The sequence below is a fragment of the Paenibacillus sp. GQ49 genome (assembly GCF_059759055.1).
Window position 1 is genome coordinate 1 of record NZ_JCAXEL010000012.1, and the last position, 203440, is coordinate 203440.

Here is a 203440-nt window from a genome sequence, read left to right on the forward strand (position 1 = left end):
CTTTTGCTACTCGATGTAAACCGTGGTATAAGGTGTATCCGGTTCGTTTGGGCAATGGGCAGTGAGTACTGGGCATTGGTATTGAGCATTAGGCATTGGGTATCGGACAATGGACAACGTTCACTCATCTACTTTTTGGTGCGCTGGTTCGTTGGGTCAATTTCAGTTTGAAAAGGAATCGTCATAGGCAGTAACCCAAAACCGCGGGCTTGTCCCACACCTGCCCCATCCTCACAGTGCGTCGATGATGTCTCCGGCCAGTAGGGACGACGGGTCACCGCGCAGCAGGGCTGCGCGTTCGGCGGCCTGTCCGTGGAGATATACGCCGAACGTGGCGGCTTGCTCCGCGCTGAGCCCTTGGGCAAGCAGACCTGCGATGATGCCGGTCAATACGTCTCCGGCACCGCCAGTCGCCATGCCGGCGTGCCCGGTGGTGTTGATGTACACCTCGCCGGATGGCGTTGCGATGACCGTTCGTGCTCCCTTGAGCACAAAGGTCACGCCCTGCTCGCGGGCGTATTTTGCAGCGTGTCCAATGCGATCACGCTGCACTTCCTGGGTCGACATGCCCAGCAGTCGGCCCATCTCGCCAGGGTGCGGCGTCAGGATTGTCGCCGCACTTCGCTGGCCCCAGTCGCGAGGCCCATGTGGGCCAGCGTCTGCCAGCATGTTGAGGGCGTCCGCGTCGATGACGAGCGGACGATCCGTATGTTGCCACAGACGGCGCAGCCAGTCTGTGTCGCCCTGGAAGCGGCCAAGGCCGGGGCCGGTCGCGAGCACGTCGCGGCTCTCCGCGAGACGCAGCACGGCGTCGGCGGAAGCCGCGTTCCATTCGCCGCTGTCGCCATCGGCGGCGGCAGCGAGCATGAGCTCGGGCACGATGCCGATGACATGCGGCAGCAGTGCCGCGGGCAGCGCCCATGTGGCGAGCCCGCAGCCTGCGCGCAGCGCGGCCTTGGCCGAGAGCAGGCCAGCGCCGCTCATCGGCAGACTTCCTGCGGCCAGCAACACATGGCCGTAGGTGCCCTTGTGGCCGTCCGGTGCCCGGAGACGGCCTGTATCCACGCGCAGCGCACCGCGCAGCACCTCGTCCGTCAGCAGACGGACCGAGGGGCCATGCTCTGGCGCAAGCCGCGCGGGAATGCCGATGGCGCGCACCACGATGCGCCCCGCGGCAGAAGCGCCCGGGTACTGCACCAGCCCGCGCTTAAGCAGCGCGAGGCATACGGTCACCCGGGCTTGAATGCAGGGCTCGTACACCTCTCCGGTGTCGGCGTCCAGCCCGCTTGGCACATCGGCGGACACGACCGGCTTGCCGCTGTCGTTCGCCGCCTCGATCAGCGCCGCGTAAGCTCCACGCGGCGCCCCCCGCGAGCCGGTGCCCAGCAGCGCATCCACGATGCCTGTGCACCGGCTGAAGTCCACGGCTTCGCGCCCGTGGACAAGAGCAGGGATGCCAAGCTTCGCGGCGGCATCCCGTTGCACTGCGGCTTCGCCCCGCAGTGCATCAGGGGCATCGGCGTAGACCAATGTCACGCCAAGCCCAGCTTCAACCAAATGGCGCGCGGCCACCAGTCCATCGCCGCCATTATTGCCCTTACCGATCAGCATGTACCACTGCTGATCTCCCGGGCGCTCCATCACCAGCGCCGGATCGGCGATGATGTCGCCACCATAACCTTGCCGATCGCCGGGCCCGGTGTGTGCCCGCCGCGCATCTGTCTTGTTGGCATAGCCAAGCGGCACTGAATCCGCAAGCCGGCCTTCTGTCTGCCCTTCCCGGCACAGCTTGATGACTTCCTCGGCTATGACGCGGCCTGCATTCTCCATTAGACTTGCTGCCGGAATACCGAGCTGATGAATGGTATACTCGTCCACAGCTCTCATCTGTTCAGCGGTTACGATAAACAACGTTCATCCCTCCCCGTGACAAGCTCATCTCATACTTAAAAGTAGCAACTTTGCACCTGAACTCTGCGTCTTATATGTGTATCGCTATCTTTCCTCTTACCTCATCCAGTTACCACGATCTACTCGATACATCATCGAAAACTCTATCAATCCCGTGTACGAGACCTTCAGATTAAATCATCCAGTCCAAAACCTGTCTACTCTTAATAACCTACCGTAAACCGTGCTTGGATAAATTGTGGATCGTCCAGTTCGTCCACCAAAGCGGCTGCAAAATCGCCAACGGAAATCGAGCTTTCCCCGATATCATCCGTAATCACACGGTTCATGCCAACCCGGAACTGGCCTGTCCGACGTCCTGTTGTGATTGTCGCAGCAGGGCTCATGTAGGTCCAGTGAATACCTGATGCTTTAATCAGGTCATATGCTTCTGCATGTGCTCTTGCCAATGGTTTGACTTCCTCCGGGAATCCCGGCGTATCCATCAGCATATCACCGGAATCAGTTAGCAAACTTCCCGCTCCACCAACCACAACCAGACGTCCTGCTTTTGCACGGCGCACACCTTCAATTAATGAGCGTGTGACTTCCAGCATTTCTTCTTCTTCTCCAAACTTCGGTCCATACGCACTCACAACCACTTCTTGACCCGCTGCAAAATCTGCCACCTGATCCGGGTTAAGCAGATCTCCCTGTTCTACACGCAAACGCTCATGAACCATCTCAATCTTCGACGGATCACGCACCACCGCTGTCACTTCATGCCCACGATCCATCAGCTCCCACAGTATCGTCTTGCCAATCGCTCCGGTTGCTCCAAAAATGGTTACTTTCATATGAATTCCCTCTTTTCTGTAGATATCATCTCATCAACTTACCGTTATTTTAATACTTAATCCTATTGTTATATACCTTAAACGGCTCACGCCATCTTAAACCGGATGTGAACAACTTGTAAACCTATCTCTTACAGCTTATATGTAGAAAAATAATCTTTACTTCAACTAGCGGAAGAAACACTGACACTCTTAAGTATCCCCTCTCTCCGCCAGCACTCAACACGAATCATGAAAAAAGCCGCTAAATGCGGCTATACTAAGATAATTTCATACGACCTAAGTCTATTCTTATCTTAAAATTTCAGTTTTCATTCCGCTAGGTAGTCGGTCCTTCTTCTCCCTGCCTCCACCACATACCCTCCGATTTTGGGCTGGTGTATTCAAATCCAAATTGAGCATACAGGCGATCAGCCGGAACATCCGCCAGCAGACTGACCAGACCACGGGCAGGTACTGCTTCACGCAGATAATTCATAATCTCGCTCATGATCAGTCTTCCATACCCCATTCCCTGAACATCCGGGTGTACAGCAATATCGACGACCTGAAAGAAACAACCTCCATCTCCAATCACTCGCCCCATGCCTATCAGCATATCCTCTTCACGCAGACATACGGCAAACAGGCTATTCGGTAATCCAATCTCCGCCCCTTCCCTGCTCATTACACTAAGGCCGGCAATCTGCCGCAAGGCAAGATACTCCACCGCTGCGGGTGGTGTGTGTTCAATATTCACATGATCCATGAATTGTGCCCCTTTCTGCTTGAATTCATCTACTTCCTGTGTAATAGTGAGAGAAAGCTTACGTGAAGCGTGTTTCATGATACGTGAAGTTGGTGCAAAGGAGGAACAAGTGTGTTTCAACGTTGGATTGAAGATCTAACATCGCGCCCAGGCGCTGTGGCTGTGCTGTTTGGAGTCATGGCTTTGCTTCTCGGGATATACATATGGTCTGCCACTGAAGTTCGCCGCAGCCACGAAAGGCGAATGAGAAGGATACGAGATACATTATACATAAGTACAGCCCTCTTGGGACAACTTACCATCCAGGAAAATCGGAATTATGAACGATCAGAACACGAACATAATGATCTGATAACAGCAATGTTAGCCTGCAAAGCTGCATCTTACCTATCCCCTCAGCTACAGGACCAGATCCGTGACTGTATTAAGGATCATGATTCTGCCCGACTTGGCCTGATGCACAGAGCACTGGAACGGGAATGCACCGTATTATCGGATGAACTCAGCCGGGAGACTTATGCAGATCATTGGGGCACAGCGGTCTGGACCATCCTTCGGCCCATAGCCGAACCAGCTGCACTGGCGGCCACAGGGTTTCTGGTTACAGATCTGGTATTTCGTCAGCGGATGTTGGACGTCACTTTAGACTCATGGGACAGCATCTTGCCATGGATTCGTACAGTTTCCCTAATGATCACTATAATATATGGTTATCTGCTCTGGGCCAGCCCACGCCGGGATAGGCCACGTACATTAACCAAAATGCTCTCCTTGCTGATCGCGCTATGCTCCTTGCTCCATCTGATTGGACCTGTCGCTGCTCCCTATGCACTGGGATTACAGCTGATTATATTCACTTCAGGCTTCGGTCTGACTGGGACACGCTCTCGCAGTGACCGCCCCTACGTAGGACATACGGATCTGGAACCAACGAAGCAAGTCTCTACGGAGATGGAAGGAAATACACGTCGTACATCTGGTACCAGCACCGACACCTACGATTCAGCCGCTTCCGCATGATTAAACTTAGATACCCACCTCGATGATACGAGACTCGGCCTACTCACGACTGGATTTTCACCGATCAGGTCGTGTCTCCTTACTCAGCATGTTATACGATGATGGATGTCAGTGTCCCAAAATCGCTCGATAAAAGCGCTCTAAAACGCCGTACATTTCGATATAACGTGTCTCAGATTCGTTAGCGCTCAGTCCCTGCTCATGCTCTGTTCCAAGCGCGACTGAGAGGACAACCCCTGTCCCTCTCGTACAAAGCGAGAATTTTCATTGGTAGAGGAAGATAGGAATCGCCTTTGCGACATCCTGATCGCTAGCTCGTACATTCAGTATTTAGCGCTTCCCTACTCCGGACACATTCAGATACACTTCGGCTTTCAGGACGTGTTGAAAACATCCCCTATATCCAACGTATCTATACGCGAAAAGGGCTTAAACTACATTGTAGTTTAAGCCCTTTTCTATAGTACTAATTTTGTCTTGAGAAGAATGATCGGAAGGTTATTCTGTCATCGAAGTGGCATGTGTAACATTTATTAGTTCACTTTGTATCATGCATCATTACTTCACTTATTTGGCTACAACATGTGCAATGACGCGGCCCTTTTCGTACGTGACAGTCACGTCATAACCATCTGCCGTTACACTGTCGAATTCACCTGTAATTCCATTAGCCGTGATTAACGTAATATCTTTGGAACCTTCGATCTTATAGTTGGACAAGTCGAGTTTGAGACTTCCTCCATCGATATAGAGCTTTCTGCCCACATTCAGCTGACTGTTGTTATCAGTCACTACCAATTCCAACGTACCGTTATCCATGGTAAAGTTTCTATTTAAGTTGAGTGCGCCGTCGACATCAACGACAACTGTTCCATTTTCTACATACAGATCACCTGTACCAAAAGCAGTTGCAGATTCAGCTACCAGCGTTCCTGCTTGCAGTAATGTTCCGCCTGTGTAGCTATTTTTCCCTGTCAATGTAAGGGTTCCTGTTCCTTTTTTCGTAAGCATTCCACTACCGGTAATATCATTTCTCCACCAATCTTCTGCATTAAAGCGCCCTTTGGAAGCGTCCATATCCACAGTTACATTGTTCAAGAATGCACCATATCCATCCGCAGCCGTGACCAGATCAATTCTACCCCAGCCCTTGGATTCATCCAGTACAGGATATCCAGAGTCAATGGATGTTGTATACAATACTTGTCTGCGTTGCTCATCTGTTAAATACGGTTGACGTGTTTCCAACAGGACTTCTGCTCCTTGCGGTACAATTGGAGCCAAACCTTTGGTTCCGGTTTGTGGTAGACCGTAAGTCATCTTTTCTCTATAGAAGGCTTTATTGGCATCATGATCTTCCCATTTGTGTTCATCATAAGCACTCTTGAACGTGTAATCCTCAGTTACGGTGTGTGCATACTCATACAGACTCATATTTTTTTCCTTGGCTGCAGCTCCAAATACTTCTCCGGCATTCTCATAACCTTTCTCTAACACATCTTTGTTCTCAGTCTTATTAAGTGCATATGCAGCCATGGCTGTGGATTGTATTCTTCCTCCTATAACATCAAGCGGTGAGTGCATCCCCGTTACGACTCGATTCTCTCCCAACTGAGCTGCTCTCGTTAACAATTCAGCGAATCGTTCCGGTGTAGCGTATGCCAAAGGAAATACGGATAAATAAGCTGCACTGGTATGTCCGCTCGGAAATCCGCCATCTTTTCCTCTTCCATCCTCAGCGATTCGTTTGACATAACTTAAGGCAGGAATAAGCTTAACGTTTGTTTCGTATTGCTGGTAATGTTTTTCTCCTGTTGATTTGGTGCCACCTGAAGCCAAAGGTACTTCTTTTTTCTCACCTTCGCCCATGGTTTCCCATACAGGCAGTCCTTTGCTGTCAACAACTTCTTTCACTTCTCCATTGGAATTCATTCTCCACGGTCTTGGGGAAGAGTAGAAATATTTAGAGGGATTAGATGAGGCAGGAATTTTGAATCGAACCAGATCAACCAAATTAACCAAGTCTGAAAGCTCCGTTTTTTCATCCCAATCTCCAATACCTTGGCTTTCATCTTCCACTGTTTCTTCGGTCAATACCACATTCATCTCGTCCACCGTTCGTTCAACGTTTGTCTTTGGCTTGATGATATCTACATACGTGTTAGCTAACGGACCAAAGCCCTCCATCACGCTATAGATCTTATCTCTTTGGTCATCATAGTAGGCTGCCAAAGCCTCTTCACCCGTGCGGTTTTGCGTGACCTTTTCGACATATTTGATATTGGCTTCCCAAGTCGCTTTGTTTCGGATCTCTTCATTTGCATATGTTTTCTGATCAGCGACGGCTACGGTTGGGTCATTTTTAAATCCGTCATAATAAGGGGACGGTCCATCTCCATACTTTGCATTTTTTCCGTCAGCTCCAATTTTGGTTGCCGCTGTTCCATCTCTCCAATCCGCTTGGTTCATGGACCATACTTGATCAAAACCGTCCAAAATATCAATAAACGGGTTGGTTTCCGCAATATTTTTCAAGGTGTCGTCTCCAGCATTGGCTCCGTGCTTCACAGCGGACAACCGAGCTTCATCTGCTGGGGGATTAACATTCAGTACGGTTGCCGTTCCTTTTGGCTTAGCTGGTTTGGCAGCTGTAGTAGCATCTGTTTCCACAGCCTTAACGAGCGCAGACACCGCTTCGGCACGAGTAATGGAATTAAGCGGTTTGAAGCTTCCGTCTGCATAACCAGCGATAATTTTCGCTGCTGCCGCTCCACCTACAGCGCCCTTGCTCCACGCCGCAATAGACGATGAATCGCTAAATACATTTGCTGCTGTTTCATTGAACTCCAAATTCAAAATGCCAGCGATCACTTTAGCTGCTTCTTGACGGGTGATCGGATCTTGCGGCTTCATTGTGCCATCGGTGTAACCATCTATATATCCATTCGCATTTGCAATAGAAATTGCTTCGTAATACCATGCACTCTCAGACACATCGTTAAAGGTAATTTTAGCTTGTCCGGAATATCCAAAAGCACCGTTTACCAAATTCATAAATTCTGCTCTGGTAATATACGTGTTCGGTTTGAAGGAATGATCCAGGTAACCTCGAATTAATCCCTCATCACCCCATGCTTGAATATTTGCTTCCGCCCAGTGTCCCTTAATATCAGAGAACTGAATCTTCTGATCGGTTGCAAAACTCTTCTCTGCAAATGTCGGACCTACCATAGACAACATTAGAAGTAGTGCCAGTGACTTTTTAAGTGGTTTTCTCATGGCTTACTAATACACGCTCCCCTAATCGTAAAATCATTTTTTACTTCTGCGTCAGCATATGAGGAAGAAAGTCTCTATCCAGATGTCTGATCTGCCGTTACTGTAGCATTAGGGAGCGTTTCGCATCTATAGAACAAATTCCGTTTTATATCAAAATCGTACGTTCCGATGATTTCTGCCCTCAAAAAATAGAGGAGATACTACTTTCGTTAATTATGATACCCTTTTATGTAAACGCTTTATTAAATTAGTGTAAAATGTGGAGATGGAGTTTGTTAAATTTCGATCAACATGATTTCTAGTCCTCAGCCTGCTATATAATGATGAAGTTGTTTAGACACGAGAAACGAAGGGGGAAAAAGAATGCATAAGCCATTTCAGTCTGTGAGATCCAAGATGGTTCTTTCCTACCTTGCTGTCGTTCTTGTCATTGCGCTTCTTTTCGGCTCCATTCTATACCTCTTTTTCTCCCATCAATACAGCAAAGAGATTCGAATCAATAATCAACTTTCGCTGAAAAGTACTGTCAATTATATTGAAAGCTCTGTGATCCAGAAGGTGAATCAGGTCTATCTGTCCCTGGCACTCGGTAACGCTGCTAGTATCGATTTAGATAGCTTAAAAGGAAACCATAGCAAAATCCTGGACATCGAACAGTCCCTCAAAAATATGGTGCAAAATTATTCCGATCTCATTGAAGCTATTCATGTGTACGATACGAAGAACCACTTCATCGTCTCATCTGTATATGGGCTATTGCTCTATGAGGACACGCCTTCGAGTGTGGATCATACGACGGATTGGATTGCTGCGATGAAAGAGACTCCAGAAAGCTCCTTATGGATGAAAACTCGCATGGTGCCTCAGGATGCTTATATCGAATCACGGGAACAGGGAAACATGAGTCCTCTAATTTCCTATGTCCATAGTTACCCGTTTCAATCAACAGGACAAGACAGTAAGGCCATGATTGCGATTGATATCAAAGAATCAGCGATCAGTCAGATAATTAAAAATATGCTACCTGCTGACTATGCGAATACATTAATCATCGATCAGGACGGAACCGTCATATCTGCCGCGGACAAAACGTTGCTAGGCACCTCCACGGAGGAGAATCTAACGCAGTCGCTCCTTTCCTATCATTCTTCAGATGAAAGTTTCACGCCTGTATTTAACTATGACTCTCATGTCGTTACCCAAGATCAATTTAAAGGAAATGCATGGCGGATTTACACAACCACACCTAATGAAAGCTTCTATTATAAACTGGATAGCTTGAAGGAGATTTCGGTTCTTCTCGGTTTATTAGCTGTTGCGGTTGGAATAGCGATGTCGTCCATCTTTACCAGGGCCAACTATAGTCCTCTTAAACGAATCATGAATAACATCAAGAGCCGGATGGATAGCCCAACCAGCTTAAAACAGGACGAATATCGGTTCATTGATACAACGTTTAACAGTCTGTCCAATAAAGTTGATAGTCTTGAAGAAACCTTACAGGCCAATCACAGAATGATTAAGCATAGTATCATGCTCAATATGTTAAATAATCGATTTACACCCGAGGAACTTACGGAACAGCTCCAGTCTGTTCACATTTCAATGGCCTACTCTCGCTTCCGTTGCATCGTCATTGACCCCGTCAATGAGAAGTGGAAGGATCTGCAGCCACGACAGTTGCAGCATACGTTGTATACGATGATCCAGCAACTGGAGCTCACAGAAATGGATGGAACTCAACTGCTGGCAGAGGAATTGCAGGATCACAAAATAGCAGTAATCATCTGTACTAACCAACCCGAAGAACCGCTCTCTGATCACATTGTTGACTTTATTCACGCTGAGGCGAGCAGCAGATTTGGCCTGGAATTTGTACTATCGTTAGGCGGATGGGTAGAACACTTCACGAAGATTCACACAAGCTATCATCAGGCGAATACCCTGATTCGATACAGCTACTTCTTTCCCGAGCAGTCTGCCATTCAGGATCTTGATCTTCTGAACAGGGAAGCCAGCAGTTTGGAAGTCCCGGAGTCATACCTCGTAAACTTTGAAAAGAAATTGCAGACTCGGGATGTGCAAGGTACGGTTGAGGCCATTCAGGAATTGGTCGCGACAATAAAGGAAGGCCCCTATTCCGCCGAATACAGTCGGATCATTTTATTAAAAACGGTATCTATTTACGCTGAGTGTATTCATCAGGTGCGTTTACAACCTGCCGAGGCGAGTTCATTGAATTTGTACAAGCAATTTTCATTGTTCTACAATATCAACCGCTATTCAGAGTGGATGATTCATCTTGTGACCGAATTTGTGATGCAGATGGAGAAGCGAAGCGAGGTACGAAGTGTGGATACCATCTCGGCTGTCAAAGCTTATATTCACGAGCACTTATCAGGCGATCTCACGCTGGATCATGTCTCAGAGCAAGTATTCATCAGCCCTAAATATCTCAGTAAACTTTTCAAAGAAGAAACCGGGATTGTTTATTCCGAATATGTTACGAATCAGAGGATGGAACGCGCACGGGAACTCATGACACAACGCGAAATTACGGTTGAGCAGGTCGCAAGTACGGTTGGTTACCGTACCCCTGCCTATTTCATTAAAAAGTTCAAAGAAATTCACGGCTGTACACCGAAAAACTTCATGCGCAGTCTAATGGAACAGGGATCTATATAGGGTCAATTAGGAATATTTACACGGACACTCCGATGACAGAACAACCTTCCGATCGCTGTTATTCCCAGATTTCTTCGATCCCTTTTCTAAAAGGGGAAATCCGGGAATAAAGGCGAACGCTTCGCTTCTTCAGGTTCTTTCTGTCCTCTCCGTTATTGTGTAAATGTTAAATTGAACCTATTTAGAATTTAAAATTATAAAAAGGAGCTGCTATGAACCTTAACCTTTCAAGAAAGCTATGTCTATATTCCGCAATGCTTCTCCTTCTCGTATTTACAAGTGGGTGTACCTTTTTAGGAAGAGAAACAGCACAAGTGCAACAGCAAGACCATCTAGCAAGCGCTGAGAAAGATACAGCACCGCAGTATACGATATCCTGGACCATGCATCAAAATATCCCTGTTCCTGAGGACGCGGAAATGATTGCATATATTGAGGACAGGTTTGATGTCGATCTGAAGGTGTGGAATCTTGAGAACAAGCGGTACGAGGAACTGCTGGATCTGGAGCTTGCTCAAGGGAAAATACCCGATCTGTTCCGAATCAGACAACCGCATGATCTGCTTAAGTATCAAATGCAAGGGGTCTTAGCGGAAATCTCCCCGGAAGTCCTTGAACAATATGCGCCAAATATCGTACAGCGAATTCGCGATTATGATTCACGTTATTTAGAGTATGGAAAAATAAACGGTGGCTTATATGGAATTCCGGCCATTAATCAGACCAACATCTATCGAACCCCTGTTGTATACCGAGAGGACTGGCTTAAGAAGCTTGGTCTGGAGGTGCCAAAGACATTAGATGAATTCGAAACGGTTATGTATGCTTTTACCAAAGGTGATCCGGACGGAAATGGTAAACAGGATACATATGGCCTATCCAGAGAGGGCTTAAATGTCGTGTTTGGCGCTTTTGGACAGTCCGTTTTCACCGAGCAACTGTATTTTAATGATAAAAACAACCAACTCGTGATCGGTGCTTTGGAGCCGGAGATGAAAAAAGCCCTGACTTATATGCAAAAGTGGTATCAGGACGGGATTATCGACCCCGAGTTTATAACCGGTGAAAACAAAGGTGGCTATAAACATCTATCCCATACTTTTATTAATGGAAAAATTGGGATGACTTCGATGGGCAACTACTATCATTGGAATCAAGAGGGAGACTACAGTGTCCTCAATGAAAATGGCCAAGCAACCCCTGTGGGAGCCTCGTTCAATGTTAATGAGTTGCTACAGAAGAACGCAGCTGCAGAGGTTGTATTTGGTTCTCCTGTTATTGGTCCTGATGGACATAGCGGTTCTAAAGGGAACAATCTGCTGATGAATTTTATTGCTATAGGTGCTGAGGCTGCGAAGGAGCCGGGAAAACTGGAGAAAATTCTGGAGATACTCGATTATGTAAGTGCCAACCCCGATCCGGAGGAGCAGATCAAAATGGAGTATGGCCTTCCAGGAAAACACTGGAATTGGAGCGCTGAAGATTCAAACTCGTTCCATTTACTTTACCCATACAACAGAATGGAGAATTATATTAATAGGATCGGCTCAAGTATCGGCATGACGGTTCCAGGTACACCCTCGGATAAACGTGAACAGTGGGCTGCATCTGCAGGGTTGACGGAGAATGGTATCTATAATCGCCTGGAGGTTGCAACCCCTGCCCTGATTCAATATTCATCTGAATTGATTCGCATGAGAGACAGAGCGTACATCTCCATCATCACTGGCGATCAGCCTGTGGGGTATTTCGATACCTTTGTGGAAGAATTCATGGATGCAGGTGGGCAACAGGTGCTGCTTGAAGCGAATCATTGGTATACGGAGCATATGGAGACAAGTCGCGCACAATAAGTAGGATGATTTGGAACATGCATTTCCCATGAGATTCTGGATTATACATGTGTTCCTATGCTCCTATCTTCGCTTCCCTCACGCCACGTCACTATCTATCCCTTCGCACTCGCATTGGATCCGCGTAGTGAACGGGCTGAACTGCTTCGTGTCGTGCTTCCGGATTTGGAGGCGCTGCCTGAGGGCGTGTTCTCAAAACGCTTGCGTTCGGTCCGCTCCATCTGCACAATCTGACCTTCGTGCACTACGATGTGCAATGAACCAAACTCCATGTCATTCAGCTGCCCGGCAATTCGGTCCAACCATACCTCATCCACTTTTAACGGCTTAGCCATAGAGCCGCCTCCTCTTCTCGAGCTATTGCCCGCCATATTCCTAAGTACGCTGTCATCCAACGGATTTATAAATCATTCTTATCCAACCTATATACTTGGTTTATACATTAGCAGGGCTTCCAGTAGCTGTCAATCTGTATTTTCTCTTCTCATAATCACTTTTCTGAAACGGCTTTGTGTCCAAGCCAGCTCTTGAGCAGTAACGTGGCGAGAGCCAGAATCAGGAGCAATGAAGCTACGGCAAACGAAGCCGAGAATTGATATTCGTTATACAAAATCTCGACATGAAGTGGTAGTGTATTGGTCTCCCCGCGGATATGCCCGGACACCACAGATACGGCTCCGAACTCGCCCATAGCACGGGCATTACACAGAATAATGCCGTACAGCAGCCCCCATTTGATGTTGGGCAAGGTTACACTCCAGAAGATTCGCCACCCGGAAGCACCTAGCGTAACCGCTGCTTCCTCTTCCCGGGTTCCCTGGTCCTCCATGAGTGGAATCAACTCCCTCGCTACGAACGGGAAGGTAATAAACAGCGTTGCAATGACAATGCCTGGCAGCGCAAAAATGATTTTGATATCATGTTCGGACAGCCACGGCCCTAACCACCCATTCGAACCAAAGACCAATACAAAGATCAACCCGCCCACCACAGGCGAGATGGAAAAGGGAAGATCAATCAGGGTGATCATAAGTCCCTTACCCTTGAACTGGAACTTGGTAATGACCCATGCAGCGGCCACACCAAATATCGTATTCAGCGGTACGGTAATCGCCGCAACCAATAACGTGAGTTTCAGTGCAGACATGGCATCCGGTTCGGTAAGAGCCGCGATGTACACACCCCAACCCTGCTTCAACGCCTCCATGAGCACAATGGCCAGTGGCAAAATAAGCAGCCATATAAGCACCAGGCTCGCCAGTCCAATCAACAACCATTTGACCCATGGAGCTTCCGTTGTTGCACGGTTCGTTCCACGGCCAGCTCGTACGGGTGGAACAGGGCTCAGTGGAACAGAACCCGCCATATGCTGCACCTCCTTTGGTTTGGGTGAGTGACATCTGATTGTATCCATATTCCATCATGCTTCATCGTCATGCTCTGCCCGCCTTCCGGCTCCAACGTTGCAAGGAATTAATGATCAACAGCAGGATGAAAGAAACAAGAAGCAACAGCAAAGCTACAGCTGTAGCGCCTGCATAATCGAACTGCTCCAGCTTGGCCATGATCAGCAAGGGAGCAATCTCCGTTTTCATCGGCATGTTACCTGAGATAAATACAACCGAGCCATATTCGCCAATGCCTCGGGCAAAAGCCAGAGCAAAACCCGTCAACAGCGGTGGAATCAGATCCGGCAGCAGAATCGTCCGGAATATCCGCCATCTTCCTGCCCCCAGTGTGGCAGCAGCCTCTTCCACCTCAGCCTCCAGCTCCTCCAACACCGGTTGCACCGTGCGAACTACGAACGGAATTCCGATAAACATCAGCGCCAGCGTAATCCCGGCCTGTGAATAGGCGAGCTTGATGCCCAAAGGCTCTACAAACTGCCCAATCCAGCCATTGCCGGCATAGATCGCCGTAAGAGCAACCCCTGCTACCGCTGTCGGCAAGGCAAAAGGCAGATCAATGACCGCATCAAACAACCTTTTGCCCGGGAATTCATACCGAACAAGCACCCATGCCAGGAGTAGTCCCAGCACGAGATCAATCAGCGCCGCTGCACCTGCGGTCAAGAAACTGACCTGGAAGGAAGCCAGTACCCTGGGATTGGTCGCAACCTCAATCATGGTTGCCCACGTCAGCCCTGTGGAGTTAAATAACAGCGCAGCCAGTGGAATAAGTACAACCAGGCTCAGGTAGAACACACTGTAACCCATCGTTAATCCAAATCCCGGCAATGTGCGTCTCCGCGCCACAACCACCTTGCTCATGCACGTTCATCCTCTCTGCCTTCAGCCGGTAAGGCTGGTTGGCCGCTCACAGCGCGATTGATCGGGTGTTCATTGAACAGAGCAACCTTAGCTGCCTGGAACATAGATCTGGTCGAAGATACCACCGTCATTAAAATGTTTGGCCTGAGTATCCCGCCATGTGCCAAATACATCTTTCAACGTGAACAGCTCAAGTGCCGGGAACTGATCTTTGAATTTTTCCTCCACGCTGTCCAGCGTTGGACGGTAATAATTTTCAGCAGCAATCGTCTGTCCTTCTTCACTGTACAAATATTTCAGATAGGCATCCGCCACGTCGCGGCTTCCTTTTTTGTCTGCATTTTTGTCCACAATTGCAACGGGCGGCTCTGCCAAGATACTAACCGAAGGCACGACAATATCGAATTTGTCCGGACCCAACTCTTTTACCGATAGGAAAGCTTCATTTTCCCAGGCAAGCAACACATCACCGATGCCACGTTCAACAAACGTTGTCGTAGACCCGCGAGCACCCGAATCCAGCACAGGCGCATGTTTGAACAATTCTCCAACAAATTCCTTCGCCTTCTCTTCATCATTGTTATTATGCTTAAGGGCATATCCCCATGCCGCCAGATAGTTCCAGCGCGCTCCGCCGGACGTTTTAGGATTTGGGGTGATGACTTGCGTATCCCCTTTGATCAGATCATCCCAGTCCTTGATGCCTTTTGGATTGCCCTTACGCACAAGGAATACAATCGTAGAGGTATACGGAGAGCTGTTATGCTCGTATTTGTCCTGCCAGCCTTCGTTAATCAGACCTTTATCTTCAATTGCATCAATATCGTATCCCAATGCCAGCGTCACCACGTCTGCATCCAGTCCGTCAATAACAGAACGACTCTGTTTGCCCGATCCCCCATGGGACTGCTTGATGGTCACTTCCTGACCTTTCTCTTTCAACCAATGCGCCGCAAACGCTTTGTTATATTGCTCATAGAGTTCCCGCGTTGGATCGTAGGAAACATTCAGCAGTTCGATGGCCTTGGCCCCTTCTGTGCCGCCTTCCGCTCCCCCCGATGTTCCTGCCGCACTGGACCCGCCGCTATCCGATCCGCATGCTGCCAGTACCCCTGTTAACACCAGTGCCAGACCAACCAAAATACCCTTATGAATTCTCTTTTTCATAAATAACACTCCCCCCGATATAGATCTGCATGACTACCTCAGGCCGGCTGAACAGGATCGAACGCCCCGTAAAAAAAACAAGAAGACGGAGGAACCCCCGCGCACTTCTCCCCATAAAGTCATGCCGGCTTAAGGCCGTGCATGCTCCATCTGAAAAGGATGCGCTGCGGTGTTCCTCCGTCTATACGGTGAGAACGTTATTCTGTTCAGGTCATAATTTTTATTATTCCTACCTGTTTAGTAAGTTATATACGTATAATAAAGGCAGTCTATATACCTGTCAAACGTTTTTTCCGATTTTTACCGTATTTCTGGGCTATTGGCAAAAAAAAGAGGAACAACGAACCATTGTCCGTTGTTCCCTTCAGCGAATCCCATGCTTCGCTGGCTATTGTAAACATAAACAGAATTGGACGGCCACACCTTGTCCATTCCTCATCTGCCCGCATACCGGATATTGGGTACCGGTGGTGTGCTCATGCCTTCTCCCAGATAAAAACCGGTGTGCGGCGGTTGATTGTAGGCTACATTTTGCCAAGCGACGCCAAGACGGTACACCGGATCATGCATCAGCGTGTAGATGCGTTTGTCCGTAACTGCTGTTGTGGTATAGATCCGCAGTGCTGAGCTGTCATTCGTCCGCCACACAACTTCCTCTCTCCAGTCCCCGAACAGATCGGCTTGCAGATTCGGCGTAGACTTGGTTCCGTTATTGGAAGTTACGCCGGAAGCGGTGAGCAGGTTCATCGTTGTGCTGTTGGTATAGTTCCACTTATCGATTCGGTTGCTGTCCAGCAGTTCACGGAGCAGATCCCCATCCCACCAGATGCCAAAATTCGTGGAGGACGGCAGGGTTGTCCCGAGTTTCTGCCCTTTGGCTGTATACAGACTGCCGTCTGCCCATACTTCAGCGCCTTTATATCTTGGATCAATATCTGCCGCCATGCCACGTCCAATATCCTTTGTTGTTTTGACTCCCCAGATTAACTGGCCTGTACCTGCATCCCGGAACTCCACTCCGGCATTGGATGGTGTCTCATGGACCTGAAATACCTCAAGTCCAGGGCGGTCCGGGTCGAGGTCACTCAGATGCATGGCATCGCCATGATGAAGTCCTGTTGTGTACAATCCTTTGCCGTTGTCATCCACCGCCATGGCACCATAAACGATCTCGTCTTTCCCATCTCCGTCTACGTCCGCCACACTCAGATTATGATTGCCCTGCCCGGCATAACCCGAGTTACCGGAGGTATTGGAATCAAATGTCCATTGTTTGGTCAGCTGTCCATTCCGCCAGTTATAAGCCACGAGCACTGTGCGGGTGTAGTACCCACGCGCCATGACCAGACTTGGGCGCTCTCCATCCAGATAAGCAATGGCGGCAAGGAATCGGTCCACCCGATTGCCGTAGTTATCCCCCCAACTGGATACATTGCCACGCGCCGGTTCGTAATTCACTGTGGAGAGCGCTTTGCCAGTCTGTCCATTAAAAACCGTCAGGAATTCGGGACCAGACAACACATAACCGCTGGAATTGCGGTAATCCTTGCTTGCATCCCCGATGACCACGCCAGTACCATCCTTGGTGCCATCGGCTGTTTTCATCGCAACCTCGGCTTTGCCGTCACCGTCGAGATCATAGACCATGAACTGGGTGTAGTGAGCGCCCGCACGGATATTTTTGCCCAGACTAATACGCCAGAGGCGTGTTCCGTTTAATTTGTAGGCATCGATAAACACTTCCCCGGTATAACCACTCTGGGAGTTATCCTTGGCGTTGGAAGGGTCCCACTTCACAATCAATTCATACTCACCATCACCATCCAGGTCACCTGCACTGGCATCGTTGGCACTGTAGGTGTAGGCTACTCCATCGGGCGTTGTCCCGCCTGCTGGCACACTGAGCGGTACAGATAGATAGTTATTGCCCCATACGCTTGCTGCCGCTGAAGCTGCCTGCTCCGTTCCACTGACGACAGCGCGAACTGTATATTTGGAACTGCTTGTCCCGCTTGCATCCTGAAGGTTGGTGCTGTTTGTTATGGGCGTAGCGTTCACCTTGGTTCCATCCCGATAGACGTTAAACGATACATTCGAACCTTCCGTACCCAAGAGCCGCCAACTGACAAACACACCTGTGCCTGTCTTCACAGCCACCACACCGCGATCCAGATATTCCATCTGCCTTGCTCCCGCTGCATGTGTTACCGCCGTGTTGCCCAATCCAAGCGAAGTGACCAGTAACGCGGAACTTAGCAGTGATACTCCCGCTGTACGTAATGTGCGCTTCCACAATGATGATCGATTCCCCATAAACAATTGCCTCCCCAATTGGTTTGGTAAGCCCGATGCCCTTGTAGCGCCATCTTTTATGTAAGCGCTTTAATATATTCATTTTAAATTAAACATATAATTCCATCTATAGGTCTAATTTAGTAATTGGATGGTGGTACATGAAAAAAGCCAACGGATTTCTCCTTCGGTTAGCCGTTGCCCGTTCTTCGAATTGCTTCAGTCGACTGGAATCGCAATCAACTGACTCACAGATATGGAACGATTCCCATGTTCGCATAAAAAGCCTAAAAAAGCTGTAAAACCATGTGTTTCTCCATGATTTCACAGCTTATAGACAACTTTTATACCACAGGCGCAATACATACCGGACGAGGCAGTTCCAGCTTGAACCCGTTATGCGTCAGACGGCCGTCTTCTTCACTGATCTGGAAACCTACGAGGTTATTGCTGTCCTGATTCGCCACAACCAGAATCCCACCTGGCAAAATATTAAAGTTACGCGGTGTCTGCCCAATCGTGGACGTCCACTCTACGGCTTCCAACTCACCGCTCTCCTGATCAATATGATAGAGTACGATGCTGTCATCTCCCCGATTGGATGCATACAGGAAACGTCCACATGGAGATACGCGGATGTCTGCAGCCGTCCCCTCTCCTTTATGCCCTTCTGGAAGTGTCGAGATGTGCTGCACCGTAGTGAACTCCCCTCTACGCTCATCGTACAGGAATGCCGTAACCGTGTTGTTCAATTCGTTGATTACATATGCCCACTTCGAGTTGGGATGGAACACAAGATGCCTTGGCCCTGCGCCTGGTGGCTGGTCCATCTCACGATGGGTAACCAGACGTCCCTCTTCCAACCGGTACACAATGATCTGATCCAGACCGAGGTCACATACGACAGCATACTGCCCGGACGGATCTGGTTGAATGGAGTGTGCATGCGGCCCTTCCTGGCGTTCTTCGTTGATTCCACTTCCCGTGTGCTCCACCCATGCACTCATCTCACCAAGCGTCCCCTGATCGCCAACCGGGAATACATTGACACTGCCGCTGCTATAGTTGGATGAGAACACCCACTGACCATCCGTGGAGACAGACACATAACATGGAGAAGCCCCTCTGGTCTGTTTTCGATCCATCAGGTGCAGCTCACTCGTTGCCGCATCTCTCCGATAGACCAGTACCTCTCCCTCGTCCTTCTCACTCGCCACATACAGACAGTTTCCATCCGGGCATAGCGCCAGATAAGACGGATTATCCACACCATCCATGTGATTGACGATTCGCATCTCTCCTGTATCCGCATTCAACGCACATAGGAATATTCCGGGTTCATCCGCTGACGCATACGTACCTGTATAGAAAAACGTTTCCTGAGTTGTGACTGGTTCCATAACTATATCTCTCCCTTATCCTATATATTCACTGTTCTGATTCTTCACACTGGTATGTACTTACCCAATTCACGGGCAATTGCTTCACTTCCTGTCCTATAACGTGGCTTTCTAAATCGATAACAACCCCGGTGTGCGCTCTCATATCTGTCATTGACTCCCTTATCGCCTCTCACCATAATACAAAGTATGAGACCTAACAACAGACCACCCCTACAGCGTAAATCTGACGGATTTCGTATGCAAAAACTCATTGTGCTTCCGGACTCCCTGCTGCAAGAAACCGCAGCTTATCCAGTCACGTCCGGATTATATGTTACTGATATCGGTTACTTTCACGAAGCGGAGCATCATTACCGTGACCGTCCCGATGGTTGTGAGTCACACATTCTGATGTACTGTGTCCAAGGCACAGGCTGGTATACGATGGATGGCAGCAAGACATATGATGTCAGCCCAGGGAACCTCGTTGTATTACCTGCATATGTCCCTCATGTGTATGGTGCCAACACAGCAGAACCATGGAGCATCTTCTGGATTCATCTGCGCGGGGAACACGCTTTAACCTACATAGAACCCTTGTTAACTCATCATATTACTACCATGCCACCAGCCAAGGCTCAAAAATGGCTTGAGCTGTTCCATGAATGTTACGGCGCGTTAGAGACGGGTTACTCCATACAGGCGATGACGTATGCCTCCCAGATTATCGGTTATATGCTTGGTATGCTGGCTTATGGACCGGAGACGACAGGGACAGATGGTGGGATCGTGAGCAGCAAACGGGCGGCTGAACAATCCGTTCAATATATGCTGGAGCACCTGGAGAATGGAATCACCCTCAAGGAACTGGCGGCACACGCGCGGCTGTCTGTCCCTCATTACTCTCAGTTATTCAAACAAGCTACGGGGCATTCGCCCATCGATTATTTCCTGCGGCTTAAGATTCAGCATTCCTGCCGCTATCTGGATTTTACCGATTGGACCGTGAAGCAGATCAGTTCCGAGCTTGGATTCAAGGACCCGTACTACTTCTCCCGTCTGTTCAGCAAAATGATGGGGCGTTCACCCACGGATTATCGAAATAAATCCAAAGGTTAAAGGTAGTGTCTTCACTTAGCCCTATCTGAATAATTATGAATTCAGTTGGAAAATTCCAGCAACCTTTTGAACAAAAGGGTCGTCTATAGGGGCAAATAACTTTTATATAAAGGGATCATCCCTGGAAAAGTGAGGCGCACCTATCATGAAAAATATACTTGCTACATTAACTGCGGGAGCTCTGCTCACGCTGTCTCTGAGTGCAGGCCCGATCAACGCTGCGCAAGCCCAATTCACGGATATTCAAGGTATCGCAGGAGCAGACAAAATTGAATCTCTCCATCAGGATGGATTCATCAAAGGCGTGAGCGACAGCTTGTTCAAACCTGAACTGGAGTTAAATACCGCTCAGGGCATTCAACTGATTGCGGACGGCCTGAATCTGAATCTGGACACGATTCGTTTTATCAAAATGCCGGTACCAAGTGACTACTTCTCTGCTGTAAAAGATGGCGTATGGTACAGTGATGCATTTATCCGTGCACAATATAATGGCATTCAGATGTCACAGGATATCGATCCGTCCAAACCGCTTACTCGTGAACAATTCACACTGTTCCTGATGCAAGGCATCGAGGCCAAAGGCGGTCTGCCGATGATTAATATCAAACCTGTGGACATTACCGACGAACAGGAACTTACGCCAGAGTATCAAGGTGCCGTTCAGCGTTCACTCGTTCTCAAAATCAATGAACTGGATGCCGACGGAAACTTCAATCCCAAACAAACGATTACTCGCGCCGAAGCAGCAGTGATGATGTATAACGCAATTGAGTACATGGAATCGTTCCACGCACCACAAATCCCGGAGACACCTGAGAAGTAATCATTTCATGGTGGAAGCAGTATGCCAAACGGCCGCACCTTCCCTCAACAGGAAAGTGCGGCCGTTTGTATTATACCGTTATTTATACCTATATCACTGATGCAATCATCAGATTTAACTTTCAAACTTAGAAAGAACCTTTAACAACAACCTCAGACAACGGTAAACGTCCTGACGGGCGAGCTGGCTGTGCAGCTTTACCTACAGTAATCAACAACGTTGGCACAAATCGTGCAGGAATGTTGAATGTTTCGATCAGTTTTTGTGGATTATATCCACCGATTGGACATGTATCGTAACCCAGGGAGCGTGCAGCAAGCATAATATTTTGGGAAGCAAAAGATGCATTGCGGATCGCTTCATCGCGAGCGATTTGCGGGCTTTGGTAAGCACCGTTGATCTGTCCAACCAATGCATCACGAACCTCAGCAGTCAGTGCGCCTGCTTCAACAGCTTGGTCGTAGATTACTGTGTTACGGTTTGCTTCCAAGTCTCCGAGAACAGCAATCGTAACCGAACTTTCCACGATCTGACTTTGACCGTAAGCAACTGGCAGCAATTTCGCTTTGTCTGCTTCGGATTCAATCACGAGGAATCTCCAGTGTTGCAGGTTCCATGAAGATGGTGCTTCCGCTGCTGCTGTCAGAATCGCATTGAGATCAGCTTCAGGCAATTCAAAACCTTTTTCGTACTTTTTGACAGCATGGCGTTCGCTAATAACGCGAAGTGTTTCATTTTTTTCAATGCCTGACATGTGTTCCACTCCCCAGAATCTAGTTTGTTTATACTTCTTTTACTTTCGCAAGGTGATCTTGAAGAATACTACTCTACCAAGGATTTGCCTTCCGAAAATAACATCAGCGCAGATAATCTCTCCCCATCTGTGTTCACGTTATGCCCGGAATCGCCTGAGAACATCAATGGATCTTTCACCGGAGCACACGCCAATGCCATAACTTGTCCACCATGCCTGACTAAACCAAGGCCATGTCGTGAAGGACCATTCGTTGTGGACTCCGTCAGGACTTCTCCTTTGCAGGCAATCCATTCAGCGACAAGGTTATCGCTTCCCCATGACCTATACGCTCTTTCACATCCTGAATGGATATACGGTCAAAATAAGCGCTGAGCGCCTCTTCGCCTCCGTTATATATGTTCCCCATCACATCCTGCATATTGGAAGATACCACGCACGATGAACCGGACTCCCCTGAGCACCAATTGGGACCGAGTGAGCCACCAGCTACCAGTCTGTACAATTCTCCAAGCTTGATCTCTTCACTTGGACGGCTAAGCAAGTACCCACCATGAGCACCTTCCTTTGTCGTCAGGTAACCATGCTTGCGCAGAACACTAAGTACCTTACGGACTCTGGCCGGGTGTGTACCCACACTCTGGGACAAATCTTCACTATTGGCCATACACTCATCTCTCATCGACAGAAAAACAAGACAATGCACCGCTATGGTAAATTCGCTGTTCATAACTTACTCCTTCCCGGCTTACAACACCGATGAACTCCAACCCAAGGTAAGTATAACTGTCATTATATGAATAACAGTTATGTTTGTCAACTTTCAACCAGGATGGAGATCAAACGTGATTTTTCCTGTTATACCAATACTTACAGCTCATCAACACAATTAAGCTAGGATTAAGATCCCGTCTTCATTCTAATCTAAAAAGACAAAAAAAGTGAGCCTTCCGCTACGCGGAGGGCTCCAATAAGATAGACATATGAAAGGGCTTACGTGATTATTATAATCGGTAATCTTCAATTTGAAAACGCTTTTTTTGTAAAGTGCATCATTATTTAAAATTTTTTTTATTTGAATAAAATAAACAACAAGTATTGCTAAAACTAATGCCATTAGTTATTATACTAATACCATTAGTTTTAAGGAGGGTTTAACGATGCGTATTAACCGAGAATTTGATGTCGTTCAAGTTACGTTTTTCCCAAGACTCTTCCCTGTGAACGTATACCTGGTTGAAGAGGAAGATGAATTAACCCTGATTGATGCCGGAATACCGGTCAGTTTTAAGGGAATTTTGGCAACTGCCCAGTCCCTTGGGAAGCCCATTACCAAGATCATTCTGACTCACGCTCATAGCGACCATATTGGTGCGTTGGATCGTCTCAAAGAGGCACTGCCCCAAGCCGAGGTCTTCATCTCCAGACGGGATGCCCGGCTATTGGCGGGTGATACTACCCTTCTTCCCGGTGAGCCGCAAACCCCGGTACGCGGCGGGGTGCCTAAGCCCAAAGCGGTGCGCACCCAGCCAAACCACTTGCTGGATGAAGGTGACCAGGTTGGTTCACTGGTCGCCATTGCCTCACCAGGACATACGCCGGGGCATATGTCCTTCATGGATACGCGCAGCCGCGTGCTCATCGCTGGCGACGCGTACCAGCTGCAAGGCGGCCTTGCCGTATCCGGCCGCGTGCGTCCGCTCTTCCCGTTCCCCGCGCTGGCGACGTGGAACCGCGAAGCGGCTCTGGCCAGCGCGAAGCGCCTGGCGGAGCTGGAACCGGCCGTGCTGGCTGTAGGCCACGGACGGATGCTGCGCCAGCCCGCGGCCGCCATGCGCGCGGCAACCGCTGATGCACAGCAGCGGTTTGATCTTGCCGGGGGGCAACTATGAGCCCCCGGCAAGGGCTGGATCGCGGCGCTCTGCTCAGCGCCGCGGCCCAGCTTGCTGACAGCGACGGCTTTCAGGCGCTGACACTCGCCGCGTTGGCACAGCGGCTGGATGTGCGCTCGCCGTCGCTCTACAACCACATCAGCGGACTTCCCGGGCTTCGCCAGGAAATGGCGCTGATGTCCGTGCAACAGCTTAGCCGCACATTAACCGCGGCTACGGCTGACCGCACAGGCGACGATGCCATTCAGGCCATCGCTGCGGCATACATTGGCTTCGTCCGCGAGCACCCCGGGCTGTACGAAGCCTCATTTCATGCCCCGGATCGCGAGGAGCCACAGCTCGCCGCGGCTAGCACAGCCACGCTAGAGTTGCTGCTGCACAGCTTGCAGCCCTACCCGCTAACCGAAGCGGAAGCATTGCATGCCGTTCGTGGTTTACGCAGCCTCTGCCATGGATTCGCCTCCATTGAGGCACAGGGCGGCTTCGGCATGAACTTTGATCCGGACGAAAGTCTGCGTCTGACCGTATCCGCCTTCCTGCACGGACTCCGGCATCTTCACAAGAACTAGTAAGTCCGTAGTATGTCCATAACTCCTGGACAATCGCGTATGAAAAAATGGCATTCAACTGGGAGTTTCTAGAAAGTATCGTCAAAAAAATTGTTCTTTTACTGAACCTTTTTCCCCACGGGAGCGAATTAAGAGTTGTAACACGTTCAGGAGGGGCCCCTATGAATGAAAAAGAGTTACTTCCGTGGCTTGAAAAAGCAACATTGGGCGACGAGTCAGCCTTTGAGCTTGTCTATGAGGCGACTCACCAAGACGTCTATCGTACGGTTGCTTTTCTCGTTTACAACAAACAGGATATTGAGGATATTGTGAATGAAGTTTACATGCGCATGTGGAAGTCGTTTCACAAGTACGACCAAAACCGGCCATTCCGGTTTTGGTTACACGGAATCACTGTCCGTCTCGTCCAAGATTGGAAAAGAAAGACCTGGCGGCGAATTCGCCTCTTTGAACGAAACCGTCAGATGACTTGTGAACAACTCGACTGGACGGACAAAGCTGTCCTAAAGTTCGAAATGCAACATGAACTGTTCAGCCTTGTCCGACAGTTGTCATACAAACTACGTGTGGTCGTCATCCTGCGCTATTTTCATGACTATGCTCTGGAAGAAATCGCAGATATGTTGCAGATTCCTATTGGCACAGTGAAATCCAGACATCATCTGGCACTGAAACAACTCCGGAAGCGTTTCGAAAGGACGGGAGGAGATGTGTATGTCCATTGACAAGGAATTGCGCGAAGAGCTTCGTCAGACGGCAGATTTGATGCATTGCCCACCCGAGTTGTATGGAAGTGTCCGACAGTCTTATCAAGACTATGTGAATGAAAAGAGAGGTAAACCTCCTATGAAAAAACGCATGCTAGCAGGTATTGCCGCAGTAGCAATCCTGATACCCTCTGTCGCAGTTGCTGCTTCCTATCTGGCCGATGATATTTTCGGTTCTTCTGCGGTCATTGAACAGCGCGGTGGTACACAGGAAGATTACCAAGCGATTGAAGGAATGCTTCAAGCTGCAAAAGGGAAGCTTACGGAGGACGAATTCAAGGAATATATGGAGCTGACCAAGCAGTTGGTGCAATTAAAGCTGAAGATGACCGATGAAAATGGGGTCAAACATGAGGAGAAGTTGACCAAAGAAGAGCAGCAGCAGTTTGAACAACTTGCTTCCAAGCTGGCTCCGTACTTCGAGAAGATTAACGAGACTACCAAGCCGTAAGAAAATGGAAAAGGGACACATCCGCTATGGATCGGTCCCTTTTTGCACACATTATATGAGATATAATATTCTACTAACGGAAAATCTAATATGTACATCTCCCGTTCCTCTCCATCGGAACGGTTTCTCTACAACCACCCTACGGCCATTGCTGCCGTCCATCCTGCACTTCATTCAAAATATGCTTCATCACGGGCACGTACACCTTCCAGTAGAACATGTCTGGAATATCTTTCTGATCTGGCGTAAGCTTGGACCGGACGACCTCCCATCCCCGGATTCGGCGCCAGAAGGAATAATGCTTCATCTCTCCGTATGACCCTGCCATGTAATACGACCGATTATAGTCGTCGTAGCGGACAAGTGCAGCAAATTCCGCAGGAATTCCTGCATCCACCAGCTTCTGCTCGCCTGTCTCCGTAAGATCCGTCTTATACCAGGCCAGTATGGAATTCTTCTGTTGCGGCACAATGATATCGAACCAGCCATTGTAATGTATATCCTGGGTTATACCGCTCCAATCGCTGCCTTCCGGTGTAAATGCAATCTGTATATTGCCTGTCTTCACATCCGGACCTTTCTCCAGTACCATGACCTGTCCATCCATATGTATCAGCAGCATACCTGCTCCGCGATAATGCCATTTCTTCTTCTCCTGCTGCTCATAGTGCGCCCTAACCCAGCGGGGTACTTCTTCTATACTTTGCAGATTAGATACCGATTTCCCCTGCCATCCACTGCTGTCCACACCCAAGATGGGGTATAGCTGCTCTCTTGTCATCTTGGAAGCCGTATTCGCCAATGCACTGTATTCGGCAACAATCGTCACGCCTTTATACGCAGCCTCGCGAATCTTCTGCACATCATATATTGTTAATCCTTCATAGATTTCGTCTTGCTTCCGTTCATTCTTGTGTGCAGACAGACTACTCCGATTCGCCGTCAGATAGATCAGATCCGTGTCCGTCACCTCATCAGGCAACAATCGCTTCATCCGAGGAAGCCCGTCCTGAAGATCATAGCCGTAATAATCCTCTTCATAGGAATAGTGTTCCCCTGTTTGCTGTACGATCTTCTGCTGATTCAGCAGCCAGACCAATCCCTTGTGCCCCTGATAGGACTGGTCAGGTCTGCTCTTGTCAATAATCATGATGTTCAGTGGAACCGGGGCCTGAGATTGCCACATAATCCAGGGGACAACCAGCACCACCGATACCACTGTAAAACAAGCCAGCGTCCACATCGTGGCTGGCCTGTAACTTTTTTTCATGAAGCGTATTCCTCCTTGCTCTGTTCCAAGGTATTGTCAGGATCGGTCGGTCGTTAGATTACCCTAATCCATGTCTGCTGTCCTTTTCCTCTGCCTTCCACAATCCCATAGCCTGCAACATGCCATATATACGAGATATGTTATTCAGCGGTCTGAACCAGAACGTCTCCGTGCATGCATACAACAGCAGACGTGTAACCTCTCGGGACGTATATGCCTTGCGTGAACACCATATTTTGAACATCACCACACTTGCGGACAACAAGGAACCATAGAGGGTCAGTAGCAGAACGAGAATGATGCATAGGTTAATATCCACCCACTGTAGCCCTATGCCTGAGATGAACAGCAAAATCACTCCCAGTTCCATCACAGGCCCCAACAATTCGATCAAAATAAAATACGGGATGGATACCACCCCCATCCAGCCATAGGCCGGATTGAAGATCATGCTCCGCTGAGTCCATAGACTGCTTGCAAGCTGCATGTGCCAACCGATACGCTGTCTGCACAGCTGACGCCATGTACCGGGTACTTCTACCCTGCAGATCGGATCGGGAATGTATATAATACGACCACGTTCCGGAGTGTGCTGTTATGCGTTAAAACCGTAGATAACCAACAAAAAAGCTAGTACACTTGCACATACAAGGCTGACCACATGTACCAACCAATCTGTATTACCTGCAAGCCACCCACTATGATGTGAGCCGATAAGCTTGATATACATCCATTGTTGTCCAATCATTGCATGATTTCCCCTTAATCGAATAAACAGCCTTACAACGGGCACAATAATACAAAATTTTCAAATACACCCTGTGAATACATATCGGGTATATGATACACTAAGCTTTCTATCGGCTTTCTGCGTTTGTGATATAATAGGAACTGAAAATTCCGGCAATTCGTATTGGGTTCCGGATCTCCGGATAACATATTATTCCAGAAAGAGGGAGTTCTACGTGGCTCAAATCAGTCCGTACTACCTGCAAATCGGAGCAACCGTGGGCATGCTTGTCATGGCACTGCTTGCCATCTTCATCCGCATGAAAGCCAGTCACAGACCGGTGACCATTCGTAAAATCCTCATTCCTCCGCTCGGCATGAGCACAGGATTTCTCATGTTTGTTGTACCGGAGACTCATGTTCCTCTACTCTGGGCATTCATTGCGTTTCTGGTGGGCTGGTTCCTTTTTTCCTATCCCCTCATTCGCAGTACACGGTTTGAACGAGTAGGTGAAGAAATTTTTGCCACACGTTCTCGCAGCTTTGCTTTTATCTTGCTTGGATTGTTGGCCGTACGCCTGATCCTGCATGAAGTCATTCAGCGATATGTAAGTATTCCGCAAACAGGCGGATTGTTCTTCCTGCTGGCTTTTGGCATGATTGTACGCTGGCGTGTATATATGTACAAACACTACAAAGAAGTGCTGGTCGCCGAACACTAGTCACCCTACATAGACCACGCACAGATTTACAGATAAAAAAGACACGTTCTGCTGCACCCTCGGTGTGCAGAACGTGTCTTTTCGTTTTCAACCTAATTGTACATGTAAACCATTCAATATCTATTCAGGATCTGCAACCTTAACCAGTTGCTTGCCCAGATTATCTCCCGAGAAGAGGCCCATGAATGCTTCCGGCGTCTGTTCGAACCCGTCCACAATGTTTTCTTCATACTGGATATGACCTTCCTTGATCCATTTCGCCAACTTGGCACGGCCTTCTTTGAAGGATTTCGTATAGTCACCCAGCAGGAAACCTTTCATTAATGCTGTATTTGTTAACAGCAACGTCTGTGGCCGCATCCCGATATCCGGTTTCTCCAGATTATAGGACGAGATCTGACCGCATAACGGAATACGTGCATTCCGATTGATGTGGCGCAAGACTGCATCCGAGATGTCACCGCCCACATTGTCAAAGTAGACATCTACGCCATCCGGGCAAGCCCGTTCAATGGCCGCTGACATATCCTGTTCCTTCTTGTAATTCAACACCACGTCGAAGCCCAGCTTTTCTTTCAAATAAGCGCATTTCTCATCAGAGCCTGCAATACCAACCACGCGTGCTCCTACAATTTTACCAATCTGACCTGCAATCATGCCTACCGCTCCGGCTGCTCCCGATACAACGACCGTTTCGCCGTCCTTCGGTTTGCCGATGTCCTCCATACCAAAATAAGCCGTCAGACCCGTCAGGCCCAGCGCACCGAGGTAAGCCGTGATTGGTGCTTCTTCGGTATCAATTAGCGAAAGATCAGCCGTATTCACTGCGGCATATTGCTGCCAGCCCCACATACCGGATACGAGATCTCCTTTGCGCAGATTGGGTTCCGAAGATTCCACAACCTGTCCAATGGCTCCACCCTTGATCACTTCATTTAACGCGTACGGTGCAGCATAGGATTTTGTATCTTTCATGCGGCCCCGCATGTATGGATCAACCGACAAATATAATGTACGTACCAGAACTTGCCCAGCTTCCGGTTCAGGAAGAGGTGCATCAATGAAGTTGAAATTCTCTCTGGATGGGGCACCTTCGGGACGAGAAGCAAGTACGATCTGTTTATTTAAAGACACCAAAATTACCTCCTTGTTGCCAAGTGGACGCAAGGTTAACCCTTGTCAGCTGAGATCACTTACCACTGGCTCTGTGTTATCACTTCTTAATAGTTTAAACCGAAACAGGCGGTTCACAAACGTGGGCCGCCTTGAAATATGCAAATATCGTCACATTGTAGCTGCTTTTGGCTATTATTGTGCTGTCAAAATCACTGGACCATCCGCCGTAATCGCAATCGTATGTTCATACTGGGCAGACAGACTTCCATCCAAAGTACGCGCAGTCCATCCATCTGAATCCAGCTTACTTCGGAACGTACCAATATTCAGCATCGGTTCGATCGTAATAACCATGCCTTCCTTGAGACGCGGACCCCGATGAGGCGGACCGTAGTGAGGGACTTGTGGTTCCTCATGCATCTTCTCACCAATACCGTGTCCAATAAACTCACGCACAACCGATAGGCCTTCACCTTCTGCATACACTTGAATCGCATTGGAGATATCTCCGATCCGGTTGCCCACCACGGCAAGTTCAATGCCTTTGTACAGAGAGTTTTTGGTTACATCCAGCAGATGTTGTGCTTCCGGAGTCACTTCACCTACGGCATATGACCAAGCCGAATCCGCCAGCCAGCCATTCAGATTAACGACCATGTCGATTGTAACGATATCGCCGTCTTTCAGTGCATATTTTCCCGGAAACCCGTGACAGATCACATCATTAACCGACGCACATGTCGCATATTGGTATCCGTTATATCCCTTTTGTTCCGGTGTAGCGCCATTTTTCTTCATAAAAGCTTCTGCAAACTGGTCGATCTCCTGTGTCGTAATGCCTGGACGAATCATCTTTGCAATTTCTCTATGGCATGCGGCGAGAATTTCTCCGGCTTTTTTCATATATTCAATCTGTTCTTTGGTCTTTAATGTAATCATAATAACTACTCCTGTCCGTTAAAATCTTATCCTGTCCTCTATTGTAACGCTAAACACTCAAAATAAAAAATTCCGTGCAATCAGCAACATCCTATTATACGCCAAGCTCCTGTCCAATGAATACAATTATCCATGAAAAAATCGAAACTCCTTCCGATCTAGCCACGTATATGCTTAAAACAGTTGAAGTCGAAAGGGTGAAAGCTCATGTTCAAAAAGATTATCGGCAAACTTATCGATTCCAAATCTTCATCTCACCGCAAACGTCATAGCTCCTCAGACAGGCGCTCATATAAACGTCACAGCAGCTCCTCAGGCAAGCGTTCCTACAAGCGCTATTCTTCTTCAGATGTGAAATACCGGGATAGCCGTAGTGGCTCCGGGTATTACAAAAGCAGAAAATATAGCTCCAGCTAAGCGGCTTTCACGACTGCTTTTAAAGAGTAATGATCACACCAGCTTATTGGACGCTACAATAAATGAATATGTAATAAAGGGGTGTTCGCCAACCGTACTTACGGCCAGCAGAACACCCCTTTATTGTTTCTATATAGCAAAAGGAAAAAGACCCCTACAGATATCATACGAAGAGGTCACGGATAACTAGTATAGGTCCGCCTACAGAGCTATTTCATTGTAATCTCAGCAACACTTTCTCAATCTCTGCCTGTAACTCTGTCGCCCCACCCTCATAACCTGGACGGAGTCCAAGGAGTCGCTCCAACATCTGGTGCAATTCCGGCGTAAGCTTAAGTTCCTCCTGCCAGCTGGCGGGTTCACGGCCCTTCTCCGGCTCATAAGCCGAATACAGCATAAAGAGAAGAAAGTGGCCGATATCCTGCAAATCATGATCCGGTGTAGCCGGTTCATCTTCAGGCTCAGGGACTTCACGCATACGTCGCTTTAGCTCCGGCAACAACGGCTCCCCCAAGCGTCTCGCCAGGCCAAAGTCAATCAGATGCACCGTCCCTTCACGTAAAATAACATTGGGAATCCGCACATCTCCATGAATATATCCCTGCTCATGCACATGAGCCACCGGAGCCAGCAGTTGACCTGCCAATTCCAGACATTCCCGCTCCGTATATTGAAGACCTTGCTCAAATATGCAATCTTCCAGCGTCTGTCCACGAATATACTCGGTAACGATATAACTTCGTCTCCCGGATGTGAACACATCCAATAGATCAGGGATCGCCGGATGATGCAGACGTCTCATCACGTCCGCCTCCCGCTCCAACAGGTGCGCAGAGAGTCTCCCCTTGCTAGGCTTGGACTCCTTCAGCGCCACTTCCCTGCCGTTCTGGTCATCTGTACACAGGTATGTCAGCCCATAGCTCCCCATACCCAGCAATTCCTGTATTGTATAACGCTCAGCAATGGTCATGCCTTCCCGCCGAGGACGATCCATCCATAATCCGAGCAATCTTTGCCAACTTCGTCGCAGCTCCACAGATCCTCCCACGCCAGCTTCCTGACCCACTCAGTCTTTATCTATACTGAGCAGTCCGTTGCCAGTCTTCATGTTGTATGGAGCTTATTATATCAGGCCCATAATGCAAAATCACGATGAGCAAGAGCCTGTCATTCAAGCTTCCTTATGCTTCTTGGGCAGGAACCCGAACAACATACGCAGGGATACTCCTTTTGGTTTACGTTTTCTTCCCTGGAAACTGCGCAGATTGGTTACGAGTTCACGATCCCGCTCCTCTTCCAGCTTCTCATTCATCCACAGGCGCTGTTTCTCCATCTGTTCCTGGAGCGCCATATGTGTCTCCGCCAGATGCTGAAGGGTCAGTTCCAGTTCATCGACCCGCTGTTGCAGCAGCTGTACCCGATCATCCTGCTGCTGTTCTACAGCACCATAAGTCACCTCACTTACCAGTTGCCCCAGACCTTCATAGGATCTCAGATTACCCATTATTTCAGGTTCTTCAGGGAGTACAGATGACATGACTGTCGCTGCACATTCCGTCTCTGACAGACCTTCAATTCCCACCACTGGTTCATTTACTTCTACTGCAGCTACAGGTACTTCTGGAGCCAATACAGTCACCACAGCATCAGCCAGGGGGAGATTATGCTCCCTGAGTTCAGTCATCAGGCGTTCAATGCACTCGATGTCGTCGGACTTGAATAGTCTGGATTTGTTGGCGGACCGTTCGAACCGGTATCCCTGTTCTTCCAGTGCCGCCGCATATTTACGAAGAGTACTGGCACCTATGCCCAGGCTCTTGGCCGTTTCCGTCGTTGCTCCTGCTTCTTCAATCATGATTAATTCCCTCCCGGAATGAAGTCTTTTGGGAATCCATTTCATAATACGTTTAGTGAGTTATGAAATGGATTCTTGGATAAAAACATTATGGCTTCAGCGTTCCTTTTTGGAACCGTCATCGGATCGGGGCAACCTGTCTCATGGATCAAGTATGCTTATCTTTTGCTTGTCCGTATGTATTCGTCAGCTCCTCAGCAGATCCCTTTGGCGGTTTTGTTCTGTTTCTGCGGATTCCTAAGAAGTTTTGTCAGGTATATGATCCGCACAAATAACCCCCAATCCGACAACAAGCATGAATGCTGTCATGTCGAATGACACAGGTGCAAACGCCGTCAAATCTTATGATTATGAATTATTCATGTCAATTTTGTTAACTCCTTTACTCCAATACGCTCCCGCGATAGCGGATATCATTGCTGCACAGCTTTTCCATGTGTTATCTTATGTAACGTAGAAGTGCATTCCAGCATAAAATGAAGGACTATACTTAACATAGAACGCATGAGTAACGGATAAATATCAATCTAAATGGGGGCTGAACGGCAGTGTTAGGCAAATCAGGCAAAGTAGCGGTGATCGGGGCGGGTCTTGTCGGTTCGAGTTGTGCGTATTCCATGATTAATCAATCGATATGCAGGGAAATTATGATGGTGGACCGGACGTATGACCGTGCTGTAGCACAGGCACTGGATTTTTCCCATTGTATGGACTTCACACATAACCGCACCAAGGTATATGCAGGCACGTATGCCGATTGTGGCAATATGGATGTTATTGTCTTAACTGCCGGGGCGAATCCCAAGCCAGGACAGACACGGCTGGATATTCTGGAGGAAGCGGAATCGATTACCAAAGACATCGTGGTCCCGATCATGAACAGTGGATTTAACGGGATTTTTGTCGTCGCTGCCAATCCGGTTGACATAGTAACTTATATGGTATGGAAATTATCTGGTCTTCCGAGGGAGCATGTCATCGGCACTGGGACGTCCATTGACTCTTCAAGGCTCAAAACACTGCTGTCTGAAGTCTTCTCCATCGATCCACGCAGTGTGCACGGTTATGCTCTCGGGGAGCATGGAGAATCCCAGTTTGTGGCCTGGTCGCATGTGACCATCGGTGGTAAACCGATTATGCACATTATGGATCAGCACAAGGAGCGCTTCAAACATCTGGATCTGGATGATATCGCACGCAAAACAAAGGATGCCGGCTGGGAGATCTTTACCCGTAAAGGTTCTACCCAATTCGGAATCGGAAATGCCCTCGCGCACATCACTCGTTCCATCCTCAATGACGAACACAAGATCATCGCCGTATCGGCTATTCTGGACGGAGAGTACGAGCAACACAACGTTTGCGTCGGTGTTCCTGCAATCATCGGTGGCAATGGTATTCAAGAGATTATCGAATTGAATCTGGATGCAACAGAACGTGAGAAATTCAACAATTCCTGTGAAATCTTATCTGGTAACATTAATCGCCTGACATTGGTATAAGCCATTCGTGTACAACTCCACGCTGTATGCTTAGGCTCAACTTCAAAAGCCTGCCAACGCAAACATGCCAATAACACTCCATGCGAGGAGTCTTATTGGCATGTTTGCGTTTATTATTTTCACAATCGAGTTGTTGTTCAATTCGGTGCAAGTTGAGGTTCGTCCCTTGGCCCCCATTGCTGTAACACCCGCTTCAACTCACTCAGCATAACCGGTTTGCTAATAAAATCACGCATACCAATCTCCAGACAAGCTTCCTTATCTTCCCGTTTGGCATTGCCTGTAACTGCGATGATTGGAGGTATGCGATCTTGTGGAATTAAGCGGTGTAACAGGTCTGTCGCCTTTAGTCCATCCATCACAGGCATATGAATATCCATCAAGACAATATCATAAGCATTCTGAGAGATGGCATCAATTGCCTCCACACCATTAGTACACACATCTGCCTGGTATCCGAGCTTCTCCAGATATTCTCGCAAAATCTTCCGGTTCACCGGATGATCCTCCGCCACCAGAATACGCATGGCGACCTTATCACTCTGACGTGTACGATCATGATGGAACTGACTTGCTGTCTGTTCTGCTGAAGCATCTACACTCGCCGCAGGAACAGCAAACCGGAAGGTTGAGCCTTCCCCTTCTATACTCTCGACACTGATACTGCCTCCCATGATCTCCACGAGTCGCTTGGAGATGACCAGTCCCAATCCGGTACCACCATACTTCCGGTTAATCACCGGATGTAGTTGAGAGAAGGACTGAAACAACTGATCCAGCTTGTCAGCAGGGATGCCAATCCCCGTGTCTTGCACCGCAAAATCAAGAACGCTGTCTTCAGGCTTTCTGCCCTTGATAATATCCACGTTAACATCAATGCTTCCCTGATCTGTGAACTTGAGCGCATTGCCAACCAAGTTCACCAGAATCTGCCGGATACGTATGGCATCACCGACCATGAACTCAGGGATGCTCGGATTGAGGCGATATCTGATCTCCAGATGTTTCTCATCTGCACGCGGTTTAAACAGTTCGGCGACCTGTTCCAGCATCTTGCGTAATGCAAATGGTTCATAAGCCAGTGCCATTTTCCCGGATTCCAGCTTACTGAAGTCCAAAATATCATTAAGGATGTTCAGCAGAGCATCACCGCTGTCTCGAATAATCTCGGCATATTCACGCTGTTCTTCCGATAAATCGGTACCGATCAACAATTCTGTCATCCCCACGATCCCGTTCATCGGTGTACGGATCTCATGGCTAACCATCGACAGAAATTCCGACTTGGCCTGAGCTGCCAGCTCAGCTGTCTCTTTGGCACGTACAATTTCACGTTCGCCAGTCACATCATTAAATACAACCACAGCGCCCTGAATCTGTCCCTGTTCAATAATCGGCGTCACCTGATACTGCACCAGAAAGCTGCTGCCATCTTTACGCCAGAACACATCTTCCTTGATTGAACGTATCTGTCCATCCAACACGGTCATGTGGATCGGGCATTCTTCTTGTGGCAAATGACTTCCGTCTGCACGGGTGTGATGGATGATGGGATGTGAGTTTTTGCCAATGAATTCTTTCGCCTCATAACCGAACATCGAAGCTGCTGCTGGATTCATAAACATGGTGATTCCATCCGCATCCAAACCAAATATTCCTTCCGTAACCGTGTTGAGAATCAGCTCATGTTGCTTGCTGAGCTCCTGAATCCGTTCCGTATATTCCTTGCGCTCGGTAATATCGGACACGATTCCATAGACGCCCACCATTTCCTTATCCACAATAATGGGCACATTTGTAACCGACACTTCAATCTTCCGACCCCTTGAATTGACGATTCGGGTCTCATAATATTGCGGATCGCCTTGCTTAACCTTGTCAAAGTTCGTTTGACCGTGTTGAACTTCACATTTATCCAGATTGAACAAAAACGATTTGCCAATAAGCTTATTGCGTGGAACATCCAGCATTTGGACCAGCTTGCTGTTCACCGCACTATATTCGCCATCCAGATTCAATGAATACACGGCCGCCGGGTTATGTTCGAACAACGATCTGTATCGCTGACGGCTTTCCCGAAGACGTCTGTCCGCATCCTTATGCTGGGTAATATCCCTGCTGATGCTTACAATCTGGACACTCTTTCCAGGCTCTCCAGCGACAGGTTTCGCCAATGTCTCCATCCAGATATAATGTCCCTTCTTGTGCAACACACGCATCTTGCAGCCATTGCCGATCTTGGAAAGATCCATAGGGTCCGGATAATCTCCCGGATAACAATAATCCTTGAAGGACTTTCCTATGACTTCCTCCGGCTTATAACCCAGTAAGGTGTACACGGAAGGGGAAACGTATAACAACTCGCCATCCGTAGCACAAGTTGTAATCAGATCTTGTGCATGGTCAGCCAGCACCTGATATTTCTCCTGTGCCTCCTTAAGCTCACGTTGCACTTTCAGGATATCGGTAACATCTTTGGCAATGCCGTATATGCCCACAACTTCATCACTCTCTGTGATAGGCACATACGTTATCTCTGCCTGTTTCAGGGAACCATCTTTATGATAAAAAGTAATGGGATTACTGACTGAACGTCCAGCCAGTACCTCTTTAATGTATTGTTTGCGTGAATTTTCACTGTCCGGAGGACAGATCTCACTCTGATTCATACGAATCAAGTCATCCAGTGTATACCCCGATATCCGCTCTACCGAGGGATTAGCATCAATATAGTTTCCATGGATGTCCATTACATAAATGGCATCCGGATGGTTAAAAAACAGTGATTGGTAAGAACTTCCCTCAGAAATAATGCGCTTCAGGGTTTCCGTTTTATTAACATCCAAGGCTTACCCCTCTTTTCTCAGCCAATATCTTCATCTAACAGCAGGGTTTAATTACCCCTCACTAAAATGGCCCTACCCTCGAATAACCATGTAAGCCTGCCTAGAAACAGCTTTTTTTATTTTACCAGATTCTCGTCTCATTTTAATTACAATCTATGATTCAATTCACATGATGTGTGAGGTGATACTTGGAATTTTGATATTACTCAGGAGGTAACTTCAAGGGAAGAAAAGTTATAAGGATCAATGTAAGCCTCTAACAAGCTTGAAGTTCAATTCCAAGTCAGCTGATCCTGGCAAATGGCTATACGATTTTCTAAAGAACTCAGGACATCTTATTTGGCGTCCATGCGCCCTTTGTAAATTTTAAAGAACATCAGACACCTTAATCCCCATAATCTCCTGACATAAACGCTGCAAACGGATGTTTCATTGGATATCCCGCCTGAAACAAAGCTTCTCAAAGAAAGAGAGATCATCTGCTCTTGCGATGCCTTGATATAAAATTAACGATACAATTTGTATCAAAAAGGCTATAATCGTTAAAAAACGTTTTTTGACTACGGAGAGGACGGATGAAGCATGCTGCCCAACAGATTTAAAATTGCTTACGGTAAACTAAGAGGCTTGGCCATCTTTGGTAAAATCCAGCCCTCTATGGGCCTGCTGCCACGAATCAGGGGTAAGGTTTATCTGAATAGATTGGGTGACTTGCAGGTAGGAAAGCGACTTAACATCATAGGCAAACCTTGGGGAACACAGTTAACCGTGGTCAAAGGCGCGCGATTAACGATTGGCGATGACGTCATGATTAATGCAGGAGTCGGGATCGCCGCTAACGTTGAAGTGACCATCGGCAATAACGTCATGATTGGTCCTCGAACAAGCATATTCGACAGTGCCTACCACCGAATTGATTCGCTGGATGACGGGAGCCAAACTGCCAAGCGGATTGTGATTCAGGATAATGCCTGGATTGGTACAGGTGCGCTTATTCTGCCCGGAGTGACCATTGGCAGAAATGCAGTTGTGGCAGCAGGAAGCACGGTGACCAAAGATGTACCCGAGAATACACTTGTAGCCGGGGCACCAGCCAAAATCATCCGGGAGTTGACCATTCATGATGGGTGGGTCAGACATTAGAAAAAATCCTCCTGAAGCATACATACAATAGAGCTTGCATGTTTTGCTTAAAGAGGATTTGGATCTACGATAACCAAGTGTGTATGGGATTATTCAGATTTCTTTTTTTGCAAAATACATCATGCCGATTCCAATAAAAATAACAGCACTGCCTCCAACAACCGCCAGCATCGTCATCAGTGGCACGTTGTAGGCTCCGAAACCTGCGCCGTCCACGGGTGTCATCAGAATCATCGGTTGTGCCCATGGATAATACGGCCCATATGTCGCCGAGTTTACAATGAGAAGATTTGGTATGGTCAATGCAAAATTCAGTGCGAGCGGTGCGGCAAAGCTGCTCCATACCAATGAAACGAACATCTGCAGGGCAGCCAGGGGTACGCAGGCCAGCAACCCAAGCAGCAGTTTTCCTACCAAGAATCCCCAAGGTACTGGCATCGTAATGCCGTGAATCATACCTGCCAGCAGAATGGACATCAGCAATAATACTTGCGTACCCGCCAGAAGCATGAGTACAATCGTCAATTTGCCTGCATATACACCTGAACGTGTGAGCGGTAAAACCAACATCTGCTTCCACCCTCCACCCGCATGTTCAAAACGGCAGACAAAGGACGTAAACACGCCAGTCAGCATCGGTAACAATAACAATCCGTGCAGGAAAACCATCGTGGTCATCAATACCTGCCAATTTCCCGATGGAGTGGACAACAGTCCGATGAGCAGCGCAATGAGTGGACTCAGCAGAATCAGGAGCCATATGGGGGACTTGCTCATTTTCAATCGTTCAGCGGACAAGATTCGGAAGTACGTTGTTGCAAAGCTCATATCAGGCCACATCCTTCCGGCTAAAATGCATCATACCCAGCAACAGGATTAATAACCCCAGACCTGCCCCCATGCCTGCATACAGGTATGGATTAGGCCCATTCCAGGCCATCTGTGCCCATGCGAGCGGAAAGATCGGTGAGATACTGAGTGAGAACATACCCGTTATCGCGAGAACGATGCCCAAGGTGACGGGAAGCGCCTGATTCTTGTTAACCATGGTGAGCCACAACTCCAGTGACAACACCGGAAGTGCACCAGCCAAAGGCAATAGCCCCAGCTTGATCGCATGTGTCCAAGGTATTTCGCTGGCATGGAATCCGAGGATCAGACCCAGACCCACAATGCCTGCGGTTAACAGCAGGCAGGAGATCACCAGCAGCACACAAGCAAGCAGGAACTTGGCTAAATACACGGCCGGTCTGGGAATCGGCATCGCGAGCAACTGTTTCCACGATCCCTGTTCATGTTCAACATTGGCGATCATGGAGCTGAGAATGGTTGCTCCCAGCATCAGAGACAAGGGCACAAAGACAACCACATTGCCGAGCAATCCGCCCCACAGGTTATCTGCATACTGCTCTTTCAGATAGTCCAGCCGTAAGCCAAAATTAAGCGCCTGCATCGCTGTCAATCCAAGAGGGGCCAGAAAAACAAGAAACCAGATCCCTTTCCCCCGAATCTTGAGCCAGTCTGACGATAATGCACGCCCGGTCATATGGAAGCCCCCTCGCCAATGACCCGCATGAACAGATCTTCCAGCGACTGACGCTGTTCCTCTACACGATACACATCATGATCCTGCTCAATTAATCGGCGCACAAGCAGTGCCACTGAACTGTTATCCATATAAGGGAACGTTAACGCAGAACCTTGTTGCTGACCAAATTGTCCCTGTTCTCTCGCCAGCTTCATAGCCTCTTCCGGCTCGGAAACCGTTAACCGGATAGAGCTGCCCGTCTGACTATGCAGACTTGCGATAGTATCCTGAAGCACCATCTTGCCTTCACGGATGATACCAACACGACTTGCCATCTGTTCAACTTCACTCAGCAAGTGGCTGGAAACCAGAACGGTAATGCCATGTTCCAGAGGCATGCGTTTGATCAGTTCCCGAATCTCCTGAATACCGGCAGGATCAAGCCCGTTCGTTGGTTCGTCCAGAATCAGCAGCTCCGGTTCACCCAGCAAAGCGCTGGCAATACCCAGACGTTGCTTCATCCCAAGGGAATACCCCTTCACTGAACGTTTGGCATCCTTGGTCAGATCTACAATGGACAGCACTTCAGCAATTCTTGATTTGGGTACATTGATGATGCGGCGCAAAGTTTCCAGATTCTCTACTGCGTTCAGATGTCCGTAATAGGACGGGTATTCGACCAAAGAGCCCACACGGCGCAAAATATCCATGCGATCCTTGCGGATATCCTTGTCAAAGACACGGATCACACCTTTGGTTGGTTTAATCAAGCCGAGAAGCATGCGAATCGTTGTTGTTTTACCGGCACCGTTGGGACCGAGGAAGCCGTAGATATCTCCCTTTTTAATATGCAGATCAAGTTCACGGACCGCTGCACGGTCCCGGTATGTTTTCCATAGATTAGCCGTTTGAATAATATTTTCACTCACTGTATGATCACCTCAGAACTATCGTAACCTTCCAAGGTTAAAGCCAAAGTAGTCTCCAGTTTAAGTTTAGTTTAAAAAAGCTATTTCAGCGGTTGGTTGTTTCCCTGTTTCCCTTACCACTGTAGATATATGTCTGGACACCCGTATCGGAACTGTCTACCCGCTTGCGCAGACCCATCTCACGAATCAACAGGTCTACAATGGATAAGCCCAGACCTGTGCCTTTTGTGTCGGACTCCTGCTGCATTCCCGGACCCCGATCCTGAATAACAATAGCCGTCTCACCCTGAATCTCCTGGGTTGATATGCCAATATACTTCCCGCTGGCAGCATGACGGATCACGTTTTGGAACAAATTATCAATAATACGGCGCATGCCCTGTTCATCCATATGCCAGATCAGCGGTTCCTCCGGGAGATCAATATCAATATCAAATTGCTCTTTCTCCCAGACCGGGTACCAGGCCGCCGCCGTTTCCCTGACAATCCGCAGTATATCTTTCTCTTCCAGCTTCAACGTATATTTCCCACTCGTGAGCAAATTGTAGGATAACATGTTGTCAATCAGCCCACCGAGGTCCTCCATCTTCGCTTCCATGCGATGTAATGAAAGGTCACCTTGCTCGCTCAGCTCTTCCTTGTGCAAAGCATGCATATGTCCACGAATCACCGTTAGCGGGGTACGCAGATCGTGGGAAAGCCCCGCAATGAGACGTTTGCGCAATTGTTCCTCCTCGCGTTCACGGTGACGGCTGTCGGACAGTTGATGCACCATCTGATTGAAGGATTCTTCCAGTTGACCGATCTCGTCTGACCGGCGGATATCTACCGGAAGCGGGATACCCTCCTTGCCTGTGGTCATCATGGCCGTCTGCAAACGAATAAGTCGTTTGCGAATGCGTGCGAAGAAGAGAATCGACATCATGATGAAGCTCAGAAAGATGATGATCATTACAATGCCGAGATACAAAAGTTCCAGCAGCCCGTTACTCTGATTCATTTGCAGAAGTGACCGCGGCACTTCAATGATCATGAATCCCTGTCCTTTGTCCTGCTCAGCTCCGCCAATATATGCAACTACGGTCAGCGGATCGCGAAAGGAAGCTTCTTTCATGAATTGCACCGTATTGCTCACATTCCATAAGGCTGGAATTCGGGTCTCTGCCGTCTGCCCAGAATCCAGTGACCATCTCAATGTCGTGTCTGGCCTGCCATCCGGCGACGTGGATTTCAGAAGCGTTACATCTTCACTACCGAGAATAAAGAGGGTCTCACCGCTCGCATTCACACGATACATGGAAGATTTGGGATACGAGCCATGTAATTGCTCCAACCGGGCCTTAATCTCTTCATCCGAAGCACCATCCAGGTTCTCCGCTTCAAGCGACCAGAGGTTACTGATCCGGGTAACGTCACCATAAGGTGCAGCTTGATTCGTATTCGTGTTATTCACTACGACAACATATATGATGGACATGATCGGAAGAATGACGGGGACAAATAATACAGCCGCCAAGATCAGGATGATGTATCTGGACATCAAGGACCGCCCAAAGCGAAGCTTGCGCCGCCCAGATTGCTTTTGATCCATGCTTCGTTCTCCCTTCATGATCTTCCGTTCCCTGAACAACCGGATCATGGCTTCTTCACACGATATCCCACACCGCGGACCGTCTGAATAACTACCGGATTGGCCGGATCAAGCTCCAGCTTTTCGCGCAGATGCCGAATATGTACCATTAAAGTTTTGTCCCCATCCAGATAGGGCTCGTTCCAGACGGCTTCATAGATCTGCTCTTTCGTGCGAATCATGCCCATATGTCGTAGCAGGTAGGCGAAGATGTGGAACTGTTTTCCCGATAAAATAATCTCATTTCCCGTCTCCTCATTAACGATCCGGTTGTCCTTCTCATAGATGGAGAGATGATCCAGCTTCAGGGCTGTATCCGATGAGACCGCAGTTCCCGCCTTCCGCAGTTGCACTTCAATCCGGGCAGCCAGTTCATCGGGGTGAAATGGTTTGGTCACATAGTCATCAGCAAAATCGAGACCATGCAACTTGTCGTCAATGGACGTTCTGGCCGAGAGCATGACAATGGGCACGGCGGGATGTTCTTTTTTCAGTCGCTGGCCCACCGTAAATCCATCCAGCCCGGGCAGCATGACATCCAGAATAATGAGTGAACAACCAACAGCAGCCTCCGCTGCACCTTCACCACTGCCGAGCCATACCACCTCATAACCGCGCTCCTCCAGATCGGCTCTGACCCAAGTCGCAATTTCCGTATCATCTTCAATATATAACAGTTTGGTTTTCATCCGAATATTCGTTTCCTTTCTGCCCCCATTGGGTTAATGATATATCTGAGCATTATCATGATAAAAGCTGTATATAACATATGGATTCATGTCTTGTTGAAACAATGTTGAAGTCCTTTACGTTACCACACATTCTAATTATAGCGTATTCATTAACGAGGGGAATGTCATATTAATCAAGTCTGCCAAGTACATATCACATCTACACATGACGGGAGGAAATTCATTATGCTGCTGGAAGCCATCTATCATCAACCGAAACGAAACTGGGCCTATGCCTATGACCAAGATACAATCCATCTGCGCCTGCGTGCCAAAAAGAATGATCTGACCGAGGTACATGCCCTGACCGGGGATAAATATGCGTGGGATGCAACCAAAGCGCTGGTTCCCTTAACAAAGTTCACCTCTGACTCTATGTTCGATTATTACGAGGGTGAGGTGAAACCTCCCTACCACCGACTGAAATACTCTTTTCTGCTCAAAAACGGAGACGAACAGATCTGGATGACCGAGACGGGCTTCCAGGAAGAAGAACCGGACGATCCGGGTCGTATGTTCCAGTTCCCTTATATTCATGCCGGAGCTGTATTCACACCCCCTGCATGGGTTAAGGATGCGGTGTTCTATCAGATTTTTCCCGAACGATTCGCCAACGGCAACCCGGATATTAGTCCGGAAAAGGTAGAGCCGTGGGGTGGCGAGCCAACACCTTTCAATTTCTTCGGCGGTGACCTTCAGGGCGTGATCGACCATCTGGATTACATCAGCGATCTTGGCATTAATGCGATCTACTTCACACCCATCTTTGAAGCCACCACCAATCACAAATACGATACCGAAGACTACCTGCGGGTAGACCGGCACTTTGGTGACGCAGATACCGTGAAACGACTGGTCGAACTGTGCCATGCACGCGGAATTCGCGTACTTCTGGACGCTGTGTTCAACCATTCCGGGAAGACATTTGCGCCGTTTGTGGATGTACAGAAGAACGGAGAACAATCCAAATACAAGGACTGGTTCCATGTACATGAATACCCGCTGGACGTGAAGGATGGCATTCCAACGTATGAGACCTTCGGATTCGAAGCGCACATGCCAAAGCTGAATACGGAGAATGCCGAAGTTAAGGCCTATCTGCTGGAGGTTGCTGAGTACTGGATCAAGGAAGTGGGCGCGGACGGATGGCGGCTGGATGTGGCAGACGAAGTGGACGATGCATTCTGGCGCGATTTCCGCCGTGTAGTCAAAGCCGCTAACCCGGATGCCTACATTTTGGGCGAAGTATGGAACGAGTCCTCCTCCTGGCTGCAAGGCGACCAGTTCGATGCGTCCATGAACTATCCGTTTACCGATGCCGTGAATGCTTTCTTTGTGAAAAATACAATGCACGCCGAACAGTTCGCGAACTCCATCGGACGACAGTTGTCCCGTTATCCGCTTCAAGCCAGCGAGGTAGCGTTCAACTTGCTGGACAGCCACGATACCCCGCGGCTGCTCACGCTGTGTGAAGGCGACCAGCGCAAGATGAAGCTGGCTGCGTTATTCCAGTTCAGTTATATGGGCGCTCCGTGCATCTATTACGGAGACGAGATTGGCATGGACGGCGAACATGATCCAGGCTGCCGTAAATGCATGGAATGGGATGAAGCGAAGCAGGACCGAGAACTGTTCGACTTTTATCAGAAACTGATCTCCCTGCGTCATGCTCATCCTGCCTTGCGTGCAGAAGGCACCGTTCGTTTCCTGCAGGCTCGTCCCGATGGCAGCCAACTGGTATTGGAGCGACAAAATGAGGAGGAACGCATTCTGGTTCTGTTCAATCGATCAGAAGAGACGGCTATTGTCGAGCTGGAGGCTGGTGACGAGGAGTGGACCGAGTTATTCGGCGGAAACCATCGTACCGCCAAGGAAGATGGCGTACTCGCCATTGAACTGCCCGCGTATGGATATGCCGTACTGAGTACGGCTGTGAGTCAGAACTAGAGTCATAATACACATTCATCTGAAGTCACATCTAAGTAGCTTATCTTCGCTTCATCTGGCAGCATAAAACAAGCGTCCTGCATAACCCGGATTCGGGTTCGCGGACGCTTGTTTTGTAATTTTGTATTCGCCGTTATACACCATAATGTCACTGATTTATATATCGGTGCGGTTCAGCTTAAACCTGAGTATCCTTGTCCACTTGAGCATTGTCCGCCCCACTTGTAGTTGTGTCAGAATCCACTGGCTTCGACTCCTGCTCAGGCTCTGCACGCTTTGCCTTTGGTTTAGCCAGCTTTTGCATCATTTTGCGGCCTGTTGGCGTCTGGGCCAACCCGCCTTGGGCTGTCTCCCGATGGCGGCTCGGCATCGCACTGCCTACCTCCAGCATGACATCGATGACTTCGTCTGACGGAATGGCACTACGCACTCCGGCCAGGGCCATGTCAGCCGCAGCCAGCGCCGTAACTGCACCCAGTCCATTACGGACGATGCACGGGATTTCAACAAGGCCTGCGACCGGATCGCAGATAAGGCCCAGTGTATTTTTTAACGCCAAACCAACGGCATGAACGACCTGTTCCGGTGTACCTCCACGCAGTTCAACCATGGCACCCGCAGCCATGCCGATCGCGGAACCCACTTCCGCCTGGCAGCCACCTTCGGCCCCGGAGATAAATGAATTGTTGGCAATAACATAACCAATCGCTCCCGCACAGAACAACCCGTTCACCAAATGTTCGTCCGTCCAGCCAAATCGCTCCTGTGTGCTAATAAACACACCGGGGATGATGCCGCAGGAACCGGCTGTTGGTGTTGCCACGATCCGACCCATGGAGGCATTCACTTCAGATACACACAGGGCATACGCCATGGCAAGTGCGGAAGCATCTCCTGAACAAGTCTCACCCTTGCGAATGTACTCGGCCATTTTTTTGCCGTCTCCACCTGTTAATCCACTGCGTGATGTCGTATCTTCCGTTAACCCTTTGCGTACCGCTTCCTTCATCACCTGATAATATTCAGACATCTGCTTCACAACATCCGCTTCCGGTGTATTGGTCTCCTGAACCTGCTCCTCGATCATCAGCTGAGCAATGGTTTTGGATTCCGCTGTACAGATCGTATTCAGTTCGTGCAAATGTTTAAACCGCATCCGAATCAACTCCTCTCTTCAAATCGATAACACGAATGTCCAGCACATGGTCCAGCTCCCTTAGACGCTTGAGCATATCAGGATTAGGCACACCATCCATTTCCATTGCGGTAAGTGCTTCGCCATCACGGGCTTTCCGGTCCACCTGCATATACCCGATGTTAACCCCGGATGAACTGATCGTGGACGTTACGGATGCAAGCACCCCTGCTTTGTCCGCATGTCGCAGAACGAGTGTTGGAAACTCACCACTAATCTGAACACGAAAATCATTCATCGAATGCACCGATACGCTTCCACCACCAATGGATGCACCGATTAAGGAGCAGGCACGTTCTCCATGCCATAACTCAATTTTGACTGTATTTGGATGAGGAGCAGGCAAGCCACTTGTATAGAACTCAACCTCCATGCCCGCTTCCTCTGCGTATTGTTCTGCATCCGGGATACGCGGATCGTCTGTGACATAATCCAGCAGACCGCCGATCAGTGCCAGATCTGTTCCGTGCCCCTGATACGTATCAGCGAATGAACCGTATAACGTCAGCCGTGCACGATCTGGCGTACATCCCAGCCACTGACGAGCAATTCTTCCTAACCTTGCTGCACCAGCTGTATGTGAACTTGAAGGCCCCGTCATCGACGGACCAATAATTGAGAAAACATCTTTAAATCGCACTTGTAACCCTCCATTTAATCATGATTCATCTTGGTAAAATGTATTCGTCATTTCGATCCAGGAGTTCCATCCACAATGCCCTTATTTAGGGTATGATGACATCAAAAAAGGACAGAAGAAGGCCTTAGGCCCTCTCTCTGTCCTCGATACCTGAGAGTTTCACGATCAACAGTGTCTCACGACAAGGGTGCACTGCCTGCGATTACAGACAAGTTCACCGGGCTGACTGATCATATACCCCTTGGGTGGCGCAGTTCGCGCACTCTCCAGAGTTGCGTCCAACGATGGTACATTTACCTGAGAGATTAACCACTGCGCCGGGTGCGCAGCGGCTTGCTCCTTCGGTGCCTGAAAACTAGCCATTTTGCTCGGCTAACCCAGGTCTCTCCCGCTCGTTATCATCCGCTTATATTCACTTCCTCGTTCAACTCACATCGAACGTGTGTCTTCTGTTCAATTGGATCATATCTGGTACATATACTTACAGATTAATATGCTACACATTATATGTCAATAAAAGTGACGTATAATTACCATCTTTATCAAATCATTAGGAATGATTAGGCAGCTTCAATTCATTTATCCAAGCTTGAAGCTTCTCTTTCGTCCATCCTTCGTTCTCACCCATGATGGAGTACCGCAAGCCATTCTCACTCCATGATATGTTCCGAATGCTCTTCATATATGAACCCTCGGTGTTACGAACCTTAATCTCGGCTTCATCCGGTATTAGTGTATCGTCCACATTTTCTTCCGGCATCTTGAATACCGTCAGGCTGACTTCTACCTTGTCGTTACTTACATAATACAAGGTTACTTCATCTCTGCTCAGCTCACCGCGCAATGTAGACATTTCGATCCGTGATAGTTCGAATTCTCCACTCATGTCCTGTAGGAACGGCTGTTCCAACGCTTTTTCCGCTTCCTCTAGGGTCACTTCGGAATTCTGCATCATATCGGTCAAGTCCTTCACATCGACCTCCTCAGGGATGTCAATTACGAAAGTATCCTTTGTGAATTCAGGGTCATACTGAATCGGATCATAGACCATTTCTGATTTTCCATCCCCATACGCGCTGTTTACTTTGACAATCATCCACGTTTTGGGATCTACCCAATACTCTGAAGATATGGAGAATGCGCCTTCTTCTTTTGGTGTCAATTCAATATGAATGACGTCCTGTCCATGAAGTTTCTCCTGTCCTATCATATTCACATCATGCGTAGTACGTAACCGCTCTAGTTGATCGAGCAATATTTGCTTCTGGGTTTGATTAGGTTGTTGTGACACGGATGATGCATCCATGGAATATGCTGCCCCTGTTTCTTTTTCATATATGATGATCTTCTTTCCATCATTAACTGCGTAACTGACATTGCCATTCTCTGATGTTTCCGTGCGCTTTCGTCCGGTTTCACCATCTACCCATTCCTTAATTTGCATCGTGTTAGTCAGCTTGTCATCCGCCCATATCTTCATCACACCTTCCGCATAATACGAGGCGGGTTCTGTTTCTGCTGAGACAACCTTCTCAATCATCTCATCTCCTGACATAGCCAGCATATCCTTCTCCGCGCAACCTCCAAGCAAGGCGCCTGCCAACATAGCAGTACCCAGCATCATCCATCCTTTTTTCATCATCTTATCCACCCTCTCTGCGTTTACATTCTCCATGTTCAGGCAATCGGCATGCTGCCAGCGTTCCATATCCTTCGTATGACCACATGCGCATATCCCCTCCGTGCTTTATTGCAACCCGTTTGGCTATACTCAATCCCAATCCCGAACCACCTGCATACGTCTTCTCCTCCTGATTCTGGTGTTGAACATAGGGTTCGAAGATACGAATGAGCTGTTCCTCAGGAATAGCAGGACCTTCATTTTGTACTATAATCAATGTTGCTCCCGCCCTGTAGTTATCCAATTCAGCTCCAAGCGAAGGAATAATCCATTCAGGAAGCTCCCAATCTGAAGCAATAACCCCTAGTCCCATTACACCGTTCGTCCTTGTGTGGCGTAGTGCATTATTTATCAGATTATCTGTCAGGCGCATCAGTTGTTCGGGATGAACTCGGTACAGTTGATCTGTGCGGACATCCATCTTCACGTCAATCTGACCACGCTCTGCAAGTCCCTCATAGCTCCCAAGCAGCATATCAAAAAACTCTTCACCTTCCACCTTAACCATGGCCATCTCCGATTCACTGGAACCCAGCGCCGTATACATCTCAAGTTCACTAATCATCTGTTTCATCCGCTCCACATTTCCGAGCAGCACATCCTGATATTCCTGCCTTTCAAGTCGTTTCAGTTGACGATCACCGTTAAGTACTTCCGTATAGGCACTAATGGACATCAACGGTGTTTTCAGATCATGGGATAACGAGGCGATCATGAGCTCTTTTTCTTTTTGCTCCCTCTCCACATCGGCCTGAGTATGTCTGATCTTGTCTTGCATTGCATCAAACTGTTGGAGCAAGATGCCCATTTCATCATGACGAACAGGTACCACATCCGTAGCAGCCTCTCCCCGTGCAAAAGCATCCATTCGTTCTATGAGATATTTCATCGGCCGAAAGAGCTTTCGGGATAGCAGCCACAGCACTGTTCCGTATAACAGGATAAAGAAAGTAGCAGCGAGACTCATGACCCAGGTAGTCCGCAAGGATATGCCTTCCAGCCAATCTCCACGCAGCATGACGATTTCGTAAATACCCACCAATTCGCCTTTTTCCCATACAGGTTTCTTCAACGAGAATGTACGATGACGAATCTGTAAGTTGTACAAATTACGATACAGCTCCGCCCCCCCAACGGTGTAAGCTCCAGCAGACCATGTACTCCCCCCTGATGTGTACACCCGAATCCCTGTTGGTAAATACAGATCAAAGTTCACCCGACCATTCTCCAATTCGGCGAGTGCAGCGAAAGCATCAGGCGAGTGCAGCTGGTACAGTCCCGGGTCAGATAAAGCCAGTTCAATAGGAGCCAATTGTCCGGACAACTCTACATATTCCGTTACGGCACGCTGATCATTGTAATAGTTATACAGGGAGTACAGCGCCCACCCAGCGACGACAGGCAGCAGCATTACAATGAGGAAGGCAAGCATTAACCAGTACTTCAACTTCATTCCTCAGGCTCCCCCACAAACCGGTAACCACTGCCCCATACCGTCTGAATCCAGCGTGGATGATGGGGCTCGTCACCAAGCTTGGCCCGAAGGCTCTTCACATGAACTGTGACTGTACTCGAGTTCCCCGCCTCTGGCTGACTCCAGACATGTTCATACAGCTCCGCCTTGGTAAACACCCGGCCTGGATGAGAAGCAAGCAGTATGAGCAAAGCCCATTCCTTGTTGGTTAGTGCCACATGTTCTCCATGAACCTGTGCGCGCTGATTCAAATAATCAATCGATAACCCATCGTTATACTGCCGATCTGTCGAATCCTGCTCTACGCCCTGATATCTGCGGTACCTATTCAGATGAGATTTAATGCGAGCTGTAAGTTCCGTTAGACTGAAGGGCTTCGTAATATAATCGTCAGCTCCCAGCCCAAGCCCCCTGACTTTGCTCTCTTCCTCGATTCGAGCACTCATCATGAGCAGCGGAACATCGCTGATCAGTCTAATGTTTTTGCATACCGTGAACCCATCCATTTCCGGCAGCATCAGATCCAACAAGACTAATTGATAGGTTCCCTCCCTAAAGTCTTCCCAGCTCTCCAAACCGCTTGATGCCCAAGTTACCCCATAACCCTCATGACGTAGATGATCTCTCAAAATACGGGCAATCTCCGGATCATCCTCCACCAGCAATATATTCTCGCTGTCTCTCATCGCTGCTTCATCCTCCCATGACTATATTGTAGCTAAGAAAAGTTGACTCTCCTCAGAGTTTATACTTTCTTCATAAATGTCCATTACGATCGTTATCTAATGCATGCAAAAAGAGCACCCCGATTGTTCAGGACGCCCAGGTAATATTCACAATCTTAATCCTAAGTTATAGCTCCTAGAAAAGGAAACACCTCATAACTCATAGAAGATGCTCTCGTTCTGTACATAGGGTTTACAATACTTGCTGCACAGCTTCGGCATGCGATCTTTCATCCATTCGTGTCTCGACTCATTCGCCATCTGAAAGGCATAATAACCCAGTGTAAAGATCAACATGAATCCTTCCATTAATCGGATATCACGATCCGTCAGTGGTGCGATCTGTTTTGTGTATCCAGATAAGAATATGTCACGTTCCTCCCGATTGAACATAAGTGCTGCCCCTCCGGCATCAAAAAGATAATAACCATAACCGTGTAGACAAAAATCAATCATGGACATCCCCTGATCCGTTATCAGCAGATTGTTGCGAGTAATATCCCCATGAATGATCCCCCATGTCCCTGCGTGCTGCGGGTATGTTTCTAACTGTTCATTAATGTTCTCAAACGTCTCACGAAGCAGATCGAAGTCTTCCGTTGTAAAAATCCCCAGTCGGACGCCTTCCTCTAACTGCCCTAGCATGACCAAGTTCTCGTGGGCATTGCCATATGCCGGCCGCACCTTTGTTCGATCTGTCTGATTCTGCTTACGCCCATATTGATGAAGCATCTGCAGTTGTGCCCCAAGATCATAGATCTGCTCTGTTGTCAGGCGTTCTCCCTGCTGGATGTCCCTTCCCTCAATCCACTCCAGTACTGTACAGCAGATTTCTTTACCCGCTTCACTTGTCCATACCGTTACCCATTCACCCGATGCATTTCGTACCGGATGCTGAACGCGCAATGCTGTCGTTGCGTTTAACTCATGAAGCAGGTTCATCTCTGCCTCCAGCGCAGGAAGCGTATGCTGAATGCCTGTCATACTTGCATATGCGGCTTGATGGATACGTAGCAGATACTTCTGCCCGCTTGCTTCATCAACGACATGATATGTCAGATTCTCATTATGACGAATATATGAAACGACAGGTTTTTCAATAGTGTAGTTCTGTATAATCTGAGCTGCCATATGGTCGTAAGACATCTGATCCGTAGTAATTATCAACATCTCCTTCAAAGTAATGTAAACGTTCTCTTATTACTAAATATCGTAGCATGATTGCTTTACATACAGCAAATTCTTCCAAAATAAATTAAAAAAGCACAACCCCCGAACAACCGTCCAGGCATTGTGCTTTCTTTTGTCTCTATTATTTCTTAATCTCTCTGTCTATTACTCTATGTTACACTCCATGATCCAATTAACCGAAACGACCCATAATGTATTCTTGCGTCAGACGATTGTCCGGGTTCGTGAAAATATGCTCCGTATCCCCGTGCTCAATCATGCTTCCCAGATAGAAATAAGCTGTGTAATCCGAGATTCGTGCCGCCTGCTGCATGTTATGGGTAACAATAACGATCCGTAGCTCCTTCTTGAGCTCGGTAATCAACTCTTCAACTTTACCCGTAGATACCGGGTCAAGTGCAGATGCTGGCTCATCGAGCAACAGAATCTGTGGTTCAACAGACAAAGCGCGAGCGATACACAGGCGCTGCTGTTGTCCGCCAGAGAGAGACAGAGCTGACTCATGCAGTCTGTCTTTCACTTCGTCCCAGAGCGCAGCACGGCGCAAGCTTTTTTCCACAATTTCATCCAGTGCCTTCTTACTCTTCGTACCGCGGTAGCGGGGGCCAAACGCGATATTGTTGTAGATGGACTTATGAAAAGGATTTGGCTTCTGCCACACCATGCCAATCTTCTGGCGAAGCTTGATTACATCGGTTCCAGGCTCATTCAGATCGTTCCCGTCCATCCAGATATGTCCCTCTGTACGGGAACCGGCAATCTCGTCATTCATCCGGTTGAGTGACCGGAGGAACGTGGATTTACCGCAACCAGACGGCCCAATAAGAGCCGTTACGCTTGCTTCAGGAAACGTCAGGCTAATCTGCTTGACCGCCTGAAAATGTCCATAATATATGCTTAACTGTTCCGTACCAAAAGGTATGGCCATGTTGGTTCCTCCTTATTTCGAAGCTGTCATACGGCGGAATACAACCCGACCGATCCAGCGTGCACTTAGATTGAACGCCAGCACGAGAATGACAAGCACGGCGGATGCCCCTGCTGCCACTTCTTTGGAATCTGGCCCAATACCTTCACTATTCACTTTCCAGATATGGACAGCTAGTGTCTCTGCCGGACGGAAAGGATTAAGCGGTGATCTTGGACTCGTCGGATTCCAATCTGTAAAGTCCAATGGTGGACTACTCATACCTGCGGTGAACATCAGCGCGGCTGCTTCACCGAAGATCCGGCCCGATGCCAGGATCGTACCCGTAATCAAGCTTGGCAATGCCACAGGCAACAGAATCGAAGTGATAATCTTCCACTTGGACAGTCCAAGCGCCAGACCTGCTTCCTTCTGTTCCTTCGGAACGGCCCGGAAGGCCTGCTCCGTTGTCCGTACCATCAGTGGCAAGTTAAAGATCGCCAGAGCCAAGGCACCCGAGATCAGGGAGAAACCAAGACCAAATTGATTTACTAACAGCAAGAGACCAAACAAACCGATAACGATGGACGGGAATGATGACAATACTTCAACGACCAGACGAATGAAGCTGGTAATCTTGCCTGGCTTGGCGTATTCCGCCATGTAAATCCCGCCACCCCATCCGAGTGGAATGGTAACAATCAAGGTCAGGACAAGCAAGAATACGGAGTTGAAGAGCTGTGGACCAATCCCGCCGCCACCCTTAAGCAACTGTGGTGCGCTTGTCAGGAAGTTCCAGCTAATATGCCCAATGCCTCTATACATGATGAAGCCAAGCAGACCGAGCAATAGAATAACAATGAACAGGGCCAGTACAACAATAACGGATGTTGCAATTTTATCTACCGTCTTTGCCTTCATTTTCATACCCGGTTTCTCCTTTCAAGCAGGCGAACCAGAATGACGAAGACAAAGGTCATCACCAACAGGACAAGCGCCATACTCCACAGTGCATTGTTATGAACAGAACCCATCGTGGTGTTACCCATGCTGAGTGTAATTACACTTGTTAATGTTGAAGCCGATTCGAGCAAGGATGTTGGAACATGCGGAGCATTACCGATAACCATCTGCACAGCAAGAGCCTCACCAAATGCACGGGCCATACCCAAAACGACACCTGTCAACAAAGCTGGCAAAGTCGTTGGGATAATGACACGGTAGATGGTTTGCCAGCGAGTGGCACCCAGTGCGTAGGAGGATTCACGCAATCCTTTTGGCAACGCGGACAATGCATCTGCCATAATACTTGTTACCGTAGGAAGAATCATTACCGCGAGAACAAGACATCCGGCTGCAATCCCGACGCCTGTTCCACCAAAGATACTGCGCAGCAAAGGTACGATGACACTCAGACCGATAAATCCGTATACAACGGATGGAATTCCGGACAAGAGCTCAATCGCAGGCTGCAAGATCTTTTTGCCTTTACCCGGAACAATCTCTGTCATGAAGAGCGCTGCACACAGGCCAAGCGGACTTGCGATCAATGCTGCAAGCAAGGTTGTAATGAAAGAACCTGTGATGAACGGTAATGCCCCGTAGAACGCGGGTTCTCCGGTCGGATTCCACGTTTTTCCACCAAGGAATTCACTGATGCTTATTCCATTTTGGAAAAATGTGGATAGTCCCTTGGACGCTACAAAATAAACAATGGAAAACATGACAACGATCAGGAAAACGACACAAATCGACGTATAGATCCGTCCCGTCCACTCTTCCCAATAATGTTTCTCTTTTAAGGGCCGGCGCGGTTTCAACTTGTTATTCATTACCGTTCCCCCTTCGGTCTGTTCCATAACAACCATCCTTCTATAGTAGAATTAATGCAAAATATGGGATTATTTTAGAGCAAACCGCGTAAAGAGGCGGGACCTAAGTCCGCCTCTTTCGCTGTATGCGCAAGTTCAAAGATTACTCAACCACATTACCTGCTGCATCGCGTTTTACTTTCATACCTGACATTGGAATGTATCCAAGTTCTGTCACGTCATTTTGTTGAATTTCGTCACTCAAGATGTAGTCCAGGAATGCTTGTGTTGCTGCATCTGGCTTACCTTTTGTGTACATGTGCTCGTAAGCCCACACTGGATAAGTTCCTGCTTCTACGTTCTCAACTGTTGCTTCTACACCTTCGTATTTCAACACTTGCAAGCTGTCATCCAAGTAAGACAAGGCAAGGTAACCAATAGCACCTGGCGTTTCAGATACCAATTTTTTTACGTTACCAGAAGAATCTTCTTGAATCGAACCTTGGATATCACCCATTTTTGCACCCAATGCATACTTCTCAAAAGTTGCACGAGTACCGGAACTGCTCGGACGGTTTACAATAACAATTGCTTTATCCGCGCCGCCAACGTCTTTCCAGTTCGTTACTTTACCGGAGAAAATGTCGATCAATTGTTGCTTCGTCAAATCTTCTACACCTGCATCTTTGTTACTAACTGGTGCCATAGCTACTACTGCTACTTGATGGTCAACCAATTCTTTTACTTTGGCTTCGTCCTCCAGTTTCTCTTCTGCAAATACATCAGAGTTACCGATTGTAGCTTGTCCGTCAGATACTTGTGTCAAACCAGTACCACTACCGCCACCTTGAACTTGAACCGTTACGTTCTTATATTCATCAACTGCCATAAATTTCTGTCCAGCTTGTTCTACCAGAGGTAGCAATGCTGTCGATCCGACTGCCAGAATGTTACCACTAAGCTCAGTAGCAGCTTCTCCTGATCCATTGCTTGCGGCACCCTCTGTACCAGCGTCATTTTTCGATCCGCATGCTGCGAGTACCAGTACGAACGTTAAGGTCATCAAAATAAACGGCAACTTTTTAAACATGTTTTGTTTTCCTCCCCCAATGTAGTGATGGCGTTTTGTGAATTTGTTTGTTCACCATCAACTCTTTACTCATTGTAGTTTCGGTATGTCATCTTAAAATCAGTGTTTTGTAAACGCAATGTTAAAAATATCGGCTGTATATTGAAAATCATCCGAGACAAATTGCGCTGAAGTGGCCGCTTCGGGAACGGACGTTGTTACAATCGCTGTTATCCCCGGATTTATATGATTTACTTTTTCTATGGAATACATCCGGGGATAAAGGCGAACGCTTCGCTTTTCCACAATCGTTCCGTTCCCTTCGCTGTGTCAGCGCTCGTTGGATCTCAGGCATTTCAAGCTACTGCCTGGGAAGTAGGCAAAGAAGGCCAGCTCTACAATGGGCTGGCCTTGTGTAAATGCTTAGGTGCTTAACCGAAAGAGAGAGTTCATTTCTTCTATAGAAGAAACAAACAAAAGAGGGACAAAAAAACTGCCTCGCTGCCAGTGCATAGCACCAGCTGTGAGAGCAGCCTTTTTACAATACATTGAATGATCTAGATGTTCCTAATTGTAAAATCTAAATTTATCCCAGAATCCATAACCACAATGCCAACCCGGCCAGGGTAATTAACAATGTCGGGATCGTCAGGATGATGCCTGCTTTGAAATAATACCCCCATGTGATCTTCACACCTTTGCGGGACAATACATGCAGCCACAGCAATGTGGCAAGTGATCCAATCGGGGTCATTTTGGGACCCAGGTCGGAACCAATGACATTGGCATAGATCAATGCTTCCTGAATGATACCTTCGGTATGTGCGCCCCGGATGGCTAGCAGGTTAATCAACACGGTCGGCAGGTTGTTCATCACCGATGATAATACAGCAGCGATGATGCCCATCCCAAGCGAAGCAGCCAGCAGACCATGCTCTGCTATGGCATCCAGCCAGCGGCTCAGATGATCCGTTAACCCTGCATTACGCAGTCCATATACGACGATATACATGCCCACCGAGAACACCACAATCGACCATGGCGCTTCCTTGATTACCCGTTTCAGATCAACAGCCTCGCTCTTGCGTGCCAATAAAGCGAACAGCAACGCAACGGAGCCAACGATAACCGACACGGGAATCGGCAGAAACTCACTGGATGCATAGGCAACCAACAACAGCCCAAGCATGAACCAGGCGATTCGGAACATCCGTGGATCACGTATCGCTTCCTTCGGGTCACGTGCAGCGGAGATGTCGTAGCGAAGGGGTATGCTTTTGCGATAGAACAAAAACAACATCCCCGTACTCGCTACGATGGAGAACAAATTGGGTACAACCATGCGTACCGCATACTCCACAAAGGTAATACCAAAGAAATCGGCCGATACAATGTTAACCAGATTGCTGACGACCAGCGGTAACGATGTGGTATCGGCGATAAACCCACTCGCCATCACAAAAGCCAGCACCATTCGCTCATCAAACTTCAATGCACGCACCATTGCCAGCACAATTGGCGTCAGAATGAGCGCGGCACCATCATTCGCGAACAGAGCAGACACCGCGGCTCCCAGCAGAATGGAGTAGAAGAACAATCTGCGACCGTCTCCTCCAGCCAGCCTTGCCATATGAAGCGCAGCCCATTCGAAGAAACCCGTCTCGTCGAGAATGAGAGAAATCATAATAATGCCGACAAAGGCCAGCGTTGCATTCCATACAATGGATGCTACATCCGAGGCATCATTTAAGCTAACAACTCCACATAACAGGGCAAGCAATGCCCCGCCAGAGGCAGTCCAACCGATACCCAACCCACGAGGTTGCCAGATCACCAAGGTGATTGTCACTACAAAAATCAGTATTGCTACGTATACCATAGAGCCTCCTGCTGTACCCTGTATCAATATATTATTTATATGCGCGGAATGACCAGACGATATATTTATACAGGGCAACAGGAACATTGTCTATCTTTATTTTCTTCTATTATAAAAGATGTGGTAAATTATAGTGTTTACAATGTTAGATTTTATACTTTGCCCTTATCCTTCGGTGTATCCTCCACCATCTTGAACATGCCAAGCAGTCCTTGTAATTGTTCCGCCATGCTGTTCAGATGTGCCGACGATGATGCGATCTCTTCTACCGATGCCAGTTGTTCTTGCGAAGATGCAGATACAGATTCTGTATTTGCAGCCGATTCCTGGGTCACATTCGAAATATCACTCATCGCCTTGGCAACGTGGGATGCACCACTCTCCAGTTGTTTCGTTGTTGCGGACAAGTCATCCAATGTATGAACAGAATCTTCCACCGCCTCCCGAATCTGAGCAAAGGATTGTCCTGACGTATTTACAGCCTGAATTCCTTCTCCCACCCGAGTCTGTGCTGCATTCATGGCGATTAGAGCGGCATCCATGTCCTGACGGATATTATGAACCACCTCACCGATCTGCGCTGCCGAACTTCCGGATTCTTCTGCCAGTTTGCGTACCTCACCGGCTACAACTGCAAACCCACGACCCGCATCCCCCGCTCTTGCCGCTTCAATAGAAGCATTTAATGCGAGCAAGTTCGTTTGTTTGGAGATGGATGCAATGACATCAACCATGCTACCAATCTCAACCGAACGGGCATTCAGAGATTGAACCACCGTCCCCAGCTGCTCCACTGTTTCCTGGATACTGTTCATCTGCTCCACAGCCTGTCCTGCTGCCTCATTACCAGAAGAAGCTGCTCCGGACGTATTCCGCATATTCGCCGTAATCGATTGCACACGCTCCGACATCATTCGAACATCTTCTGCCATTCGGCTCATCTGTCCAGATCCGTCTTTCACGCTGTTTACCTGCTGCTCTGCACCTTCAGCCAGTTCCTGAATGGCCTGTGTTGAATGTTCAATCGCTTTGGTGGTTTGTTCTGCACTCGCAGACAACTCTTGAGAAGAAGCAGATACCTGCTCTGTCGTTTCCTGTACGCCCAGAATCATCATCCGCAGGTTATCGACCATTCGTTCAAAATACTTCGCAAGTTCTCCGACTTCATCTTTACGCCCTGTTTCCATTTTCACGGTCAGATCACCTTTACTTACAGCTCTGGCTGATTCCTGCAGACGCTTGATTGGGCGCAGCATGGAGCGTGTAAACCAGATAATAAAGAGGAGCGTAAGGAACGTAGCCGCCAGAATAACAATAAATGTGGCCATACGAATATCCTTACTCGCATTGGTTATTTCACTCTTAAACATCGTGCCGGCAATTTTCCAGCCTGTTGCTTCATTTGTTGAGAAAATCATCATCTTCGGCTGATCGTTGTACACGTAATCGAATTGACCTTCTGTACCTTCATACATCTCATCCAGCAAGCCACTCGTTTCCGGCGTACCTGCATCTGCTACAGGGGATACAACATAGTTTTTGTTTGCATCCATAATAATGACGTAGCCTTCTTTGCCCACCTTAATGGATGCCTGTTCTTGCAGGTCTGTCAGGTCGAGAGACAAACCGACAACACCGGATTGGTCCTTTAATGTTTTGGAGATAAACACAACTGCAACACCATCCGTATTAACAGACACAGCGGATACAACAGCTGTACCTGGCTTTTCCATCGCTAGTTTGTACCACTCCCGCTCCCTAGGATCGTATGCATCTCCCCGTGTGCTGCTCGCTGTTGGTTTACCTCGAACCATGACTCCGTCTGTTGTTCCTACAAAAATATTCATGGCATCGGGATGCAAACCCAGGTATTGCTCCAGCTTCACCTGAAGCTCGGGACTATCGTTCTCCCCTTTGATCAAGCTCGGATCAAGGACATCCGCGAAATAGTTAATGTCATGAATCTTGTTATTCACTTGGCTTTCTACAATGGTATTGGCAGTGCTCACACTTTGCATCGCACTATCTACTAATTGTCCTTGTACGCCATCTTCAGCCATCTTCAGTGTGATCAAGCCGACTGCCAAGCTCGGCAGGAGTAGAACGGCCAGGAAGGAGACCAATAGTTTGTTCCTTATATTCCAGACGAAACCTTTCTTGTTCTTCTTTTTATTTTGATTATGTTTTGGTTTGGCAGGTTTCGCTGCTTTCATTGGTTTATTATCCTGAGTTTCACTCATGTCTTTCTCCCCCTCAAAATGTAAAAATGCCCTCTTTCTTTGTATGTATGGATCAATCTAAAAGGCTTATCTTATATATCGGCTAAATGAGGGTATTTATTTGAGAGAAAAATGTGCAGGCACGCCAAACAAGCCACCTCTGATCAGAAGCGACTTGTACAAGGTACAGGTTACTAATTATTACATGAATTAGATGAAGTATTGCAGTACGGACCGCCTGGCGGTTGTGCCGAGGGTTTACCAAAATAGTAACCCTGTGCAAGCTCAATACCTATGGAACGACAGAATTCAAACTCTTCCATCCGTTCGATCCCCTCGGCAAGGACTTGCCCTCCGAATCGACTCGACATCTCAACAATATGAAGAATTTGCTGTTGTTTGGTCGAATCCTGATCACAACGGTCAATAAGACTTCGATCTATTTTGACAAAATCCGGTTCTAACCGATTCATCAACTCTATTGTCGAATATCCGGCACCCACATCATCCAGTGCAACCGACATTCCACGAGAACGATATACCTCAAATATTTGCTGTAAGATGGGCATATGCTGAATCTGCTCTGTTTCCACGACTTCAAACACAAAATCTTTAGGGTCCAGCGAAAGGCGTTCAATCGCTTCAAACGTATGTGTCAGACAATATTCGGGATTATATATGGAGGAAGGCAGGAAATTTACGAAGCGTTTGACACCATGCGGCAGAAAAAGGGCACTGGTCTCAATAGCAGTAATACGCGCCAATCGATCGAGAAAAGAATGTAGTCCAGTCTCACGCGCAACTTCAAATAATTCATAGGAACTGAAGGATTTTCCATTCTCAGCAGGACGAAGCAAAAACTCATATCCGATAATCTGCTCCGATGCATCAACGATGGGTTGCATATGACTGCTGAATTGATGCTCCAGAATAATGGAAACAAGCTCCGCATGCTTGAAACGGGACTCCTGCATGGTTAGACTAATCCAGCTTTCTTCATTAGCCTGTTCGTATATAGGCATAATCTGAACAGTTAGGGAATCACGTAATGTCGGATCAATTTCGCTGATCTTTTCTATTAAGCTCTGAACCGTCTCCAGATTCGAAAAATGCATCCACATCATGTCATCCGACGTCTCGATAAGTCTTCCCGGCGTTTGTAGCGCTTCCAGCAAAGCGGGGGAAATGGGACGCAAGTACAAGGTACCTTGGCCCTCTATAGGATAGATTGGACTGCAGCCACTGCAATTCATGTAGGACCCCCCTTGCCAATTTAGATTCCATGTCCATTAATGTTCACTTGTATATACCCAAAGTTTGTAAATATTATATCATGGGTCTTAAAATTAATCTCTACTGTTTTGATGACTTCCTGTATGACGGTTCTTGGAACAAATATATTCAAATTTGCAGAAAAAAGACCGACAGTCTGATGACTGTCGGTCTCCCTCAACTTATAAAACTTTAAGAAGCGGGAATTACGATTTTCTGTCCAACTTTCAGGTTGTGTACATCTGGGATTACGTTAAATGTGACAATCTTGCGCCAGTCCACACCATATTTTAAGCCGATACGGTACAAGTTATCCCCTTTTTTCACCACATATACCACTTTGCCGCCCGCTGGTTTCTCAGGCTGTGGCTTGGTCGTTGGTTTGGTTGGAGTAGTCGGCTCCGTAGGTTTAGTTGGCTTTGTAGGCGTAGGAGCAGGCTCCGTACCTGGTTTCGGAGTTGTTGTTGCTTCTCCAGTCAATTTCATGCCGTATTCAGCAAAACCATCATCATTTGTACCAATGAAAGACATCGCCGGGTTCGCTTCTACCAGATTTTTGGCATCCGGGGAAGATGCGAATACCACTTCAAGGTCGTTAAGTGCTGCTGCGGTTAACCCAGCAGATGGTTTGATTGGTGCCAGGGACCAGTTCCCGTCCGCTGCCGGATTAATCGTTTTATTCTCACGGATGTAGTCGATGATCACTTGACGGTTCTCATCCGGTGCAGCCAGAACGATCCGTTTGCCGTCCGGGTTAGCCAGTTTGGATGAAGAAGCACGGTAGTTATTTGTCGCTACGATGAATTTTTGTGCTGGGTCAACCGGTTTGCCGTTAAAGCTCAGGTCCTTGATCCGGCTTGCGGATGCATTTACAACGGTTGCTTTGCCGTCATACTTGGCTGGTTGTGTCACATCGATCTGATACGTCACACCATCGATAACATCAAAGTTATACGTTGGGAAGTCCATATTGATCAGTTGTTGTTGTCCACCTTTAGCCGGGTCGATCTGGTTGAACTGGCCTGCAGACCATTCCAGCCATTCTTTCAGTTCTGCGCCGTTAACCATTACAGCATGTACCGTATTTGGATATACGTACAGGTCAGCAACGTTTTTGATCGCAATGGTGCCTTTAGGAATATTCGTGTAATACGAAGCGCCTGAACGTCCACCGGCTTTGAATGGTGCACCTGCGGACAACACAGGGATTTTTTCATATTCCGTACCTTGCATATGTTTTTCGACATACCATTTCTGTGCATTCGTTACGATCTGAATGGATGGATCATCCTGAACCAGAGCGAAGAAGCTGTTGATAGGTGCAGTCGTTTCGCCCACCGGACCACGAACATACTCCAATGTACCTTCATGCTCTTCATGAACCGCATCAATGATGTCCTGATCCGCATCTACCAGTGGCTTTTTGCCCGCTGTGTCATAGATTGGGCGTGCTTCCGTTTTGGAATCTACCACTTTCCATTTGCCATCAACCAGCTCCAGATCCAGGTCGATAATACCAAGATGATCACCCCAGAACCCTGGCTCTACAGCAGGAACGCCGTTAATTGTACCTTTCTCAAGGTCTACCCCTTTTTTGCCGGCAAAATCAGCACTTGGGAATACTTTGTGAGCATGTCCAAACAGAATGGCATTAATGCCTTCTACCTGGCTCAGATACAGTACGGAGTTCTCCATCAGATCCGTTTGAGGGATCTCCTCAAATCCGGAGTGAGGGATGGCTACAATAATGTCGGCACCTTCAGCCTTCATTTTTGGAATGAATTTTTTCGCGGTAGCAATAATATCCTTGGCGATTACTTTGCCTTCAAGGTTAGCGCTGTCCCACTGCATGATTTGAGGCGGTACAAATCCGATCACACCCACTTTAATCGTATGTTCCTTACCAGTTTCGTCCGTTACCTTTTTATCCAAAATCTCATACGGTGTGAAATAGTTCTTGTCATTTGTCTCATCATCATCACCATCGTCTACATAGACATTGGCATTAATGTAAGGGAAGTTCGCTCCCTCCAGCGTCATGTCCAGGAAGTCCAGACCATAGTTGAACTCATGGTTACCGATGTTACCTGCATCATAATCGAGCAGATTCATCGCTTTATATACAGGGTGAGTCTCACCCTTTTTCAATGGATCAATTTTGGCAGTGTAGTCTCCCAGCGGATTCCCCTGAATTAGATCCCCGTTATCAAACAGCAGGCTGTTCTTCGCTTCGTCACGGGCTTTCTTAATCAGTGTTGCTGTTTTGGCGAGTCCATATTGGTCTGTCTCTTTGTCGGAATAATAATCATAGTTAACCAGATTGGTATGAATGTCTGTGGTCTCCATGATCCGCAGTTTAACTTTGGCAGCATCCGCAGCCGACACAGGTACCGGAAATACCGCAAGCACGTTTAATGCAACCAAAGCGGCAGTCAGGCTTGATAATACTTTTTTTCTCATTTTCAAAATAACCCCTCCCGGTTATGTACATTGAATCATGCATTAATGGGCAAACGAAGAGCGCAGAAAAAAGATAGATTTCATGGGTTGTGCGTACTGACACTCTGATGACATGCATCGGAATTTCAGGTAAGTTTATCTCACATGAACATCTATTTATGTCTGTGCTTGTCGTTTACATTCCAAATCATAACGCAATGTTCAGTCATTGAAAAGCATTATTTTTTACATTACCCGCACATACCTAGGCAAGTTTACATTATCATGCGTGATTTCGACAATTTTTTCAACATTTTAGTAGGTATATAGTGCTTATTATCTTTAAAATACGTATATTACATGTGTCTTACATGTATATCCAATTCAGCGTTATTCATCCACACCAAAAACCGTGAAACCTTAATGGCTTTCACGGTTGGATTAAACTCTGCGCGTATTTTCGCATAAGGACGCTACTTTGCAGAGGTTATTTTCATATTTGGATTATTGTTCCCACACATGATGTTCATGATCTTTCCCTGTGTATTCAATACGAGTCGGGGTGATGTCCAGAATGACATAGTTCGGATCATTAGGTCCATCGAACCACGCCTTCAGTTCGTCGTTCCACACTTGCTCACGCAAGCCTTCGTTCTTTGTCACTTCACAGGTTCCTTCAATCTCAACTACTTCCTTGGAACCACCAGCCTCATAACCAAGTAGCAGGCTAACATTCGGATTATTCTCCAGTTCCTCTACTTTGTGTGTACGGCGGTTCGTTGCCAGATGAATGTTCAGTCCATCGTTGAAAAGCGCCATATAGCGGGATTTCGGTTTACCATTCTCCACAGTGGAGAAGCTGCAAAAAGGGTTGTTTTCCAATGCTTTTACAATGTTTTGTTCCAATTCAGTCTGGTTCATGGGAAGTGCTCCTTTCGGTTTGGGGGAATATTGGAAGGACTATGTAGAAGGTCGTTGCGGGTACGGATCGTTCTTTGGATCGCTGTTATCCCGCGATGATCCTGATCTCTTCATCGTATACGTTGGATTAAAGACGATTTACACTGACACTACGATGACAGAATAACCTTCCAATCGCTGTTATCCCCAGATTTTTTTGATTCCTTTTTCTTAGGGGAAAAATCCGGTGATAAAGGCGAACGCTTCGCTTTTTCAGGTTTCTTCTGTCCTCTCCGTTATCGTGTAAATGTTTAATTCAATGGATATACAAGTGAAAATCCAGAATACCAGCAGACACTTCGCTTCCTCAGAAGCGATTCCGTCCCCTCCACTACTTCTACCGTTCTTCCAATTTGAGGAGTGGGTAAGCTAAAGTTCAAACAGAAACCTGTACTTAACTTAGCAGGTTTCGCTTCTTTAGGTTTTATCCGCTCCGTTGCTGTGTATAAGTACAGTCAACTTACGTTAGGTGTAATAAGCCTGTACTTATAGTGTACCCACCTCACCTATGGTGAATCCATGAACCGATACGCTAACGTGACAAAATTGGAAAAGTTCTTTATAAAAATGTTTACATAAAGGGGTTAGCACGATATTTCTTCTTGGCTGATTTAATTCAGATCTCCAAGATAGATTGAAGAAGAGCCTGATTTAAGAAGCAATTCGCCAATTGTTTTTGGATATAAACGAATGTTGGACAGCTCTTCAAGTGCAATCCATTCCACGGCGACTTGGTGGTCGTCTGGATTGGAGCCTTCAAAAATAGTTGCAGCCGGATCTATCAGGCTGCACGCAAAATAAAATTCAACCTGGTGGATGTCTGCATCCCACTCGGCGAATTCATGATTTTTACCGATATACTCCCGGATATGTAACAGCTCTCCCACGTTCACGGCCTGACCAATCTCCTCCAGACATTCGCGTGCGACCGCATCCTTGAGTTCTTCACCTTTCTCCTGTCCTCCACCTGGGAACACATAAGCGGTACCATATTGGTCTTCCAGCCGGATGACCAGCAATCGTCCATCCTGCACAATGACAGCCTTTGCCGAGTTGCGTATGGGTTTCATTCTGTTCATTCACTCCTTGTCATTCCAAAATTTCAAAGTTCAATCCAAACAACCTGGTACTACTATTGTTCTGCTGAACATTAATATCATCCAGTGGTATGCGCGGATAACTTAATGCCTTCCGATTCCAACACACGACGAATCTCTTGAGCAAATGCGAGAGCATATGCTCCGTCACCATGGATACAGACCGTCTCTGCCTTAATGGGAACCAACGTACCATCCGTGGATACAACGACTTCGTCTTTCACCATCCGAAGCACTTGAGCAATCGCTTGTCCCGATTCTTCAATGAGGGCCCCAGCTTGGCTGCGAGGGGTTAGCTTACCATCCGCCCCATAGGTTCGATCTGCAAACACCTCGCTCACACTGCGCATACCGATGCGATCCGCGGCGTGAATCAACTCACTGCCCGCCAGACCATACAGATACAGTTCAGGCTGTACTTGAAAGATTGCCTCCACAATGGCTTCAGCAAGCTTCATATCTTCTGCGGCCATATTGTATAAAGCTCCATGCGGTTTTACGTGATGCATTCGCCCTCCACTTGCCCGGACAAATGCATCCAGCGCACCGATCTGATACACCACCATGTCATATGCTTCCCGTGGCGTAATGTCCATACGTCTTCTGCCAAACCCTTGCAAATCCGGCAACCCGGGGTGGGCTCCTATCGCAACCTGATGCTCCAATGCCCTCTCCACCGTCAGCCGCATTGTAGCCGGGTCTCCTGCATGAAATCCACAGGCAATATTGGCTGATGTAATCAAGGGTAGAATGGCCTCGTCCGATAGCGTGCGATATATACCATAACTTTCGCCCAGATCACAATTGATATCCAAGGTTTTCGAGGTATTCATTAAGCGCCCCCCATTCCAGCCATTCTTCTGCGTATCAGCTTATCTATGAGTTGCATATTGATTTCCTGTTCCATATACAACTGTCCGGCTTGATCATGCGTAATCTTTTTAAAAGAAATTTGGGTTCCTGGCCTAGCCTGAGCCAGGATTGGCATATCCACCCGGGCTACCTGTGCAATGACAGGATAACCTCCAATCGTCTGATGGTCTGCCATCAAGATGATGGGCTGACCATCCGGTGGCACCTGCACCGTGCCATAGGTAACGGCTTCAGACAGCCGATCCAGGGGCTGATCCAGCTCCAGTATGGAGCCTTGCAAGCGATAGCCCATCCGATCGGATTGTGGAGAAATCACGTATTTTTCCGCATAGAATTGTGCAAGACTCTCTTGGCTGAACAGCGAACTATCCTTGCTCTCCATCACACGAATAACAGGTTGCCCATAATAGTCAGGTCTTTCACGTTCAGATAAAAGCCACGCAGGCGCCAATATTTGGTGGTCCCGCTCACTCTCCTTTACCTGCTGCTCCATACGCTGCATCCAACCTCGCGCTTCGGCAGAAGGTGCACCATTGGATAACAGATCCCCCACGCGCAAGGCTCGGCCCTCCATACCGCCAAGACCTGTCTTGAGATCTGTACTTCGACTGCCCATCACTTCAGGCACAGCTATTCCACCCGCAATCGCCAGATATCCACGCAAGCCATGACGACATTGACCAAACTTCAGTACACTTCCAGCCCGCACCAGCACAGGACGCCACAAAGGTACAGGCAGATGATCCACCGTTGCTGTCAGATCGGCTCCACATAATGAGACTAGCTGGCTCTCCTGAAATCGAAGCTCTGGCCCCGTCATCGTCATCTCCAGTACTGCCGCATGTCGGGAGTTGCCCACAAGCATATTGGCTGCTCTGGCTGCAAAGGTGTCCATGACCCCGCCAGGATGAATACCATACCGGCGATAGCCGGTTCTGCCTTCATCCTGAACGGTAGATAACAGACCAGGGCGAATCACTTCAATACTCATCGTTCGCCCTCCTTCCGCTTCAACGCCAGATAGTCCTGCATCGTAATCTGTTTGAATCGAACCCGATCACCTGCTGCCAGCAAACTCGGTACATTCTCTTCCGGCCGAAACAACCGGAGTGGCGTTCGACCAATACATTGCCATCCACCCGGTGTATCCACCGGATAGATTCCCGTCTGTTTGCCACCAATACCTACTGTACCAGCCTCAACCCGAAGCCTCGGCGTTGCCCGTCTGGACGTAGCAATCTGTTCAGACAACCCGCCGAGATACGGAAAGCCTGGTGCAAATCCAATCATATGTACGAGATAATCCCCGGATGTATGAATCGCAATAACGTCTTCTGGGGTCAGTCCATGTTCATTGGCAACGTAGTCCAGATCAGGGCCCCACTCGCCACCGTAACATACGGGAATCGTGACCGTTCTGGGTTTGTCTTGTATGGATTCCTTCATTTGATTCAACTGCTGAAGCAGAATCCGGCATAACTCGGGGTACGGGGAGATGAACGGATCATAAAATAGCGTGACGGACGTATATGAAGGTACCCATTCGATCATGGCTGGCAGAGTGCTTTTTTCCAGCAAAGCACATACAGACATCACTCTGCGCTGCACAGCGTCAGACAAATGATCTCCGCACTGGATGATAACCGCTGCCTCACCCAGCGGAGATAAAATCTCCTCCGTCCATGCATACGTCTGTTTGGTCATGTGCCATCTCCCCTTTTGTCCACAAAGTTTGCTAGCGTTTTAACGTCAAAGCATCCATCTATTAAGACTCCCTGGACGAATCCAAATGCACGCTGCAATTGTACAGTTCGCATTGCCACGTATCATCTTTCTTGGCAATCCGGGTAATGGATGTGTTGGACAGCTTCACGCTGATATCCAGTTCAGGCACCAGACCTCGCAGTGTATTCCGCAGGACGGCCCCGTGACTGACAACGATCACTCTTCCATCGGGGTGCTGCTGTACAATATCTTCAAGCACCGCACTGCCGCGAACAGTCCCTGCATCTGCAAGCTCACGTCCCAGATCCAGCGTGCTCCAATCCGCTCCCCACTTGGCTAACCGTTCCTCTTCCGTCGTTCCTTCGACCTGTCCTCCGCCCATCTCGCGAAGTCTAGGGTCCAGATGAATCTCCTGAATGCCCAAGCGATCACCGATGATGCGAGCCGTCTCACTTGCACGTTCCAAGTCACTTGCATAGATGGCATCCCAGGATTCTTCGGCCAGTCTCGCGGCAAGTAATACCGCCTGTTCCCTGCCATCCTGATCCAGCGGATTATCCGTCTGTCCCTGCGAACGTTTTTCCTTATTCCAAGCTGTGCTTCCATGGCGAATCAATGCAATTTGAGTCATTGTTGTTCCTCACCTTTTTCTATATGAAGTTCATCTTCTGTAAAATGTTTGCGTGCCTTCGGCTTGGCAAATTTGCCGCCATTATATTGAGAAGATCCGTTTCTCGGAATCGAGAGACTGTCCCAAGCTGTTTCTTTAAGCATTTTCGCGGCAAATACAATCTGCCCGACATGATACGGATAATGTGCCAATTGCCGAATAATAGCCTCCATCACGGTATGACCTTCATTCCGAATATATATGATATGAGACAATTGTTCCGGGGTAAATGAACGAATGGATTCGAGTAGACAATTCCAGCCTTCCTCCCATTTGGCGAGCAACTCTTCCCGGGAAGAAATATCATTCACGAACTCGGCGTCCCGTTCACGCCACGGTTTCTCACCATCTGTTGTCAGTACATCCGTCCAACGGGACAGCATATTGCCCCATAGATGTTTTACGATTACCGCAATGCTGTTCGCGTCTTCATTCCAGGATTGAAACAATTGCTCGGAATCCAGTTGTGCCATGGCTTTTTCCCCGAGTTGCTTGTAATACAAGAATTGTTTCTCGGCTGTCTCCAGAAAAACCTGATTCATATCCATCCGTTAACCACCCTTCGGAAAAGTATGTTGTCCCCTGATCATGTTCAAACAGAAGCGTCACATGTTATTTATTCAGGAAATGAGAATGTCCCGTCTGCATTCGGTTCAAATGGAATGACTTTGCGAACCGCATCCAGATTGAGCTCTCCATAGATATGTGGATAGAGTTCATTCAATTCGTAGAGATCCTCATACACCAGTTCCGGCTTCAACGCCTTCTCATCAATACTAAGTAATAACAGATCTGTGCGCCCTGCATAATATTCCCCGGCTACCCATGGGATCTGTTCCTTGGTGGAACAATGAATGAATCCGTCTGTCTCCAGGCTATCTGGTGCATACTCAGTCCCTTTTGACACTTGCTCCCACAACGAACGGGAAATAATACTATAGATCATGGTTCCGCCTCCTTCAATTTCTGCGATGTACCCTATGTGTCATTGGAAGTATTATAGATCATCCCGGATACGGGAGTACAATTTTTGATCCGTAAATACTCCTTTGATCTTCAACTGTTTGCGTAACAAACCTTCGTACGACATGCCCAGCTTCTCCATTACACGTGCAGAGCCTATGTTGCCTGCATTACATTTCCCATCCAACCGATTGCAGTCCAATTCCTGAAAGCAATAATCCACGATGGGTTGCATCGCTTCTGCTGCGAGCCCCTTACCCCAGTGACTGCTGGCTATCGCGTACCCTAGTTCAGCACTCTGCATGGGTTCGTTGAGATGAAAAATGCCACCCCTCCCGATCAAGGTCCCTGTTTCCTTTAAAACAAAAGCCCAGATATGTACCGTTTTCCGTTCATAATTATCCAGCACCCGCTGAATATATTGAATTGAATCCTCCACCGTCTCATGGCAGTTCCACAAGCTTTGCTGACTCACTCGCGGATCAGAGGCAAACGCATAATATTCATCAAGATCATCCATCGTAAGCCGCCTCAGTTTTAACCGCTGTGTTTCGAATTCGGGCAATTCGGCAAAAAGTTTTTCTACATTCATGCAGCACACCTCCATGATTCACTTGAGTTCATGATCCAGCCATCTTATTTCTCAGGAAATAACGATCTATCATAACCATGCACAGAATACCGACCGTATATCGAATCAGATCGATCACCAGAAAACCATGTCCCAAAATAAGAGCACCTAATACGGTAGAGCGTATCTCAATCAGCCAAGGCGTATGAATCAACTGCGAGAACTCAATCATCCAGCTGAATACACAGCTCAAACACATCGCCCATACCAAGCTGCGATGAGGCCACACCATGCGTACTCCGAAATAAATCATGCCCGCCCAACATGCATCTCCGAAATGTTCATGCACCCAATCCGGCAATCGATCACCAAAGTGTCTGGATGCGAGTCCTGCCGCCATGGTCATCATGACTGCGAAGAAATAGATCAGCCTGTCTTTGATAAGTACGCTTTTCAATCAATCACACGCCTTCATCAAGCACTTGTAAAATAAATTGCGTTTTGGCAGCGGTATACGATTCCCTATCTTCCTTGTTCTCATCAGCAAGCTTTGTCTTCAGGAAAGCGTAAGCTTCCACCAGATCTGGGCGTTTTCTCAGCACATCCCGAAACCGAATTTGACGATCCCAGCGTTCTTCTCCCGGGCGCATCAGATGAAGGTGTACAGCTCTCTTGCCATCCTTAACCCTGACCCAGAATCGTCTGTACTCCCGTCCATCCAGTTCAGGCGGAACGTAGTTCCAGCCCAACGGATTCAGCTGATCCGCAATCAGATCCATGTCATCCCATGACTGTACCTCTGCCATCAGATCAATAATGGGCTTGGCGGGTAACCCTGGAATGGACGTGCTTCCGATATGTTCGAATTGATGAATATTAAACTGCTCTAGAAGACGTTTGAGTTGCCGGATTTCATCCTGAGCCTGCGCATCCCAATTGGGGTTGGCCGGAGCAATCTCTACCGACTCTGTCGCCCAGGCAGGCCAATTTTCCGGTTGCAATGGATCTGTCATTCAGGTATCTCCTCTTCACCAAGACATTTTAAATGGTAACCTTCTTTGTATTTTTCATAGGTGCTTTGCTTCATGCGCTCAATCGTAGTGCTCCGTTGAAATGTAAGTGTGGAACTTAGGGATACAAGAAGATATTTCAGGTAAGCCAGATCACTAGAGTTAGACTCTGAGCTTATAATCGAAGCTTTCATTTTCATCCCATCCCATCCCATCCCGTTATATTGTTGTTCTACCAGAAGGCTTCCAGATACATATTTCTATATATCCAAAAAGGAGCGTATGTCTACGCCCCTAGTTGTCTGTTACATTGATGATTTTAAAGATGTCATGTACTGAAACTAACTTTTGATTCATGCAGGATGCTTCATTATATGAAGATTTATTTTACCGTCACAGGGATCGTCACTTTTTTGTTGCCCCACTTTGCCGTGATAGACGTTTTACCTTTGCCTACAGCCACGATCTTGCCATTTGTTACTGTCGCTACGCCCGGCTTTGTGCTGCTCCACACCGCACTGTTGGTCACAACAGTGGTCTTGCCCGTATCATACTGTGCCATCACACTCAGCGTTGTACTTCCCTGTGGGGACAAAACCAGTTTTTTCTGGCCTGTAATCAGCTTTTTGAGCAAAGGTACAACGGTAACCTCTGCCTTTATTGTCTGATTTTGATAAGTTCCTGTCAAGGTGGCTTGTCCCTCAGTCAGCGTCTTGACTGCTCCATTTTTCACGATAGCTACATTTGTATTGGAAGAGGTCCATATCACTTGTTTCGAAAGGTTGATCGTTTTGCCGTTTGCGTAGGTGCCGATCACCTTCAACGCTTTGGACTTCTTGATGTTCAGCTGCATAGTTGCAGGGGTAACCTCGACTTTGGTAATCTCGTCCGTTACTGCAACGGGGACTTTCACAATCGTTGTTCCGTATTTGCCTTGCAGCAATACTCTACCGGGTGTAATGCCTTTGATTTTACCGTTTTCCAGGACAGCCGAAGAAGTGGATACGGACCATACAATCTCAGACGTCACATCCTCTTCCTTACCATTCGCACGGGTAATGCTTACTTTCGGAAGGGTGCTTTCACTGCCTTTAACAAAACTGTAGGATTTCGGTGAAGCTTTGATGCTTTTGATCTTCTCCTGAACTTGGACAACCAACTGAGCTTTAGCCCCGTCTACCTGTGCAAAAATGGTTGCTTCGCCCGCGGCCACGGCCTTGACTTTACCTTTCACCATCGTCGCAACTGTTGCATTGCTGGTGGACCATGTGACACCTTCGGTAACATCCTGTTTGTTATCAAAACCTTCTACGGTTGCCATCACCTGAAGCTTAGCTGTCTCGGAAACGCTCATCTTCTGCGGGCTGCTATTGGTAATTTCAATCGATGTCACGTCACCGGTAGCCGCCAAAGCCAACGAAGGGACCAGTACGGTCAATGCAATCATTAGAGCAAGTGTGCCTCGAAGCGCCAGTTTGATTCTATTCATTTCAATATCCATCTCCCATAATCCAATATTTTACTTCTATTATATTATATCGGATACGAATTGCATAAAGTTGAATGTCGTAAGTGAGAGTCTTGGAACAATTCATGATTTTCATTGTATAATATGGGAAGGTCACGTAATACTGTTTTAATAAACCTAAAAAATGGGGTGGGATATGTATGATCGAAAAGAATTTGCTTGATATGGTTTCACCTAAAAATAACCGTAAACGTATGAAAGCTATCGTCACTTCGACATCCACCAAGATTCGTCCTGAAGACGAAATGGTTCTATTGATGAAAACAGCCCGCAATCGTTTCAAAAAAGCCCTTGAATCTGGACAAATTGAAATCATTAACGAGCGTGAATGGAAGCTGCGTTAACATTTAAGAAATAACTTTATTTACTTACATAAACGAAGAAATTTTAATCAAAGAAGTAAGCTATATCTGAGGTTCAGGCACTTACCAGATCAGTTAAATTCAGCACAAAATATTAGGAGATCGGTTCGTTAAATAGTGTTACCGTTTAAAAGGGGATGTCCATCGTCACATACAACATGACGTGTGGAACATCCCCTTTTTGAATTACTAAAGCGTTACCTAACCTCTCTACTTCACTGCATCCTGCTCTGGCAAAATCAAGCTCTCTGCCCCGCCCATATAGGGCCGCAGGGCTACCGGAATGTGAATGCTTCCATCCTCCTGCTGATGATTCTCAAGCAACGGTATCAGGATACGCGGCGATGCCACCGCCGTATTATTCAGTGTGTGACAATACGCCAACTTGCCTTCGGCATCCAAGCAACGAATATTCGAACGCCGCGCCTGAAAATCATGCAGATTCGACGACGAATGCGTTTCTCCATATGCACCGCGGCTTGGCATCCACGTCTCGATGTCATACTGTTTGTACGTTTTCTGCGACATATCCCCGGTACATACAGCGACAACACGATACGGCAGTTCCAGTAATTGCAGCAATTCTTCGGCGTGTCCTGTAATCTCTTGCAACATGCGCTCCGATTCTTCCGCATCAGGGGCACAGAGAATGACCTGCTCAACTTTGGCAAATTGGTGCACACGATACAATCCGCGTACATCACGTCCGCCGGAACCAACTTCACTGCGGAAACACGTCGATACCGCGGCCAGCTTCACAGGCTCTTGAACATCGACAATTTCATCCGCATAATACGAGACCAGCGGCACTTCAGAAGTTCCCACCAGCCACTTGTTCTCCCCTTCGAGTTCATAGACCTGATCTCGACCAGTTGGGAAGAATCCGGTATTCACCAGTGCATCCTCCCTGACCATCAGCGGTACCTCCATCGGTGTAAACCCATGCTTCAGCAGCAGATCCAGCGCAAGTTGCTGTACTGCCCGATGTAATAACAGACCAGCGCCTTTTAATACATAACTTCGCGTACCACCAATCTTAACTCCACGGGGAATATCGATGAGATCATGCAACTCCCCAAGTTCCACGTGATCTTTGGTGTTATACTCGAACGTTGGCACCTCTCCCACACGTCGAAGCTCTACATTATCCGCATCCGACGTGCCTTTCGGGGTATCCGGTGATACGATATTGGGTACTAGCCATTGCAGCTTGGTTACCTCCTCCTGCACAGGGGCGAGCTTCGCTTCCACCTGTTCCAACTGTTCATTGATCTGTTTCACCTCAGCCCGCAAACCCTCGGCCTGTTCCCGATCCCCAGCTTGCATGAGTCTGCCAATGTCTGCAGATAACGTATTGCGCAATCTGCGCCCTTCTTCCGATTCCTGTAAAAGTGCTCTGCGTTCCTCATCCCGCTCCAGCAATGTGCGAATGCTGATATTAATTTTTTTCCCGTCTGCTGCGGCCTGAACCTCTTCTGCATGTGCCCGAATCCATTTCATTTCCAACATGGTCACCGTCTCCTTTGGCTGTAAAAATACAAAGAGCGCCCTCATCCCTTGGGACGAGGAGCGCTCTGCTCGCGGTGCCACCCAACTTGCTGAATCAGGATATCCTGCTTCCAGCCTCTTGGTCCGCGATAACGGGCGGTTCCGGTTAACTTGGGGAAATATCGCTCCCCTGGCGAAAACGCCTCCGAGTTGGATGCTCTTCAACGGCATGGTCCGATCTGTAATTGTTGTGTCTCAGTATATACGAACGTTAGACCAAATTGCAACCTCCTGTATCGATCCGGAATTCATGGCACAACGTAACATGCCCTGTTATGATAGACTTTGTCTTCAAGATGGAGCTTTATTGTGATCCTCAATTTATGTATATAAGTAGAAGGAGTTCTTTATGAAAAAATTACTTTGGATCGGATGTCTGTCCTATTTCCTGATTGGACTTGCCCACGTTGTGCTCGGTTCCATTCTGCCGGTTGCACTTGAACATTATGGCAAAGATTATAGCCAAGGCGGAACGCTGATCTTCGCTCAATTTGCCGGATTCCTGGGTGGTGTATTGTTATCTCCATGGCTGAACAGACGCTTTGGTAAACGGGGAGGCCTGTTAATCGCCACAGCACTGCTCTGTATCGCAGAATTAGCCTATATGCTGCTGCCACCATGGGGCTGGATGTACGTCATCGCACCCGCAGCCGGCTTTGGATTCGGAATGGTTGAAGCTGTTATTGGAACCATTATCATTGCGGCAATCAAAGACAATACAGCCGTTGCCATGAGTCGACTGGAAGTGTTATTCGGGATTGGGGCGATGGTCATGCCGCTCATTGCCAGCGGTCTGATTGCTGCCGGATACTGGCGTCTCTCCTTTCTCGTTGTTGCGATCTGCGCAGCGCTGACCTTTGTTTTCTGGGCAAAAGGATCATTTGGTGAACTTGATAGGTTTCTGGAGCGACATAGTTCAAATCACACTTCCGTAAATACGCACTCTGCTGGGACATCAGGTGAGATGCATCCCGCATCTGCAAGTACATCCAGTCCAACCTATCGTGGCCGTAACAGAACTCTTCTGGTATTATTCGTCCTGTTCTTCTTCCTATATGTTGGAACAGAGATGAGTCTTGCGAACTTCATGCCAGCGATTCTGATTGAGAAAATGAACATGAAGGAAGCCGGAGCAGCGCTTAGCGTCACCTGTTTCTGGATTGCCATGTCTGTCGGACGACTCTTCGCCGGGTATATCGCAGAGAAATTTCAATACCGAGTCTATGTCCTGTACAGTTGTCTTGCTTCTGTTCTCTTATTAATGGTATTTCCATTTACAAACCAAATCTGGTCTGCGTTTCTCATCATCTTGCTGCTTGGACTTGCGATGTCAGGCATTTTCTCCATTGCCCTTGTCTTCGCCAGTAAACTGCTGCCCGGAACAGAAGAATCCACACCCAGCATTTTGATTGCCTCAGGTGGGGTTGGCGGTGCCATTCTGCCTTTGACTACGGGATGGAGTCTTGATCATCTGGCGGTTAATCAGTCTGCATGGATGCTTGCGATCTTTGCAGTTGGCCTGCTTGTCATTAGCGTAATCACGTATCAATGGCAGAACAAACATATAGTGAATTCTGCGAATTAACAGTTCTGTGTTGATCCAGTCCTGAGGATTAGAAATACCTATTAAAGAGATTGAGATGTCCACCGCCATAACCTGACGGTGGACATTTTTTTGTAGCGTTACTTTGTATAAAGAACCTAGCACACGTTATTTATCTGCATTTTAGGATATTTGAAATCTAACGAATCCTAGAGACGTTATTATAGATAATTATCTCAAATTCAAGGTCTCGTTGCAGTTTTTTATCATAATAACCCGCTGAGATTCGTTAGATTTTTTATTCCCTAAAAATTGGCCTAATAAGATGTTCTCGATTCGTTAGCGCTGTAATCGTGGTGGAAAGTATCCTATCTTTGCCTCAGATCACCTTTCATTACAGGTAAGAATACGATCTATTCATTTGCACACGATTGCCCAGGAAATACTTAGGGCCAGCCGAATCACACACTTTTGTTAACGACAGGCATTACGGGCCCGTTATCCTTGATGAATTTACCGAATACATATCGGACGAGCGGTCCCAGAATGATTAACTGATATGGAAGCGCAAGGCTGAAGTTACGAGCAATGGTATGGAGATACGTACGGAGTACGGATGACCCACTTAATTGATCAGCGAGATATGCTGAAACCATCCCATACAAGGACATGATCAGAACCATGCCAATCACCATAAAAAATGACATAACGAGCACACCCAAACTCTACATAAGTGAACATTTCGTGAACAATTATGATTTTTCCAATTTAAAATTGGATTTGACAACCATGTAGTACAGCCCTATGATATCCCTTAAAATGGTAGAAACATTCACTACATAAGGAGGTTTTTGATTGTGAGTTTTCAAAAGCGCATTGACCACGTCGGCATTGCCGTTCGTGATCTGGAGACCACGCTGCGTTTCTACACGGAGATCGTTGGTCTTGAATTGAAAGACCGGGTAACCCACACCAACGGCGTCATTCAGCTCGCCTTTCTTGGCTTCAATGGAAGTAACGAGACTGAGATTGAGTTAATTCAAGGATACAGCGACAAGCTGCCTTCCGAAGGTACGGTGCACCATTTTGCGATCCACGTGGATGATCTTGATTCTGAGTACAAACGCATTCAATCCACCGAAGCCGAATTTATCGATGGAGAGATTATCACACTGCCTAACGGTTACCGCTATTTCTTCATCTATGGACCTGAAAAGGAATGGATTGAGTTCTTCCAGCGCTAAGAAATGGAGTTGATTTATGAACATTTTAATTACCGGCGCAGCCGGAAAAATTGGACGTGACTTGTCCCAACACTTGTCAGAGGCATTTCACCTGAGACTAACGGATTTAAATATCGACAGACTGCATACGTATCAAGGGACCGGCCATGAGATCATCACACTGGATGTGACAGACCCCGAAGCCTGTCAGCATGCTTGCGAAGGCATGGATGTGGTTGTACATCTGGCTGGAGATCCTTCCCCGAATGCCGGATTTTATGAATCGTTGTTGGACATCAATATCAAAGGTACATTTAATGTATTCCGTGCAGCTAAAGACCAAAGTGTACGAAGAGTCATTCTTGCAAGCAGTGCACAGACGATTGAGGGGTATCCCATTGATGCTCAAGTCTATCCGGACATGCCAACACGTCCACGGAATTTGTACGGGGTTAGCAAATGTTTTGGAGAATCGCTCGCTTCCTATTTTGCGTATACCGAAGGTTTACAAAGTGTTGCGGTACGTATAGGTGCATATGATGATTTTCAACCGGACGGACCAGTGCTGGAGGCAAGGGATATGAGCGCGTATATTAGTCCAGCTGACTTGTGTGATTTGATGTTCAAAGCAATTACAACTACCGATCTGGAACCCTTCACCATACTGCATGGGATCTCGAATAATCGGTTTAAACGATTAAATCTGGAAACCACTCAGAAACAGGTAGGTTATGACCCAAAATCCGATGCTTTTGCACTCAGTCAGATTGCCTTATATGATTCCCCACGATAATTATTGAAAATAACACATCTAAACAGGCTGATATACATATGTATAACGGCCTGTTTGATAAGTTCATACGTGTCCCCATCCAGTTCCTGACTGGACACGTTCCACCCGCTGGCCTATAATTACACCTAGTAATGCCCGTAACTTCATAGTTTCCCAGGGGAGTCGGAATTGGCCGGCTGAGAGTGTATCCCACCAAGATACTAACCCTTAGACCTGATCTGGATCATGCCAGCGTAGGAATCGGAGTATATCGAAATGGCACAGCCCTATGGCTGAACGCCACCTCTCTAACGCCTGCACGCGTCCCGGAATACGGGACGCTTTTTTAATGTTCTTTTATATAGCCAGAGAGCTAAAAAAGTGACGTTATCCAGATCTCAACTGGTATAAATCTTTCGATTTATGCAAGATGATTGGATATGAAGCCAAGGAGTACCCCGTGCCAATCGGCCGGACATACCGAAGGAGAGAACCACAGATGAAATGGCGTAAAACGATGGGATTGTTGCTCTTATGCGTGCTTATGGTGACTGTAGCCGCATGTGGTGGCAAAGAAGCTGCCCCAGCTGGGCAGAACGGCAACACAAATACGGAAAGCAGCAACGAAGGTAACACTGCCGCCCTGAAAGATATTAAAGTGGTGCTCGACTGGACACCAAATACGAATCACACAGGCCTGTATGCAGCTGTAGATCAAGGTTTTTACAAGGCCGAAGGCTTGAACGTGGAGATTGTACAACCAGGTGCCGGTGGCGCAGATACAATGGTTGCCTCGAATGAAGTGCCTTTTGGCGTAAGTTATCAGGAGAGTGTAACTCAAGCCCGAACACAGGGTGTTCCATTGGTCTCCATCGCAGCAGTTATTCAGCATAATACATCCGGGTTCGCTGCTCCGGCAGATCGGAATATCAAGTCACCGAAAGACTTTGAAGGCAAAACCTATGGCGGTTGGGGTTCCCCAGTCGAAGAAGCCGTGATGCAATCCATTATGGAAGGCGACGGAGCCGATGTATCGAAAGTGAAAAACATTAACATGGGTGACGCTGACTTTTTCACCGCAGTGAAACGGGATATTGATTTCGCGTGGATTTTCTACGCCTGGACGGGTATTGAAGCCGAACTGCGCGGGGAACCGATCAACATGTTATATGTGAAGGATTATTCAGATGCATTGGATTACTACACACCTGTCCTCGTAACCAACGAGCAAACGATCCAAAACGACCCTGAGTTGGTGAAAGCATTCCTGAAAGCCACTTCCGAAGGGTATCAATATGCGATTGATCATCCCGAAGACGCAGCGAATATTCTGATCAAGGCCGTACCGGATCTGGATAAAGACCTGGTACTGGCAAGCCAGAAATGGCTTAGTCCGAAATACACGGATGATGCCCCTCGCTGGGGTGAGCAAAAGCAGGAAGTATGGCAGAACTACACGGACTGGATGTTTAGCAAAAAACTGCTCGATGAACAGATCGATGTGAGCAAGGCATATACGAACGAGTTTTTACCCCAATAAAATTCTCATATAAAACGAACTTGATATTTACATGAGGACGGAGAGGACAGAAATAACGTGAAAAAGCGAAGCGCTCGCCTTTATCACCGGATTTTCCCTTAGAGAAAGGGAATCAAAAAAATCTGGGGATAACAGCGATTGGAGGGTTATTCTGTCATCGAAGTGGCAAGTGTAACAGTCATTAGTTCAATTTATATATTTTCGAAAGGAGCCGTGATCTCTCATGGCAAGCACACTACTTAGCATTCAGGTTATTCCGAAAACGCCAAATGGCGAGAACTCTTATCCTTACGTAGATCGCGCCATTGAAGTTATTCAGCAATCCGGCCTGAAATATCAGGTGAACGCGCTCGACACCACGATGGAGGGGGAACTAGAGGAACTGCTGGAAGTTGTCCGTAAAATGCACGAGGTACTTGTGGAGGCTGGCAGCCCAAGCATCATCTCCCAGATAAAAATCGCCCATAGCCCTAATGGGTTCAGCATGAATACCCTGACGGAGAAGTATCGCTAATGCCTGCCTATTTCAAAAGTGTATGGCCGCCCTTTGTGGCGGTTATTCTCTTTATAGCGATATGGCAGGGAGCCGTCTCTTTCTTCCATATTGAGAAATGGATGCTGCCTGCACCGTCCGACATCGCCCGCGAAGCGGCAACCCAGGCCGAACGACTTGGCATGCATGCCTCCGCAACCATTCAGTTAACGCTGATCGGATTCGCCGCTGGAACAGCGGTTGGATTACTGATTGCGATGGTGCTACATTTAGTCCCTTTTCTCAAGTCAGCCCTGTATCCTTTACTTATTCTTAGTCAAAATATCCCAACCATTGCGCTCGCACCGCTCCTGTTAATCTGGTTTGGATTCGGGCTGTTGCCAAAGCTGATTACCATCATCCTCGTCTGTTTCTTCCCCGTTGCAGTGGCGGCCATGGACGGCTTGACCCGTACAGATGCAGCGATGATGAACTATATGCGCATGGCTGGTGCGAAACGTCACCAGATCTTCTGGAAGCTGGAGCTTCCCCATGCGCTACCATCCGTGTTCTCCGGTGTCAAAATCGCCGCTACCTATAGCGTGATGGGCGCCATCATCGCCGAATGGATTGGTGCAGACAAGGGTATTGGTTATTATATGATGCTGCAAAAGTCGGCTTATCGCACCGATCGCCTATTCGTGGCGATCATGATTATTGTCGCGCTCAGCTTGCTGCTCTTCCTGTTCATTGCCCTACTGGAGAAGCTGCTCGTGCGCTGGCGGCCACAGAAGCGGTAGTAAAGCATGTAATCTGTATATTAGGAAGTGATGACCATATGAATCGGCAACAGGACGAACAAGTCCAGCCTGGACGAGGAGCACACGCAATGGAGCCAAAGCATGGTGAAAAGCTTCACCCGGCTACCCCTGATCGACCTGCTAATACGACTCCTGCTCCGGTTCCACCTGCACTGGACGTTGTTAATGTTCATGCATCATTCCGTGAAAGGCGGAGCAGGTTACCGGTTCTGAACGGCCTGTCCCTGACTGTGGAGCAAGGCGAGTTTGTCGCTATCGTTGGGCCTTCTGGCTGTGGCAAAAGCACCCTGTTCCACATCATCGGCGGTCTGCTGAAGCCACAGGAAGGCCAAGTGCTTATGAACGGTCAGAATGTAACGGGACAGCGTGGCAAGATTAGTTATATGCCTCAACAGCCTGCTCTTTTCCCATGGCGTACCATTGAAGATAATGTACTACTTGCTGGTGAAGTAGCTTCAAGCGCTCCTCCTCGGGCTGAAGCTCTTGCGGAAGCTCGTAAGTGGTTAAGCAGCGTGGGTCTTGCCGGGTTTGAGCAAGCATACCCTCATATGCTGTCTGGCGGAATGCAGCAGCGTGCTGCATTTCTGCGTGCCCTGCTCAGTCCGCAGGAACTCATGCTACTGGACGAACCTTTCAGCGCGCTGGATGCACTGACACGTAGCGACATGCAGCGCTGGCTGCTCGATATCTGGGAACAGAACCGCCGCTCGGTGCTGTTCATCACCCACAATATCGAAGAAGCATTGCTGCTTGCGGATCGGGTCTATGTGTTATCCAACCGACCTGCAACAGTGTTGCACGAGGTACATGTTCCTTTTGATCGCCCAAGACGAGAAGAAATTACGGAGGAATCCGCTTTTCTGGAGCGTAAACGGCAGATTGCACAGTGGATGCGAGAAGAACAGCAGAAAGCCCGCCTATCATAATAGCGCGGGTTTTTAAGTTATTATTTTCCTTTAATGGGTGATCCGCCACAAGAAATTCTGCGTAACATAGTTAGAATATAAATGAACACAAGGAGGAATTCCCTCGTGCATTCTCAAGCTTTTGCACCATTAATTGATGCTCACATTCACTTCGATCAGTATACCCCTGACGAACAACGCGAGATGCTGTTATCTTTCCCGTCTCAGCAAGTCGAGGCAGTCATTGCCGTGTCCATGAATCTCGCTTCTGCCCAGGCCAATCTGGAGCTTGCAAAACAACATCCACGTAACATCTATCCGACCTTCGGTTTCCATCCGGAACAGGAACTGCCGTCCGTTGCAGAAATGGACCTATTCTTCCAATGGATTGAGAAGCATATGGGACAAGCCATAGCCATAGGAGAAGTTGGTCTTCCCTATTACAACCGTCTGGAGGCTGAGCAGGCAGGACAGCACTTCGATCAGAGCGAGTATATCGAACTGCTCGAACGTTTCATCCAGCTCGCCAAAAAGCACAACAAACCACTTGTCCTTCATGCGGTATACGAAGATGCGGATATCGTCTGTGATCTACTGGAGCAGTATCAGTTCCGACGTGCTCATTTCCACTGGTTCAAAGGTTCTCGCGAAACCGTGAGGCGCATGGCGGACAACGGTTATTTCATTTCCTTCACGTCGGATATTCGGTATGAAGAAGAGATTCATGAACTCGCCCGGCAATATCCATCAGAACAAGTGATGGCCGAGACCGACGGACCTTGGCCCTTCGAAGGACCATTTCAGGGACGAATGACACACCCGGCCATGACCAGACAGGTCATCCAGGCATGGAGTGAAATCACCGGCATGGGAACCGAGCGGGCCGCCCGTCTCTTTTATCAGAACACAAAGCGTTTCTATGGCTTAACTTAATTACAATCAGGTAGTAGCAAGCACACTCGCTTGTCCTGCCAGCACAGCACAAAGAAGCCAGTCGGCTTCGCTACCCGACTGACTTCTAATTTACTATATATATCAGTTGAACTAACCAGTTACACAAGAACGTAGAGAACAGAAATAACCTGAGGAAGTAGAGCGGTCGCCTAAAAGCTTTCTGAAAGAAAGCTACTTCGGAAGCATACGTTATAACCAGATTTTCACCTTCACAAAATGGGATCAAAAAATCTGGGGATAACAGCGATCGGAAGGTTGTTCTGTCATCGGAGTGGCAAGTGTAACTACCTTCAGTTCAACTTAACGCTTCAAGAATCCTTTGCCTTCCAGGAACGGTCTTACTTGCAACCGTGTCGGCTCAGTCAGGCGCTTCGCCATCAGTTCCGACCATGGAGTCGTTCTTTCACCGTTAGTCCGTGCTTTCATGTACGCCGTCGTTGTCTCATCATACTGCTCAACCCCTTTGATGCTCTGCTCGGCATTATAGCGATTGCGATGCAGAACTGCATTAAGTGGCAGACGTGGCCGAATTCCCGTTTCCTGATCTGCAACACCAATGCACATGCCATACACCGGATATACCCCTTCCGGCAATCCCAATAACTCAGCTACTTCCTCAATCCGGGTACGAAGCCCGCCGATATATACAATTCCGAAACCAAGCGACTCTGCTGCAAGAGCGGCATTCTGGGAAGCCAGAGCAGCATCAATTGTGGCTACCATGAAATTCTCGGTTGAATCGGCATACGATTCCTTCTCAGGAAGATGACGTTTCGCAGCATCACTCAGCCGATACAGATCAGCACACCATACGAGAAACACCGGACATTCATTGACATAGGCCTGGTTGCCTGCCAATTCAGCCAGCTTGGCTTTTTGCTCTAAGTCAGTCACAGCAATTACGGTATAGGCTTGCACACTACTTGAAGAGGAAGCCATCTGCCCAGCCGCTACGATGGCTGCAAGCTGCTCATCACTTACCGGGTCTGGTTTGAACTTGCGTACAGAGCGGTGTTTCATCATCAACTCAATGGTTTCATTCATGGTGGTTCACTCCCAATCCTCGAAGTACGAACTCAATTGTCTGCTCAGCGAGCTCGTCTGTATTCATATCCTGATAATCAAAGCCAAATCGTGAATTTTTGGCTCGTTTGTGCGCCAAAGCTACACCCATAACCTGAAGCATCGCATAAGATACGGACTCGACCTGGAACACCCCCTGGTCTTTTCCTTCTTGCAGGAGTTCCCTCACGCGGGTCCAGACGGGGTCTAGAAAACGAAATACGGTAGCTGTGCGATGTGTACGCAGTGTAATTTCAAGCTGCACAATATCACTCATCTCCCGATCCGTCATCGTGAACTTCACAACTTCACCAATAATTCGGCGGATACCTTCCACAGGCGAGGACACGGACTCTTCAGCCAGCGCGTTCATCATATGCCCTGGGAAGAAATGCTCAAATAATGCTTCGAACACCTTTTCTTTGCCGCCAAAATGATAAGACACCAGCGATACATTGGCACCTGCCTCATCACATATTTGACGAACACTCGTCCCGTCATACCCTTGCTGTGCAAAAAGCTTCTTAGCTGCAAGCAATATCCTCGTTTTGATATCCAACTCCGGTTCCGTCATTCCGTCCCGCTCCCTCTTGTCCGTTCATCTCATTCGCTCTAGCTCAAGAACTGTAGCCAGCGAATCATCTGTCTATTATATTACACCAAGCACCCCGATGAAAATCATCGGGGTGCTTGTCCTATCCTATGATGCAATGGTATACATCTGCTGTATTAGTTGTTTGCTTGAGCAGGGCTTGGAGCCATAGCTGGCATGCGTTGTTTTTTCAACAATGTCACGACCAGTGACAACGCAACGGCAACCAACAGCACAATCACGATAGAGCCCGCAGCAGACTGAACTCCTGGGCCTCCCAACTGCACGCTCAGAATACCCTGAACGGCGTATGTTGCAGGCAGGTACTGCCCAATGCCGCTATAGAAGCTGTTCAGCAATTCACGCGGTACCATTGCACCGGAAGATACCAGTTGCAAGGACAGTGAGATGATGTTGAACAGACTTCCTGCTGGTCCGAAGCAGATCAGGAAGAACTGGGAGAAGAACATGAACGTGCACAGGAAGAGCGCCTGGAACAACCAGAATGCAACGAATCCTTGTGCAATCTGTCCTCCCAGTGCCACGATCAATGATGATCCCAGCAAGGAAACAACCAATGCAGAACCCACGTTAATGACTACTCTCGCGCCAAACAAAGTCAATCGGGAATAGGTAGATGACAGCATACCCATAGCTGTCTGGAGGTTCATCCCCATGATCATGGCACCTACATAGGAAGCCAGTACCATCATCATCGGCACCATCTGATTATTCATCCCGTTAACCGGGTTGATGGACGTTGTCGTTCCTTCCACTCGGGTAGTCAGGTTTGTAGCGGCTTCAGCAGCCTGATCGGCAGGTGCACCTGAAGCGGTCAACACCGTCTGTACCCCTTGTGCTGTAGCTTGTTTGTTAATCGTGTTTGTCACACTTTGTGATACACCTTGCATCATGCTTTTAATCGTAACCGGGTTTGCTTCATTAATGGTGTATTTAATCTCGGCGGTTGAGCCAGCCGTCTGAAGCAATTCGTTAAATCCAGCCGGTATATCCAGCACCATGTGTACTTGGTGATGATTCAGCTGGTCCAACGCTTCAGCCGCACTCAGATTGGATACGGTATGGAAAGGCAGTGTTCCTGCGAGCGAATCTGCGATTCCTTTGGACATTTCGCCGTCCTCATTCACAATCGCAACCGTCAATTCTTTCGCACGGTCATTTACTCCAGAATATGCGGTCATCCAGATCACGCTAAAGATCACTTGGAACATAAGTGCTGTTACGATCCCTACAATCACTGGCGGTTTTTTAAACAATGTACGTAAAGCCTGTAACATAAAAGGTGTCCTCCATTACTCAAATAGTTCTAATTTGATTTAAACAGTTGTTTGAATCAAACGATCGTTTAAATTTTATGTGAATATGTCCATATTGTCAACTTATTTTTGAAAAATTCAGAAAACGCAAGCTTTATTCATGAATACAAGCGATAGATTTTCACAAATGAGCATTATGCTATCCTTTCTCCGTAGAAAAGAACATCTATACCCACGATTCAAGCCGCACTTGTCTGGCGATTCAAACTCTGTTTTCTCAACAAAAAACACGGTCCGCCGCAGCGAACCGCGCATTTATTTATCCTCACTTCATTGACAATGAGGCGTTGAATATATCTCCAAACAAAGGTCGGTCAGTCATTTCTCTTCAGCTTCATGCGTTGCAGACGCAGCGAATTCAGTACAACCGACACGGAGCTGAACGCCATCGCTGCCCCTGCCAGCCATGGCGCCAGGAAGCCAACTGCCGCAATGGGAATACCAATAACGTTGTATCCGAGTGCCCAGAACAGGTTTTGTTTGATGTTGCCCATCGTGCGTCGGCTCATCTCAATGGCATCTGCAATGCTGTTCAGATCACCACGCATCAACGTAATATCCGCCGCTTCCATCGCTACATCCGTTCCTGTTCCGATGGCCATCCCAATATCAGCAGTAGCAAGTGCCGGAGCATCATTAATTCCGTCACCTACCATCGCAACTTTCAGACCACTCTCCTGAAGTTTCTTCACTTCCGCAGCTTTACCTTCCGGCAGCACCTCAGCCAGAACTTTACCGATCCCTGTCTGATCTGCTACAGCGCGAGCTGTTCGCTCATTGTCTCCCGTGATCATGATGACATCGATCCCCATCGCTTGAAGACGACCGATGGCTTCACGAGAGGTATCCTTGATGGTATCAGCCACAGCCACAATCCCTGCCCACTGACCATCCACCGCAACCAACATCGCTGTACGTCCCTGCTCTTCCAGTCGGTTCATCTGCTGAACGGTTTCCTCAGAGACATTCACCTGTTCATCCGCAAGCAACCGCCGTGTGCCGACCAGAATTTCCTGCCCTTTTAATGAAGCTCGCACGCCGTATCCCGGTATGTTCTCGAACTTCTCTGTTGCGGTTAACTCCAGACCCTTGGAACGGATACCCGCAACAATCGCCTCTGCCAGCGGATGCTCGGAACTCTGTTCGGCCGCTCCCACTCGCTCAAGCAGATCGGATTCCGTCCAATTTGGAGCCGTGATAACATCGGTAAGGACCGGTTTACCTTGGGTTACTGTACCTGTTTTGTCGAGCACCACGGTCTGAATCTGTTGTGCGGACTCCAGATGTTCGCCGCCTTTGAACAAAATGCCATATTCAGCCGCACGTCCTGATCCAGCCATGACAGAGGTCGGCGTTGCCAGCCCCAGTGCACATGGACAAGCAATGACAAGCACGGCAATCGCTTTTTCAAGGGAACCAGCGAAGTCACCCGGACTTGCAAACAGATACCAGATCAGGAATGTCAGCGCGGCTATGCCGACAACAATTGGAACAAATATGCCTGAAATGACATCTGCAATCCGCTGGATCGGTGCTTTGGAGCCCTGAGCTTGCTCGACTACTTTAATAATCTGGGACAAAGCCGTGTCCGATCCCACTCGGGTCGCACGTAGTCGTAATACCCCGTTTTTGTTCAGCGTAGCACCTGTAACGGGATCTCCTGGCTTTTTATCCACGGGAAGGCTCTCTCCACTTAGCATGGATTCATCTACTGAGGATTGCCCTTCTTCAACGATACCATCCACCGGGATGCTGTCCCCCGGCTTCACCAGGATCAGATCACCCACCGCAACATATGCGGCAGGAACCATAACTTCCTGTCCGTCCCGGATGACACGGGCTTCACGTGGAGCCAGTTCAATCAGGCTTTTGATCGCCTGTGAAGAGCGACCTTTCGCCACAGCTTCGAACCATTTTCCAAGTAGAATTAACGTAATTAGAATTGCACTTGTCTCATAATAGAGTTCTACCGAAGGCATGGCGGCTGTGCCTGTTCCCATTGCCCCATGATCCATGGTTGTAGAAGGTAAGTACCCACTGGATAACGTCAGATAGAGACTGTAGAAAAACGCTGCGCTGGTACCCAGTGCGACGAGAACGTCCATATTCGCACTACGGTTGCGTAGTGCTTTGTACGCTCCCACATAGAATTGCCATCCAATCACGAACTGTACTGGCGTTGCCAGAATCAGCTGGAACCAAGGGTTCATGAACAGATCTGGGACATAGATTCCGGATGTGAACGAGAAATGCCCGACCATTGCCCACAGCAAAGGAATCGATAACAACGCAGATATCATCCATTTCCACTTTTTGCGTTGCAGCTCACGTTCACGAACCGATGTGGTCTCTTCTTGCGTCAATTGTAGTTCAGCACCGTAGCCCATCTGCTTGATCTTGGCGGTAATATCCGAAGGTTTTAATGTGCCTGCGGCATATTCGATATGCCCTGTCTCCAGTGCCAGATTCACGTTCGCCTGAGACACCCCTGGTAGTCGGGAAAGACCTTTTTCAATCCGCGCAGAACAGGCAGCACACGTCATACCTGTGATGTTCAGATCAACCGATTCGGACACCGTCCCGTAGCCAAGCGCCTCTACTTTATCCCGCAACGCGTTCACGTTAGTTGTCTTTGGATCATAAGATACGGTTGCCTGTTCGATGGCAAGATTCACATTGGCCTGATGTACCCCTTCCATGCGGGACAAGCCCTTCTCCACTCGTGTCGAACATGCAGCACAGGTCATCCCCGTGATGTGCAGTGTTGTCTTTAGTCCTGGTGCGTCTGCCATAGGTGGCATTGGCGTGGGTTCGGATGATCTATCCATTGGTTTATTCGTTGAGTTATCCATCATATCAGCTCCTTTCATGTCGATTCAATTTAATGTATGTTACATTCAAACATACCCCCAAGGGGTATGTAACAGACAGAAAATTAGGCTTAAACCTGACTCTTGGAAAAAGGTACTCTGACCTCTTTTTCGCCCATGAGCATGTTCGGCTTAAGCCTGTGATCCCGTTAAACTACATCGTATCCCTGATCTTCAATCGCAGCTTTGATCTGATCCACGTTCACCGTCTGCTCATCATATTCCACCGCTACTGTTCCCGCTGCCAGATCAACCTTACCACTCGCACCGGTATTCTTCACAGCTTCTTCAACTGATTTCACGCAGTGATTGCAAGACATTCCCGTAACGTTCAACGTAACATTAGACATTGTAAATTCCTCCTTGGGGTATATTAAAATGATAACTTGATTTGGTAAATAAATTCAGCTTACTTCATTAACTTCCGCATCGTAACCAGCAGTTCATCCACAACCTCATGTTCACCAGCCTGAATACGCTCAACGATACAGCTCTTCATATGGCCTTCAAGCAAAAGTTTGCCTACTGAATTAAGAGCAGACTGAGCCGCCGCGATCTGCGTCAGCACATCATCACAGTACGTATCCTTCTCGATCAATCCTTTGATCCCGCGAATCTGACCTTCCACACGGTTCAAACGAGAAACCAGGTTACTCTTCATCTCCTGCGAATGGTGACTCTTACGCACATGCTTCCCATCACTGCCCTCGGCATGACAGGATACCGCTTCTTCTTGAACTGTAGCCAAAGCTTCCGTTGAATCGGACTTGGAGGATTGCAAAGGTTCCTCGGGATGGCTCTGATGATCCATCATGAACACCCCTTTTCTTTCGTTCTTTTCTAAGAGTAACATACCCCATGGGGGTATTCAAGGGTATTCTGATATTTTATTAAAAATGGATGAATCCCTACCTAATTAAATAGGGCGATGCATCTTACAAGGTATACTCCATCCTGCTGCTGCGGACGACCAGACCCATCTGTTCATAGAAAGCCTGTGCCCCAGAGTTAAACGTCGACACGGACAACTCCATACTTTCTGCCTGAAGCTCTCTCCCTAGCTCGATGAATGCTTGTAGTAACCGTTTGCCTGTTCCTTGGCCCCGATGCTTGTTATCCACTACAAGTTCATGGATGTACAACATCTTGCGATCCACCATCAATGGGTTATCCTGAATTACACTTAACTGCGCGCTCCCGTAACCCAGAATCAAGCCCGTTTCGGAAGACTCGGCAACATACAGGTAACGCTTGTCCGTTTCCAGCAGTTCGGTGAACTCCTTTTCCTCCATTCTGGTCTCTAACGCTCTGTATAGATCGGGCCGCCCCTCGACATGCATCCGGTGCAGGTCATCCATCAACAATGACACGCCAGAGTAGTCCCTCATTTCTGCCTTTCGGATGTTAATCGTACCTGTACTCATCCCCATCACTCTTTCGTCTACTGAATTTTACATTATTATACAACCAAAAAGCAGATACCATAAGGGTACCTGCTTCGCTACATTTATTTTCATTCCATCAAGCCCGTAGGATGCTCATGTTGTTTATTTTTTCGAAGAAGTATTTCCTTCATTAAAAGCAACAGGTGATGGCTTCGCTGCCCATTCATCCGCCTGCGGTTCAATGTCTACTCCGCTCAAAATCTTCTTTTTCTCCATCAAGGAATCCCCGTCTTCATCCAGCTTGTTGCGAATTTCCGCCTCGTCCTGAGGTTGATTGTTCTGTGTCATCGTAGAATCCTCCCTTATGTGTTTATCTTCAATATGATGTTCCTTTATATAACTTACCCATTTTTTGCTTTATCATTCTCCACGAGGGACATGCGATCCCCACTGGCTTAAAATATTCACATAGCTCCTGAAATAAACGATCACTTTCTTGACTCAATCTTTTATATTCGACAGTTTGTCAAACCAAGTGCGACAGTTCCTCTGTGAAAGATTCGTGAGCGGTTCTCCAACCCAAACATTTTCGCGGTCTGTGATTAATGAGATCTAGTGACCGAGCGAGATCTTCATCCTCAACTTGTACGAGACTCGTGCCTATCTTCAATATAATTCCTCTAATACTATATTTTTTAACTCATATGCAGTACATAATCTCACCTTACTTTTGCAAAGAAAAACCTAATTATCTGTATACTTCCATTGGTGAATCGGCGTACCTTTAGTGACTTCACCTGTCACTGTGTTGATCTCTAAAGGTTATACTAAAACCTTCCATCCATTTTCGCTCTTGAAAACTTTATATGGGAGTGGTGGCAACTGTTTGTACCCTTGTCCTGCATACTTTTGATCCACATAAAGTTGAACTTCATTACTGTTGATTTGTGTACTTTCTACAATCTCATACCCAGAAGTAGGATTGGTTTTTAAATCCTTTACATATCCTTCTTCACGACTTTTCTCATCTAAATAGTTTGTATCTTTTGAATAGAACATCATTCCCTCTCCATCCTTAGCAATGTAAGCATCAAAGTACTCAGTTGCTGCCTCCATCGGAGTTTGGGCAATAACTCTTTCCGCAGTTGTAGTCGTCGCTACTATAATAGAACCAGCAACAATTCCAGCAAGTAAAAGCGGTACTAATTTTTTTCCCTTCATGGATTGAAGACTCCTTTTAATATTAAATTCCTAAATAATGGAAAATTCTCTTTAGGTCTACTAAGTATAATGTGTTCGATTATCGAAAGGCTGTAAAATTTTGAGAAATTATTCCACAAGAAGGACCTAATTACTGATGGATAAATTTCGAGTTGTTGTTACAGTACTACTGGTATTAGTTCACCGTCTTACTGAGTCTTATCTATTTCGATTTGAGACATAGCAACAAAGTACAAGACGGTATTCATAGAGTTTTGTATAATGCAGATTAAAACATATAATCCCAATAAATCGCCATTTTCAAATAAGCTTAGTTAACGCTAAGCTTATTTTTATCTGTCCTTAAAGGTATACCTTTAGAGACGGATTTTCTTACTTAGTATGTGGAATTTGTTTCTACGGTGTGTCGTCCATATAGGCAGTTATTCTAACTTTTTTAGACTATTTTACAAAATAATGAATAAAAAAGTAACTATTTTCCTTTTTGGGTGTCTATATATATGTGAGGGAAATCCTCAACACTGGTTATAAGGAGCGTGAATGTTATTGAAATTTAAGAAGACTTGGTTAATTGTGGTACGTTTGCCCTAAGCTTCAGCTTAATGGGCAACGTGTCAGGAGACCAACTCAGGGCAGGAAAAGAAATCCAAATTCAGGCCTAGCAGCATTCAGTTCTATAATACACTCCCAGGTACGAAGGACAACGAGAAAGAAAAAGCCCTCATTGAACATGCAGATGCTATCGAACTGGTATCTAAGCAATTGCATACAGATGGTATCAATCTTGAAGAGGAAATGTTATGACGAAATATTAAAAAATAGGAGGTTTTTTTATTATGTTAAAGGCGAAAAAGGTCTTTTTGCCAGTATTAATGATTTTGTCTATTTTCTGTTTAAGTTTATCTCCAAATTTGAGTGTTACAGCACAAGCGGATAACAGCCAAGATTTTGCTGTAGTTATAGGTAATGAAGCCAAGGAATTGATCGATGCAACGCTACATGGAGTAGAAGCAGGTGAAATTGAGAATATCGCCCCTGTCTCTGCTTTTGATTTGGAAAAATCGAGTGTGTACACGGTTGGTGGTGGAGTTACGGTTGTTACAGTTCCTTTGCATGGGGATTACAGCCTTCCTAGTAACGTAACAGTATTCTTCGATGAGGATAATACCGTATTGCAGACAAATGAAATGCTGGTGACCAAGAATGAGGCAGGAAACTTCCGAGTTGAGACGTATTTGAATGGATCAGTTGTTAAATCCGTGGACACTGACAGACCTTATATCACAGATGAAGAAATGCTTGCAGAAGAGCCAGTTAACTCTGGAGTGCAACCAAATAGTGTAGGCGCAGTGGCAGGTTGTCTTGGAGCAGTACTTGGAATTGGTGGTACGGCGGCTTATATTATTGCGGTCGCGTGTGGGGGTTCGTGTGGAGTACCGACACCAGTGACTGCTCCGATATGTGCTGCATGTATTGGTGCATATGCACTTCTTGGTGGTGGTGCTATCGCTGGGGCAGTAGCTTGTTTCAATTACCTGTGAGGTGATTTGATGAACAAAATTTTAGCGTTCTCGATTTTGGGAATGGGTTTAACTGGTGCCGTTTTAATCATCTCAATTGCTCTGTTGTTTAACCCCCCAATAGGAAATGTGTTGAAGATGGTTACTGCTGCTTCAACATTATCTTTTATTATATTTGCTGTCTCGGCTTTGGTATTTCGTCGGCGATTAGATGCTGAAAAAAGAGAGTAATATATTTATACTTCCTCAATTTAGGACGATGATTCCTAGTAGCAATCCTAACAATGTTTTTACTCAAGAAAAAAAGCATCTCCTTCAGGGAGGCCACTGAAAAACGATTACAGAATATGTAAGTGAGGCTGATGAGCGAATCATCAGTCTCTTTTTTTACCTCAGACCAATGAACCATTTGTACGCCAAATTAACTTTGGTTTCTTCAATGACTCTCTCATCGGAGAGGTTGTACAACTTTTGAATGAAGATCAATCGAAACAACATCTCGCGATCTTTCGCACGCCTGCCATAAAAGAGGTTATATTGCTCTTGAACAAATTCAAGAATAAATGAAAAGTCGATAAGTAACTTAACAAACAACAAACGCTCTCCTTTCATAGCGAGCTATATCATTTCATTCCCCAAAATCATTTACTCATTCGGATTCATCACCCGGAAGATCCTTTACCCCACTCTTCGCTGCTTTCTATCTTTCGTGTTCACAAAATTGGGGCCGGTGAGGTTGAAAATCTGCTGACTGAGGTCGTTAAACAATGCGTAGAAAAAGGGTTTCTGAAATCGTCGGCTATCCTCGTGGATGCAACCCATAGCTATTCTAAACATGAAGCCTCTAAACCGCTTCAAGTCCTGAAACAGCCGCCAATCGTTTACAGCGAGCGGTCAAAAAGCATAATAGCAAACTGCTAAAGCAGTTGCCCAAAATGCCTGAATTCGAGGGGGAAACCAGGGATAAGGAAAAACAGGCACTTGCTTATCTTGCTGATCTAGGCGATACCGTGGAACAACTGCTTCCCGATGCCGAAGGATCGTTGAGGTCACGTCTGGAAGAAACAAAGAAGATTGTAAGCGATGAACGATTATTAGCTTGGAAAGGGGTACAGTCGGCAATTGACCCTTTTTCTTAAGCTCTTTAATGTGCTGCCTGCACATTTCTTTTTCCACTGGTTTAAGTTCGGTCCATCTGGCTCGGTAGCTTCCTTTGGCTCTTATGAGTCTGGCCTCTCTTGTACGGTACTCTTTAAGCCTCTTCCGCGCTTTCCCCTTATCAAATGAATTTTTCAACTTCGCAACGAAGTTATCAAGTTCATTGAGATAAATATTTGATAGGACAGGGCTGATAATTCCCCCCTGTGGAGTACCACTGTATGTGTTATTATGTCCAGTTCTCAACGAATCCTGCTCTAAGGAACTTCCAGATCAGATTCATAAACGCTTCATCATCAATTCTTCGTTTAAGTAAGTTAATGAGCGTATGATGGTCAATGTTGTCGAAGAATCACATTATGTCTCCTTCAACGAACCATTTAACCCCAGTGAACGTGTTCTTTACTTGTTTGAGTGCAGTATGGCAGCTTCTGTTTTCTCTGAAACCATGAGATTTTGTTGAAAACACAGGATCATAAATACTGTTCAGTATCATTCTGATCACTTCTTGCAAGAGCTTATCTTCAAATGAGGGAACTCCCAAGGGGCGTTTTCCACCATTCTTTTTCGGAATGTATACCTTTACGGTCGGTAAAAAAATTGAGTGTTGAAAGTCTTTAAAGGTTTCGAGAAGGCGATACCTTATTTCTAAAATCCATCAATAGGTTTGGCTGTAACAAGCAGGAGATTCTAAAGAATGACAATGGTTAATCGATGCAAAAATCCATGTTGTGGTGATCGACATTCCAATTCTTGATACGCGCAAGTACCAGGAGTTGGAGGGGATCGGGCAGCTCATTATGGTTCTGGTTCTTCAGATCTTGAGCTGGTTGGCTGAAGAAGAACGTAAAGGGATCAAACAGGCGCAGGCTGAAGGGATTGCTGAAGCAAAGAAAAAAGGGAGAACTCAGGAAAGGACGCCCCCTGGGTCAAATTCGTGACCTTACGGGACGCCCTTTTTATATTGTCCACCTCAAATGGACATCATCTACTGGTTTGCTTGTAACACTAAGCAAAAATGCATACTTGCCTTAACCAACCTATGCGTGATCCTGGCGAGCAAGCGTGGCGAGTGCGCGTAGCGCTGCATTAATCTCACGCTCCACCGCTTGTCCAACCGCATCCGTATGCGGATCATACTCAGCTGCCAGGTCACTGTCCGCGAATCCATCGATCGCGACAATGGCTCCGGCGCGAGCGCCACGTAAGGTGCTGACGATGTAGAGTGCCGCAATTTCCATCTCAGCCGCAAGTGCTCCAGCCTGCTTATACTTGCGGTGTGGAATCTCTTCCACGCCTGCAAAGAACGCATCCAGCGTTACGGTGATACCAACGCCCACTTTGCCTGCAAATGTTGCAACGTCCGTGCTTTCTTGCTCACGAGCAGCTTCGATCAACGCTTGTGTCACCCCAATGTCCGCTACCGCCGGGAAACCATCCGGCACCAGTTGGCGAGTCAACCCGTCCGTACGAACAGCGGCTGTACTCACAATCACACTGCCTGCCGGATAATCAGCTGTATACGATCCCGCTGTACCTACACGAATCAGAGTTGTTACACCCGCCCGAATCAATTCCTCGAAACACACAGCTGCTCCAGGCGAACCTACACCATGACTGACCACAGCGATCTGTACCCCTTCATACAATCCAACAAATGTACGATACTCCCGACTGAACGCCAGTTCTCTCGCCTGCTCCAGTTTACGGGAAATCTTCTCCGCACGTGCCGGATCACCACAGACGATGGCATATGCCGGCATGTCTTCCGAATGAATCTGCAAAATAGGCATCAACATATCAATCAAACTCCTTCTTCGTCCACTCGTCTTCCGGAATCGGCAGATCTTCACCCGAGAAGCGTTGTTCCTTGAACGGATCGGCAAAATGGTGGAAACCATTCACTTCCCAGAAGCCGTTCCGGTCTTCTGTTATAAACTCCAGCCCACGTATCCACTTCGCACTCTTCCAGAAGTAGAGTTGTGGCACAACCATACGCAATGGAAAACCATGCTTGGGCGTTAGTGGCTCACCGTTATATTTGAATGCAAGTAATACATCATCATGCATCAATTCTTCGAGCGGTACATTTGTTTCATAATCATGATCTGCATGGATCATGACGTATTTTGCCTCTGGCTTAACCCCCAGAAGTTTCACAAAATCGGAAAAGCGTATACCTTCCCACGGCGTATCGAATTTCGACCAGCGTGTAACACAGTGGATATCACTCACCGTATTCACCTGTGGCATCGCCTGTAACTCAGCTAGAGAGAACACCTTCTCCTCTTCCACTTCGCCGAATACCTTCAAGTCCCAGGTGGACAGGTCATATTCCGGCACTTCCCCTTCATGCAGAATCGGGAATTTCTCCGTCAGCATCTGCCCTGGCGGCAGACGATCTCCATGATCGTTACCTGTTTTGGGTGCCGGAGTTTTACCTTTTTTCAAACGTTCAGCCTTGTTATGCAAGTGAGTTTCCTCCTTCTTCTTCTTCTGCCTCTAACATAGACATTCAGAATTAACGCGAGCTTCCGCCCGCTTTCAGTGCATCCTGTGCATAGGTACGGTCTTTGAAAAAGAACATCGCAACCAGCGTTACAATATACGGCAGCATCAACGTGAAATGGGTTGGCAGGGAGAATCCTTGCAGACGAATACTCAATGCTTCCATGAAGCCAAACAGCACACTGGAGCCCATAACGCCAAGCGGATTCGCTTGCCCCAGCATCGTTGCTACCAGCGCGATAAAGCCACGACCAGCAGTCATGCCTTCGGTAAACATCGTTACCTGACCAAGCGACAACTGTGCGCCAGCCAGAGCACATAACACACCGCACATCAGAACGGCACCGTACTGGATGCCACGCACCTTGATCCCGATGCTCTGTGCTGCAATCGGGTTCTCACCGACAGAGCGCAGACGGAAGCCGGATACACTTTTGAATAGATAAAATTGCAATGCAATCACGAGCAAAATGCCGAGGTAAACCAGAGGACTATGTCCCGATATTACATCGCCGACCCACGGAATGTCCTTAATCAGCGGAATATCCCACTTGGGAAGTCCCACCATGTCTTTGTCATAGTATGCACCTTTTACATCAAAAATCGCACGCAGTGCAAATGTCGTCACCCCCGCAGCCAGGAAGTTGAGCGAGATCCCGACCACGATGGCGTTGGCCTTCAGATTAATGCTTATAAAGGCAAAGAGCGCCGAGAATAACATCACAATAATAATGGAAAAGAGTACAGCCAACAGCACATTGCCAAACAGATAATTGCCGACAATCGCAGAGAACGCACCGATCAGAACCAGTCCTTCAAGACCGACGTTGAACAGACCGACACGAGAACATAAAGCCCCACCGAGCGCTGCAAGCAGGATTGGAGTCATAATCCGCAAGGTTGAGCCAAACATGGCTGCATCAAACAGTTGTTGCATTGGACTTTTTCTCCTTTCTCCGCTTCAGGAATGAATAACCGATCTGAGCTGATACAAATAACGTCAATACAGCCTGGATGACACTGCCAACTTCCAACGGCACATCCGTGTTCCGTTCCATCCCCATGGCACCTGTCTGTAACGCAGCCAGCAAAATAGCTGCCACAGCTGTACCGAGTGGATGCGAGCGGGCAAGCAGCGTTGCCATAATGCCGCTCCATGCGTAACTTGCCGATGACAATGAGCCATCAAGGAAACGGTACTGTGTACCGAGCACTTCCCCTGCACCCGCGAGTCCAGCAAGTCCACCACTAATGACCATGGACAGCATCATCATGCGAATACGACGAACACCACCGTAGGTTGCAAAGGACGGGTTGCTGCCGAGCATGCGGATCTCGTAACCAGTCACCGTTTTATGTGTGAACCAGTAGATCAGAATAGCCGCTACAATGGCAATGATGAAGCCGGCATGCAGCCCCATGCCCTGGAACAACTTCGGCAACCAGATACTCTGGTCAATCATGGGTGTCTGAGCCATTGCTGCAGATCCTGTGCGGTCCTTAAATGGATAGGAGACCATGTATCCACCAAAATAAATGGCAATATAGTTAAGTAGTAAGGTTGTAATCAACAGATTCATGCCAAACCGAGCATCCAGCCAACCTGCAAACAGGGACCAGATTCCTCCGGCAACAATACCAGCCACAATCGCAGCAATACACACGAACCAGCCTGGCCCTGGCAGATAGAGCGCCGTGAGCGCGGCACTGAGCCCGCCAAGAATCATCTGGCCTTCGGCCCCCATATTGAAAAATCCGGCACGGAATGCCAATGCTACGCCAAGCCCCGCCAAGATGATTGGTGTGGAACGAGCCAACGTATTGGTGAAGAAGTAGAAGTTGCCGAAGGCTCCTTTCCACATCTCCGCATACGTATCTACCACATTACCGCCAACGATCAGAATCGCTACAGCCCCTGCAATCAGACCGATGAATACGGCAAGCAGCGGCTGTACGAGTCCGCGAAGTGTTTCTTTTACCCGATTCATATCCGCTCTTTCCCTCCTGCCATTAACAAGCTGATCTGTTCCTCAGTCGCTTCTTCTGCTCTCAGTTCTCCGGCAATTTCGCCTTCATACATGACAATAATGCGATCAGATAATTGCAAAATCTCCGACAACTCCGATGAAATGAGCAGAATGCCAGCGCCCTCACTGCGTTTGCGCAGCAATTCGGCATGAATCGTCTCCATAGCACCGATATCCACACCACGTGTTGGTTCGGCTGCAATTAGAAACGGTGTATCCTGTGCAAATTCACGGGCAGCAATCAGCTTCTGCAAGTTTCCTCCGGACAGGAACTGTGCCTTGGTTTCCGCAGAACCTGTCTTGATACTGAACTGTTTGATCCAGCTCTCTACCATCGTTCTTGCTGCTTTGGCTTTGATAATGCCGCGTGACTGTAAGCGATGATGGTGTCCCATTAGCCCGTTCTCGCGAACGCTCGCATCCTTGGCCGCTCCCCACATGTAGCGATCTTCCGGAATATGAGCAAGTCCATGCTCCCTTATTCGCCGTACAGGCCAGTTGGTTGTATCCTGCCCGGAGAGCACAACGCGACCACTATCCGCCTTACGTAGTCCGGCAATGACCTGAATCAGTTCCGACTGGCCGTTACCCGAGATACCCGCTATACCAACGACCTCACCTTTTCGAACCTCCATATGGATCTCCTTGAGCGCCGAACGATCCTTCGCTCCGGACAGATTAACCCCTTCCACTTGAAGCACGGCTTCGGCTGGAACCGATGGCTGCTTGTCCATACGCACAAGTTCACGACCAACCATCAGACGGGACAATTCCTCCACATGTGTATCCTTCGCTTCCAACGTACCTGTCACCTGACCATCCCGAAGCACCGTGATCCGGTCTGCTACATCCATGACTTCTTGCAGCTTGTGCGTGATCAGTACAAAGGTTTTGCCCAGCTTGGCGAGAGATTTCATATTCGCCAGCAGTTCCTTCACTTCAAGCGGTGTCAGTACCGCCGAAGGTTCATCCAATATAATGATGTCTGCGCCCTGATGCAGCACCTTGAGAATTTCAACACGCTGCTGCATGCCAAGCGGGCACTCGGATACTTTTTTCCACGGGTCAACCGGCATGCCATATTGTCTGCCCAGCTCATTTACCTGAGCCGCTGCTTTTTTGCGGTCAAATGCGCCTGCCTTAGCCGGTTCACGTCCGATCACGATGTTCTCCGCCACCGTAAAGGAAGGGAACAGCATGAAATGCTGATGCACCATGCCGATGCCACTTGCCATCGCCTGAGACGGCGTGGCAAAGCTCACCTCACGTCCACGGACTTTGATTGTGCCCGACGTAGGCTGTTCCATACCATACAACATACGCATCAAGGTTGTTTTACCGGCCCCGTTCTCACCTACAAGGGCATGAATCTCTCCCTCACGCAAATTAAAACGGATGTCACGGTTAGCGGTGAAGCCGCCGTATTTCTTTGTAATGTGCTCCATCTCCAACAGCATATCTTGCGTTCGCTCCCCTCGGTCTCGGTCATTTAATAGCAGCAAAACCGGCTGCCTGATCGGGCAGCCGGCTGATCATTTCCATTACTCATTCATTGAAAAGAACAATTAAAATTATTGTTGCAATGGATCTTTGACTACAATTTTTCCGGATACGATATCATCTTTGATTGCTTTAACCTTGTCGATCACTTCTTGTCCAACAAAAGCATTCAGCGGAGATTCGCTATCACGTGTAACGTAAGTCAGGCCCACACCGTCTTCTTTCAAACCGTAGTTCACTGCACCTGCTTTGAAGTTGCCTTCTACAAAATCTTTCACGGTCTCATAAGCAACCGTATCGGTTGATTTCAATTGAGACAATACGATATGTTCCGGGTCTTCAACGGTACGGTCCGTATCCTGACCTGAAGTATAGAAGCCTTTTTCTTTTGCTGCTTCGAACACACCAAGGTCACCTACAGCGGATGCGCCAGCGATAAAGTCAGCGCCTTTGCCGAATTGTACAAGTGCCAATTCTTTTGCTTTGGCCGGGTCATTAAATCCACCTACATAGTTCACGAGGAATTCTGCGTCTGGATTCACGGATTCCAATCCAGCTTTGAAACCTTCCGTATATTTCTTGATCAATGGTACATCCATTGCTGCGATCATGCCGACTTTATCTGTTTTGGTGGACAATCCAGCAGCTGCACCAAGCAGATACGCCCCTTCATATTCACGGAAACCAACGCTACGTACGTTAGGCAGATCCACTGTTGTATCTACAATTGCAAAGGACTTGTCCGGATTTTCTGCAGCGACTTTCTTCAATGCATCTTCTGCCTGGAAAGTGGCTGTAATAATCAGATCATAATTCTCGGCAACCGCAGCACGCAGATTTTGTTCAAATGCTGCCGGATCTGTCGATTCAATCGTCTTGGTGTCTACTTTGAATTCTTCGCCTGCTTTTTTGAAACCTTCATCCATCTGTACAAAGAAAGGGTTAACCCCTATTTTTTCGGGAAGTACAAGGGCCATCCGAAGAGATTTCTCCGAATCACTGCCTTGGGCGGATTGTTCGTCTTTGGAAGCCGAATTCCCACAAGCTGCCAACAAAATAGCCAACATGATGATCGATAAGACGAACGATAAACCTCTTTTCATTTTGAAAATACCCCTTTTCAACATTCTTTTTTCTTATCCTAGCGGATACTGTCGATCCTTGTCAATAAATCTTTGAGCGTATACACTCAAATAGAATATAATTGACAATTCGCTTTCTACCAAGCATTGGAAACCGTTCTGTATCAAGCTTTTTTTCGTTGACATCCAGCGCGTCTCCGTGCTAAAGTCAATCCAATTATTCTATTCTGATAGGAATTGTCAGAATTATAACCCAAAGCTAATTATTTTCCAACCCATTTTAAGGAGGCTATTCATTTGAAAAAAATCACCCAGATCACGTTGGCGGCCCTACTCGCCGCTCCGGTAACACTCGGCAGCCTTAGCTTGCCCGCTTCCGCTTCTGCAGCATCTGCAACTCCGGCTAAACCCGCAACCTCACAAAGTGTCAAAGGACCGGTGGCTCAGGCGCCAGTTGCCTATACGGAGAGCGCAGCGGATTTTGCTCAATTCTTGCAAGCGAAATACAACATTCAATTGCCGCAACAGATTACCAAAGGTGATTTCATTCAAGCCATCGCAGCCATCACGGAAGCAACTCAAGCAAGGGACAGTGAAGCCAAAGCTCCAGTCTTTACCGATCTGTCTTCTGGTGATTCTTCATATGATGCTGCCGTATCCTTATACAATAATGGGGTTCTTTCCGGTACAGAAGTACGTGCCAAGGATCATCTGAGCACTTATGCAGCGGTCTTCATCGCGGTGAAAGCAGCCGGATTCAAGGAACTGGCTTATACATATCCTGCAGAGAAAACAGCCCAAGCGCTTGCCAAAGTTGGCATTAGCCCGAACCGTGTTCAGGGACAAGCCGCACAGGAACTGGCTGCGGCTATTGATACAGGCCTGATTCCCGAAAGCCTATACCCCGCTCTCCTTAAAGGTGGCGTAGCAAGTAAAGATTTCGCTAATACTTTGCTTGGACGCGTACTGGTCAGTCAAGGGAAATACAAACATGAGATTGGGCGTTCCGGCGATGCGGACATCTATTCCAAACTGTATGCTGCATATCGCACAGCCGATCTGATCGAGTCACCTGAGCTGAGAAAGATTGTGGATCAGGCGCTGCGAGATGATCTCGTAACAGGTTATAATCTGAAGGATAGCCGCTTTGATTCCAACTTTATCGATGAACTGACACTTACCTACGGCCACGATAATATTCAACATGCTGTACAGTTGGTTGGTTTGTTGCGTAGCGAAGGTATTGATGCTGATGTGCAATTCCAGCCGAAGACATCTGCCTTCATATATTTGAAGGAATGGGGCGAGCCGAAGGAAACACCTGATTATAAAGTGACACACATCGAGAACGGTAACTATATTGCCTCTGCGAAGGAATATGATATTCAGTTCGAGTTCAACAATGTGGCAGACAAAGTCCGCTTCAACGACATTGTGCTGAAATACGCCAAGAAGAACAGTGACAGTACATCTCCACTGATTCTCAGTTCCTGGTGGCAACCGCTGTATTATTCACCAACTGCATTGGCAAACTACCCTGTCATTTCCAATAATAAGATCGCGCTTGGCAATTACTATGCTCAGTCCTTCTCTCTGAAAGAGAATGCCAAAGCCATTCGGGAAGGTTTCCTGAAGCTGGCACCTGATGCGGACATTACGACGTATGACTTCTGGGTGGATCAGCCTTTCTTCAACTATCTGAACGGTGGATCTGAATAAAATAAATGCCGTCTCCAACCGAATTAAAGCTCGTATTTTGGCACCATAAGCAGCCGTCCTTTACCGAATTTTACAGGGGTTTCGACCCCTAGATTCGTAAAGGCGGTTTTTTGTTCAGCATTTTGCAAATTTCTTCTACAAAATCATTTTTCTCATGCAGGAATTACCAATATAAGGTCGAATCCTTTTATGTACACAAACACGCAATCATATTGCATATCTCCGCACGAACAGGAGTTACTCCATGGTATATGACGGTATTCTACTAGGCTTGATCGTTGGATTTTTTCGGGGCGGGTTGCGGCATGGGCTCAACCAGTTTGCAGCACTCAAGCTGCGAAGCGGCTGGATTTTCCCTGTATTGTTACTAATCCAGTTCTTTATTTTCTATCTCCAGGAACGATTCGAATGGGTGGCATCCATTAATGGATACCTCTTTGCTGCTGTCTACATTACAGGGCTCGCTTTCCTGTGGCTCAACAGACACCATACCGGTTTCATGCTCATCTGGATTGGGGTATTTCTCAATTTTGCCGTTATGGCTGTAAATGGTGGGCGCATGCCTGTTTCTGTGGAAGCCTCCGCTGTACTGGGTCCCTATTATGTAGACATGCTCAGGGAAGGCGGCGCCGTATCGAAGCATTTTATGATGGATGCATCTACAAATCTGCCTTTTCTCGGTGATATCATCCCACTCTCCAGCCCTTATCCACGGACTCAGGTGATCAGTATCGGTGATGTGGTCATGAACGTTGGCATATTCCTTTTTATCCAATACATGATGGTGAATCGGGACAAAAAGGCTGTGCAACCTGCTAAAATTCATCAGGCTTGAAGAAAACAGGTAGACTCCAAGGAAGGGAGGTCTTCTCCATGAAAAAATTTGAAGGTGTGAAATATTCCCGCATTGTCATCAACGCAATCATCGTGGCTTCTGTCGTTGTAGCGTTAACTTCGGGATACAAGCTGGGCGGCTAGTATCCATACCGCCAAACAAGACAAACAGGCTCCCAGCGGCCTGTTTTTTCTTTCTGGATTTTTGCCAGGCAACTTGTTATGTTATACATCTATATAGTATACCCCTATACAAGAACACCAATTATATATTGAACTGAACATTTACACGAAAACGGAGAGGACAGAAATAACCTGAAGAAGCGGAGCGTTCGCCTAAAAGCTTTCTGAAAGAAAGCTACATCGGAAGCATATGCTATCCCGGGATTTTCCCTTTTGGAAAAGAAATCAAAAAATCTGGGGATAACAGCGATCGGAAGGTTGTTCTGTCATCGAAGTGTAAGTGTTAATACCTATCAGTTCAATTTATATACACATCAAGAGTAGACTAAACTCAAGCAGGAGATTTTTTATGAACTTTATTCGTAACCTTATCCATAAGGCTGATCGAAGCAGTCTGTATGTTATTTTGCTTAGTTTTACCGGGATCGGTGTTTTTCTGTACATGAACAAGTGGTCTTATCTTCATCTAACCACGGCAGATTGGGTTATGGTCTACACCATGCTGGGTGCGGCGTTAATTCTGGATTATTTCACGTTCCAGATTCCACCCAAAGGCAATCAGCAATCCATGGATTCATCGGTATACCTTGCCTGTATATTCATGTTTGGCGGAGCTTTCAGTTTATCTGTACTGCTTCCTGTCTCCATCATCCTGTTAATCAAAGAGCGCAAGCTCACCTGGTGGAAACACATTGTCAATTTCAGCATCTACAGTCTCATGATTACTGGAGCAGCTGCCGTGTTTGAGTGGACTGGCGGGCAATCGGGGACTCTGGACGGCTATAACCTGATTCCTTACTTTGCAGCGCTCGCAGCCTACTTCATCATCAACACGATCACACTTGGCTTATTCTTTCATTTCTCAACAAAGGATGCATTACAGCAGATGAAGCGGGCATTCGTTACCGAATCCCTGCTGGTTTATTTATGTACGCTGATTCTGGCGCTTGTCCTGACGATTCTGGTTGTACACAATGGCGTACTCGGTCTGTTGTTGTATCTGAGTCTCAGCATTCTTCTGTCCCACGCATTCAGGCAGTTGTTCGTGATGTATCAGACGATTGAGGAAAAGGCCAACACGGATCAACGTACGGGTCTGTTCAACCATAGTTATTTTGAGAGTATGTTGGAAAATGAACTGACTACCGCTCGAACGCAGGGAACCCCGCTCTGTCTGGGACTTATTGATATCGATGATTTCAAAAAGTATAACGATCGGTTTGGCCACCTTCAAGGTGACAGTCTGCTGGCCCTGCTGGGGGATTTTCTGATGCGCAAGACGGAAGGCACACCTGTTACCGCCTTTCGTTATGGAGGGGAAGAGTTTACTTTGCTCATGCCAGGAATGGAACTGGACGAATCCTACAGGTTCATGAACAAGCTGCGTAAACAACTGAACGACACGCCGTTTGAAGGCGTTGAAGTGTTTCCACACGGTTGTCTCTCCTTCTCTGCTGGCGTCGCGCCCTATCAGGTGGATATGTATAACAAATCCCAGCTCGTGGATCAGGCGGATAAAGCACTGTATTATGCGAAGAAACAGGGCAAGAATAACGTGCACCGCCACGGCAGCAATGATGGCATGGAACACGAGATTGATCTTGTACAGGACGTTCGTGACATCGAGCAGCAGCTCAATCTGTTCAGATACAAAGATATGGATACGTTTAAACATTCCAAACGGGTCTACAAATATGCACTGGATATCAGTGAATTGCTTGCACTGGACAATGCGGAAAAGCGTCGTTTCGTGCTGGGAGCACTGATTCATGACATCGGCAAACTGGAGATTCCTTGGTCCATTCTGAACAAAAAGGACAAGCTCACCGCAGAAGAATGGGAAACGATCAAAGGACATGTCACCTGGGGCAAAAAAATGGTGATCACAAACGATCGCTTCGCGGATCTGATTCCGTATATTGAACTTCACCACGAGCGCTATGATGGCAAAGGCTATCCTTACGGCCTGAAGGGTAACGAGATTCCCCGGCTCTGCCGGATGCTGACCGTGATTGACTCCTTTGATGCCATGACGACAGAGCGGCCGTATCAGGAAACCAAGAACGTGGAAGAAGCGATTCGGGAGCTACGCTCATGTTCGGGTTCACAGTTCGATCCGGAGCTTGCCGAGTTGTTCATTCAATATATTGAGAAAAGAACCGCTCAGCAACAGTTGCAGTAAAATAAAAAGAGCTTCTTCTATAAGCTCTAAACAAGTCAAAGCGCTATCCCCGGTCTGATCGGAGATAGCGCCATTTTCATTTTCATGGAATGAATCGTACACCAGACAACTTCATTCTCGTGCAGATTCTACATTAAGATTTGGTATTCAGTTCATGTGAGGTCTGATGCAGCTCTTTAATCATCTGCTGCAAAAACATGTTGTCTTGGCGACTGATACCGTGCTGATTGTCTTGAACAAGCATCTGGTGAATGTTCTTTTTGAGCAATTCACTGCGACGTTCCAATACTTCTTGACTCATGTTGTTGCTTCACTCCTTAACATGTTTTGTAATGAATTCACGTTCTATATAAGTATAGAGGACCTTCTCCGATAGGGAAAACGGACTCAGCCTTCCTCAGCTGGTCACACCAACCCTCACCTAGCGTGACAACATTTCACCCCTTGTCATTCTTAGATATCCTTTTAAATACTCCCAGATCCTCCCCAGCTTTCTCCAAAGACACAGACTAGGGTCTTGGACAAGCTTGCGTTATAATGGTCCCATCCCTGTATAAATAAAGTACCTCATTAAGCTAATCCTAGATCAAAGGAGTTCTGCATTCATGTCCTATAAACAAATTAAATGGATGATTCTGCTGATCCCCACTTTCACGGTTGGCATCTGGGAATATATTCGCCATCAGTTTCTGATGCCATACCTTTCGATGGACGCTGGAAACTGGTTAACACCTGTCATCGTTTACCTCGTCAGCGTGACACTGCTCAGCCGATTGTTCCACATGCTCGAAGGTGCCAGGGCTGCTCTGGAGCAGGAACGTGCAGCGAAAGCAGCTCTGGAAGCTCGTGACCAATTAGCACGGGAACTTCACGACGGCATATCTCAGTCTCTTTTCCTGCTGTCAGTGAAGACCGATAAAGCAGGCCGTAGTCTGGCAGGGAGCGGACATGAGCATGAGATCCAAGAGATCCAAAAAACCGTGCATGAAGTCAATACATATGTAAGGCAAGCTATTGCCCAGTTGCGTTTTGTTCCCTCCTCTACGCTAACATCAGAAATTATTTCACTGCATGCGCAGGTCGAAGTTCTCGTCAAGGAAACCGTACCTGGTGCACAGATTCATTGGGAACTCAGTGGTGTAACGTTCTCTGCCAAGGAGCAAGTGGAAATGCTCGCCTGTATCCGCGAGGGTTTACTGAATGTACGCAAACATGCGCAGGCTACCCGCGTTCAGGTTCACGCGGAAGGTAACCCAATTGCCTGGTTCATTTATATTCAGGATAATGGGAATGGACTAAGTGGAGATCCTCTTCATCTGAAGGATCGGTACGGACTGCGAATTACGAAGGAGCGTGCTGCCGAGATGGGTTGGTCTTTTACCCTCGATTCAAGACCGGGGCATACACGAATGACGATAGGGAAGGAGCATGCTTAATATGGAACATGTACGTGTATTGGTTGTTGATGATCATGCGCATGCGCGTGAAGCGATCTGTAGCATTTTATCCGAGGACAGCCTGTTTGAAGTGATTGGTACAGCTTCGAATGGACAGGAAGCGCTGGAGCTCACCGGACAATGGATGCCCGACCTGATCCTGATGGACGTGCAGATGCCGGGCATGGATGGGCTGGAAGCCACCCGTCAGATCAAGCTGCGATTCCCTTATGTTATTGTTGTTATGGTCACGGTATCGGATGATGTGACCTTTCTGTTCGAAGCATTGAAACAAGGCGCTCAAGGTTATTTGCTCAAAAATCTAACGCCTTCCACCTGGCTTGAATACCTGCGCGCCATCGTCAGTGACGATGCACCGCTCAGTAAGGAACTGGCCTACCGGATTTTGCAGGAGTTTCCCGCTCCACGCAGTGAAGATGTGCAAGATAACCCGCTAACGGCGCGGGAACTTGAGATCCTGCAATGGGTATCCGCGGGATATACCAATCGGGAGATTGCCGATCAACTCGGTATTTCAGACCAGACGGTGAAGAATCATCTCAAAAACATTTTGCAGAAGCTCCAGCTTGAAAACCGGGTACAACTCACCCGCTATGCTCTAGAGAGTGGGCTTGCAGGACGTAAACTTCGCAAATAGCGCAGCTTCGTAGTGATATGTGAATGGTAGCACAAACGCATCACATACCTATATGAGATTTGTAACATGAGACGAGATGTTGTTCTGCAACATACACATTCATGCTTTTGTCACATTTATGTAGACCAAATCGTTTTTTTATAGCCCAATGTAGTCATACGCAGTCATTTTGGACAAAGTTATAATGGGTTAGATTGTGTTTAGAGGACCATGAATGACTACAAATCTATAACCTGAGGGTGATGATTTTTTGATTTTTACACGCTTTACCCTGAAGTGGGGCAAACGGCACTGGGCATTGGTCACCTGCCTGTTGCTCGTGTGCTGCCTTGTTATGCCACAGTGGGCATCTGCCCATGCTTATATTGTTAAGGCTTCGCCAGGAGAAAATGAGATCCTCGTAGCTGCTCCGGAACGGCTGACGCTGGAGTTCAACGAATCCTTGCAGACAGCCTTTTATGATATCAAAATTACAGGACCTGACGGCAATCAGGCAGACGATGGAAATGTAAAGATTGATGTGGATCGCCCTCATATTCTGGAGACTGGCCTGCAAGCTGGACTCGGGAACGGGACTTATGCCGTTAACTGGAAAGCTGTATCTGCCGATGGACACCCAATTCAAGGGGCGTATGTTTTCCATATCGGTGAACCATCCGGTTCTCCTGCCGGACTGAGTGATCTTACATCCGGTTCCGGTTCAACAGGTGGGCCGCTGAAATGGATTGTATCCCTGACAGACTGGATTCAGTATCTCGGGCTGTCTGTCATTCTGGGGACACTTGCATTCTTGCTGCTACGAATCGCACCGACATCCATGACAAGAGAACCTATGGACGTTCCGGGCAGCTACAGATTGTTATGGATCAGTTATGCTGCTGCTTCCTTTGCCGCTCTGGTCAGCCTGCCACTGAATACGTTATATGAATCTGGTGTGGCTCTGAACGAACTAAGCTGGGCACTGATCGGAAGTGCGCTCAAGCTGACATCCTTTGGTCAGATCTGGATGTTACAGATACTCATTGTAATGCTGCTGGCCGTCACGATTCTCTCCGGATATGATCGCGATCGATCCATCCGTGCTCGCATCTTTTCTTCCTATGGCTCACTTGTGCTCGTGCTTGGATGGCTATTCACTCATGCCATGACGGGACATCCGGCTGCGGCAGATCAACGGGCGCTGGCGATTGCCATGGATTTCATACATCTGATCGGTGCCGCTTTCTGGATTGGCGCACTAACCGCCATGGCGATATGTTTGCCTCCACTGGCGGAAAAGCTGCCATCGAAGGTGCGAGGAGAGGTCTACTGGGTTGCTATTCGCAGGTTTACCGCCTGGGGGATTGGCGCCGTAGCCGCTCTGGTTGCTACAGGAATATACAGCAGTCTGATTATTCTACCAGCACCTGTGCTGACTTCCTTGTTCACTACAGCCTATGGCCTTGTCCTGATTGGCAAGATCGTCCTGCTGATTGTGATGGTTCTCTTTGCATGGCGTCATGCCAGATTAGCAAGAGCAGCAACGGGGAGCAGATTATCGGGCAGCCTGAAAGCCGAGCTTGCCACCGGTGCTGTCATTCTCGCTCTTGCTGCCGTGCTGACACATCTGTCTCCGGGACAACCCGCTGCGGTCGGACCGTATCAGGAGACAAAGACTACAGAAGATGGCTCGGCGATCACACTTCAGGTGAGTCCTAATGTAACAGGAGAGAATCAGTTTGAAGTCGATGTCAAACGTGCAGACGGTAGCATCGTAAACGATCTGGAACAGATCACCCTGTCACTCACACATCTGGACATGGATATGGGGATCTATGAGATTACCATTCCAAAAAATGACACTGGTGTGTACAAGGCTGAAGATTACATCTCCATGCCTGGACGTTGGAATATCAAGGTACATCTCCTGACCAAAATGTTGGATGCACTGGATGCCGAATTTGAGATCGACACCGCCAAGCCATAGTTACACAACGTTTGTATTGAAAAGTGACCCCATCTAAAATTGTGTTTCTACACACTGCAAATGTAGTGAAGGGAACGAAATTGTTTCTGGAGAAGCGAAGCACTCGCCTTTATTCCCGGATTTCAACTTATTACTATTTAAATTGAACTATTATTTACACTGAAACGGAGAGGGCAGAAAAAACCTGAAAAAGCTAAGCGTTCGCCTTTATCACCAGATTTTCCCCTTTGAGAAAAGAGAATCAAAAAATCTGGGGATAACAGCGATTGGAAGGTTATTCTGTCATCGGAGTGTATGTGTAAACCATCTTTAGTTCAATTTATATAGTTGGATCAATAAATTCTGGGAATAACGGTGATCGTAAGAACAATTCGTAACCGAACGGCCTTTGCAGAACGTAGACACTCATTTAAGAAAATGGGCCGAATCATATATGATAAGAACTGAGAGGGGTTATTTATTTTGAAGAAAACATCATGGATCTCCAAACTAACATCCACTATCGCAACAGGTACCGCAGCATTCATGTTATTCGCCGGATTCGCGAGCGCTCATGTTACCGTTAGCCCATCCGTTGCACAGACAAGCGCATGGCAGACGTACACGATTAAGATTCCATCCGAGAAAGAACTGCCTACAACCAAAATCACCATGAAAGTTCCGGAAGGTGTTGCATTCAAGCAATATCAACCACTGGCAGGCTGGAAAATCACTACAGAGAAAAACGATTCCAATGAAGTAACATCGATTACGTGGGAAATTGACGGCGATAACGAAGGCATTCTGGCAGGACAATTCCAGCAGTTCAACTTCGTTGCACAGAACCCTAAGGCGGAAGCTGAAGTAGCTTGGGATGCGTTCCAATATTACAGTGATGGCAGCATCGTAGAATGGACAGGCCAACCAAGTGACGCTAACCCGCACAGTATCACAACGATCAGCGAAGATCCGGCTGCTGCTGGTAATGCTGCGGCAGGTGGAGGTCATGCCAACGATGGACATGATAGCGCAGGTACAGAAGGCGCAACTGGGGATAATGCAGCTACCGACGATAGCAAAGCAAACGATGATACCACGCTGGGCGATGCACTCAATGACACCGTTACAGGTGAACCAAACAACACGGATTCAGACCCGGGTACACTGAAACTTCAACAAGCAACATTGATCGTATCCATTCTGGCCCTGATCCTGTCCTTCTTGGGGATTGCGTTGGCTACACGTCGCAAAAAACGTTAAGAACTAACTTACAGTTTTACGAAACCCTGAGAAAAATTCAGATAACAAAAAGCCTATGGCATACGGGTTCAAACCCGATGTGCTATAGGCTTTTTAGCTATCATCATCTTGATTGGCTACCCATGTTCTTTACAATCCGTGGTTTAGAACTGATCATGCCGCTCCACGGTCACACTCTTATCCACGCTGATTGCCATCCGCAATATGGCATCAGCCTTACCACTCTTTAGCGTTCCTGATCCGTCTGGATCATGATCTCAATGTATTGCAGCAAGCTTTTCTTCTGCTGTTCAATGGATTGAATACGTCTGGACAGGCCCGCAAAAAACTCTTCAATCTGCTGCCTTGTATGGTCAGCAGACTGCCCCTTCCAATCGTTCAGGCGACTGTATAACGCCCTCGCTTCCTGTTCATCGGCTTGCAGACGGGCAAGCAGCTGTGTCAGTTCTTTTTCCGCAATTCGAAGATCATTCAATTCCACCAGCAATTGTCCACCCACTTGCGTTCCCCTCCCCCATGTACGTGATATCGATATTAACCAACCTGGTTCCTAATTAAAATGAACCGGACTCTCGTCAGCCTGCCGGAAGGCATCTGCTTTCTCATCAATAAAGTTCAGGAACTGGCTGGTATGTTTCATATGCCATGTGCTAAGTTCTTGAATCGACGCGTCCAGTTGGGTGACAATCGGCTCCAGCCTGCGACTGCGGCTTGTATGCAGGTATTGAGCCATGCGGCTTCGTACCTGATTTAGCTCGGCATTGCATTGTTGTGCATTTTGCTTCCACCGTGAAGCGACACTTTTCAGTTCTTCCGGCGTTACCTGAATCAGACCTGAAGCCGCAGCAGCCGAAGCCATACCTCCACCGCCGCCAGACATGGAACGTAACGGACCTAAGTTCTTGCTGAACGGTCCCATGTGATCCATAAGGCGTGGTGAATAGCGGATTCTCTCTCCAGTAATCGGATCGTACAGGTCATTGGATATGTAACCATTTTTGAAATCATATTGATCCAGACTGTGATAGTTCTCCCCGCCAAATGAGTTCTTGGCTTTATCGATAATACTCACGCCGTCATTCGCCGAGTCATAATCGGAGTTGATGTAATAGGTGGATCCCACATGCCGGTCATATCCTCCCAGCGTTCCGCTGGCTACCAGATCACTGGGATTGGCATAGTTCACAACCTGCCCGTCAAATGCACCCGATTCAGCCCGGCGCCGCATTTCTGGCGTCAGATTACCCATTACAGATGGTGCACTAAACGTCACGGCTGGAATTCCTGTATAAGCAGAAGCATATTGTGCATTTCCCCCGCCCAAGGAATGTCCGGTCATCGAGAAATTCAGATCCTTATGCTTGTTCTGCATGTGATTTGCGTAGTCTTCGGATTGATACATCTGATTGGCCCAGCCTGTAGGGGAAACGGTTTTTTCGATATCTTTTACGCGATCACCCGTCCAGTTCTCCACGTCTCTTACCCTGTCACCAGCCCAATCCTCCACTTTGGATATACCTGTGAAGTCCTTGACACCTTCGACCCCTTTGTCGAGCCAATCCGGCGTAAGATTATTGACAAAATTCCCGGCCTCCTGCTGGCCCTTACGAATCAATTCTCCGCCCCCAATGCGACCATCCATGACAAAGTCAGGTACAGAGCGATCCAAGGATGCACTTCCTTCTGTACCGCGATAAGCAATGACAGCTTCCTTGGTCTCGGGATTATAAAATGTGACGGCATCAAAACCGGAAAATTTATTACTTTCCGTCCCCTCAAGGACCTCCCATCCAGGAAGTTCCGTTAATTTGTCTCCAGCCTTTTGATCCTGGTAGGCTAGATCAGACATCGTTTTATACGTTTCATCATCAATATTGGACCCGTTACTCAATAACTACACCTCCCTTTATTTGTCGTATGGATTATGTCCCTTGGCCATCATCGCTTCCTCAATCTCAGGGCTAATGACCAGGTTCTTGGTTACCTTCTTTTTGTAGTCGTACGAAATGCCAAAGCTCTGATCTTCATGATCTTTCACATGCCCTTTCAGCCCAATCTGGGACACTGCCATTTCCGGCAACAACTCTTTGCTTGTAATTACAACATCCAGTTCAAACTTCTGCTTGAAGTGCTGAATTACGGTTGCTTCAGCTTCTTGGTATAGAGCTTCCTTCTCACTTGCGTTCATGTTCTGACAACCTCCCAAAAATATAGTAAACACCATCATTAGTGTGAATAAACCCTTCAACCATCCTGCACGTTTAATACGGATCCCCCCTCATGGTAGAATCGAGGCATTCACTATATGTGAATTACACCCTATTCATCTGTTACCTGCATCATAGTACAAAATCAACATGAGCCATATCGGCTAACAGGATCGTTTTCATGTAACTTTCTTCCTATATGATTCATATAGGACAGTTTGGTGTACATTACCCACTTTCCTAATTCTTGCATCAAGTACATGATAATTTTCCCATCCACGACAAAAAGAGCCTGCTCTTCGAAAGAGCGGCCCCCTTTTACATACATTACTTTTATGCCAATGCCATCTGCAGCGCAGTCAGCGCAATCCCGATAACAAATCCGGTAACGGCTCCGTTGATCCGAATCCATTGCAGATCCTGTCCAACCTTATCTTCAATCATCGAAACCAAAGTGGCATTGTCCATTTTGTCCACATTTTCGCGTACCAGTTTACCGATTTTGGAATGATTTTTCTCCAGCAGTGTTGTGACGCCATTTACGATCTTGGCATTCATGCCTGTCATCAACTCGTCATCTGCCCGCAGATCACCCAATACCCGCTCAATGGCAGGCAGTGCATACGTATCTACATACTGTCCATCTTCCATCGCGGCGAGCGCCTTGTCTCTCAGTTCGCTGAGTTTGTTCAGCACCGTTTCCTCTGCGTTCCAGCCCTCCAGCATATTGTTCTTCCAATTGTTGATTCCATCTTGCATAGCCTCGCTCATTGCCAAACGCACCGTCTGGGTACGTACCATATCAAGCACCTTGTACCTTAGAGCGCTGCCTTCACGTTTCATATCCTCTACCCGATCGAAGAGATATCCTTGTAAAATACCACCTAGACGCTCCTCGTTCATATAACCCAGGAACGCATTCATCGCAAACTGCATCAATCCGTTCATCTGAATGCCGCTGATGGCTTTCATGCCGCTTTCACCCAAAAACATGATCGTCTCGGGTTTAACCAGCCACTCCTCGGCTTGCTTCAATCCGTAGTCCAGCGCTTTGGCGTCGTAACCCCGCTCTGTCATCTGGTCGGCAGCCCGTTCCAGAATCGGACCCAGATCAAAGGCGCCCGCTTGTGACTTGATCTCACGTGCCACGAGCGGAGCAATCTGCTCTAACGGCAGACCCGCCAGAATTCGCTTGCAGAGCGTATCAATCATGATCTTGATCCCGTCACTGTGAAGCTCACGGGTCAACGTATCGAGCACCGTCTCTGCTGCTTTGAAATCTGCAATTTTCTCGGTAATGCTGTCTTTGTTGAGCAAGTTATTCTCTACTGCCGAGACCAGACCTTCCGTCATTTTATCGCGATTTTTCGGCAGCAATGCCGTGTGTGGAATGGGAATGCCGAGCGGGTGACGGAATAATGCGGTAACGGCGAACCAGTCCGCAAGTCCACCCACAAGTCCCGCTTCAAATGATCCTACCAGCAACTTGCCCACAGGAGCGCCCTGGAACGGCAAGGATGCAGCAAATCCTGCTCCCATCACTACGAGAGACCAGGCAGCTGCTTTTTTGGTTTGTTTAGGTTTAGCCATTGTATTCTTGCTCCTTTATCGTTAATCGTACGGCCCGGTCTGTACCCGATTCCGCACTTCTTCGTTTCTTATGTAAATTCTCCATAGCAAAGTGTTGACTTCCATATTTCGTATACTTCATCTTATCACCCACAAGCGTCAAAACCAAACCTCTGGTTGAAGAAAAAGGATAATAGCTGCGTTTACTTCGTAAAATGGATCACTCCCTTTTCCAATACAAGGAAGAGTTTAGTATAATCATTCAAGACGGCCCTTCGATATCGATTGGCTGCTGAACAGCAGGGTAATTACATAGTGGAACAATGAATCAATAAGAGGAGGAATTTCGGACCATGAAACACGTGCAGGACACAACCACGCTCTATAACGGAGTCAAAATGCCATGGCTGGGTTTTGGGGTATTCAAAGTTAAAGACGGAGACGAAGTCGTTCATGCTGTCAAAACAGCCATTCAAGCTGGTTATCGCAGCATCGACACAGCCAAAGCGTATAACAATGAAACAGGTGTCGCTCAGGGTATTCGTGAATCTGGAGTAGCTCGTGAGGATCTGTTCATTACCACGAAAGTATGGAATAGCGATCAGGGATATGAATCCACGCTAGCTGCCTTTGAAGCCAGCATGGAACGACTTGAACTGGAGTACCTGGATCTCTATCTCATCCACTGGCCGGTTAAGGGCAAGTACAAAGATACATGGCGAGCGCTGGAGAAACTCCATAAAGAAGGACGCATCCGGGCGATCGGTGTGAGCAACTTCCAGATTCACCATCTGGAAGACTTGATGATTGATGCCACGATCAAACCGGCAGTTAACCAGGTAGAGCTTCACCCACTATTGATTCAGTCAGAGCTTCGTGAGTACTGCAACAAACATCAGATTCAGATCGAAGCCTGGTCTCCGCTCGGGCAAGGTCATCTGATGGATCATCCGTTGCTGAAGGACATCGCAGCCAAATACAGCAAGTCCCCCGCACAAGTGATTCTGCGCTGGGATCTGCAGAACGGCATCGTGACCATACCGAAATCTGTCACCCCTGAGCGTATTCGCGCGAACGCCGACCTCTACGATTTTGAGTTAACTTCGGAAGAAATAGAGCAGATTAACGGCCTGAACGAGAATAAACGCTTTGGTTCTGATCCAGACAACTTTAACTTCTAATATAAGCAGATGAATTCGATTACACCCGCCTTCGATCTTAGAAGAGCGGGTGTTTTGGTATGTGATGTTATAGGCAAACTATTCGTTGTTAAGAATGGAGGCGAGGCTCATTATCCTATTCAGGCCCGAAAGAAAAAAGTTTTCTTGACCGTTAGAACTATTTTGTCTCCTCATCAGTCTAACGAGTGTCAAACGAACTCAAGCACTTATATAAAATCCAGGCCTGGAACGAGTGGTGACTTGAATATTTAGGTTGATCAGGGGGGATCAGGAGTGATTAGACTGAACCATAGAAAGACAAAAGAAGAACAGTTCAGCGAAAAAATAACAGAGATTCAAAATAAATTATATCGACTGGCATACTGCTATGTTAAAAATGAACAAGAAGCGCTGGATATCGTATCCGAAGCGGTCTATAAAGGGTACATCGCTTATGGAAAGATGGAGTCCATGACGTATTTTGATTCCTGGATGTCACGAATTGTGATTAACACAGCGATAGATCATATTCGACGTAACCAGCGAGTGACCTATATGGAGGATCATGTGCAGGAGTTTGTGGCTCCAGAGCGAGGGGCGTCGCTGGAAGAAAAAATGGATCTATATGATGCACTGGACCGGCTTATCCCCGAGGAAAGAGCCTATATTATATTAAAATTCTTTGTGAATCTGCCTTTTCGAGAGATGGCTGAAGTGCTCTCCATACCGGAAAATACAGTTAAGTCCAAATTCTATCGTATTATCAAAAAATTAAAAATTTATTTGATTGAAGGAGAGGTTGAGAACGTATGACAGGAAAAGATCGTTACGAAAATATTGAAATCCCTGCTCAACTTAATGACGTTATTCATCATGCACAGAAAAGAGCCGCTGCTCGCAAGAGTTCATCTCGAATGATTCGTTATGCCTCAGTCATAGCGGCATGTGCTGCTTTTCTCTTCGTGGTGAACATCCCTTCCGTAGCAAACGCCATGTCCAAAATACCTGTGGTCGGATCTATTGTTCAGGTGTTGCAATTTGGCGATGGCGGCAAGATTACCGATGGAGTAACTGTGGGATCGGAAGCAACCGAAAATACGCTTAAAATCAATTTTAGCACCGACGAGCAAGCTCAGACTAATGATGCACCCCATTATAATGTGGTACACAAAGAAGCACCGAATCGTATCCTCTTCACTTTTAGCGGTGCACGTTACATGGATATAGAGAAAGTCAAAGCCGACTTCATGACCCAGCCTTTAGTGAAAGATGTTTATGCATCCATGATTTTAGACGACTCTTCCGTCGGATTCGTAGTTGTTTTAAAAGAAGGGGTACAGTATGCCGTAACGGAATTCAAGAACCCTGGATACCTGGAAGTGAAACTGACTTCCGACGGCAAACCGGTCACACCTCGGAAGGTATACTCTCTCCGCACAGAATCAATGCCTTTTGGAGAATCGATGGGTATAATTAAAGAATCCTATCCAGATGAGGACATCTCTTTCCTCAAAACGCCCACTGGTGAGTTTACAGCAGTTATTGGAGAATATCTTACCGCTGAAGAAGCTGAACAGAAGCTCAAAGAACTCGCTCAGCAACCGGATTATCATGAGGAGTTTTATGTGGACAGCTGGATGAGTAACGATAATCCCAAGTGATCAGTTATTGCCAAAAGTGATGCTTATTCAAAAGGGAACGATCTATCCCTGAACTGGGTACAGACCTTAGCATATTTAATACGCTCGATCCAAAAAAATCCCGATTCGGATGCACTGAGCATCTCGGATCGGGATTTTCACATATTAAAACCTATTCGCCTTTGGATACCAGCTTGAAATCATCAAAGTGGAAACCTGGCGCTACTACGCAAGTTACCAGTACAGGCTCATCGCCCAGCGGGCGCGCTGTCTGCCATACGCCGGCAGGAACGAGCACCTGTGGTGATTGCCCCGCAGCAATATCCATCCCCAGAACAAGAACTTCCTCGTTCTCCGGGTTCTCCCCGTTGCCGCCCAGCTTCAGTTCAACCGGACTGCCGCTGTGCCACAGCCAAAGTTCATCGGACAGAACCGTATGCCACTCGGAAATTTCATGTGCATGCAGCAGGAAATACGTGGAACTTGCCGAGAATCGTGGGCCGGAGTATGTATCCGGCAGAACGGACTGTGGAATCTGATAAGACGCCTTCCATTCTTCCTTATACCAACCGCCTTCAACGTGAGGCTGCATGTTGAGCGCAGCAACCAATGGCGATAATTCATGTGTCGTCATAACCTGTTTCCTTCCTTCCAAATCATATTGGAGACACTCCTTAACCAGAGTTTCGCCTCTCTCCCCCTACTCTAAAACATCATTCAAGTTTTGTCACCTTGACAGCACGCGATTTCCAATGATAGCGTTTACAAAAAGATGGATTTTCCGTTATGATATGGATATCGTTGTTAATCCGTGAAGCAGAGGGGAGCTGTACCATGAGTCTCATAGAGGACCGGATTGGACCCAAATACCGAATCGGTGAACATTCATTTACCATTGAACATATGCGCAGACATGATGGGAATGGTATGCCACAACCTCACGCTCATCCATTCTACGAACTGTATTACTTACTTGAAGGTGAACGAGTATATTCCATGAATGGTCAGATTCTGTCCGCCCGCAAGGGTGATTTCATTCTGATTAATCCACACGATGTACATACCACCTCCAAAGGAAGTATTCCCGGCTTCGAACGGATATTAATCGGTTTTTCTCCTGCTTTTGCAACGGGGATGGAACTTGGCATATGTGGTCTGCTGCCTTTTAATTGTTCAAGACTCCTTCGCCTGCCTGAAGCGGAACAGCCCGAGATGGAACGTATATTGTGGCAGATGCTGCAAGAATGCAAAGAGCGACGCCCTCACTATGAAATCGCCGTAAGAAGTCTGCTTGCCCAACTTTTGATCCGAATTCATCGGGTAGAGGAGAACATCCGGCAGTCATGCCCCGTTCCCTTGCATCCGATGCAGGACAAAATCAGTGAAATTGTCACTTATGTGAATAAAAACTATACCGAACCACTTACGCTGGAGGGTGCAGCCAATCGTTTTTATATCAGTCCATCCTATCTGAGCCGAATGTTCAGCCGATTTACCGGATTTCGATTCAGCGAATACTTGCGTGTTGTCCGGGTCCGAGAGGCACAGCGAAGATTACTGTCCACACAAGAGCGTGTCCAGATGATCGCTGAGAAGGTAGGATTTGAGCATACGGCTCATTTTAACAAAACATTCAAACAGGTTACCGGTACAACACCGCTGCGCTATCGCAAGGAACACCGGTAGATCATCAGATAACTTCATATAAAAGCCTAGTGGGTAGCCTCGCTCCAGAGATTACGTACTCCTTATATCAAAAGGCATCACGATTACTGGATCTATGGCTACGCCACTGCGGCTGAGTTTGACCCACTTGTATAAACCTTATTACATACCTTTTACCTGCGAATGATCACACCACTTCGTACCTCGGGACCAACAGAGATCTGGCGACCTTCTGTGTCGGCATCACCTTCTCGGCAGACAATGCCTGCGGATTCGTGTCCTGTCACCATCAGAAGTCGGCCATCCGCGCCCTTGCCCTGAATACTCTCTAATTCTGCCCCTTTGCACTGGTGCAAATGAATCAGCGGACCTTCAGTGATCTGCGCCAGCAATTCAGCGATATGCAGATGTTTCGCATGAGCACATTGGATACCACTGCGAGCTTGCACGCTGTAACGCTGGATGATCACCCCATCCAAAGGCAGTTCCGGCAATCCACTCACAAGCAACGCAGTGTCGGCACCGGCACAGACCACATCCGATATTCGAATATCCCGGAACACTGGCGTCTCTTCGCTAACCTCCTGAGATAGATCACTGCCCCGGGCAGACCCTTCCTGATTTGCATAGAAAAAGGAAAACGAGATGGCTTCCATAATGATATCTTTCATATATATGCGCTCAATCTGAATGTCCTCGACCACTCCGCCGCGCCCACGTGCGCTTTTGAAGCGAAGTCCAATGTCCGTGCCGATAAACGTACAATCCGATACTCTCACATGCCGCACACCACCGGACATTTCACTGCCAATGACAAACCCGCCATGACCATGATACACCGCGCAATCCCGAATGGTGATGTACTCCGATGGCAGGCCAAGTTCACGGCCTTCGGCGTCTTTGCCTGATTTCAGACAGATCGCATCATCACCGACATCGAATACACTCTTCTCCACCACCACATGACGACAGGATTCAATGTCCAGCCCATCTCCATTCTGTGAGAACCACGGATTCCGCACACTCACGTTACGAATGGTGACATGCTCAGATGCCCAGGGGTGCAGATTCCATGCAGGTGAGTTCTGGAACGTTGGACCGTCCAGCAATACCCGTTTGCATCTCCGTAAACTAACCATGTTGGGACGTAAAAAGTCTCTGACTTTTTCATAAGCTGCAATATCACGTACCTGTTCTTGATGCAATTGATTCGCAATGGTGCCGCCTTCAAGTGCAGCCGTGCTAGGCCACCAGATTTCTTCATCTCCGCCGGATTGCTCTACAACACCACCGGAAGCGACTAATCGGTTCCATTGTGAAGTGGTCATTTTCGAACGTTTCACTGGTCGCCAAGCTTCACCGCCACCATCCCATATCCCCTTACCGGTAATCGCAATATCCTCCAATTGATCACCATCGATCGGGGATTGGCAACGTACCACCTGCCAGCCTTCGAAGCTTGATGCAATTAATGGGTATTGATCAAAATTTCGGCTAAATGTAACCAGTGCCCCTGCTTCCACATGTAGTTCGATCCGGTTGCGCATTACAATCGGGCCTGTGAGCCATACCCCGGCCGGAATTACGATTCTCCCACCTCCTGCTTCAGCACATGAAGCGATGGCAAGTCGGAACATCTCCGTATTATCTGTTACGCCGTCTCCAACAGCTCCATAGTCTGTAAGCTGAAAATCCTGAGCAGGAATGACAGGCAAATTGGCTTCATAAGCTTGAACATCGGACTGGGCACTTGCTCCTGTCGACATTGGGGAGTGATATGTATTCATCGTTCAGAATCATCCTCTCTACATGTAATGGAATGGTTATGGGATCAGACGGATGCTCTCTTGCTCCATCTTATCAATGGCATGACGTGTAGGGTTGATCTTTCTTGCCATGTACACGTGGAACTTGATGCTATTTGTTTTGTTAATCAGAGTCATAAATCAGACATCACTTTCAGTATACTCTATACAACTATTCCAAAGGTTGGAAAACAACTAGGAGAATAGATTCATTTTTCTGTCAGGATTCGTCACAAGGGATTTAATAACATGACAGATATATAACATAATTACTGGCTATAGCCCTATGAAACCCATTACTTATGTCATGTTTTATCACAAACCAATTGCCAGAAGCAGGATGACTATGTATGATTAAATAACTAGTTTCAATTTATTCCTTATTATCCCTTTTACAAACAGACGTTGCAGAAAGGATGGGGTGTACTCTTGATTGAATTTAGGGGTGTCCAGAAGCATTTCGGTCATTTTCATGTCCTCAAGGATATCCATCTTCACATCGAAGAAGGAGAGGTCGTCGTCATTATCGGACCTTCCGGCTCCGGCAAAAGCACGTTACTCCGCTGTATTAACCGCCTGGAGACCATTACCGAAGGTGAACTTGTCGTCAGTGGGATCCCTCTACATCAGAAAAAGGTGGACATTAACCTCTTCCGCCGTGACATCGGCATGGTATTTCAACACTTCAATCTCTATCCTCACAAAAAAGTCATCGATAACATTACCCTTGCACCCATGAAGGTGCGCAAACAACCCAAAGAACAGGCAGCCGCAACAGCAATGAAGTATCTGACCCGGGTGGGCATTGCCGACAAAGCAGACAGTTATCCCTCCCAGTTGTCCGGTGGACAGCAACAACGGGTAGCCATCGCCAGAGGACTCGCCATGGAGCCCAAAATTATGCTTTTTGATGAACCTACCTCTGCTCTTGATCCCGAGATGATCGGGGAAGTCCTCGATGTTATGCGTTCCCTTGCCCATAATGGCATGACCATGGTCGTCGTTACTCATGAGATGGGATTCGCCCGCGAAGTTGCGGACCGGGTTATCTTCATGGACGAAGGCCGAATTGTAGAAGAGGCCACTGCCGCTGAATTTTTTGACAACCCCAGAGAAGAACGAGCACAGCAATTCCTGAGCCGTCTGATTCATCATTGAGAATAATCCAATATTCCATTTTGAAAGGGGTCTTTATTCATGAAGAAATTATTGAAATGGCCATCATTTATGCTTGTCCTCATTCTCTCCCTTGTATTGTCAGGTTGTAGCACAGGTACAGATACACCTTCAGCTAGCGGTGGTGGTGACGCCGAGGCGAAAGACACGATTGAGCGGATTAAGGAACGCGGCAAGCTCATTGCCGGTGTGAAATACGATACGAAACTGTTTGGCTTGAAAGATCCCGCAAGTGGCAACGTTGAAGGATTCGATATTGATATCGCCAAGGCACTCGCCAAACAGATCCTTGGAGATGAGACCAAGGTCGAACTGAAAGAGGTCACTTCCAAGACACGTATTCCCATGCTGCAAAATGGAGATATCGACATCATCATTGCCACAATGACAATTACGGATGAGCGTAAGGAACAGGTAGATTTCAGTGATGTTTATTTTGAAGCAGGCCAATCCCTGCTGGTGAAAAATGACAGTGCGATTACCGGCCTGGAAAGCCTCAGCGGGGTGAAAGTGCTCGCGGTGAAAGGCTCCACATCCGCTCAGAATATTCGCGAGAAAGCCCCGGATGCTGAGGTGCTTGAATTCGATAACTATCAGGATGCATTCACTGCTCTCAAAGCAGGTAAAGGCGAGGCGCTGACCACAGATAACATCATCCTCATCGGCATGCAACAGACGGATAACAGCTTCCAATTGGTTGGTGGCAATTTCACTAGCGAACCTTATGGTATGGCCATTCGCAAAGGTGACACTGCCTTCGTGGAGGAAGTCAACACGCTGCTCAAAAGCATGAAAGACAGCGGGGAATATGACACATTACATGAGAAATGGCTGGGCGCGAAGCCCGAGTAACCCGAATTAAGATAGATAAGCGGCGAATTCGTCTGTTAGATGCGAAGCATGAGCAGACGTAATCGCCGTTTCTACATCTGGAGAACGGAGGCTTCGCCTATATGGGCACATTGGATTTCAGCGTACTAATGCGACACTCGGATCGTTTTCTGGAAGGGTTCCTGAATACCATTCAAGTGAGCATTATGGCTCTCATTGGCAGCTTTATCCTTGGCGCGATCCTGGCTATCTTTCGGATATCCCCAGTGAAACCGCTGAACTGGATCGGCACGGCTTTTGTAGAATTTATCCGAAACATCCCATTGCTTTTGGTTGTGTTTTTCTTCTATCTTGGACTGCCTGCACTAGGCATCTCGCTGGATGGGTTTGTCTCCGGTACTCTGGGTCTGACCATCTACACCGCCGCTTTCATTGCCGAAGCGATCCGAGCGGGCATTCAGACGGTGCCGCGTGGACAACTGGAAGCAGCAAGGTCTTCCGGCTTGTCCTATGTACAGGCCATGAACCTGATCATTCTGCCCCAGGCCATCAAGATTGTACTGCCGTCCATCGGCAACCAGTTTATTAATCTGGTCAAAAACTCATCCATTCTTGCCGTTGTCGCCGGTATGGATCTTATGTATTTTGCCGACCTGGTTAACTCGGATACGTTCCAACCGCTAAGTGTTTACACCATTGTTGCGCTGTTCTATCTGGTGCTGACACTACCACTCAGCTTCCTGGTGCATTATATGGAGCGCAGGTTTGGACAGAGCGATGCAGAAGCGCGCAGCACCAAAGGCAAACCGAAGAAAAACAAACCGGCAGGTCAGGTCACCATGTAACATATTGACTTGTACCTGGCGCAGATTTTTAGGGAAATATATCGGCTTGTCCATGCCCCATCTATTGATCTTCGCTATTCCATTCCTGCATACAGAAGGAGGCTAATAAAATATGGACTTTAGCGGGGCCTATGCGTGGCCCAACCTTCGTTTCCTGCTTCAAGGATTCCTGATTACCCTACAGGTAGCAGGGCTATCCATTATATTCAGCTTTGTGCTTGGCACTGTGCTGGGTACGATCCGGTTTACCCGTATCCCTGTTCTGTCACAGATCGTGGCAGTGATCGTGGATACGATCCGGAATCTGCCGCTGCTGCTTATCATTTTCTTCATTCACATGGTACTTCCACAGCTCGGGATTAAAATGTCCGTCTTCTGGTCCACAGTTGTTGGACTCAGTCTGTTCGAAGGCGCGATGATCGCCGAGATCGTCCGTAGCGGTCTGAAATCCGTTGAGCGCGGTCAGGTGGAAGCTGCCCGCTCCTCGGGTCTGAGCTACATGCAGACCCTTGGTGGCATCATCATGCCACAGGCGCTACGCCGCATGTCCCCGCCGATGGTCAGCCAGTTCATCTCACTCCTGAAGGATACTTCACTGGCGATCATCATCTCTCTGCCGGAGCTCATGCACAACGTGCAGATCCTTGGCGGTCAAAGTTTCGATTACATTATCCCGGCCCTGCTACTCGCAGCCGTATTGTATTTTGTCATCAACTACGCACTGTCCATTGTTGCAAGGCGACTTGAGGCACGGATGAATTGATAATCGGAGGGAATAACGCATGAAAGAAAGAACCTAATAGATGAAAAGAATGAGAACGCCCCACAGACTCTAAACCCACCTATGCAGTGGATATGGATTCTTTGGGGCTACAATTATGCTCATCAATTCACGAGCTTCCCACCAATTTCTAACGAACTGAGGGAAGCTTATTTAGCTATTTGTGGGATAGTTTCTAATCTAACGAATCGTAGACGCTCTATTCTTCCGATTCACCCCGCTTTTACCGCCTATTTCAGGGTTTGGAGTAAAATAGCTTCACTGAGATTCGTTACATTTTTCATTTCAGCTTATATCCCCGAATTAGACGCCTCAGGTTCGTTAAAACTTACACCACCACCGCGAATTAAATAAACACCCACTCCCACTATTAATGATTCACCCGATTCGCCCAATTCGTCCACAATCAGCTCATCCGCTAGATCGCCGCTCCGTTGTGACGTAATTCCGCCTGTAACAGCTCGATCGGAAGTTCCACCGGGTCCAGCATCATCTTCACTGTTAGTGCAGCCGCTGTCCCTGCCGCCTCCCCGGTAGCCATACAGCTTGGAGTCAGCCTTGTCGTTGCATGCGCCTCATGTGTGGTAGAGATGCAGCGTCCTGCCGCCAGCAGATTGCGGATATTGCGAGAGATCAAACAGCGATACGGAATATCATACGCCCCATCCCCCTCTATAAAGGCAGCCACCACACCTTGACCCGAAGGGTCATGGATATCAATCGGATAACCACTTCTGGCAATCACATCGTCAAACTTTTGTCCTGCAACTACATCCGTCCGGGTCAATGCGTAATGCCCAATGATTCGTCTGGATTCACGGATACCAATCTGCGGCGCTACTGCCGAGATCGAAGCCCGTTCGAATCCAGGCACATCACGCTGCAAAAACTCAGCAATCATCAGCACCTGCTTCCGGCCTTCCTGTTCCGCAGAGGTCAGATCCTCGGCATCTGTCGCATCAAGTCCCTGCACCCGCGTACAATTAATCAGCACTTCATCCTCTGCCGGTCCGGTAAAAAACAATACCTGGTCGCGATTAATCGGCACACCTGCTTTTTTCCACTGGGAGTAGAAACCACTCACCCCGGTTAACGGAATGCTGTCCAGTTCAGCAAAGGGAGTTTTTACATAGAAATCCTCCGGGTGCTCCAGCATGTATTGTTTCACTCGTCCAAGATCCACACCACGCATGCGGAATTTCATGGTCATCGGCTGTGACTGATGGTCGCCGTCTCGTCCCTTTGCCACAGAAGCACCCGCAAGATAAGCCAGATCCGCATCCCCGCTTGAATCCACAAATACATTCGCCTGGAACTCCTTTCTTCCAGACTTGTTGGTCACCCGCACCGCTTCCACCCGATCATCCACAACGACCACCTCGTCCACAAAGCTGTGCAACAACAGCCGGACACCAGCCTCCTGCAACATCTCTGCTGCAACCACCTGAAAGATGGCTGGATGGTACGGCGTGACGGTATGCACAAATCCAACCGTATCACGCAGATGTCCCGGGGAGCCGCCACGTGCCTGCAATCGATCCACAATCTCCTGCGCAATACCTTTAATGACCTGCTCACCGCGCTCTGTGTGGAAAGTCATCCAAGGATAAACCATAGCGGCAGTTGACATCCCGCCAACGAATCCATATCGCTCCACCAGCACTGTTCGTATACCCTGCCGTCCAGCCGCAATGGCTGCCGCTATACCCGCAGGGCCCCCTCCCACAATAACGACATCTGCTTCTTCCTTTTTCATGCTCATCCGTTCACGCAAATGTTGTCCCTCCTTCCGTTCTATTGCACGTATTACACGGCTTATTCTTTCAGTCCCGTCATGGCAACCCCCTCAATGAAGCGCCGCTGTGCCAGGAAAAAAACAATTAACAGCGGCAAGGTTGCCATGACGGTGGCGCTCATCAGATATTGCCAGGCTGTACCCACTTCATCTGTAAACAGGGATAATCCAAGCGGCAGCGTCATTAGATCACGCGAGTTAATGAAGATCAACGGATCAAAAAACTCATTCCAGATCGTCACAAACGTAAAGATCGTCAGCGTAGCCATACCCGGCTTGGCAATGGGCAGCATAATTCGCGCATATATCCGGAATCGGTTGCAGCCGTCGATCATCGCCGCTTCCTCCAGCTCGGTTGGCACCGTAATGAAGAACTGCCGCATCACAAAGATGCCAAATACACCACCCGCGCCAAAGATCGGCAATAATATCAGCGGAAGATGGGTATCAATCCACCCCAGTTGTCGCATAAATAGAAACATCGGAATCGCTGTCACCTCATGGGGAATCATCATCGCACTTAGCAGGATGAGAAATACCACATTACGTCCTTTAAACGGAATTTTGGCGAATGCGTAACCGGCGAGGGAAGCAAAAAATACTGTTCCTATCACAACCAACGCAGAAATGTAGATACTGTTCCAATAAAAACGGTGAAACGGAATCAATCGAAAGACATCGATATAGTTCTGAAATCGGAAAGTATCCGGTATCCACTGCGGTGGATAGGTGAATATGCTCTGGGGTTCCTTGAATGATGTCGATATCATCCAGATAAATGGCACAATCATAATGAGGGAAATCAGAGTCAGCAACAAATACGTCCCCAGAGTACTTCCTATCTTCCGCCCCGAAGGACTAGGCATCGCCTTCATTGAATACCCACCTCTTTCGGAGCTGCCATTGCAGCAGCGTCAGAATTAGCACGATAAAGAACAGCACATATGCGAGAGCAGAAGCATAACCAAACTGAAATAATTTGAATGCTTTTTCCCAGATATAATAAACCAATACCTTGGTGCTGTTGCTCGGCCCGCCCTGTGTCATCACATAGATCTGCCCGAATACTTTGAGTGAACCAATCACGGTCATGACTACGGTCAAAAACACGGTTGGTGTGATCATGGGCAGCGTGACGTGAAAGAAGGTTCCCCTTTTACCCGCCCCGTCTAATGTTGCTGCTTCATACAGTGAACGCGGTACCTGCTGAATGGCTGCAATGAACAGCACCATATTCAGACCTACATTTTTCAGCACACTTGTCACAATAACCGCTGGCATTGCCAAATCCTGATTGTAAAGCCAGGCCGGACCTTTGATGCCCAGCATCAACAGAAGCTGATTAATCAATCCCGACTCTGTCGCATACATCAGCTTCCACACGATGGCCCATACGATCAGCGAGGTCATGACCGGAACAAAGATGGCTGTTCGGAAAATTCCGATGCCGCGGATGCTTCTGGATAGCAACAACGCGAGCAGCAGGGCGAGCACAATATTAAGCGGCACCAGCCCCGCTGTGAAATAAACCGTATTGGCGAGCACTTTCCAGAACATGGCGTCTGTCATAATATTCCGGTAATTCTCCAATCCAATAAAATGATGTTCCCCCAGCAGCGGCCAATCGGTCAGGCTCATGTATAACGCGAGACCCATGGGAAATAACAGCAGCAGGGTAAACCCAAGCACCATTGGCGATACAAACAGCCAACCCGCGATCTGGGCCTCTCTGGCGAGCGGCCCCCCTCTTTTGCGCTTGCGTAAATGGGTCACAATCAGGCCTCCCCCTTTTAATCAAATTTCCTCCGAAGCTGAACTCTGTGACGATTCTATATAAGGTGAACTATACATTTACACAAGAACGTAGAGGACAGAAAAAACCTGAAGAAGCGAAGTGGTCGCCTAAAAGCTTTCTGGAAGAAAGCTGCATCGGAAGCATATGCTTATCCCCGGATTTCCCCTTTATATATGGGATTCAAAAAAAATCTGGGGATAACAGCGATCGGAAGGTTGTTCTGGCATCGGAGTGGCAAGTGTAAATATTCTTTAGTTCAACTTATATAGTCCGGACGGTTCAGACTGTCCACCGCATTGCGGAACCCGTTCACAGCCCTTCGCAGCTGTTCCTCCGTGTTGCCTGTCACGACCGCCCCAAGCATGATCGCCTTTACCCCGGTATCGCGCAGCACCCGAACATCCTCCGATACCAGCTTTCGCTGGGAAGGAACCAATACCGGTACCTGGGCTTGCAAGACCAGACGGCGATACTTGAGTACATCCGCGAAGCTTAGCGGTGTACCATATTCTTCTCCAGGTACAATGGATGCCTCCAGAGCGGTAAAGCCGAAGTGCGCTGCTGATGTTACGAGGGAATCATCATATTCTTCATTGATCGCAAACGTTGGGTCCAGCCCCAAGTCATTCAACATGAAAGATGGCAAGTGATGTGCATAGATGGAATAGAAATCAAAGCCCAGCCCACCAAGACGCTCCACATCCTCCCTTTGTGCTCCATCAATACTGCCAGAAGGTACAACCCCAAGCGGGCCACCAAACTCACTGCGGATCGCCCGAAACACCTCGGCGTACATGTCCAATGGACCAAAATGATTCCCGCTGGCGCGATGACCGACATTATAATGTACCTTCAGTGCATCAGCGCCCTCTTCCATAGCTGCCCGTGCCAAACCAATATCATTCTCAGGCAGGCTGACCACCAGCGACAGCGGTTTCCGTTCAAGTAATTGTTTGAATTTCCCCATCGTTCTCACCTCCGGTTTCGATCGAATGATTTAGGGTTGCAACACACTTTGGATCTCTTCCTGCATTTGTTTCAGGTTATCCTCAGCTGTCGCTGTCTTTGCAAATAGTCGGTCAAATCCCTGCAATACCGCATTGTCGATATCCTGCCAACGGATATGACCGGGAATTAAGCGCGCTTTTGGCATTTCATCAATGACCGCCTGCACGATATGCTCTTTGCTCGGATTATTTGGCTGAAGAATGAATGCATCTGAGTTCAGAACAGAGGTACGCGGAGGTACAAAGTAGGTGGCTGTCGCCTGAATCCCCTGCTCACTGGCAAAATACTTCAACAGTTTCTTCGTTTCCTCTGGATGTTTGCTGTCGTTGAACATGGCATATCCGGCCTGCCCTAGCATCGGCACACTGCCTTGAGAGCCAGAAGGCATAGGAGCGATGCTCCATTCAAAATCCGTAATTTCCCTTGCTTTGGAAACATAGCTGTAATTATCAAAGAACATGCCCACATTACCTGCATCAAAGCTGACCTGTTCGCCCGCCTTCGGGTGTGATTCATCGATGAACATCATGCGTTCCAGCAGTTCAAAGGTCTGTACGCCATAGGCATCGTTCCAGGTGAACGTTGTCATGCCTTCGTCGAATGGACCGCTTCCATTGGACCAGGAGTAGGAAGAAAGCACCGCCCAGGTCTTCCAGTCGCGAAAAAAGTTGGCACCATAGATTCGGTTGGTCGCATCCTTACTGGTAATGGCTTTGGCGGACTCTTCGAACTGTTCCCATGTCCATTGTCCTTGGGTGGCAAGTGTGTTTGGGTCAGTCAGGCCGGCTTGGTCGAACAGCGATTTATTGTAAAACATGACCACCGGAGGTGTAGAAAAAGGTAGTCCCAGCAGTTCATCGCCATCACGGAACAAATCCAATGTACTTGGAATATAATCATCCAGCTTAAACTGTGCATCATCCTTGAACTCGGATACATCGGCCAGAATGTGGTTGGACTTGAATTGTGGTATCATTCGCTCCGATACCCAGGCAAGATCGGGAAGAGAGCCTCCGGCAGCAAGCACCGAGATTTTTTGCTGGTATTCTGCGAAAGGTACGGATTCCATCGTTACTTTGATGCCTGGATTTTCCTTTGTGAAGTCATCGATCAACTTGTTGTATACATCCATATGCGCCTGATTGCCCCACATCATGAACTTCAGCTCGACCTCTCCATTCTCTCCGCTTGCACCCCCAGATTCACTGCCGGAATTGGAGCTTGCGCACGCGATTGAAGCCATCATCATGAGTATAAACACCAGTATCAGTCCTGCTTTTTTCATGGAAATCCCCCTTATGGACGTCGTGGTATACATGTGCAACCAAAGTATAACGAAAGCATCGTTCCCCCTTAAATCACGTCAACTACAGAAATGGTATGGTTTTTCAAGAGATACTGAATCGGTCTCGATATTCTCCTGCGGTCCATCCCACCTGCTGCTTGAACACCAGCATGAAGTGTTTAGGGCTCTGATGCCCGGATAACCGCGCCACATCATAGATTTTGAGACCCGTGTTGATCAGCAACCACTTGGCCCGCTCCATACGTGCCTCTGTGATGTATTCGGAATAATTGATGCCTATTTCGTTCTTGAACAACTGGCTTAAATAAGTAGGGTTCAAGTTAACAAGATCTGCTATCGTCTGAAGTCGCAGATCTCCATCGGGATGTTGCTTGATGTACTCCTTCACATCTCGGATAATCTTCCGCGTATCTCCACCAGCGTGTTCTGTTTTCACAGATGGCTCAGGGATAGAAAGAGTTGTAATACCGTATCTGCGATCCAGCAGCAATTGAATCTTTTGTATGCATAATGCCAGTTCATAACGATCGATTGGCTTCAACAGGTAGTTCAACACTCCAAACTCCATCGCTCTGCGTGCATATTCAAACTCGCCATAGCCGCTAATGATGAGCATTAACAATTCAGGGTACATGTCTCTGGCTTTGCTTACCAAAGTTAATCCGTCCATTTCACGCATGCGGATATCCGTGATTAACACGTCCGGCACCTCACATCTCAGAAAATCCAGCGCCTCGGTACCGCTCGATGCTTCGCCCGTTACCTGAAACTGAGAAGACACTTGTACGATCAGTTCCCTCAGTCCCTGACGGATGACTGTCTCATCCTCTACAAGCAATACTTTATACATGCGCTTCAATCCCCTTTCGGTAGAAGTTGAATGGATATCGTGACCACCAGTCCCTGCCCGGGACTTCCATCAATGCTTAGGCTGCCGCCTTCTCCATACATGAGGCGAAGCCTCTGAGCGATATTGTTAAGCCCCAGACTGTCCCCGGCCTGGCAACGTAATGCCTCATTGGAAGGCTGTTTTGATATGGACTCATTTAACTCGTCAATCTTTGCCTGAGTCATACCCTTACCGTTGTCTCGTACACTAATCAGCAGCTCATGGTCGAATTTCAAGGCAGATACCCAGATTACTCCTCCATTTTCCTGCCCTTCAATGCCATGGTAGACTGCATTCTCCACCAGCGGTTGCAGAACCAACTTAGGAATCAAATACTCGGTTACCCCTTCTTCGATGTCATAGATAATCTCCAACTTACCGTCGTAACGTACCTGCTGAATGCGTATATAGGATTGTACAAAAGCCAGTTCGTCCCCAAGTGGAACCATCCGGTCCACCTTATCAATCGTATAGCGCAGCAGCTTGCCAAGCGCCGTCACCATGTCCGATACCTCAGCATGCTTCTGGCGAATGGCCATCATGTTAATGGACTCCAGCGTGTTGTATATAAAATGGGGATTCATCTGGCTTTGCAACGCTGACAACTCTGCCTCCCGCTCTTGAATGCCCAGCAGAAACACCTCATTGAACAGTCGATGAATCTCTTCCATCATTCGGTTAAAACCCCGGCTAATCTGTCCGAATTCATCACTGCTGAAGTGTGCTACACGCTGGCTAAAATCTCCCTGCTCCACCCGAATCATGTGGTGCTTCAGTCGAATCAGCGGCCGGGTGATACGATAGGATAACAGAACCGCCAGAATCGCTATACCCGCCATACATAACACTGCGAACCATATTGTAAAGGTGAGCATCTCACCCGACTCCTTTTGAATCACAGCAATAGGTGTAAGACTGATCACCGAAAGCCCAGAATAGCTGGAATGGTGTTGTACATAGAGATAGGGCTGCCCATCCAGAATAACTTTTTGGTTTCCTGCATAGCTTTGAAGCTGTCCATGCATTAGCAACTGGTCGTACGCAGACATTCCTCCGGTCGAGGTCCGTTCGAACAGCAGACGCTGCTTGCTGTCTACAATCATCAGACTTGCATCTTGCTCATAATTCAGATTGGATAACAGTTGACCGAAGGCCTCCAGACGGATATCAATCAGAATGTAACCCAATCGCTGGAGCGTGCCCGGATCTCGAAGCACTCTGCCCACCGATATATACGATTCTTGCTGACCACCCGTGTAATAGCCGGGTTGATGCGGAGGAAGCAGGCGCCATGGCCCTTCCGAGTCTTCAAGCTCTGCAAACCAATCATCCTGCCTACTGTCCCATACCGGCTTGACCGCCAGTGAATCGAGATTGGAGAACAAAATGCCGCTGTTGCTGATCAGATGTATTCCCCGAATCTCCGGCCGGTCATAAGCTTGACCCGATGTGTAAAGCTTCATTTTCAGATAATCCTCAGACTTCGCCCATGTACCCGACCCCATTGAAGCGTTGTATTTGTCCAGAATGCCAAGCACCATCTGATCGTAAAGCGGCAAGAGCGACAACCGCTCAAAGTCCTTCAGCAGCCGATTCAGATTGGCATTAATCTGGCGAACCAGTTCAATGGTGAACTGCTCGGTCTTGCGATCCATCGTCTGCGAGAAATGCTTGTAGTTCATCATTCCCTGCAAACTTAGCGGCAGCAACGTCAGCGCCAGGAACAACAGGAGCAACTTGGTGCGCAGGTTTACGTTTTTTCCGAAAAAAATGCGTACCTTGTCCATCATTTCCGTTCATCCCTCCCTCTTCCGATCATTGTATGAGCCCCCTTCACAGATAAATCTGGATATATCTGGGGTCATCATATCCAGTTTTAATGATCATCCGCTATCCTGCCAATCCTGGAATTGGTACGGAATTTCAAGTTATCCGCATAGGTTTCAGGGTGAACGCAAAAAAAGCCGACTGTATCGCTACAGTCGACTACGCTATTTCTATAGAACACTAATTAGACCAAAAAACCGACTGCATTATGCAATCGGTTGTCTGTTCCTGAGTTGGCTTTTATATTTGAATCGATAATATTCATTAATAAGCTCGTCTAGTACCATGGACTGTCGGAGGACTTTGTTGTCCTGCATGCCATGATTCTCCGCCAAACGACTCAACTCTTGCCTGTTCCGTTCGATTTTATCTGTGATCTGTACCGGTTCACTCACAGCATGCACCCCCTCTTTGTATAACATTTTAGGATACATTGCCAAAAAATTCATATTATATTCCTTTGCAGAATAAATTGTTTATTTACAAAGGTTTTCAAAGAAATTCAACCTTTTTCATACTTATATGGTGAACTAAAGATTAAATTGTAAATAAGAAAAAAAAGTATTCGGGTCCCGAATACTTTTTTTATTATTTACTTCGTAATGAATTTGCTAAATACAACATTAACATCCCTACAAATATCAATAATATTCCTTCAATTTTATACGACCAAATCTCTGAGTTTATAAAACTACCAAAGATATCAGAGGTATCAGACTTTACATTTTGGTATTCTGCAAGAACCAACATAGCTTTGTCCATACCCCAATCAGTACTTTGAGCAATAAACTGAAATCCAATAACAAATAATACAAGTGAACAGATAAGGGCTACTAAGGAAATCATTTTACTTTTCAAATTTAAATTCTCCTTTGATAATACAATATTGGAAATGGGAACTTCAAAACTCAATTAAAGTTAAATATCATCTCAGTCTATTTCATGTTACGTATAATCTCAACAAATTCTATTTTCCACGTGATATTATTGCGAGTCATCCTAAAAATTAGAGCGCCCGATTTGATAGCAAATATGCCAAAATCACCTCTCTAATTATTTTTTTACATTATTATCACTATTTTCATTAAACTAACAAAAATAATATTATGCAAATAAACTTATCATCAAAACAGGAGGTGTTATTATCTAAAATTATTCTTCAAACAAGGCAAAATCATCATATAAGACTTAATTAAGTCTATCTAGTTCTAGCCTAAATTAACTTGAGGAATATTTAATCTGACTAAAAAACTAAAGGAGATGCTAATCAAAATGATAAGAAAACTGTTAATCCCTTTATTGTCTTTAACCGTTACTCTTGGAGGCGTTTTTTATTCTACCCCTACCGTTAAGGCATCCGATAATCCGGAAGTAGCTGCTAAATTAGTTGTACAAAAATTTTTCGATACTATGTCTGAAGGGAATTTCGCTGAAGCTACAGAGTTAGTTGTAGACTTGAGATACCCAAGTAAAGAGAAACAAATCGCAAAATACAAACACTACAATTCTGTAAGTGACTTTGAATCGATGAAAATCATTGATGCACATACAGAGAATGAATCGACAGTTGTTGTAACATTTCAGGGTAACGTTTCGGGAGTTGAATCCAAAAACGAACTATATGTTAAAGAGTCTGAAGATGAATGGAAATTGATTTTAGGTGATGATGATCCCGCTACTGTAGCGGCCTTAAATGTACCAGAATTCAGTACACATGCTATGGTTGATTACTATTCTTTTACTGGTTTTAATTATGGAAGAGCTCACTATACCATTAACTCTTTTTCTACACAGGGTAATGCTGTAAGTCTCATAGGTTGGCAATATGCTAGCAGTGATTACCATGCAGATGTTTCTTATCAAGTCGCTCAAGATTCTTTTATCGGATGGAAAACATTCGGAAATGCTTCTTCTGTTTACGGTAACTATACATCCGCTGCAGGTGATCGTTTCACAATTTCTTTAACAGGTGTTCCCAAAGGAAATGATTATCACATTCGCATTGTGAATTGGGCACCAGTATCCGTTGATGGTGCAGGGAATGTTTATACTAATTAGAATTCATTAATCTAAATTGCCCACTCGGCACCTTTATTTCTAGCAAAGGTTACGAGCAGGGCTTTTTTATGCTTTCGTTAAGAATTGATACAACTTTATAAAAGATATAATTGTTGACCTTGAATTACTTGCAAATATATGTTAATTTAACTACATAGAAATACATAGTAGGTGGTGTATGAGTTGAAGAATGAGATGATTAAAGGATATATTGATGGCATTGTGCTCTCCATCCTGAGTCAAAAAGATGCATACGGTTATGAAATATCTCAACACATTAATCAAGTAACCGATGGGGCATTTCTGCTCAAGGAAGGTACGCTGTATCCTGCATTAAAGAGGCTGGAAGCCAATACTTACATTGAAGGCTACTGGGGTGATCAAGAAGGTGGGCCTAGACGAAAATATTACAGGATAACAGATGAAGGCCAACTTCGACTTGAAGCGATCAAAACCTCATGGGAACAAAATACACATATCATCAATATTTTCTTAGGAGGAACGGCGAATGGACATTCAATCTTATTTAGACCAAGTGTTTAAGAGAACCTTTTTATCCAAGCGAGAGCGCGATGAATTGGCTGAAGAAATGGCTACTCATTTACACTCTTCCAAAGAGCATCATATCAATGAGGGATGCACTGAAGAACAAGCCACCACAAAAGCTATAGCGTCCTTTGGCGATCCTATCAGCATAAGAACTAAACTGACTCAAGAGACTTATGGTCTATCAAGTAAACTGATCCTACAGTTTATAACCATGAGCTTGATCCTGTATTTAAGCTCCCTGTTCACAGGAGTAGCTCTTCATTATTATGATGTTCATAACAGAGTGGTCGAACTTTTCCCAATAGCCTTCATTACACTATGTGCCTTGAGCAGTGCTTTGCTGCTAACTCGCAAAAACATTGATCGTTGGTGTCTATTGTCAGTTCCCATTTTATTTGGATTAGGATATTTGCAGGCATATCTGGGTCTTTTCAAAAATATGTTTGGTGCCCTCGATTCATTTACGCTTTTTGAGAATTTATTTTTCAGCGGCGCTTATGACTTTTCAGGGCGCAGTAGCTTCATGCTTATTGGTGGTCTGATCCTAGCTGTTCAAACACTCATTTTGTTTGTTATCAGCAAAAATATCTACATCTCTTTGACGCCCTTTGCCTTCTCTATTTTGTATACAGTTTCTCATATGGTCATTTTCGGATCATATTATCTGTTCTTTGGGGATCATTTTAGTTCATCTATCACCAATGGATACAATGTTTTTGCCGCCGGTAACATTCAACGCCTCTCAGATATCGGTGTGAAATTAGGTATGTGTCTTGTATTGTTTTTCACTTTAAGTTCATTGAAGAAGCTGATCTTTAAATCTAAGCTTCAAGCTGGATGAGTTGGAATGACATATTATTTACCTTTTCAGGTTCATTCTAAAGGAATATCGATTATATTCATTAATCAGCTCATCCAACGCCATCGATTGCTCAAGCACTTTCACATTCGGGATTCCATATTGATCTACCAAGCGACTCAACTCTTGCCGACCTTGCTCGATCTGGTCTTTCAAGATACTTAGTTCCCTCATGGCATGTACCCCTCTAGGACATTCTAGAAAAACATTTAATATGAGTAAGCTATTTAGTTTCGCTAATGACTACAAGTGCTTTTTAGAACATAATATGTTTTGCATAATATTGTAAAAACAAATCTTTAGAAAAGGCATTGCGCTCTGTCTAATCCCTTTTCAAAACACAAAACAGCCTACCTCAAAAGCAGATAGGCTGTTTGTTTTATTTAATATTTATCGTCTTAAATAATTGTGAATACGTCTCTTGCTGAGACAAACTAGCTTGCTGTCTATAAGTTCCGTATAGATCTACACACTTTACTAGCATGTGATCGTCTTGAATCTCTTATTTTTCAAGTGTTTTTCAATATAGGAACTTATATTGGACATTTTCTTCACCGTCCCTTCTTAGATATTTCATTATCAAAAAGTTGGTGTGCTTAACTTTTCTATTACATTTTTGTACTTTTTCATTTGTGATTCATTGGCTTCGCTCTTATACTCCCCATACAAATCTAAACATTTAATACACATCAGGTCATCTTTACTTGAAGAAGAGAGTTCTAAACACATGAGTAAGGCATCAATCCCAAGTAAGTAATTACGTTGTTTTATTTGATAATATCCCAATTCATAGTAAAAATCTTGATACCCGTGGTTTAACATTTGATCGTTATAACCACCTTTAAAGTGCATGTCTGTATTAAACAATTTGATCTGGTTCTTAAATCTATCTAAAGCAAAGTCAATGTTAAAAGAATACTGATTAGCTGCTTGCAAAATATTAACGAATCCAGCTAATATTTCTGATGGGTTGTTTTCGATATAATCCAAATAAGAATCGATTACATTTTCTTGACCAAGCATTAATTGGGAGGCATATTGATTCCCTTCCCCCCATACTCGGAACAAATCTATTATTTGTTGATCCTCTTGTGTAGGATTCCCAAGCTCAACTATTTCCAAGTATTTTTCTGTATACTTTAGGACATTTTCATATTCCTTACGGGCATCATAAACGCTTGCTATTAATAAGTGTGCATAGGCTACATATGTAAAAAGAGGATAGGCTGTTAGCCTTCTTTTATTTTTTCGCCTACGAGATTGAATTTTTAATTGGAATTCTGCTTTCCGTTCCAGTTCCCGTGCCCATGTGTCGACCTTGTCCCACAAATGTATCGTCATATACACGTTAGCCAAGTCTTTAATTGCATCCAATTGCACTTCTTCATTTAATTTATCAATATAAGGTTCGAACTTTACTGCTGCATTGAGATTGTCAAATTTACTCAGTGTTTTATGAAGCAAGAAAATGCGGTACTGGCAAAGGGCCAACCGCTCCGAGTGTTGATACTTCTCACTACCGGCCACACATTCATATATAATGAGTGCAGATTCATTGGTGCTTTTATTATAGAGACTCTCTGCCACATTAAATAACTCATCAATATAGGATTGATCATCTGTTACATGAGTAATGACTTGTTGTATAATATCTAGCTTACCAAGTTCAGCACAACGAAATAAATACGGTTCTAATCGCCTCCAATGGGGCGCAGATTCAATAAAACATTCAACTCCATACATTTCATAAAAGTACCCCTGTTCCAAACCCATTGCTGATGTGATTTGGTCTAGTTGATTCATTGACATAAGTCTGGTTCCTCTGATGATCGCACTTAACGTACCCACATTAATGTCAGTAATTTTCTGAAAATTGCTGTAGCTTATATCCCTTACTCTTCAAGTAATCTTCAATATAGGAACGTATATTGGACATTGTCTTCATCGTCCTCCCCAGATGTTATACTATCGAAAAGTTGGTACACTTAACTTATCTATTAGTTTTGTATACTGCTCTTCCTGGGTCTTACTAGCGAAATTTCTGTATATTCCGTACAAATCAATGCATTTGATACACATCATGTCATCGTTACTTGAGACACACCGTTGTAGACTAGTGATTAGATCATCAATCCCTTGATCAATCTGGTTTTTATTCAATCCATATTTTGCTAATTCGTAGAATAAGCGTATATATCTAAAATTTGATGCCTGTTCGTTATATGCTCCTTTTACTTTTACATATTTCTTTGTTCTAATCTCGTTTATCTGATTTTTGAATCTATTCAGTGTGTAGTCAATATTGTAAGAGTACTGATTGGCAGCTTGTATAATATATACGAATGCTGTTGAGATTTCCTCATGATTAGCATCTAGGTAATCCAGATAATTATTCAGGAACTCAAAATCACCTGATAGTATCTTGTACAAATATCGATTTCCCTCCGCCCAACCCTTGAACAGTCCTATTAGTTCTTGTTCTTCTCCAGTTGGATCTTTAACATTGTTCACTATATATCCTCATAAATATCTGTGTACTCTAAAGCTTCTATATATTGCCTACATTCTCCAGATACATGTGCCTTGTGCAGAATGGCATAAGCTTTATAAGTGAAAAGAGGATAAAAAGCAACTCTAGGTTTCCTTTTCCTTCTTAAGGATTGAAGATGAATTTGTAAGTCAGTTCTTCGTATCGACTCCTCAGCCAACTCAAAAACCTTATCCCACAGATTCATTGTGCTATACAGGTTAGCTAAATCTTTAAGCGCATCCAGTTGCATTTCCTCATTCAATTTATCAATATAGGATTCAAACTTTACTGCGGCATTCATGTTAATGAGTTTATTCAGTGTTTTATGAAGCAGGAAAATACGGTACTGACAAAGGGCCAGCCGCTCCGAGTGTTGATATTTCTCACAGTCTGCCACACATTCATACAGAATAAGAGCTGCTTCTTTTAATCCTCTAGCAAAAAAGCTCTCAGCTACATCAAATAACTCTTCTATATATGATCGATCGTCCGTCACATGCGTGATAACTTGTTGTATACAATCCAGCTTACCAAGTTCTGCACACTCGTATAGGTATGGTTCCAAACGTCTCCAGTGGGGCGCAGATTCAATGAAGGACTCTAGCCCGTAACTTTCATAAAAAAAACCTTTTTCTAATTCCATTACAGAAGTGATCTGATTTAGTTGGTTCATAGACATCGGCCTGCTGCCTTTAAGAATGGCACTTAATGTCCCAACGTTAATTCCAGTAATATCGGAAAAGTGCTGCAACTTGAGATCGTTATCTCTCATGTATTTCTCAATATATACTCTTACTTTACGTACCGATTCCACTGTCTCACCTCCGTCATTCGAATCACTTATAATTCAATTACATATAATAAATGTTATTTTAATCCTGTATTTTACATCGGTCGATCTATGAAAATACAAAAAAGCTTACTCTCGTTACTTGAAAGTAAACCTTTTTGAAATATCTTTTCTGTTATAGTCTTCCTTCTCCATGCGTTACAGACATTATTTGTGTAATAACATCACTATCCAAATTAACTAATTGATTTATATTAATAATCATTATGCTAAGCAAGATTACATAGAAGATCTTCTTTTTTTTCATAAGATTTCTGAACCTCCATCATGATAAGTTTGTACTGATGCTCGATTTCAGCCGTACCCATGTTTTTGTACTTCTCATACAGGGAAATACAATGAATGATATCTGTTTGATTGTTAAATCGTACAGACTCTCTCAGACAGTGCATAAGTTGCTTCAAACCCTCTGGATATTCATGGCGATTTAAGTGATAGAGAGAACGTTCCAACAAGAATGCTGCATAAATTTCATTTTTCATCTGCTCAGTGTACCCTTTTAAACAGTTAATTTCCGAGTTAATTCGATCGCTGAACCTATTCAAAATATCATCAATATTTTGATCAAACTTATTAGCTACCTCCAAAATATTAATTATCGCAGGTAAAATTTCCTCTTCATTTCTTTCAATAAATTCCACATATGCAGGTAAAACGTTTTGATCACCCATCATCAATTTATATAAATAAGTATTGGCTTCCGCCCAACCAGCAAATTTATCAATAAAAATCTGATCCTCTTCATCCGGTTCAGAGACTTTAGCAAGCTTGGCATAGACTTCTGTATAGAGCAAAGCTTCTTCATAACGTCCCTGCTTCTCACATGCCGATGATTTAAGCAAATTGGAATAAGCTCTATATACGAATAAAGGATAGGCAGTAAGTCTATCGCTTTTATCTATTTTCTTCTTTGTATACGATTGTAAAATTTTTGTTTTCTGATCTAATTCTTCAGCCAGATCAAAAGCCTTGTCCCGATATCGAAGTGAAGCATACGTATTCGCCAAATCCTTAATCGCATCCAGTTGCCGTTCCTCATCCAGCCGATTAATATATGGTTCAAAATGTACGGCTGCACGAAGATTCTCATGCTGGTCCTGACCTAGAGACAACGTGAAGATGCGATACTGACACAGAGCCAGACGTTCCGAATGTTGATATTTCTCACACTCCGCCACACATTCGTACAACATCCGTGCAGCCTTCGTCTGTCCACGTTCAAGCATGCCTTCGGCCATTTCGAACAACTCCGAGATATACGAGCGATCATCCGTCACTTCCTGGATAACCTTATGAATACATTCCAGCTTGTCCAATTCAGCACAGCGTTGCAGGAATGGTTCCAGTCTCCTCCAATGAGGTGCCGATTCCACGAAACATTCAGCCCCATAAATCTCGTAGAAATACCCCTCTTCCAGCTTCATGCCTTGGGTAATCAGATCCAGTTGCGCCATAGCGATGGGCCGAGTCCCCTTAATAATTGCGCTAAGCGTTCCAGCGTTAACTCCCGATATATCGGCAAAATACTGCAGGGTGTACCCCTGTTTCCTGATGTAGTCCTCAATATATGAGCGTATCGTAGTTGTAGGTTCCATGTATCCCACCTCCACAATGAAAATCCATAATTTTGAATTTATATGATAAGCACAATTTTAATCCTAAATTTTACAGCGGTCAATAAAAATCGTGGCAATTCCCTTCACATTTATGCAAGGAGGCCTCGCTGTTCCTGCTTATAGAAAAAATCCATTAGAAGAATCCGTGAGAACGTGATACATTTAATTCAACTTACATATCCTACTATTTCAATGGGATTATACGACACAGATACTATCAATTCAGTTCGAGGAGAAGGTCAGATGAAATTTGCCTTGTTTAGTCTCATGATGAATCTGCCTAATGCCGTAACCGGGGAAGCTCTGACAACTCAGCAACCACACGCATTCGGTTACTAACCACCGTCACTGTTCTTAGTATACTTGATCCAGTCCGGGTTGCCGAGGATTATGCTACGTTGGATCAATTATCGGGCGGACGGCTGGAGCTGATCATCGGGAAAGGCAATGACCCTCGGCACTATCCGCTGTTTGGCATACGCGAAGAGGAACAATGGGACTCACTCGATGAACGCTATCATTTGCTAAGACGGCTGTGGTCTGAAGAGAATGTACCCTGGCAGGGAACGTATCGCCCTCCGCTTGATGGAGTGACCATGCCATATTATGAAGCGTTCCATGCCACCGCTGCCGCACAGCATAATCAGTCGCCCTTCACCGATATCTGGAGGATAACATTGCACGAGGTCCTGCGTTAATCGGCAGTCCGGAGCAGATCATTGAGAAAATTCTGGACTATCATGCCGCTTATGGACATGGGTGATTCCTACGAATCGCCCTCTTCCCTCTTCCTCCCACTTGTATCGTGACTATCCCTATATCTACTTGGACTGAATGCCTTCCAACAATGAACGGAGCATCAGATCTACAAACGCATCATCCATCGCTTCCCCCGTCACTAACATACGATAGAACACCGGCCCATAGATCAGATCGATGTATAATCCAATGTCTGTCCCACTCTTTAATTCGCCGCGCTCCACACCCTTCTCCAGAATTCCCCGAGCTTCACGTCGACGTGGTTGGATGTATCTTGTACGGTATTCTTCGGCAAGCCCTTCATCCGACTGCCCTTCCCCAATAATCTGTGTAATCACTTTTCCTTCCCGACTGGTCAAAAAACGAACCAGATTACTCGCATGTATGCGTATATCCTCCAATACCGAACCTGTATCCGGTACTGGTAATCTTGCTGTTGCCGCAGACATATATCCGTCCATGATGACTGCGCCTTTATTCGGCCACCATTTATAGATAGTGGCTTTGCTCACCTGTGCACGTTCAGCGATCTTCTCGATCGTAACTGCCCCGAATCCTTGCTCCAACAACAACGCATACGATGCTGTAAGAATGGCATTCTGGGTTTCCATGTTACGTGGACGTCCTCTTTTGGCAGTCATCTTAAGCCCTCCTGGGTGTATAAAATATATTTAATCATCAGTAATATTCATAAAAACGATACGTTCATTATACTAAATTGCCATGAGTACACACAATTCCATCCTCGGCTCACCTTTTCATCCTCATAAATATTCTCATTAAAATATGTAGAGCCTATTTACAATACTATACGTTTAGTTTATTATATATTTGTAATTAGTGAACACTCCGTTTAGTAATTAACTTTTTTAAATATCACCTGTTTATTGGGAATACCAATTTAGAACTGTGGAGGATGATTATGATGGATATGAGACAACAAGTGAAGAAGGCACCTGTACCCACCTGGATTATTTTTTTGCTGGCATCAGCTTGTGGATTGATCGTGGCAAATCTGTATTATGCTCAGACCGTTATCGGTCCGATCAGCATGACAACGGGTCTGTCTTCTGCCGCTGCCGGATTGATCGTAACGTTGACTCAGATTGGTTATGTCATTGGTTTGCTGTTTATCGTGCCGCTCAGTGACATTACCGAGAATCGACGCTTGGTCGTTCTTTTCCTCATCGTACTGGTTGTTGCCCTGATTGCTGCGGCTTTCTCGCCCACTGCTGTTGTATTTCTGACTGCCTCTCTGTTCATTGGTATAGGTTCTGTGGTCGCTCAAATTCTGGTGCCCTATGCGACATATCTTACTTCCGAGGAACAGCGCGGACGGGTTGTTGGCAATGTCATGAGTGGTCTGCTGCTGGGCATCATGCTGGCTCGTCCTGTCGCAAGCTTTATCACCAGCCTCTTCGGATGGCAGACGGTCTTTGTATTCTCCGCCATTGTCATAACACTTCTCATGTTGCTCCTATCAGGTGCTCTTCCTGCTCGCCAGCCTGAACCCACCTTGAAATACGGGCAATTAATCGTGTCCTTGGGCACACTGTTCAGAACGATGCCGCTGCTGCGCCGCCGGGCGTTCTATCAGGCAAGTCTGTTTGGTGCTTTCAGCTTGTTCTGGACCACGGTTCCGCTCAGACTGGCTAACGATTTTGATATGTCACAGCAAGGAATTGCCTGGTTCGCACTGGCTGGTGTCGGAGGTGCTATTGCCGCTCCTATTGCAGGAAGATTGGCTGATCGCGGACTAACGCGTATTCTGACGGGTGCTGCCATGGTGATCGCTGCTGCTTCATTCGGTCTTGCTTATGTGTTCCAGAGCCACTCCACGTTTGCATTGATCCTGCTTGTTATCGTGGCGATCACATTGGATATGGCTGTCTCGGGAAATCTGGTGCTGGGTCAACGCATCATCTATTCGTTAGGAAGTGAAGCAAGAGGACGGGTAAACGGCATATTCATGTCAATCTTTTTTGTCGGCGGTGCGATTGGTTCATCCCTTGGAAGCTGGTCTTATGCTAACGGAGGATGGAGTCTCACAACGCTGATTGGCCTGATCATGCCGCTGCTCGCTTTGGTGTATTACTTTACGGAAAAGAAAGCGGCCGTTGTCAGCAATGAATAGAATGAATATATCGCTGAATTCGAATAACGGAATAAGGGCAGAGCTAATCATCAAGATTAGCTCTGCCCTTATTGTTGTAATACTCACTTGGCTCCCTGTGACAGGAAGGTATCACTGTTATTAAGATGGATTCAACTACGTATTAGGCTTTACTGTGAAGGGTAACTTGGTACCCGTCTGGGTCGGCAAATGTAAAGGTTCGTCCGAATGGTCCATCTATTGGTGCAGATGTAATCTTTACGCCTGCTGCAACAAGCTTGTCGTGGATGTCTTGCGTATCAGGAGCATGAAGCCACAGAGCGACACCAAGTCCTGGCTGAGCACCTGAACCGAGTTCTGTTCCTGGCAATAGGTCACGTAGAGCAAATGCAATCGGCTTGGTGTCAAAGACCACCGCATGAGGTGGTCCCGCCTGTGAGCGTACCAGGCCAAGATAGTTTTGATAAAATTCGGCAGAGCCTTCAAGATTGCTCACTTGAAGTGAAATGAAATCCGGTCCGATTACTGGCATAATGTAATGTCCTCCTTAGTATTTGTATATCTTGATCATACAAGGTCGCTCTTGCCAACAGTATGTCAGTAGTGCTCTTTCCTTTTTTCGATTTCTTCTCTTACTCGGTTTCTCTTTTACACCAACACGGGCAGATGCGTAGTCGCATCATACTCGACCAATCGCTCACCAGCATTCAATTTACGCACCAGATCTGGATTGGCGATAAACGGTCTGCCGAACGCAGCCAGATCTATGCTTCCCTCACCAATCGCGTGCTCTGCGGTTTGAACATCCAAATCCCCCACACCAATGATGATTCCATCCCACCGACTTCGAATCCGCTCGTGAAAGGTCTGCTCCCCTTCCCATGCTTTCACATAATGGTCTGTTGAGGGATGCAAGATTGTAATTCCCGCCTCGCGGAACAAGTTCAGATATGCATCGATCACTCTAGCTTTGTCTGCCCATGCATAGGATGCATCATCATCCTTTTTCTCAGAGAATCGTACCGATATGCGATCCACAGGGATCTCTTTTTTCACAGCCACAATAATATCCCGCAGGAACCGCAATCTACCCTCAGTATCTCCTCCGTATTCATCTGTTCTGTGGTTAGTCTTCTCATTAATAAACTGGTCGATCAGATACCCATGCGCAGCATGCAGCTCGATCCCGTCAAACCCTGCCAGAACCGCATTGCGGGCGGCCGTCTGAAAATGCTGAATGGTATCCGCTATATCCTGTGCACTCATCGCTTGAGGAACCTGATACGGCTTATGCAGCTTATGCACTCTTCCCTCTGCCGCAAGGCTGGAAGGTGCCACTGGAGAGGTTCCGATCAGATCGGAGTGCGACAACCTGCCGACATGCCACAGTTGAGCAATAATAGTGCCGCCATGTCTGTGAACAGCATTCGTTACCCTTTTCCAAGAAGTCGTCTGTTCATCTGTATATAAGCCGGGGATGCCATAAGTGCCTTTGCCTGCCAGATTCGGGTTAATGCCCTCGGTAATGATCAGCCCCACACCATCTCGCGCACGCTGCTCATAATACGCCACCATCTCATCCGTCACGGTCCCCTCCTGATCATCAGCAAATCCCCGGGTCAACGGTGCCATCACAATTCGGTTCCTTAATTGCCACTGATGAATCGTTACCGGGCTTAATAATGTTCTTGAACGTGTATTCATGTTATCCATGTCATATCCCTACTCTCTTTGTCATTAAGGATATTGTACGGCGGCTCCGATATATCGTAAAATGATTGAAATATATAGTTGTATCTCTCAGAGAGATACCTAACATCACCATCTGCCGAATTAATTGAAGGTAATCCACGTTCAGGAGGATACAAATGGAGCTTTCCGATATCGATATTGTTCTCGCGGTGGCACGTTCAGGCAAAATCTCACAGGCCGCCAAAGAACTGAATTACGCGCAATCCAATGTCACTACGCGCATCAAAAAACTGGAGCAGGAATATCAAATCCAGTTGTTCAACCGATTTCCCAAAGGTGTTGTACTGACCTCCAAAGGAGAACAGTTCGTCCAGTACGCCACACAGATTCACAACCTTTTGCACGATCTGAAGCAGGATATGACCGATCCCGGTGAGCCTTCCGGCACGCTGAAAATCGGCATTGTGGAAACGGCGGCATCCAGCCGCTTTATGGAGATTCTGAATGAATATCAGATAACCTACCCGAAGGTGTCCATCTCACTCGTCAACGCCACTTCACCCAAAGTACTGCGCAAGAAAATACAGGACGATGAGATTGATGGCGCTTTTATCAGCGGGGCTTGTGTGAAGGAGGGTCTGAAGGTGGAATATGAGATGCAGGACACGGTTCATATCATCTCCAAGAAGATGGATACATCACCTGAAAGTCTGTGCCAAGTATCATGGGTTGTTTTCCCCGAGGGCTGCCCTTATCGTGAAATGACCGAAGAATTTTTGCAGGAAGAGGGGCTGTCCGCTCGTAATATCATCGAAGTGAGTACGATGGAAAACCTGCTTAGCTGTGTGGAGTCTGGAATTGCTTTTACCATTATGCCGTGCAACGTTATTCACAAGAAACCGGATGGTTTCTCCGTATTTGATCTGGCAGATCGTTTTACCCATACCACGACTACCTTTGTCCGCGGTGAGGATCGGTATGTCAGCAGTGCGCTGGATCAATTCATGAAGCTGCTGAATCAGAAGTGCATTACGTTTTGATATAGGTAACTCAGTCCCCCTCTTTCAACCGCTGATCTTCTTGATTACTAAATGGACTAGAGCACATTGATCGAGATCATAAAAAACAAAGCAAAAGGCACTCATACAGAGTGCCTTTTGCCTTCCTTCCCTCTATACCTATTCAACTAACGCTTACTCCACCTTGAATCGCGCAGCCGATTCGGCCAGTTTTTGCGTCAATTGATCAATCGTATCGACCATGTTCGCCAACTGCTGCACCGTTGAAGACTGCTCCATCATGGTTGCCGTTACCTCTTCAACCGAAGCAGATACCTGCTCCCCTGAAGCGGACAAACTGTGGGCTGACTCCAGTACGTCATCCTTGTTCTGCAACATCTCTTGCATCTGTCCTGCCATCGTGGCAATTTGTCGATTGATTACCGTTACTTTCTCCAGAATCATATCGAACGCCTGACGAGTCTGCAAGACAAGCTCATCCTGTCTGGAGGAGATGGTATGAATCTCTGCAACACTTTGGTTGTTCTCGGCTACATCGGCCAGATTCTGCTCAATGATGCTGGAGATTTCCTTGGACTGGCGCGAACTCTGCTCTGCCAGATTACGAATCTCTTCGGCTACAACTGCAAACCCTCTGCCATGTTCTCCTGCCCGTGATGCTTCAATGGAAGCATTCAATGCAAGCAGATTGGTCTGCTTCGCAATCTGGCTGATGGCTTCCGTGATCTGACTAATACTGCCCGAACTCGTTTGCAGTTTGACGGTAATCTCCGAGATTTTCTGCACTTCCCGTTCGTTCACCTCATTGATACGCGTCAGTTCATTGACGACTTCATTCCCGTTGTGGAATACCGTTTCGATCTCATCTGCTCTCGCCTTCACATCCTGGGCACTGCTGTTCATGGCAGCCACTTTATCGCCGAAGCTGTTGAATTTGCCTGCAATCTGCTCGGTATCTTCGGATTGGGCCTCCATCGCCTTCGCGATGCCCATGGACGTCGCCGACGTCTCATCAATGGATCTTGCCGTCTGTCTGGATGTCTCCTCCAATTCTTGAGTGCTAGCTTGAAGAACATGGATCGAACTATTCATATCGGTAATCAGGTTTCTGTTCTGCTCCACCATGCCATTGAAGCTCTCCGCCAGATCCTTGAATTCACTGTTATATCTACCATTGGCCTTGACGGTCAGATTCCCTTGAGCAAGCTGTTGGAACAGCCCGATCAGACGAACAATAGGTCTCGTAATACTACGAGAGATCAATAGTCCTACGCCAATAGCCAGAGCAATTCCGATCAATGTCACGATAACCATCTGGCGCTGCATATCCTCTAATGGACGTTTGATATCATCATAATCGTCAATAATGACCACGGAGAGATCTGCATCAGGAATCTGATTAACGCGATAATAGATGTTATCTCGATCCATCGAAGTAATTTTCACTTTGTCAGTGGCTCTGGCCTCGATGATTCCCATCGCTTCCTTGTCCGCTTCCAGCGTTTGTCCCACAATGGAAGGGTCCAATGAATCATACATGATGATGCCGCTCCGGCTCAGCACTTCAACTCTGCCTTGGGCATTGATTTTAATGTCTCCCAGTTGCCCCAGGAAAAAGCTGCTGTCTACCGACATGGCGAACACCCCCAGTATATTCCCCTGTTCATCGGTGATAGGCTCCGAGAATACAATAATGAGCTTCTTGCCAGTCTTAGAGACAACCGCGTCACTGATAAAGGATTTCCCCTGTATGGACTCCTTAAAATATTCCCGATCTCCCCGTGACTGCCCAATGACTTCTGGCATGGTCCCCGCCACCATGGTTCCTTCCTTGTCAAACACGAACAAGTCCGGCTTGGTGCCTACCGTGTCGGATATACTGTCGGTGAGAATCGTATTTGCTCTGTTGAAATATGGATTCTCATCCGTAAAAAAAGTTTCGTCTGTCATTTCGTTTGTATCACGCAACTGCAAGAGTTCCTTGAACGTGTTATGTACAGATATCGCATGACTCATCTGTTGCTGAAGCTGCATCGCTGTCCAAAGCCCTTCCCCAAGGCGGTCAGCCATCACATTCATTTCATCCTTGCTTTTCTTGACCACAACATCAGATGAAATCATATAACTTGTGGCCGTTGCACCGAGCAGAACCAAAACTACCAGTACACTGATCATGATTGGCAGCTTGATCTTAAGTGACATATTTTTGATCTTATACCCTATTCCTTGCTTTTCCCCCGTTTTTCCCATTCCGACTTCTCCCCGCTTCCCTGAACCATCTCCATCTAAACGATGTAAATACATTATCGGAAAAATCCATAGTGAAATTGATCGTTTAGGCAGATATTGCCACTGTTTTCTTTTTTTCGAAATTCCGATAGCAACATAAAAAAATGGCCTGTCAGATCGACTATCCATCTTGGGAATGAATGTTGCCGTTATCTAACAGACCGTTTTAAGTTTTTTTATGATTCTATTAAGTTTACTTGCGCAATCTCCGGGAACTCAATGCGTGATGACCATTCTGCAAGAATGTACTGCGCGTATTCTTCATCTGTTCAATCCGTCGCTCAGCCAGACGATCTGCGGCAACATAGGTAGCGATGCCCTCGGTACGTGAGCTTTCGAATATTTTCTCCAGAGTGGAATAGATCTCTCCGATCTTGCTCCACGCCCGATCCGCGTTGTAACCGTTCAACTCATCCGCAATGTTAATTACGCCACCTGCATTGATAACATAGTCAGGCGCATATACGATGCCCATATCATACAGCTGATCCCCATGACGGGTCTCCAGCAGTTGGTTGTTGGCACAGCCCGCTACAACCTTCGTCTTGAGTGTTTTGAGCGTATCGTCATTAATCGTGCCGCCCAGTGCACATGGTGCATAGATATCACACTCCACACCAGTGATGTCTGCGGGATCAACAGCTGTCGCGCCGAAGCGGTCCACAGCCTGTTTCACCGCGTCCTTATGGATATCCGTAACGATCAGATGTGCACCTTCCTCATACAGATATTTGCACAGATGCATCGCCACATTGCCGACACCTTGGACCGCTATCGTTTTACCCTCCAGCAGATCGGTACCAAATGCTTCTTTGGCTGCTGCCTTGATCCCACGATATACACCCCAAGCCGTTGCAGGTGATGGATTACCGGATGAACCATAACTCGCCGAGATGCCTGTCACATAATCGGTTTCTTGATAGATCAGGTTCATATCCTCTTCCGTTGTTCCCACATCTTCGGCCGTGATGTAACGTCCGTTTAAGCCTTGAATGTATCGGCCAAAAGCCCGAAACATCGCTTCGTTTTTGTCGCGCCGCGGATCTCCGATGATAACGGTTTTGCCACCGCCCAGATTGAGGCCGGATACCGCATTCTTATATGTCATACCACGGGCAAGGCGCAGGGCATCTTCAATGGCTGCTTCTTCTGAAGCGTAAGTCCACATCCGCGTGCCTCCCAGCGCAGGGCCGAGTGTTGTGTCGTGTATGGCGATAATTGCTTTTAACCCTGAATTTCGATCCTGGCACAGAACCAGTTCCTCATAATCGTGATGCTCCATTGCTTCAAACCAACTCATGTGCTAACCGTCTCCTCCAACCATTTTTGCGATCCAATCGCATTGTTCTCTATTCATTGACCATCCTCTATTGTACCCATGAATACCCAGTTTGTGCAAAATCACATCGCAATGTCAGAGAAGCATCGATCGATGTTTCTCATATGGCGGGAGCAAAGCTGTCGAATTTTAGATTATATTTTTATCGTCTATCAATAGAAAAACCTCTCTCCCTTACAGGAGAAAGGTACACTTCCCTCAACAGCCTCATCTTAATCGCCCCAAGTAGGCCACTTGATCGTTCACATTTAAGGGAGCGTTTCAACCACATTAATTGGATGCAAATCGCCATCCACAGCAAATGAAGCCTGTCCCGTCTCTTCGGAGACAACCAGTACAACGGCGTCCGTCAATTCACTGAGTCCCAGCGCAGCCCGATGACGGGTGCCTATTTTTCGTTCATGCACTTCCGCTTGCGACAACGGCAGCACATTACCAGCGGATACAATCTGATTGCCACGAATCAACACAGCCCCGTCATGAAGTGGCGCACCGGGAATAAACAGCGATTCCAACAACGCATGCGTCACTCTTGCATCCACAGTCACGCCTGAGTGAATGATCGACTCCAACGGTATCTCCCGTTCAATCACAATTAACGCCCCATATCTCCGGTCAGACAGATGCTGTACGCTCGATGTTAATTCAGCAAACTTCTCGGTAAAGGGTGACAGATAACAATCCAGATAAAACGAAGAGGCAAGCACCTCGATCTGCTTGATCTCCGCTCGAATCTCTGCAAATTGCCCCAGCAGACAGGCACTGTCATTTTCAAATCGGGATAACGTCAGATTCATACGTTCTGCTACACGATGGAGGTCTGCCTTAAGCTTCTGCCTCATCGAGGAACTGTCACAGTCTGCTTGCCGAGTCATCATTCGCCGCCTCCTCTGGTTGGGTTGGGCTTCACGCCGCATCATTAGTACCCATACCTTCCCCTCCGTAGCAGATATTTATGCAATGGCAGGGCTGTAGGAGCTAATCATGGGCTTCATTGTAACTGATATAACAAGCAAAAAAAGAGCCTGTCCGCAAAACTCCACGGTCAGACTCTATTCGCATAATGATTTGATGTCCTGTCTATTTTACTTACTTATTGAGCTTTGCCATATGAACCTGTCTTAAATGTAGTCGGGTCATACCATTTGTACCCTGCCGCAGGTGCAGCCCACGGCTCAAGTTGCGGCTCGGTTGATGCAGCCGGAGCTTCGATAGGAAGCAGGCTTGTGGCCGTATCCAATGTCAGTCCTGGCACTTGTGCCAGACTGGTGTAGCTCTCTTTGACCGCGAGCCATTTCACGGTATTCACAAGGAACGTTGCATCATCCACTTCTTTGAATCCATCATAGGTCTTCTTGGTAGCACCAGTCTCTTCACGCAAATATTTCGGAGTCGCATCTTCCACAGGTGAAGAGTCGCCGATAAATGCGGCTTTGCCTGCACCAACCTTTGCAATGGCAGCATAGGCTCCTTCAGCTCGTCCACCACCATTATATACGCCCTGATCCACGGCATTGCCCCACTTGGACACACCACTTGGTACATACACCAAACCTTTGGCCTTGTTCGGGTCTATAATCGCAACGGTCGATCCCGCATGCATGGCTACAGAATTAACACCAGCCGTAATGCCAAAGGATTGTGCAGGTGCAACGATATCCGATGCGTTCACATCGCCGAGTGCATTGTAGCGGAAACGAACACCAAAGTTCGTGGCGAGCCAATCTGAACTCGTCACACTCTGCATCGCTGGTGATTCGGCTTCAGCCGAAGACATGCCTTTGGCCGGATTCAGGAAGGCACCGCGGCGATAGCCGTTAAATACTTCGGAAGAATCCCAGCGGTTTTTGTTGCGGTCTGCATTATAGTGGTCGGAGATGAAGAAAATACTCCCTCCGTTCTGCACGTACTGCACCAGCGCAGCCTGTTCAGTCGCTTTGAACGGCACGTTGGCTTCGCCAATGACAAAGACGTGATAGTCTTTCAATTTATTATAGGTGATGGCTTGCTCACCAAATGTATAGGGGATGCTGCGTTCCAGCTGATCCACGGCAAAGCCTGCGTTTCGCAAACCATTGGCAAAATCCGAAAATGCCCCGTCAATAATCCAGTCGGCAGCACCTGCTGTCTGGGCGTGGGTATTATCGAACAATACTTTCTTGCCGGTACCATCCGGCAGTGTTGTGCCCGGGTTCGGTTCTGGATCAGGATTGGTTGTTCCGGAGGAAAGTGTGATGGACGTTGGGTTTTTGACTCCTGCATAGCTGTTGTAGGCACCTAAGGTTCCGGTTACGATGATCTTTTTGCCTACAAGACTGGGGTTGGACGCCAATCCATATTGCGAACGGAAAGATGAGGGAATCTGTACATCCAATAATCTGGCGTTGGTCCGCTCTGACGCTGAATCCGCAATCAGAACATTAAAATCATTGGCATACGGAGATGTAAACTTCGCGGTAAGCGACCCGGTAGCATGTCCAACAATGATTCCTTCAACCGTTGCTGTGCCTCCACCGCTCTGGGCAGCGATGGCCTGAGATACCGTAAGTGGTGCTGCAGCTTGTACCGGACTTTGCGAACCCGGCCCCAGCAGTGCGGTTGCCATCATGATAAAGACCAGGAATGCCCCGATCCAGTGCTGCCATAACGCCTTTTTCATATTCCCTTTCTCCTCCTCCAAATTACCTGATAATGGGTTATCCTCCTTTAATTTAATGGTTCATATGCTGAATTCCTCTTTCTTTTTGTAAAGTTTATGAAAAAGTTTAGAAGTTGAGTCTATTGGCCCATACTGATGATCATTAGAATTCCATTTTAATGAGCCTATTTTCAGAAAAAAGTTGAATTCGTTGCGGACTTGGGATTGCATTTTACCAACGTTCATTGCATAATGAATATATAAACGTGATAATGATTATCATTCTTGAACTTGTCTCTTTGTAACTTTCTACTGCATATGATTTTACGATTTTATAGATAAAGGGGAACGAACATCGAATGAATACAACTCTGCAAAAGGCTGATCTGCAGCTTGACGATTATTTGGATCTTCTGAACCTGGCAACCAACCTGGGTGATACGAGATGGCAAAAGGAAATTATCCGTAAGCTGGCGTATACTTATCCCGCAGTTCAATGTAAACAACCACAATAGCATTCCACATACATCATAGATCTACATTATGGCTCATAACCGATTCATTCGTTGAATCTGTTATGGGCTATTTTTGTTGTACAATGTACAGTAAAGTTACTCAAACGTGAAGGAGTGAACAATGATGCAACTGGAGACCGAACGACTCATCATCCGGGAGATTCGGGAGACCGATTGGGAGAGGATTCATGCCTATACTTCCGTGCCGGAAGTTACTCAGCATACAGCGTGGGGGCCGAATACCGAAGAAGATACACGAGCATACGTGCAGTTTGTGTTGGACATGCAGCAGACAAAACCACGAGAAGGCTATGAACTGGCGATATGTTTGAAAAGTGATGGAACTCTCCTTGGCGGAGTAGGTATTCACGTGATGGAGAAAACCAATGCAGAGATCGGTTACGTCCTTAATCCCGCCTATCAAGGAAAAGGTTATGCCGCCGAAGCAGCCAGTGCTCTACTAGGCTTTGGCTTCAACGAACTGGGCGTTCACCGGATTTACGCCAAATGCCGTCCGCACAACACAGCTTCGGAGAATGTCATGAAGAAGATCGGCATGCAGCGAGAAGGGCTATTACGGGAGCACTGGTTCTACAAAGGCTCCTTTCATGACTCTGTGATCTATTCGATTCTCGCCAGTGAATATGGCACGGCCAATGGAGACCCAATGCTACATATGTAATTTTCCGCATACATCAATCAAAAAAGCTGACACCGATTATACGGATGCCAGCTCTTTTTATTATTCTCCGTAACGACCCCAATCGCCAATGGAGGTGAAGCCTCTGAACAAACTAATTTACAGTCGGCACAGCTCTACCGGACAGCTCGGGAATGTAGGACATCCACACATACAACGCAAGGCTGCCAGATCCCGAATCATCAGTTTGCCGTCCATCATATCCAGCGTACCTTGTTCCTTCCATGCCCCCAGCATCCGCGTTACGCTCTCCCGGGTAGCTCCAATCATCTCGGCAAGATCGGTATGGTTCAGCTTCATGTCCAGCACAATACCATCCGGTGTAACCCTGCCATACGAATTGCTGGCACGGATCAGTGTCGAAGCGAGGGCACCCGCCTTGCCATAGAGCAGCAAATCACGGAATCTCGACTGGGTAATCCGCTGCGACAGTGCCATCCATTGCAAGAATTTCAAGGCAAGGTCGCCATGTTTGCTGAGTATACTTTCCAGATCGCTAAGCGAGATAATGGCCAGTTCCCCTTTTTCCGCCATCTCTGCACTGTAGCTATGATTCAATCCACCGATGCCACCGAATTCACCGATGAGATCGCCGCTTTGCTGAATGGATAAAATAATTTCCTTGCCATCCTCCGTCGACTTGGTCATTTTCACTCGTCCCGAACGAATGTAGTACAGATATCCGGCTTCATCGCCTTCGAGAAAGAGACTATATCCCGACTTCACCCGTTTGGGTTGCATTTTTGCTTCAATCAGGTCCCATTGCTCAGATGTAACGAACGAAAGGATTCCGCCTGTTTCCCGTGTCATTTTGCCCGCCTCCGTTTGTTTCTGCTCTGCTCTTTGGGTTGTTCTTTCTACAAATACTGTACCCATAACCTTCGTCCCCCTCGGTGATTCCTTATGTATCCATCATACCGCGAAAGTAGCGCGAGGGTTATCGGGGGATTACCTGATCCTTGACGAGAAACTCCCTGAATTTGCTGTGAGAAAAGTCACATTTCACCGATATGCCTCATCCTTCGCATTTCTTCAATCCCTTGGTGCACCTGATTCAGGAGTCCTTCACTGCCCAGGTTCAGTAGATTATGGAACGGAAATAGGGGTTTTCCCTGAATTACAATGTTCGTGAATGGGTCTACAATAGAACTAACATCGTAATACCCTTACTTTAAGATGATCCTGTTCAAAGGTTAATGATAATAATTACAGGTTACGTACGTTATAATTTCGAAAAAGGAAGTGTCCTCTCATGCATGATGAACTGCCATCTGGCATTCAGGAGATGATCGACGGCCTGCGCCTGAACACATCCAGCGACTTCTGTGGACTTGCCTGTCTGAACGGGACGATGCTACGCTGGAAGTATACCTCCGGGGCTAGTAATGAACGGGTGAAACGCATGGAAATGCGCCCCGGACAAGATCTGGTAGGCACAGCCCTTCGGACTGGGCGCACAGCTCGATCTGATGCACAATCCACCGGGGAGCATACACCCGGTCATTGCCCGTTAATGCTTGCTGAGCGGCTGGTAAGTGCCATAGCGGTACCTGTGTTCCAGGAAGGAAGCGTGCCTGGTGCCGTTCTGCTTGTTGGCAGCAGACTGCCTTGCACCTTCTCACCGGACATAATACGCCAGACGGAGCAAATCGCTCTACATCTTCAGCCGAAGGTGTTTGGATAAAAGTTTGAACTAGAGAGAAAGAAGCTATTCGGAGATTAAAGCTCTGAATGGCTTCTTTTTTTGTTATGATATAGATAGAACTAAGGAAGCGGACAGGGGGAAATCATGTGATTCAACTATTAGTTGTAGACGACCATGTTGTCGTACGTTCCGGGCTGATCGCCTTACTTGAAGGAAAGAATGATATACATATCGTTGGAGATGCCGCAGATGGCGATGAAGCCATTGCCAAGGCTCAAGAGTTGAAGCCAGATGTGGTCTTGATGGATTTCAGCATGCCACCAGGCAAAGACGGTCTGACCGCTACCGCTGAATTGAAGAAATTGATGCCAGATGTCTCCATCTTGATACTAACCATGCATGACGATGAAGAATATCTGTTCCGCGCCATCCACGCCGGAGCATCTGGATATATACTCAAAAGTGCGCCGCATGAAGAATTGCTTGCTGCGATTCGTTCCGTAGCAGAGGGTAGCGCTTATCTGTACCCCAGTGCAACCAAGCGGCTGATGAGTGAATACTTGGACAAAGCCAAACAGGAAAACGCCGGACCGTATGACACGTTATCCGAGCGGGAGAAAGAGATTTTGTCCTGGATTGCCAAAGGCTACGCCAACAAGGAAATCGCCGAACATCTGATCATCAGTGTCAAAACGGTCGAATCCCACAAAAGCAATCTGATGGAGAAACTTGGCCTGCGTACACGCCCGGAACTGGTGAAGTTCGCCATGAAAAAGGGGTTGCTGAACTTTGAGTAGTGCACGCAAGAACAGACTAAGTGGACTCGCAGACCAGCCCGTACGCCTCCTGCTGAACGAAATTGATAATCATATTACGGATGATGAATTTCGCAGCAGGTTGAAAGGTTCCCTGCATCAACTGAGCGATCTGAAATTTGCCTTGGATGAATCCTCCATTGTAGCCCTGACAGACCGTAAGGGTAAAATCCAGTATGTGAATGATAAATTCTGTGAAATCTCGCAGTATGAGCGCGAGGAACTGATCGGTAAGGATCATCGAATCATTAATTCCGGATACCATGGCAAAGGCTTTATGAAAAACCTGTGGGACACGATATCCTCAGGTAAGGTATGGAACGGGGAAATTCTCAATCGTGCCAGAGATGGCAGTCATTATTGGGTCAACACCACCATCGTGCCTTTCCTTGATAACGACGGGGAGCCATATCAATACCTGGCTGTACGCAGCGAGGTCACCAAGCTGAAATCCGTCGAAGCCGAATTGCAAAAGATGATGTCCCAAGTGATGAACATTCAGGAAGAGGAACGACGCCGGATCTCGCGTGAACTGCATGACGGGATTGGACAGAGTCTCTTCTCTCTGGTGATTCAGATGGACCGACTGCTGGCAGACCAGCCTCAACCCGGGGTTGAAGCACTTCGTAAGCAGGTCACGGGTATCATGGAAGATGTACGCGGTATGGCATGGGAGCTGAGACCATCCGTTCTGGATGACCTGGGTGTTGTTCCGGCGATTCGTACGTATATCGAGAATTACACCCGTCACTACGGGATCGAAGTTGATCTGGAATGTAATTTGCGCAAACGATTGGAAATGAACCGGGAGATAGCCATCTACCGAATTATTCAGGAAGCCTTAACCAATGTCGCAAAGTATGCCGATGTTGCCGAGGCACGTGTTACTATAGAAGACGCTGAGAACATGACGATGGTTATTATTGAAGACCAAGGTGCTGGATTCAGCGAAGCAACCGCAGGCAATGGCGTTGGATTGTTCAGTATGGAAGAGCGTGCCCGTGGTGCAGGAGGAACGTTGAGAGTTTCTTCCGAGCCTGGCGAAGGGACCACCGTTACCCTTTTACTGCCCAAGACAGCACAGGGATAACCGGACATGCTTCGTATCACACTTTGCGCTTTACTCCAGCTTATCTATTATTTAACGGCTGCTCGCTATTGGACTGTGCGAGTGGTCTTTTTATTTCCAATTGGTCAAAATGACAAAATGAAGGCTCAAAATCGGTTAAATTCAATAATCATGATAAATAGATTGACTCCAGTTACGATTCGTCATTAAACTATGAATGCCACATACACATTGTATGATTAGTAAAATTTCATTGTTCATTTCATATAGCGAAGGAAAAGGATGATCAACATGTCAGAGAAACGCTCCTCCAAAGGAGGAGAAATTCCACAAATGTACAATCTGGACGAGATGGATCGCAAAATCATCGCCGCGCTTCACCACAACAGCCGGATATCCTATACGGATCTGGGGACACAGATCGGGTTGTCACGTGTGGCTGTTCAGGCACGCATTAATGCGTTATCCGAAAAAGGAATCATCGAACGCTTCACCGTTGTAATCAACCCTGGCAAAGTTGGGCTTCAGGTCTCGGCTTTTTTCAATGTCGATGTTGAACCGCTCTTCCTGGATGAAGTCGCTGAGAAACTGGATGAAGAGCCAGCCGTCACCAGCCTTTATCATATGACAGGCCCAAGTACCCTGCACATGCACGGTATTTTTGCGGATATGGAAGAGATGGAGCAGTTCTTGCTGGAGAAGCTCTATAAGATGCCGGGTATCGTCAAAGTCGAATCACAGCTGTTGTTGAAACGCTATAAAAGCCGGATGGGCATGAGACTCTAGGAGGAAATCAGCATGGGTTGGAAAGATTACAAGGGTCTCGTCATCGGAATGGTACGAACCGGAATTCTCGGATACGGCGGTGGTCCTTCGGTTATCCCGTTGATCCGTTACGAAGCCGTTACACGTTACAAGTGGGTGAGTGATGAGGAGTTCGGCGAGATTTTGGCTATCGCCAATGCCCTGCCGGGTCCCATCGCGACCAAGATGGCTGCATATCTCGGTTATAAAACGAAAGGTGTGCTGGGCGCGATTGTGTCCGTACTCGCTCATATTTTGCCGACAAGTATTGCCATTATTGCTCTGCTCGGTTCCATGTATGCGCTACGCGAGTCGAAAGTGGTAGCAGGCATGGTAGCCGCCGTGCGGCCGGTCATTTTTGTCATGCTGGGCATGATGGCTTATGAATTTGCCATGAAAGCCTGGAAGGGACTCGGTAAAGTTTTTGCCGCCCTATTCGGCGTAATTGCCTTTGTACTATTGCAGCTGCTGGATATCCATCCAGGGATTGTGATCGCGGTTTTCCTTGGATATGGTGTCTTCCATCTGGATCTGGTTCAGCGCTTCAAGTCCAAAGGCGAGTCCGATAAGGGGGTGTCCTAAGGATGCTCCAGACCTGGTGGGAATTATTTTGGGGATTTTTCGTAGCGAACATCTTGGGATATGGGGGCGGTCCGGCTTCCATTCCGCTTATGCAGGAAGAGATTGTGAACCATTACCAATGGATGACCACAGAGCAATTCGGTGATGTACTGGCGATTGGTAACGCCCTTCCCGGCCCGATTGCAACCAAAATTGCTGCATTTGTCGGGTACCACGTAGCAGGCTGGTTTGGAGCATTTATCGCAAGTTTTGCCACAATCGTACCTTCCGCAACCGCACTAATTATATTACTTCGTCTATTGAACAAACATCGCACGTCACCGAAAGTCAGAGGCATGACCCTACTCGTGCAACCTGTTATCGCTGTACTCATGATTCTGCTTACATGGGAATTCGGGAAGCTATCCACTGATTCCATCGGTATCTGGCAGACGTTGATCATAGCAGGCATCTCGCTCTGGGTTATGACCAAGACCAAGCTGCATCCAGCCATTCTGATCGTGATCGCTTTTGCCTATGGTGCGCTGGTACTGTCTCACACGATGTAGTTATACAAACATACAGGGAACGTCACAGAATCTCTTGGATATACATCTGTAATAAAGTGGTGTATGCAAGGGTTCTGGACGTTTCTTTTTTTAGATTAGGTTATATACAAAAAAAACGGTGATACCCGCTATTAAGCTGGGCATCACCGTTTTTATTTACGCATTTCACACTCACATTTGGAAAAGCAATTACTTCGCTTCAACCACTACCGTTACTTTGGTTTTCACACCTGCAAATGTCACCGTAATTGTTGCCTTACCTTTGCCGTTCGCCTGAATAATACCATCTTTCACCGATGCTGTTGCAATACGGGAAGATTTCCAGAGAGCCGGTCTGGATACATTAGCTTCACTGCCATCGGCATACGTTGCAGTTGCAGCCACGGTTACCTTTTCACCTGGTTTCATGGTCAACGTTACTTTATCCGTCTGCAAATATTTCAGTGTATCCACATCTACAGCAATCGTTACAGACTTGCTACCGTATTTGGCTGTGATTTTGGCTTTGCCTGAACCTGTAGCTTTGACTTTACCTTTGGTCACTTGAGCTACTTTGTAGCTGTTCGTTTTCCATTCAGCTTTGTCAGAAACATCACGCTCGCTACCGTCGCTCAAGATAGCCGTTACCGTCAGATCAGCTGTATCGCCTGATTTCAGGGAAAGAGCAAGCTCGGAAGCTTCAATACGTGAGATGACATCCACTTCAACCTGAATGGTCACTTTTTTGGAGCCGTATTCGGCTGTGATGTTGGCTTTACCACTGCTGTTACCTGTGATCACACCTTTTTTCACATCCGCTACACGTGCATTGCTGGATTTCCAGGTTGCTTCGGATGTTACATCCAACGTGTTGCCGTCCTCATCCGTACCTGTTAGAAGGATCGTCTGAGTTTCTTTGGCAGACAGAACAACAAAATTCACATCTGCTTCCAGTCCACTAGCCATACCTACTTCAACAGATAGAGTCAGTGTTTTACCTTCAATCTTCGCTGTGATGGTTGCCTTACCTGTGGCAACACCTGTGATAACCCCGTTGCTATCTACCTCAGCGATTTTGTCGCTGCTGCTGCTCCAGGTTGCATCTTCGGATACATCTTTGGATGTTTCACCATACAACGCCAGCACTTTGGCCGAAGTCGTTCCACCAACAGCTACCGATGCTTTTTTCTTATCCATCTCATACTTGTCTGCTACGTCTACATTCACTGTGAATTTAACCGTTTTACCACCATAAGCTACAGTAATCGTAGCCGTACCGGATTTGTATGCAATCAGATCGCCGTTAGATACATATACGACATCTGGATTGCTTGAAGTCCATGTTGCTTTGGAAGTTACATTTTCTGTGCTTGCATCAATATACTCTGCATTGGCTACCAATTTTTTGGACTTGTTCTCACCTGTAACACTCATGGCGAGCTTGTCAGTCACATCTTTGATATCCAGATATCTTGCCGTATCTACATCCACAGCAACTTCTACGGTTTTACCACTGTAGGTTGCTTTGATCGTTGTTGAACCTGCGCTAATGGCTGTGATCTGTCCCTTGAATACCGTTGCAACCTTCTCGTTACTGGATGTCCATGTTGCTTGATCCGTTACATTCACATCGCTACTGTTTGGATAAGAAGCCGTTACAACGACATTAGCCGTCTTGGATGTCTCGCTCAAACGGAAGAAAATACTTTGTTTCTCCACACTCAGCTTGCTGGTCAGATCTACATCCACGTCAACGGAAACTGATTTCGTACCGTATTTGGCTGTGATCTTGGCAGAACCTGCAGAGTAACCTGTAATTTCGCCTTTGAGCACGTCTGCGACCTTCTCATTGCTGGATGTCCACTCCGCCAGATCGGTTACATCTTTGGTTGTGCCATCTGGGTACGTAGCCGTCACTTTCACACTTTCACTTTTATTCAACAACAGATTAACTTGCTGTTTATCTACATCTACACGTTTAACCACTTCAACGTTAACATCCACCGTCACGCTTTGGCTGCCAACTTTCGCAGTAATAACTGCCGTACCCGCGCTTTGTCCAGTTACTTTACCATTCACAACGGTAGCAACCTTCTCATCACTGGTAGACCATTCTGCAGTCTCGGATGCCTTTTCACTTGTGGTATTGTCACTATATGTTGCTGTCAAAACGATATCTTTCGTATCTCCCGTGCGCAAATCCAGACTTTGCACGTTTTTCGAAAGGGCTTTGACCTTCTTCGTTACTTTCACTTGAACGGTCTGAGTTTGGCCCTGATACGCTGCGGTAATCGTTGCTGTACCTTCCTTTTTGGCTGTAATTGCGCCATTATATACAGTTGCTATCGAAGTATCACTGGTACTCCAGGATGAACTGATCGTTACGTTTGTCGATGTATTATCAGAATATACCCCTGTTACCGTAACAGAACTGGAATCACCAACTTCGAGCGACATTTCATTCTTGGAAACCACAATTTTGGACAGTTCTTTATCTGCCGCAGCGGCCAAGCCTACGTTGGATATACTCAGCATCAACACCAGCATCATCACCATGTACTTGGTCAATCTTGGCTTTAACATCATTTCCCCCCGATTATCATCATTTTTTTCCTTATGTTTAATGTCGGCAAGTCCTTTCCAGATGTTTAGACTTTCAGGAAATTTTCAGGGAATTCTATGGAAATTAATTTATCTTCTATTCCTGTTTCAACCGATCATACCTGCGAATATTGCGCATACCTATGTATATTGACTGTCTTGAACTTCTTTTAACAGGATTGGAGGAAACATAATGCGTCAACCTTTTGATTACATCGGGTATTGGGAGGAAACATATCGTTCGGGTGAAACTTCCGGGAGGGGTTCATACGGGGTTTTGGCTGAATTCAAGGCCGAGGTTGTGAACGGACTGATTCAACGTGAAGGGATTCATCGTGTCATCGAGTTTGGATGTGGGGATGGCAACCAGTTGCAATACATGAATTATGAGGACTACCTGGGCGTGGATGTAGCGGCTTCTTCAGTAAAGCGTTGTGCTGCCCAATTTGCCAAGGATTCGTCCAAGAGCTTCATGCTGTATACACCAGGCCTATGGATTAACCGAGGTTTCCTGCAAGCCGATCTGACGGTCTGTCTGGATGTGTTATATCACATCACGGATGAAACTGATTTTCGCAATACCCTCTATGACATTCTGCACTCCTCAACAGCATGGGTGGTGCTTTACACCCGTTTGAAAGAAAACGGCAACCCCGGGATCGATACAATCCAGGACCGTAATCTGTTCGAATATCTCTTCGACTACCCTGATTTCAAAGTTCATGAGGTTATTCCGCAGCGCTATCCAGATCAATCTTCTGCCGACTTTGTCATTCTGAAACGTACACCTTCGAAGTGAAAAGCGATTTTTTCAGTAGAGAATAGCTAAGTCTGCACCCCAACTGGACCCGTAAGAATGAATATTCATAGGCCAGATATTCTTTTGTCTTCCTTCGATTATGTACACCATCCGCCTGTCCGCTCACCTTGATTTGTCTATTCAAAGCTCAGACTTAGATATACTCCGTCTCCAATAGCAGGGATATCGTTCCTGATACTGGAGACAGCCGCACGCGGACAGGTGATGATGGTTTGCTAATGACGCTACTGACAATAAATACTGAATATATAACTGATTAACTAGTTGAATCTAATGAAACAACTCAAAGGCTCACAACACTACGATCTTACTAATCCGTTCTCACCTTCAGTTCTCCCAGCCCGTAGTTCTCAATTCTTCTTTTAAAATAACCCCGAATGTCCACGCAGCTTCGCCAGCGCTTCCATATAGAAATAATCGCCGTATATAATCGGCACATTCAGCCCTCGCCCTTCCGGGTAATGCACCGTTCCCTGCATGATCAGACCTTCTTCCGCTGCCGAGTCGCCGGAGCTATAGTGCTCATGCAAGCCGCGGACGATACGCTCTCCCGCGGCAGCATAGGTTTCCCCGCGCGGCGACAGCTTCGCCAGCTCAAGCAACCCGCTCGCGGCAATCGCCGCAGCGGACGAGTCCCACGCCACCTGATGCTCCGCAGGTGCGCGGAAATCCCACATCGGCACGATCTCTTCGCCAAGCATGGCGAGGAAGAAATCTGCCGCACGCTCCGCTGTCTCCAGATATCGGGCTTCGCCCGTATACCGGAAAGACAGCGCAAACCCGTGCAACGCCCAGGCGGTCCCCCGCGCCCAGGCGGAACCTGGAGCATGGCCCTGTCCGCCATGCTCTCGCAGTTTCTGCCCCGTGTGTGGATCAAACTCCACCACGTGGCAGATGGACCCGTCAGCGCGGATGAATTCGCGCGCCACGGTGTCCGCATGCGCTTCCGCCAGCCAGCGGAAGCGAGGGTCGCCGCTCTGCTCGGATGCCCAATAGAGCAGCGGCAGGTTCATCATGCTGTCAATGATGGCTACGCCACGCGTATCCATTGCTGACGAGCTGAAGTTCCAGGCGCGGATGAACTCACCGCGCACGTGGAACCGGGCAGCGAGCAGGTTGGCGGCAAGCATGCCGCGCCGCCGTCCATCCATGCTGCCCGTCTGGCGGTAGTTAGCTACGCCACTAAGCAGCCAGATGAACCCCAGATCGTGATCCACCGATTCGGGATCACGCAGACAACCTTCCAGTTGCCGCTCACAGCTTTCGGCAATGCGATGTAGCGAAGCCGCCGCTTCACTTTCCGGCGCATCCCCATAGACCAGCCATAACAATCCAGGCCAGAAACCTGCTGTCCACCATTCCGGATCATTCCGGTCATACGTCCCCTGCGGGGCAATGTGTGGAAATGTATCCTTGATCCGCTTTGCATTCCGAATTGTCTTGGCAGCGCCCTGTTGCCACGCTTCCTCGAGCCATTTTACCGACGTTGATGTGTTCATGAACATATCCCTCCTCGATTCAATACCAGACATCTATGCTTGATGCTCCAGCTCATCCCCAACTTATCTATAGCGTCGTATGCCGCAACTGCAATAGCTATCCGTTAAATATCACTAATCATCCACGAATAACACTTTTAACTATGCTTCGAGCTGTTTTGAGATGTTTGGAGATCTAATGATCCTCAACCTGAACACCTTCAGTTAACCTCGCCCAATCGGATCGCAAATGACAACCTACGTGCTCCGTTCACTTCAATCCGGGCTTCCTTCAGTAAACCATTACGGGAGGCCACAGCCTGTTCCTCCAGATGAATTATGGCTCCCTGATCCAGCGCAGTGGATTCTACATACGCCCCTCGATACTCCGTTCGTACACTATGATCCGTATGGGTAATCACCGCCTGTTCACGGCCATCATGGAACATCAACGGAATGAGTGCCCCTGCTGCAGCGATCTCTCCTTCGAATTCATACGTTATAGTCAGCACATCCGCCTGTTGTACATAATCGGTACGCAATGTTTTAATTCCGGGTAATGGACCGACCCATGTCACGGCAAAAGCATTCTCCAAGGCGTTCACGCCATCTTCTGCCGCTCTTTCCTCCAGATGCTGCTCCACTTGGTTCCGTGTATCATGGTCCACCTTCTCATACACAATGGAACCACCTCCCTGAGCAGGGTCTAATCCAACATCCCGATCATATGCACCACCGGATGGAAACCCCTCTGCAAGACTGTGCCATACCCCATCTGGTGTCTTCCAGGCAGGACAGTAACTGAGCGGACGAACCGCCCCTTCGGCAAATTCCGTAAACCCGGCCTGCACATGGCTGGCAGCGGACGGACCAATCAGACCAGGTAACCCCATCTGTTGAATCCGTACCAAACCAGGAATCGTATACGGATCATTCATCGCCGTGTGTAATACCAGTTGCTGACCAGGTATGGAAGCAATCACAGTTTCAAACCACCCATCGGTCTGCAAAACCCTGCTGCCTAACTCGGAAGGAAGGTATACTTCGCTCACATCGTCTCCCGGATCACTCAGACAAGCGTGAGCCAGCGCTGCTGCTGTCCACAGGTTGTAACAGGTATGGTTGGTATAGATTTCATATCCATGCCGATCATCTGGCGCGTATTCATTGCGTACAATTTTCAAGCGTCCATCATCCATCTTCCAGCGCTCAACAGCAGCAAAACACCGATTGGCCGCACGTGCAAAAGCACCCGCCATCACCGGATCTCCCACCTCCAGAGCCTGCGTTGCATGTGTAGAACATACATAAGCTGCGGCAGCTTCATTCCACTGATGCTGGGAGCTGCGACCACGCGGTGGAATCTCACCTAGCGGCGAGAGCGACAGTAACGAGCTGAAGGCACCATGGCGCAGCTGTTCACGTAACGTATCGGCAGTGGTTCCCTCGTAACCAGCTTCAAGCATCACCCCAAGGTGATAACGGGTGGCAATATCATAGGAAAATGGACAATTCGGACGGTCCAGTGGTCCATCCTGATACAAGCCAAGGGCCGTAAACCGGGGTAGATGATAGGCTTCCAGATATCGATCCATCCACGCAGTACCCTCATTCGCCAGCTGTTCATGCCACCGCAGATATTCGCCAGAGATCATAATGGCGTTCCAGTTAATCATGCGATTGGGATTGTTCATCTTGCTCATCGTAAATACATAATCTTGTTCAGGACTGATCGTCTTGAGTGCCTCAGCCCAGATCTGTGCTTGTTCAGGCAGGTGTGATTTCAACAACATATAGGCTCTCATCATGAGCACCGGAAAAAAATCAGGGTGATTGTCTGGTGCGCTACCATTGACCACGGCATCAATGCTCTGTGACAGGGCTACCGCTGCGGAATCCAGCAGATCTGTACGTCCCGCGTCAACCAGAACAGCCGCAGCCATCGCATAGGCCGGTGTAGAATAATATCTCTCCACACCCGAGAACGGGTCGATAATTGCACCCTGGCTGTCCTGATATGGTGTGTAAGCGCGAACAACACTTTCAACAAGTGCCAACTTGCGCTCCCTATTCCAGCCGTCTGCCGGAGGAGGGCCCACTTGCTCTGCCAATGAACGGTAATGTTCGAGTTCGTCTTTCCATGGATACGTGGACGCGGATGTATATTTACTCACGTTTGCTCACCTCGGTTTCTCCCATTTTCGGTTCAATGATGAAGCGTACTTCACATACCGTTTCAAGCGGATTAGGGCGTTCTGTCCGAACATCCGTCTCATCGATCACACCTGTCCATGATAGTGACGTCCGATAGAATGTGACTGGGACATTGTCATGATCAACTGTGTTCATAACCTCCGTAAAGACCTGCCACTGGTTCGCATCATACGTCATATGGACCGTTCCATGTTCACCTTGCCAGCGAAGATTACCGCTCTTCACCACTTCAGGTTGTACTCTGCTCATCCATCGCTCTACAACGCTTGAACATCCTGCATCTGAATCATCCACCGAAGAGAATCGTTCTGCCGAAGACACCATCCTGCTCTTCCAATGAAAACGGTCAATCAGATGCAATTCTGCTCCATTCCTGCTACCGCCAGAAGCCATCTTCCAATGAAATTGGCGCGTATAACGAGCCAGTGAAGCAGCTCCAGAGTAAGCGGATGTCAGATCCAATGTTGTATTCAGCTCACCGCCACCCTCTGCCAGCTTTGCCTCTAACACATGGGCTTGCGCTTGTCGGCCCGAACTTTGCTCCTGGCCTTCAATGAGCGGAACGTTATGACCGGATGACGAGATGTGGAACAGCTGCTCTCTGCCTGGTGCAAAATACGCTTGGCTGTACAACCCTGCTCCTGGATCACACAGAATATTCTCACCACCGCAATGGATAATGAACTGCCCCAGATCATTATGGTTGTGAGGTTCATCGTTATGCCCGCCTTTAACGGAAATAGCCACATGAAGGGGTGCGCCGTTCGCATATTTTGTATCTGGAGAATCGAACGATCCTTTTGCAATCATCCAGCCCAGATTTTGAAAAATAAATCCTCGTTCAGCCTGCCCAGAGGCACCTTCATCACCGTACACTGGCGGATCGCTCCACATCACGTTCCGCAGCATATGAGCCCAGCGATCACAGGGATCATCGGTAAACAGTGGAATATGAAGCGGAAGATCTATCTGCAACCCAACCCGAGATGCAAGCAGGGAGAGTAGTCCGGAAGGAATCTCTTCCTGTTCGGAACTGTCCGAATAATTCACGAATGTGCCACCCGACAGATGAACTCGCAGTGGGAAGGCTGAGATGGCTGTTATTTTGGAACCCGTCAGCAGATCTAGTTCGCCCTCACTGTACTCACGAAGCATCTCGGCATAATAGGTGAAATAACCGAAGCCATATACCCAATATCCAATGCCTTCGGCACAGCCGCCATCCTCGCCATATCCGCTCAGGAATGCGTTCATACAGCTGACCGTATGGGAGATCGATTCCCGTAGCGTGGACTCATCCTCGAGCAGCAACAATGCGGCCATGCCACAGCAGCCACCACAGACTGCCGACCAATTGTGATCCGCTGTCTGCCAGTGGAACTTCCGTTGCTCCCGGTAAAGCGGGATGAAGATTCGCCGTTCTGCCTCAGACCTGATTCGTTCTATGACAAGGCGATCCAGACGCTCGGTGTGAATGGTCACAATTTCGGCCAGCATATGTACTGTCTCTGCGGCGAACAGATCGATGTTCCCATTCACCTGATTGACCTCACCGGTACCCAGATGCGCAGGCAAGCACCACGTATATTCGCCACACACATCCCATAACATTTCTTCCAGCGCTTGCAGTGCATCCGGCCTGGCAGTGTCTAATGCAAGCATCGCCACAGCAGCCAGTCTGCCCCTTCGATCGAAATAAGCCTCTTCATAGGCTTTCCGCTCACCCGTATCGCTGAACTGTCGATATAGACGGAACGACAAGGAAGGCATGGGTTCGTTCAAGGCACGTTCACCGTAAGCCTTCAAGTCTGTGTATAACGTAGCCAATTCAGGCCGGAATAACTTCTCCAAGAGTCTGTCGGCACTTAAGGAACTCCATACTCTGTTCTCAGTTCCACGTTGGTTTATATTTTTATTTTCGAATTCATGAATGGAATCTTCCACTGGATTCACCACTCTTCGTTAATGGATTGTCATACCCACATTATAATGTAATCGATTTCATTTTACCGGATATGATAGCACTTTTGAAGAATTATCCATTAGAACCCTTTCCACGACGTTACGTCCTTCTCCTTCCCAACACCAAAAAACGAAGAACCTTCGTCAGGTCCTCCGTTACATTCTGCCTGTCACTACAGGCTTTTTATGGCTATCTCATATTCTTAGCTATCTTATGTCCTCAACTAATCCTGAACACCTTTAATGCTGCTGCCCATATCGCAACTGTCCGCTGTTGTTATTACACAATCGCAAGCGGAGAATTCTGTACAACAGACAACCATTGGCGTGCAATCAGCTCATGACCTGCGGCGGTTGGATGTACGCCATCCCATAACCAGTACGCTGCATCCGCCTGTTTCAGAGCGTCATTAAACGTCTGCTGCAATGGCACCCATACAGCTCCAAATTCTTCAGCAAGACCTTGGGCCAGTTTCTGATATTGACCGATATACTCTTCCCAGGCTTCCCATTTCTCCGCGGTCGCTCCGGTTCTCAGAATAAACGGCTCCATCAAAATCAGCCCCGTATCCGGCATCACTTCCCGAGTTTCTTCGAGCAAATGGCGATACGCCCGTCCGAAACGATCCGTTACTCCGCTAGGTTCACCATTCATCGTGCGCCAGGCATCATTAACCCCAATCAGGATGCTGATCAGGTCCGGTTTCAGACTAATTGTATCCTCATTCCAGCGTGCGTACAGATCGGATACCCGATCCCCGCTGATGCCTCTGTTATAGAACGTCTTATGCTTGCCCGCCAGTTCCATACCCAGTTTGCTGGAGATCAGATACGCATATCCGTGTCCGAGAAAATGATTGGGATCATCATTGCGTGATCTTCCCCCGTCTGTAATCGAGTCTCCCTGAAACAATATAACGGATGGACTAGTACTCATGATTGAAATCGTTCCTTCCTCTTGTGCAAAATGGAAACACTGAACACCTCAGTCTCCATTTTATCCCTTTCGGTTAAAATAGAAAATAGCGTTTTCATAACTGAGGGTCGCCATCTTATGACTCTCCTAGCAATTATCCGATCCAATATCGCAGTATCATCATAGCCACAATACCGACCAATACGGTTCCAAGCAGACTGCGTGTCCAGATAGCTACTGCAATCGTAGGCAGGGATGCCCACAGAGCTGCATTTTGCGTAATCGGCACCAACTGGTTGTCCGACATGAACAGTTCCTGACCAATCAGCGCTGCCATGACCGCTACGGGTACATACTCCAGCCAGCGTAATAACCACATTGGAATCTGTATCTTGCTGAACAGCATCAGTGGCAGTACACGCGGAATAAATGTTAACAACGCTGAGCCCATAATAATCCAGAAAACATCCCATCTTACTTCCATCGTTCCATGAACACTCCCATCGTTGCCGCAATGACCGCAGCCACAATGACACTCATGCTGCCAAGTGAAGCCATGCTGGCGAAGATTACACAGACCACGGCGATAATAGCCACATTAATGTGTATTTTTTTGTTTTTGCGATGCACCAACTGGAGTACAACCAGTCCAATAAACATCGCTGGCAGGGCATAATCCAGACCCAGTCGTTCCGGGTTAGTGATCCAGCGTCCAAAGTACGCTCCCGCCATATTAGCCACGAACCAGTTCAGATATGCGGTAATATTCAGACCGTGCATCCAGCGTTCACTGAGCCTTTCTCTGCCAATTGCACGTGTCATCGCCACGCCGAAAGACTCATCGGTAAGCAGTGAACCAATCCACATATTTTTAAGCGGGGTCAGATGCCGAAAATACGGTGATACAGCCGCACTGAGCAGCAAATGGCGAAGATTCACAAAAAATATGGTGAACATGATGGCTACTGCTGACCCATTCGATGCAAGCATTCCTGCTGCAATGAACTGAGCCGATCCTGCATATAAAATCAGGCTGAGCAGTGCCGTTTCCGCCAGACTCAGACCTGCGGTCATTTCAATGACACCCGCCGCAAAGCCAATACTCAAATAACCAAGCAGGGTTGGGATACAATCTTTGACCCCTTGCATGAATGTAGCTTGATCCCGGACCTCTTCCATGTTTTCCCGTCCAGATATCTGTAGTGTACTTTGGTCCAACTTCCTTACAACCCCTCTCCAATTTCAGTCCCCATAAACCGATATATATGGATGTAGATCCATCCAGGTCCACTCTTCATGAAAACAACTTCTTTGTGTATTCAACATGACCAGGTACATGCCTTATGGATTTCACATTTTGCAAAATTCACTTCACATTAATTCAGAAATATACCACAAGATGTGCACTAAGGGAGAGACAGATTACTTTTTATAGAACAGATCTAATCCTAAATACCTACAAAATCGAAAAATATTTTCGCGAAACTCATAAATTATGTTGAATAAACGCGAAATTTGTCATACGATAGCACCAGAAACTTCTGGAAAGGATGGAATGAAATATCTTTTACCAGATGGGCTTGTCCACTAGACATGGGGATGGGTTACACAGAGGGGGAATGTGTATGAAAAAAATTCGTAAACAAGGGGTCAAAAGAACGATGCAGATGAGAGAGAAACTGATTTTGTCATTTGCCATCGTGCTACTCATTCCAACAATCAGTCTGGGCATTATCTCGTTCCAAACAGCCGATGCCAAGGTTGAAGAGAAAATGTATGAGAACGCGATCAGCAGTGTTACTGTACTCAACCAGACCATTGACCAGATTATTGGTGCAACACGCAAAAATGTTGATTTCCTGGCAAGTCAGCTGGATGCAGGCAATGTCGGACCCAATCAGGGTGATGAAACGGAGACCATCCGTACCTTGCTCGACGCGTATAAGGAAACCCATGATGACGTGGAACTTGCCTCCATCGGTACCGATCAGGGCGTGTATATTAACTCCCCTGTAACTGCGGTGAACAAAGAAGGATATGACCCGCGCGAACGCCCGTGGTATCAGGCTGCTACACAGAACAAAGATGTCCCTACCGTAATCACCCCCTACATATCAAGCAATACCGGCAATGTTGTTGCTTCGGTAGCTCAGACCTCAGCGGATGGCCATGGTGTCGTCTCTGTCAGCCTGTCGCTTGAAGCCCTTTCCCAGACCGTTAATTCCACGAAGATCGGCGAGAAGGGTTATGTCTATATCATTGATAATGCCAACAAAATCATTGTACATCCTACCGAGAAACCGGGGACCGAAGGAACCATGGCACCCTATAAAGATATTTTTGCACAGAAAAATGGAAGTCTGACCTATACACTAAATGGAAACCAGGAACACGCCTTTTTCTCCACCAATGAAACGACGGGCTGGACCGTGGTTGGTGTCATCGACAGTGGGGAAGTGACGGCATCTGTCCGTCCGATCCTATACACCACACTTATCGTTGTAGCGATTGCAATTGCGGTAAGCTCCGTCATTATTTTCTGGATTGTGCAATCAATCACCAAACCACTGAATCGCTTAGTGAAGGCATCTGACGAAATTAGTAATGGTAATCTGACCATCGAGGTTGCTGTATTAGGACAGGATGAATTCGGCAAGCTGAGCACCAGCTTCAATAAGATGAGCGAATCCCTACGAACCGTTATTCAGGACGTGCGACACACGGCTGACGAGTTAACCGCCTCATCCACACAATTGGCAGTCAACTCATCGGAGACAACCAAAGCAACTGAGCAAGTCGCCCTGATCACGGAAGAGTCCGCAGCTGGACTTGAGAAACAAACAAGCAGCCTGAAACATACGGCACTACAGATGAATGAGCTTGCTGGAGGTGTGGGACAGGTAACGAACAGCACACAGCAAGTATCCGAAGCTGCCATGCAAGCAAGTGAGCTCGCGGATAAAGGGAATGCGACCATGCAGACGGCCGTATCCGAGATGAGTTCCGTCAGTCGCTTTGTGCAAGGTATGGCAGATACTGCCGGACGACTTGAACAGCATTCCACATCCATTGGTGAGATGGTATCTGTCATTACAGATATCGCTGCACAGACCAATTTGCTTGCTCTCAATGCTTCTATAGAAGCAGCACGTGCAGGTGAGCATGGACGCGGCTTCTCCGTTGTTGCCAGCGAAGTCCGCAAGCTGGCGGAACAATCGAGCCTGTCCGGCCAGAAGATTGTAGAGATGGTTGGAGCGATTCAACAGGAGATTTCAATGGCCAATCACAATGTACAGATCGGGCAACAGGATGTAAGCAACGGCATTCGTGCCGTTCAGTTTGCAGATGAAGCTTTTGCCCAGATTAGTGAGGCTGTTGGGGTTGTTAATCATCAGCTTGAGAACATTGCAGCTGCCTCACAACAGATGTCTGCCAGTACAGCTGAAGTGGTGCAATCCATTGATCAGATCCATGCCATATCGGAAACCAATGCCGATGGAACGGAGAACATCTCTGCTGCTACGGAGGAGCAAGTGGCTTCCATGCAGGAGATATCATCCTCTGCTGATTCCCTTGCCCATCTGGCTCACAAGCTGCAGAAGCTGGTGGAACAATTCAAGCTGTAGTCGTTGAACTAAAGATTGTTTACACTAACACTACGATGACAGAACAACCTTCCAATCGCTGTTATCGTGCAAACGATTAGTTCAACTTATATAACAAGTAGTCTATAAGTCAAAAGCCCCTTTGCCATCATATTGGCAAAGGGGCTTTCGACTTATGAAGGGCCATGAAATTTAGAAAGGAAATGTCCCTCCTATTCAGTAGAATGCTTTTTATCTCCGTGATATCCTTGATCTCCGTAGGGCTCTAACTGTTCAAACCAGCGATTCAGACATTTGGCGAGTGCATCTTTGGGATCGTAATACGGGTTATCGTCTTGTTTCAATGTCTCCAGCACCTCGATCACAAACGCATTCTCTCCGTATTCATTCCATTCAGCCTGCAATCTTCGATTCAGATGGCTACCCATCTGTAACATAAACCGTTGTCCGTTAATGGTTTTCAGGTTAAGTGTGCTGTCGATATAAACTTTGCCGTTACGTTCATTCCGAATCTGGTAGACGCCCGCTTCCGTTTTGACTTCTTTGGCCTGTTCCTGCAATTCTTTGCGACGATTCATCTTCTCCTGCTCCCCCTTTGCTTTGCGCTCCTGTTTTCCAACTTCGGTGCTCTGTTGATCTGCGCGGCTTCCCAGCCAATACTGACTGCCGTCTGGCTCACGTTCCAGCAAACCATAGTCGACGAGATACCTCCGTATTTCTACGTAATCCTCATGAACTTCCTTCAGCAGCTCATTGACCTGTTTCTCGGAATATTTGCGCTCTGTCTCGAATCGTTTGGCAATTTCGATGAGCACAATATATTTATGCTTTTGCTGCATATGAAACGTCGTCAGCCGACCACCGGTACCCTCTGGAAAATACTTGTTTAGCACCTTCTCCCGATCCTGTTCTGTAATATCAAATGAGTTCGGATGGATCGTATGTTCATGCCTTGTCACCGGCGACACCCATTCGGCTGGAGCCTGTGTATCCTTACTTTTGAGAAGTTCCATTAATGCCAGGAATATTTTGGCCTGCCGTTCCTTCTCCTTTAATACAAACCGATGATTCCGGATCGTGGAAGCACTCCCGATGCCAAGGGTCTTCTGTACTTCAGCATCCTTCTTGCCTTCATAGAATTGTGACAACAATCCACGCTGGACATCAGACAATCCGGTTACGCTTTTATCCAGCTCCAGCAAATATTCAAATACCGATCCATGAACCTTCTCAATATGCACTCGCATATAACGGGCTGCCTCATAGAGCACCCCTTCTTCAGGGTATATAATCCCCGCTTCCGTCCTGTATCCGCAGCAGACACATATATAGACGGGGCCTTCCTCCATATAACCAAGCTTGATCTCTTCCAATGAAGCTATTTGCAACCAGGATTCCGATGATTTCATGTAAAAGCTCCTTTTTATCATTGTCATGGTCATTCCAATTGTATATTGATAAAACAAATAATATTTTTGTTTGTTCATTTATAGATATAATATAATTTCGTTTATAGTATGTCAACATAATGGAAAAGGATACTGTGTTTGAAGACATAACGGATGCCCCTTGTTCAACAGAAAAAAGACCGCAGGGTCGCAACCCTGCAGTCTCATCACAGAAAGGGTATTTCAGCACCCTTCCATAAGCATTTATCCTCAATCATTGTCTCATTGCTATCCCTGTTACAGCTTAAACCGTTCAATCATGTTTTGCAGATCTTCAGCCATACGTGACAATGCTGCCGAAGAAGCTGCAACCTCTTCCATTGTAGCCAACTGCTCTTGAGCCGCCGCTGATCCATCTTCCGTTCCAGAGGCAATTCTGTCCGACAGAACCATTGTATCACTTACTGCCTTGTTGACATGACTCATGCCACCATCAATTTGACGGGAAGCCGTGGATACTTCTCCAGCTTGTGCAGCCACCAACTGTACCGCAGTACGAATGTTATTGAATGCTTCGCCCGCTTCCGTAACCATTTGCGAACTCTTCACCATACCTTCTCCCGTACGGGCAAAAGTGGATTGCACCGCATTGGTTTTCTCCTGCATCTCATGCATAAGCTCATTAATCCGCTCAGCTGAGGCGCCTGAACTGTGAGCCAGTGTCTTCACTTCGTTGGCTACGACCGCGAATCCACGCCCTTGCTCGCCAGCTCTTGAAGCTTCAATGGATGCATTCAATGCAAGAATGTTCGTCTGCTTGGCAATGGCCGTAATCTCGGCCACAATCACAAGAATCTCTTCATTTTTCGCGCGCAAATCCTCAATGACCACAGACATGGCTTTGCTCTCATCATTCACCTGTTGAATATGGGTAACCGCTTCTTCCACGGTAACCATACCCGCTTCCGACTTGGTGGAAGCATCCAGAGCGATACGAGCGGTGTCTTCAGCACTTGATGAGATCTCTTTAACTCCAATGGACATTTCGCCCACGAGTTGACCTGTAGCAGCAAGACTATTGTTCTGCAAAGTTGTTCCCGCAGCTGCATCCTGCATCAGTTCGGCCACCTGTTCTGTGGCTTTGGATGTCTGCTCGGAACTTGCCATCAGTTCTTCAGAAGATGCCGCCAGCTGGCTGGACGTATCATGTACTTCTCCAAGCACACTACGTAGTGAAGTCGTCATCATATCGAAGCTTTCTCCAAGCTGTCCGAACTCATCCTTACGCTGCAAACCTACACGTACTGTTAGATCCCCTGCGCTAACTTGGGATGCTGCCTGCGTTAATTGCAGCAATGGACGGTGAATGCTGCGGATAATGAATATAAGCAGAATCAACCCAATAACCAATGCAGATGCCACAATCGTAATTGAACGGATCAAAATTGGCATTACGGCTTCCGTTGCTTCCGAAGGAACCATCTCACCAACAATTTTCCAACCCGTCACCGGATTAGTGAAATACACAGCTTCCACTTCGCGACCATCATATGTATACTTCACCGTTCCACTTTCCTTCGTATACATCTCATTAATGTAGCTTTCATCCGACTGTGTGCCGGAATCAATATTGTAGTGGAACAGGAATTTACCCCCGTTATCCAGCATGTACAGTTTTCCCTCTTTACCGATGCGAATCTGATCAACGGATTCTTTCAGATGATTGAGACTGACATTGGCTCCGAATACCCCTTTGCCGTCAGCCAGCTTGACCGCTGCGGTCACAACCCATTCGCCCGTCGAAGCCGACTGGAACGTATCCGAGATTACCGGTTCATCCTGCGACATGCCCATCTTATACCATGAACGTTCTCGAGGATCATAATTCTGTTCCTCGGATTCAGGGGACTTCATCCAGCTACCATCTTCGGAACCTGCGGTAAGTACACCCAGTTCCTTATGATTCTGAGACATCCGATCCATCTGCCTTTGCAGTGCAGGGGATTTAGTAATAATATCGTTTGAAGTAATACCCGCAGCCATCTGCGCTGCGTTATCCTTCTCCATATCGAGCATTTGATTTATCTGCAGACTAAGCATTTCTGTTTTGGCCTGTGCGGAACGAATAATTTCCATTTTAACCTGGTCAGCAGCTTTTTGATAAGACAACCATCCCACGGTAATGCTCGGTACTATCAGGAACAGGAGCAATGCAGCAATCAGGCGTTTTTTTACGGTTAAAGTAAACCAATTTCGAATCCTTTTCTTCATTTTAACTATCCCCCATCATAATCTTCACCCATCCTTTTATCGGACAATCGCTGTAAAAATATTATGTATAGATACTAAATTAGTACAAATTTAATTTAAATGATCTGATCAGATGATATGGATTATATCCGCTTCATCGTTTTGACCCTCTACGCGAGATCGTTTACAATGCTCATAAGCTGGCTATTCATGAAACGATTGGAAGGAGAGGATTCAAATCTTACGCAAGTCAAATGAAAAACAACGTATTTCCACGGTATATTCATCCATGTTCCGCATTCTGTTAGCGCTCATCCTCTGCGCAGGCCCGATTCTGGGACAAACCGGTATCACGGCATCCGCAGCGCAGGCCACGCAAGCAGTTCACATTGAAGTGAATGGTGAGCAACAATCCTGGAGGAACGCACCACTTATCATCAAAGGTTCAACGTTTGTTCCACTGCGGGATGTGGTCACATCGGTTAAAGGCACGTTGAAATGGGATAATCGCACCAAGACGGCTACCATTACCGTTGGCAGAGACAAGCTGATCCATCAGGCTGGCAGCAATTCCATTAAAGTAAACAAGGTCGATCTGGCTACAGGTGTGAATTCACGTACCGTTAACGGTACGTTGATGGTACCTGTCCGGGCCATGGCTAATGCAATCAAAGCAGACATCAAGGTCCAACGTACAGCCACGGGCCAGATGAGTGTAAATATGGTCACTGATCAAGTCAGCCTGCTGAACAGCGAGGTTGCCAGCGTTGATACGTATCTGCGCGAGATCAACTATCCAGGTATGGCTCTGATCGCCCGCGATGGTGAAGTACTTCTAAAGCAAGGCTACGGACTTGCCGATGAACAGACGCTGAATCGCCCGGATCAGAAGACCCGAATCGCATCGCTGAGCAAATCCTTCACGGCCGCGTCCATTCTGAGTCTCGTGGAGGATGGTAAGATTAATGTGCAAGATCCAATCTCCAAGTATATCTCTGGTATACCAAAGGGAGATCAGATCACGCTGCATATGCTGTTATCCCAGACTTCAGGTCTGCCATCCGCATTTGGTCGGGGTGAAGGAACTTCTATGGAAGAGACTGTAGAAGAGATTCGTCACAAAACGCTGAAGTTTGAACCGGGGAGTGCCTATCTGTACAGCAACAGCGGTTATGTTTTGCTTGCATACGTCGTTGAACAGGTATCTGGCATGAGTTATGCTGACTACGTGCAGCAGACGATACTGAAACCACTTGGTATGAAGAATTCGGGAGAGGCCTCCCGTAAAGTGCACACGATTAGTGGTTTTGTTCAAGAAGATAACGCATGGGTAACTGCGCCTTACTATGTGTCTCAATCCGGATCAGGAACCATCTATTCCACGGTGGACGATATGCTGAAATGGGATCGTGCGCTCTATACAGACAAGATTCTAAGCCAGGATACGATTGAACAGATGTATGAGCCTTATTCTGATAAAAACTATGGCTACGCCTGGATTCTCAAAGAGAATGGCGCAAACCGTACCGTCTTCCACAACGGTAGTGGTGGCGGGTTTGCCACAGCCTTTTCACGTAATCTGTCCGATGATATCACCATTATCCTGCTTGGCAACCACGCAGGTATGGACATGACTTCACTTTTGGATGAAGTTGAGGCACATACAGCCAAAGCACTGCAATTGCAATAATCTATAATTAATAGCTTATAATGAGCAAAGAGACGGTCCTTTAAAGGATCGTCTCTTTGTGTTGTATATGTTTTCATTTTAACGACTCACACTTCCGTTTCGCTCAACCCACAATCCATCTCTTCTTCATCCTGCAAAAGGCATATTTACTCATATTCTTATTACTGCCTAGGAGACATCCGCTCTTTCATCATCTGTCTGCTTTAATGTTACAGGAAGTTTCCCCGCAAAAGGAATGCGCCCCATCAGCGCCTGAGCGACGCTATCCATGGCAAGTGGCCGGCTCTCGTAAGCCGCTACATAGACCTGGGCATCCGGAAGCGCCAGCAGATCATAGGGGCTTCGCAATGCCACAACAGCCAGCGGTTTGCCCAATTGCTGTATCCAACCAATCAGCCTGCACTGTGGATCGCCGGAGGGACTTCCCGCATTGTAGGTTCCCACCACAATCTGCCGAATGTCATCTGCTTCCGCTGCCTGAAGCAGACGTGCGGAACGAATGGCGACTTCCTCGGGCGTGACCGTCAGATCGACAACATCCAGACCATACATGGATAAGGCTGAGCCCAAGGTGAACGTCTGAGTCAGCTGTTCGTCGGCAATTGACGTCACGGACGTGGCAACCGTTATGACCAGCGTACGTTCCGGTTTCAGAGGCAGCATATTCAGCTGATCGCGCACCAGTGTGATACTGTTCTCGCTAATACGGCGGGCAACCTCTTGGTGTAATGAACTGTTGCGCTCCGACCCACTGGATAGAGCAGGAGCGTTTGATGCCTTTGGCAATGATGCATTCGATACTACACCATACACTTCATCATCATCTGCACCGCCCATTCCACTCTCCAACAAACCACGCTTCGCCTTGTACATCAGCAAGCGATTCACCGACTCATCAATACGTCTCTCGCTAATCCGCCCACTCCTCACAGCTGCTAACAATGCTTCAAATGCCTCTGCCTGAAGCTTAGCCGTATGGCTAATTAACACCAGATCTGCCCCGGCCTCTACCGCCATTACGGCTGCATCGACAGTGCCATAGTTCACGGCAATGGCATCCATCTCCATGCAATCTGTCACGATCATGCCCTCATAACCCAGTTCCTGGCGAAGCAGACCGCTTAATACGGTTTTCGATAGCGTTACGGGCAGACGCTCTGGCTCCAGTGCAGGGAAATAAATATGTGCCGACATCATGGCATCGACACCTTCGGCGATAGCGGCTCGGAATGGAATCAACTCCAGGCGCTCTACCCGTTCACGATCATGAGTGATGATCGGGAGGTCCAGATGGGAATCGGTATCCGTATCCCCATGCCCCGGGAAATGCTTGGCTGTCGCTGCAATCCCAGCGTCCTGTATTCCCGCAATGGTTCTGGTCCCATATTGTGCAACGGATTGTGGAGATTCGCCGAATGATCGTACACCGATGACCGGATTGGCCGCGTTATTGTTTACATCCAATACCGGAGCAAAGTTCATGTTAATGCCCATGGACTTTTGCTCCACCCCACTGATATATGCCGCCTGATACGCATCGTCAATGGAACCGGCAGCGGCAATGGCCATTGGTCCAGGCATCAAGGCGATTCCTTCGGTAATTCGTGCAACCATGCCGCCCTCCTGATCAATGGATATCCAGAGCGGCACATTACCGCTGCTTTTGGCAATCTGTTGTAGCCCTGACGATAACCGCTCTACCTGCTCTGGCGACTCAACGTTGCGTGCAAAATAGATTACGCCACCGATGGGATACTTTCGGAGAAAGGGTTCCACATCGCCAGCAGCTTCGGTGCCATGAAAGCCACATAGCAGCATTTGCCCGATTTTCTCACGCAAGGACATCTGTTTCAGCTTCGACGGGTATAACTCTTTTTTTCCACTCATTCCATACCTCCCTCCGATAACAAACATCCATTCATTGATATAACAAAAACGGCTTTCGCCGCTCCGTCCATTCCGCTGCCTGTACATTCCACGCTTCGATTAAACGAACGAAGCCCGCCCGGTCATGGATCGTTCCCCTGACTTCCTTACCCCCTGCCAGCAGGTCGATAAAGTACCTTGAACCCGGCTCTGGTGGCTCCAGCCAGCAGAATTGCTCCGGATAGAGTGACACCAGTTCATGCAAAAGCACCAACCCTGTCTCTACCGCCCGGAATTTCCTGCTGTCCGTTACAAAAATCCTTACACCACCACACAGCTCACCTGCATGTTTGGAGAATGTTGGCGACATGTACACCGGATGCACATGTACACCTTCCAGCTTGTATTCCCGAAATCGTTCCGCCAAACGCTCACCCTCAACCCAGGGGGCTCCAATCCACTCGAATGGGCGGGTCGTGCCCCTGCCCTCCGATACATTAGTACCCTCGAACAGGCACGTCCCCGCATATACCCGCACACTGTCCAGCGTGGGCATATTGGGAGAGGGTAACATCCAGGGAAGACCACAATCCGCAAACTCCATGGAGCGCTGCCATCCTTCCATGGCAACCACGTCCAATTCGCAAGGTACATCCATCTCGCTGTTGACCATCAGGGCGAGTTCACCTACCGTCAATCCGGTACGTACAGGTACACGCCAAGCGCCAACGAGTGATTCATACCCCGCGTTCAGCACACCGCCTTCCACAACGTTTCCACCCAGCGGATTGGGACGATCCAGAATCAGCATCCGTTTGCCTGCTCCAGCACAGGCATCCATCATATGAAACAAGGTTGAGGCATACGTGTAATAACGGATACCCACATCCTGAATGTCGAATAGCACCGTATCCACTCCAGCCAGCATTGCAGGCGTAGGTCTCTTGTAATCTCCATACAGGCTGAACACCGGAATGTCCAGACGTGGATGAAGCATGTCTCCGAATCTGACACCCGCCTGAAGCTCTCCATCCAGTCCGTGCTCACAGGCATAGAGCGCTGTAAGCTCGGTATTAGCCAGTCCGGCGCACACATCTATTGTCGATACAAAATCCGCTGTAATACCAGTCGGGTTTGTAATTAGACCGATTCGAGCACCTATTAACCACGGATGCGATAGCCCTCCGGACAGAAGATCAACTCCCGTTTTTACAGCCGGGATCTGCTCGGTCCCCTTCAACTGACCCATCACACATTCCCCTGGCTTATCCAGCCTGTATGCTGGTGATCATTACCACCTGTTACAACAGGCTCTTCTTCAGGCTCCAGCACATTAAGAGCAACCTTATGCTGATAGATGGCAAACATACCTCCAAACAGCGCTCCGAAACCAACGACAGTCAGCATCAGCAGAGCCGTCAGGCACATGGCCTGAAAACAAGCGCCCATCGTGTACCCTGGGTGACGGAAGAATAGCTTCACACTTTCCCCCATCGCCTGAACGATGCCCATGTTTTTTTGTAAAACAAGCTGCCAGGTGTAGAACTGTGACATCAGCGCCATGAGAACAAAGAATGTCTGGAACACGCTCACTGCTGTACCTGTAATTCCACCCTGTCCACCGTAATACCACCAAGTTGACCATAGAATGAAACCAAGCACCGCGAAAAGCACACCCACCGATCCTCCCGGGATTATTCCCTTCAACGTTCCGACCCAGATATCCTTAAGTCCATTGCGCCGTTCCTTACGTTCCAATCTGTGATGCACGGCATAACAAACCCCGAACAGGATGGGCATATATATCAAGGCCAGAAGCAGCACCGCGATCGGCAACTGAGCAAACATCAGAATAGGAACCAATACGATGGAGCTAACGACACTGTACAAGGCCACCGGAATAATATCCCGATAGATTTCCGCGCCTGACTTGATCAATACTTCACTCAGCTTACGCATTTTTATTCTCCCCTTTCTCACCGTTCCTTCTTCACCAGGCATCGTCTCCTACTCCCGTCCGATCGCAAGCTCCGTCTCTGGATCGAAAAAGTGTGCCTTACGCAGGTCCAGCACAAAATTTTTGTCCATACCTACATAAGCATGTGTTTCAGGATGAACCTTGGCCGTAACAGTACGAGCACCGGAATGGAAGTACACCAAATTCTCGGATCCCAGATGTTCTACAACCTGAACTCGCGCCTGCAGCATGTGGTCTGTCGGGATATTCGGAGCGACATCATCACCAAAAATATGCTCTGGACGCAGACCCATAATCACCGGCTTGCCTTGATGACTCTGAAGACGAGCGAGTACATCTGATGGCAAGGTGAATGATGCACCGTCCACGACAACCTGCGTGCCTTCAATCCGGGCATCAATGAAGTTCATCGCTGGGGAACCGATAAATCCGGCAACAAACATATTCTGCGGACTCGCATACAGTTCTTTTGGTGAAGCCACCTGCTGAATATCTCCATGATTCATGACCACGATGCGTTCCCCAAGTGTCATGGCTTCTACCTGATCATGTGTCACGTACACAATCGTGGCACCGAGACGTTTATGCAGCTCTCCCAACTCCACCCGCATCTGCACCCGCAACTTGGCATCCAGATTGGACAGTGGTTCGTCGAATAAAAACACCTGCGGATCACGGACGATCGCCCGTCCCACCGCAACACGCTGGCGCTGACCACCAGACAGCTCGCGTGGTTTGCGCTCCAGCATCGCTTCCAGTCCCAGAATGGAGGCCGCATTCTGCACCTGTTCATCAATATAGGACTTTGGCTTTTTCAGGTTTTTCAGGCCAAAGGAAAGATTCTCACGGATGGTCATATGCGGATAAAGCGCATAATCCTGAAACACCATTGCGATATCCCGATCCTTCGGATGCAGATCGTTAACAAGCCGGTCACCGATCACAATATCACCGCTTGTTTGCTTTTCAAGTCCGGCAATCATCCGCAGTGACGTTGTCTTGCCACAGCCCGAAGGACCCACAAACACTACGAATTCCTTATCTTCTATAACAAAGTCCGAGCCGGCCACAGCCGTGAACGTTCCTTTATGATCGTCTTTGAATTCTTTGCGCACTTGGCGAAACTCCACGCGTGCCATAGGTAGATCCCCCTTTACGTTGTCGCTTGTCCTGAACTATATAAGTTCAACTAACGAATCCTTACACTGGCACTCCGATGACAGAACAACCTTCCGATCGCTGTTATCCCCAGATTTCTTTGATTCCTTTATAAAAAGGGGAAATCCGGTGATAAAGGCGAACGCTTTCGCTTCTTCAGGTTATTTCTGTCCTCTCCGTTATAGTGTAAATGTTTAGTTGAACATATATTGGAATTAACCTTTAACTGCACCGATCGTGATGCCCTGCAGGAAATAACGCTGCAGTGAGAAAAACAGAATGATCATTGGCAGCGCACCTATTGTTGCCCCCGCCATCATTGCGCCGAAGTCGGTTGATTCGGCAAATACAAACGAGGCCAACCCCACCTGAATGGTACGCATCTCGTTGGAATTGGTAATGAGGAACGGCCAGAAGAATTCGTTCCACGAAGCGACAAACGTGAATATCGCCAGCACCGCGATTCCCGGCTTTGCCATCGGCAGAATGACTTTCCAGAAGATGCCGAACTCACTGCATGCATCAATACGAGCCGCATGGATCAGCGATGTGGGCAGCGTAGACATGAACTGTTTCATCAGGAATATATTCGCTACGCTGACGGCAGCAGGCAGAATAATGGCCGTATACGTATCTCCCAGGTCAAACACGTTGACCATCAGAATGTACAAAGGAATCAGCGTCACCTGTGCCGGAATCATCATGGTCCCAAGCAAAGTCCAGAATACCGCCTGACTACCCGGAAACTTTAGTTTGGCAAACGCATATCCCGCCAGGGAGGCGAAGAATACATTTGTTACGGTCAGAATGATCGAGATGAGCAGCGAATTGTACAGCCAGCGCCAGGCATCGGTTTTGGCAAAAAAGCGCTCATATGGTGATAACGACAATTGCTCCGGAATCATCTGTGGTTTAAACGAAGCCGACATCGCACTATCCTGCACCGAACCAACGAGCATCCAATACATCGGAATGACCGTCACCAGCGCCCAGACCACCAGCAGAATGGATGCAACAACGAGCAGTATCTTTTTCTGTGTTGATTTCATGGATTTCATTCACCCCCGGATGCTTAATGCAACGTGCTCTAATAGTCCGTGTTTTGAACTACCTCTAATACTCAATATCGCTGGAGAAATATTTGAACTGTATGACGGAGATGACAATGATGATAATCGCCAGTACAAACGACTGAGCCGAAGCCAATCCGAACTCATAGAATTTAAATGCCGTTTCATAGATCAGATAAGCGATTGTTGTTGTCGCAAAGTTTGGTCCACCCTGTGTCATCAGATAAACCGAGATAAACACCTGGAAGGATGTAATGACACCCGTGACGAGCAGATACAGCGTCGTTGGTTTGAGCAGCGGCCATGTAATCTTGCTGAACTGGGTCCAGCCGCTGGCATGATCAATATCCGCCGCTTCGTACAGCGATTTCGGAATACCACCCATGGCTGCCAGATACAGAATAATGCCCGCTCCGTGCGATCCAAGCCAGTTCATCAGAATGAGGGAAAAGAGTGCCGATCCCGACTGGCCCAGCCAGATCACCGGATCCAAGCCGAACAGACCGAGGAAACGGTTAAGCAGTCCTGAATCCGTCGGGTCAAAGATCGCCAGCCATACAATGGAGATGGTCACCCCGGAGGCTACCGCAGGCAGATACATGGTAGCTTTGAAAAATGTCTGCCATTTGCTTTTCATCTGATAGATGAAATAGGACAGTACAAATGTAATGAGAATATTGACCGGGACTGTGCCTACGGTGAAGATGACTGTATTTTTAATCGACTTCCAGAACGTCTCATCCTTCACCAGTCGCTCGTAGTTATCCAATCCAACCCACGTCGAGTTCATAATATTGTATTTCTGGAAGCTCATCACAAGAGCCGTCAGAACAGGATACAGTGTGAAAATGAGAAACAGCAGGACAGGCGCCAAAATAAACAAATACGCCCACCCGTAGTCTCGCCAAAACCGGGCAACCCGGGAAGTCCGGGGCACTGACGGTTTTGGCGCAAGGGCGGTCTGCATGGCGAATCCTCCTCTCCTAATCAGTGTGGTTTTACGTTATGTTTGATTGTCCGAGTTATTGTCCAAACATCTGCTGGCCTTTGCTCTTGAAGTCTTCTGCGATCTGCTCCGGTGTTTTCTCACCCGAGAACAGCGCCTGGATGTTTGGCTTCACAACCTGTTCCTTGAATTGTTTTTGCTGGGATGCTTTGTCGATATCCAGTTCCAGTACAACCGGCATCGCGATATTCTCTGCCATGACCTTTGCAGCAGCCAGATTATCCGCTTGCCCAAGTTCTTTCCCTTTAAACAGATCCACTTGGGACTGTCTTACGAATGGAAGCGCCAGTTCATTGGCCGAGTTCCCTGCTTTGGCACCACTAAGCGCCTCCATCACCAGGAACGTATTTTTGGCATGCTGTTCGCCCTTGTCCTTCTTCTGTTTGAAGGCTACATACCCTTCGCCGCCCATCGTTGTTGCTGCAGGTTGATCATCATTATGCGGTACAGGCAACAGGACAAAATCAATCTTCTCTCCCTGCACCTTGCCATCATCGATGTCCTTGTTGCGGTTCTGAATCATCACATCATAATAAGGAATCGCTTTGGAGATAATCGCCGTTTCCCCCGCGTAGAACATATCCGTCCGTTTTGCTGGCGCGAGAGCCGCCGTTTCCTTAGGCATATACCCTTGATCCATCAGGTTTTTGATAAAAGAGAGGGTATCCAGAATCCGACCATCATTCCATTGGAACGTGCCGTCTTTATCAATAACATCAATCATCCCGTTGTTCCGGGACAGCATTTCAATGAAGTCAAGCGAGGTTCCGTCGGTAACCAGTGCATATTGCTTGGCCCCGCCATCCAGCGTTTTGGTCAGCTTGGCAGCAGCATCGTTGAATTCAGACCAAGTCCAGCCATTTTGCTGAATGGACTTCCAATCAATGCCCGCTTCCTCCAGAATGCGTTTGTTCCCACCCCAAGCCCATTGGAATTGATACAAGGGCAGACCATACTGTTTCCCCTGAATCTGGCCTAAATCCAGCGTACCTGGCAGGTAGTCGTCCTTAACCTCAGGTGTCAGGTAACTGTCCAATTCAAGTGCCAATCCCGTATTCACATATGTGCCATCTACGCTGTGAAAGTAAAGATCCGGCGGGTTGCCCGCGTTCAAAGCGACATCGAATTTTTTGGGCCCTTCCGCCCAGGAGAGCATTTCCGTCTTCACGGTAATGTTGGGGTGTTCTTTATTGAAATCAACGATTAGATCCTTCAGTTCATCTTCATATGTGCCATGTACAGGATAGGTCCATACCGTCACTGTATCTTCCGCATTCGGATCATCTGAAGCAGCACCCCCGCTATTCCCACAGGCAGTAACCAAGACCATCATCAACAACATCGTCCATACCAGACCCTTCTTTTTCATCCCTTCATCTCCTTTGCATGTCATCATCCGATTCTTTCATTGCCTAACCATGCTACCCCTTTTGTGATCGTTCGGCCTTCAAACTCCATCCACCTATACACGCGGCAGTAAGGAAAAGCACCTCCCCTGGAGATTGGACCTGCCAGTCGCAGGCTAAATCTCTTAAATGCAATATTAACGTCAACTTAATTGACATTAACAGTATTAATTCCTTCCAAAATTGTAGATTGAATTCATTATATGAGTTGTAAAATAAAAATTCAACATTATTTTTTATTATAAAATTTAATTTTACTTTTTCTTTTCATGCCACTATACTATGTAAAAAGAAAACCCAAGCAAGCGAGGTGAGCCACTTTGCGAGTATATGTAGGCGTAGATGGAGGCGGTACCAATACTGATGCAGCAATCATTTCTGAATCTGGTGAAATACTCGCCCGACTCAGCGGCGGTCCCACGAATCCTCACACCGTATCAACTGAACAGGCCATTTCCGAACTGCAACGAGTGCTGGAACAGCTATTTAATCTAATAAGTGATTTATCGACAAATTGTGAGGGTATATGCCTTGGTATGTCAGGTGTAGATACGATCCAAGAACGGCAACTTATAGCCGAAGCAGTAAATAACTATATGAAGAGCCGCAATCAACAGGCATCAGAAGCTTGTCCCGTCTGGGTTGTATCCGAAGGTGAGATTGCTCTGATGGCCTCTCTCGGACATACTCACGGTGTATTGTGTATCTCTGGAACAGGTTCCATCGTGTACGGATTTACGCTGGAAGGCGAGCGATACCGTGCAGGAGGCTGGGGTCATCTGCTCGGAGATGAGGGGAGTGGCTATCGTATTGGGCAGCGTGCACTCCAAGTGGTTATGCAGAGTTATGACGGCGTTCTTCCTCCCACCCGTTTAACCCCGCTTCTTCTAAAGAATCTGAACCTTCGGGATATATCGGAGCTAAAGACGCGGGTATATCAGACGGATTGGGGCAAAACCGAGACCGCATCCATCGCCCGCCTAGCTATAGAAGCTGCTGAACTCGGAGATGAGGCCGCCCAGGCACTGATCATTGACGAAGCCTCACAATTGGCGGATACCGCCAAGGCGCTGATTGCCCGTCATCCCGAATTTGCATCCACTCCGGTGGTCCTGTCCGGATCACTGTTTCGATACGCTGCACTTTTCCGAAATACATTTATTCACAAGTTATCTGAATATTATGAAGATTTGGACTTTGTATATCGTGAAGCTGCCCCCGCTCCAGCGGTTGGTGCAGCACAACTGGCAAGAAAACGCCGTTCCCTGAATGAATCATTTTAAAAGAGAGAAGGAGGCCATACGGATGAATCACATGCTGAATTCACTACTGACAGAACAACCCAATCCACTAACGGATCATATAGATGAATTGCCTTCGGCAGAAATTATGGAGCTAATTAATAAGGAAGATCAACGGATTGCGGAGCTCATTCAGCCCCTCATTCCGGTCATTGCTCAAGCTGCGGATCGGATCTTGGAGGCGTTTCAGTCTGGCGGGAGGCTTTTTTATGTAGGCGCAGGTACCAGTGGACGATTAGGAATTCTTGACGCTTCGGAATGCCCGCCTACCTACGGAACCCCGCCATCCATGGTGCAGGGTATTATTGCAGGGGGATTCCGGGCAGTGAAGGACCCGGTTGAAGGTGCTGAAGATAATGAGGAGTTGGGAGCTGCGGACCTTGATGAACATGGCTTAGACAAAAACGATGTTGTGGTTGGCATTGCAGCCAGTGGACGAACGCCGTATGTGCTGGGTGCGATGAGGCACGCCAAGGAGATCGGGGCTACGGTGATCAGCCTGAGCAATAATGCAGGCACGCCGATGACCCTGTTGGCTGATGTGAGCATTGAGGCTGTTGTCGGCCCAGAGGTTGTCATGGGTTCAACACGTATGAAGGCAGGTAGCGCCCAGAAAATGATTCTGAATATGCTCACCACTACCGCCATGATTCGTCTGGGCAAGGTTTACCGTAATTTCATGGTTGATCTGAACCCTTCGAACGAGAAGCTTGTCCATCGGGCCAAACGCATGATCCATCTGGCAACCGGAGCAAATGAAGCGGATATTGAAGAGGCTTTTACCGGTGCAGACGGTCATGTAAAAACGGCAATCGTCATGCTGATGGCAGGTGTGGACGCAACGGAAGCCCAGCACAGGCTTGATCTGGCTGACGGATTTGTCCGCAGCGCCATTGCGGGGCCTTCCTGAGCCGTACAAGGGGTATTATTAGAGGTTGAAAGAGAGGAGCCCGACATTAGCATTAGTCTGGGCTCTTTTTTTATTTTTTTTGTAAAAGCGGATATAATCCGTCAAAAAATCCCCTCCTGCATAAACAGAAAGGGATTCATATGGTTCTACTTCACTTGTGCTCCAGAATAGCCTGTCGGCTCTTCTCCAAATACTCCACCGACTGGTTGTAATCCCGACTGGCAATCGCCAGATACAAAATATCGATCACGTTCAGCTGTGCAATCCGTGACGAAGTTGCTCCGCTCCGAATATCACTTTCGGTGGAAGTAATCATCAGGGGCACATCTGCCATACTACTGAGTGTATTGCTGCCCCACTTGGTAATGCTGATTGTCGCTGCACCACCATCATGAGCATGCTTGAGACAGGAGATTACGTTCGACGTCTCCCCTGAATACGAGATACATACCACCGCATCATCTTCACGAAGCGTCGTTGCGGACGAAATCTGCATATGCGGATCGGCGAACGAAAAGCTTGTGCGATTGATTCGCATGAACTTGTAATGTGCATCCAGCGCAATCAGGTTGGAGGCCCCTACTCCATAGAAAAAGATCCGGTTTGCCTGATGAAGCACGTCCACGGCTTTTTCCACCAGACGCGGGTCCAGAATATGAACCGTATCCTTCACCGACTGAATATTGTTTGCGGACACATGCTGAATAATGCTCTCCATGGAGTCCTGGGGACGAATCTCCGTATATTGATATGGCTCACTCGTCTGTAAATCTCCGGCAATCTTCAGCTTCAGCTCCTGAAAACCCGTTACACCTAGTGATTTGCAAAGACGGATAATGGCAGCTGGGCTGCCTCCACTCCGTTCAGACAACTGGGCCACCGAGGATTGAACAGTTTCTTGCGGGTGATCGAGAATATAAGCTCCGATCTTCCGTTCGGACGGGGTCAAGTCATCCATTAATGCGCGTAAACGTACAAGTCCACCTTTCATGCCTTCCATTCGCTCCTCCTTTCCGTACTGCATTCATGTACAAGCATTTTATCTTATAATTCCACTCGCGTCTAATCGAATTCCTCGCCCTTCCATAACTGAACTCCAATTAAAGTCATACCTCACTAAAGTGTGAGATTGCCTGAGATTACGGCGTGTTTCGCGCCGGTTACTGCCGGGAGTGTATTGGTTCTTCCCATAAGTGCCTCATGGCCAAGTAGAGCAAATCCAATGGCTTCCCGAGCATCATCGGGTATGCCATAATCTGCTGTTCGTTCTAAACGGATATCCTCAGGTAGTCTCTGACGGATCATCTCCATCAGCGTGGCATTGGAAGTGCCACCACCGCACGCGAGCATGGCCGATATTTGCACCTTGGGCAGGATAAAATCCTTCACTGCACACACGATGGTTTCCGCGGTCAGACAGGTGGCAGTAGCCAGCGTATCTTCAAGAGATAAGGAACGCTTTGCGGCCATCTCCATCAGTCTCACTGCATACGCGGCTCCATATACTTCTCGCCCGGTACTTTTCGGTGGAAGTCTTTTGAAATACTCATCCTCCAAACACAGTTCTACCAGACCCTGATCGACCTTCCCCTGTGCGGCAATACTTCCATTCGGATCATAATGCTGCCGCCCATCCGTTGCCTGACGCACAATGGCGTCCATCACCATATTACCCGGTCCCGTATCAAATGCCGAAATACCTTCGGTAGATGACTCGGAGGGAAGCACCGTCACATTGCCAATGCCACCGATATTCTGCACCAGCCGCCCTTCCGTCGGGCTTCGGAACATCAGAGCATCCGCATAAGGCGTAAGCGGGGCACCTTCCCCACCAGCCGCCATATCCCTTGCTCGCAAGTTTCCAATCACTGGCAGTCCAGTCCGTTCTCGAACGACAGCACATTCACCGATCTGCAATGTCGATACCACATCAATACTTGCTCCCGTTGGCCCTGGAAATGCAGATGCTACAGGAGCATGCCATACCGTCTGTCCATGCATGCTAATCATATCCACCTGCTGCGTTGAGATACCGGCAGACTGTATCAGTTCCGTAACGCTATGCGCATACCACTCCGATACACCAAAATGCGCGGCTGTCAGCTCGTCGACACGCGCCGTCCCCGGTGAACATAACCGGATCAGTACGTCTCTCAATCCATTCGAATAAGGCACACAGACAAAATCAACCAGCTCGATCTGCTGTAATGCCCCGCTCATATCGGTTTGAATACGCACCAATGCCGCGTCAGTTCCATCAAGTGACGTTCCTGACATTAGTCCGATGACCAGATGCTCCTGCTTCAAACGATACTTCTCCCACATCGGATAGCTGCCTGTATCCATCCACTTCCAACCTCCTGCAAGACCCGAAGAACACGTCATCCTGCCATAATTTCACCCAGTATATGATATTAAATTTCACAAGTCAAACATTATATGAAATTTAATTACATCATTAAAAATAAAAAGAGAGAGATTCACCCCATTTGCGATCACACATCATGTTTTCTTCCATCAATTGATAATTAGATATCAGAAGAGAAACATTTTTACATTTTTACCGTTTATAATATGTAGGTATATTTTGGAAAGTTAGATATAGATCTAATACTAGTCGAGGTGCATAATGAAGAAAACCATTTTATTACTGTTTTTGAGTCTGTTCTTACTCGTTTTGCTCCCTAATCAGGGAAATGCCGCTGCAAGCACGTCGAAAATCTTTATGGATGGAGAGGAATTAGTCCTCCCAAGTGATGTACAGGTGACGATTATCAATAAAAACGTGATGATCCCGATTCGCGTCGTTGCCGAAAATTTGAAATTCAAAGTCGATTGGAACCAACAAGCACGCACTGTAAAAATTCAGCAAGATCAACAGACGATTTCCCTAACCGTGGATCAAAAGCAAGCCATGGTTGCTGACAAACAAGTCACTTTGAACACAGCACCGCAAATTTTGAACAAAACGCTGGTGGTGCCCATTCGATTTGTCAGTGAACAAATGGGGCTTAAGGTAAGATGGAACAATCAAGACAAGATCGTATACTTAACAAACACCAGTAAGGAACCTGCTATTGAACCAGGAAATAGTCCTGAAAAAGGGGATTCAAGCTCTACCGCTCAGGTTACCGATATCCAATTTGCCAATAATCAGCTCGTTTTATCCACCGATGGGGCCGTTCAGCCGATAGTAACGACCCTCAAGTACCCTGATCGTCTGGTTGTGGACTTGCCTGGTGCCACCTTTGGTGATATCTCCCAACCGCTGGATCAAGGGTTCAATGGCAAGCTGGATGTGAGTGGTTATCCCAATGTGACAGAAGTGAGATATTCGCTGTTCAAACGAGATCCGGCGCAAGTTCGCATTGTCGTGGAATTGAATAATGTGAAGGATGTCCAGTACAACCACAATGTGATTGCCGACAAACTGATTATTGATCTGAATGTTGCGGGTGACAATGTTACACCTGCTCCAGTCACTCCAGTAGGCGATTCAGGACGCAAGGTTGTGGTCATCGATCCAGGACACGGTGGCAGTGATCCAGGGACGATTAGCATCACGAACAAACCCGAAAAGGAATACAATCTGGCATTAGCTCACAAAGTACAAGCCCTGTTGCTCAATGAACCCAATATCGAATTGGTGATGACTCGTGAAGGTGATACTTATCCAACTCGCCCTGAGCGTGTTCAACTCGCCAATCAATTAAATGCGGATGTATTCGTATCTATCCACGGCAATAGTGTGAAGTCCGCCCCCCAAGCCACAGGTACGGAGACATACTACTATCAACGCAGTAATAGCAAAGAATTAGCCACTATCATTCATCAACGTTTGGTGGAAGCCATGGGTCTCAGAGATCGTGGTGTGAAAAATGGCAACTTGGAAGTAATCCGAGACACGACCATGCCTGCAGTGCTTTTGGAAGTGGGATTCTTGAGTAATGTACTCGATGAAGAACTGATGTCGTCCGAAGTTGTTCAGACGAAAGCCGCTCAAGCGATAGCCGATGGAATCAAGGAGTATTTGGGCCTGTAAATTATCAAATAAATCAGACAAAGGAAGTGATTCTTTGAATAAGAAGCTAGGTTGTGCACTTATATTATCATGCTTGATCCTTATCGGAGTTGGATGTGCCCAGAAGCCAGTGAACGAATCCGGTTCGAATGAACCTGCTGTTCAGGGAGGACAGGCGCAGTCACCAAACCCATCCGAACCGGAGGTGGATCTGGGCACAATGAATACACAAGTCGTCGATGTATATTTGGCAGACTCTCAGGTACTTGAGCTAGAGAAAACAGAGCAGGAAATTGAGTACAAGGATGACTCCGAAAAATATGAAAAAACATTTGTAGCGTTGCAAACGAACACCGATTCAGAGCTTGTTTCCCTCTGGGAGCAGGTGGAATTGCTCTCTGTCCAATATGCTGAGGGTACGGTGACTTTGGATGTTCATATCCCCGCTGAAGCGAACCTCGGTACCAGTGGAGAATTGCTCGCATTGGAAGCTTTAACAACAACGATGTTTCAATTTGATGAAGTGAAGAGTCTGGATATACTGGTGGATGGTGAAGCCGTTGATAGTTTGATGGGTCATGCCGAACTGGAGCACCCCATTCATCGCGAACCCTAAATGATCAGACAACAATGGAAAAAGAACGTCCCCAGGGACGTTCCAATCTGACGCATCAATTCGATTCATACACAATTCACACATATAGCTCGTCACCAGCAGACAGTGAATGTATCACTGTTCTCGGTGACGGGCTATTTCTGAGCAATCCTTCTTTTAATCGGTCCGTCTCTGCCCGGTCAGCATGCACAAGGACCGTATGCCTTGCTGGAACCTGATGCAGCATCCGTTCAACATCCTTCCAGCCCTGATGTACTTTATAACGTATTTTCCGCACATCACACACGCCATACTTGTCAGGAACCCGTAGCAACTTATCAGCAAATGTACCATGAGCAACATGCCCAGTGAGCAGAATCAGATTCTCCTCCCTGTCCGATAATTGACTATAGTACCAACGGGCAAGCGAGGACTGCATCATGCCGTCCGGAATGAACCATAGCGAAGCAGCATGATGTTCCAACAGTTGATCCCGCTCTTGGGTGGTTGTAGGTAGATCCCATCCTCGTCCGGTCAGAAAGCCATCAATTTTGTCTTTCAACGAACTTCCGATGACATGCTCTCCCTTCTCCCTCAACCAATACGGAACATGCATAAGCTGCTTCATACCGTCCACCAGCCCTTGTTCCACTACGATTGGAATAGCCGGGAATTGTTGCTGTGCCCACAGTATGATCTCCTGTCCACGCCCTACGACAGGCATGGGTAAGAGCACCTTTCCACCTTGAGCAATCGTCTGGCGAATGGCTTGTTCCAGCTGTTCCAGTTTGTCAGCCTGTGCATCTTGGTCCGTACCGTAGGCCGCATCAATGATCGCCAGATCTACCACGACGGAAGATATTGGCGCAGCGTCTACTACGTCTGCTACGTTTGCTCCGCCTGCTCTGACTGCTCCATCTGCTACGTTGGATGTGAAATTCCCCTGCTTCATGGGTATCTCCGTGGATACGAGTGTTCTTGACGATGTCTCTGATGCAACAGATGTCTGATCTTGGGACGTTATGAATTCTCCAGCCTTTTGCCCACTGTTGATAACGATGAGTTCCTCCGCGACCCACTGTTCAACGCTCGGAGCATCGAACAACGTATCTTCACGAATCATGTTTTCCTGTGAGAACGCCTCCGCTGGACAATCCTCCTGTAAAAGCATCGACTCGGACGTGTAGTCCCCGGAATAGAAAATCCGCTTGCCTTCCATTTCAACCCCAAACCATACCGATCCAGCCAGATGTCCACTCCGGCCCCACATCACTTTTACTTCGGGAATGGGTTCGAACCAGTTTTGGGATACAACCTCATCTTCCAGATACCGATAACGAATAGCCTGCTCATCTGCTTCATCGTAAGGGAGCTTCTCTCCTACACGTTCTGCAAACCTTCGCCAGTTGGCAAAATACGTACGTAGCTGCGCCCTCGTCTCTCTTGTCGTCCACACTTCACCCTGATAGCCCATCTTATACAACAAAGGGATGGCGACCGAATGATCCTCATGGGCGTGGGACAACAGGACCGCGTCCAGTTGCGGGACAATCTCCGGGTCAATCAGCGGATACTGGCCCGTGCCTTCTTTTTTCACACCACAATCCAGCAAAAGGCGAAAATTGCTCCCGCTCAGGAGATAGGCGGAACGTCCATGTTCCCCTGCACCGCCCCATACGTTCAGTTTGATCATGATGCATTCCACTTTCTCTTTGAATTCAGCAGTTCGATTCCCAGCAGCATCAGCACTGTCATACCTACAGTCACCACGGCCATCGCCATTCCCAGTGATACCTGACCTTGTTCAAACTGGGCAAAAATATACGTAGCCGACGTCTGCATCGACGGTGGAAGAATCAATAACGATCCAACCAGCTCACGGGTAGCAATCGTAAAGGTCATCATCCAGCCGGCCAACATGCCGGGCAGGATTAGCGGGATCAGAATTCGCCGCAGAATATACAGCGGTTTACCGCCAAAGACTTGCCCAGCCTGGAACAACGTTCCGTCAATCTGGGTAAAGCTCGATTTTACATACTGCACGGTGTAAGGCAAGAAGAGCACAACGTACGTAAGCACAACCATGCCGTAGGTGTTATACAACGTGACTGGCATCCAAGGTGAATTCCAGAACAGAATCAGACCCACCACCATCACGATGCCCGGCACCGTATTAGGTAACAGACTGAACAAGTCAATCACACGCTGCATGAATGAAGATGATCTGCCGATCGCTAGTGCAAACCCGGTTCCGATAATAACAGCGACCGTTGAAGCCGCGAGGGATAATCCCAGACTGTTCCCGATGGCCTTCATACTCACTGATCCCCAAGATAACAGCTCCTTGTAATGATCCAAGGTGAGATTATCAAAAGCAATTCCTGATCCCCGTAACTTCATGGTCGAAGCGGCGATTATGGAGAAATATGGGATACCTATCGACAGGATCAACAGGATTGCAAGATACGCCCCACACAACCATCCTGCTCCGCCACGAAGAGAATATCGCTTCGAACGTTGCCCTTTGCCACCAACCAGACGATACGTGAACTTCCGGCTCATGGCAGACTGCATATACCACATCACCAGACAGACGGACAGCAACACCGATGCCAGTGAAGTCGCCTTGCCGAAGTCAATCGGCCAACTGGAGATGTACTTATGAATTTCGGAGGTCATGACATAATAGCCAATCTTGCGCCCGAAGGTTGCCGGTGTTCCGAATTCCGCAATCGTTTTGACAAAGACCAGCATGATCCCCATGCCGTAGGACGACAGCAACAAGGGTAGAATAATGCGTCTGAAACGGTACCCCGCACGTGCACCATGCACAGCTCCCGCTTCTTCCAGATTGCCACCGATGCGGATCAACGCATCTCGAAGCAGCAGATACAGGAATGGGAACAAGTGCAAGCTCATGATGAGCACCATGCCCCAGAAGCTGAAGAACAGCTCACTCCAGCCCGCAGATGAGGGCACCCATTGCTGCAGATATCCCCCTTTTTGCATAAACAGAATCCAGCCCATCGAACCGATATACGGCGGGGTCATGAACGGAATCATCAGGATTACATCGACCCAGCGATGCTCACCCATCCGAGTCTTCGCCATCATCCAGGCCAGCGGCAGCGCCAGCAGCGTGGTTACCGCTACAACGCAGATGCCAAGCCAGACGGAGTTCAGCAATACACCTGATAGATGATGACCTGTAATCGTGCGAATCGGAGCCATCCAGTCCCATTGTCCATCCGGATACACACTTTGCCAGAAGATCAGCAAGAGCGGCACGCCAATACTTATGGTCAGCAGAAAGAGGGCCAGAATCACGCCCACTCTCCGAAAAATTCGGTTGTTGTCCATTCCAACAGGTTTCACTACGTTCACCTCACATGACTTTCCACAGACAGCAGGTATTCCTTTTGCCTAATTGTCTCTATACTTGTTCTTCTTACTTAAAAGTCTCTGAAAAACGCGCTGCTGTCTCTTCGCCATGTTCGCTCATCCAGTTCCAATCCACTTTAAGCTGTGGAATATCCTTCACATTGGCACGGTTAGTCGCTTCAATGTCTTCGCGGCCTGGGATCAGATAGGCATCTGCAACGAGCTTCTGTGCTTCATCGGATAACAGGTAATCAATGAACGCTTTGGCGTTCTCTACATTTGGGCTGGATTTCAGAATCGCTGCCGGTCTTGGGCTGATTACCGTGCCTTCTTCAGGATAAACGATATCCAGTGGTTCGCCTTTTGCTTTGGAGGAATACGCCATGTAGTCCACACCTGCCGCTACGATGCTTTTGGCACCCGTAATGACCGGATCAAGTGCTTCCTGATTGGCACCTGCCATCGCTACACCATTGGCTTTATAGGCGCTTAACAGATCCCATCCTTTTTCACCGTTCGCACTCAGGTATCCTGTGATGAAGTCGAGTGCTGAACCTGATAATGTAGGGTCGGGAATGTTCACTGCATCTTTCCACGCAGGCGTTGCGAGCTCTGCCCAACTTGTTGGTGGTGTAGATACCAGTTTGGTGTTATATACAATACCCAGTGCAGAAGCACTGCTGCTAAAATAGTTGCCCTCTGCATCCGACCAATCCTTGTTCAGCTTGTCTGCATTGGCTGCTTCGGGGTAAGGCATAGTCAGTCCATCAGCTTTCAGAGCCTGTGCGGAAGGCAAGGAAGCCAGAATCACAACGTCTGCAACCGGATTGGATTTCTCTGCTTCCATACGAGCCAAAATTTTGCCTGTCGTTCCCTGGAACATCTCAACTTCGATCCCTGTTTTGTCTGTAAATCCGCTCACGATATTATCCGCCAGCTTCTGTGGGCCAGCACTGTACAATACCAACTTGCCGCCAGCCGGTTTCGTTGTTTCCGCCGCCGCTGCTGTGTTTCCTTCACCTGCAGGTTGTGCCGCGTTACCTGTAGTTGAGTTCCCTGTGCTACATCCGAACAAACTGATACTCATTACCGCTGTTAATAACAGCATTGCGCTCTTTTTCCGTGTTTTCATACCTAACATATTCGTCCAACTCCCCTGGTTTCTTATAAAATGTGTACTCCTGCTTCCAACTGCGTGCTCGTTCAACAATTTAATATGCCACTGCGATTGCTTCGTTCTGCTTCACACTCGGGTGGTCATAACCGTCCATTCGGCATATCTGCTCAGGGGTTACATAGAGCTGCACCCGCTCCCCGACGCGCACCCTTTGGTTCATATAGGCTGTCCATACGCCCAGCCCTTCCATCTGCACTCGTACTTCATAACGTTCACCTACATAGCTGACACTAAGTACCGTCCCCGGATAACACAGATCATCATGACCTGTTTTGTTCCAGGTGACATGCTCTGGACGCACCATCGATTGATTAGGCGTGAGCCAGTTGGACTTTCCGATAAACGAAGCGACATACGGATCACTTGGCGCCGAATAGATCGTTTCCGGGCTTCCCTTTTGCAATATCCGCCCCTTCTGCATCACCACAATCTCGTCCGACATCGACATCGCTTCAATCTGATCATGTGTGACGTACAGCGCAGTCAGTCCCATGTCTCGTACCAAAGACATCATCTCAATCCGCATCTCTTCCCGGAGTACAGCATCCAGTGCGCTCAGTGGCTCATCAAACAGGATCACACCAGGTCTGACCGCTACGGCTCTGGCAAAAGCAACCCGTTGCTGCTGTCCACCAGACAGCTGATGAGGATATCGATCTTCCATGCCTTGCAGGCGAACCATGCCAAGTGCTTCGTTCACCTTTTGCCGCAGATCGGATTTCTGTTTTCCGGCCTTCAGGCCAAACGCTACATTTTCGTATACGGTCATATGCGGCCATAATGCAAAATCTTGAAACACCATGCCCAGATTACGCTTGTGTGTTGGTATATCAATTCGCTTCGCCGCAGAGTAGATACACTGACCATCTGCACGAATCTCCCCCGCGTCCGGCTGTTCCAGCCCGGCCAACATGCGGAGCAGTGTTGTTTTGCCACAGCCCGATGGGCCGAGCAGTGTCGTGAACTTTCCATGTTCAAGCGTTAGATCTGTCGGCAGCAGCGCGGGTGTTTGATTAAATGATTTTTGAATTCCTGTTATCTCTAATTTCATAAGCATCCCTGCCTGTCTTCTGTTACTTGATCTCTTGCACTGTTCTCAGTCTAACGTCCGCTTTCGCGAGTTGTATGTCTTGTATGTAAAATTGGAATTAACTTTTTAGATGAATTCTGTTGATGTTCATAGATTAAATCTATAGTAGGTGAATTAAATTAATTTTCATTTTGTCGCTCCGATTACAGCACCATCTTCCGATCGCTGTTATCCCCAGATTTCTTATATTCCCTTTATGAAGGGAGAAATCCGGGGATAAAGGCGAACGCTTCGCTTCTTCAGATTGGTTCTGTACTCTCCGTCTTTATGAAAAACATTAGATCATCTTATATATTGGGGCTAGTAGAAGTGAGAGGAGTGTTGGAACATTGAATCTGATCAAATTGCAAATTGTTGAGCTGATCGACAAGCATCATCACATGACAAGCGTGGCCGAGTTACTGGGGATCAAACAACCTACCGTTACATTTCATATGAAGTCATTGGAGGAAGAGATGGGTGTGCGATTATTCGAATCGCGCAGTGGAAAGACCTTTCTGACTGAGGCCGGACAAGCTCTGCTTCACTATTCCGTCAAAATCAATGCTCTGACCCAAGAGGCAAGGCGGGTCGTAAAGGAATATGACAGTCTCTACCGGGGCACCCTGCACATTGGGGCAAGCTATGTACCGGCCACATATTTGCTGCCAACCATACTCAATACCTTTTCTCAGGAATTCCCGGGCATTCGTATCGTCCTATTCGTCAAACCATCACCTGTTATTCGCGAGATGTTAATTCGGCATCAGATTGATCTGGGGGTGATCTCTTCAGAGCCATTTGTTGGACCTGCCCTGCAAGCCGAGACGTTATGTGAAGACGACCTGGTATTGATTTGTTCTCCACAACATGGGTTGGCCCAGAAGGATGCATTAACCCCTGATCATATCGCGCAGATTCCTTTTGCCTTACACGGCAATGAGTCCAGTACTCGTCGGTTAACCAACCAATGGCTCGCGCAACATGATATTCGTTTGCGGAGCACGGTGGAGATGGATTCTCTAGAAGCGATCAAACAGCTGGTGTTAATCGGGGGGCATGTCTCATTCATGTCTCGGATGGCAGTACAGTGGGAGGAACAGCACGGGCTCATTCAAGTTCTTCCCATTCCGGGAGAGCAAGCGCCGCGCCATATCTATACGGTACATAACAAGGACCGCCACCCTTCAGTTCAGGTAAACCGCTTCAAAGAAGTGCTACGAGAGGTGAGTCACGGCTCCCCCCTTTCTATGGCTGATTGCCCTGATCCGCTATAAACTATCGTTTGCCATTCATCAAATCTATGCAGGGTTAACGCAATGTGCGCTCCCCGTTAATCGCTTTCAGATACTCGGGCGATAAAGTGGGATCTGTACGTTAATCCAGATTAGGAGAGTGATTGGTTTTGAAAAAGTGGAAAAAGGTAACCGCCTCATTAATGCTGAGCATCGTAACATTGGGAAGTGGAATGACATTTCTGGGAGCACCCCAGGCTTCAGCTGCTGCCAATGCCGTTCCTGCTTATGAAGTAAAGTTTCTGGCCAAGCCGGAGCTTGTATTGAATACAGATGGGACACCACGCAGTGAAGTGATTCAGACACTCGGCCTGAGTTCCACGCCAAGAAATATTAACGTAGAGTACTTCGACACCAATGCTCTCGGATTGGATCAACAAGGATGGAACGTTCGTTTTCGCAAAAAGGATGATAAAAATAACTACGAATTGACTTATAAAAAACGCTACCCTGTGATCAATGGCGATATCAACGCAGCGCTGACTCTGGCTAACCAAGAGGGATTTGACAAATCAGATGATAACTACGAGGCTGAAATTGATTGGGGATACGGCAAACAGACGCTGAGCTTCTCCAACACCAAAAAAGTCGATACCAAAGCAACAGGAGTCCAACTTCCTTCTGAGCAAGAAGCCTTGAACATGTTACTGGACAAGCTTCCAGGCAAATTGAAAAACTGGAGTTCCTCCAACTGGGGCAAGCAGCAATTGACTCAATCCCGTGCATATGGTCCAATCACATTCCAACGTTATGAAGGTACATGGAATGGTCAAGAGCTTACACTCGAAGTATGGCCGATCCGTGACGCAGCAGGTACAGGTATTGAGAATATCGTAGAGGTTTCTTTCAAAACCGATGATGCTGTAGCCGTATCAGGACTGCGTACCCAACTGTTGCAATTGCTGGAGAACAACAACTGGCTGATTCCTGCCGATGGCTTGAAAACACAGACCATTCTGGAAAGATACTAATCACGAGCTCTTGCTAAAAACAAGCTCCTCTTCCTACGTACATTGCAGGAGAGGAGCTTGTCTTTTTTGCGTAGTGAACGAAATGGATTCCGTTATTTAAGTAATTCTACGTTTATCATCAGTTGAGATTTCTACTGATGATTCGCGACCCTGTGTTAAAAAGAATACACTTATTCTATTTAACACAAAAAAAGCCCTTGCTATAAGCAAAGGCTTTTCTGTATGTCACCTGGAAGCGGGTGATGGGAATCGAACCCACGCTATTAGCTTGGAAGGCTAAAGTTCTACCATTGAACTACACCCGCAAATAAAAAAATCGGGATGACACGATTTGAACATGCGACCCCCTGGTCCCAAACCAGGTGCTCTACCAAGCTGAGCTACATCCCGATATATATGAAA

At 47.4% G+C, this 203440-nt stretch carries 183 protein-coding genes, 2 tRNA genes, 4 pseudogenes and 3 riboswitches; of the genes and pseudogenes, 64 read left to right on the top strand and 125 right to left on the bottom strand.

From position 1 onward, the window contains the following. Nucleotides 1-231: 231 nt before the first annotated feature. The 3 genes from AC6CIF_RS19760 to AC6CIF_RS19770 form a co-directional block, all read right to left on the bottom strand. Nucleotides 232-1911, bottom strand: a complete 1680-nt coding sequence (locus AC6CIF_RS19760; RefSeq protein ID WP_498201264.1) for an NAD(P)H-hydrate dehydratase — start codon at nucleotides 1909-1911, stop codon at nucleotides 232-234. A gap of 203 nt (nucleotides 1912-2114) precedes the next feature. Continuing rightward, the gene (locus AC6CIF_RS19765; RefSeq protein WP_498201265.1) at nucleotides 2115-2747 is read right to left on the bottom strand and encodes an NAD(P)-dependent oxidoreductase; all 633 of its coding nucleotides are present in this window, start codon (nucleotides 2745-2747) and stop codon (nucleotides 2115-2117) included. 319 nt (nucleotides 2748-3066) lie between these two features. After that, nucleotides 3067-3495: a GNAT family N-acetyltransferase gene (locus AC6CIF_RS19770; protein ID WP_498201266.1), complete on the bottom strand. Its 429-nt coding sequence runs from the start codon at nucleotides 3493-3495 to the stop codon at nucleotides 3067-3069. 111 nt (nucleotides 3496-3606) lie between these two features. Between AC6CIF_RS19770 and AC6CIF_RS19775 the strand changes: the two genes are divergently transcribed. Continuing rightward, nucleotides 3607-4515, top strand: coding sequence for a hypothetical protein (locus AC6CIF_RS19775; protein ID WP_498201267.1), 909 nt, complete (start codon nucleotides 3607-3609; stop codon nucleotides 4513-4515). A gap of 567 nt (nucleotides 4516-5082) precedes the next feature. Here the strand turns inward: AC6CIF_RS19775 and AC6CIF_RS19780 are convergent. Then, nucleotides 5083-7794 carry an S-layer homology domain-containing protein gene (locus AC6CIF_RS19780; protein ID WP_498201268.1) on the bottom strand — a complete coding sequence of 904 codons (2712 nt, stop codon included), beginning with the start codon at nucleotides 7792-7794 and terminating at the stop codon, nucleotides 5083-5085. 363 nt (nucleotides 7795-8157) lie between these two features. Here AC6CIF_RS19780 and AC6CIF_RS19785 point away from each other — a divergent pair, with 363 nt between their 5' ends. Together AC6CIF_RS19785 and AC6CIF_RS19790 are read left to right on the top strand one after the other, a co-directional pair. After that, nucleotides 8158-10479 (top strand): helix-turn-helix domain-containing protein, encoded by a 2322-nt coding sequence (locus AC6CIF_RS19785; RefSeq protein WP_498201269.1) that lies wholly within the window; start codon nucleotides 8158-8160, stop codon nucleotides 10477-10479. 314 nt (nucleotides 10480-10793) lie between these two features. Beyond that, nucleotides 10794-12332: an extracellular solute-binding protein gene (locus tag AC6CIF_RS19790; RefSeq protein WP_498201270.1), complete on the top strand. Its 1539-nt coding sequence runs from the start codon at nucleotides 10794-10796 to the stop codon at nucleotides 12330-12332. A 95-nt stretch (nucleotides 12333-12427) separates the two neighbouring features. On the opposite strand, the gene AC6CIF_RS19795 is transcribed toward AC6CIF_RS19790, so the two are convergent. From AC6CIF_RS19795 to AC6CIF_RS19820, 6 genes are all read right to left on the bottom strand, one after another. Next, a complete protein-coding gene (locus tag AC6CIF_RS19795) occupies nucleotides 12428-12667 on the bottom strand; it encodes a YezD family protein (RefSeq protein WP_498201271.1) in 240 nt (79 codons plus the stop codon). 155 nt (nucleotides 12668-12822) lie between these two features. Beyond that, nucleotides 12823-13698, bottom strand: coding sequence for a sulfate ABC transporter permease subunit CysW (gene cysW / locus AC6CIF_RS19800; protein WP_498201272.1), 876 nt, complete (start codon nucleotides 13696-13698; stop codon nucleotides 12823-12825). Nucleotides 13699-13765: 67 nt separating this feature from the next. Further along, nucleotides 13766-14602, bottom strand: coding sequence for a sulfate ABC transporter permease subunit CysT (gene cysT / locus AC6CIF_RS19805; protein WP_127547780.1), 837 nt, complete (start codon nucleotides 14600-14602; stop codon nucleotides 13766-13768). Between the two features lie 87 nt (nucleotides 14603-14689). Beyond that, the gene (locus AC6CIF_RS19810) at nucleotides 14690-15769 is read right to left on the bottom strand and encodes a sulfate ABC transporter substrate-binding protein (RefSeq protein WP_036607530.1); all 1080 of its coding nucleotides are present in this window, start codon (nucleotides 15767-15769) and stop codon (nucleotides 14690-14692) included. 435 nt (nucleotides 15770-16204) lie between these two features. After that, nucleotides 16205-18082 (bottom strand): rhamnogalacturonan lyase, encoded by a 1878-nt coding sequence (locus AC6CIF_RS19815; RefSeq protein ID WP_498201273.1) that lies wholly within the window; start codon nucleotides 18080-18082, stop codon nucleotides 16205-16207. Between the two features lie 323 nt (nucleotides 18083-18405). Next, entirely contained in the window at nucleotides 18406-19461 is a 1056-nt protein-coding gene (locus AC6CIF_RS19820) for a lactonase family protein (RefSeq protein ID WP_498201274.1), read from the bottom strand. A gap of 240 nt (nucleotides 19462-19701) precedes the next feature. Here AC6CIF_RS19820 and AC6CIF_RS19825 point away from each other — a divergent pair, with 240 nt between their 5' ends. Continuing rightward, a complete protein-coding gene (locus tag AC6CIF_RS19825; protein WP_498201275.1) occupies nucleotides 19702-20562 on the top strand; it encodes an AraC family transcriptional regulator in 861 nt (286 codons plus the stop codon). A gap of 145 nt (nucleotides 20563-20707) precedes the next feature. Beyond that, nucleotides 20708-21388, top strand: a complete 681-nt coding sequence (locus tag AC6CIF_RS19830) for an S-layer homology domain-containing protein (RefSeq protein ID WP_498201276.1) — start codon at nucleotides 20708-20710, stop codon at nucleotides 21386-21388. Nucleotides 21389-21515: 127 nt separating this feature from the next. On the opposite strand, the gene AC6CIF_RS19835 is transcribed toward AC6CIF_RS19830, so the two are convergent. The 3 genes from AC6CIF_RS19835 to AC6CIF_RS19845 all read right to left on the bottom strand — a co-directional run bounded on the left by AC6CIF_RS19835 (nucleotide 21516) and on the right by AC6CIF_RS19845 (nucleotide 22872). Continuing rightward, complete coding sequence (locus AC6CIF_RS19835) at nucleotides 21516-22142, bottom strand: nitroreductase family protein (RefSeq protein WP_076215923.1); 627 nt, start codon at nucleotides 22140-22142, stop codon at nucleotides 21516-21518. A gap of 68 nt (nucleotides 22143-22210) precedes the next feature. Then, the gene (locus AC6CIF_RS19840) at nucleotides 22211-22342 is read right to left on the bottom strand and encodes a hypothetical protein (RefSeq protein WP_256704329.1); all 132 of its coding nucleotides are present in this window, start codon (nucleotides 22340-22342) and stop codon (nucleotides 22211-22213) included. A 65-nt stretch (nucleotides 22343-22407) separates the two neighbouring features. Beyond that, nucleotides 22408-22872, bottom strand: a complete 465-nt coding sequence (locus AC6CIF_RS19845; protein WP_091038227.1) for an RrF2 family transcriptional regulator — start codon at nucleotides 22870-22872, stop codon at nucleotides 22408-22410. A 430-nt stretch (nucleotides 22873-23302) separates the two neighbouring features. Here AC6CIF_RS19845 and AC6CIF_RS19850 point away from each other — a divergent pair, with 430 nt between their 5' ends. From AC6CIF_RS19850 to AC6CIF_RS19865, 4 genes are all read left to right on the top strand, one after another. Further along, nucleotides 23303-24034 (top strand): MBL fold metallo-hydrolase, encoded by a 732-nt coding sequence (locus AC6CIF_RS19850; RefSeq protein ID WP_498201277.1) that lies wholly within the window; start codon nucleotides 23303-23305, stop codon nucleotides 24032-24034. Next, nucleotides 24031-24603: a TetR/AcrR family transcriptional regulator gene (locus tag AC6CIF_RS19855; RefSeq protein ID WP_498201278.1), complete on the top strand. Its 573-nt coding sequence runs from the start codon at nucleotides 24031-24033 to the stop codon at nucleotides 24601-24603. Before AC6CIF_RS19850 ends, AC6CIF_RS19855 begins: the two co-directional genes overlap by 4 nt. A gap of 161 nt (nucleotides 24604-24764) precedes the next feature. Further along, nucleotides 24765-25328 carry a sigma-70 family RNA polymerase sigma factor gene (locus AC6CIF_RS19860; protein ID WP_405171428.1) on the top strand — a complete coding sequence of 188 codons (564 nt, stop codon included), beginning with the start codon at nucleotides 24765-24767 and terminating at the stop codon, nucleotides 25326-25328. Continuing rightward, a complete protein-coding gene (locus tag AC6CIF_RS19865; protein WP_498201279.1) occupies nucleotides 25318-25821 on the top strand; it encodes a DUF3600 domain-containing protein in 504 nt (167 codons plus the stop codon). Before AC6CIF_RS19860 ends, AC6CIF_RS19865 begins: the two co-directional genes overlap by 11 nt. A gap of 139 nt (nucleotides 25822-25960) precedes the next feature. Here AC6CIF_RS19865 and AC6CIF_RS19870 read toward each other — a convergent pair whose 3' ends face one another. The 3 genes from AC6CIF_RS19870 to AC6CIF_RS19880 all read right to left on the bottom strand — a co-directional run bounded on the left by AC6CIF_RS19870 (nucleotide 25961) and on the right by AC6CIF_RS19880 (nucleotide 27839). Further along, the gene (locus AC6CIF_RS19870; RefSeq protein ID WP_498201280.1) at nucleotides 25961-27091 is read right to left on the bottom strand and encodes a hypothetical protein; all 1131 of its coding nucleotides are present in this window, start codon (nucleotides 27089-27091) and stop codon (nucleotides 25961-25963) included. 58 nt (nucleotides 27092-27149) lie between these two features. Beyond that, nucleotides 27150-27578 (bottom strand): hypothetical protein, encoded by a 429-nt coding sequence (locus AC6CIF_RS19875; protein WP_498201281.1) that lies wholly within the window; start codon nucleotides 27576-27578, stop codon nucleotides 27150-27152. 108 nt (nucleotides 27579-27686) lie between these two features. Beyond that, entirely contained in the window at nucleotides 27687-27839 is a 153-nt protein-coding gene (locus tag AC6CIF_RS19880) for a hypothetical protein (protein WP_179088577.1), read from the bottom strand. Between the two features lie 217 nt (nucleotides 27840-28056). On the opposite strand from AC6CIF_RS19880, the gene AC6CIF_RS19885 reads away from it, so the two are divergent. Then, nucleotides 28057-28542: a CcdC family protein gene (locus AC6CIF_RS19885; protein ID WP_176873064.1), complete on the top strand. Its 486-nt coding sequence runs from the start codon at nucleotides 28057-28059 to the stop codon at nucleotides 28540-28542. A gap of 120 nt (nucleotides 28543-28662) precedes the next feature. On the opposite strand, the gene AC6CIF_RS19890 is transcribed toward AC6CIF_RS19885, so the two are convergent. The 4 genes from AC6CIF_RS19890 to AC6CIF_RS19905 form a co-directional block, all read right to left on the bottom strand. Further along, entirely contained in the window at nucleotides 28663-29676 is a 1014-nt protein-coding gene (locus AC6CIF_RS19890; RefSeq protein ID WP_076215938.1) for an NADP-dependent oxidoreductase, read from the bottom strand. A gap of 174 nt (nucleotides 29677-29850) precedes the next feature. Next, entirely contained in the window at nucleotides 29851-30597 is a 747-nt protein-coding gene (gene map / locus AC6CIF_RS19895) for a type I methionyl aminopeptidase (protein WP_211084250.1), read from the bottom strand. Between the two features lie 631 nt (nucleotides 30598-31228). Beyond that, nucleotides 31229-32050 carry a serine/threonine protein kinase gene (locus AC6CIF_RS19900; protein WP_256704331.1) on the bottom strand — a complete coding sequence of 274 codons (822 nt, stop codon included), beginning with the start codon at nucleotides 32048-32050 and terminating at the stop codon, nucleotides 31229-31231. A gap of 135 nt (nucleotides 32051-32185) precedes the next feature. Continuing rightward, on the bottom strand, nucleotides 32186-32869 hold the full coding sequence (locus AC6CIF_RS19905) for a hypothetical protein (RefSeq protein ID WP_498201282.1): 684 nt from the start codon (nucleotides 32867-32869) through the stop codon (nucleotides 32186-32188). Between the two features lie 548 nt (nucleotides 32870-33417). On the opposite strand from AC6CIF_RS19905, the gene AC6CIF_RS19910 reads away from it, so the two are divergent. Further along, nucleotides 33418-34371 carry an L-lactate dehydrogenase gene (locus AC6CIF_RS19910; RefSeq protein ID WP_076215946.1) on the top strand — a complete coding sequence of 318 codons (954 nt, stop codon included), beginning with the start codon at nucleotides 33418-33420 and terminating at the stop codon, nucleotides 34369-34371. 137 nt (nucleotides 34372-34508) lie between these two features. Here AC6CIF_RS19910 and AC6CIF_RS19915 read toward each other — a convergent pair whose 3' ends face one another. Next, nucleotides 34509-37217 (bottom strand): PAS domain-containing hybrid sensor histidine kinase/response regulator, encoded by a 2709-nt coding sequence (locus AC6CIF_RS19915; protein WP_498201283.1) that lies wholly within the window; start codon nucleotides 37215-37217, stop codon nucleotides 34509-34511. 582 nt (nucleotides 37218-37799) lie between these two features. On the opposite strand from AC6CIF_RS19915, the gene AC6CIF_RS19920 reads away from it, so the two are divergent. Next, nucleotides 37800-38360, top strand: a complete 561-nt coding sequence (locus AC6CIF_RS19920; protein WP_076215950.1) for an acyltransferase — start codon at nucleotides 37800-37802, stop codon at nucleotides 38358-38360. 93 nt (nucleotides 38361-38453) lie between these two features. Here the strand turns inward: AC6CIF_RS19920 and AC6CIF_RS19925 are convergent, their stop codons facing one another. The 5 genes from AC6CIF_RS19925 to AC6CIF_RS19945 all read right to left on the bottom strand — a co-directional run bounded on the left by AC6CIF_RS19925 (nucleotide 38454) and on the right by AC6CIF_RS19945 (nucleotide 43136). Next, entirely contained in the window at nucleotides 38454-39188 is a 735-nt protein-coding gene (locus AC6CIF_RS19925) for an ABC transporter permease (protein WP_498201284.1), read from the bottom strand. A 1-nt stretch (nucleotide 39189) separates the two neighbouring features. Next, nucleotides 39190-39906 (bottom strand): ABC transporter permease, encoded by a 717-nt coding sequence (locus AC6CIF_RS19930; RefSeq protein WP_036672187.1) that lies wholly within the window; start codon nucleotides 39904-39906, stop codon nucleotides 39190-39192. After that, nucleotides 39903-40817, bottom strand: a complete 915-nt coding sequence (locus AC6CIF_RS19935) for an ABC transporter ATP-binding protein (protein ID WP_036672188.1) — start codon at nucleotides 40815-40817, stop codon at nucleotides 39903-39905. Before AC6CIF_RS19935 ends, AC6CIF_RS19930 begins: the two co-directional genes overlap by 4 nt. 85 nt (nucleotides 40818-40902) lie before the next feature. Continuing rightward, entirely contained in the window at nucleotides 40903-42408 is a 1506-nt protein-coding gene (locus tag AC6CIF_RS19940; protein ID WP_498201285.1) for a HAMP domain-containing sensor histidine kinase, read from the bottom strand. A gap of 44 nt (nucleotides 42409-42452) precedes the next feature. After that, entirely contained in the window at nucleotides 42453-43136 is a 684-nt protein-coding gene (locus AC6CIF_RS19945; protein WP_339298980.1) for a response regulator transcription factor, read from the bottom strand. Nucleotides 43137-43364: 228 nt separating this feature from the next. Between AC6CIF_RS19945 and AC6CIF_RS19950 the strand changes: the two genes are divergently transcribed. Continuing rightward, nucleotides 43365-45125, top strand: a complete 1761-nt coding sequence (locus tag AC6CIF_RS19950; protein ID WP_498201286.1) for an alpha-glycosidase — start codon at nucleotides 43365-43367, stop codon at nucleotides 45123-45125. A gap of 178 nt (nucleotides 45126-45303) precedes the next feature. On the opposite strand, the gene sdaAA is transcribed toward AC6CIF_RS19950, so the two are convergent. The 26 genes from sdaAA to AC6CIF_RS20080 all read right to left on the bottom strand — a co-directional run bounded on the left by sdaAA (nucleotide 45304) and on the right by AC6CIF_RS20080 (nucleotide 72985). Then, entirely contained in the window at nucleotides 45304-46281 is a 978-nt protein-coding gene (gene sdaAA / locus AC6CIF_RS19955) for an L-serine ammonia-lyase, iron-sulfur-dependent, subunit alpha (RefSeq protein ID WP_498201287.1), read from the bottom strand. Beyond that, nucleotides 46271-46960, bottom strand: coding sequence for an L-serine ammonia-lyase, iron-sulfur-dependent subunit beta (sdaAB, locus tag AC6CIF_RS19960; RefSeq protein WP_074093257.1), 690 nt, complete (start codon nucleotides 46958-46960; stop codon nucleotides 46271-46273). The genes sdaAA and sdaAB overlap by 11 nt, the downstream gene beginning before the upstream one ends. Before the next feature lie 135 nt (nucleotides 46961-47095). Further along, nucleotides 47096-47232, bottom strand: a riboswitch (glycine riboswitch). Nucleotides 47233-47236: 4 nt separating this feature from the next. Beyond that, nucleotides 47237-47361, bottom strand: a riboswitch (glycine riboswitch). A 149-nt stretch (nucleotides 47362-47510) separates the two neighbouring features. Then, entirely contained in the window at nucleotides 47511-48602 is a 1092-nt protein-coding gene (locus tag AC6CIF_RS19965; RefSeq protein WP_498201288.1) for a LolA family protein, read from the bottom strand. Nucleotide 48603: 1 nt separating this feature from the next. After that, the gene (locus AC6CIF_RS19970) at nucleotides 48604-50094 is read right to left on the bottom strand and encodes a sensor histidine kinase (protein ID WP_076215974.1); all 1491 of its coding nucleotides are present in this window, start codon (nucleotides 50092-50094) and stop codon (nucleotides 48604-48606) included. Then, nucleotides 50091-50801: a response regulator transcription factor gene (locus tag AC6CIF_RS19975; protein ID WP_498201289.1), complete on the bottom strand. Its 711-nt coding sequence runs from the start codon at nucleotides 50799-50801 to the stop codon at nucleotides 50091-50093. Before AC6CIF_RS19975 ends, AC6CIF_RS19970 begins: the two co-directional genes overlap by 4 nt. 192 nt (nucleotides 50802-50993) lie before the next feature. Further along, complete coding sequence (locus AC6CIF_RS19980; RefSeq protein WP_498201290.1) at nucleotides 50994-52007, bottom strand: phosphotransferase enzyme family protein; 1014 nt, start codon at nucleotides 52005-52007, stop codon at nucleotides 50994-50996. A 196-nt stretch (nucleotides 52008-52203) separates the two neighbouring features. After that, entirely contained in the window at nucleotides 52204-52959 is a 756-nt protein-coding gene (gene pstB / locus AC6CIF_RS19985; protein WP_036616781.1) for a phosphate ABC transporter ATP-binding protein PstB, read from the bottom strand. A gap of 12 nt (nucleotides 52960-52971) precedes the next feature. After that, nucleotides 52972-53859, bottom strand: coding sequence for a phosphate ABC transporter permease PstA (gene pstA, locus AC6CIF_RS19990; protein WP_026081329.1), 888 nt, complete (start codon nucleotides 53857-53859; stop codon nucleotides 52972-52974). A gap of 2 nt (nucleotides 53860-53861) precedes the next feature. Beyond that, complete coding sequence (gene pstC / locus AC6CIF_RS19995; protein WP_017690972.1) at nucleotides 53862-54797, bottom strand: phosphate ABC transporter permease subunit PstC; 936 nt, start codon at nucleotides 54795-54797, stop codon at nucleotides 53862-53864. 115 nt (nucleotides 54798-54912) lie between these two features. Then, on the bottom strand, nucleotides 54913-55839 hold the full coding sequence (locus AC6CIF_RS20000) for a phosphate ABC transporter substrate-binding protein PstS family protein (protein WP_036673206.1): 927 nt from the start codon (nucleotides 55837-55839) through the stop codon (nucleotides 54913-54915). A 565-nt stretch (nucleotides 55840-56404) separates the two neighbouring features. Next, nucleotides 56405-57697, bottom strand: coding sequence for an arsenic transporter (locus AC6CIF_RS20005; protein ID WP_498201291.1), 1293 nt, complete (start codon nucleotides 57695-57697; stop codon nucleotides 56405-56407). Between the two features lie 152 nt (nucleotides 57698-57849). Then, complete coding sequence (locus AC6CIF_RS20010; RefSeq protein ID WP_498201292.1) at nucleotides 57850-59937, bottom strand: methyl-accepting chemotaxis protein; 2088 nt, start codon at nucleotides 59935-59937, stop codon at nucleotides 57850-57852. Nucleotides 59938-60110: 173 nt separating this feature from the next. Beyond that, nucleotides 60111-61169 (bottom strand): EAL domain-containing protein, encoded by a 1059-nt coding sequence (locus AC6CIF_RS20015; RefSeq protein ID WP_498201293.1) that lies wholly within the window; start codon nucleotides 61167-61169, stop codon nucleotides 60111-60113. A gap of 211 nt (nucleotides 61170-61380) precedes the next feature. After that, the gene (locus AC6CIF_RS20020; RefSeq protein ID WP_498201294.1) at nucleotides 61381-63654 is read right to left on the bottom strand and encodes a bifunctional 2',3'-cyclic-nucleotide 2'-phosphodiesterase/3'-nucleotidase; all 2274 of its coding nucleotides are present in this window, start codon (nucleotides 63652-63654) and stop codon (nucleotides 61381-61383) included. 477 nt (nucleotides 63655-64131) lie between these two features. Next, nucleotides 64132-64548 (bottom strand): pyridoxamine 5'-phosphate oxidase family protein, encoded by a 417-nt coding sequence (locus AC6CIF_RS20025; RefSeq protein ID WP_074093246.1) that lies wholly within the window; start codon nucleotides 64546-64548, stop codon nucleotides 64132-64134. A 650-nt stretch (nucleotides 64549-65198) separates the two neighbouring features. Next, entirely contained in the window at nucleotides 65199-65657 is a 459-nt protein-coding gene (locus AC6CIF_RS20030) for an NUDIX domain-containing protein (protein WP_076215984.1), read from the bottom strand. An 86-nt stretch (nucleotides 65658-65743) separates the two neighbouring features. After that, on the bottom strand, nucleotides 65744-66517 hold the full coding sequence (locus AC6CIF_RS20035; RefSeq protein WP_076215987.1) for a LamB/YcsF family protein: 774 nt from the start codon (nucleotides 66515-66517) through the stop codon (nucleotides 65744-65746). Then, complete coding sequence (locus AC6CIF_RS20040; protein ID WP_498201295.1) at nucleotides 66517-67548, bottom strand: 5-oxoprolinase subunit C family protein; 1032 nt, start codon at nucleotides 67546-67548, stop codon at nucleotides 66517-66519. Before AC6CIF_RS20040 ends, AC6CIF_RS20035 begins: the two co-directional genes overlap by 1 nt. Next, nucleotides 67545-68261, bottom strand: a complete 717-nt coding sequence (gene pxpB / locus AC6CIF_RS20045) for a 5-oxoprolinase subunit PxpB (protein ID WP_498201296.1) — start codon at nucleotides 68259-68261, stop codon at nucleotides 67545-67547. Before pxpB ends, AC6CIF_RS20040 begins: the two co-directional genes overlap by 4 nt. Before the next feature lie 61 nt (nucleotides 68262-68322). After that, nucleotides 68323-68913, bottom strand: coding sequence for a histidine phosphatase family protein (locus AC6CIF_RS20050; RefSeq protein ID WP_498201297.1), 591 nt, complete (start codon nucleotides 68911-68913; stop codon nucleotides 68323-68325). Then, nucleotides 68910-69500 carry a DUF1572 family protein gene (locus AC6CIF_RS20055; protein WP_498201298.1) on the bottom strand — a complete coding sequence of 197 codons (591 nt, stop codon included), beginning with the start codon at nucleotides 69498-69500 and terminating at the stop codon, nucleotides 68910-68912. The genes AC6CIF_RS20050 and AC6CIF_RS20055 overlap by 4 nt, the downstream gene beginning before the upstream one ends. A gap of 68 nt (nucleotides 69501-69568) precedes the next feature. Beyond that, a complete protein-coding gene (locus tag AC6CIF_RS20060) occupies nucleotides 69569-69898 on the bottom strand; it encodes a DUF952 domain-containing protein (RefSeq protein ID WP_498201299.1) in 330 nt (109 codons plus the stop codon). Between the two features lie 51 nt (nucleotides 69899-69949). Continuing rightward, on the bottom strand, nucleotides 69950-70507 hold the full coding sequence (locus AC6CIF_RS20065) for a GNAT family N-acetyltransferase (RefSeq protein WP_076253868.1): 558 nt from the start codon (nucleotides 70505-70507) through the stop codon (nucleotides 69950-69952). A gap of 28 nt (nucleotides 70508-70535) precedes the next feature. Beyond that, on the bottom strand, nucleotides 70536-70943 hold the full coding sequence (locus tag AC6CIF_RS20070; protein WP_498201300.1) for a ribosomal maturation YjgA family protein: 408 nt from the start codon (nucleotides 70941-70943) through the stop codon (nucleotides 70536-70538). Between the two features lie 4 nt (nucleotides 70944-70947). Next, nucleotides 70948-71499 (bottom strand): GrpB family protein, encoded by a 552-nt coding sequence (locus AC6CIF_RS20075; protein WP_498201301.1) that lies wholly within the window; start codon nucleotides 71497-71499, stop codon nucleotides 70948-70950. Nucleotides 71500-71878: 379 nt separating this feature from the next. Continuing rightward, nucleotides 71879-72985 (bottom strand): Ig-like domain-containing protein, encoded by a 1107-nt coding sequence (locus AC6CIF_RS20080; protein ID WP_498201302.1) that lies wholly within the window; start codon nucleotides 72983-72985, stop codon nucleotides 71879-71881. Between the two features lie 179 nt (nucleotides 72986-73164). Here AC6CIF_RS20080 and AC6CIF_RS20085 point away from each other — a divergent pair, with 179 nt between their 5' ends. After that, on the top strand, nucleotides 73165-73368 hold the full coding sequence (locus AC6CIF_RS20085) for a hypothetical protein (protein WP_076253873.1): 204 nt from the start codon (nucleotides 73165-73167) through the stop codon (nucleotides 73366-73368). Nucleotides 73369-73596: 228 nt separating this feature from the next. On the opposite strand, the gene serS is transcribed toward AC6CIF_RS20085, so the two are convergent. Continuing rightward, entirely contained in the window at nucleotides 73597-74895 is a 1299-nt protein-coding gene (gene serS, locus AC6CIF_RS20090; RefSeq protein ID WP_498201303.1) for a serine--tRNA ligase, read from the bottom strand. Between the two features lie 388 nt (nucleotides 74896-75283). On the opposite strand from serS, the gene AC6CIF_RS20095 reads away from it, so the two are divergent. Further along, nucleotides 75284-76519 (top strand): MFS transporter, encoded by a 1236-nt coding sequence (locus AC6CIF_RS20095; protein ID WP_498201304.1) that lies wholly within the window; start codon nucleotides 75284-75286, stop codon nucleotides 76517-76519. Nucleotides 76520-76938: 419 nt separating this feature from the next. On the opposite strand, the gene AC6CIF_RS20100 is transcribed toward AC6CIF_RS20095, so the two are convergent. Further along, nucleotides 76939-77184 carry a DUF2798 domain-containing protein gene (locus AC6CIF_RS20100; RefSeq protein ID WP_498201305.1) on the bottom strand — a complete coding sequence of 82 codons (246 nt, stop codon included), beginning with the start codon at nucleotides 77182-77184 and terminating at the stop codon, nucleotides 76939-76941. A 150-nt stretch (nucleotides 77185-77334) separates the two neighbouring features. On the opposite strand from AC6CIF_RS20100, the gene AC6CIF_RS20105 reads away from it, so the two are divergent. The 7 genes from AC6CIF_RS20105 to AC6CIF_RS20135 all read left to right on the top strand — a co-directional run bounded on the left by AC6CIF_RS20105 (nucleotide 77335) and on the right by AC6CIF_RS20135 (nucleotide 83143). Continuing rightward, nucleotides 77335-77721, top strand: coding sequence for a VOC family protein (locus tag AC6CIF_RS20105; protein ID WP_076253877.1), 387 nt, complete (start codon nucleotides 77335-77337; stop codon nucleotides 77719-77721). Nucleotides 77722-77737: 16 nt separating this feature from the next. Continuing rightward, nucleotides 77738-78493: an NAD-dependent epimerase/dehydratase family protein gene (locus AC6CIF_RS20110; RefSeq protein ID WP_498201306.1), complete on the top strand. Its 756-nt coding sequence runs from the start codon at nucleotides 77738-77740 to the stop codon at nucleotides 78491-78493. A gap of 145 nt (nucleotides 78494-78638) precedes the next feature. After that, nucleotides 78639-78751: riboswitch (TPP riboswitch) on the top strand. 220 nt (nucleotides 78752-78971) lie between these two features. After that, on the top strand, nucleotides 78972-80012 hold the full coding sequence (locus AC6CIF_RS20115) for an ABC transporter substrate-binding protein (protein ID WP_498201307.1): 1041 nt from the start codon (nucleotides 78972-78974) through the stop codon (nucleotides 80010-80012). A 223-nt stretch (nucleotides 80013-80235) separates the two neighbouring features. Beyond that, the gene (locus AC6CIF_RS20120) at nucleotides 80236-80526 is read left to right on the top strand and encodes a thiamine-binding protein (protein ID WP_498201308.1); all 291 of its coding nucleotides are present in this window, start codon (nucleotides 80236-80238) and stop codon (nucleotides 80524-80526) included. Next, nucleotides 80526-81284, top strand: coding sequence for an ABC transporter permease (locus AC6CIF_RS20125; RefSeq protein WP_498201309.1), 759 nt, complete (start codon nucleotides 80526-80528; stop codon nucleotides 81282-81284). Before AC6CIF_RS20120 ends, AC6CIF_RS20125 begins: the two co-directional genes overlap by 1 nt. A 38-nt stretch (nucleotides 81285-81322) precedes the next feature. Next, on the top strand, nucleotides 81323-82231 hold the full coding sequence (locus tag AC6CIF_RS20130) for an ABC transporter ATP-binding protein (protein ID WP_498201310.1): 909 nt from the start codon (nucleotides 81323-81325) through the stop codon (nucleotides 82229-82231). Nucleotides 82232-82312: 81 nt separating this feature from the next. Continuing rightward, the gene (locus AC6CIF_RS20135) at nucleotides 82313-83143 is read left to right on the top strand and encodes a TatD family hydrolase (RefSeq protein ID WP_498201311.1); all 831 of its coding nucleotides are present in this window, start codon (nucleotides 82313-82315) and stop codon (nucleotides 83141-83143) included. Nucleotides 83144-83464: 321 nt separating this feature from the next. On the opposite strand, the gene nfsA is transcribed toward AC6CIF_RS20135, so the two are convergent. From nfsA to AC6CIF_RS20185, 10 genes and pseudogenes are all read right to left on the bottom strand, one after another. Further along, nucleotides 83465-84208, bottom strand: coding sequence for an oxygen-insensitive NADPH nitroreductase (gene nfsA / locus AC6CIF_RS20140; RefSeq protein WP_498201312.1), 744 nt, complete (start codon nucleotides 84206-84208; stop codon nucleotides 83465-83467). Further along, the gene (locus tag AC6CIF_RS20145; RefSeq protein WP_498201313.1) at nucleotides 84201-84800 is read right to left on the bottom strand and encodes a TetR family transcriptional regulator; all 600 of its coding nucleotides are present in this window, start codon (nucleotides 84798-84800) and stop codon (nucleotides 84201-84203) included. The genes nfsA and AC6CIF_RS20145 overlap by 8 nt, the downstream gene beginning before the upstream one ends. Nucleotides 84801-84955: 155 nt before the next feature. Next, nucleotides 84956-86116, bottom strand: a complete 1161-nt coding sequence (locus AC6CIF_RS20150; protein WP_036673157.1) for a YhgE/Pip domain-containing protein — start codon at nucleotides 86114-86116, stop codon at nucleotides 84956-84958. A gap of 353 nt (nucleotides 86117-86469) precedes the next feature. Beyond that, nucleotides 86470-88956 (bottom strand): heavy metal translocating P-type ATPase, encoded by a 2487-nt coding sequence (locus tag AC6CIF_RS20155; protein ID WP_498201376.1) that lies wholly within the window; start codon nucleotides 88954-88956, stop codon nucleotides 86470-86472. A 218-nt stretch (nucleotides 88957-89174) separates the two neighbouring features. After that, complete coding sequence (locus AC6CIF_RS20160) at nucleotides 89175-89375, bottom strand: copper ion binding protein (RefSeq protein ID WP_017691004.1); 201 nt, start codon at nucleotides 89373-89375, stop codon at nucleotides 89175-89177. A gap of 59 nt (nucleotides 89376-89434) precedes the next feature. Then, entirely contained in the window at nucleotides 89435-89836 is a 402-nt protein-coding gene (locus tag AC6CIF_RS20165) for a metal-sensitive transcriptional regulator (RefSeq protein ID WP_283945829.1), read from the bottom strand. Nucleotides 89837-89960: 124 nt separating this feature from the next. Beyond that, on the bottom strand, nucleotides 89961-90449 hold the full coding sequence (locus tag AC6CIF_RS20170) for a GNAT family N-acetyltransferase (protein WP_498201314.1): 489 nt from the start codon (nucleotides 90447-90449) through the stop codon (nucleotides 89961-89963). Nucleotides 90450-90572: 123 nt separating this feature from the next. Further along, the gene (locus AC6CIF_RS20175) at nucleotides 90573-90758 is read right to left on the bottom strand and encodes a hypothetical protein (RefSeq protein ID WP_036616704.1); all 186 of its coding nucleotides are present in this window, start codon (nucleotides 90756-90758) and stop codon (nucleotides 90573-90575) included. Between the two features lie 178 nt (nucleotides 90759-90936). Continuing rightward, nucleotides 90937-91053: pseudogene (locus tag AC6CIF_RS20180) on the bottom strand (IS30 family transposase); the annotation flags it as partial. Between the two features lie 179 nt (nucleotides 91054-91232). After that, nucleotides 91233-91631 carry a hypothetical protein gene (locus AC6CIF_RS20185; RefSeq protein ID WP_498201315.1) on the bottom strand — a complete coding sequence of 133 codons (399 nt, stop codon included), beginning with the start codon at nucleotides 91629-91631 and terminating at the stop codon, nucleotides 91233-91235. Nucleotides 91632-92467: 836 nt separating this feature from the next. Here AC6CIF_RS20185 and AC6CIF_RS20190 point away from each other — a divergent pair. Further along, nucleotides 92468-93172, top strand: a complete 705-nt coding sequence (locus tag AC6CIF_RS20190; protein ID WP_498201316.1) for a hypothetical protein — start codon at nucleotides 92468-92470, stop codon at nucleotides 93170-93172. A gap of 9 nt (nucleotides 93173-93181) precedes the next feature. Next, complete coding sequence (locus AC6CIF_RS20195; RefSeq protein WP_498201317.1) at nucleotides 93182-93382, top strand: hypothetical protein; 201 nt, start codon at nucleotides 93182-93184, stop codon at nucleotides 93380-93382. A 162-nt stretch (nucleotides 93383-93544) separates the two neighbouring features. On the opposite strand, the pseudogene AC6CIF_RS20200 reads toward AC6CIF_RS20195, so the two are convergent. Continuing rightward, nucleotides 93545-93763, bottom strand: a pseudogene (locus tag AC6CIF_RS20200) (transposase); the annotation flags it as partial. A gap of 323 nt (nucleotides 93764-94086) precedes the next feature. On the opposite strand from AC6CIF_RS20200, the gene AC6CIF_RS20205 reads away from it, so the two are divergent. Beyond that, on the top strand, nucleotides 94087-94290 hold the full coding sequence (locus tag AC6CIF_RS20205) for a hypothetical protein (RefSeq protein WP_498201382.1): 204 nt from the start codon (nucleotides 94087-94089) through the stop codon (nucleotides 94288-94290). A gap of 123 nt (nucleotides 94291-94413) precedes the next feature. On the opposite strand, the pseudogene AC6CIF_RS20210 reads toward AC6CIF_RS20205, so the two are convergent. Beyond that, a pseudogene (locus tag AC6CIF_RS20210) lies at nucleotides 94414-94892 on the bottom strand (reverse transcriptase/maturase family protein); the annotation flags it as partial. A gap of 151 nt (nucleotides 94893-95043) precedes the next feature. On the opposite strand from AC6CIF_RS20210, the gene AC6CIF_RS20215 reads away from it, so the two are divergent. After that, complete coding sequence (locus AC6CIF_RS20215; protein ID WP_498201377.1) at nucleotides 95044-95250, top strand: recombinase family protein; 207 nt, start codon at nucleotides 95044-95046, stop codon at nucleotides 95248-95250. A gap of 99 nt (nucleotides 95251-95349) precedes the next feature. Here the strand turns inward: AC6CIF_RS20215 and AC6CIF_RS20220 are convergent, their stop codons facing one another. The 6 genes from AC6CIF_RS20220 to AC6CIF_RS20245 form a co-directional block, all read right to left on the bottom strand. Beyond that, nucleotides 95350-96108, bottom strand: a complete 759-nt coding sequence (locus AC6CIF_RS20220) for a nucleoside phosphorylase (RefSeq protein ID WP_498201318.1) — start codon at nucleotides 96106-96108, stop codon at nucleotides 95350-95352. Nucleotide 96109: 1 nt separating this feature from the next. Continuing rightward, nucleotides 96110-96781: a sulfite oxidase-like oxidoreductase gene (locus tag AC6CIF_RS20225; protein WP_498201319.1), complete on the bottom strand. Its 672-nt coding sequence runs from the start codon at nucleotides 96779-96781 to the stop codon at nucleotides 96110-96112. Nucleotides 96782-96830: 49 nt separating this feature from the next. Next, nucleotides 96831-97754, bottom strand: coding sequence for an ABC transporter permease (locus AC6CIF_RS20230; protein WP_498201320.1), 924 nt, complete (start codon nucleotides 97752-97754; stop codon nucleotides 96831-96833). Next, the gene (locus AC6CIF_RS20235; protein ID WP_017691012.1) at nucleotides 97738-98805 is read right to left on the bottom strand and encodes an ABC transporter permease; all 1068 of its coding nucleotides are present in this window, start codon (nucleotides 98803-98805) and stop codon (nucleotides 97738-97740) included. The genes AC6CIF_RS20230 and AC6CIF_RS20235 overlap by 17 nt, the downstream gene beginning before the upstream one ends. Further along, the gene (locus tag AC6CIF_RS20240; RefSeq protein WP_091038131.1) at nucleotides 98802-100301 is read right to left on the bottom strand and encodes an ABC transporter ATP-binding protein; all 1500 of its coding nucleotides are present in this window, start codon (nucleotides 100299-100301) and stop codon (nucleotides 98802-98804) included. Before AC6CIF_RS20240 ends, AC6CIF_RS20235 begins: the two co-directional genes overlap by 4 nt. A gap of 114 nt (nucleotides 100302-100415) precedes the next feature. Further along, nucleotides 100416-101447, bottom strand: a complete 1032-nt coding sequence (locus AC6CIF_RS20245; RefSeq protein WP_017691014.1) for a BMP family lipoprotein — start codon at nucleotides 101445-101447, stop codon at nucleotides 100416-100418. 276 nt (nucleotides 101448-101723) lie between these two features. Between AC6CIF_RS20245 and AC6CIF_RS20250 the strand changes: the two genes are divergently transcribed. The 3 genes from AC6CIF_RS20250 (at nucleotide 101724) to AC6CIF_RS20260 (ending at nucleotide 106344) form a co-directional block, all read left to right on the top strand. After that, nucleotides 101724-103145 carry a hypothetical protein gene (locus AC6CIF_RS20250; protein ID WP_498201321.1) on the top strand — a complete coding sequence of 474 codons (1422 nt, stop codon included), beginning with the start codon at nucleotides 101724-101726 and terminating at the stop codon, nucleotides 103143-103145. A gap of 244 nt (nucleotides 103146-103389) precedes the next feature. Further along, nucleotides 103390-103980, top strand: coding sequence for a DUF5317 domain-containing protein (locus AC6CIF_RS20255; protein ID WP_498201322.1), 591 nt, complete (start codon nucleotides 103390-103392; stop codon nucleotides 103978-103980). Between the two features lie 531 nt (nucleotides 103981-104511). Next, a complete protein-coding gene (locus AC6CIF_RS20260; protein ID WP_498201323.1) occupies nucleotides 104512-106344 on the top strand; it encodes a bifunctional diguanylate cyclase/phosphohydrolase in 1833 nt (610 codons plus the stop codon). A 133-nt stretch (nucleotides 106345-106477) separates the two neighbouring features. Here the strand turns inward: AC6CIF_RS20260 and AC6CIF_RS20265 are convergent, their stop codons facing one another. Then, nucleotides 106478-106645: a hypothetical protein gene (locus tag AC6CIF_RS20265; protein ID WP_017691019.1), complete on the bottom strand. Its 168-nt coding sequence runs from the start codon at nucleotides 106643-106645 to the stop codon at nucleotides 106478-106480. A gap of 304 nt (nucleotides 106646-106949) precedes the next feature. Between AC6CIF_RS20265 and AC6CIF_RS20270 the strand changes: the two genes are divergently transcribed. The 4 genes from AC6CIF_RS20270 to AC6CIF_RS20285 all read left to right on the top strand — a co-directional run bounded on the left by AC6CIF_RS20270 (nucleotide 106950) and on the right by AC6CIF_RS20285 (nucleotide 111643). Beyond that, nucleotides 106950-107780, top strand: coding sequence for a sensor histidine kinase (locus AC6CIF_RS20270; protein ID WP_498201324.1), 831 nt, complete (start codon nucleotides 106950-106952; stop codon nucleotides 107778-107780). Between the two features lies 1 nt (nucleotide 107781). Beyond that, entirely contained in the window at nucleotides 107782-108438 is a 657-nt protein-coding gene (locus tag AC6CIF_RS20275; RefSeq protein ID WP_036616682.1) for a response regulator, read from the top strand. Between the two features lie 250 nt (nucleotides 108439-108688). Further along, nucleotides 108689-110404: a copper resistance CopC/CopD family protein gene (locus tag AC6CIF_RS20280; RefSeq protein WP_498201325.1), complete on the top strand. Its 1716-nt coding sequence runs from the start codon at nucleotides 108689-108691 to the stop codon at nucleotides 110402-110404. Nucleotides 110405-110866: 462 nt separating this feature from the next. Continuing rightward, complete coding sequence (locus AC6CIF_RS20285) at nucleotides 110867-111643, top strand: YcnI family copper-binding membrane protein (protein WP_076216489.1); 777 nt, start codon at nucleotides 110867-110869, stop codon at nucleotides 111641-111643. Between the two features lie 226 nt (nucleotides 111644-111869). Here AC6CIF_RS20285 and AC6CIF_RS20290 read toward each other — a convergent pair whose 3' ends face one another. From AC6CIF_RS20290 to AC6CIF_RS20305, 4 genes are all read right to left on the bottom strand, one after another. After that, entirely contained in the window at nucleotides 111870-112142 is a 273-nt protein-coding gene (locus AC6CIF_RS20290) for a hypothetical protein (RefSeq protein ID WP_017691024.1), read from the bottom strand. Nucleotides 112143-112193: 51 nt separating this feature from the next. Further along, nucleotides 112194-113492, bottom strand: a complete 1299-nt coding sequence (locus AC6CIF_RS20295; protein ID WP_498201378.1) for a Tle-like phospholipase domain-containing protein — start codon at nucleotides 113490-113492, stop codon at nucleotides 112194-112196. Nucleotides 113493-113549: 57 nt separating this feature from the next. Next, nucleotides 113550-113831 carry a hypothetical protein gene (locus AC6CIF_RS20300; protein WP_405131249.1) on the bottom strand — a complete coding sequence of 94 codons (282 nt, stop codon included), beginning with the start codon at nucleotides 113829-113831 and terminating at the stop codon, nucleotides 113550-113552. 352 nt (nucleotides 113832-114183) lie between these two features. Next, the gene (locus AC6CIF_RS20305; protein WP_498201326.1) at nucleotides 114184-115440 is read right to left on the bottom strand and encodes a DUF445 domain-containing protein; all 1257 of its coding nucleotides are present in this window, start codon (nucleotides 115438-115440) and stop codon (nucleotides 114184-114186) included. Nucleotides 115441-115772: 332 nt separating this feature from the next. Here AC6CIF_RS20305 and AC6CIF_RS20310 point away from each other — a divergent pair, with 332 nt between their 5' ends. The 3 genes from AC6CIF_RS20310 (at nucleotide 115773) to AC6CIF_RS20320 (ending at nucleotide 118240) form a co-directional block, all read left to right on the top strand. Then, on the top strand, nucleotides 115773-116600 hold the full coding sequence (locus AC6CIF_RS20310) for an aldo/keto reductase (protein ID WP_221823867.1): 828 nt from the start codon (nucleotides 115773-115775) through the stop codon (nucleotides 116598-116600). A 273-nt stretch (nucleotides 116601-116873) separates the two neighbouring features. Then, nucleotides 116874-117392, top strand: coding sequence for a sigma-70 family RNA polymerase sigma factor (locus tag AC6CIF_RS20315; protein WP_498201327.1), 519 nt, complete (start codon nucleotides 116874-116876; stop codon nucleotides 117390-117392). Further along, nucleotides 117389-118240: a hypothetical protein gene (locus AC6CIF_RS20320; protein ID WP_498201328.1), complete on the top strand. Its 852-nt coding sequence runs from the start codon at nucleotides 117389-117391 to the stop codon at nucleotides 118238-118240. Before AC6CIF_RS20315 ends, AC6CIF_RS20320 begins: the two co-directional genes overlap by 4 nt. 151 nt (nucleotides 118241-118391) lie before the next feature. On the opposite strand, the gene AC6CIF_RS20325 is transcribed toward AC6CIF_RS20320, so the two are convergent. After that, nucleotides 118392-118853 carry a cupin domain-containing protein gene (locus tag AC6CIF_RS20325; protein ID WP_062837177.1) on the bottom strand — a complete coding sequence of 154 codons (462 nt, stop codon included), beginning with the start codon at nucleotides 118851-118853 and terminating at the stop codon, nucleotides 118392-118394. A gap of 200 nt (nucleotides 118854-119053) precedes the next feature. On the opposite strand from AC6CIF_RS20325, the gene AC6CIF_RS20330 reads away from it, so the two are divergent. Then, complete coding sequence (locus tag AC6CIF_RS20330) at nucleotides 119054-119905, top strand: helix-turn-helix transcriptional regulator (protein WP_076216503.1); 852 nt, start codon at nucleotides 119054-119056, stop codon at nucleotides 119903-119905. Nucleotides 119906-120057: 152 nt separating this feature from the next. On the opposite strand, the gene AC6CIF_RS20335 is transcribed toward AC6CIF_RS20330, so the two are convergent. Continuing rightward, the gene (locus tag AC6CIF_RS20335) at nucleotides 120058-121671 is read right to left on the bottom strand and encodes a glycoside hydrolase family 28 protein (protein WP_498201329.1); all 1614 of its coding nucleotides are present in this window, start codon (nucleotides 121669-121671) and stop codon (nucleotides 120058-120060) included. A gap of 447 nt (nucleotides 121672-122118) precedes the next feature. Here AC6CIF_RS20335 and AC6CIF_RS20340 point away from each other — a divergent pair, with 447 nt between their 5' ends. From AC6CIF_RS20340 to AC6CIF_RS20355, 4 genes are all read left to right on the top strand, one after another. Continuing rightward, nucleotides 122119-122847, top strand: coding sequence for an amino acid ABC transporter ATP-binding protein (locus AC6CIF_RS20340; RefSeq protein ID WP_421893485.1), 729 nt, complete (start codon nucleotides 122119-122121; stop codon nucleotides 122845-122847). 39 nt (nucleotides 122848-122886) lie between these two features. Beyond that, the gene (locus AC6CIF_RS20345) at nucleotides 122887-123717 is read left to right on the top strand and encodes a transporter substrate-binding domain-containing protein (protein WP_498201330.1); all 831 of its coding nucleotides are present in this window, start codon (nucleotides 122887-122889) and stop codon (nucleotides 123715-123717) included. 101 nt (nucleotides 123718-123818) lie between these two features. Next, nucleotides 123819-124541: an amino acid ABC transporter permease gene (locus AC6CIF_RS20350; protein WP_036616642.1), complete on the top strand. Its 723-nt coding sequence runs from the start codon at nucleotides 123819-123821 to the stop codon at nucleotides 124539-124541. 112 nt (nucleotides 124542-124653) lie between these two features. Next, nucleotides 124654-125304, top strand: coding sequence for an amino acid ABC transporter permease (locus tag AC6CIF_RS20355; RefSeq protein WP_017691038.1), 651 nt, complete (start codon nucleotides 124654-124656; stop codon nucleotides 125302-125304). 436 nt (nucleotides 125305-125740) lie between these two features. On the opposite strand, the gene AC6CIF_RS20360 is transcribed toward AC6CIF_RS20355, so the two are convergent. The 9 genes from AC6CIF_RS20360 to AC6CIF_RS20400 all read right to left on the bottom strand — a co-directional run bounded on the left by AC6CIF_RS20360 (nucleotide 125741) and on the right by AC6CIF_RS20400 (nucleotide 134800). Then, entirely contained in the window at nucleotides 125741-127078 is a 1338-nt protein-coding gene (locus tag AC6CIF_RS20360) for an FAD-dependent oxidoreductase (protein ID WP_498201379.1), read from the bottom strand. A 59-nt stretch (nucleotides 127079-127137) separates the two neighbouring features. Continuing rightward, nucleotides 127138-127992 carry a carbohydrate ABC transporter permease gene (locus AC6CIF_RS20365; RefSeq protein WP_498201331.1) on the bottom strand — a complete coding sequence of 285 codons (855 nt, stop codon included), beginning with the start codon at nucleotides 127990-127992 and terminating at the stop codon, nucleotides 127138-127140. Continuing rightward, nucleotides 127976-128890, bottom strand: coding sequence for a carbohydrate ABC transporter permease (locus AC6CIF_RS20370; protein ID WP_498201332.1), 915 nt, complete (start codon nucleotides 128888-128890; stop codon nucleotides 127976-127978). Before AC6CIF_RS20370 ends, AC6CIF_RS20365 begins: the two co-directional genes overlap by 17 nt. A gap of 278 nt (nucleotides 128891-129168) precedes the next feature. Beyond that, entirely contained in the window at nucleotides 129169-129879 is a 711-nt protein-coding gene (locus AC6CIF_RS20375) for a hypothetical protein (protein ID WP_498201333.1), read from the bottom strand. A gap of 30 nt (nucleotides 129880-129909) precedes the next feature. After that, on the bottom strand, nucleotides 129910-131205 hold the full coding sequence (locus AC6CIF_RS20380; protein ID WP_498201334.1) for an ABC transporter substrate-binding protein: 1296 nt from the start codon (nucleotides 131203-131205) through the stop codon (nucleotides 129910-129912). Nucleotides 131206-131308: 103 nt separating this feature from the next. Then, nucleotides 131309-132076, bottom strand: coding sequence for a response regulator transcription factor (locus AC6CIF_RS20385; RefSeq protein ID WP_498201335.1), 768 nt, complete (start codon nucleotides 132074-132076; stop codon nucleotides 131309-131311). 5 nt (nucleotides 132077-132081) lie between these two features. Then, complete coding sequence (locus AC6CIF_RS20390; RefSeq protein WP_498201336.1) at nucleotides 132082-133905, bottom strand: sensor histidine kinase; 1824 nt, start codon at nucleotides 133903-133905, stop codon at nucleotides 132082-132084. Between the two features lie 243 nt (nucleotides 133906-134148). Continuing rightward, a complete protein-coding gene (locus AC6CIF_RS20395) occupies nucleotides 134149-134337 on the bottom strand; it encodes an aspartyl-phosphate phosphatase Spo0E family protein (RefSeq protein WP_047840476.1) in 189 nt (62 codons plus the stop codon). Between the two features lie 193 nt (nucleotides 134338-134530). Next, nucleotides 134531-134800 carry a hypothetical protein gene (locus AC6CIF_RS20400; RefSeq protein WP_498201337.1) on the bottom strand — a complete coding sequence of 90 codons (270 nt, stop codon included), beginning with the start codon at nucleotides 134798-134800 and terminating at the stop codon, nucleotides 134531-134533. Between the two features lie 414 nt (nucleotides 134801-135214). On the opposite strand from AC6CIF_RS20400, the gene AC6CIF_RS20405 reads away from it, so the two are divergent. The 3 genes from AC6CIF_RS20405 (at nucleotide 135215) to AC6CIF_RS20415 (ending at nucleotide 137390) form a co-directional block, all read left to right on the top strand. Next, nucleotides 135215-136000 carry a nuclear transport factor 2 family protein gene (locus AC6CIF_RS20405; RefSeq protein WP_133386966.1) on the top strand — a complete coding sequence of 262 codons (786 nt, stop codon included), beginning with the start codon at nucleotides 135215-135217 and terminating at the stop codon, nucleotides 135998-136000. A gap of 174 nt (nucleotides 136001-136174) precedes the next feature. Next, complete coding sequence (locus tag AC6CIF_RS20410) at nucleotides 136175-136543, top strand: PadR family transcriptional regulator (RefSeq protein ID WP_237177740.1); 369 nt, start codon at nucleotides 136175-136177, stop codon at nucleotides 136541-136543. Next, entirely contained in the window at nucleotides 136509-137390 is an 882-nt protein-coding gene (locus AC6CIF_RS20415; RefSeq protein WP_433749785.1) for a permease prefix domain 1-containing protein, read from the top strand. Before AC6CIF_RS20410 ends, AC6CIF_RS20415 begins: the two co-directional genes overlap by 35 nt. An 18-nt stretch (nucleotides 137391-137408) precedes the next feature. Here AC6CIF_RS20415 and AC6CIF_RS20420 read toward each other — a convergent pair whose 3' ends face one another. The 5 genes from AC6CIF_RS20420 to AC6CIF_RS20440 form a co-directional block, all read right to left on the bottom strand. After that, nucleotides 137409-137582: a Spo0E family sporulation regulatory protein-aspartic acid phosphatase gene (locus AC6CIF_RS20420; RefSeq protein WP_433749783.1), complete on the bottom strand. Its 174-nt coding sequence runs from the start codon at nucleotides 137580-137582 to the stop codon at nucleotides 137409-137411. Between the two features lie 405 nt (nucleotides 137583-137987). After that, nucleotides 137988-139217 (bottom strand): transcriptional regulator, encoded by a 1230-nt coding sequence (locus AC6CIF_RS20425; RefSeq protein ID WP_433749780.1) that lies wholly within the window; start codon nucleotides 139215-139217, stop codon nucleotides 137988-137990. A 156-nt stretch (nucleotides 139218-139373) separates the two neighbouring features. Beyond that, nucleotides 139374-139919, bottom strand: a complete 546-nt coding sequence (locus AC6CIF_RS20430) for a hypothetical protein (RefSeq protein WP_498201338.1) — start codon at nucleotides 139917-139919, stop codon at nucleotides 139374-139376. Beyond that, entirely contained in the window at nucleotides 139919-140752 is an 834-nt protein-coding gene (locus tag AC6CIF_RS20435; RefSeq protein WP_498201339.1) for a hypothetical protein, read from the bottom strand. Before AC6CIF_RS20435 ends, AC6CIF_RS20430 begins: the two co-directional genes overlap by 1 nt. Before the next feature lie 245 nt (nucleotides 140753-140997). Continuing rightward, entirely contained in the window at nucleotides 140998-142383 is a 1386-nt protein-coding gene (locus tag AC6CIF_RS20440; RefSeq protein ID WP_498201340.1) for a transcriptional regulator, read from the bottom strand. A gap of 264 nt (nucleotides 142384-142647) precedes the next feature. Between AC6CIF_RS20440 and AC6CIF_RS20445 the strand changes: the two are divergent. After that, nucleotides 142648-143161, top strand: a pseudogene (locus tag AC6CIF_RS20445) (LLM class flavin-dependent oxidoreductase); the annotation flags it as partial. 64 nt (nucleotides 143162-143225) lie between these two features. On the opposite strand, the gene AC6CIF_RS20450 reads toward AC6CIF_RS20445, so the two are convergent. Beyond that, a complete protein-coding gene (locus AC6CIF_RS20450) occupies nucleotides 143226-143804 on the bottom strand; it encodes a TetR/AcrR family transcriptional regulator (RefSeq protein ID WP_498201341.1) in 579 nt (192 codons plus the stop codon). A gap of 281 nt (nucleotides 143805-144085) precedes the next feature. On the opposite strand from AC6CIF_RS20450, the gene AC6CIF_RS20455 reads away from it, so the two are divergent. Continuing rightward, complete coding sequence (locus AC6CIF_RS20455) at nucleotides 144086-145297, top strand: MFS transporter (RefSeq protein WP_498201342.1); 1212 nt, start codon at nucleotides 144086-144088, stop codon at nucleotides 145295-145297. Nucleotides 145298-145439: 142 nt separating this feature from the next. On the opposite strand, the gene AC6CIF_RS20460 is transcribed toward AC6CIF_RS20455, so the two are convergent. Both AC6CIF_RS20460 and AC6CIF_RS20465 read right to left on the bottom strand, forming a co-directional pair. Beyond that, the gene (locus AC6CIF_RS20460) at nucleotides 145440-145808 is read right to left on the bottom strand and encodes a VOC family protein (protein ID WP_498201343.1); all 369 of its coding nucleotides are present in this window, start codon (nucleotides 145806-145808) and stop codon (nucleotides 145440-145442) included. A 116-nt stretch (nucleotides 145809-145924) separates the two neighbouring features. Continuing rightward, nucleotides 145925-146989: an oxidoreductase gene (locus AC6CIF_RS20465; RefSeq protein ID WP_498201344.1), complete on the bottom strand. Its 1065-nt coding sequence runs from the start codon at nucleotides 146987-146989 to the stop codon at nucleotides 145925-145927. Nucleotides 146990-147144: 155 nt separating this feature from the next. Between AC6CIF_RS20465 and AC6CIF_RS20470 the strand changes: the two genes are divergently transcribed. After that, entirely contained in the window at nucleotides 147145-148008 is an 864-nt protein-coding gene (locus tag AC6CIF_RS20470) for a LysR family transcriptional regulator (protein ID WP_076216541.1), read from the top strand. Nucleotides 148009-148161: 153 nt separating this feature from the next. Here the strand turns inward: AC6CIF_RS20470 and AC6CIF_RS20475 are convergent, their stop codons facing one another. The 4 genes from AC6CIF_RS20475 to AC6CIF_RS20490 all read right to left on the bottom strand — a co-directional run bounded on the left by AC6CIF_RS20475 (nucleotide 148162) and on the right by AC6CIF_RS20490 (nucleotide 154223). Beyond that, nucleotides 148162-150237: a methyl-accepting chemotaxis protein gene (locus AC6CIF_RS20475; protein ID WP_498201345.1), complete on the bottom strand. Its 2076-nt coding sequence runs from the start codon at nucleotides 150235-150237 to the stop codon at nucleotides 148162-148164. 232 nt (nucleotides 150238-150469) lie between these two features. Next, entirely contained in the window at nucleotides 150470-151576 is a 1107-nt protein-coding gene (locus AC6CIF_RS20480) for a Glu/Leu/Phe/Val family dehydrogenase (protein WP_498201346.1), read from the bottom strand. 287 nt (nucleotides 151577-151863) lie between these two features. Beyond that, nucleotides 151864-152493, bottom strand: a complete 630-nt coding sequence (gene cdaS, locus AC6CIF_RS20485) for a sporulation-specific diadenylate cyclase CdaS (protein ID WP_498201347.1) — start codon at nucleotides 152491-152493, stop codon at nucleotides 151864-151866. Nucleotides 152494-152708: 215 nt separating this feature from the next. After that, nucleotides 152709-154223, bottom strand: a complete 1515-nt coding sequence (locus AC6CIF_RS20490; RefSeq protein ID WP_498201380.1) for a DUF6359 domain-containing protein — start codon at nucleotides 154221-154223, stop codon at nucleotides 152709-152711. Between the two features lie 389 nt (nucleotides 154224-154612). Here AC6CIF_RS20490 and AC6CIF_RS20495 point away from each other — a divergent pair, with 389 nt between their 5' ends. Together AC6CIF_RS20495 and AC6CIF_RS20500 are read left to right on the top strand one after the other, a co-directional pair. Continuing rightward, the gene (locus AC6CIF_RS20495) at nucleotides 154613-154768 is read left to right on the top strand and encodes a hypothetical protein (RefSeq protein ID WP_017691064.1); all 156 of its coding nucleotides are present in this window, start codon (nucleotides 154613-154615) and stop codon (nucleotides 154766-154768) included. A gap of 124 nt (nucleotides 154769-154892) precedes the next feature. Then, nucleotides 154893-155450 (top strand): GNAT family N-acetyltransferase, encoded by a 558-nt coding sequence (locus AC6CIF_RS20500; protein ID WP_498201381.1) that lies wholly within the window; start codon nucleotides 154893-154895, stop codon nucleotides 155448-155450. 117 nt (nucleotides 155451-155567) lie between these two features. On the opposite strand, the gene AC6CIF_RS20505 is transcribed toward AC6CIF_RS20500, so the two are convergent. Continuing rightward, the gene (locus tag AC6CIF_RS20505) at nucleotides 155568-156344 is read right to left on the bottom strand and encodes a Crp/Fnr family transcriptional regulator (RefSeq protein ID WP_339311836.1); all 777 of its coding nucleotides are present in this window, start codon (nucleotides 156342-156344) and stop codon (nucleotides 155568-155570) included. A gap of 376 nt (nucleotides 156345-156720) precedes the next feature. Between AC6CIF_RS20505 and AC6CIF_RS20510 the strand changes: the two genes are divergently transcribed. The 6 genes from AC6CIF_RS20510 to chrA all read left to right on the top strand — a co-directional run bounded on the left by AC6CIF_RS20510 (nucleotide 156721) and on the right by chrA (nucleotide 160931). Beyond that, nucleotides 156721-157152: a GAF domain-containing protein gene (locus AC6CIF_RS20510; protein WP_498201348.1), complete on the top strand. Its 432-nt coding sequence runs from the start codon at nucleotides 156721-156723 to the stop codon at nucleotides 157150-157152. 107 nt (nucleotides 157153-157259) lie between these two features. Beyond that, on the top strand, nucleotides 157260-157910 hold the full coding sequence (locus AC6CIF_RS20515) for a response regulator (protein WP_017691068.1): 651 nt from the start codon (nucleotides 157260-157262) through the stop codon (nucleotides 157908-157910). Beyond that, on the top strand, nucleotides 157903-159018 hold the full coding sequence (locus tag AC6CIF_RS20520) for a PAS domain-containing sensor histidine kinase (RefSeq protein ID WP_498201349.1): 1116 nt from the start codon (nucleotides 157903-157905) through the stop codon (nucleotides 159016-159018). The genes AC6CIF_RS20515 and AC6CIF_RS20520 overlap by 8 nt, the downstream gene beginning before the upstream one ends. 270 nt (nucleotides 159019-159288) lie before the next feature. Further along, nucleotides 159289-159783, top strand: a complete 495-nt coding sequence (gene chrS, locus AC6CIF_RS20525; protein WP_498201350.1) for a chromate efflux transcriptional regulator ChrS — start codon at nucleotides 159289-159291, stop codon at nucleotides 159781-159783. 12 nt (nucleotides 159784-159795) lie between these two features. Continuing rightward, complete coding sequence (chrB, locus tag AC6CIF_RS20530) at nucleotides 159796-160383, top strand: chromate efflux transporter ChrB (protein WP_076216557.1); 588 nt, start codon at nucleotides 159796-159798, stop codon at nucleotides 160381-160383. Nucleotides 160384-160385: 2 nt separating this feature from the next. Continuing rightward, complete coding sequence (gene chrA, locus AC6CIF_RS20535) at nucleotides 160386-160931, top strand: chromate efflux transporter ChrA (RefSeq protein WP_498201351.1); 546 nt, start codon at nucleotides 160386-160388, stop codon at nucleotides 160929-160931. 189 nt (nucleotides 160932-161120) lie between these two features. Here chrA and AC6CIF_RS20540 read toward each other — a convergent pair whose 3' ends face one another. Further along, on the bottom strand, nucleotides 161121-163493 hold the full coding sequence (locus AC6CIF_RS20540; protein ID WP_498201352.1) for an Ig-like domain-containing protein: 2373 nt from the start codon (nucleotides 163491-163493) through the stop codon (nucleotides 161121-161123). Between the two features lie 211 nt (nucleotides 163494-163704). On the opposite strand from AC6CIF_RS20540, the gene AC6CIF_RS20545 reads away from it, so the two are divergent. Further along, the gene (locus tag AC6CIF_RS20545; RefSeq protein ID WP_498201353.1) at nucleotides 163705-164310 is read left to right on the top strand and encodes a methyltransferase; all 606 of its coding nucleotides are present in this window, start codon (nucleotides 163705-163707) and stop codon (nucleotides 164308-164310) included. A 383-nt stretch (nucleotides 164311-164693) separates the two neighbouring features. Here AC6CIF_RS20545 and AC6CIF_RS20550 read toward each other — a convergent pair whose 3' ends face one another. The 6 genes from AC6CIF_RS20550 to AC6CIF_RS20575 form a co-directional block, all read right to left on the bottom strand. Next, complete coding sequence (locus AC6CIF_RS20550) at nucleotides 164694-165830, bottom strand: glycoside hydrolase family 88 protein (protein ID WP_498201354.1); 1137 nt, start codon at nucleotides 165828-165830, stop codon at nucleotides 164694-164696. Nucleotides 165831-166030: 200 nt separating this feature from the next. After that, nucleotides 166031-167983, bottom strand: coding sequence for a glycosyl hydrolase (locus AC6CIF_RS20555; RefSeq protein ID WP_498201355.1), 1953 nt, complete (start codon nucleotides 167981-167983; stop codon nucleotides 166031-166033). Further along, entirely contained in the window at nucleotides 167976-169967 is a 1992-nt protein-coding gene (locus tag AC6CIF_RS20560; protein ID WP_498201356.1) for a heparinase II/III domain-containing protein, read from the bottom strand. The genes AC6CIF_RS20555 and AC6CIF_RS20560 overlap by 8 nt, the downstream gene beginning before the upstream one ends. Nucleotides 169968-170265: 298 nt before the next feature. Continuing rightward, nucleotides 170266-170922, bottom strand: a complete 657-nt coding sequence (locus tag AC6CIF_RS20565) for an SGNH/GDSL hydrolase family protein (RefSeq protein WP_498201357.1) — start codon at nucleotides 170920-170922, stop codon at nucleotides 170266-170268. A 133-nt stretch (nucleotides 170923-171055) separates the two neighbouring features. After that, nucleotides 171056-171385: an AzlD domain-containing protein gene (locus AC6CIF_RS20570; RefSeq protein ID WP_076319591.1), complete on the bottom strand. Its 330-nt coding sequence runs from the start codon at nucleotides 171383-171385 to the stop codon at nucleotides 171056-171058. Beyond that, the gene (locus AC6CIF_RS20575; RefSeq protein ID WP_223199960.1) at nucleotides 171376-172080 is read right to left on the bottom strand and encodes an AzlC family ABC transporter permease; all 705 of its coding nucleotides are present in this window, start codon (nucleotides 172078-172080) and stop codon (nucleotides 171376-171378) included. Before AC6CIF_RS20575 ends, AC6CIF_RS20570 begins: the two co-directional genes overlap by 10 nt. Nucleotides 172081-172526: 446 nt before the next feature. Here AC6CIF_RS20575 and AC6CIF_RS20580 point away from each other — a divergent pair, with 446 nt between their 5' ends. Further along, a complete protein-coding gene (locus AC6CIF_RS20580) occupies nucleotides 172527-174527 on the top strand; it encodes a methyl-accepting chemotaxis protein (protein WP_498201358.1) in 2001 nt (666 codons plus the stop codon). A 191-nt stretch (nucleotides 174528-174718) separates the two neighbouring features. Here AC6CIF_RS20580 and AC6CIF_RS20585 read toward each other — a convergent pair whose 3' ends face one another. Together AC6CIF_RS20585 and AC6CIF_RS20590 are read right to left on the bottom strand one after the other, a co-directional pair. Further along, nucleotides 174719-175915, bottom strand: a complete 1197-nt coding sequence (locus tag AC6CIF_RS20585) for a DUF2087 domain-containing protein (RefSeq protein ID WP_498201359.1) — start codon at nucleotides 175913-175915, stop codon at nucleotides 174719-174721. Between the two features lie 276 nt (nucleotides 175916-176191). Next, nucleotides 176192-178165: a methyl-accepting chemotaxis protein gene (locus AC6CIF_RS20590; RefSeq protein ID WP_498201360.1), complete on the bottom strand. Its 1974-nt coding sequence runs from the start codon at nucleotides 178163-178165 to the stop codon at nucleotides 176192-176194. A 268-nt stretch (nucleotides 178166-178433) separates the two neighbouring features. Between AC6CIF_RS20590 and AC6CIF_RS20595 the strand changes: the two genes are divergently transcribed. After that, a complete protein-coding gene (locus tag AC6CIF_RS20595) occupies nucleotides 178434-179834 on the top strand; it encodes a serine hydrolase domain-containing protein (RefSeq protein WP_498201361.1) in 1401 nt (466 codons plus the stop codon). 168 nt (nucleotides 179835-180002) lie between these two features. Here AC6CIF_RS20595 and nagZ read toward each other — a convergent pair whose 3' ends face one another. The 7 genes from nagZ to AC6CIF_RS20630 all read right to left on the bottom strand — a co-directional run bounded on the left by nagZ (nucleotide 180003) and on the right by AC6CIF_RS20630 (nucleotide 188281). Further along, a complete protein-coding gene (nagZ, locus tag AC6CIF_RS20600; protein ID WP_498201362.1) occupies nucleotides 180003-181721 on the bottom strand; it encodes a beta-N-acetylhexosaminidase in 1719 nt (572 codons plus the stop codon). A gap of 31 nt (nucleotides 181722-181752) precedes the next feature. Then, a complete protein-coding gene (locus AC6CIF_RS20605) occupies nucleotides 181753-182949 on the bottom strand; it encodes an exo-beta-N-acetylmuramidase NamZ family protein (protein WP_498201363.1) in 1197 nt (398 codons plus the stop codon). Next, on the bottom strand, nucleotides 182949-183659 hold the full coding sequence (locus AC6CIF_RS20610; protein WP_498201364.1) for a hypothetical protein: 711 nt from the start codon (nucleotides 183657-183659) through the stop codon (nucleotides 182949-182951). Before AC6CIF_RS20610 ends, AC6CIF_RS20605 begins: the two co-directional genes overlap by 1 nt. A gap of 48 nt (nucleotides 183660-183707) precedes the next feature. Continuing rightward, nucleotides 183708-184817, bottom strand: coding sequence for an ABC transporter ATP-binding protein (locus AC6CIF_RS20615; protein WP_498201365.1), 1110 nt, complete (start codon nucleotides 184815-184817; stop codon nucleotides 183708-183710). Nucleotides 184818-185051: 234 nt separating this feature from the next. Continuing rightward, the gene (locus tag AC6CIF_RS20620) at nucleotides 185052-185885 is read right to left on the bottom strand and encodes a carbohydrate ABC transporter permease (protein ID WP_498201366.1); all 834 of its coding nucleotides are present in this window, start codon (nucleotides 185883-185885) and stop codon (nucleotides 185052-185054) included. A gap of 64 nt (nucleotides 185886-185949) precedes the next feature. Continuing rightward, nucleotides 185950-186873, bottom strand: a complete 924-nt coding sequence (locus AC6CIF_RS20625; protein ID WP_498201367.1) for a carbohydrate ABC transporter permease — start codon at nucleotides 186871-186873, stop codon at nucleotides 185950-185952. A gap of 55 nt (nucleotides 186874-186928) precedes the next feature. Beyond that, nucleotides 186929-188281, bottom strand: a complete 1353-nt coding sequence (locus tag AC6CIF_RS20630) for an ABC transporter substrate-binding protein (protein WP_498201368.1) — start codon at nucleotides 188279-188281, stop codon at nucleotides 186929-186931. Nucleotides 188282-188638: 357 nt separating this feature from the next. Here AC6CIF_RS20630 and AC6CIF_RS20635 point away from each other — a divergent pair, with 357 nt between their 5' ends. After that, nucleotides 188639-189601 carry an N-acetylglucosamine kinase gene (locus AC6CIF_RS20635; protein WP_498201369.1) on the top strand — a complete coding sequence of 321 codons (963 nt, stop codon included), beginning with the start codon at nucleotides 188639-188641 and terminating at the stop codon, nucleotides 189599-189601. A 22-nt stretch (nucleotides 189602-189623) separates the two neighbouring features. Then, a complete protein-coding gene (gene murQ, locus AC6CIF_RS20640) occupies nucleotides 189624-190529 on the top strand; it encodes an N-acetylmuramic acid 6-phosphate etherase (protein ID WP_047840439.1) in 906 nt (301 codons plus the stop codon). Nucleotides 190530-190680: 151 nt separating this feature from the next. Here murQ and AC6CIF_RS20645 read toward each other — a convergent pair whose 3' ends face one another. Continuing rightward, nucleotides 190681-191520: a MurR/RpiR family transcriptional regulator gene (locus AC6CIF_RS20645; protein ID WP_036616797.1), complete on the bottom strand. Its 840-nt coding sequence runs from the start codon at nucleotides 191518-191520 to the stop codon at nucleotides 190681-190683. A gap of 125 nt (nucleotides 191521-191645) precedes the next feature. Next, nucleotides 191646-192875, bottom strand: a complete 1230-nt coding sequence (locus AC6CIF_RS20650; protein ID WP_498201370.1) for an anhydro-N-acetylmuramic acid kinase — start codon at nucleotides 192873-192875, stop codon at nucleotides 191646-191648. A gap of 283 nt (nucleotides 192876-193158) precedes the next feature. On the opposite strand from AC6CIF_RS20650, the gene AC6CIF_RS20655 reads away from it, so the two are divergent. Both AC6CIF_RS20655 and AC6CIF_RS20660 read left to right on the top strand, forming a co-directional pair. Further along, a complete protein-coding gene (locus AC6CIF_RS20655) occupies nucleotides 193159-194571 on the top strand; it encodes an N-acetylmuramoyl-L-alanine amidase family protein (protein ID WP_498201371.1) in 1413 nt (470 codons plus the stop codon). A gap of 34 nt (nucleotides 194572-194605) precedes the next feature. Beyond that, entirely contained in the window at nucleotides 194606-195166 is a 561-nt protein-coding gene (locus tag AC6CIF_RS20660; RefSeq protein WP_498201372.1) for a GerMN domain-containing protein, read from the top strand. A 76-nt stretch (nucleotides 195167-195242) separates the two neighbouring features. On the opposite strand, the gene AC6CIF_RS20665 is transcribed toward AC6CIF_RS20660, so the two are convergent. The 4 genes from AC6CIF_RS20665 to AC6CIF_RS20680 form a co-directional block, all read right to left on the bottom strand. After that, on the bottom strand, nucleotides 195243-196838 hold the full coding sequence (locus AC6CIF_RS20665; protein ID WP_498201373.1) for an MBL fold metallo-hydrolase: 1596 nt from the start codon (nucleotides 196836-196838) through the stop codon (nucleotides 195243-195245). Continuing rightward, nucleotides 196835-198505 (bottom strand): ABC transporter permease, encoded by a 1671-nt coding sequence (locus AC6CIF_RS20670; protein ID WP_076254000.1) that lies wholly within the window; start codon nucleotides 198503-198505, stop codon nucleotides 196835-196837. The genes AC6CIF_RS20665 and AC6CIF_RS20670 overlap by 4 nt, the downstream gene beginning before the upstream one ends. 88 nt (nucleotides 198506-198593) lie before the next feature. Beyond that, nucleotides 198594-199667: an ABC transporter substrate-binding protein gene (locus AC6CIF_RS20675; RefSeq protein WP_036673000.1), complete on the bottom strand. Its 1074-nt coding sequence runs from the start codon at nucleotides 199665-199667 to the stop codon at nucleotides 198594-198596. Between the two features lie 70 nt (nucleotides 199668-199737). Continuing rightward, complete coding sequence (locus tag AC6CIF_RS20680; RefSeq protein WP_221823770.1) at nucleotides 199738-200754, bottom strand: ABC transporter ATP-binding protein; 1017 nt, start codon at nucleotides 200752-200754, stop codon at nucleotides 199738-199740. 368 nt (nucleotides 200755-201122) lie between these two features. On the opposite strand from AC6CIF_RS20680, the gene AC6CIF_RS20685 reads away from it, so the two are divergent. Both AC6CIF_RS20685 and AC6CIF_RS20690 read left to right on the top strand, forming a co-directional pair. Next, entirely contained in the window at nucleotides 201123-202049 is a 927-nt protein-coding gene (locus AC6CIF_RS20685) for a LysR family transcriptional regulator (protein ID WP_498201374.1), read from the top strand. Between the two features lie 128 nt (nucleotides 202050-202177). Continuing rightward, a complete protein-coding gene (locus AC6CIF_RS20690) occupies nucleotides 202178-203038 on the top strand; it encodes a hypothetical protein (RefSeq protein WP_498201375.1) in 861 nt (286 codons plus the stop codon). A gap of 234 nt (nucleotides 203039-203272) precedes the next feature. On the opposite strand, the gene AC6CIF_RS20695 is transcribed toward AC6CIF_RS20690, so the two are convergent. Together AC6CIF_RS20695 and AC6CIF_RS20700 are read right to left on the bottom strand one after the other, a co-directional pair. Then, a tRNA-Gly gene (locus tag AC6CIF_RS20695) sits at nucleotides 203273-203343 on the bottom strand. Nucleotides 203344-203354: 11 nt separating this feature from the next. Further along, nucleotides 203355-203428 (bottom strand) — tRNA-Pro (locus tag AC6CIF_RS20700). Between the last annotated feature and the right edge of the window lie 12 nt (nucleotides 203429-203440).

What these genes read in the sequence shown, in the direction of transcription:
- AC6CIF_RS19765 (WP_498201265.1), bottom strand. Translation starts at nt 2,747, where the DNA reads ATGAAAGTAACCATTTTTGGAGCAACCGGAGCGATTGGCAAGACGATA.
- AC6CIF_RS19770 (WP_498201266.1), bottom strand. Translation starts at nt 3,495, where the DNA reads ATGGATCATGTGAATATTGAACACACACCACCCGCAGCGGTGGAGTAT.
- AC6CIF_RS19780 (WP_498201268.1), bottom strand. Translation starts at nt 7,794, where the DNA reads ATGAGAAAACCACTTAAAAAGTCACTGGCACTACTTCTAATGTTGTCT.
- AC6CIF_RS19785 (WP_498201269.1), top strand. Translation starts at nt 8,158, where the DNA reads ATGCATAAGCCATTTCAGTCTGTGAGATCCAAGATGGTTCTTTCCTAC.
- AC6CIF_RS19795 (WP_498201271.1), bottom strand. Translation starts at nt 12,667, where the DNA reads ATGGCTAAGCCGTTAAAAGTGGATGAGGTATGGTTGGACCGAATTGCC.
- cysW (WP_498201272.1), bottom strand. Translation starts at nt 13,698, where the DNA reads ATGGCGGGTTCTGTTCCACTGAGCCCTGTTCCACCCGTACGAGCTGGC.
- cysT (WP_127547780.1), bottom strand. Translation starts at nt 14,602, where the DNA reads ATGAGCAAGGTGGTTGTGGCGCGGAGACGCACATTGCCGGGATTTGGA.
- AC6CIF_RS19810 (WP_036607530.1), bottom strand. Translation starts at nt 15,769, where the DNA reads ATGAAAAAGAGAATTCATAAGGGTATTTTGGTTGGTCTGGCACTGGTG.
- AC6CIF_RS19815 (WP_498201273.1), bottom strand. Translation starts at nt 18,082, where the DNA reads ATGGGGAATCGATCATCATTGTGGAAGCGCACATTACGTACAGCGGGA.
- AC6CIF_RS19820 (WP_498201274.1), bottom strand. Translation starts at nt 19,461, where the DNA reads ATGGAACCAGTCACAACTCAGGAAACGTTTTTCTATACAGGTACGTAT.
- AC6CIF_RS19825 (WP_498201275.1), top strand. Translation starts at nt 19,702, where the DNA reads ATGCAAAAACTCATTGTGCTTCCGGACTCCCTGCTGCAAGAAACCGCA.
- AC6CIF_RS19830 (WP_498201276.1), top strand. Translation starts at nt 20,708, where the DNA reads ATGAAAAATATACTTGCTACATTAACTGCGGGAGCTCTGCTCACGCTG.
- AC6CIF_RS19835 (WP_076215923.1), bottom strand. Translation starts at nt 22,142, where the DNA reads ATGTCAGGCATTGAAAAAAATGAAACACTTCGCGTTATTAGCGAACGC.
- AC6CIF_RS19840 (WP_256704329.1), bottom strand. Translation starts at nt 22,342, where the DNA reads ATGGCATTGGCGTGTGCTCCGGTGAAAGATCCATTGATGTTCTCAGGC.
- AC6CIF_RS19845 (WP_091038227.1), bottom strand. Translation starts at nt 22,872, where the DNA reads ATGAACAGCGAATTTACCATAGCGGTGCATTGTCTTGTTTTTCTGTCG.
- AC6CIF_RS19850 (WP_498201277.1), top strand. Translation starts at nt 23,303, where the DNA reads ATGCGTATTAACCGAGAATTTGATGTCGTTCAAGTTACGTTTTTCCCA.
- AC6CIF_RS19855 (WP_498201278.1), top strand. Translation starts at nt 24,031, where the DNA reads ATGAGCCCCCGGCAAGGGCTGGATCGCGGCGCTCTGCTCAGCGCCGCG.
- AC6CIF_RS19860 (WP_405171428.1), top strand. Translation starts at nt 24,765, where the DNA reads ATGAATGAAAAAGAGTTACTTCCGTGGCTTGAAAAAGCAACATTGGGC.
- AC6CIF_RS19865 (WP_498201279.1), top strand. Translation starts at nt 25,318, where the DNA reads ATGTCCATTGACAAGGAATTGCGCGAAGAGCTTCGTCAGACGGCAGAT.
- AC6CIF_RS19870 (WP_498201280.1), bottom strand. Translation starts at nt 27,091, where the DNA reads ATGAAAAAAAGTTACAGGCCAGCCACGATGTGGACGCTGGCTTGTTTT.
- AC6CIF_RS19875 (WP_498201281.1), bottom strand. Translation starts at nt 27,578, where the DNA reads ATGCAGCTTGCAAGCAGTCTATGGACTCAGCGGAGCATGATCTTCAAT.
- AC6CIF_RS19880 (WP_179088577.1), bottom strand. Translation starts at nt 27,839, where the DNA reads ATGATTGGACAACAATGGATGTATATCAAGCTTATCGGCTCACATCAT.
- map (WP_211084250.1), bottom strand. Translation starts at nt 30,597, where the DNA reads ATGATTACATTAAAGACCAAAGAACAGATTGAATATATGAAAAAAGCC.
- AC6CIF_RS19905 (WP_498201282.1), bottom strand. Translation starts at nt 32,869, where the DNA reads ATGATTGAAGAAGCAGGAGCAACGACGGAAACGGCCAAGAGCCTGGGC.
- AC6CIF_RS19920 (WP_076215950.1), top strand. Translation starts at nt 37,800, where the DNA reads ATGCTGCCCAACAGATTTAAAATTGCTTACGGTAAACTAAGAGGCTTG.
- AC6CIF_RS19925 (WP_498201284.1), bottom strand. Translation starts at nt 39,188, where the DNA reads ATGAGCTTTGCAACAACGTACTTCCGAATCTTGTCCGCTGAACGATTG.
- AC6CIF_RS19930 (WP_036672187.1), bottom strand. Translation starts at nt 39,906, where the DNA reads ATGACCGGGCGTGCATTATCGTCAGACTGGCTCAAGATTCGGGGGAAA.
- AC6CIF_RS19940 (WP_498201285.1), bottom strand. Translation starts at nt 42,408, where the DNA reads ATGGATCAAAAGCAATCTGGGCGGCGCAAGCTTCGCTTTGGGCGGTCC.
- AC6CIF_RS19945 (WP_339298980.1), bottom strand. Translation starts at nt 43,136, where the DNA reads ATGAAAACCAAACTGTTATATATTGAAGATGATACGGAAATTGCGACT.
- AC6CIF_RS19950 (WP_498201286.1), top strand. Translation starts at nt 43,365, where the DNA reads ATGCTGCTGGAAGCCATCTATCATCAACCGAAACGAAACTGGGCCTAT.
- sdaAA (WP_498201287.1), bottom strand. Translation starts at nt 46,281, where the DNA reads ATGCGGTTTAAACATTTGCACGAACTGAATACGATCTGTACAGCGGAA.
- AC6CIF_RS19965 (WP_498201288.1), bottom strand. Translation starts at nt 48,602, where the DNA reads ATGATGAAAAAAGGATGGATGATGCTGGGTACTGCTATGTTGGCAGGC.
- AC6CIF_RS19970 (WP_076215974.1), bottom strand. Translation starts at nt 50,094, where the DNA reads ATGAAGTTGAAGTACTGGTTAATGCTTGCCTTCCTCATTGTAATGCTG.
- AC6CIF_RS19975 (WP_498201289.1), bottom strand. Translation starts at nt 50,801, where the DNA reads ATGAGAGACAGCGAGAATATATTGCTGGTGGAGGATGATCCGGAGATT.
- pstB (WP_036616781.1), bottom strand. Translation starts at nt 52,959, where the DNA reads ATGGCCATACCTTTTGGTACGGAACAGTTAAGCATATATTATGGACAT.
- pstA (WP_026081329.1), bottom strand. Translation starts at nt 53,859, where the DNA reads ATGAAGGCAAAGACGGTAGATAAAATTGCAACATCCGTTATTGTTGTA.
- pstC (WP_017690972.1), bottom strand. Translation starts at nt 54,797, where the DNA reads ATGGAACAGACCGAAGGGGGAACGGTAATGAATAACAAGTTGAAACCG.
- AC6CIF_RS20000 (WP_036673206.1), bottom strand. Translation starts at nt 55,839, where the DNA reads ATGTTTAAAAAGTTGCCGTTTATTTTGATGACCTTAACGTTCGTACTG.
- AC6CIF_RS20005 (WP_498201291.1), bottom strand. Translation starts at nt 57,697, where the DNA reads ATGGTATACGTAGCAATACTGATTTTTGTAGTGACAATCACCTTGGTG.
- AC6CIF_RS20010 (WP_498201292.1), bottom strand. Translation starts at nt 59,937, where the DNA reads ATGAGTGAAACTCAGGATAATAAACCAATGAAAGCAGCGAAACCTGCC.
- AC6CIF_RS20015 (WP_498201293.1), bottom strand. Translation starts at nt 61,169, where the DNA reads ATGAATTGCAGTGGCTGCAGTCCAATCTATCCTATAGAGGGCCAAGGT.
- AC6CIF_RS20025 (WP_074093246.1), bottom strand. Translation starts at nt 64,548, where the DNA reads ATGAACCAGACTGAATTGGAACAAAACATTGTAAAAGCATTGGAAAAC.
- AC6CIF_RS20030 (WP_076215984.1), bottom strand. Translation starts at nt 65,657, where the DNA reads ATGAAACCCATACGCAACTCGGCAAAGGCTGTCATTGTGCAGGATGGA.
- AC6CIF_RS20035 (WP_076215987.1), bottom strand. Translation starts at nt 66,517, where the DNA reads ATGAATACCTCGAAAACCTTGGATATCAATTGTGATCTGGGCGAAAGT.
- AC6CIF_RS20040 (WP_498201295.1), bottom strand. Translation starts at nt 67,548, where the DNA reads ATGAGTATTGAAGTGATTCGCCCTGGTCTGTTATCTACCGTTCAGGAT.
- pxpB (WP_498201296.1), bottom strand. Translation starts at nt 68,261, where the DNA reads ATGACCAAACAGACGTATGCATGGACGGAGGAGATTTTATCTCCGCTG.
- AC6CIF_RS20050 (WP_498201297.1), bottom strand. Translation starts at nt 68,913, where the DNA reads ATGACTCAAATTGCATTGATTCGCCATGGAAGCACAGCTTGGAATAAG.
- AC6CIF_RS20055 (WP_498201298.1), bottom strand. Translation starts at nt 69,500, where the DNA reads ATGGATATGAATCAGGTTTTTCTGGAGACAGCCGAGAAACAATTCTTG.
- AC6CIF_RS20060 (WP_498201299.1), bottom strand. Translation starts at nt 69,898, where the DNA reads ATGATCTATAGTATTATTTCCCGTTCGTTGTGGGAGCAAGTGTCAAAA.
- AC6CIF_RS20065 (WP_076253868.1), bottom strand. Translation starts at nt 70,507, where the DNA reads ATGAATGTAGAAAAACTTTTTGCCGAATTGCCCGAATTCGAAACACAG.
- AC6CIF_RS20075 (WP_498201301.1), bottom strand. Translation starts at nt 71,499, where the DNA reads ATGACAGATCCATTGCAACCGGAAAATTGGCCTGCCTGGGCGACAGAG.
- AC6CIF_RS20080 (WP_498201302.1), bottom strand. Translation starts at nt 72,985, where the DNA reads ATGAATAGAATCAAACTGGCGCTTCGAGGCACACTTGCTCTAATGATT.
- AC6CIF_RS20085 (WP_076253873.1), top strand. Translation starts at nt 73,165, where the DNA reads ATGATCGAAAAGAATTTGCTTGATATGGTTTCACCTAAAAATAACCGT.
- serS (WP_498201303.1), bottom strand. Translation starts at nt 74,895, where the DNA reads ATGTTGGAAATGAAATGGATTCGGGCACATGCAGAAGAGGTTCAGGCC.
- AC6CIF_RS20095 (WP_498201304.1), top strand. Translation starts at nt 75,284, where the DNA reads ATGAAAAAATTACTTTGGATCGGATGTCTGTCCTATTTCCTGATTGGA.
- AC6CIF_RS20100 (WP_498201305.1), bottom strand. Translation starts at nt 77,184, where the DNA reads ATGTCATTTTTTATGGTGATTGGCATGGTTCTGATCATGTCCTTGTAT.
- AC6CIF_RS20110 (WP_498201306.1), top strand. Translation starts at nt 77,738, where the DNA reads ATGAACATTTTAATTACCGGCGCAGCCGGAAAAATTGGACGTGACTTG.
- AC6CIF_RS20115 (WP_498201307.1), top strand. Translation starts at nt 78,972, where the DNA reads ATGAAATGGCGTAAAACGATGGGATTGTTGCTCTTATGCGTGCTTATG.
- AC6CIF_RS20120 (WP_498201308.1), top strand. Translation starts at nt 80,236, where the DNA reads ATGGCAAGCACACTACTTAGCATTCAGGTTATTCCGAAAACGCCAAAT.
- AC6CIF_RS20125 (WP_498201309.1), top strand. Translation starts at nt 80,526, where the DNA reads ATGCCTGCCTATTTCAAAAGTGTATGGCCGCCCTTTGTGGCGGTTATT.
- AC6CIF_RS20130 (WP_498201310.1), top strand. Translation starts at nt 81,323, where the DNA reads ATGAATCGGCAACAGGACGAACAAGTCCAGCCTGGACGAGGAGCACAC.
- AC6CIF_RS20135 (WP_498201311.1), top strand. Translation starts at nt 82,313, where the DNA reads ATGAACACAAGGAGGAATTCCCTCGTGCATTCTCAAGCTTTTGCACCA.
- nfsA (WP_498201312.1), bottom strand. Translation starts at nt 84,208, where the DNA reads ATGAATGAAACCATTGAGTTGATGATGAAACACCGCTCTGTACGCAAG.
- AC6CIF_RS20145 (WP_498201313.1), bottom strand. Translation starts at nt 84,800, where the DNA reads ATGACGGAACCGGAGTTGGATATCAAAACGAGGATATTGCTTGCAGCT.
- AC6CIF_RS20150 (WP_036673157.1), bottom strand. Translation starts at nt 86,116, where the DNA reads ATGTTACAGGCTTTACGTACATTGTTTAAAAAACCGCCAGTGATTGTA.
- AC6CIF_RS20155 (WP_498201376.1), bottom strand. Translation starts at nt 88,956, where the DNA reads ATGCCACCTATGGCAGACGCACCAGGACTAAAGACAACACTGCACATC.
- AC6CIF_RS20160 (WP_017691004.1), bottom strand. Translation starts at nt 89,375, where the DNA reads ATGTCTAATGTTACGTTGAACGTTACGGGAATGTCTTGCAATCACTGC.
- AC6CIF_RS20165 (WP_283945829.1), bottom strand. Translation starts at nt 89,836, where the DNA reads ATGGATCATCAGAGCCATCCCGAGGAACCTTTGCAATCCTCCAAGTCC.
- AC6CIF_RS20170 (WP_498201314.1), bottom strand. Translation starts at nt 90,449, where the DNA reads ATGAGTACAGGTACGATTAACATCCGAAAGGCAGAAATGAGGGACTAC.
- AC6CIF_RS20175 (WP_036616704.1), bottom strand. Translation starts at nt 90,758, where the DNA reads ATGACACAGAACAATCAACCTCAGGACGAGGCGGAAATTCGCAACAAG.
- AC6CIF_RS20185 (WP_498201315.1), bottom strand. Translation starts at nt 91,631, where the DNA reads ATGAAGGGAAAAAAATTAGTACCGCTTTTACTTGCTGGAATTGTTGCT.
- AC6CIF_RS20190 (WP_498201316.1), top strand. Translation starts at nt 92,468, where the DNA reads ATGTTAAAGGCGAAAAAGGTCTTTTTGCCAGTATTAATGATTTTGTCT.
- AC6CIF_RS20195 (WP_498201317.1), top strand. Translation starts at nt 93,182, where the DNA reads ATGAACAAAATTTTAGCGTTCTCGATTTTGGGAATGGGTTTAACTGGT.
- AC6CIF_RS20205 (WP_498201382.1), top strand. Translation starts at nt 94,087, where the DNA reads ATGCCTGAATTCGAGGGGGAAACCAGGGATAAGGAAAAACAGGCACTT.
- AC6CIF_RS20220 (WP_498201318.1), bottom strand. Translation starts at nt 96,108, where the DNA reads ATGTTGATGCCTATTTTGCAGATTCATTCGGAAGACATGCCGGCATAT.
- AC6CIF_RS20230 (WP_498201320.1), bottom strand. Translation starts at nt 97,754, where the DNA reads ATGCAACAACTGTTTGATGCAGCCATGTTTGGCTCAACCTTGCGGATT.
- AC6CIF_RS20235 (WP_017691012.1), bottom strand. Translation starts at nt 98,805, where the DNA reads ATGAATCGGGTAAAAGAAACACTTCGCGGACTCGTACAGCCGCTGCTT.
- AC6CIF_RS20240 (WP_091038131.1), bottom strand. Translation starts at nt 100,301, where the DNA reads ATGCTGTTGGAGATGGAGCACATTACAAAGAAATACGGCGGCTTCACC.
- AC6CIF_RS20245 (WP_017691014.1), bottom strand. Translation starts at nt 101,447, where the DNA reads ATGAAAAGAGGTTTATCGTTCGTCTTATCGATCATCATGTTGGCTATT.
- AC6CIF_RS20255 (WP_498201322.1), top strand. Translation starts at nt 103,390, where the DNA reads ATGGTATATGACGGTATTCTACTAGGCTTGATCGTTGGATTTTTTCGG.
- AC6CIF_RS20260 (WP_498201323.1), top strand. Translation starts at nt 104,512, where the DNA reads ATGAACTTTATTCGTAACCTTATCCATAAGGCTGATCGAAGCAGTCTG.
- AC6CIF_RS20265 (WP_017691019.1), bottom strand. Translation starts at nt 106,645, where the DNA reads ATGAGTCAAGAAGTATTGGAACGTCGCAGTGAATTGCTCAAAAAGAAC.
- AC6CIF_RS20270 (WP_498201324.1), top strand. Translation starts at nt 106,950, where the DNA reads ATGTCCTATAAACAAATTAAATGGATGATTCTGCTGATCCCCACTTTC.
- AC6CIF_RS20275 (WP_036616682.1), top strand. Translation starts at nt 107,782, where the DNA reads ATGGAACATGTACGTGTATTGGTTGTTGATGATCATGCGCATGCGCGT.
- AC6CIF_RS20295 (WP_498201378.1), bottom strand. Translation starts at nt 113,492, where the DNA reads ATGTCTGATCTAGCCTACCAGGATCAAAAGGCTGGAGACAAATTAACG.
- AC6CIF_RS20300 (WP_405131249.1), bottom strand. Translation starts at nt 113,831, where the DNA reads ATGAACGCAAGTGAGAAGGAAGCTCTATACCAAGAAGCTGAAGCAACC.
- AC6CIF_RS20305 (WP_498201326.1), bottom strand. Translation starts at nt 115,440, where the DNA reads ATGGCTAAACCTAAACAAACCAAAAAAGCAGCTGCCTGGTCTCTCGTA.
- AC6CIF_RS20310 (WP_221823867.1), top strand. Translation starts at nt 115,773, where the DNA reads ATGAAACACGTGCAGGACACAACCACGCTCTATAACGGAGTCAAAATG.
- AC6CIF_RS20320 (WP_498201328.1), top strand. Translation starts at nt 117,389, where the DNA reads ATGACAGGAAAAGATCGTTACGAAAATATTGAAATCCCTGCTCAACTT.
- AC6CIF_RS20325 (WP_062837177.1), bottom strand. Translation starts at nt 118,853, where the DNA reads ATGACGACACATGAATTATCGCCATTGGTTGCTGCGCTCAACATGCAG.
- AC6CIF_RS20330 (WP_076216503.1), top strand. Translation starts at nt 119,054, where the DNA reads ATGAGTCTCATAGAGGACCGGATTGGACCCAAATACCGAATCGGTGAA.
- AC6CIF_RS20335 (WP_498201329.1), bottom strand. Translation starts at nt 121,671, where the DNA reads ATGAATACATATCACTCCCCAATGTCGACAGGAGCAAGTGCCCAGTCC.
- AC6CIF_RS20345 (WP_498201330.1), top strand. Translation starts at nt 122,887, where the DNA reads ATGAAGAAATTATTGAAATGGCCATCATTTATGCTTGTCCTCATTCTC.
- AC6CIF_RS20350 (WP_036616642.1), top strand. Translation starts at nt 123,819, where the DNA reads ATGGGCACATTGGATTTCAGCGTACTAATGCGACACTCGGATCGTTTT.
- AC6CIF_RS20355 (WP_017691038.1), top strand. Translation starts at nt 124,654, where the DNA reads ATGGACTTTAGCGGGGCCTATGCGTGGCCCAACCTTCGTTTCCTGCTT.
- AC6CIF_RS20360 (WP_498201379.1), bottom strand. Translation starts at nt 127,078, where the DNA reads ATGAAAAAGGAAGAAGCAGATGTCGTTATTGTGGGAGGGGGCCCTGCG.
- AC6CIF_RS20365 (WP_498201331.1), bottom strand. Translation starts at nt 127,992, where the DNA reads ATGAAGGCGATGCCTAGTCCTTCGGGGCGGAAGATAGGAAGTACTCTG.
- AC6CIF_RS20375 (WP_498201333.1), bottom strand. Translation starts at nt 129,879, where the DNA reads ATGGGGAAATTCAAACAATTACTTGAACGGAAACCGCTGTCGCTGGTG.
- AC6CIF_RS20380 (WP_498201334.1), bottom strand. Translation starts at nt 131,205, where the DNA reads ATGAAAAAAGCAGGACTGATACTGGTGTTTATACTCATGATGATGGCT.
- AC6CIF_RS20385 (WP_498201335.1), bottom strand. Translation starts at nt 132,076, where the DNA reads ATGTATAAAGTATTGCTTGTAGAGGATGAGACAGTCATCCGTCAGGGA.
- AC6CIF_RS20390 (WP_498201336.1), bottom strand. Translation starts at nt 133,905, where the DNA reads ATGATGGACAAGGTACGCATTTTTTTCGGAAAAAACGTAAACCTGCGC.
- AC6CIF_RS20405 (WP_133386966.1), top strand. Translation starts at nt 135,215, where the DNA reads ATGATAAGAAAACTGTTAATCCCTTTATTGTCTTTAACCGTTACTCTT.
- AC6CIF_RS20415 (WP_433749785.1), top strand. Translation starts at nt 136,509, where the DNA reads ATGGACATTCAATCTTATTTAGACCAAGTGTTTAAGAGAACCTTTTTA.
- AC6CIF_RS20420 (WP_433749783.1), bottom strand. Translation starts at nt 137,582, where the DNA reads ATGAGGGAACTAAGTATCTTGAAAGACCAGATCGAGCAAGGTCGGCAA.
- AC6CIF_RS20425 (WP_433749780.1), bottom strand. Translation starts at nt 139,217, where the DNA reads ATGTCAATGAATCAACTAGACCAAATCACATCAGCAATGGGTTTGGAA.
- AC6CIF_RS20440 (WP_498201340.1), bottom strand. Translation starts at nt 142,383, where the DNA reads ATGGAACCTACAACTACGATACGCTCATATATTGAGGACTACATCAGG.
- AC6CIF_RS20450 (WP_498201341.1), bottom strand. Translation starts at nt 143,804, where the DNA reads ATGACTGCCAAAAGAGGACGTCCACGTAACATGGAAACCCAGAATGCC.
- AC6CIF_RS20455 (WP_498201342.1), top strand. Translation starts at nt 144,086, where the DNA reads ATGATGGATATGAGACAACAAGTGAAGAAGGCACCTGTACCCACCTGG.
- AC6CIF_RS20460 (WP_498201343.1), bottom strand. Translation starts at nt 145,808, where the DNA reads ATGCCAGTAATCGGACCGGATTTCATTTCACTTCAAGTGAGCAATCTT.
- AC6CIF_RS20465 (WP_498201344.1), bottom strand. Translation starts at nt 146,989, where the DNA reads ATGGATAACATGAATACACGTTCAAGAACATTATTAAGCCCGGTAACG.
- AC6CIF_RS20470 (WP_076216541.1), top strand. Translation starts at nt 147,145, where the DNA reads ATGGAGCTTTCCGATATCGATATTGTTCTCGCGGTGGCACGTTCAGGC.
- AC6CIF_RS20475 (WP_498201345.1), bottom strand. Translation starts at nt 150,237, where the DNA reads ATGGGAAAAACGGGGGAAAAGCAAGGAATAGGGTATAAGATCAAAAAT.
- AC6CIF_RS20480 (WP_498201346.1), bottom strand. Translation starts at nt 151,576, where the DNA reads ATGAGTTGGTTTGAAGCAATGGAGCATCACGATTATGAGGAACTGGTT.
- cdaS (WP_498201347.1), bottom strand. Translation starts at nt 152,493, where the DNA reads ATGATGACTCGGCAAGCAGACTGTGACAGTTCCTCGATGAGGCAGAAG.
- AC6CIF_RS20490 (WP_498201380.1), bottom strand. Translation starts at nt 154,223, where the DNA reads ATGATGGCAACCGCACTGCTGGGGCCGGGTTCGCAAAGTCCGGTACAA.
- AC6CIF_RS20495 (WP_017691064.1), top strand. Translation starts at nt 154,613, where the DNA reads ATGAATACAACTCTGCAAAAGGCTGATCTGCAGCTTGACGATTATTTG.
- AC6CIF_RS20500 (WP_498201381.1), top strand. Translation starts at nt 154,893, where the DNA reads ATGCAACTGGAGACCGAACGACTCATCATCCGGGAGATTCGGGAGACC.
- AC6CIF_RS20505 (WP_339311836.1), bottom strand. Translation starts at nt 156,344, where the DNA reads ATGGGTACAGTATTTGTAGAAAGAACAACCCAAAGAGCAGAGCAGAAA.
- AC6CIF_RS20510 (WP_498201348.1), top strand. Translation starts at nt 156,721, where the DNA reads ATGCATGATGAACTGCCATCTGGCATTCAGGAGATGATCGACGGCCTG.
- chrS (WP_498201350.1), top strand. Translation starts at nt 159,289, where the DNA reads ATGTCAGAGAAACGCTCCTCCAAAGGAGGAGAAATTCCACAAATGTAC.
- chrB (WP_076216557.1), top strand. Translation starts at nt 159,796, where the DNA reads ATGGGTTGGAAAGATTACAAGGGTCTCGTCATCGGAATGGTACGAACC.
- chrA (WP_498201351.1), top strand. Translation starts at nt 160,386, where the DNA reads ATGCTCCAGACCTGGTGGGAATTATTTTGGGGATTTTTCGTAGCGAAC.
- AC6CIF_RS20540 (WP_498201352.1), bottom strand. Translation starts at nt 163,493, where the DNA reads ATGTTAAAGCCAAGATTGACCAAGTACATGGTGATGATGCTGGTGTTG.
- AC6CIF_RS20545 (WP_498201353.1), top strand. Translation starts at nt 163,705, where the DNA reads ATGCGTCAACCTTTTGATTACATCGGGTATTGGGAGGAAACATATCGT.
- AC6CIF_RS20550 (WP_498201354.1), bottom strand. Translation starts at nt 165,830, where the DNA reads ATGAACACATCAACGTCGGTAAAATGGCTCGAGGAAGCGTGGCAACAG.
- AC6CIF_RS20565 (WP_498201357.1), bottom strand. Translation starts at nt 170,922, where the DNA reads ATGAGTACTAGTCCATCCGTTATATTGTTTCAGGGAGACTCGATTACA.
- AC6CIF_RS20570 (WP_076319591.1), bottom strand. Translation starts at nt 171,385, where the DNA reads ATGGAAGTAAGATGGGATGTTTTCTGGATTATTATGGGCTCAGCGTTG.
- AC6CIF_RS20575 (WP_223199960.1), bottom strand. Translation starts at nt 172,080, where the DNA reads ATGGAAGAGGTCCGGGATCAAGCTACATTCATGCAAGGGGTCAAAGAT.
- AC6CIF_RS20580 (WP_498201358.1), top strand. Translation starts at nt 172,527, where the DNA reads ATGAAAAAAATTCGTAAACAAGGGGTCAAAAGAACGATGCAGATGAGA.
- AC6CIF_RS20585 (WP_498201359.1), bottom strand. Translation starts at nt 175,915, where the DNA reads ATGAAATCATCGGAATCCTGGTTGCAAATAGCTTCATTGGAAGAGATC.
- AC6CIF_RS20590 (WP_498201360.1), bottom strand. Translation starts at nt 178,165, where the DNA reads ATGAAGAAAAGGATTCGAAATTGGTTTACTTTAACCGTAAAAAAACGC.
- AC6CIF_RS20595 (WP_498201361.1), top strand. Translation starts at nt 178,434, where the DNA reads ATGTTCCGCATTCTGTTAGCGCTCATCCTCTGCGCAGGCCCGATTCTG.
- nagZ (WP_498201362.1), bottom strand. Translation starts at nt 181,721, where the DNA reads ATGAGTGGAAAAAAAGAGTTATACCCGTCGAAGCTGAAACAGATGTCC.
- AC6CIF_RS20605 (WP_498201363.1), bottom strand. Translation starts at nt 182,949, where the DNA reads ATGGGTCAGTTGAAGGGGACCGAGCAGATCCCGGCTGTAAAAACGGGA.
- AC6CIF_RS20610 (WP_498201364.1), bottom strand. Translation starts at nt 183,659, where the DNA reads ATGCGTAAGCTGAGTGAAGTATTGATCAAGTCAGGCGCGGAAATCTAT.
- AC6CIF_RS20615 (WP_498201365.1), bottom strand. Translation starts at nt 184,817, where the DNA reads ATGGCACGCGTGGAGTTTCGCCAAGTGCGCAAAGAATTCAAAGACGAT.
- AC6CIF_RS20620 (WP_498201366.1), bottom strand. Translation starts at nt 185,885, where the DNA reads ATGAAATCAACACAGAAAAAGATACTGCTCGTTGTTGCATCCATTCTG.
- AC6CIF_RS20625 (WP_498201367.1), bottom strand. Translation starts at nt 186,873, where the DNA reads ATGCAGACCGCCCTTGCGCCAAAACCGTCAGTGCCCCGGACTTCCCGG.
- AC6CIF_RS20630 (WP_498201368.1), bottom strand. Translation starts at nt 188,281, where the DNA reads ATGAAAAAGAAGGGTCTGGTATGGACGATGTTGTTGATGATGGTCTTG.
- murQ (WP_047840439.1), top strand. Translation starts at nt 189,624, where the DNA reads ATGAATCACATGCTGAATTCACTACTGACAGAACAACCCAATCCACTA.
- AC6CIF_RS20645 (WP_036616797.1), bottom strand. Translation starts at nt 191,520, where the DNA reads ATGAAAGGTGGACTTGTACGTTTACGCGCATTAATGGATGACTTGACC.
- AC6CIF_RS20650 (WP_498201370.1), bottom strand. Translation starts at nt 192,875, where the DNA reads ATGGATACAGGCAGCTATCCGATGTGGGAGAAGTATCGTTTGAAGCAG.
- AC6CIF_RS20655 (WP_498201371.1), top strand. Translation starts at nt 193,159, where the DNA reads ATGAAGAAAACCATTTTATTACTGTTTTTGAGTCTGTTCTTACTCGTT.
- AC6CIF_RS20665 (WP_498201373.1), bottom strand. Translation starts at nt 196,838, where the DNA reads ATGATCAAACTGAACGTATGGGGCGGTGCAGGGGAACATGGACGTTCC.
- AC6CIF_RS20670 (WP_076254000.1), bottom strand. Translation starts at nt 198,505, where the DNA reads ATGGACAACAACCGAATTTTTCGGAGAGTGGGCGTGATTCTGGCCCTC.
- AC6CIF_RS20675 (WP_036673000.1), bottom strand. Translation starts at nt 199,667, where the DNA reads ATGTTAGGTATGAAAACACGGAAAAAGAGCGCAATGCTGTTATTAACA.
- AC6CIF_RS20680 (WP_221823770.1), bottom strand. Translation starts at nt 200,754, where the DNA reads ATGAAATTAGAGATAACAGGAATTCAAAAATCATTTAATCAAACACCC.